This window comes from Rheinheimera sp. WS51, assembly GCF_050936095.1.
GTDB lineage: Bacteria > Pseudomonadota > Gammaproteobacteria > Enterobacterales > Alteromonadaceae > Alishewanella.
In genome coordinates, this window is record NZ_JBOTRC010000001.1 from 228,947 (window position 1) to 459,632 (window position 230,686).

205 protein-coding genes, 1 tRNA gene, 1 other RNA gene, 3 pseudogenes and 1 riboswitch (2 of these 211 cut by a window edge) are annotated in these 230,686 nt (G+C 41.4%); of the genes and pseudogenes, 143 read left to right on the plus strand and 67 right to left on the minus strand.

The genetic code is table 11. The features are described from left to right. A protein-coding gene (gene rph / locus ACRCA4_RS01130; protein WP_433182953.1) for a ribonuclease PH crosses the window boundary here: on the plus strand, nucleotides 1-516 show its 3' portion. It extends 198 nt beyond the left edge of the window; 516 of the gene's 714 nt are visible here — the last part of the coding sequence; its start codon lies beyond the left edge, outside the window; the stop codon is at nucleotides 514-516. Nucleotides 517-557: 41 nt separating this feature from the next. Next, nucleotides 558-1,205 carry an orotate phosphoribosyltransferase gene (pyrE, locus tag ACRCA4_RS01135; protein WP_433182955.1) on the plus strand — a complete coding sequence of 216 codons (648 nt, stop codon included), beginning with the start codon at nucleotides 558-560 and terminating at the stop codon, nucleotides 1,203-1,205. 376 nt (nucleotides 1,206-1,581) lie between these two features. Here pyrE and slmA read toward each other — a convergent pair whose 3' ends face one another. From slmA to coaBC, 3 genes are all read right to left on the minus strand, one after another. Continuing rightward, nucleotides 1,582-2,178, minus strand: coding sequence for a nucleoid occlusion factor SlmA (gene slmA / locus ACRCA4_RS01140; protein WP_433182958.1), 597 nt, complete (start codon nucleotides 2,176-2,178; stop codon nucleotides 1,582-1,584). A 173-nt stretch (nucleotides 2,179-2,351) separates the two neighbouring features. Then, nucleotides 2,352-2,810: a dUTP diphosphatase gene (gene dut, locus ACRCA4_RS01145; RefSeq protein WP_433182960.1), complete on the minus strand. Its 459-nt coding sequence runs from the start codon at nucleotides 2,808-2,810 to the stop codon at nucleotides 2,352-2,354. A 60-nt stretch (nucleotides 2,811-2,870) separates the two neighbouring features. Further along, a complete protein-coding gene (coaBC, locus tag ACRCA4_RS01150; RefSeq protein WP_433182963.1) occupies nucleotides 2,871-4,103 on the minus strand; it encodes a bifunctional phosphopantothenoylcysteine decarboxylase/phosphopantothenate--cysteine ligase CoaBC in 1,233 nt (410 codons plus the stop codon). 81 nt (nucleotides 4,104-4,184) lie between these two features. Here coaBC and radC point away from each other — a divergent pair, with 81 nt between their 5' ends. From radC to mutM, 5 genes are all read left to right on the plus strand, one after another. Further along, nucleotides 4,185-4,859 (plus strand): RadC family protein, encoded by a 675-nt coding sequence (gene radC, locus ACRCA4_RS01155; protein WP_433182966.1) that lies wholly within the window; start codon nucleotides 4,185-4,187, stop codon nucleotides 4,857-4,859. A 165-nt stretch (nucleotides 4,860-5,024) separates the two neighbouring features. Further along, nucleotides 5,025-5,261 carry a 50S ribosomal protein L28 gene (gene rpmB, locus ACRCA4_RS01160; RefSeq protein ID WP_433182968.1) on the plus strand — a complete coding sequence of 79 codons (237 nt, stop codon included), beginning with the start codon at nucleotides 5,025-5,027 and terminating at the stop codon, nucleotides 5,259-5,261. Between the two features lie 11 nt (nucleotides 5,262-5,272). Then, nucleotides 5,273-5,428 (plus strand): 50S ribosomal protein L33, encoded by a 156-nt coding sequence (gene rpmG, locus ACRCA4_RS01165; protein ID WP_008219722.1) that lies wholly within the window; start codon nucleotides 5,273-5,275, stop codon nucleotides 5,426-5,428. Between the two features lie 103 nt (nucleotides 5,429-5,531). Further along, on the plus strand, nucleotides 5,532-6,002 hold the full coding sequence (locus ACRCA4_RS01170; protein ID WP_433182974.1) for a hypothetical protein: 471 nt from the start codon (nucleotides 5,532-5,534) through the stop codon (nucleotides 6,000-6,002). 20 nt (nucleotides 6,003-6,022) lie between these two features. Continuing rightward, nucleotides 6,023-6,832 (plus strand): bifunctional DNA-formamidopyrimidine glycosylase/DNA-(apurinic or apyrimidinic site) lyase, encoded by an 810-nt coding sequence (gene mutM / locus ACRCA4_RS01175; RefSeq protein ID WP_433182977.1) that lies wholly within the window; start codon nucleotides 6,023-6,025, stop codon nucleotides 6,830-6,832. Between the two features lie 32 nt (nucleotides 6,833-6,864). Here the strand turns inward: mutM and ACRCA4_RS01180 are convergent, their stop codons facing one another. From ACRCA4_RS01180 to ACRCA4_RS01190, 3 genes are all read right to left on the minus strand, one after another. Further along, complete coding sequence (locus ACRCA4_RS01180) at nucleotides 6,865-8,484, minus strand: BamA/TamA family outer membrane protein (protein WP_433182980.1); 1,620 nt, start codon at nucleotides 8,482-8,484, stop codon at nucleotides 6,865-6,867. A 134-nt stretch (nucleotides 8,485-8,618) separates the two neighbouring features. Beyond that, entirely contained in the window at nucleotides 8,619-9,428 is an 810-nt protein-coding gene (locus ACRCA4_RS01185) for a mechanosensitive ion channel family protein (protein WP_433182983.1), read from the minus strand. A 10-nt stretch (nucleotides 9,429-9,438) separates the two neighbouring features. Further along, nucleotides 9,439-10,254, minus strand: coding sequence for a hypothetical protein (locus ACRCA4_RS01190; RefSeq protein WP_433182986.1), 816 nt, complete (start codon nucleotides 10,252-10,254; stop codon nucleotides 9,439-9,441). 295 nt (nucleotides 10,255-10,549) lie between these two features. On the opposite strand from ACRCA4_RS01190, the gene mgtE reads away from it, so the two are divergent. Further along, on the plus strand, nucleotides 10,550-11,893 hold the full coding sequence (mgtE, locus tag ACRCA4_RS01195) for a magnesium transporter (protein ID WP_433182988.1): 1,344 nt from the start codon (nucleotides 10,550-10,552) through the stop codon (nucleotides 11,891-11,893). On the opposite strand, the gene ACRCA4_RS01200 is transcribed toward mgtE, so the two are convergent. Beyond that, the gene (locus tag ACRCA4_RS01200; RefSeq protein WP_433182991.1) at nucleotides 11,888-12,775 is read right to left on the minus strand and encodes a cation diffusion facilitator family transporter; all 888 of its coding nucleotides are present in this window, start codon (nucleotides 12,773-12,775) and stop codon (nucleotides 11,888-11,890) included. The two genes, mgtE and ACRCA4_RS01200, sit on opposite strands and share 6 nt — an antisense overlap. A gap of 238 nt (nucleotides 12,776-13,013) precedes the next feature. On the opposite strand from ACRCA4_RS01200, the gene ACRCA4_RS01205 reads away from it, so the two are divergent. The 6 genes from ACRCA4_RS01205 (at nucleotide 13,014) to ACRCA4_RS01230 (ending at nucleotide 20,225) form a co-directional block, all read left to right on the plus strand. Further along, nucleotides 13,014-13,934, plus strand: coding sequence for a porin (locus ACRCA4_RS01205; RefSeq protein ID WP_433182993.1), 921 nt, complete (start codon nucleotides 13,014-13,016; stop codon nucleotides 13,932-13,934). Between the two features lie 57 nt (nucleotides 13,935-13,991). Continuing rightward, nucleotides 13,992-14,088: riboswitch (TPP riboswitch) on the plus strand. A 40-nt stretch (nucleotides 14,089-14,128) separates the two neighbouring features. Then, nucleotides 14,129-16,228 carry a TonB-dependent receptor gene (locus ACRCA4_RS01210; RefSeq protein WP_433182996.1) on the plus strand — a complete coding sequence of 700 codons (2,100 nt, stop codon included), beginning with the start codon at nucleotides 14,129-14,131 and terminating at the stop codon, nucleotides 16,226-16,228. Between the two features lie 12 nt (nucleotides 16,229-16,240). Then, nucleotides 16,241-16,489 (plus strand): hypothetical protein, encoded by a 249-nt coding sequence (locus ACRCA4_RS01215; protein WP_313908030.1) that lies wholly within the window; start codon nucleotides 16,241-16,243, stop codon nucleotides 16,487-16,489. After that, nucleotides 16,486-17,136, plus strand: a complete 651-nt coding sequence (pnuC, locus tag ACRCA4_RS01220) for a nicotinamide riboside transporter PnuC (RefSeq protein ID WP_433182999.1) — start codon at nucleotides 16,486-16,488, stop codon at nucleotides 17,134-17,136. The genes ACRCA4_RS01215 and pnuC overlap by 4 nt, the downstream gene beginning before the upstream one ends. After that, nucleotides 17,082-17,942 carry a phosphotransferase gene (locus tag ACRCA4_RS01225; protein ID WP_433183002.1) on the plus strand — a complete coding sequence of 287 codons (861 nt, stop codon included), beginning with the start codon at nucleotides 17,082-17,084 and terminating at the stop codon, nucleotides 17,940-17,942. The genes pnuC and ACRCA4_RS01225 overlap by 55 nt, the downstream gene beginning before the upstream one ends. A gap of 162 nt (nucleotides 17,943-18,104) precedes the next feature. Next, complete coding sequence (locus ACRCA4_RS01230) at nucleotides 18,105-20,225, plus strand: S9 family peptidase (RefSeq protein WP_433183005.1); 2,121 nt, start codon at nucleotides 18,105-18,107, stop codon at nucleotides 20,223-20,225. Between the two features lie 156 nt (nucleotides 20,226-20,381). On the opposite strand, the gene ACRCA4_RS01235 is transcribed toward ACRCA4_RS01230, so the two are convergent. Beyond that, complete coding sequence (locus tag ACRCA4_RS01235; RefSeq protein ID WP_433183008.1) at nucleotides 20,382-21,914, minus strand: S10 family peptidase; 1,533 nt, start codon at nucleotides 21,912-21,914, stop codon at nucleotides 20,382-20,384. 263 nt (nucleotides 21,915-22,177) lie between these two features. Here ACRCA4_RS01235 and bfr (ACRCA4_RS01240) point away from each other — a divergent pair, with 263 nt between their 5' ends. The 7 genes from bfr (ACRCA4_RS01240) to ACRCA4_RS01270 all read left to right on the plus strand — a co-directional run bounded on the left by bfr (ACRCA4_RS01240) (nucleotide 22,178) and on the right by ACRCA4_RS01270 (nucleotide 32,716). Further along, nucleotides 22,178-22,651 (plus strand): bacterioferritin, encoded by a 474-nt coding sequence (gene bfr, locus ACRCA4_RS01240; RefSeq protein ID WP_433183011.1) that lies wholly within the window; start codon nucleotides 22,178-22,180, stop codon nucleotides 22,649-22,651. Nucleotide 22,652: 1 nt separating this feature from the next. Then, the gene (gene bfr / locus ACRCA4_RS01245; RefSeq protein WP_433183014.1) at nucleotides 22,653-23,120 is read left to right on the plus strand and encodes a bacterioferritin; all 468 of its coding nucleotides are present in this window, start codon (nucleotides 22,653-22,655) and stop codon (nucleotides 23,118-23,120) included. Between the two features lie 230 nt (nucleotides 23,121-23,350). Continuing rightward, on the plus strand, nucleotides 23,351-26,224 hold the full coding sequence (locus tag ACRCA4_RS01250) for an insulinase family protein (RefSeq protein ID WP_433183017.1): 2,874 nt from the start codon (nucleotides 23,351-23,353) through the stop codon (nucleotides 26,222-26,224). Nucleotides 26,225-26,464: 240 nt separating this feature from the next. Continuing rightward, the gene (locus ACRCA4_RS01255; RefSeq protein ID WP_433183020.1) at nucleotides 26,465-28,885 is read left to right on the plus strand and encodes a TonB-dependent receptor; all 2,421 of its coding nucleotides are present in this window, start codon (nucleotides 26,465-26,467) and stop codon (nucleotides 28,883-28,885) included. 134 nt (nucleotides 28,886-29,019) lie between these two features. Then, nucleotides 29,020-30,036 (plus strand): Fe(3+) ABC transporter substrate-binding protein, encoded by a 1,017-nt coding sequence (locus ACRCA4_RS01260; protein ID WP_433183023.1) that lies wholly within the window; start codon nucleotides 29,020-29,022, stop codon nucleotides 30,034-30,036. A 7-nt stretch (nucleotides 30,037-30,043) separates the two neighbouring features. After that, nucleotides 30,044-31,678: an ABC transporter permease gene (locus ACRCA4_RS01265; protein WP_433183026.1), complete on the plus strand. Its 1,635-nt coding sequence runs from the start codon at nucleotides 30,044-30,046 to the stop codon at nucleotides 31,676-31,678. A 3-nt stretch (nucleotides 31,679-31,681) separates the two neighbouring features. Beyond that, complete coding sequence (locus tag ACRCA4_RS01270) at nucleotides 31,682-32,716, plus strand: ABC transporter ATP-binding protein (RefSeq protein WP_433183029.1); 1,035 nt, start codon at nucleotides 31,682-31,684, stop codon at nucleotides 32,714-32,716. 67 nt (nucleotides 32,717-32,783) lie between these two features. Here ACRCA4_RS01270 and ACRCA4_RS01275 read toward each other — a convergent pair whose 3' ends face one another. Beyond that, nucleotides 32,784-34,667: a hypothetical protein gene (locus ACRCA4_RS01275; RefSeq protein WP_433183032.1), complete on the minus strand. Its 1,884-nt coding sequence runs from the start codon at nucleotides 34,665-34,667 to the stop codon at nucleotides 32,784-32,786. A 505-nt stretch (nucleotides 34,668-35,172) separates the two neighbouring features. Here ACRCA4_RS01275 and ACRCA4_RS01280 point away from each other — a divergent pair. The 3 genes from ACRCA4_RS01280 (at nucleotide 35,173) to nagA (ending at nucleotide 38,990) form a co-directional block, all read left to right on the plus strand. Next, on the plus strand, nucleotides 35,173-36,771 hold the full coding sequence (locus ACRCA4_RS01280; RefSeq protein WP_433183034.1) for an AbgT family transporter: 1,599 nt from the start codon (nucleotides 35,173-35,175) through the stop codon (nucleotides 36,769-36,771). 125 nt (nucleotides 36,772-36,896) lie between these two features. After that, on the plus strand, nucleotides 36,897-37,610 hold the full coding sequence (locus ACRCA4_RS01285; protein ID WP_433183037.1) for a SapC family protein: 714 nt from the start codon (nucleotides 36,897-36,899) through the stop codon (nucleotides 37,608-37,610). A 258-nt stretch (nucleotides 37,611-37,868) separates the two neighbouring features. Then, on the plus strand, nucleotides 37,869-38,990 hold the full coding sequence (gene nagA / locus ACRCA4_RS01290; protein WP_433183040.1) for an N-acetylglucosamine-6-phosphate deacetylase: 1,122 nt from the start codon (nucleotides 37,869-37,871) through the stop codon (nucleotides 38,988-38,990). 44 nt (nucleotides 38,991-39,034) lie between these two features. Here nagA and coaD read toward each other — a convergent pair whose 3' ends face one another. Continuing rightward, nucleotides 39,035-39,520 carry a pantetheine-phosphate adenylyltransferase gene (coaD, locus tag ACRCA4_RS01295; RefSeq protein WP_433183043.1) on the minus strand — a complete coding sequence of 162 codons (486 nt, stop codon included), beginning with the start codon at nucleotides 39,518-39,520 and terminating at the stop codon, nucleotides 39,035-39,037. Nucleotides 39,521-39,647: 127 nt separating this feature from the next. On the opposite strand from coaD, the gene ACRCA4_RS01300 reads away from it, so the two are divergent. The 10 genes from ACRCA4_RS01300 to phoR all read left to right on the plus strand — a co-directional run bounded on the left by ACRCA4_RS01300 (nucleotide 39,648) and on the right by phoR (nucleotide 50,714). Further along, nucleotides 39,648-40,289, plus strand: a complete 642-nt coding sequence (locus ACRCA4_RS01300; protein ID WP_433183045.1) for a TetR/AcrR family transcriptional regulator — start codon at nucleotides 39,648-39,650, stop codon at nucleotides 40,287-40,289. Nucleotides 40,290-40,425: 136 nt separating this feature from the next. Then, nucleotides 40,426-41,622, plus strand: coding sequence for a glycine C-acetyltransferase (locus tag ACRCA4_RS01305; protein WP_433183048.1), 1,197 nt, complete (start codon nucleotides 40,426-40,428; stop codon nucleotides 41,620-41,622). Between the two features lie 52 nt (nucleotides 41,623-41,674). Then, nucleotides 41,675-42,700: an L-threonine 3-dehydrogenase gene (gene tdh / locus ACRCA4_RS01310; protein WP_433183050.1), complete on the plus strand. Its 1,026-nt coding sequence runs from the start codon at nucleotides 41,675-41,677 to the stop codon at nucleotides 42,698-42,700. A gap of 186 nt (nucleotides 42,701-42,886) precedes the next feature. After that, on the plus strand, nucleotides 42,887-43,918 hold the full coding sequence (locus tag ACRCA4_RS01315; RefSeq protein WP_433183053.1) for a substrate-binding domain-containing protein: 1,032 nt from the start codon (nucleotides 42,887-42,889) through the stop codon (nucleotides 43,916-43,918). 226 nt (nucleotides 43,919-44,144) lie between these two features. Next, nucleotides 44,145-45,524, plus strand: coding sequence for a phosphate ABC transporter permease subunit PstC (gene pstC / locus ACRCA4_RS01320; RefSeq protein ID WP_433183055.1), 1,380 nt, complete (start codon nucleotides 44,145-44,147; stop codon nucleotides 45,522-45,524). 3 nt (nucleotides 45,525-45,527) lie between these two features. Next, nucleotides 45,528-46,934 (plus strand): phosphate ABC transporter permease PstA, encoded by a 1,407-nt coding sequence (gene pstA, locus ACRCA4_RS01325; RefSeq protein ID WP_433183058.1) that lies wholly within the window; start codon nucleotides 45,528-45,530, stop codon nucleotides 46,932-46,934. 42 nt (nucleotides 46,935-46,976) lie between these two features. Further along, nucleotides 46,977-47,771, plus strand: coding sequence for a phosphate ABC transporter ATP-binding protein PstB (gene pstB, locus ACRCA4_RS01330; protein WP_433183061.1), 795 nt, complete (start codon nucleotides 46,977-46,979; stop codon nucleotides 47,769-47,771). Between the two features lie 70 nt (nucleotides 47,772-47,841). Beyond that, nucleotides 47,842-48,567 (plus strand): phosphate signaling complex protein PhoU, encoded by a 726-nt coding sequence (gene phoU / locus ACRCA4_RS01335; RefSeq protein WP_433183064.1) that lies wholly within the window; start codon nucleotides 47,842-47,844, stop codon nucleotides 48,565-48,567. Nucleotides 48,568-48,708: 141 nt separating this feature from the next. After that, nucleotides 48,709-49,395, plus strand: coding sequence for a phosphate regulon transcriptional regulator PhoB (gene phoB / locus ACRCA4_RS01340; protein ID WP_433183067.1), 687 nt, complete (start codon nucleotides 48,709-48,711; stop codon nucleotides 49,393-49,395). Between the two features lie 14 nt (nucleotides 49,396-49,409). After that, entirely contained in the window at nucleotides 49,410-50,714 is a 1,305-nt protein-coding gene (phoR, locus tag ACRCA4_RS01345; protein ID WP_433183070.1) for a phosphate regulon sensor histidine kinase PhoR, read from the plus strand. Between the two features lie 109 nt (nucleotides 50,715-50,823). Here phoR and ACRCA4_RS01350 read toward each other — a convergent pair whose 3' ends face one another. Further along, a complete protein-coding gene (locus ACRCA4_RS01350) occupies nucleotides 50,824-51,357 on the minus strand; it encodes an RDD family protein (protein WP_433183073.1) in 534 nt (177 codons plus the stop codon). 315 nt (nucleotides 51,358-51,672) lie between these two features. Between ACRCA4_RS01350 and ACRCA4_RS01355 the strand changes: the two genes are divergently transcribed. From ACRCA4_RS01355 to ACRCA4_RS01370, 4 genes are all read left to right on the plus strand, one after another. After that, nucleotides 51,673-51,759 (plus strand) — tRNA-Leu (locus ACRCA4_RS01355). Between the two features lie 500 nt (nucleotides 51,760-52,259). Further along, nucleotides 52,260-53,543 carry a DNA adenine methylase gene (locus ACRCA4_RS01360; protein ID WP_433183076.1) on the plus strand — a complete coding sequence of 428 codons (1,284 nt, stop codon included), beginning with the start codon at nucleotides 52,260-52,262 and terminating at the stop codon, nucleotides 53,541-53,543. Continuing rightward, nucleotides 53,540-55,063, plus strand: coding sequence for a DNA methyltransferase (locus tag ACRCA4_RS01365; protein ID WP_433183078.1), 1,524 nt, complete (start codon nucleotides 53,540-53,542; stop codon nucleotides 55,061-55,063). The genes ACRCA4_RS01360 and ACRCA4_RS01365 overlap by 4 nt, the downstream gene beginning before the upstream one ends. Next, nucleotides 55,064-57,412 carry a restriction endonuclease gene (locus ACRCA4_RS01370; protein ID WP_433183081.1) on the plus strand — a complete coding sequence of 783 codons (2,349 nt, stop codon included), beginning with the start codon at nucleotides 55,064-55,066 and terminating at the stop codon, nucleotides 57,410-57,412. 330 nt (nucleotides 57,413-57,742) lie between these two features. Here the strand turns inward: ACRCA4_RS01370 and ACRCA4_RS01375 are convergent, their stop codons facing one another. The 10 genes from ACRCA4_RS01375 to ACRCA4_RS01420 form a co-directional block, all read right to left on the minus strand. Beyond that, nucleotides 57,743-58,006 (minus strand): helix-turn-helix domain-containing protein, encoded by a 264-nt coding sequence (locus ACRCA4_RS01375; RefSeq protein ID WP_433183083.1) that lies wholly within the window; start codon nucleotides 58,004-58,006, stop codon nucleotides 57,743-57,745. Then, nucleotides 58,006-58,413, minus strand: a complete 408-nt coding sequence (locus tag ACRCA4_RS01380) for a DUF2787 family protein (protein ID WP_433183086.1) — start codon at nucleotides 58,411-58,413, stop codon at nucleotides 58,006-58,008. Before ACRCA4_RS01380 ends, ACRCA4_RS01375 begins: the two co-directional genes overlap by 1 nt. Before the next feature lie 31 nt (nucleotides 58,414-58,444). Continuing rightward, entirely contained in the window at nucleotides 58,445-58,942 is a 498-nt protein-coding gene (locus ACRCA4_RS01385) for a JAB domain-containing protein (protein WP_433183088.1), read from the minus strand. A gap of 16 nt (nucleotides 58,943-58,958) precedes the next feature. Beyond that, a complete protein-coding gene (locus ACRCA4_RS01390) occupies nucleotides 58,959-59,411 on the minus strand; it encodes a DUF6641 family protein (protein WP_433183091.1) in 453 nt (150 codons plus the stop codon). A gap of 44 nt (nucleotides 59,412-59,455) precedes the next feature. Continuing rightward, nucleotides 59,456-61,471, minus strand: a complete 2,016-nt coding sequence (locus ACRCA4_RS01395; protein WP_433183093.1) for an AAA family ATPase — start codon at nucleotides 61,469-61,471, stop codon at nucleotides 59,456-59,458. Further along, entirely contained in the window at nucleotides 61,455-62,378 is a 924-nt protein-coding gene (locus tag ACRCA4_RS01400; RefSeq protein ID WP_433183096.1) for a tyrosine-type recombinase/integrase, read from the minus strand. Before ACRCA4_RS01400 ends, ACRCA4_RS01395 begins: the two co-directional genes overlap by 17 nt. Before the next feature lie 139 nt (nucleotides 62,379-62,517). After that, complete coding sequence (locus tag ACRCA4_RS01405; RefSeq protein WP_433183099.1) at nucleotides 62,518-65,274, minus strand: UvrD-helicase domain-containing protein; 2,757 nt, start codon at nucleotides 65,272-65,274, stop codon at nucleotides 62,518-62,520. Nucleotides 65,275-65,397: 123 nt separating this feature from the next. Then, nucleotides 65,398-65,790 carry a hypothetical protein gene (locus ACRCA4_RS01410; RefSeq protein ID WP_433183102.1) on the minus strand — a complete coding sequence of 131 codons (393 nt, stop codon included), beginning with the start codon at nucleotides 65,788-65,790 and terminating at the stop codon, nucleotides 65,398-65,400. Between the two features lie 140 nt (nucleotides 65,791-65,930). Beyond that, nucleotides 65,931-66,605: a hypothetical protein gene (locus ACRCA4_RS01415; RefSeq protein ID WP_433183105.1), complete on the minus strand. Its 675-nt coding sequence runs from the start codon at nucleotides 66,603-66,605 to the stop codon at nucleotides 65,931-65,933. 651 nt (nucleotides 66,606-67,256) lie between these two features. After that, the gene (locus ACRCA4_RS01420; RefSeq protein ID WP_433184390.1) at nucleotides 67,257-67,715 is read right to left on the minus strand and encodes a DUF4113 domain-containing protein; all 459 of its coding nucleotides are present in this window, start codon (nucleotides 67,713-67,715) and stop codon (nucleotides 67,257-67,259) included. Between the two features lie 245 nt (nucleotides 67,716-67,960). Here ACRCA4_RS01420 and ACRCA4_RS01425 point away from each other — a divergent pair, with 245 nt between their 5' ends. From ACRCA4_RS01425 to ACRCA4_RS01445, 5 genes are all read left to right on the plus strand, one after another. After that, a complete protein-coding gene (locus tag ACRCA4_RS01425) occupies nucleotides 67,961-68,182 on the plus strand; it encodes a hypothetical protein (RefSeq protein ID WP_433183108.1) in 222 nt (73 codons plus the stop codon). Nucleotides 68,183-68,210: 28 nt separating this feature from the next. After that, nucleotides 68,211-68,732: a hypothetical protein gene (locus ACRCA4_RS01430; protein ID WP_433183110.1), complete on the plus strand. Its 522-nt coding sequence runs from the start codon at nucleotides 68,211-68,213 to the stop codon at nucleotides 68,730-68,732. A 136-nt stretch (nucleotides 68,733-68,868) separates the two neighbouring features. Continuing rightward, nucleotides 68,869-69,129 carry a hypothetical protein gene (locus tag ACRCA4_RS01435; protein WP_433183113.1) on the plus strand — a complete coding sequence of 87 codons (261 nt, stop codon included), beginning with the start codon at nucleotides 68,869-68,871 and terminating at the stop codon, nucleotides 69,127-69,129. Nucleotides 69,130-69,164: 35 nt separating this feature from the next. Continuing rightward, entirely contained in the window at nucleotides 69,165-69,485 is a 321-nt protein-coding gene (locus ACRCA4_RS01440) for a hypothetical protein (RefSeq protein WP_433183116.1), read from the plus strand. Between the two features lie 13 nt (nucleotides 69,486-69,498). Next, on the plus strand, nucleotides 69,499-70,146 hold the full coding sequence (locus ACRCA4_RS01445) for a hypothetical protein (RefSeq protein WP_433183119.1): 648 nt from the start codon (nucleotides 69,499-69,501) through the stop codon (nucleotides 70,144-70,146). Nucleotides 70,147-70,222: 76 nt separating this feature from the next. Here ACRCA4_RS01445 and ACRCA4_RS01450 read toward each other — a convergent pair whose 3' ends face one another. Together ACRCA4_RS01450 and ACRCA4_RS01455 are read right to left on the minus strand one after the other, a co-directional pair. Next, entirely contained in the window at nucleotides 70,223-70,873 is a 651-nt protein-coding gene (locus ACRCA4_RS01450) for a DUF6988 family protein (protein WP_433183121.1), read from the minus strand. Nucleotides 70,874-71,420: 547 nt separating this feature from the next. Next, on the minus strand, nucleotides 71,421-73,421 hold the full coding sequence (locus ACRCA4_RS01455; RefSeq protein WP_433183124.1) for a TonB-dependent receptor plug domain-containing protein: 2,001 nt from the start codon (nucleotides 73,419-73,421) through the stop codon (nucleotides 71,421-71,423). A 468-nt stretch (nucleotides 73,422-73,889) separates the two neighbouring features. Here ACRCA4_RS01455 and ACRCA4_RS01460 point away from each other — a divergent pair. From ACRCA4_RS01460 to ACRCA4_RS01540, 17 genes and pseudogenes are all read left to right on the plus strand, one after another. Beyond that, nucleotides 73,890-74,687, plus strand: a pseudogene (locus tag ACRCA4_RS01460) (IS5 family transposase). Nucleotides 74,688-75,136: 449 nt separating this feature from the next. After that, nucleotides 75,137-75,853 carry a tryptophan 2,3-dioxygenase family protein gene (locus ACRCA4_RS01465; RefSeq protein ID WP_433183127.1) on the plus strand — a complete coding sequence of 239 codons (717 nt, stop codon included), beginning with the start codon at nucleotides 75,137-75,139 and terminating at the stop codon, nucleotides 75,851-75,853. A 21-nt stretch (nucleotides 75,854-75,874) separates the two neighbouring features. Next, nucleotides 75,875-77,035: an aminotransferase class V-fold PLP-dependent enzyme gene (locus ACRCA4_RS01470; protein WP_433183130.1), complete on the plus strand. Its 1,161-nt coding sequence runs from the start codon at nucleotides 75,875-75,877 to the stop codon at nucleotides 77,033-77,035. A gap of 159 nt (nucleotides 77,036-77,194) precedes the next feature. After that, nucleotides 77,195-78,538: a tryptophan 2,3-dioxygenase family protein gene (locus tag ACRCA4_RS01475; RefSeq protein ID WP_433183132.1), complete on the plus strand. Its 1,344-nt coding sequence runs from the start codon at nucleotides 77,195-77,197 to the stop codon at nucleotides 78,536-78,538. Continuing rightward, on the plus strand, nucleotides 78,531-80,156 hold the full coding sequence (locus tag ACRCA4_RS01480) for an FAD-dependent monooxygenase (protein ID WP_433183135.1): 1,626 nt from the start codon (nucleotides 78,531-78,533) through the stop codon (nucleotides 80,154-80,156). Before ACRCA4_RS01475 ends, ACRCA4_RS01480 begins: the two co-directional genes overlap by 8 nt. Before the next feature lie 30 nt (nucleotides 80,157-80,186). After that, nucleotides 80,187-81,122, plus strand: coding sequence for a branched-chain-amino-acid transaminase (gene ilvE, locus ACRCA4_RS01485; RefSeq protein WP_433183137.1), 936 nt, complete (start codon nucleotides 80,187-80,189; stop codon nucleotides 81,120-81,122). Between the two features lie 11 nt (nucleotides 81,123-81,133). Beyond that, nucleotides 81,134-81,904 (plus strand): cyclase family protein, encoded by a 771-nt coding sequence (locus ACRCA4_RS01490; RefSeq protein WP_433183140.1) that lies wholly within the window; start codon nucleotides 81,134-81,136, stop codon nucleotides 81,902-81,904. Between the two features lie 61 nt (nucleotides 81,905-81,965). Next, a complete protein-coding gene (locus ACRCA4_RS01495; RefSeq protein WP_433183143.1) occupies nucleotides 81,966-83,225 on the plus strand; it encodes an ATP-grasp domain-containing protein in 1,260 nt (419 codons plus the stop codon). Continuing rightward, nucleotides 83,225-84,463: an ATP-grasp domain-containing protein gene (locus ACRCA4_RS01500; protein WP_433183146.1), complete on the plus strand. Its 1,239-nt coding sequence runs from the start codon at nucleotides 83,225-83,227 to the stop codon at nucleotides 84,461-84,463. Before ACRCA4_RS01495 ends, ACRCA4_RS01500 begins: the two co-directional genes overlap by 1 nt. 54 nt (nucleotides 84,464-84,517) lie before the next feature. After that, nucleotides 84,518-85,732, plus strand: coding sequence for an ATP-grasp domain-containing protein (locus tag ACRCA4_RS01505; protein WP_433183149.1), 1,215 nt, complete (start codon nucleotides 84,518-84,520; stop codon nucleotides 85,730-85,732). A 9-nt stretch (nucleotides 85,733-85,741) separates the two neighbouring features. Beyond that, the gene (locus ACRCA4_RS01510; protein ID WP_433183152.1) at nucleotides 85,742-86,980 is read left to right on the plus strand and encodes an MFS transporter; all 1,239 of its coding nucleotides are present in this window, start codon (nucleotides 85,742-85,744) and stop codon (nucleotides 86,978-86,980) included. A 157-nt stretch (nucleotides 86,981-87,137) separates the two neighbouring features. Continuing rightward, nucleotides 87,138-88,232, plus strand: a complete 1,095-nt coding sequence (locus tag ACRCA4_RS01515) for a pyridoxal phosphate-dependent aminotransferase (protein WP_433183154.1) — start codon at nucleotides 87,138-87,140, stop codon at nucleotides 88,230-88,232. A 44-nt stretch (nucleotides 88,233-88,276) separates the two neighbouring features. Continuing rightward, nucleotides 88,277-88,732 (plus strand): VOC family protein, encoded by a 456-nt coding sequence (locus tag ACRCA4_RS01520; RefSeq protein ID WP_433183157.1) that lies wholly within the window; start codon nucleotides 88,277-88,279, stop codon nucleotides 88,730-88,732. Between the two features lie 34 nt (nucleotides 88,733-88,766). Next, the gene (locus ACRCA4_RS01525; RefSeq protein ID WP_433183160.1) at nucleotides 88,767-89,405 is read left to right on the plus strand and encodes an FMN-binding negative transcriptional regulator; all 639 of its coding nucleotides are present in this window, start codon (nucleotides 88,767-88,769) and stop codon (nucleotides 89,403-89,405) included. Between the two features lie 27 nt (nucleotides 89,406-89,432). Next, the gene (locus ACRCA4_RS01530) at nucleotides 89,433-89,810 is read left to right on the plus strand and encodes a hypothetical protein (protein WP_433183163.1); all 378 of its coding nucleotides are present in this window, start codon (nucleotides 89,433-89,435) and stop codon (nucleotides 89,808-89,810) included. A 165-nt stretch (nucleotides 89,811-89,975) separates the two neighbouring features. Beyond that, nucleotides 89,976-90,590 carry a LysE family translocator gene (locus tag ACRCA4_RS01535; RefSeq protein WP_433183166.1) on the plus strand — a complete coding sequence of 205 codons (615 nt, stop codon included), beginning with the start codon at nucleotides 89,976-89,978 and terminating at the stop codon, nucleotides 90,588-90,590. A gap of 98 nt (nucleotides 90,591-90,688) precedes the next feature. Continuing rightward, nucleotides 90,689-91,770, plus strand: a protein-coding gene (locus ACRCA4_RS01540) for an IS3 family transposase (protein WP_433183169.1) whose coding sequence is annotated in 2 segments (ribosomal slippage) — nucleotides 90,689-90,920 and nucleotides 90,920-91,770 — 1,083 coding nt in all. Because the reading frame shifts where the segments join, the coding sequence is not laid out codon by codon here. A gap of 293 nt (nucleotides 91,771-92,063) precedes the next feature. Here ACRCA4_RS01540 and ACRCA4_RS01545 read toward each other — a convergent pair. The 3 genes from ACRCA4_RS01545 to ACRCA4_RS01555 form a co-directional block, all read right to left on the minus strand. After that, on the minus strand, nucleotides 92,064-93,341 hold the full coding sequence (locus ACRCA4_RS01545; protein WP_433183171.1) for a tyrosine-type recombinase/integrase: 1,278 nt from the start codon (nucleotides 93,339-93,341) through the stop codon (nucleotides 92,064-92,066). A gap of 261 nt (nucleotides 93,342-93,602) precedes the next feature. Continuing rightward, complete coding sequence (locus ACRCA4_RS01550) at nucleotides 93,603-94,436, minus strand: ImmA/IrrE family metallo-endopeptidase (RefSeq protein WP_433183174.1); 834 nt, start codon at nucleotides 94,434-94,436, stop codon at nucleotides 93,603-93,605. Next, complete coding sequence (locus ACRCA4_RS01555; RefSeq protein ID WP_217668577.1) at nucleotides 94,420-94,746, minus strand: helix-turn-helix domain-containing protein; 327 nt, start codon at nucleotides 94,744-94,746, stop codon at nucleotides 94,420-94,422. Before ACRCA4_RS01555 ends, ACRCA4_RS01550 begins: the two co-directional genes overlap by 17 nt. A gap of 208 nt (nucleotides 94,747-94,954) precedes the next feature. Here ACRCA4_RS01555 and ACRCA4_RS01560 point away from each other — a divergent pair, with 208 nt between their 5' ends. From ACRCA4_RS01560 to ACRCA4_RS01630, 15 genes and pseudogenes are all read left to right on the plus strand, one after another. Continuing rightward, nucleotides 94,955-95,920 (plus strand): CBASS oligonucleotide cyclase, encoded by a 966-nt coding sequence (locus tag ACRCA4_RS01560; RefSeq protein ID WP_217668576.1) that lies wholly within the window; start codon nucleotides 94,955-94,957, stop codon nucleotides 95,918-95,920. 8 nt (nucleotides 95,921-95,928) lie between these two features. Then, the gene (locus ACRCA4_RS01565) at nucleotides 95,929-96,444 is read left to right on the plus strand and encodes a hypothetical protein (RefSeq protein WP_217668575.1); all 516 of its coding nucleotides are present in this window, start codon (nucleotides 95,929-95,931) and stop codon (nucleotides 96,442-96,444) included. Next, nucleotides 96,444-97,373 carry an AAA family ATPase gene (locus ACRCA4_RS01570; RefSeq protein WP_433183179.1) on the plus strand — a complete coding sequence of 310 codons (930 nt, stop codon included), beginning with the start codon at nucleotides 96,444-96,446 and terminating at the stop codon, nucleotides 97,371-97,373. The genes ACRCA4_RS01565 and ACRCA4_RS01570 overlap by 1 nt, the downstream gene beginning before the upstream one ends. A gap of 39 nt (nucleotides 97,374-97,412) precedes the next feature. Then, entirely contained in the window at nucleotides 97,413-98,174 is a 762-nt protein-coding gene (locus tag ACRCA4_RS01575; RefSeq protein ID WP_433183182.1) for a DUF6602 domain-containing protein, read from the plus strand. Continuing rightward, nucleotides 98,167-98,634: a hypothetical protein gene (locus ACRCA4_RS01580; RefSeq protein ID WP_217668572.1), complete on the plus strand. Its 468-nt coding sequence runs from the start codon at nucleotides 98,167-98,169 to the stop codon at nucleotides 98,632-98,634. The genes ACRCA4_RS01575 and ACRCA4_RS01580 overlap by 8 nt, the downstream gene beginning before the upstream one ends. 58 nt (nucleotides 98,635-98,692) lie before the next feature. Next, the gene (locus ACRCA4_RS01585) at nucleotides 98,693-98,995 is read left to right on the plus strand and encodes a hypothetical protein (RefSeq protein WP_433183185.1); all 303 of its coding nucleotides are present in this window, start codon (nucleotides 98,693-98,695) and stop codon (nucleotides 98,993-98,995) included. Between the two features lie 39 nt (nucleotides 98,996-99,034). After that, nucleotides 99,035-100,023: pseudogene (locus tag ACRCA4_RS01590) on the plus strand (IS3 family transposase); the annotation flags it as partial. 68 nt (nucleotides 100,024-100,091) lie between these two features. Next, entirely contained in the window at nucleotides 100,092-100,712 is a 621-nt protein-coding gene (locus tag ACRCA4_RS01595) for a transposase (protein WP_433183187.1), read from the plus strand. 9 nt (nucleotides 100,713-100,721) lie between these two features. Next, a complete protein-coding gene (locus tag ACRCA4_RS01600; protein ID WP_433183190.1) occupies nucleotides 100,722-101,420 on the plus strand; it encodes a transposase in 699 nt (232 codons plus the stop codon). A 227-nt stretch (nucleotides 101,421-101,647) separates the two neighbouring features. Then, a complete protein-coding gene (locus ACRCA4_RS01605; RefSeq protein ID WP_433183193.1) occupies nucleotides 101,648-101,896 on the plus strand; it encodes a hypothetical protein in 249 nt (82 codons plus the stop codon). Between the two features lie 340 nt (nucleotides 101,897-102,236). After that, nucleotides 102,237-102,689, plus strand: a complete 453-nt coding sequence (locus ACRCA4_RS01610) for a hypothetical protein (RefSeq protein ID WP_433183195.1) — start codon at nucleotides 102,237-102,239, stop codon at nucleotides 102,687-102,689. Further along, nucleotides 102,689-103,174 carry a hypothetical protein gene (locus ACRCA4_RS01615; protein WP_433183198.1) on the plus strand — a complete coding sequence of 162 codons (486 nt, stop codon included), beginning with the start codon at nucleotides 102,689-102,691 and terminating at the stop codon, nucleotides 103,172-103,174. Before ACRCA4_RS01610 ends, ACRCA4_RS01615 begins: the two co-directional genes overlap by 1 nt. Before the next feature lie 122 nt (nucleotides 103,175-103,296). Further along, entirely contained in the window at nucleotides 103,297-104,016 is a 720-nt protein-coding gene (locus ACRCA4_RS01620) for a PEP-CTERM sorting domain-containing protein (protein WP_433183200.1), read from the plus strand. A 183-nt stretch (nucleotides 104,017-104,199) separates the two neighbouring features. Beyond that, entirely contained in the window at nucleotides 104,200-105,333 is a 1,134-nt protein-coding gene (locus ACRCA4_RS01625) for a PQQ-dependent sugar dehydrogenase (RefSeq protein ID WP_433183203.1), read from the plus strand. Beyond that, complete coding sequence (locus ACRCA4_RS01630; RefSeq protein ID WP_433183206.1) at nucleotides 105,334-107,448, plus strand: TonB-dependent receptor family protein; 2,115 nt, start codon at nucleotides 105,334-105,336, stop codon at nucleotides 107,446-107,448. It abuts the gene before it with no gap. Here the strand turns inward: ACRCA4_RS01630 and ACRCA4_RS01635 are convergent. Next, nucleotides 107,445-108,038: a DUF5610 domain-containing protein gene (locus tag ACRCA4_RS01635; protein WP_433183209.1), complete on the minus strand. Its 594-nt coding sequence runs from the start codon at nucleotides 108,036-108,038 to the stop codon at nucleotides 107,445-107,447. The two genes, ACRCA4_RS01630 and ACRCA4_RS01635, sit on opposite strands and share 4 nt — an antisense overlap. 183 nt (nucleotides 108,039-108,221) lie before the next feature. Here ACRCA4_RS01635 and ACRCA4_RS01640 point away from each other — a divergent pair, with 183 nt between their 5' ends. The 5 genes from ACRCA4_RS01640 to ACRCA4_RS01660 are packed head-to-tail and all read left to right on the plus strand — an operon-like array spanning nucleotide 108,222 to nucleotide 110,074. Next, complete coding sequence (locus ACRCA4_RS01640) at nucleotides 108,222-108,380, plus strand: YqaE/Pmp3 family membrane protein (protein ID WP_433183212.1); 159 nt, start codon at nucleotides 108,222-108,224, stop codon at nucleotides 108,378-108,380. A 31-nt stretch (nucleotides 108,381-108,411) separates the two neighbouring features. Continuing rightward, a complete protein-coding gene (locus ACRCA4_RS01645; protein WP_433183215.1) occupies nucleotides 108,412-108,765 on the plus strand; it encodes a DUF1428 domain-containing protein in 354 nt (117 codons plus the stop codon). Nucleotides 108,766-108,819: 54 nt separating this feature from the next. After that, entirely contained in the window at nucleotides 108,820-109,158 is a 339-nt protein-coding gene (locus tag ACRCA4_RS01650; RefSeq protein ID WP_433183218.1) for a hypothetical protein, read from the plus strand. A gap of 14 nt (nucleotides 109,159-109,172) precedes the next feature. Next, nucleotides 109,173-109,655 (plus strand): GNAT family N-acetyltransferase, encoded by a 483-nt coding sequence (locus ACRCA4_RS01655; protein WP_433183220.1) that lies wholly within the window; start codon nucleotides 109,173-109,175, stop codon nucleotides 109,653-109,655. 53 nt (nucleotides 109,656-109,708) lie between these two features. After that, entirely contained in the window at nucleotides 109,709-110,074 is a 366-nt protein-coding gene (locus tag ACRCA4_RS01660) for a DUF1294 domain-containing protein (RefSeq protein ID WP_433183223.1), read from the plus strand. A 73-nt stretch (nucleotides 110,075-110,147) separates the two neighbouring features. Here ACRCA4_RS01660 and ACRCA4_RS01665 read toward each other — a convergent pair whose 3' ends face one another. Beyond that, entirely contained in the window at nucleotides 110,148-110,819 is a 672-nt protein-coding gene (locus ACRCA4_RS01665) for a hypothetical protein (RefSeq protein WP_433183226.1), read from the minus strand. Between the two features lie 152 nt (nucleotides 110,820-110,971). Further along, nucleotides 110,972-111,412: an Rrf2 family transcriptional regulator gene (locus tag ACRCA4_RS01670; RefSeq protein WP_433183229.1), complete on the minus strand. Its 441-nt coding sequence runs from the start codon at nucleotides 111,410-111,412 to the stop codon at nucleotides 110,972-110,974. A gap of 103 nt (nucleotides 111,413-111,515) precedes the next feature. Here ACRCA4_RS01670 and ACRCA4_RS01675 point away from each other — a divergent pair, with 103 nt between their 5' ends. Both ACRCA4_RS01675 and ACRCA4_RS01680 read left to right on the plus strand, forming a co-directional pair. Then, nucleotides 111,516-111,737, plus strand: a complete 222-nt coding sequence (locus ACRCA4_RS01675) for a hypothetical protein (RefSeq protein WP_433183232.1) — start codon at nucleotides 111,516-111,518, stop codon at nucleotides 111,735-111,737. Between the two features lie 252 nt (nucleotides 111,738-111,989). Next, nucleotides 111,990-112,565, plus strand: coding sequence for a porin family protein (locus ACRCA4_RS01680; protein WP_433183234.1), 576 nt, complete (start codon nucleotides 111,990-111,992; stop codon nucleotides 112,563-112,565). A 412-nt stretch (nucleotides 112,566-112,977) separates the two neighbouring features. Here the strand turns inward: ACRCA4_RS01680 and ACRCA4_RS01685 are convergent, their stop codons facing one another. The 4 genes and pseudogenes from ACRCA4_RS01685 to ACRCA4_RS01700 form a co-directional block, all read right to left on the minus strand. Next, nucleotides 112,978-113,505, minus strand: coding sequence for a methyl-accepting chemotaxis protein (locus ACRCA4_RS01685; RefSeq protein WP_433184393.1), 528 nt, complete (start codon nucleotides 113,503-113,505; stop codon nucleotides 112,978-112,980). Nucleotides 113,506-113,511: 6 nt separating this feature from the next. Then, nucleotides 113,512-114,273, minus strand: a pseudogene (locus ACRCA4_RS01690) (PAS domain-containing protein); the annotation flags it as partial. A gap of 519 nt (nucleotides 114,274-114,792) precedes the next feature. Next, the gene (locus tag ACRCA4_RS01695) at nucleotides 114,793-115,467 is read right to left on the minus strand and encodes an endonuclease III domain-containing protein (protein ID WP_433183237.1); all 675 of its coding nucleotides are present in this window, start codon (nucleotides 115,465-115,467) and stop codon (nucleotides 114,793-114,795) included. Nucleotides 115,468-115,534: 67 nt separating this feature from the next. Continuing rightward, a complete protein-coding gene (locus ACRCA4_RS01700; protein ID WP_433183240.1) occupies nucleotides 115,535-116,164 on the minus strand; it encodes a TetR/AcrR family transcriptional regulator in 630 nt (209 codons plus the stop codon). Between the two features lie 473 nt (nucleotides 116,165-116,637). On the opposite strand from ACRCA4_RS01700, the gene ACRCA4_RS01705 reads away from it, so the two are divergent. Further along, nucleotides 116,638-120,333, plus strand: coding sequence for a PAS domain S-box protein (locus ACRCA4_RS01705; protein WP_433183243.1), 3,696 nt, complete (start codon nucleotides 116,638-116,640; stop codon nucleotides 120,331-120,333). A 102-nt stretch (nucleotides 120,334-120,435) separates the two neighbouring features. Here ACRCA4_RS01705 and gorA read toward each other — a convergent pair whose 3' ends face one another. Further along, nucleotides 120,436-121,791 carry a glutathione-disulfide reductase gene (gene gorA / locus ACRCA4_RS01710; protein ID WP_433183246.1) on the minus strand — a complete coding sequence of 452 codons (1,356 nt, stop codon included), beginning with the start codon at nucleotides 121,789-121,791 and terminating at the stop codon, nucleotides 120,436-120,438. A 168-nt stretch (nucleotides 121,792-121,959) separates the two neighbouring features. On the opposite strand from gorA, the gene prlC reads away from it, so the two are divergent. From prlC to ACRCA4_RS01740, 6 genes are all read left to right on the plus strand, one after another. Further along, a complete protein-coding gene (gene prlC / locus ACRCA4_RS01715) occupies nucleotides 121,960-124,008 on the plus strand; it encodes an oligopeptidase A (protein WP_433183249.1) in 2,049 nt (682 codons plus the stop codon). Nucleotides 124,009-124,145: 137 nt separating this feature from the next. Then, complete coding sequence (locus tag ACRCA4_RS01720) at nucleotides 124,146-124,685, plus strand: hypothetical protein (RefSeq protein ID WP_433183251.1); 540 nt, start codon at nucleotides 124,146-124,148, stop codon at nucleotides 124,683-124,685. Between the two features lie 60 nt (nucleotides 124,686-124,745). Beyond that, on the plus strand, nucleotides 124,746-125,447 hold the full coding sequence (locus ACRCA4_RS01725) for a DNA-3-methyladenine glycosylase I (protein ID WP_433183254.1): 702 nt from the start codon (nucleotides 124,746-124,748) through the stop codon (nucleotides 125,445-125,447). Further along, complete coding sequence (locus tag ACRCA4_RS01730; protein WP_433183257.1) at nucleotides 125,444-126,190, plus strand: class I SAM-dependent methyltransferase; 747 nt, start codon at nucleotides 125,444-125,446, stop codon at nucleotides 126,188-126,190. Before ACRCA4_RS01725 ends, ACRCA4_RS01730 begins: the two co-directional genes overlap by 4 nt. Nucleotides 126,191-126,221: 31 nt before the next feature. Next, entirely contained in the window at nucleotides 126,222-126,695 is a 474-nt protein-coding gene (locus tag ACRCA4_RS01735; protein WP_433183260.1) for a peroxiredoxin, read from the plus strand. A gap of 123 nt (nucleotides 126,696-126,818) precedes the next feature. Further along, nucleotides 126,819-127,709: a hypothetical protein gene (locus tag ACRCA4_RS01740; protein ID WP_433183263.1), complete on the plus strand. Its 891-nt coding sequence runs from the start codon at nucleotides 126,819-126,821 to the stop codon at nucleotides 127,707-127,709. Nucleotides 127,710-127,734: 25 nt separating this feature from the next. On the opposite strand, the gene ACRCA4_RS01745 is transcribed toward ACRCA4_RS01740, so the two are convergent. Further along, the gene (locus ACRCA4_RS01745; RefSeq protein WP_433183266.1) at nucleotides 127,735-128,646 is read right to left on the minus strand and encodes a glycosyltransferase family 2 protein; all 912 of its coding nucleotides are present in this window, start codon (nucleotides 128,644-128,646) and stop codon (nucleotides 127,735-127,737) included. Nucleotides 128,647-128,923: 277 nt separating this feature from the next. Here ACRCA4_RS01745 and waaA point away from each other — a divergent pair, with 277 nt between their 5' ends. After that, nucleotides 128,924-130,936 (plus strand): lipid IV(A) 3-deoxy-D-manno-octulosonic acid transferase, encoded by a 2,013-nt coding sequence (gene waaA / locus ACRCA4_RS01750; protein ID WP_433183269.1) that lies wholly within the window; start codon nucleotides 128,924-128,926, stop codon nucleotides 130,934-130,936. 111 nt (nucleotides 130,937-131,047) lie between these two features. After that, nucleotides 131,048-133,261, plus strand: coding sequence for a hypothetical protein (locus ACRCA4_RS01755; RefSeq protein WP_433183272.1), 2,214 nt, complete (start codon nucleotides 131,048-131,050; stop codon nucleotides 133,259-133,261). 137 nt (nucleotides 133,262-133,398) lie between these two features. On the opposite strand, the gene ACRCA4_RS01760 is transcribed toward ACRCA4_RS01755, so the two are convergent. Beyond that, on the minus strand, nucleotides 133,399-135,504 hold the full coding sequence (locus ACRCA4_RS01760; RefSeq protein WP_433183275.1) for a S8 family peptidase: 2,106 nt from the start codon (nucleotides 135,502-135,504) through the stop codon (nucleotides 133,399-133,401). A gap of 390 nt (nucleotides 135,505-135,894) precedes the next feature. On the opposite strand from ACRCA4_RS01760, the gene ACRCA4_RS01765 reads away from it, so the two are divergent. Both ACRCA4_RS01765 and ACRCA4_RS01770 read left to right on the plus strand, forming a co-directional pair. Continuing rightward, nucleotides 135,895-137,076, plus strand: a complete 1,182-nt coding sequence (locus tag ACRCA4_RS01765) for an NAD(P)/FAD-dependent oxidoreductase (protein ID WP_433183278.1) — start codon at nucleotides 135,895-135,897, stop codon at nucleotides 137,074-137,076. Between the two features lie 88 nt (nucleotides 137,077-137,164). After that, on the plus strand, nucleotides 137,165-138,091 hold the full coding sequence (locus ACRCA4_RS01770) for a cation diffusion facilitator family transporter (RefSeq protein WP_433183280.1): 927 nt from the start codon (nucleotides 137,165-137,167) through the stop codon (nucleotides 138,089-138,091). A gap of 18 nt (nucleotides 138,092-138,109) precedes the next feature. On the opposite strand, the gene ACRCA4_RS01775 is transcribed toward ACRCA4_RS01770, so the two are convergent. The 10 genes from ACRCA4_RS01775 to ACRCA4_RS01820 form a co-directional block, all read right to left on the minus strand. Continuing rightward, a complete protein-coding gene (locus ACRCA4_RS01775; RefSeq protein ID WP_433183283.1) occupies nucleotides 138,110-138,853 on the minus strand; it encodes a class I SAM-dependent DNA methyltransferase in 744 nt (247 codons plus the stop codon). Between the two features lie 93 nt (nucleotides 138,854-138,946). Beyond that, entirely contained in the window at nucleotides 138,947-139,774 is an 828-nt protein-coding gene (locus ACRCA4_RS01780) for a DNA ligase (RefSeq protein WP_433183286.1), read from the minus strand. 161 nt (nucleotides 139,775-139,935) lie between these two features. Beyond that, a complete protein-coding gene (greB, locus tag ACRCA4_RS01785) occupies nucleotides 139,936-140,403 on the minus strand; it encodes a transcription elongation factor GreB (protein ID WP_433183289.1) in 468 nt (155 codons plus the stop codon). 171 nt (nucleotides 140,404-140,574) lie between these two features. Beyond that, nucleotides 140,575-142,161 (minus strand): bifunctional phosphoribosylaminoimidazolecarboxamide formyltransferase/IMP cyclohydrolase, encoded by a 1,587-nt coding sequence (gene purH / locus ACRCA4_RS01790; RefSeq protein ID WP_433183291.1) that lies wholly within the window; start codon nucleotides 142,159-142,161, stop codon nucleotides 140,575-140,577. Between the two features lie 99 nt (nucleotides 142,162-142,260). Beyond that, complete coding sequence (gene fis, locus ACRCA4_RS01795) at nucleotides 142,261-142,551, minus strand: DNA-binding transcriptional regulator Fis (protein ID WP_070048402.1); 291 nt, start codon at nucleotides 142,549-142,551, stop codon at nucleotides 142,261-142,263. A 17-nt stretch (nucleotides 142,552-142,568) separates the two neighbouring features. Then, nucleotides 142,569-143,540: a tRNA dihydrouridine synthase DusB gene (dusB, locus tag ACRCA4_RS01800; protein WP_433183294.1), complete on the minus strand. Its 972-nt coding sequence runs from the start codon at nucleotides 143,538-143,540 to the stop codon at nucleotides 142,569-142,571. A gap of 252 nt (nucleotides 143,541-143,792) precedes the next feature. Further along, the gene (locus ACRCA4_RS01805; RefSeq protein ID WP_433183297.1) at nucleotides 143,793-144,689 is read right to left on the minus strand and encodes a phosphoribulokinase; all 897 of its coding nucleotides are present in this window, start codon (nucleotides 144,687-144,689) and stop codon (nucleotides 143,793-143,795) included. Nucleotides 144,690-144,787: 98 nt separating this feature from the next. Next, a complete protein-coding gene (locus ACRCA4_RS01810; protein WP_433183300.1) occupies nucleotides 144,788-146,596 on the minus strand; it encodes an ExeM/NucH family extracellular endonuclease in 1,809 nt (602 codons plus the stop codon). Nucleotides 146,597-146,896: 300 nt separating this feature from the next. Beyond that, nucleotides 146,897-148,183, minus strand: a complete 1,287-nt coding sequence (purD, locus tag ACRCA4_RS01815; protein ID WP_433183303.1) for a phosphoribosylamine--glycine ligase — start codon at nucleotides 148,181-148,183, stop codon at nucleotides 146,897-146,899. Nucleotides 148,184-148,203: 20 nt separating this feature from the next. Further along, the gene (locus ACRCA4_RS01820; protein ID WP_433183306.1) at nucleotides 148,204-149,028 is read right to left on the minus strand and encodes a class I SAM-dependent methyltransferase; all 825 of its coding nucleotides are present in this window, start codon (nucleotides 149,026-149,028) and stop codon (nucleotides 148,204-148,206) included. A 172-nt stretch (nucleotides 149,029-149,200) separates the two neighbouring features. Between ACRCA4_RS01820 and trmJ the strand changes: the two genes are divergently transcribed. The 19 genes from trmJ (at nucleotide 149,201) to ACRCA4_RS01915 (ending at nucleotide 169,058) form a co-directional block, all read left to right on the plus strand. Then, on the plus strand, nucleotides 149,201-149,944 hold the full coding sequence (gene trmJ / locus ACRCA4_RS01825; RefSeq protein WP_433183308.1) for a tRNA (cytosine(32)/uridine(32)-2'-O)-methyltransferase TrmJ: 744 nt from the start codon (nucleotides 149,201-149,203) through the stop codon (nucleotides 149,942-149,944). 1 nt (nucleotide 149,945) lies between these two features. Continuing rightward, nucleotides 149,946-150,755: a serine O-acetyltransferase gene (cysE, locus tag ACRCA4_RS01830; RefSeq protein ID WP_433183311.1), complete on the plus strand. Its 810-nt coding sequence runs from the start codon at nucleotides 149,946-149,948 to the stop codon at nucleotides 150,753-150,755. A 98-nt stretch (nucleotides 150,756-150,853) separates the two neighbouring features. Continuing rightward, a complete protein-coding gene (gene iscR, locus ACRCA4_RS01835; protein WP_433183314.1) occupies nucleotides 150,854-151,339 on the plus strand; it encodes a Fe-S cluster assembly transcriptional regulator IscR in 486 nt (161 codons plus the stop codon). 19 nt (nucleotides 151,340-151,358) lie between these two features. Then, nucleotides 151,359-152,573 carry an IscS subfamily cysteine desulfurase gene (locus ACRCA4_RS01840; protein ID WP_433183316.1) on the plus strand — a complete coding sequence of 405 codons (1,215 nt, stop codon included), beginning with the start codon at nucleotides 151,359-151,361 and terminating at the stop codon, nucleotides 152,571-152,573. 30 nt (nucleotides 152,574-152,603) lie between these two features. Then, entirely contained in the window at nucleotides 152,604-152,987 is a 384-nt protein-coding gene (gene iscU, locus ACRCA4_RS01845) for a Fe-S cluster assembly scaffold IscU (RefSeq protein WP_433183319.1), read from the plus strand. A gap of 5 nt (nucleotides 152,988-152,992) precedes the next feature. Further along, complete coding sequence (gene iscA / locus ACRCA4_RS01850; protein ID WP_433183322.1) at nucleotides 152,993-153,316, plus strand: iron-sulfur cluster assembly protein IscA; 324 nt, start codon at nucleotides 152,993-152,995, stop codon at nucleotides 153,314-153,316. A gap of 14 nt (nucleotides 153,317-153,330) precedes the next feature. After that, nucleotides 153,331-153,855, plus strand: coding sequence for a co-chaperone HscB (gene hscB, locus ACRCA4_RS01855; RefSeq protein ID WP_433183324.1), 525 nt, complete (start codon nucleotides 153,331-153,333; stop codon nucleotides 153,853-153,855). A gap of 8 nt (nucleotides 153,856-153,863) precedes the next feature. Further along, nucleotides 153,864-155,720, plus strand: a complete 1,857-nt coding sequence (hscA, locus tag ACRCA4_RS01860; protein ID WP_433183327.1) for a Fe-S protein assembly chaperone HscA — start codon at nucleotides 153,864-153,866, stop codon at nucleotides 155,718-155,720. 3 nt (nucleotides 155,721-155,723) lie between these two features. Further along, nucleotides 155,724-156,059, plus strand: a complete 336-nt coding sequence (gene fdx / locus ACRCA4_RS01865; RefSeq protein ID WP_433183330.1) for an ISC system 2Fe-2S type ferredoxin — start codon at nucleotides 155,724-155,726, stop codon at nucleotides 156,057-156,059. A gap of 235 nt (nucleotides 156,060-156,294) precedes the next feature. Next, nucleotides 156,295-156,726 carry a nucleoside-diphosphate kinase gene (gene ndk / locus ACRCA4_RS01870; RefSeq protein WP_433183333.1) on the plus strand — a complete coding sequence of 144 codons (432 nt, stop codon included), beginning with the start codon at nucleotides 156,295-156,297 and terminating at the stop codon, nucleotides 156,724-156,726. A gap of 123 nt (nucleotides 156,727-156,849) precedes the next feature. Continuing rightward, nucleotides 156,850-157,974 carry a bifunctional tRNA (adenosine(37)-C2)-methyltransferase TrmG/ribosomal RNA large subunit methyltransferase RlmN gene (locus tag ACRCA4_RS01875; RefSeq protein WP_433183336.1) on the plus strand — a complete coding sequence of 375 codons (1,125 nt, stop codon included), beginning with the start codon at nucleotides 156,850-156,852 and terminating at the stop codon, nucleotides 157,972-157,974. A gap of 18 nt (nucleotides 157,975-157,992) precedes the next feature. Beyond that, on the plus strand, nucleotides 157,993-159,930 hold the full coding sequence (gene pilW / locus ACRCA4_RS01880) for a type IV pilus biogenesis/stability protein PilW (protein WP_433183339.1): 1,938 nt from the start codon (nucleotides 157,993-157,995) through the stop codon (nucleotides 159,928-159,930). Then, complete coding sequence (locus ACRCA4_RS01885; RefSeq protein WP_433183342.1) at nucleotides 159,927-160,853, plus strand: RodZ domain-containing protein; 927 nt, start codon at nucleotides 159,927-159,929, stop codon at nucleotides 160,851-160,853. The genes pilW and ACRCA4_RS01885 overlap by 4 nt, the downstream gene beginning before the upstream one ends. Before the next feature lie 2 nt (nucleotides 160,854-160,855). Beyond that, complete coding sequence (ispG, locus tag ACRCA4_RS01890) at nucleotides 160,856-161,956, plus strand: flavodoxin-dependent (E)-4-hydroxy-3-methylbut-2-enyl-diphosphate synthase (protein ID WP_433183345.1); 1,101 nt, start codon at nucleotides 160,856-160,858, stop codon at nucleotides 161,954-161,956. A 79-nt stretch (nucleotides 161,957-162,035) separates the two neighbouring features. Further along, nucleotides 162,036-163,301, plus strand: coding sequence for a histidine--tRNA ligase (gene hisS / locus ACRCA4_RS01895; RefSeq protein WP_433183348.1), 1,266 nt, complete (start codon nucleotides 162,036-162,038; stop codon nucleotides 163,299-163,301). 22 nt (nucleotides 163,302-163,323) lie between these two features. Next, nucleotides 163,324-163,956 (plus strand): YfgM family protein, encoded by a 633-nt coding sequence (locus ACRCA4_RS01900; protein WP_433183351.1) that lies wholly within the window; start codon nucleotides 163,324-163,326, stop codon nucleotides 163,954-163,956. 12 nt (nucleotides 163,957-163,968) lie between these two features. Next, on the plus strand, nucleotides 163,969-165,156 hold the full coding sequence (bamB, locus tag ACRCA4_RS01905; protein WP_433183354.1) for an outer membrane protein assembly factor BamB: 1,188 nt from the start codon (nucleotides 163,969-163,971) through the stop codon (nucleotides 165,154-165,156). 71 nt (nucleotides 165,157-165,227) lie between these two features. Further along, on the plus strand, nucleotides 165,228-166,706 hold the full coding sequence (der, locus tag ACRCA4_RS01910) for a ribosome biogenesis GTPase Der (RefSeq protein WP_433183357.1): 1,479 nt from the start codon (nucleotides 165,228-165,230) through the stop codon (nucleotides 166,704-166,706). Nucleotides 166,707-166,799: 93 nt separating this feature from the next. Then, a complete protein-coding gene (locus tag ACRCA4_RS01915; RefSeq protein ID WP_433183360.1) occupies nucleotides 166,800-169,058 on the plus strand; it encodes an Orn/Lys/Arg decarboxylase N-terminal domain-containing protein in 2,259 nt (752 codons plus the stop codon). A gap of 98 nt (nucleotides 169,059-169,156) precedes the next feature. Here ACRCA4_RS01915 and xseA read toward each other — a convergent pair whose 3' ends face one another. Further along, entirely contained in the window at nucleotides 169,157-170,497 is a 1,341-nt protein-coding gene (gene xseA / locus ACRCA4_RS01920) for an exodeoxyribonuclease VII large subunit (protein WP_433183363.1), read from the minus strand. A gap of 137 nt (nucleotides 170,498-170,634) precedes the next feature. Here xseA and guaB point away from each other — a divergent pair, with 137 nt between their 5' ends. From guaB to ACRCA4_RS01955, 7 genes are all read left to right on the plus strand, one after another. Beyond that, nucleotides 170,635-172,104, plus strand: a complete 1,470-nt coding sequence (guaB, locus tag ACRCA4_RS01925) for an IMP dehydrogenase (protein WP_433183366.1) — start codon at nucleotides 170,635-170,637, stop codon at nucleotides 172,102-172,104. A gap of 57 nt (nucleotides 172,105-172,161) precedes the next feature. Next, nucleotides 172,162-173,739: a glutamine-hydrolyzing GMP synthase gene (guaA, locus tag ACRCA4_RS01930; protein ID WP_433183369.1), complete on the plus strand. Its 1,578-nt coding sequence runs from the start codon at nucleotides 172,162-172,164 to the stop codon at nucleotides 173,737-173,739. A 256-nt stretch (nucleotides 173,740-173,995) separates the two neighbouring features. Continuing rightward, nucleotides 173,996-175,330: a sigma-54-dependent transcriptional regulator gene (locus tag ACRCA4_RS01935; protein WP_433183372.1), complete on the plus strand. Its 1,335-nt coding sequence runs from the start codon at nucleotides 173,996-173,998 to the stop codon at nucleotides 175,328-175,330. 37 nt (nucleotides 175,331-175,367) lie between these two features. Continuing rightward, the gene (locus tag ACRCA4_RS01940) at nucleotides 175,368-175,574 is read left to right on the plus strand and encodes a hypothetical protein (RefSeq protein ID WP_433183375.1); all 207 of its coding nucleotides are present in this window, start codon (nucleotides 175,368-175,370) and stop codon (nucleotides 175,572-175,574) included. Between the two features lie 23 nt (nucleotides 175,575-175,597). After that, nucleotides 175,598-177,091 carry a sensor histidine kinase gene (locus ACRCA4_RS01945; RefSeq protein WP_433183377.1) on the plus strand — a complete coding sequence of 498 codons (1,494 nt, stop codon included), beginning with the start codon at nucleotides 175,598-175,600 and terminating at the stop codon, nucleotides 177,089-177,091. Beyond that, complete coding sequence (locus tag ACRCA4_RS01950) at nucleotides 177,081-177,542, plus strand: response regulator (protein WP_433183380.1); 462 nt, start codon at nucleotides 177,081-177,083, stop codon at nucleotides 177,540-177,542. The genes ACRCA4_RS01945 and ACRCA4_RS01950 overlap by 11 nt, the downstream gene beginning before the upstream one ends. Further along, nucleotides 177,535-179,502 carry a response regulator gene (locus ACRCA4_RS01955; protein WP_433183382.1) on the plus strand — a complete coding sequence of 656 codons (1,968 nt, stop codon included), beginning with the start codon at nucleotides 177,535-177,537 and terminating at the stop codon, nucleotides 179,500-179,502. Before ACRCA4_RS01950 ends, ACRCA4_RS01955 begins: the two co-directional genes overlap by 8 nt. Nucleotides 179,503-179,580: 78 nt before the next feature. Here the strand turns inward: ACRCA4_RS01955 and ACRCA4_RS01960 are convergent, their stop codons facing one another. From ACRCA4_RS01960 to ACRCA4_RS01985, 6 genes are all read right to left on the minus strand, one after another. Further along, nucleotides 179,581-181,653 (minus strand): S9 family peptidase, encoded by a 2,073-nt coding sequence (locus ACRCA4_RS01960; protein ID WP_433183385.1) that lies wholly within the window; start codon nucleotides 181,651-181,653, stop codon nucleotides 179,581-179,583. A 199-nt stretch (nucleotides 181,654-181,852) separates the two neighbouring features. After that, nucleotides 181,853-182,773, minus strand: a complete 921-nt coding sequence (locus tag ACRCA4_RS01965; protein WP_433183387.1) for a diguanylate cyclase — start codon at nucleotides 182,771-182,773, stop codon at nucleotides 181,853-181,855. Next, complete coding sequence (locus ACRCA4_RS01970) at nucleotides 182,763-186,971, minus strand: response regulator (RefSeq protein ID WP_433183390.1); 4,209 nt, start codon at nucleotides 186,969-186,971, stop codon at nucleotides 182,763-182,765. The genes ACRCA4_RS01965 and ACRCA4_RS01970 overlap by 11 nt, the downstream gene beginning before the upstream one ends. Continuing rightward, nucleotides 186,934-187,524: an Hpt domain-containing protein gene (locus tag ACRCA4_RS01975; protein WP_433183393.1), complete on the minus strand. Its 591-nt coding sequence runs from the start codon at nucleotides 187,522-187,524 to the stop codon at nucleotides 186,934-186,936. Before ACRCA4_RS01975 ends, ACRCA4_RS01970 begins: the two co-directional genes overlap by 38 nt. A 185-nt stretch (nucleotides 187,525-187,709) precedes the next feature. Further along, nucleotides 187,710-188,315, minus strand: a complete 606-nt coding sequence (locus tag ACRCA4_RS01980; protein WP_433183395.1) for a YkgJ family cysteine cluster protein — start codon at nucleotides 188,313-188,315, stop codon at nucleotides 187,710-187,712. A 101-nt stretch (nucleotides 188,316-188,416) separates the two neighbouring features. Beyond that, on the minus strand, nucleotides 188,417-191,278 hold the full coding sequence (locus tag ACRCA4_RS01985) for an EAL domain-containing protein (protein ID WP_433184396.1): 2,862 nt from the start codon (nucleotides 191,276-191,278) through the stop codon (nucleotides 188,417-188,419). Between the two features lie 190 nt (nucleotides 191,279-191,468). Here ACRCA4_RS01985 and ACRCA4_RS01990 point away from each other — a divergent pair, with 190 nt between their 5' ends. Next, nucleotides 191,469-191,780, plus strand: a complete 312-nt coding sequence (locus tag ACRCA4_RS01990; RefSeq protein WP_433183398.1) for a c-type cytochrome — start codon at nucleotides 191,469-191,471, stop codon at nucleotides 191,778-191,780. Here the strand turns inward: ACRCA4_RS01990 and recQ are convergent. After that, nucleotides 191,750-193,573 carry a DNA helicase RecQ gene (gene recQ, locus ACRCA4_RS01995; RefSeq protein ID WP_433183401.1) on the minus strand — a complete coding sequence of 608 codons (1,824 nt, stop codon included), beginning with the start codon at nucleotides 193,571-193,573 and terminating at the stop codon, nucleotides 191,750-191,752. The two genes, ACRCA4_RS01990 and recQ, sit on opposite strands and share 31 nt — an antisense overlap. Before the next feature lie 129 nt (nucleotides 193,574-193,702). Between recQ and ACRCA4_RS02000 the strand changes: the two genes are divergently transcribed. The 3 genes from ACRCA4_RS02000 (at nucleotide 193,703) to ACRCA4_RS02010 (ending at nucleotide 195,874) form a co-directional block, all read left to right on the plus strand. Then, the gene (locus tag ACRCA4_RS02000) at nucleotides 193,703-194,155 is read left to right on the plus strand and encodes a thioesterase family protein (protein WP_433183404.1); all 453 of its coding nucleotides are present in this window, start codon (nucleotides 193,703-193,705) and stop codon (nucleotides 194,153-194,155) included. 72 nt (nucleotides 194,156-194,227) lie between these two features. Further along, nucleotides 194,228-195,142, plus strand: coding sequence for an EamA family transporter RarD (rarD, locus tag ACRCA4_RS02005; RefSeq protein WP_433183407.1), 915 nt, complete (start codon nucleotides 194,228-194,230; stop codon nucleotides 195,140-195,142). Nucleotides 195,143-195,196: 54 nt separating this feature from the next. After that, the gene (locus ACRCA4_RS02010) at nucleotides 195,197-195,874 is read left to right on the plus strand and encodes a DUF599 domain-containing protein (protein WP_433183410.1); all 678 of its coding nucleotides are present in this window, start codon (nucleotides 195,197-195,199) and stop codon (nucleotides 195,872-195,874) included. A 97-nt stretch (nucleotides 195,875-195,971) separates the two neighbouring features. On the opposite strand, the gene dolP is transcribed toward ACRCA4_RS02010, so the two are convergent. Genes dolP through ACRCA4_RS02030 form a run of 4 tightly spaced genes read right to left on the minus strand, consistent with a single transcriptional unit; the run spans nucleotide 195,972 to nucleotide 199,351 of the window. Further along, complete coding sequence (gene dolP, locus ACRCA4_RS02015; RefSeq protein WP_433183412.1) at nucleotides 195,972-196,541, minus strand: division/outer membrane stress-associated lipid-binding lipoprotein; 570 nt, start codon at nucleotides 196,539-196,541, stop codon at nucleotides 195,972-195,974. Nucleotides 196,542-196,549: 8 nt separating this feature from the next. After that, nucleotides 196,550-197,125, minus strand: a complete 576-nt coding sequence (locus tag ACRCA4_RS02020) for an SIS domain-containing protein (protein WP_433183414.1) — start codon at nucleotides 197,123-197,125, stop codon at nucleotides 196,550-196,552. 39 nt (nucleotides 197,126-197,164) lie between these two features. Next, nucleotides 197,165-197,509, minus strand: a complete 345-nt coding sequence (locus ACRCA4_RS02025; protein WP_433183417.1) for a YraN family protein — start codon at nucleotides 197,507-197,509, stop codon at nucleotides 197,165-197,167. A gap of 6 nt (nucleotides 197,510-197,515) precedes the next feature. Then, nucleotides 197,516-199,351, minus strand: coding sequence for a penicillin-binding protein activator (locus ACRCA4_RS02030; RefSeq protein ID WP_433183419.1), 1,836 nt, complete (start codon nucleotides 199,349-199,351; stop codon nucleotides 197,516-197,518). A 107-nt stretch (nucleotides 199,352-199,458) separates the two neighbouring features. Between ACRCA4_RS02030 and rsmI the strand changes: the two genes are divergently transcribed. The 18 genes from rsmI (at nucleotide 199,459) to lpxC (ending at nucleotide 218,737) form a co-directional block, all read left to right on the plus strand. Further along, a complete protein-coding gene (gene rsmI, locus ACRCA4_RS02035; protein ID WP_433183422.1) occupies nucleotides 199,459-200,310 on the plus strand; it encodes a 16S rRNA (cytidine(1402)-2'-O)-methyltransferase in 852 nt (283 codons plus the stop codon). Nucleotides 200,311-200,329: 19 nt separating this feature from the next. Then, an RNA gene (rnpB, locus tag ACRCA4_RS02040) (RNase P RNA component class A) lies at nucleotides 200,330-200,709 on the plus strand. A 298-nt stretch (nucleotides 200,710-201,007) separates the two neighbouring features. Then, nucleotides 201,008-201,472, plus strand: a complete 465-nt coding sequence (gene mraZ, locus ACRCA4_RS02045; protein ID WP_433184399.1) for a division/cell wall cluster transcriptional repressor MraZ — start codon at nucleotides 201,008-201,010, stop codon at nucleotides 201,470-201,472. Next, nucleotides 201,473-202,417, plus strand: coding sequence for a 16S rRNA (cytosine(1402)-N(4))-methyltransferase RsmH (gene rsmH / locus ACRCA4_RS02050; RefSeq protein WP_433183425.1), 945 nt, complete (start codon nucleotides 201,473-201,475; stop codon nucleotides 202,415-202,417). Further along, nucleotides 202,410-202,718, plus strand: coding sequence for a cell division protein FtsL (ftsL, locus tag ACRCA4_RS02055; RefSeq protein ID WP_433183428.1), 309 nt, complete (start codon nucleotides 202,410-202,412; stop codon nucleotides 202,716-202,718). The genes rsmH and ftsL overlap by 8 nt, the downstream gene beginning before the upstream one ends. Beyond that, nucleotides 202,715-204,463, plus strand: a complete 1,749-nt coding sequence (locus ACRCA4_RS02060; RefSeq protein ID WP_433183431.1) for a penicillin-binding transpeptidase domain-containing protein — start codon at nucleotides 202,715-202,717, stop codon at nucleotides 204,461-204,463. Before ftsL ends, ACRCA4_RS02060 begins: the two co-directional genes overlap by 4 nt. Beyond that, nucleotides 204,453-205,910 carry a UDP-N-acetylmuramoyl-L-alanyl-D-glutamate--2,6-diaminopimelate ligase gene (locus ACRCA4_RS02065; protein WP_433183434.1) on the plus strand — a complete coding sequence of 486 codons (1,458 nt, stop codon included), beginning with the start codon at nucleotides 204,453-204,455 and terminating at the stop codon, nucleotides 205,908-205,910. The genes ACRCA4_RS02060 and ACRCA4_RS02065 overlap by 11 nt, the downstream gene beginning before the upstream one ends. Further along, nucleotides 205,907-207,283 (plus strand): UDP-N-acetylmuramoyl-tripeptide--D-alanyl-D-alanine ligase, encoded by a 1,377-nt coding sequence (locus ACRCA4_RS02070; protein ID WP_433183437.1) that lies wholly within the window; start codon nucleotides 205,907-205,909, stop codon nucleotides 207,281-207,283. Before ACRCA4_RS02065 ends, ACRCA4_RS02070 begins: the two co-directional genes overlap by 4 nt. Further along, nucleotides 207,277-208,359, plus strand: a complete 1,083-nt coding sequence (gene mraY / locus ACRCA4_RS02075) for a phospho-N-acetylmuramoyl-pentapeptide-transferase (protein ID WP_433183440.1) — start codon at nucleotides 207,277-207,279, stop codon at nucleotides 208,357-208,359. The genes ACRCA4_RS02070 and mraY overlap by 7 nt, the downstream gene beginning before the upstream one ends. A gap of 3 nt (nucleotides 208,360-208,362) precedes the next feature. After that, a complete protein-coding gene (murD, locus tag ACRCA4_RS02080; RefSeq protein ID WP_433183443.1) occupies nucleotides 208,363-209,688 on the plus strand; it encodes a UDP-N-acetylmuramoyl-L-alanine--D-glutamate ligase in 1,326 nt (441 codons plus the stop codon). Further along, nucleotides 209,685-210,884 (plus strand): putative lipid II flippase FtsW, encoded by a 1,200-nt coding sequence (gene ftsW / locus ACRCA4_RS02085; RefSeq protein WP_433183446.1) that lies wholly within the window; start codon nucleotides 209,685-209,687, stop codon nucleotides 210,882-210,884. Before murD ends, ftsW begins: the two co-directional genes overlap by 4 nt. Then, entirely contained in the window at nucleotides 210,877-212,028 is a 1,152-nt protein-coding gene (murG, locus tag ACRCA4_RS02090) for an undecaprenyldiphospho-muramoylpentapeptide beta-N-acetylglucosaminyltransferase (protein WP_433183448.1), read from the plus strand. The genes ftsW and murG overlap by 8 nt, the downstream gene beginning before the upstream one ends. Then, the gene (murC, locus tag ACRCA4_RS02095) at nucleotides 212,025-213,479 is read left to right on the plus strand and encodes a UDP-N-acetylmuramate--L-alanine ligase (RefSeq protein WP_433183451.1); all 1,455 of its coding nucleotides are present in this window, start codon (nucleotides 212,025-212,027) and stop codon (nucleotides 213,477-213,479) included. Before murG ends, murC begins: the two co-directional genes overlap by 4 nt. After that, nucleotides 213,476-214,387, plus strand: coding sequence for a D-alanine--D-alanine ligase (locus ACRCA4_RS02100; protein WP_433183454.1), 912 nt, complete (start codon nucleotides 213,476-213,478; stop codon nucleotides 214,385-214,387). The genes murC and ACRCA4_RS02100 overlap by 4 nt, the downstream gene beginning before the upstream one ends. Then, the gene (locus tag ACRCA4_RS02105) at nucleotides 214,387-215,139 is read left to right on the plus strand and encodes a cell division protein FtsQ/DivIB (RefSeq protein WP_433183456.1); all 753 of its coding nucleotides are present in this window, start codon (nucleotides 214,387-214,389) and stop codon (nucleotides 215,137-215,139) included. Before ACRCA4_RS02100 ends, ACRCA4_RS02105 begins: the two co-directional genes overlap by 1 nt. Further along, on the plus strand, nucleotides 215,136-216,371 hold the full coding sequence (gene ftsA, locus ACRCA4_RS02110) for a cell division protein FtsA (RefSeq protein ID WP_433183459.1): 1,236 nt from the start codon (nucleotides 215,136-215,138) through the stop codon (nucleotides 216,369-216,371). Before ACRCA4_RS02105 ends, ftsA begins: the two co-directional genes overlap by 4 nt. A gap of 30 nt (nucleotides 216,372-216,401) precedes the next feature. Next, nucleotides 216,402-217,595: a cell division protein FtsZ gene (gene ftsZ, locus ACRCA4_RS02115; RefSeq protein ID WP_433183461.1), complete on the plus strand. Its 1,194-nt coding sequence runs from the start codon at nucleotides 216,402-216,404 to the stop codon at nucleotides 217,593-217,595. 230 nt (nucleotides 217,596-217,825) lie between these two features. Then, on the plus strand, nucleotides 217,826-218,737 hold the full coding sequence (gene lpxC / locus ACRCA4_RS02120; protein ID WP_433183464.1) for a UDP-3-O-acyl-N-acetylglucosamine deacetylase: 912 nt from the start codon (nucleotides 217,826-217,828) through the stop codon (nucleotides 218,735-218,737). 102 nt (nucleotides 218,738-218,839) lie between these two features. Here the strand turns inward: lpxC and ACRCA4_RS02125 are convergent, their stop codons facing one another. Further along, nucleotides 218,840-219,361, minus strand: coding sequence for a DUF721 domain-containing protein (locus tag ACRCA4_RS02125; RefSeq protein WP_433183467.1), 522 nt, complete (start codon nucleotides 219,359-219,361; stop codon nucleotides 218,840-218,842). A gap of 205 nt (nucleotides 219,362-219,566) precedes the next feature. Here ACRCA4_RS02125 and secA point away from each other — a divergent pair, with 205 nt between their 5' ends. Both secA and mutT read left to right on the plus strand, forming a co-directional pair. Then, nucleotides 219,567-222,287 carry a preprotein translocase subunit SecA gene (gene secA, locus ACRCA4_RS02130; protein WP_433183470.1) on the plus strand — a complete coding sequence of 907 codons (2,721 nt, stop codon included), beginning with the start codon at nucleotides 219,567-219,569 and terminating at the stop codon, nucleotides 222,285-222,287. A 3-nt stretch (nucleotides 222,288-222,290) separates the two neighbouring features. Then, nucleotides 222,291-222,743 (plus strand): 8-oxo-dGTP diphosphatase MutT, encoded by a 453-nt coding sequence (gene mutT / locus ACRCA4_RS02135; RefSeq protein WP_433183473.1) that lies wholly within the window; start codon nucleotides 222,291-222,293, stop codon nucleotides 222,741-222,743. 62 nt (nucleotides 222,744-222,805) lie between these two features. Here the strand turns inward: mutT and yacG are convergent, their stop codons facing one another. From yacG to ACRCA4_RS02175, 8 genes are all read right to left on the minus strand, one after another. Next, nucleotides 222,806-223,039 carry a DNA gyrase inhibitor YacG gene (yacG, locus tag ACRCA4_RS02140; protein ID WP_433183475.1) on the minus strand — a complete coding sequence of 78 codons (234 nt, stop codon included), beginning with the start codon at nucleotides 223,037-223,039 and terminating at the stop codon, nucleotides 222,806-222,808. Between the two features lie 63 nt (nucleotides 223,040-223,102). Further along, nucleotides 223,103-223,849 (minus strand): cell division protein ZapD, encoded by a 747-nt coding sequence (gene zapD, locus ACRCA4_RS02145; protein ID WP_433183478.1) that lies wholly within the window; start codon nucleotides 223,847-223,849, stop codon nucleotides 223,103-223,105. Between the two features lie 116 nt (nucleotides 223,850-223,965). After that, entirely contained in the window at nucleotides 223,966-224,589 is a 624-nt protein-coding gene (gene coaE / locus ACRCA4_RS02150) for a dephospho-CoA kinase (RefSeq protein ID WP_433183481.1), read from the minus strand. 359 nt (nucleotides 224,590-224,948) lie between these two features. Next, nucleotides 224,949-225,869 (minus strand): prepilin peptidase, encoded by a 921-nt coding sequence (locus ACRCA4_RS02155; protein ID WP_433183484.1) that lies wholly within the window; start codon nucleotides 225,867-225,869, stop codon nucleotides 224,949-224,951. Then, nucleotides 225,869-227,098: a type II secretion system F family protein gene (locus tag ACRCA4_RS02160; RefSeq protein WP_433183487.1), complete on the minus strand. Its 1,230-nt coding sequence runs from the start codon at nucleotides 227,096-227,098 to the stop codon at nucleotides 225,869-225,871. The genes ACRCA4_RS02155 and ACRCA4_RS02160 overlap by 1 nt, the downstream gene beginning before the upstream one ends. A gap of 70 nt (nucleotides 227,099-227,168) precedes the next feature. After that, nucleotides 227,169-228,866 carry a type IV-A pilus assembly ATPase PilB gene (gene pilB, locus ACRCA4_RS02165; protein WP_433183490.1) on the minus strand — a complete coding sequence of 566 codons (1,698 nt, stop codon included), beginning with the start codon at nucleotides 228,864-228,866 and terminating at the stop codon, nucleotides 227,169-227,171. Nucleotides 228,867-229,016: 150 nt separating this feature from the next. Beyond that, on the minus strand, nucleotides 229,017-229,721 hold the full coding sequence (locus ACRCA4_RS02170) for a hypothetical protein (protein ID WP_433183493.1): 705 nt from the start codon (nucleotides 229,719-229,721) through the stop codon (nucleotides 229,017-229,019). Between the two features lie 294 nt (nucleotides 229,722-230,015). Beyond that, nucleotides 230,016-230,686, minus strand: the 3' portion of a protein-coding gene (locus tag ACRCA4_RS02175; RefSeq protein ID WP_433183496.1) for an acyltransferase family protein. 460 nt of this gene lie beyond the right edge of the window; 671 of the gene's 1,131 nt are visible here — the last part of the coding sequence; its start codon lies off the right edge, out of view; the stop codon is at nucleotides 230,016-230,018.

Consider the following 230,686-nt stretch of genomic DNA (forward strand, 5'->3'; position numbering starts at 1 on the left):
CCACGTGCGACTCATACCCGTAATGACCGTGAAGCAGCACGCGGTAAACAAGGTGGGCGTACTATGGAAATTCAGCGCTTAATAGGCCGAGCTTTACGGGCAGCGGTGAATTTAAAGTTATTAGGTGAAAACACTATCACTATTGACTGTGATGTAATTCAAGCCGATGGCGGTACTCGTACTGCTTCTATTACCGGCGCTTGTGTTGCTTTAGTGGATGCGCTTAATTTTATGCGCGCTAAAGGCACCATTAAAACTAATCCATTAAACTTTATGGTAGCAGCGGTTTCTGTTGGTATTTATAAAGGTACGGCCGTTGCAGATTTAGATTATGCAGAAGATTCTAATGCTGATACTGATATGAATATTGTTATGACCGAAACCGGTAAGGTAATTGAAATTCAAGGTACGGCTGAAGAGGCGCCATTTAGCTTTGAAGAAATGCAACAAATGTTCGACTTAGGCAAGCATGCTATTCGCGAAATTTGTGATGAGCAAAAACGTGCTTTAGCATAAAGCCATTTTGTTGAACGCTAATTTAAATAGGTATTTATTGCATGAAACAGTTTCAACGTGACTTTATTGAATTTGCCTTAGCGCGTCAGGTGTTAAAATTTGGCAGCTTTACCTTAAAGTCGGGCCGCACTAGCCCGTACTTTTTTAATGCAGGTTTATTTAATACAGGTAGTGATTTAGCTAAATTAGGTCGCTTTTATGCCGCTGCATTAGATGATGCAGGTTTAGAGTTCGATGTGCTATTTGGCCCTGCTTATAAAGGTATTCCTATAGCCACGACAACAGCTGTAGCGCTGGCGGATCACTATAATCGTGATGTGCCTTATTGCTTTAATCGCAAAGAAGCTAAAGCCCATGGTGAAGGGGGCAATTTAGTTGGCTCTCCTTTAGCTGGGCGCATTATGTTGGTGGATGATGTGATTACTGCAGGTACAGCTATTCGTGAGTCTATGCAGCTTATTCAAGCCCAAGGCGCAAGTTTAACTGGCGTATTAATTGCGTTAGATAGACAAGAACGCGGTAAGGGTGAGTTGTCGGCTATTCAAGAAGTGGAACGTGACTTTGCCACTAAAGTTATTTCAATTATTAGCTTACCAGATTTAATTAACTACTTAGCTGATAAGCCAGAAATGGCTGAGCATTTAGACGCAGTTAAAGCCTACCGCGCCGAATATGGTGTTGAAGCTTAGATTGGTATCTAAGTAGTGACTAGCTTGCTTTGCAAGCAGTAACAAGTTCGCACGCGAACGGTCACTGTTGCCAAAGGCAACTAGTCACTCTTGTTTTTACACGGTAACAAGTTCGCACAGCGAACGGTCACTAGCGCTTACAGCGCGGTCACTGTTGCCGAAGGCAACTAGTCACTCTTGTTTTTACAGCGGTAACTAGTTCGCACAGCGAACGGTCACTAGCGCTTACAGCGCGGTCACTGTTGCCGAAGGCAACTAGTCACTATTATTATTTACACTCAACACTCAACACTCAACACTCAACACTCAACACTCAACACTCAACACTCAACACTCAACACTCAACACTCAACACTCACCACTCAACACTCACCACTCAAGCTTGCTCAAACAGGCTCTGTTGCATCAACTGCCACTGTGCTGGCCAGTGTTGAGTAGGTAGGCGTTTAAAGCCTGAGCGAACAAATTGGTTTAATTTGCCTTCTACTGTGGCTAATAGCAGGTTAGCTAATTCGCCTTCATCAATAGTAAAGCTTTTGCCTTCACGCAGTTTACGTTCGCGTAAGCACTGCTTTAATTGAGTTTCTAGCTTTTCAAATAAAGTCGCTACGCGCTCTTGTAAGCGTTCCTGTTCACCTTGTAGTGCATCGCCAGTAAGAATGCGGCAAATGCCTGGGTTACGTTCGGCAAAGACTAAAATAAGCTGTAGCAGTAACTCGGTGCGAGTCGCGGTGTCTTTGTGTTCATCTAAGATGCCATTGATCCGCGATAATAAGGTATCTTCAATAAATTCAATTAAGCCTTCAAACATTCGCGCTTTACTGGGAAAGTGACGATATAAAGCGGCTTCGGATACACCTACTTTAGCCGCGAGAGCCGCGGTGGTGATCCTTTGGCCATTATTGCTTTGTAACATAGCGGCTAAGGCCTGCAAAATGTCTTCTTTACGATTACTACGACGTGGTGCTGGCATTGATTATCCTGTTAAAATCTAAAATAGGGTTCTGTGCAGGCATCTACAGCAGAAAATGCTTATTTCACCGCCTGCAAGGAGCACATCCCTGTGTCCTTTCCGGCTACGCGGCATCCATGCCGCTGCGAAATAAGTACATCTGCTTCCGATGCTTGTTAGATTCTATATATTTACTAAGCTTTGCCTGAATGGCCAAAACCACCTTCGCCGCGCTGGGTTTGCTCAAAGCTGTCTACCAGATTAAATTCAGCTTGCACTACCGGCATAAACACCAGCTGGGCAATGCGATCACCTGGCTCAATGCTGAAACTGTTTTGGCCACGGTTCCACATCGACACCATTAAGGGGCCTTGATAGTCTGAATCAATTAAACCGACTAAGTTACCTAGCACTATGCCGTGTTTATGGCCAAGGCCAGAGCGAGGTAAAATAGTGGCACATAAATTAGCATCGCCAATGTAAATAGATAAACCAGTTGGTATTAACTTGGTTTCACCTGGCGCTAATTCTAAGCGAGTGTCAATGCAAGCGCGTAAGTCTAAACCGGCTGAGCCAGGGGTGGCGTAAGCAGGTAAAGGAAACTCATTTCCAATTCTTGGATCAAGAATTTTTAAATCAATGGCTTTTTTCATTTAAGGCTTAACTCTATGTTGTTTTCTATATAAGTTGTTGGTTAAGTATCAGTACTACGTTTAAGCTTTAGTTTGCAACGTAAACTGCTGTAACACATGATGCAAAATTTGCTGGGCTAATGCCGTTTTACTTTGCGCGGGCAGGGCTTGCTCGCCTTGAGGCCAAATAAGGGTGACGGCATTTTGGTCGCTATTAAAACCTTGCTCAGGATCTGACACATCATTAGCGCAAATCATATCGAGCTTTTTAGAGGCTAATTTACCTCTGGCATAATCTAGCAAGTTGTGGGTTTCTGCAGCAAAGCCAACAGTAAAGGGCCGCTGTTGGCTTAAGCTTGCTACACTGGCAATAATGTCTGGGTTTTTAACTAGTTGTAGGTTTAAGTCGTCGTTGCCAGTTTTCTTCAACTTTTGCTCTGCCACTTTAGCCATTCGATAATCCGCTACTGCAGCACAGCCTATAAACACTTGGCTGTTTTGGGCGGCAGCTATTGCTGCTTGGTGCATTTGCTCGGCACTTATAACGTCAATGCGTTTAACTCCAGCTGGCGTGGCTAAAGATACTGGACCGGCAATTAGTGTGACAGTAGCGCCTTGCTGTGCTGCTATTGCAGCTAAGGCAAAGCCCATTTTACCCGAGCTATGGTTAGAAATATAACGCACCGGATCGATCGCTTCGCGGGTTGGGCCCGCGGTAATGGTTAGTGAGATACCTTGCCAGTGTTGCTGGTAAGCCGGCTTTGCAGCCATAAATTGCTCAATGGCGGCAACAATGTTTAGTGGCTCTTCCATACGGCCTAAACCAACATCACCACAGGCTTGCTCACCTGAGGCTGGACCAATGATGTGAAAATTATGTTCTTTTAATGTTGCTATATTTTTTCTAGTAGCTATGTTTTTATACATCTGCTGATTCATTGCTGGGGCAACAAATACGTTTGCGGTAGTGGCCAATACGCAGGTTGTTAGCAAGTCATCGGCCATGCCTTGGGCCAGTTTAGCAATAACATTTGCTGTAGCTGGGGCAATAATAAAGATATCGGCCCATTTTGCTAGCTCTATATGGCCCATAGCGGCTTCAGCGCTAGGGTCTAATAAGCTTGTGCTAACCGGATTACCCGACACCGCCTGCATGGTTAGAGGCGTAATAAATTGTTGAGCAGAGTCGGTAAGAATAACTCGCACCTCTGCGCCTCGCTCGGCTAAACGCCGAGTTAAATCAGCACTCTTATAAGCGGCGATACCGCCACTGACGGCGAGTAAAATACGTTTGTTTGCCAAAGTCTGTTGCATATTAGGCTTACCAAGACCAAAAAAACTGGGGCTAAGATAGCATGAAAAGCAGATTTCGGCATCAATTCAGGGAGGATTCAGATGAGTATTCGTCATTGGCCAGCAACAGAGCGGCCTCGGGAAAAATTGTTACAACAAGGTGCTGCTGCACTTTCAGATGCCGAGCTATTGGCCATTTTTTTACGCACCGGCATAGCCGGTATTGATGCAGTAACCTTAGCGCGGCAGTTATTAACACAATTTGGTAGCTTAAAAAATTTATTATCGGCTAACCAACAACAATTCTGTACAGGTAAAGGCTTAGGTGCAGCTAAGTATGTTCAGCTACAAGCCGTACTAGAACTTAGTAAGCGATATTTAGAGCAAGAAATTCAAAGAGATACGGTTTTTACTGATCCTGCTACAGTAAAGCGGTATTTGCAGCACACTATTAGTAATAAGCTACGAGAAGAGTTTTTATTGTTATATTTAGACAGTCAACACCGTCTAATTAAGACCGAATCGCTATTTAGTGGCACAATAGACGCCTCTCCGGTGTATCCGCGTATTGTAGTTCAGCATGCATTAGCGCATAATGCGGCCGCTGTTATTCTGGCGCATAACCATCCATCGGGTGTTGCTGAGCCTAGTCGAGCGGATCGAAGCATTACCGAACGACTAGTTCAGGCATTAATGCTGGTAGATATCAAGGTATTAGATCATTTTGTGGTTGGCGACACTGATGTCATCTCCTTCGCTGAACGAGGCTGGTTATAATACTTGGCTGGTGCTTATGCGTAAAACCTAGTGCTAGAGTGAAGAATTAGCTTGAATAGCGAGCTTAATTCGTGTATAAATTGCGCCCTCTTTGTTTTGAGGTAACCTTCTTGGCCAGAAGGGTGACGACAGCTCGAGCTGATGTAATTTTGGAGAACAATTGACATGTCTAAAGTGTGCCAAGTAACTGGTAAGGGACCTATGGTTGGTAACAACCGCTCTCACGCCAAAAACGCTACTAAGCGCCGTTTCCTGCCTAACCTACAAACTCACCGTTTTTGGGTTGAAAGCGAAAACCGTTTTGTTACATTACGTACTTCTACCCGTGGTATGCGCATCATCGATAAGAAAGGTATCGATGCAGTCTTAGTTGACGTGCGTGCTAACGGTCATAAGGTGTAAGGAATTAAATAATGCGCGATAAAATCCGTTTAGTTTCTTCTGCTGGTACTGGTTTCTTCTATACAACTACGAAGAACAAACGTACTATGCCAGAAAAGATGGAAATCAAAAAATTCGATCCTAAAGTGCGTAAGCACGTGATTTTCAAAGAAGCGAAAATCAAGTAATCGAAAATAAAACCCGACGTAAGTCGGGTTTTTGCTTTTTAACACCCGCCTAAGTTACTATGCCGCTGCAACTAACCATGTGGATTTGCAGACAGGTAGCAATATGATCAAACTCTCTCGCCGTAATTGGAATAACGTACTTATTTTTGTAGTACTTATTTTAATGTTCTTTTTATATGGCATTCCCCAGCGTTTATTACAGTCTGAGCCTGAGCACTCTAGGTTAGTGCCCGAACAAAGCCAGTTATTAATGGTAAGTTTTGGCCAGCACCGTTTAACTCAAGCGGGCAGCCAGTGGCGTATTCAGCCAGCGGTAACCAGTAATAACACAGCTATTGATGCGACTAAGTTAGCTCTCGCTTGGCAGCACACGTTATTAGTCGCTGCAGACAGTCAGTCATTACAAACAAAGGTGCCAATCGCCCAAGCTAGTGTGCAGCTTGTTGGCCAATTTGAACCTATGATTTGGCTTTTATATCCAACAGAGCAAGGCTATTTATTGCAACAAGCCGGTGCAACACAACTGTTTGCATTAAGCGCCGAGCAAGCTAGCCAGTTATTTTTATTACCCTAGCTATTTATGAGAGCTGTTTTATGCCAGAGTTGCCAGAAGTTGAAGTATCCCGTCAGGGAATTAGCCCTTATTTACAAGGACAAACCTTAATTAAGGTTGTGGCCAGACAACGACAGCTGCGCTGGTGGATCCCTGATCAAGTTGTTGAGCAAAAGCAGCAACCGATATTGTCTGTTACACGTAGGGCTAAGTATTTATTAATTGAATTAGCTAAAGGCGACATTATTGTCCACTTAGGAATGTCGGGTCATTTAAAGGTTTTACCTGCTAGTACTCCGGCTATAAAGCATGATCATATCGACTTTGTTTTATCGGGCGATAAAATTTTACGCTTAAACGACACCCGTCGATTTGGCGCAGTGCTATGGCAAGATCGCGGCCAAGTGCACCCTTTGCTAGCATCGCTTGGCCCTGAGCCTTTAAGCGATAACTTTAATGCGGTTTATTTAAGTCAAGCCTTGGCTAAAAGACGTAGTGCGGTTAAGCAAGTGCTAATGGATAACCAAGTGGTAGTGGGGGTAGGTAATATTTATGCTAATGAAGCATTATTTACTGCGGGTATTTTGCCAACTAAAGCGGCAAATCAAGTAACAGTCGCGCAGATTGAACGTTTAGTTAAGCAGATTAAATTAATTCTAGCCGCGGCAATTAAGCAAGGCGGCACAACATTGAAAGACTTTAGTGCCGTCGATGGCAAACCAGGTTATTTTGCGCAGAAATTGCTGGTGTATGGTCGGGGTGGTCAACATTGTTTTAATTGTCAGTCGGTTTTAAGCGATATTAAAATTGGTCAGCGTCGCACGGTGTTTTGCCCTAACTGCCAGCAATAATCAGCAATAAGTGGTGGTTGGGGAGTGTGTAGCTAAAAACTACGGCTTGCCATTAGCCTAAATTCAACACCATTTAGGTTTTCGTTATCAGTGAGCGCTTTGGTAATATCGATATGGATCATAGCGCCACGGCTAGAGTGACTAGATAACAAACGTAAACCGCCACCAACCCCGACTAACGTTGAGCTGCTAGTGTTAGTCACTTGAGGCTGCTTGTCTGCCCAGACTTTACCTACATCTAAATAGCTAACAAAGGCGACATCCAGTAACTGCCATAAAGACCAATCAGTATAACGGCGGTATTCAACCGTATTGATGATACGAGCTTTGCCGCTGCGAAAATATTCAGGGTAGGCACGCATATTTTCTTCACCGCCAATATACAGTGGCTCATCTCGGAATAAGTTATTGCCTTTATCAATATGCAGTTTGGTTACTAAGCTGCTGTAATCGGTTAGGTGTTTCACTAATTGCCAATGACTAGTAAAAAGAAATTGCTGCTGCTCAAACTGACGCTGGAGCCATGAAGTTTCAGATAGCAACCAAACATCGCTCGCGAGTTGCCAGTTTTTCTGGCCTGAAATTTTCCAGAACAAGGCGTTGTTATCAGCACCTAAGCCTTTATTATATTGACCTAGCAAAACATTAAGTTGCCAGCCAAAGTTAAAGTCTTCGGTGCGATTAAAAGAATTGATGTTATATAATTTACGGTAATCGGCAACAATATATTCATACTCCAGCCAAAAACCGGATAAGTTTCTATCTGCAGGTAAAGGTAAGTAGGTGCCTTGCTCGGCGAAGTCAAAATTAAAATCATTTAACTCTAGTGCTAATTTCAAGCGATGGATGTTATTGCCTGCTATTGGTAACTTATAGCCAAATTTGACATCAAATAGATTGTTTTGGCGCTGAAAACGGTTCACTTCTTCGCCGGCTTCGTATTCGCTAACTTCTTCTGAGTCGCGCTGTAAGTTGAAAAGCAAAGACCAAGGTGAAGAGAGGCGATAAAATGGTCGGTCTAATTGCAGTTGATAGTTTGCACCATCAGAGTTATCGAAATAGCGTAATGAGCCATTCCAGAAGCTGCCAAACATATTAGGTGAGTTAAAAGCAAAACCATAACCGGTGCGTTCTGTTTCATGTTTGTATTCAATACTTAGTTTGTTACCACTGCCCAGTAAGTTGTCTTCTTCAAAGCCTAAAGCGCTTTTACTGCGGCCACCTTCACTAGAAAAATCGACTGTGGGTAATAAAGACCAGTTATCCCAAGTTTCAACCGCAACAATAACGCTATTGTCGTTAGCGCAATAATGACTAATTCGAACTTTAGCCTCTCGTAAGTAGCTACGACTACGTAGCAAACGTTCAGTTTCAGCGAGCTCTTTTTCGTTTAATGGGCCACCTATTGCAAATAAAACATCGTCTGCAAGCACTGATTCGCGAGTAATAGTATGGGTATAGTTAGCAAACTCATGCAGCCAAAAGGTATTTTTATTATTTAAGTCAAAAACGTTATTAGGATGGTAACTAATGTCTTTAATGCGGATAGTAGAGGAGTCGACTAAAAAGCGATTTTCTGCCACCGGTTGGCAGTCAGCCAATGCAAAGCTGCTAACAACAGATCCCAATATCAGGCAAAGTGCAACCCGCATAATAACTCCCTATAAGACTTCCTAACTAATATAATGCCGCTTTATGAAGCTAACATTAACCCTCTTATTTATCACTACCTTGTGGCTTTGGCCATAATTCTATTTATATCATGGCCCAAGCCCATGTACAGTGATTATTGTTTTTCGTTAGCCTGAGTTAAAATAACACTGCGTTGCGGGAAAGGAATTTCTATATCAGCGGCATCAAAGGCCACTTTTATATCTTCTTGCAAGGTGTTGCGTAACTCACGAAAGTTCTCACGTTTGGCCCAAACTGAAAATTGAATATCCAATGATGATTCACCAAAACCTAAAAACATAAAAATAGGCGCTGGTTCATCTAAGCTTAACGGGTTGTTATCGGCAATCTTTAATAATAAGGCCTTAACTTGGCTTATATTCTCTTTGTAGGCGACGCCTAACTTAAGATCAAAGCGGCGAATAGGAAACCGAGTTAGGTTAGTCACTTCGCTTTTAATAAGGCTTTCATTAGGGATACGAACAAAAAGGTTATCAAAGGTACGTAACTTCACCGATAACAAGTCGATAGATAACACTTCACCGGTTGTGCCGCCTACTTTAATAGTGTCACCTAATTGAAAAGGTTTTTCGCCAATTAGAAATAAGCCGCTAATAATATTTGAAGCTGAGGTTTGAGAAGCAAAACCTAAGGCAACAGATAAAACCCCTGCCGCACCTAAGATAACACTTAGCGAAAAGCCCATCTGGTTTAATGCAGAGGCAATAAATAAGGCTAATACTAACCAATAGATTAAGCGTTTAAATAGCACGATATGATGCTGAGAAAAGTTACCTTTAAACAATTTCTCAACGGCTCTAGCACCTAAAGTGGCAATTAAAAAACCGAGTAAAATAGAGAGAATAGCTAAAACAACATTACGAAATTGTTCGTGTTGTAGCCAAGTTAAAATTGAATCAGACATTGTTGCCTCGTTAATCAGAAAGCATATTGGTAAAGGCGCGAATTAAGCTATGTTTTTCAGCTGCATTTCGCGGCGGACTAAGTAAAGTAGCTGATTGCGGCTTACTGGTTGCTAATTTGCCAATTTTAAAACTGGCTAAGCTTTGTAGGCTCTTATGCTGAATAGTTAAACTGTCGGTCCATAAGCTGCCATCTAGATCACCGAATAAAGTTAAAAAAGGTACCGGAATACTAATTTTATCAATAGCCAACATTTGCTCTGACTGATTATGAATATGCACCGGTGTAATAGCTCGATAAGGCCGCAGCTTTAAGTCGGCTTTACTGTGTCGAGCATGGGTTTTATCAGCGTAACATAATTCGCCTACTTGAGTTGAAGGGCCAAACCAGGTGTCAGATAAACGCTGCACAGCAATATCGGTAAGGGTAAGCTCCGTTTTTAAATTAACGCTAGGCGCTAAGCTGACACGAATGCACACAGGTGAACTAATATAAAAGGTGGCCTGTTCACCGGCAGGAATACGAACTGGCTGTAGGGTTTTTACCACAACCGGCCGGTCTAATAGCTGCGGTACTAAGCGACAGATATCAGGGCTTTTGGCAAACATAAAGCGCTGAGGCTGCAAATGGCCTGGGATCATTTCAACATGATGCTGTTGTACGGCTAATTTTTCGTCGTCAATGCCGGCTAAAGTTTCAGTAGCAATAAGCCACTGTTTGGCTTGGCGTTGAATAAACATCTGTAAATTACCTATACGAAAGCCTTTGCATTCATTATTGGCAAAGGTTGTTGGTTGCCACCAAAGTGAGCTAGAGGTTGATGTCACGGTCTTAGTTGCTCCAAAAAATACGTATTATGGCTATCTTAGCAAGAAGCCAGTTAACTTAGCATGGTTAAGTGCGTATATTCAGTTGTTATTCAAGACTATACTTTATAAAATAGCCACAATTATTGGAATGTTAACTCTTCCTGATTAAACCATCGGAGCATTAAAATTTTATGGACGTACCGGGTAGCAGGCGAAGCCTGATAATCGACTTTGCCATTAATATGAATTCTGCTGAGTAAGCCTGCCTCATCGCATCCATAGCCTTATTCAGCCTGTCCTGTAAGAGGTTGCTATGGAACTACCTGTGTTAATTAACACCCTTCGTGCTGCATTAGAAACAGATACTGTACACTTAACGCGTGAACAGCTAGAAGACATTCATCCCGCCGACTATGCCAGCGCTATTGTTGAATTTCCAATAAATGATTTATGGACGCTATTAAGCGTACTGCCACGCGCCGAGCAAGCTAAAGTGTTTGGCTATTTACCGGCAGAAGTACAAGTAGAATTGTCGATTAGAATTAGCCGCCGCCGACTGTCACCTATTATTCGGCAAATGTCGTCTGATGAGCGAGCAGATTTATTTAATCGGTTAAGTGAAGAACAACGTGAAACCTTATTACCCGCTTTAGCCTTAGCAGAGCGTGAAGATTTATTGCACTTATCTTCACACGAAGAAGGTACCGCTGGTGCCATAATGACATCTGATTACGCTATGCTAGCAGCCGAAATTACCGTAGCCCAAGCGATGGACGTGTTGCGCAGAGAAGCGCCAGATAAAGAAACAATTTACTCGGCCTATGTAGTCGATCACGATCGGCACCTTATTGGTGTGGTGTCATTACGAGATTTAATTTTAGCGCCTGTGACTATGCGTATTGATGAACTAATGAACCATGTGCCCATTTTTGCCAGTGTAGATACCTTGCAAGAAGAAGTGGCGGCATTAATCTCTAAATATGACTTACTCGCGCTACCTATTATTAATAAAAATAACCAAATGGTCGGGATTGTTACCTACGATGATGCTATGGACGTAGTAGCAGAAGAGGCGACAGAAGACTTCCATAAAACCGCGACCATTGGTAAGTTAGAAATCAGTGTTAAAGATGCGGGTATTCTGCTGCTGTATCGTAAGCGGGTATTTTGGCTGGTTATTTTAGTCTTTGGCAATATTTTCTCTGGGGCAGGTATTGCCTTTTATGAAAGCACGATATCTGAACATATCGCTTTATTATTCTTTTTACCGCTGTTAATCGGCAGTAGTGGTAATGCTGGGGCGCAGTCGGGGACCTTGATGGTAAGGGCATTGGCTACCGGTGAGATTAAACTGCGTGACTGGGGCGCTTTACTGGGCAAAGAGTGTCTAGTTGCTGGCTTACTTGGTTTTACTATGGCAGCGGCTGTAGTGGGTTTAGGCTGGTGGCGAGGCGGTTATGATATTGCAATGGTAGTTTCAATAACCATGATGCTGGTTGTATTAGCAGGTAGTTTAATTGGTTTATCATTACCTTTTTTACTCAGTAAATTTAAACTAGACCCAGCAACAGCAAGCGGCCCATTAATTACCTCTATTGCCGACGTAGCCGGTGTCGTATTGTATTTCTCTATCGCCACTTGGTATTTAGGGTTATAACGTTGTCTGATCTATAGGGCCATGCGCATTGTGTGGCTCTATATGCACCGCTAATTCTATTCCTATTGCTTGTAACGCTTGTTCGGCTTCATCTGCTACTTGGTGAGCGCGTTGTACTGTCCACTCTTTAGGCACCTGCATATCGGCCTGGGCAAACTGTAAGGTGGCGGCAGCGCGGGTTCTTAAGTTAATAAAAAAGACGTTATGACAGCTAAATTGGCTAAGAACTTGCTCTATTTCTGCAATACGCTTATCTGATAAGGCTTGGTCCATAAGGCCATTGCTGGCTTTATATAAAATTTGCCAGCCTTCATGCAAAATATGCAAGGCAACGCCAATGGCAACAACAGGATCTAACCAAGTATAGCCTGTTAGCATGGCTAAACTCACGCCTACTACAACGCCTACCGTCGTCCAGACGTCGGTCATTAAATGCTTGCCATCGCCCTCTAAAGCCGGTGAGTTATGCACCTTGCCGCCACGCAATAGCAATAAGCCGACCACTAAATTTAATAAGCTGGCTAAGACAATAAGCACTGTGCCTATACCCAAATCTGCAATAGGTTGGGGGTTAATTAACCGCTCGATGGCCGTTACCGCAATGGCTAAAGCCGCGAGCAATATCATGCCGCCTTCAAAAGCAGCAGATAAATATTCAGCTTTGCTATGGCCATATGGGTGATTATTATCAGCAGGACGCTGGGCTAATGTCACCATAAATAAAGCGAAACCCGCGCCAGCAACATTAACTAATGATTCTACTGCATCGGATAAAAAACCTACTGAATCAGTTAAATACCAAGCAACACCTTTTAAGGCCATAGTGGCAAAGGCGGCTACTAATGATAAAAGCAATAATTGGCGAGGCGATAAATTAAGCATAGATGGCCGTGATTATTTAACCGATATTTATAGTCTAAATTAGCCTAAGGTGTATGTTATAGCTAGGGCTAAACCTGATGGTTGATATTTCTGGCAAAATTTCTGCTGTATGGCTAGGTTTTAACAATCTTTGTCATACAAGTGTCATATAATAGTTATAAAGTTTCTTCCAGATTTTACTAGTTACAGCTAGGCAGTCTGCTTAGCGTATTTATTACGACCAATATAGGTATTACATATGACCACAAAAAAAACCTTAGCTAGTTGTATTGCTAGTTTGCTTTCAGTTGCCACATTCAGCGGTGTTGCTCAAGCAGAGCCACTAGCGTTTTATGGCAAGGTAGATGTGTCGCTGCAAGCAAGTGACGAAGGTGAAGGCCGCTTTACAGAATTAAAAAGTAACGCGTCACGGTTTGGTGTCAAAGGTGATTATGCTTTAGAGGATGGCTTAAGCATTGTTTATAAACTGGAATGGCAAGTGGATGTTTCTGATGAGAGCAGCGAGAAAAATTTTAAATCTCGTAATCAGTATATTGGCTTAAAAGGCAACTTCGGTGAACTAAGATTAGGCCGTCATGATACCGCTTTAAAGGTATCACAAGGCAAGACAGACTTATTTAATGATTACGAAGCGGATGTTAAGCATTTATGGAAGGGCGAAAACCGCGTTAATGATTCTATTAGCTATTTAACGCCTAGTTTTTCTGGTTTTGGTGCTCAAATAACCTATATCGTTGCAGATTCAGCGGATGCTGATGATGCGTTTTCTGTTGCTGTTCACTATGGTGACCAAGCATTAAAAGAAAGTAATTTTTATACGGCCTTAGCTTATGATAGCGAAGTAAAAGGTTACGATATTATTCGTGCTACAGCTCAATTTAAATTAGCTGATTTGACAATTAATACAATGTATCAGAACCAAGAAGAGCTAGAAACGCAATTAGATAAAAACGGATATTTACTGGGTGCAGCTTATCCTTGGCAGAAGATGACCTTTAAAGCTCAGTATCAAGTTATGGGTGATGATAATGGCGCTAGCTTAGGTGTGGATTATAAACTGGGTAAAAATAGTAAGGTCTATGCTTGGTATTCAAGTTTTGACTTTGACCAAACAGAAAATACTGACTATCTTGCAGTAGGTATTTCGCATAAATTTTAAGCTTATCTAATCTAGCTGCAACGGATTGCAGTTAGATTAAAAAGTCTATACACTTGCCGCGCAACCAAGGGGTGCAATTGCTGAGATGCCAAGAGGCGAACCCTAAGAACCTGATCCGGATCATACCGGCGGAGGGATGGTGCTGACTCCTCATGCTGGTATGGTCTCTCTCTTTATGGAGATCTATACAAAAAATGCGCTTAATACCTAGTTTACTCACCTTAACACTGACTATTCCTGCAGTATCTATTGCTAATGAAACTCATTCTGATACCACAGCGTCGCTAGAACGAATAGAAGTGCAAGGTGACTTTCGTCGTCATTCAGTGCAACAAATCTCTGGTAGCGTAGCTGTAATTTCGGATGAAGATGCTAAGCGCACTTCTGCTCAACACTTAGATGACTTACTACATCAATTTGCCAATATTAACTTTACCGCTGGCGCATCGCGCGGACGCTACTTACAAGTACGTGGCGTGGGCGAGCGAAGTGAATATGTTGATACCATTAATCCCTCTGTAGGCATTTTAATAGATGGTATCGATTATTCAGGTATGGGTATTACCGGTATTCATGATTTAGCACAATTAGAATTATTTCGTGGCCCTGAAGCAACGCGATTTGGTGCTAATGCCTTAGCGGGTATGTTGAACTTAACGACTAAGGGCCCGACAGACATAGCCGAAGGTAAATTTAGCGCCACTATAGCTGATTATAATAGCTACCAAGTTGCAGGACTTTACAGTAACGCCATTAATAATCAGCTTGGTTACAGTATTTCATTAGAACAGCAGTCTTCTGACGGTTTTATGAAAAATGCCTATTTAAACCGTGAAGATACTAATAATATTGACGAATTTACTGGTCGTTTTAAATTGCGCATGCAAGCAACTGATCACTTAATGCTGCAATTAGTCAGTCATTTTGTTGATCAAGACAATGGCTTCGACGCTTTCTCGCTAGATCAAAACCGCACTACGTTATCTGATAATCCGGGCCAAGATATTATTCGTAGTAAAGCTTTAGCATTACAAGCTGAATATACTGGTGTTAAATACTTTACCGCTTTTGGTCAAGTTAGTTGGTTAACCTCAGATAGTGATTACGGTTTTGATGAAGACTGGAGCTATGAAGGGATACATCCTGACGAATACGCCACTACAGATCGTTATTTACGTGATCGTGAGCAAGTAAGTGTTGACTATCGATTAGTGTCAACGCCAGCAGGTAAATTAGGTAATAGCGATTGGGTATTTGGCATTTATGCTACTAATAAAAACTTTCGTTTAACTCGCGAGTTTTGGGATTGGGATTTATGGCAACCCGCACAGTTTTCAAATCAGCTAAAACGTAAAAATATGGCTGCTTATGGTGAAATAACGACACCATTAAATGATGTTTGGAGTATGGTTTCGGGTTTACGTATCGAGCGCTATGACGATGAATATGCTGATACCAGTGCTAATGATATTCGTAACCACGATACGATGTGGGGCGCTAAGGTTAGTTTTAATTATCAGGTAAACCAACAAGCGTTAATTTATTTATTAGCATCTCGCGGTTATAAAGTAGGCGGTGTAAATGGTGATGCCTTAGCTAAAGCTAGTGGCGGCAATTTACCTGAATTAAACAGCAAAGCGAGTTTTGCCCCTGAAACCTTATATAACGCAGAATTTGGCGTTAAAGGCAGTGCGTTAGACCAAAGCATTATTGCTCGTGTAGCAGCATTTTATATGTGGCGTAAAGATATGCAGGTTAAAGGCTGGTTAAACCCAGATAGCGGCCCGCAATTCGCAGGTTTTATTGATAATGCCGGTAGTGGCCGTAACTACGGTATTGAAGTAGAAAACCGGCTACAGCTGCATTCACAGCTGGCGCTTTTTGTTAGCGCCAGTTGGTTAAAAACCAAACTAGGTGATTACACTACTTTAGCAGGTGATTTATTTACCGGTCGCGAGCAAGCACAGTCGCCGCGGTTTCAGTATAGTGTGGCAGCAGATTGGTATATTTCTGAACCACTTACTTTCAATATTAGCCTGCAAGGCAAAGACAGCTACTTCTATTCTGACGGCCATAATGCGCGTTCTTCTCGTTATGAGTTAGTTAATTTACGTTTAAGTTATCAGCTACCGCACTGGAATATTGCGTTGTGGAGCCGTAATGCGCTAGATAAAGATATTGGCGTTCGAGGTTTTTACTTTGGTAATGATCCGCGAGACGGCTACGAGCCACACACTTATGAGCAGTTTGCCGAACCTCGCCGTGTTGGTGTTACTGCCAGTTATCAATTTTAATAGGGGCTAAAGATGAAATTAACCGTAGAAATAAGCAGCTACCCATTAGCAGATGATTACCTAACGCCAATTAAAGGCTTTATTGAGCAGTTAAATGGTTATCCTTCTATTTTGGTGTTAACCAATACCTTAAGCACCCAAATGTTTGGTGATTATGATGAAGTGATGCAGGCCTTACAGGAATGTATTAAATGGTCGTTTGAAAAATACGGCAAGGTTATCTTTGTTTGTAAGTTTTTACATGGTGATTTAAGGCCATGAGTGAGTTGCTAAGTAAAGCTATTGCCGATTGGCAGTTAATGCAAAGTGTTGAACTAATAGCAACTTTACTGGCGCTGGCTTATGTGATCCTAGCTTTAAAGCAAAGCTTATGGTGTTGGCCTGCGGCTTTACTTAGTACGATTTTATTTACTCAAGTAATGTGGCATTCGGCGTTATTGTCGGATGCTATTTTGCAACTCTATTACGCTGGTATGGCCATTTATGGTTGGTGGCGTTGGCAACAGCTAAAACAAAGTGTTAAAGCCGGTGCCGCAGGTGATAAACAAGCGCCTGTATATGAGTGGTCATGGCAGCGCCATGGACTATTAATTAGCCTAACTGCAGTAATAGGTTTAGGGCTTGGCTATTTTATGGCGGGTTATACACAAGCTGATTTTGCTTACTTAGACGCCCAAACAACGGCCTTTAGTGTTATGGCTACTTGGCTTGTAACACGCAAACTGGTTTCTAATTGGCTGTACTGGGTGGTTATTGATGCCGTCTCTATTTTTGTTTATGCGCAAAAGCACCTGTATTTTCTTACTGGCTTGTTTATGCTATATACCATTATCGCTCTAGCAGGATATTTTGTGTGGCGTCATCATTTTGTACAACAGCAGCAACAGAGCCTAACAGTCAACGCATAGCGCAGCTTTGTAAGCAATTAGAGTTTTTTGCTAATCAGCAAGTGCAACATATTCAGCCATTATCACATGGTCAAAGTAACCAGAGTTATCATATTATTACTGATAGAGCTGAATATGTTCTACGCAGCTACCCAGCGCAACATAAGCAATGCCGCCAGCAAGAGTTAACCATACAACACGCGGCGGCTGTGCATGGTTTAGCACCAGCACCCTTATGCTTGAATAACCATCAACAAATTATGATCAGTGACTTTGTTTCAGGTGGCGAAGCCTTTAATTATCAGCGTCATGATACTAAGCAGCTAATAACTCATATTGCTACCTTACATAAGCTAAAGGTGATGACATCAGTATTGCAACTAGAGGATTATTTGCAATTACTTGTTGATAAAGTGCAAGGTAATTCACAGCTTGATATCTCGCTGGTTAATCAGCTTTTTATAGCGGCTAAACAATTAATGACACTGCCAGCCGACACTGTGCTATGCCATCTTGATTTACATGCCGACAACCTACTGTGGGCTGATAATAGGTTGTGGCTGCTTGATTTTGAATATAGTCAACAAGCAGATAGTAGCCTAGATTTAGCCGCTCTTAGCTTGCATTATCAATTAAATACGCAGCAAGAGCAGCAGTTGCTAACTGCTTATGCGCAACAACGAAACCAAGCCAACTTAGAACAAGGTTTAACGATAAAAATACCATTAGCGAAACAGCTCTATTCAGGTTTTTGCTGGTTATGGTACTTGGCTAACCCAAGTTATTCAGCTCAGGCTAGCCATTGGCTGAAGTTAATTAAAAAATAGTTTAAAGCGAAGTATCTTAGGTCGCTTTAGCTATTCGCGGGAATCGTCGCTGTCTTATTTCTAATAAATAATATACTTAGTTACATATTTAAAAAGAGTATTAATGGGCTAACTATGGGTTTTATGTTAAATTTTGTGGCTGATTTCTCTGGAGAATAAATCATGTATAAACAGCCACTTTTCTTGCTAGGTATTAGTGCATTAAGTAGTTTTTGGGTATCGGCAGCTGAATTAACTGCGCCTATAGCGGTGCAACAGCCTTATACAGTTAGCTCACCTAATGGTGATAGACAAGATCCTTATTATTGGTTGCGCGATGACAGTCGAACCTCTGCTACCGTTTTAGATTATTTGTATCGTGAAAATAGTTATTTTGATCAATATAGCGCTAAATACCAGTCGCTAACGGATACATTAACAGACGAAATTATTGGCCGAATTAAACAAGATGATAGCTCAGTTCCTTATACTAAGGGCGATTACAGTTATTATAACCGTTTTGATGCTGGCAAAGAGTATCCGATCTATTTACGTAAATCGTTAAAAGACGGTACCGAGCAAGTGATGTTAGACGTCAACATTCTTGCTGCTGATAAAGACTTTTATCAGATAGCGAATATGAAGGTGAGCCCAGATCAAAATCTATTAGCCTATATGGAAGATGATAACGGACGGCGACAATATACGCTGAAAATACGTGATCTTCGCACCGGCCAAGACTTAACCGATGTTGTGGAGGGTTTATCTGGCAGCATTGCGTGGAGTAAAGACAGCAAAACCTTGTACTTTGTAAAAAATGATCCTGTTACCTTACTCAGCACTAAAGTGTTTCAGCATACCTTAGGCAATGATGTCGCTAAGGCTCGCCAAGTTTACGAAGAAAAAGACAACAGCTTTTATATGGGCGTAGGTAACAGCGGTGATAATAACTATGTGGTTATTTATCTTAGCAGCACTGTTTCAACCGAAATGCGAGTGCAAGATGCCACTAAACCTAACAGTGAATTTAAGGTGCTAGCACCACGGCAACGTGATTTTAAGTACTCAGCCGGCCATATCAATAACAAATGGGTTATTAGCACTGACTGGGATGCGCCAAATTTTCGCTTAATGACAGTTGATGCCGACAAAATAGGTGATCGTAATCAGTGGCAACCATTAATTAAACACGATAAAAACGTTTTTATTGAAGACTTCGAATTATTTAACGATTATTTAGTTATTAACGAAAGAAGTAATGGCTTATTGCGCTTAAAAGTCATGCCATGGGCAGCAGCGGATAAAGCCTTTTATATTGAGTATGATGAAGCCGCTTATGTTGCACAGCTAGAAACTAATTCAGAGCCAGATACCCATTGGCTGCGTTATAGCTATAGCTCATTAACTACACCTAATAGTGTTTTTGAGCACAATATGAAAACCGGTGAAAAGCGCTTATTAAAGCAGACCGAAGTATTAGGTGGCTTTGATAAAGCCAACTATGCCACTGACAGGGTGTGGGCAACGGCCGCCGATGGAGTAAAAGTGCCGGTTTCGTTGTTATATCGTAAGGGTATTCAGCGCGATGGCACAGCTCCTTTGTATCAGTATGCCTATGGCTCTTATGGTAGCTCTACAGATCCTTATTTTCGCTCTGTAGTGTTATCGCTAGTAGATCGTGGTTTTGTTTATGCCTTAGCGCATATTCGTGGTGGCCAAGAAATGGGCCGCCAGTGGTATGAAGACGGTAAGTTGCTTAATAAGAAGAATACCTTCACAGACTTTATTGCGGTGACCGATTATTTAGTTGCGAATAACTATGTTGCTAAAGATAAAGTGTTCGCCATGGGCGGCAGTGCAGGTGGATTATTAATGGGCGCTATAGCGAATATGGCACCAGAAAAATACCGTGGTTTAGTGGCACATGTTCCTTTTGTCGATGTTGTAACAACCATGTTAGACGAAAGTATTCCGTTAACCACTAACGAATTTGATGAATGGGGTAATCCGAAACAAAAAGCTTACTATGATTATATGCTGTCGTACTCGCCTTATGATCAAGTAAAAAAACAAGCCTATCCAGCCATGTTAGTGACAACCGGGTTACATGACTCGCAAGTTCAATACTTTGAACCAGCAAAATGGGTAGCTAAGTTGCGTACCCACAAAACAAATGATCAGCCTTTAATGTTTAAAGTAAACATGGAAGCTGGCCATGGTGGTAAATCTGGGCGCTTCTCACGCTTGGCAGAATATGCCCAGGAATATGCTTTTATACTTAATTTATTAGAGCAATCTAAGTAGTGGTAATAAAACAACTGTGACTAAGCCGCTGCGACTCAGTCATAGTTAAATAAAAAAGCCGAGCTAGATTAATCCAGCTCGGCTTTTTACTAAACACTAAACACTAAGCATTCACCCCTCAACATTAAGCACTCAGCACTCAATACTATGCACTCACTAGTATTTAGCTGCAACGCCTTCAGCAGGAATAGCCTCTAAAATAAATTGGCGTAAGTCATTATTCGACTTTTCTAAATCAGCACGACGTAAATACATCATATGGCCACTGCGATAGCCTTTAAAGCTTAAGCGATCTTTCATTTTACCGCTTGGATCAAGTTGCCACATATTGTATTTAGCATCAAAGTAATTGGTTGCTCCGTCATAATAACCTGACTGAGTTAATACTTTTAAATAGGGGTTTTGTGCCATCGCTTGGCGCAGGTTTTCTCCGGTGTTGTCACCTGAGCGATCCCAAGGGTGTACAGGGCCAAACATATTATATTTAATATCGGTTTTATAATTTAATTCGGCGCGTAAGTAATAATTAATAGCCGGTGTAAAAGAGTGCAACCAAGAGGTTAGCTCGGCATTGTAATCAGGGCGACTACCGGCTTCTTTTTTGTCGATACCTAAATAACGTGAATCTAACCGGCCCACGGTTTGGCCACGCTCGCGTAACAAGTCTTTCCAAAAATAAGCTGGGTTAATATCTAAGTTGTTTTGTAAGACTGTTTTTACCGATAAACCAGAATAAGCAGCAACTTTAGCGGCAATCTGCTGTTTTTCTTGTTCAGAAATAAAGGCGCCTTTTGCTAAAGCGGGTAAATATTGATTAATAGTGAAGTCTTCTACTTCAGGCAAAATATCGTATAAGTCTTTCTGTTGTAATTCAGGACTGAGTGCTTGGTGATACCAAGCGGTTGCCGCAAAGTAAGGCAGACGATTTGCCGCATCAACAGGGCCGTCACGCTTAATGCCAAGATCAGTAGGTGATACTAGCACTACGCCGTTTAAATACATCCATTGCTGATTTTGTAAGGCTAAGGCTAAACCTGATACACGGGTTGTGCCATAGCTTTCACCAATTAAAAACTTAGGTGACTGCCAGCGTTCATTACGAGTAACAAAAGTATTTAACCATTCAGCTAAATATTTCACATCGGCATTGACGCCAAAGAACATCTTTTGCTGTTGCTCTTTGGTTGGCATTTTACCTTCTTTATTAGGTAATACGCGTGAGTAACCCGTGTTAACAGGGTTAATAAAGACAATATCGGCAACATCTAATACTGAATAAGGGTTGGTTTTTACACCATAAGGCTGCACAGGGTAGCCTTCGTCATCAATATTTAATGTTTTAGGTCCAGTATAAGCAACATGCATCCACACAGAAGCCGAACCAGGGCCGCCGTTAAAAGACATTAATAAAGGGCGCTTACTGCGATCTTTAATATCTGAACGTTGGTAATACGTATAAAATAAAGTGGCAGTTGGTTCGCCGTCTTCATTCCATACCGGCTGTGTACCTGTAGTGGCGGTATACTCAAAGCGTTTACCATTTACGCTGGTTTTATGTTTAGTGACAACACTGTGATCAATTTCAATTTGGCGCTCTGTTGCTAACACAGAGTTGCTGGATAACAGCAACACTAGCAATAGCGCCTTAAAGATGGCCAGTGAATTTAAAGACATCGCTTTTAAAGACATAGTATTTCCTAAGGGTTAAATAAATCCTATAGTTAGGTTTACCGTAAAATTAAGCAAAATACAAAAGGCTTGAGACTAAAGCCGTGAAAACTAAGTTAATGTAAATACGCAGTATTTTCAGTCTAACTGCTTTATGCTAATAGTGATGCTAATACGAATTGATATCAATAATATAGTATTGATAAATAAAGGGTTTTTGCTTTAGTGCCTATTTTGCACTAGACTGTAAGCCATACCCTACTTATTAATTAAAAGGTGAGATTATGCAAGGCAACCCTAAGGTTCTGGCTAAATTAAATGAGGTGCTCACCAGTGAGCTAACGTCTATTAATCAGTATTTTTTACATGCTCGGATTTATAAAAATTGGGGGCTAAATGCTTTAAACGATAAATGCTATAAGAAATCGATTAAAGATATGAAGCAAGCCGATAAGCTTATTGAGCGAATATTAATGCTAGAAGGGCTGCCTAATTTACAAGCCCTAGGTAAATTGCGTATTGGTGAAGATACACCAGAAATGATGCAATGTGATTTTGACTTTCAGTTAGCACAATTTCCTTTATTACGTGAAGCGATAGCCTTGTGTGAAGTTGAGCAAGATTATGTTAGCCGCGATATTTTAACCGAAATACTCGAATACGAAGAAGGCCATTTAGACTGGTTAGAAACGCAGCAGCATCAAATTGAAGCACTAGGCTTAGCTAACTACCTACAAGCACAATTAGGAGATGAATAATATGAAAGGCAACACTAAGATTATTTCAGCACTAAATACATTATTAGCTAATGAGTTAGCGGCAATGGATCAATACTTTATTCACTCGCGTATGTATGAAGATTGGGGCTTGCAAAAGTTATTTGCTCGAATTGATCATGAATTTGAAGACGAAAAGGGCCATGCTTCAGCATTAATTGAGCGAATATTGTTTTTAGAAGGAACGCCTGATTTAACTAAACGTGATGCTATTCATGTTGGTAAAGACGTGCCAGAAATGCTGCAAAATGACTTAAATGTAGAATACGCAGTAGCCAAGCTATTAAAAGAAACTATGGCATTGTGTGAGCAAGAACAAGACTATGTGACACGTAATATTCTACAAACCTTATTAGATGATACCGAAATAGACCACGCCCATTGGTTAGAGCAGCAACTAAAATTGATTAAAGTATTAGGCTTGCCTAATTATTTACAATCACAAATCTAAGTTATAACCAAACTATGCACTAGTATGCCAGTGCTTATAATAAGTTATCTTAGGTAACAAGCCAGCTAAAATGCTGGCTTTTTTATGTAAGGTGTAAAGCAAGATGTAAAGTCGACTTTGAACACATTTCATTACAAAGCAAAACTACAGCAAGCTAACACTTCATTTACAGCATAGGGTAAAGTATAGGGTATTGATATTTTCTATTCGCATAACAAATTGGTATTTCAATGAAAAAAATTCTTCTTATTAGTGCAGTGTCACTGGCTGTTTTGGCTGGTTGTACTGCTATAAATAATGTTGCTGAAAGTCCAAGAGTGCAGTTAGAACAGCAACAAGTTATTACCAGCCCGAATGATCAGCGTGCCTATAAGGTTTTAACATTAAATAATAAATTAGAAGTAATCTTAGTGTCTGATCCTGCTGCAGAAAAGTCGGCAGCAGCGTTAAGCGTGGGTGTTGGCTTGTTACAAGATCCGATGACGCAACAAGGTATGGCGCATTATCTAGAACATATGCTGTTTTTAGGTACCGAACGCTACCCTGATACCAAAGGTTATAGTGAATTTATGACCAAAAACGGTGGAGCACAAAATGCGTACACTTGGCTAGATGTTACTAACTATATGTTTAAAGTGAATAATGACGCGTTTGATGAAGCGCTAGATCGCTTTTCAGACTTTTTTAAAGCCCCTAAGCTTTATCCTGAATATACAGATAAAGAGAAAAATGCCGTTAATGCCGAGTGGTCTATGCGCCGTGAAATGGATTTCTTTGGCCAGTATAAGTTAGCTAGGGCTATGATGGGCGATCATGCAGCAAACCGGTTTTTAATTGGTAACTTAGAGACATTAGGAGATAAAGAAAATAGTCAATTACATGCTGAAACTGTGGCATTTTATGAAAAATATTATTCTGCAAACATTATGAAAGTGGCGCTTATTAGCCATTTACCTTTAGCAGAAATGGAAAAATTAGCGCAAAAGCACTTTGCGAGTATTGAAAATAAAAATATCAAAAAACCTGAAATTTCTGACACACTCGACTTTAGCCTGTTAGGCGCTAAACGTATTCATTATGTACCTAATGAAGATGTTAAACAGTTACGAATTGATTTCACGATAGACAATAATGCCGACCAATTTGCCGTTAAACCTAATGAGTTTATTAGTTACTTATTAGGCTCAGAAATGCCGGGTAGCCCTGCGCAAAAATTAAAAGACATGGGCCTTATTTCGCAATTGAATGTTAGCGCAACACCTGACTTATATGGCAATTATGGCGCTTTAAGTGTTGATATTGACTTAACCGACATGGGAATGCAAAACCGTGAAGGTATTGTTGCTGTAGTAATGCAATATATTAATTTAATTCGGCAACAAGGTGTTGATAGTAAGTACTTTAAAGAAATTCAAACTAGCTTAAATAATAAGTTTCGCTTTTTAGAAAAAGGTGATGAGTTTGGCTATGCTTCTAGTTTAGCGGGTGCGATGCAAAAAGTGCCAGCTAAACATGCAATTAACGCGAATTATTTTTATCAGCAATTTGATGCCGAAGCTGTGCAGCAGGTGTTGCAACAATTAACGCCTGAGCGTTTACGAGTTTGGTATATTAGCCAGCAAGAGCCAAGCGATAGCGAGCTACACTTTTATAATGGTAAATATAAAATTAGCGATATTAGCCAAGAAGAGCAACAAAGCTGGCAGAAGTCGCCTTCTTTAGCGTTAAACTTACCCGCTGTAAACCGTTTATTACCTGAGCACTTTGCAATTAAACAAAATGCTAAACAAAACAAACCTAAGTTAATGCTTAGCGAAAATAACATTCAAGCTTGGTTTTACCCTAGCCAGCAATTTAGTCATCAACCTAAAGGTAGTTTAACTTTATTATTGAATATTAATAATAAGCAACAAGACATTAAGTCAGAGGTGATGCTGGCATTATGGCGTGATTTATATAACTTAACATATAGCGCCTTAGCAACAGAGGCCTCTATTGCCGGTATGCAAATGGGCTTAAATGAAGCCAATGGCTTAATTTTAACCCTGGCTGGCTTTACTGATAAGCAACCTGAGTTGCTGCAACAAGCCCTAGCCGGTTTAGCGGTAGAAGTTGATGAGCAAAGTTTTAATCAGGCAATAGATCGCTATGTGCGGGCTTTACAAAACAAATCAAAGCAGTTCCCGTATTATCAAGCCTTTAGTGCCTATAATAAGCTTATTCGTAATGGCAATTATGAAGCTGAGCAGTTAGCGGCGACAGCGCAAGTTTTAACATTAAATCAGCTACAGCAATTTATGCAGCAAACCTTGGCAAATAACCATGTCCGGCTATTTGCGTTTGGTAATTACGATAAAGCAGATTTGCAACAAATTGTGGATCAAGTAGATAAAGCCTTACCTGAAGATAGACAAACTCAGCCTTACCAAGCGACAACCTATTGGCAACCACAAACAGGTGAAACCTTAGTTATTCAGCGTGATGTTAATGTAGCCGATGTTGGATTAATGGATGTACACATTCACCCTGAACCTTCGTATCGTCAATTAGCCAGTGCAACAGTGTTAAGCAGCCACTTTAGTAATATAGCTTTTGATAAGCTGCGTACAGAAGAGCAACTCGCTTATGCCGTAGGCGGTACAGCAACAAAAGTGGATAACTATGTCGGTTTTGCCATGTTTATTCAAACACCGGTAAAAAGTGTTACTGAAATACAGGCACGCTTTGATCAGTTTAAACATCAGTATGCTGCTGAGTTAAGTGCTTTAACAGAAGAGCAATTTACTCAGTTAAAAGCCAGTACTTTAATTACCTTAAAACAGCCAGAAAAAAACCTACAGCAAGAAGTTGCTCCGCTATTACGTGATTGGTATCAAGAGAAGTTTGACTTTGATAGTAAGCAAAAGTTAATTGCCGCAGTCAAGCAAGTCACGTTAGCTGATGTAACAGCGTTTTATCAACAAACCATGTTAAACCCTGACGCTGCTAGGGTGTCGGTGCAAATTCGTGGTACTAAGTTTAAGCAAAAGCCTTTTGCTGACTTACCTAATCAGACACTCGTGTTAGATCTTGCCGAGTATCAACGCATGATGGCAAAACAATAATAGATTGTTGCGAAAACTCAGCATGCATTAGCTTAAGCTTTTGTTAGCTTAGGTTTAGGCTAAACAGCAAAGCCCAAAAGACCAAACGGCATTTACTGCGTTTGGTCTTTTTTTGATAAAAAAATTCTATTTTATATTGCTTGGCAGTTAAAAAATGTTATAACATCACATATATTGAGTTGTGATAATATCACATTGATATTGTTGATTTGAAAGTAAGTGCTATTAATAGGAATAAAGATGTTTACTAAAACGGCTATAGCGAGTTTGTTAGTTGCTTCTATGTGTGCTGCGCCGCTTTTGGCGCAAACGGTGTCAGGTGTTGTAACTGACACTAAAGGTGAGCCACTCAAAGGAGCAGAAGTGTCTATTATTGGCGAAAATATTCGTGTTAAAACAGATAGTTCAGGCCGCTTTGTTATTGAGAACTTACATGGCTTAGAGGCTGAGCTACATGTTGAAGCCAAAGGTTTTGCTCATCGCAATTTTCATTTTACTGTGCCAGAAGCGGGGTTAACCGATGTGCAACTTGCATTATTAACCTCTGCGATTGAAGTGATTGATGTTAAAGCGAGTCCGTTTCATGCATCGGCCAATGAGTCGGCTTTACCTGTTAGCGTGCTTGCTGGTGATAATTTAAAAATGCGTCAAGCTGCCACTTTGGGTGACACCTTAAAAAATGAAGTTGGCGTACATAGTAGCTTCTACGGTGGCGTTGCAAGTAGTCCTATTATTCGCGGTTTAGATGGCCCACGAGTATTAATTACGCAAAATGGTTTAGGTTCAGGCGATGCCTCGCGCGTGGGCCCTGATCATAGTGTTGCTGCAGAGGCCAGTACGGCGACACAAATTGAAGTGTTACGCGGCCCTGCCACCTTATTTTATGGTAGCGGAGCTATTGGTGGTGTCGTTAATGTTGTTGATCAGCGAGTACCTACCGATAACCTGCCAAGGGCAGAGTGGATGCTAGAGCATGGCTCGGTAAATAATGAAAAGCTAGCCAGTGGCTCTGTTAGCACAGGGGGCGATAACTTTGCTGTTTATGCCGATGCTTTTATTCGTGACAATGATGCTTACAAAGTACCGCACAATCAAGTTGCGCATGCAGAACATGAGCACGAACATGAGGATGAAGCCGATACTGCTGGATTAAATAAAGTAGACAATACTCAAGCTAAGGCGACAGGCTTTACACTGGGGACGAGTTATTTACTCGATAATGGTTTTATTGGCATGTCTTATGGGCGCTTAGATCGTGAATATGGTGTACCAGGCCATAGCCATGCTGGCCATGATCACGATGAAAGCGAAGTACTGCCAGAGGTATTTGCCGATTTAAAGCAAAATCGTTGGCAGCTACTTAGCGAATTAAACTTACAACATGACTTTATTCGGCAAATTAATAGTCGCTTTGCTTATACAGACTACATACATAAAGAAATTGAAGGCAGCGAAGTCGGAACGGTATTTAGCAATGATAGCTATGAGGCAAGGCTAGAAATATTGCACCGCCCACGTAATGAATGGCTAGGCGGTATCAGCTTACATTATAAATATAGTGACTTTTCTGCCGTTGGCGCTGAAGCCTTTACTCCGCCGTCACAAAGTGAAATGTTCGGTTTAGCTTGGATGGAAGAGCGTCATTTTGGGCCTGTGCTAATGCAATTAGGAGCGCGGATAGAGCAAGTGACGATAGAAGCGAAAAATGTTGCTTTGCCTAGCGTAGATTTGCACCAGCATGATGGCGGGCATGAAACTCTGCCTGAAGAAGACCATGACCATAGTACTGAAGTCTTTGCCGTAAAAGAGCGGTTTACGCCTTATAGCGTGTCGGCGGGTGCCGTTTGGGATTTTGCTAGTGGCTATAATTTAGGCTTGTCGTTGTCACGTTCACAGCGGGCGCCTTCCGCGGCTGAGTTATTCGCATTTGGTCCTCATATTGGCACGAGCTCTTATGAAGTGGGTGGCTTGTTTCAGCTAGATAATGATGGTGATGGTTTTATCTTGTCTCAGCAACCAATACAGCTAGAAGTGGCCAATAATATAGATTTATCATTGCGCAAATTTAGCGGCGATGTCGGCTTTGTTTTAAATGCATTTTATAACCAAGTTGATGACTATTATTACCAGCAGCACACAGGGTTATATATTGAATCAGGCCATGACGAGGGGGGAAACGGCGGAGAAGCTGAGCATCAGCATGACGATGAGTTACCAGTTTATCTGTTTACACCAGCTGATGTGAAGTTGCACGGTTTTGAAGGCCAGTTTGTTTGGCGTATGGCAGATCCGTATACATTAACCTTACAGGCCGATTATATTAGGGCACGCTTAGCCCAAGGAGGTGATTTGCCGCGTACGCCGCCTCTGCGATTAGCTGCTGAACTTGCTTATGATTTTGGTGATATGAGTGCTGATATCAGGGCTACTCATTACTTAAAACAAGATAAAGTTGCAGCGCAAGAGTCGGCAACATCTGGCTATACCTTAATTGATGCGAATGTAAATTATCGCTTTTATTTAGCGCAGCAAGAACTAGCGCTTTATGTTAAAGGACAAAATTTAGCGAATGAGTATGCAAGAGTGCATACGTCATTTTTAAAAGAGATTGCGCCTTTGCCAGGACGCTCTATTGCTTTAGGTATTCGCGGTAGTTTTTAAGCACACTTTTAAGTACTCTTTAGCGCTCTATTAGCGATAAAATTCACTAGCAGAGTGCCAATTAGTATTGAGAACTATTCTTGTTTGTGTTCTAATCACGGCATTATTTTCCAGTCCGCCTTAGGAGCAACAAGATGAAATTTGTTTCAGTTATCAGCTTAGTCAGTGCCAGTATATTAAGTAGTCTTGTGCCAATAGCCCATGCTGCTGAAGTTAATATCTACTCAGGTCGCCAAGAAGAGCTAGTTAAACCTTTATTAGATAAGTTTTCTGCTCAAACGGGTATTAAAGTAAACTTAATTACCGGTAAAGCGGATGAGCTTATTAGTAGAATGGTAAGTGAAGGTCGTAATAGTCCTGCTGATGTTTTAATTAGCTCAGATGTTGGCCGTTTATATCGGGCGAAGCAGCAACAAGTATTACAGTCTGTTCAATCAGATACCTTAACGAGCACTATCCCAAGTGCGCTGCGTGATCCTAACGGTTATTGGTATGGTTTAACTATGCGAGCTCGGCCCATTATGTATGTTACAGGTAAGGTAGATCCTGCCGAGTTATCAACTTATGCCGATTTAGCTAGCCCGAAGTGGAAAGGTCGAATTTGTGTTCGTTCATCTAATAACATTTATAATCAGTCATTAACGGCTAGCTTTATTGCCCACGATGGCGCTGAAGCGACTGCAAAATGGGCACAAGGTTTTGTTGCTAATTTTGCTCAACCTCCGCGCGGGGGGGACCGAGACCAAATTAAAGCAGCAGCGGCTGGAGTTTGTGATATTGCTATCGCCAATACTTACTATTTAGCGGGTATGTTAGCCGACGATAGCCAAAAGCAAATTGCCCAAAAAGTAAGTGTTTTTTGGCCAAACCAAACTACAGATGGCGTACATGTAAATATTTCTGGTGCCGGCGTAGCTAAATATGCACCAAATAAAACAGAAGCGATTAAGTTGCTAGAGTTTATGACCACAGCTGAAGCACAGCAATGGTACGCTGAAGCTAATCATGAGTATTCTATTCGTGACGATGTGCCAGCGAGCGAAATTTTACAACGCTTTGGTGACTTTAAAGCCGATACCTTACAACTTGAAAATTTAGGCGAATTAAATGCAGATGCTATTCGTTTAATGGATCGCGCAGGCTGGAAGTAATTGCTAGATGGCATCGCCAAAATTTGACTACTGGCGCGGGTTAGTTTTACTACCCGCGTTAATTTTAGCCCTTCCTGTACTGGTTGTTTTTGCCAGTGTTTTCACACCTCAATACGAAACGTGGCAACATCTACGACAAACCGTTTTATCTGACTATGTTATTAACTCGCTGTTATTGGCTGTTGGCACCGGACTGGGTGCGGTAGTTATAGGCACAACAAGTGCTTGGTTAATTAGCCAGTATAACTTTTTTGGCCGCCGGTTATTACAGTGGTTGTTATTGCTACCCTTAGCCATGCCGGCTTATATTATTGCTTACACTTATACTGGCTTGCTGGATTTTTCAGGCCCTATTCAAAGCGGGCTTCGAGCGAGTTTTTCTTGGTCATACGGCGACTATTGGTTTCCTGAAATCCGCTCATTAGGCGGCGCTATCATCATGTTAATGTTAGTGTTGTATCCTTATGTTTATATGCTAGCTCGTAGTGCATTCACTGAACAAAGTGGCTCTTTAGCTGAATCAAGCAGAAGCTTAGGTTTAAATACTCGTCAGCACTTTTTTCGAGTGGCTTTGCCGTTAGCAAGACCAGCCATTTTAACTGGTACGGCTTTAGCCATGATGGAAGCCTTTGCTGACTATGGCACTGTGCAATACTTTGGTGTTTCTACCTTTACAACGGGTATTTTTCGTACTTGGTTTGGTTTAGGTAATCAGCCTGCAGCAGCTCAACTCGCGGCGATGCTAACAAGTTTTGTGCTGATTTTATTATTATTAGAGCAGTGGTCTAGACGAAAAATTCGTTATTATAATCAAGGCCAACGAACTAAACCTGCCACTCGAAAATCATTAAGTTTAGCTAAGCAAGTTCTGGTTTTTAGCTTGTGTTTTGCCCCAGTGTTATTTGGTTTTATTCTCCCCGCGAGTCAACTTGCATTATGGGCTTCTGATCACTACAGCATGTTGTTTAACCCTAATTTTACTGACTTAGTGTGGAACAGCTTTTCATTAGCGGCTATAGCTGCTGTGGTTTCAGTGATGCTGGCGCTGACTTTTGCTTATGCTAAGCGGCTGCGTAATAGTTTATTTGTTCGTTTGCCAGTACAAATGGCCGCTTTAGGTTATGCCATTCCCGGAACTGTTATCGCCATAGGGGTGATGATCCCGCTTGCGTGGCTAGATAACCGTATCGATTTATTAGCCGAAACCTGGTTTGGCATTCGTACCGGTTTATTATTTTCTGGTAGTTTATTTGCGTTAGTTTTAGCCTATAGTGTGCGTTTTTTAGCGGTATCATTACACAGTGTTGAGTCTGGATTATCACGCATTAAACCGAATATGGATAATGCTGCTCGCTCATTAGGGGCAACAAGTAGTGAGGTATTAACTCGAATTCATCTACCCTTATTGCGCGGTAGTGTATTAACGGCGTTATTATTGGTGTTTGTTGATGCGTTAAAAGAGCTGCCAGCGACGTTAATTTTACGGCCATTTAATTTTAATACCTTAGCTGTGCGCACCTATGAGTTGGCATCGGACGAGCGTTTAGCGGATGCCGCCTTACCGGCACTTTCTATAGTACTGGTGAGTCTACTACCCGTTATTATATTGGCCCGTGGCCTTGATACAGATTTAAAAGGGTAAGCCATGTTAACTTTGCAGCATGTTGTAATTGCTTATAATGCCTATACAGTGGTTAAAGACGTTAACTTTGCTTTAATGCCAGGCCAAATTGGCTGTTTGTTGGGCCCTTCTGGCTGTGGCAAAACCACTTTATTGCGGGCTATTGCTGGTTTTGAACAGCTAAAGTCGGGCAGTATTTCACTGCAGCAAAAACAGGTGAGTAGCGCACAAAAACATCTTAATCCAGAGCTGCGCCAAGTCGGCATGGTGTTTCAAGACTTTGCGTTATTTCCTCATTTATCGGTTGCTGATAATATTAGCTTTGGTTTAAAGCGAGCGAGTAAAGCTGAAAAAGCGGACAAAGTACGAGAGTTATTACAACTTGTTGGCTTGCCCAACTTAGGTAATCGCTTTATGCATCAGCTTTCTGGCGGGCAGTTACAGCGTGTTGCTTTAGCCAGAGCCTTAGCTCCCGAGCCAAAAGTCTTATTATTAGATGAACCTTTTTCTAGCCTAGATGCTGATTTACGGGAAAGTTTAGCGCGTGATATTAGAGCTATTTTAAAGAAACTAAAGATCACCGCTTTATTAGTGACGCATGATCAACATGAAGCCTTTGCCATGGCCGATATTATTGGTGTTATGTCTGACGGTGCTTTGCAGCAATGGGCAACACCTTATGAGTTATATCATAAACCGGCGAATCGCTTTGTTGCTGACTTTATTGGCCGTGGCGTCTTATTACCCGGCACTGTACTTGCCGATAATAAAGTGGCAATAAGTTTAGGTGCGTTTAGCCAAAGTTATAATACAACCTTAGCGCAAGGCTCTCGAGTCGATGTGTTAATTAGGCCTGATGACATTGTTCATGATGACGATAGCCCTATCGCTGCCAAAATTATTGAGAAAACCTTTCGCGGCTCGCATATCTTATATCAATTAAAGTTAAAAAGTGGTGAGCAGGTTCAGTGTTTAGCGTTAAGTCACCATAACCATGCCATAGGTGAAGATTTAGGCATTCGCTTAGACTTAGATCACTTAGTGGTTTTTCCGGCATAAATAGTCGTTTATACGTGGTTACAGCACCCTTGAGCAGAGTCAAGGGTGCTAGCATAGCTAAGTTAGCTTAATTGCTATCTTTAGGTTGTTCTAATGGCAGCGAGGCGCTCGCTTCTGCATCAGCTTGCGGGCTGGCCAGTGTGGCTTGGTCCGGTGTAACTGGCATAGCACGAGATTGCTGATTAATCTGATGGATTTGGTTTGTATTTGCCAAATCTTGCTCATTCTTAATGCTAGCGATGGTTTCCCTATCAGAAAAGAAGCTACGAATATCATCGATAATAGACTGCATTTCTTGTGGGTTCTCTTTCATCTCTAAAATATGTCTTGGATGCTCAACATTTTTAGCACCACTGTCTGCAAAGGTGCTGGTCATAATGCGTGAGGTAATAACCCAAGGCGTTAATGACGAACGCATAACATAGTTTTCAGAAGCGGTAGAGTCGTAAATTCCTTTACCTGTGGTTAGCTTACTTTCAGTATAAGTTCCTTCACACTTTAAATAGACTAATAAAGAATTAAAGTTTAATTCGGCCCAAAAAGTATGACTGTAATTTTGTAATAAACGACCAAAGCTATGGCAAATTAACCAGCTAAATAACAGGCTTAAAATAAACTGGCTTTGATTAAATAATTGAATGACAATTTGTTCCGCTTCTGCACTGTTGTTTCTGCTGTGAGTTAAAGCATTGACTAAGGCTAATACGTCTTTCACTTCAAACAGCAAATAAAATAAGATAAGTGGCCCAATTAATAACAATACCTGACCTATGGCAGTGGCAACAATGCGTAATTGCTTAAATAAAGCGGTGTGTGGCAAAGGAGCATATTCAGGCTGGGTTTCAATCATTACTTCGCCATTAAAATTACCTTTACTTTCAGACTGCTCATTAAGGTTAGGATTTAGCTCACGGTAAACGCGGTTGGGGATCTCTTTATACCTGCGGTTTGCCATAACAATATTATCGATATTAACAAATAGCTCGCGTGGATGAATATTTTCTTGCCAGTTGGCTCTAAATTCAGCAACTTTAGTTTGGGCTTCAACTTGTGCAGTACGTTGCTTTAATAGAATAAAAATTAAACTACCGCTAATGGCGGCAAAGAAAAGTACTAATAATAACTGAGGCAAAACAGCGAAACTCTCAATGTTAGAACTTTCTAAGCGACTAATTAATTGGGCAACGTCAGGTTGTTGTAATAAAAAATTTATAACTAAACCTAAGACAACGGGAGCCAAAATAGCAAAGGTCATAATTTTGGCTAGTTTAAGTGTGCCTTGAGTTTCTATAGCCCGTTCAGCGTGGCGATAAACGGTACTAGCTGCTCGCCAAGTTAAAATTAAATAGACCACTAAAACAAATGAAAAAATAGGCAGTAAAATATCACCCGTAGTGCCAACTAAGCCAGTTAAGCAAACAAAAGCGGTTAAGGCATAAGCAATTAATGCGACAGCTGTAGCGATAAGAGCGCCTGAAAAGCGCTGAGCAAGATTGCGCAGTGGGTAAGGTAAAAAGATCAGTTTAGTGACTAAGGTGTGCACAAAGCGAGAAATAAAACCATCTGGCTCAACAAAGGTTTTATTTTTCCGGCCCATCAGCATTTCTTCTAAATCAATACTTTTATAGTGAGGCGTTTCTAACTTAGCTGTTTCACGTTCAGATTTACTGTAGTTAGGTGCAAGTGAGGTAGGGACACTGCGACCAACAAAAAAACGAAACATTTGAAAGATGCCACCACCTAAAGCGCGCAAGCCACCGGCTAATAAGACAAAACCTACCCCAGCATAAATCCAAGCTAGGGTTTTATCTTCTTGTACTAAATTGATGACTTGGAGTAACGGGTAAATACCTAAAAGGCTAACCAGCAACCCCCTAACTGCTCTAAACAGTCCTTCAACTTTAAAGGGATTGCGGATCCCTAAAGATTCACTGCCGTAATCATAGGCCATTACTACTTCCTTTTTTATTAATATTATCGTTAGGTATTTTGCAGTAATGGACTCATATTGCAATGGTTTTTGTTAACAATTATATAGATCACAAAGCTTACTTTTAGTACAGCAGTAGCTAAGCGGTTTAGATTTTTATTAACGATGAACGATTAAGTAATATTCAGATTGTTGTGATAAAAACCGAAATTATCACTGATGAAATGATTTAGTTTAGTTAGCATCTTAGCTAGAACTAACAAAGGCACTTTAAAGTAGTTGTAGTTATTACTCAGTTATAGCTGTTTCTGTAAGATAACCGATAAAAAAGTAGCTTTTAGCTTTTTAGGTCTAGTGATTTATGCTAAGTTTCGTGCGCTTAAAAAAGTTACCTTAGTTGAAAAGGGCTTTTAAATAACAATTAATCTGTTTTATTGCCAGCTAGTTAGATAAATAGTGCCTAAAGTAGTTAAAGCTAAGGCTTTGCTAAAAGCACTCTGTTAGCTGCACTATTTGAGGAATTTACATGTCAGCACCTGATAATAATCAGCTGGTTGCTAACGGTAAAAAAAGTGTTTTTACACGCTTTTTAGATACGGTTGAGTGGCTAGGTAATTTACTTCCCCATCCGGTCACTTTATTTGCCATGTTTGCGGTTGCAGTGGTTTTAGGCAGTGGTATTGCTTCTTACTTTGATGTTAATGCTATTGATCCTAGGCCAGAAGGAGCTGCCGGACGCGCCGCAGATGGTGTTATTCGCGTAGTTAACTTAGTTAGCGTTGATGGTTTGCAGCGCATAATTTCTAACTTAGTGACAAACTTTACTAGCTTCCCGCCGTTAGGTGTAGTGTTAGTTGCCTTATTAGGTGTGAGTATTGCCGAGCACTCAGGGCTTATTTCTGCGGCTATGCGTGGCCTAGTGATGGGCGCTTCAAAACGTGCTGTTACTGTAACAATCGTTTTTGCCGGTATTATCTCTAATACGGCTTCAGAGCTAGGTTATGTTGTTTTAATTCCGATGGCGGCGGTGATTTTTCACTCTTTAGGTCGTCACCCGTTAGCTGGTTTAGCCGCTGCTTTTGCTGGTGTGTCTGGCGGCTATAGTGCTAATTTATTTATTGGTACTGTTGATCCTTTATTAGCGGGCTTTACGCAACAAGCGGCTAATTTAATCGACCCAGGTTATACCGTAGGTCCTGAAGCGAACTGGTTTTTTATGATCCTAAGTACCTTTGTCATTTCTTTATTAGGCGCTTTTGTTACCGAGAAAATAGTAGAGCCTAAACTGGGTAAGTATGATGCTAATGAAGCGGCTGTTGATTTAGGCAATCCAAGTTTAGAAGCACTGACTAAAGATGAAAAGTTAGGCTTAAAAATGGCAGGCTTAGCCTTTTTAGGTTTAGGTATTTTATTAGTGTTAAGCGTATTGCCAGAGTGGGGGCCATTACGTCACCCTGAAACCGGCGAGGTAGCAGGTTCACCCTTCTTAAAAGGCATAGTGGTATTTATTTTTATTACCTTTGCTATTCCTGGTTTTGTGTATGGTCGTATCGTGGGTACTATGCGAAATGATCGTGATGTTATTGATGCTATGGCCAAAAGCATTAGCTCTATGGGCTTGTATATTGTATTAGTATTTTTCGCTGCGCAATTTGTCGCCTTTTTTGGTTGGTCAAATCTTGGTGCTATTATCGCCGTTAAAGGCGCAACAGCATTGCAGGAAATTGGTTTAACCGGGCCTGAGCTGTTTTTCTTCTTTATCGCTATGTGTGCCACTATCAATTTATCATTAGGCTCTGCCTCAGCACAGTGGGCGATATTTGCGCCTATTTTTGTGCCAATGTTGATGATCGTGGGTTATTCACCTGAGGTAATTCAAGCGGCTTATCGTATCGGCGATTCAGTGACTAACTTAATTACGCCTATGATGAGTTATTTTGGTTTAATTCTCGCTGTGGCTGCGCGCTATAAAAAAGATCTTGGTATAGGCACTCTCATTGCTACTATGCTGCCCTATACCTTAGTGTTCTTTATTGGCTGGACAGTATTATTTTATGTGTGGGTATTCTTGTTAGGAATGCCAGTTGGACCAGGTTCACCCACTTACTATGAATTTACTGGTTAAATAATAAAATTGTTTTGAAGTCAGTTAGGGAGTTGATCCGCTAGCTGACTTAGCGCATGATAAGTGCGAAACTGCTGCCTGATAGACATTAGCAGCCCAATATTATGATAGTAAAAGAGCGATTTATGACTTCAACTCCAAAAATTACGCCGTTAAACAAAGATGCGCATGCTGCCTTTAGAATAAATCAAGATAACGATTATGGTCATGTAGCCGAAGAGCATTTATTGCCAGTTACCGCCCATGAGTTTATTGTTGCTGGTGCTGAATATCCGATTGTGTTTATTAAAAATGAAGAAAAAAATGTTTATCACGCTGTTGTGATGCTCGGATTTGCTGATAGACAAAACTTATTTGTTCAAGACGCTAAGTGGCAAGGTATGTATGTACCTGTAGCTGCACGTAGCCATCCATTTGCATTAGTAAAAGAAAGCGAAGAAAGTGAGCGGCTATTAGTTGCTCTAGATGAAAATTCACCATTAGTAGGTACTGAAGAAGGTGAAGCCTTATTTAATGAAGATGGTACTGAAAGTGAATATTTAGCTAAACGTAAAGAGCATATGGCTGAATATTTAGAACTTAGTAAAATTACAACTACAATGATTGCTAAATTACAAAGTTTAGATTTATTTAAACAGCAAGTTCTTACCCTCAAAGTGCAGGGAGAGGATCGCCGAATTAATGGTATCTATTTAGTTGATGAGCAAAAACTAGCTGAATTAGACGATGCTGTAGTTGTTGAACTACATAAAAACGGCTATTTAAAAGTGATTTATGCTCATTTGTTATCGTTACAGCACACCGCAAAATTAGCACAGAAGGTTGCCAAAATCAGTTAATCGTTATAAGTAGAAGTTGCCACAATAAACTAAAAACCAGCTAATATATTTTAGCTGGTTTTTTTTATTGTTTTTATATCGCAACTACCTATATCACTACTTATTGTTATTAGCTTTTATATATCGTACAAATATTTTCAAAAGTTGACTCAACAATTAATCGTAAGACGATAATTGGTCGAAAGAGCAATCAAAGCTTTACATAAAAATTGCCCTTAATGCTATAACTGAAGCATAACAATATTGATAGGAGCAAGTATGACGCAGCAAATAAATGTTAGCCGATTGTTTGATGGCGAGCATTGGTTAGAAAATATCACTGTGACAATTGTCGCAGGTAAAATTCAAGCCATTACTCCTGCTAAAGCAACAGTTACGGCTGGAACTTTAGTACCAGGCTTTATTGATATTCAAGTTAATGGCGGTGGCGGAGTCTTATTTAATGCAGCTCCAACCTTAGCAACATTACACACCATGCTGCTAGCTCATGCTCAGTTTGGTACTAGTGCCTTCTTAGCAACCTTGATCACTGATCGCTTAGATATTATGCAACAAGCGGCCGATGTAATTGCCCAAGCAATAGCTAATCAACAAGCTGGCGTCTTAGGTATTCACTTTGAAGGCCCGCATATTTCTAGCCCCAAAAAAGGCGTTCATGCTGAACAATATATAAGGCCTATTTCTGAAGCCGAAATGGCCATTTATCGGCGCACTGATTTAGGCATTAAAATGCTTACTGTCGCCCCAGAAGCGGTAAGTTCAGAGCAAATAGCCGAGTTAGTTGCTGCTGGTGTCATTGTCTGTTTAGGCCACTCTAATGCTGATGCAGATACTACTCTAGCTGCATTGGCAGCAGGCGCTAGCGGCTTTACCCATTTATATAATGCGATGTCAGCGTTAAATTCACGGGCGCCGGGTATGGTAGGAGCAGCGCTGGCTGATCCTATTAGTTGGTGTGGCTTAATTTTAGATGGCCATCATGTCGATCCCATTGCAGCCAAAGTGGCATTAGCCGCTAAACCTCAAGGTAAAATTATTATTGTTACCGATGCTATGGCACCGGTAGGGACTGATGAAACTGAGTTTCGTTTATTGGATGATCTAGTATGCCGTAATGGTAATAAGCTGACTAATGCAGCAGGTCAATTAGCTGGCTCGGTATTAAATATGCAAGAAGCCGTTAATTACGCGGTAGCTGAATTAGGCTTAGCGTTAGAAGAAGCGCTTCGAATGGCGTCGTTATACCCCGCTCAGTTTATTAACAGTAAACAGCTAGGGCGGATTGAGGTTGGTTATCAGGCTGACTTGGTGTTGTTAGATGAGCAAAATCATGTGTTAGCGAATTGGGTTAACGGTAACTTGGTTTATCAAAAGGCGTAAATACTGCGTTGTAGCGGTATTTACGCAAGTTAACTAAGCCGGATTTATGCTGACAGTAAACGGGCTTTTAATGCTACCTCGACGTGAGCAGGTACAAAGCTAGAAACATCACCAGCGTGACGGCAAACTTCTTTTACTAATGTAGAAGAGATAAAGGTATTTTTCTCTGATGGCGTCATAAATAAACTATCTAAAGCTGGGTTTAACTGACGATTCATACTGGCTAATTGAAATTCATACTCAAAGTCCGCTACAGCTCTGACACCGCGTAATAAGACTTGGGCGTTTTGTTCATGAGCAAATTGGGCTAATAAACCGGAAAAGCCAATAACAGAAACATTGCTAATATTGGCAAACTCTTGCTCTGCTAAGGCAACACGTTCTTCTAAGCTGAAAAGGGGCTGTTTGCTTGGGTTTGATGCAACACCGACAATCACTTGATCAAACATACGGGCGGCTCGTTGCACTATATCGGCATGGCCATTCGTTAGGGGATCAAAGGTGCCTGGATAAATAGCTTTAACATTCATGCGGTTTAATTTTCCTTAGCGCTTTAGCACCAGCTTCATTCTGCTACTAGAGTTTATAGTCTATTTAGCGTTACTATAGCAAAATAACAATATAATAAGTAAGTCTGTTTATCTGATGGAAAAAAAGTTGAGAACAAAAGATAAAATTTTGCAAGCTAGCATTGAGCTTTTTAATCAAGTGGGTGAGCGGCAAGTGACAACTAATCATATTGCAGCGCATTTAGGTATTAGCCCGGGTAACTTGTATTACCATTTTAGAAATAAAGAAGACATTATTCGGCAAATTTTTAAAGAATATGCCAAATTATTAGAGCAGCGTATTCAGCCACCACAAGCAGATCAGCCGGCATTAGATGCCCTGGCTTCGTATCTCGATGTGGTATTTGAACTCATGTGGCGTTTTCATTTTTTCTACGCCAATTTACCCGATATTTTGGCGCGCGACCCTGCGCTGCAACAAGATTATCTGCGGGTGCAGCAAGGTGTACTAGCTAGAGTGACACTAGTACTATCAGCACTTAAAAAGTCAGATATTATTGCCATAGAAGATGCAGATATCGTTAATTTAGCCCATAGTATTAAATTACTGGTGACGTTTTGGATTAGTTATTTAAAAACTCAAGCCCCTGATAAACCGATAGACCAGTCAAGTGTTTATCAAGGTGTGTTAAAGGTCATTACGTTATTTAAACCTTATGCTACGCCATCAGCCTTGTTGCAAATTCAACAATTACAGCAGCATTATCAAATATTGGCTGGTGAAATATAAGCTAGCTTATAGTAGTAAATTTATAATTTGAGTCATTAACATACTGCGGTGCGTTAAAAAGCGCTGCAGTTGTTATTCAGAAGCTTTACAATGAGTCATTTGATTCTTCCCCCGTTATTTTACATTAGGAGGCGTTATGCGCAGCAACCGTTATCTGCAACATATCCAACAACAAATCGATGAAGTAAAAGCAGAAGGTTTATATAAAGCGGAGCGCGTTATTACGTCTCAGCAGCAAGCCGATGTTACTGTAGGCGGTGAGCAAGTTTTAAACTTTTGTGCCAATAACTACTTAGGTTTAGCTAACCATCCTGATTTAATTGCCGCTGCTCAAAAAGGCTTAGATAGTCATGGTTTTGGTGTGGCTTCCGTGCGCTTTATTTGTGGTACTCAAGATATTCATAAAACCTTAGAACAAAAAATAAGTGCTTTTTTAGGCACAGAAGACACAATTTTATATTCTTCTTGTTTTGATGCTAATACCGGTTTATTTGAAACTTTATTAGGCGCAGAAGATGCCATTATTTCTGATGCGTTAAACCACGCATCTATTATTGATGGTGTGCGTTTATGTAAAGCTAAGCGTTACCGTTATGCCAATAATGATATGGCGGCTTTAGAAGCACAATTAAAGCAAGCTGACGCTGATGGCGCGCGCTTTAAATTAATTGCCACAGATGGCGTGTTCTCAATGGATGGTGTTATTGCCGATTTAAAAACTATCTGTGATTTAGCTGACAAATACGATGCCATGGTGATGGTAGATGATAGTCATGCTGTTGGTTTTGTAGGTGAAAATGGCCGCGGCACGCATGAGTATTGTGATGTTATTGAAAGAGTAGACATTATAACAGGCACTTTAGGTAAAGCCTTAGGTGGTGCATCAGGTGGTTACACTTCAGGTAAGAAAGAAGTTGTTGAGTGGTTACGTCAGCGTTCACGTCCTTATTTGTTTTCTAACTCTTTAGCACCTTCAATTGTTGCAGCGTCTATCAGTGTGTTAGATAAGCTGCAAAATGGCGCGGAGTTAAGAGCTAAATTATGGCAAAACGCCAATTATTTTAGAGAAAAAATGACGGCAGCAGGTTTTACCTTAGCAGGTAAAGATCATGCCATTATTCCAGTAATGTTAGGTGATGCTAAAGTCGCCGCAGAAATGGCTAAGCGTATGTTAGCTGAAGGTATTTATGTGGTTGGTTTTTCTTTCCCTGTTGTACCTAAAGGCCAAGCTCGGATCCGTACCCAAATTTCAGCTGCTCATACTACAGAGCAATTAGATAAAGCCATTGCCGCCTTTATTCGCATTGGTAAAGATATGGGCGTGATCGCATAACTATAAAACCGTACTAAACTAGATTACAGCAAGCGTTAAGCGAGATCGAAAAATGAAAGCATTAGCAAAATTAAAAGCCGAGCCGGGTATTTGGCAAACTGACGTCGACAAGCCAGAAGTGGGCCCGAATGATGTTTTGATCCGGATTAAGAAAACCGCGATTTGTGGCACCGATGTCCATATTTATAAATGGGATGATTGGGCTAAAGCAACTATTCCAAATGGCATGGTTGTTGGCCATGAGTATGTGGGCATTGTTGAGGGCATGGGCTCTGAGGTGAAAGGCTTTAAAGTAGGCGACCGTGTTTCTGGTGAAGGCCATATTACTTGCGGCCATTGCCGAAATTGCCGTGCTGGCCGAGTACACTTATGTCGTAATACCTTTGGTGTAGGTGTTAACCGCGCTGGTGCCTTTGCTGAGTATTTAGTGATCCCAGCTTATAACGCCTTTAAAATTGCCGATAATATTCCAGATAATATTGCGGCTATTTTTGATCCCTTTGGTAATGCTGTGCATACCGCGTTATCTTTTGATCTAGTCGGTGAAGATGTGTTAATTACAGGTGCTGGCCCCATTGGCATTATGGCCGCAGCGGTAGCTCGCCATGTAGGCGCTCGTCATGTTGTGATTACTGATGTTAACCCCTACCGTTTAGAGCTGGCCTTAAAAATGGGAGCAACCCGTGCGGTAGACGTGAGTAAGCAAGACTTAAAACAAGTAATGAAAGAGCTAGGCATGACCGAGGGCTTTGACGTTGGTTTAGAAATGTCGGGCGTTCCTGCGGCCTTTAATAGCATGCTAGAAACCATTAATCATGGTGGTAAAATTGCTATGCTAGGTATTCCACCTAGTGATATGGCAGTAGATTGGAATAAAGTTATTTTCAAAGGCTTAGTGATAAAAGGCATTTATGGCCGTGAAATGTTTGAAACTTGGTACAAAATGGCCAGTTTAATTCAATCAGGACTCGACTTAACGCCAATGATCACTCATGAAATGCCGGTAGAGAAATTCCAAGAAGGCTTTGATATTATGTGTTCAGGTCAGTCAGGAAAAGTTATCTTAAACTGGTCTTAACGTACTGATATATAAGCTGGTTGTAACTATCTTATATAGTAAAAATAGTTATAACATCGTGATTAAATAGCTGTATGCCTACTAAGGGATATGGCTATTTTTTTAATTAAAATGCCATTGTCATATCATTGTCATAAACAGCCAGCATACTGCAACTGTTACTTCATTAACAGTTGGAAACTTGATATGACATTGCAAACATTTTCTAAAATAGCTTTAGCCGCTTCACTTGCTGTAGTTAGCATTAATACTGCACAGGCAGCAAGCCGAGATACCATTCAAATTGCTGGTTCATCAACCGTACTGCCTTTCTCATCAATAGTGGCTGAAGAATTTGGCCAAAGTTTTGCTCAGTTTCGTACTCCGGTAGTGGGCTCAGGTGGTTCATCAGGTGGTTTACGCCAGTTTTGCCAAGGAGTCGGGGCTAATACCATTGATATTGCAAACTCTTCACGAAAAATTCGGTCAAGCGAAATTAGCGCTTGTCATAGCAATGGCGTAAAACAAATTATTGAAGTGAAAATTGGCTATGATGGCATTGTTTTCGCTTCTCGCAACGATGCGGCAGTTTTTGCATTACAGCCCCAGCATGTATTTTTAGCCCAAGCAGCAAAAGTGCCTGTAAACGGTAAAATGGTAGCCAACCCTTATAGCCGTTGGTCACAAATAGATAAAGCCTTACCCGATCAAGATATTTTATTAGCCATACCGGGTTCTAATCATGGTACCCGTGAAGTGTATGAAGAAAAAGTTGTATTACCAGGTTGTAAAACCTTACCTGCAGTAAAATCCTTAGCAAAATCAGAACAAAAAAGTTTTTGTACCGCTATGCGCACGGATGGCAAGGTAGTAGAAATTGCTGGCGATTACACTGAAACCTTAGCCAGATTAACTGCGCAAAAAGATGCACTAGGTGTCTTTGGTTTAAGTTTCTATGAAGCCAACCGTGACCGGATTAAAGTGGCAACAGTATCTGGCGTTGAGCCTAATTTAGATAGCATTCTAAGCGGTGAGTATCCAGTATCACGGCCTTTATATTTTTATATTAAAGGTGAGCATATAGGGGTTATTCCAGGTTTAGAACAATTTGCTCAGTACTTTGTTAGTGATGCTGTCTCTGGCTTTGATAGCCAATTAGAGCAAGCGGGTTTAATACCACTATCTGATGAAGAGCGCAGAACAATTAGCCGTAATATTAAACAAAAAGTAGCCTTATAATTTAAAGTAAGTCTACTTAGTCAACAGTTAACAAACAGGCTCAGCTTCATGCTGGGCCTGTTTTGTTTTAACAGCTTGAGTCAGGCTAAAAAACGCTGTCATAAAACTGAAATAATTGCGTTATATACTGCCGCTACAGACAACTAATCAGGTGCAGACTTTTAACTACTGGCAATCTAAATGATCAGTACGCATTGAGTTTAGCCTGCTAAGGTACAGAGTATTAATGAGTAACCTTACACTACTTACGCTGTTGTTAATTTTAATGGCGATAGGCTACCAGCTGGGCATCACGCGCAGTAAAAGAGTGGCAACTGGCCAGCAAACAATAAAAATGCACTCTCGCCATCATCACTATGGTGTCATGGTAGGGCTGTGGGCTGTGCTGCCGGCTTTTATATTGCTGTTGTTGTGGTTGTGGCTTGCGCCAATGGCCATAAACGGGCTAATGCTGGCGCAGTTGCCTGCTGAAATTGCCAGCTTACCGGCTGATCAGCTAAAGGTGGTGTCGCAGCGCATTAGCAATTTAGCCAGCAACTTTGCTATTGCTGGTAATGCCCTAGAATGGGAACTAAAGGCGGCTAGCCATTTACAGCAATTGCGCACCAATAGCGCCTTGGTGCTAACTGCCCTTATTGCGATTATTGCCGCTATGGGCTTATTGCTTAGCTTATATAAAATAACACCTAAATTACAGGCGAGGCAGCAAGTTGAGTCTGTAGTTAAAGTGTTACTTATTTTGTGCTCGGCCGTAGCGGTATTAACTACCATAGGCATAGTGTTATCTATGGTGGGTGAAACCCTTAAATTCTTTAGCTTTATTAATCCGGTCGACTTCTTCTTTGGCACTACTTGGAACCCGCGCTTCTCTACTGTGGGCTCGGCTGATCAAGGCAGCTTTGGTATTTTGCCGTTATTATCGGGCACTTTTTTAATCGCTATTATTGCCATGTTAGTGGCTATTCCATTGGGCTTATTGGTCGCGGTGTATTTAGCTGAATATGCGCCCTTAAAGTTACGCAATACAGCTAAACCATTAATCGAAGTGCTAGCGGGGATCCCCACTATTGTTTATGGCTTTTTTGCTTTAGTAACCGTAGGGCCATTTTTAAACCAACTCGGTAACCTGATAGGCCTAGATATTCGTGCAACCTCAGCCCTGACTGCTGGTGTAGTGATGGGAATTATGATTATTCCGTTTATTTCATCACTTACTGACGACATTATTGTGCAAATACCAAAATCGTTGCGCGATGCCTCTTTAGGCTTAGGCGCAACTAAATCTGAAACTATTATTAAGGTTGTTCTGCCCGCGGCCTTGCCAGGCATTGTTGGTGCTGTGTTGTTAGCTGCCAGTCGTGCCATTGGCGAAACAATGATAGTGGTACTAGCGGCGGGTAATAGCCCAGCGTTAACGGCAGATCCTTTTCAAGCCGTCTCCACCGTGACTGTGACTATTGTTAACCAGTTAACCGGAGATAATGACTTTTCTAGCCCGCAATCGTTAGTTGCTTTCGCCTTAGGTTTAACCCTATTCGTGATTACGCTACTACTAAATATCTTCGCCTTAATTATTGTGCGTAAGTACCGTGAACAATACGAGTAAGTGATGACTATGCCTTCAGCCAATACTACAGCCGCAAGCAGCAATGCTGCTAAACAGCAGCACCTAAAGCAATTAAAAGCGCAGCAGCTTGTGCAGCAAAAAGTACAAGCTTCGTTAGCCAAACGGCATTTTAAAGAAAAGCTATTTCGCCGCTTAGGTTTATCAGCGGTGCTTATTAGCCTAGCCTTAGTGGCGATTTTATTTATTAATATTTTTGCTAAAGGCTTACCGGCTTTTTGGCAATCTAGTATTACCTTAGATATCTACTTTGATCCTGCTATTGTTAGTATTAGCAAAATGCCAGAGCGGCAAAAAGAGGAAACAGAGCAAGCCTTTGCTCAGCGTTATCTAGAATGGCAAACAGAGCTGGGTTTTATTAACTTTAATCGGTTAATTACTAATAGCTTAAAACAAGTATTGCCTGATGCGAATAAACACAGACGAGAACTCAGTCGCATTGTGACGTCAGGTGAGCGGTATGCCCTGCGAGACTTAGTTATGGCCGATCCCTCTATAATAGGCCAAACCAAGCAGCTTACTTTGTTAACCGATGCCAATATTGATGTCTGGTTAAAGGGCAATATTGACCGCAGCTTACCCGACGAGCAGCAACAGCTAAGCCCAGTATTACAGCGTTGGGCCGAGCAGCTAGCAGAGCAGGGCATTATTGAAAATCGTTTTAGTTTTGCCTTATTTATGAACCCAGACTCTCGCAGCTCTTTGGCTTCAGCCGGTTTAGCCGGTGCCTTTATGGGCTCATTTTATATGCTGTTAGTGGTGATATTACTGGCAGTCCCCATGGGCGTGGCCGCGGCGATTTATTTAGAAGAGTTTGCACCGCAAAACCGCTTTACCGACTTAGTTGAAGTGAATATTAATAACTTAGCCGCCGTGCCTTCTATTGTATTTGGCTTGCTTGGCGCATCGGTATTAATAGGTTGGTTTAACCTGCCTATGTCGGCGCCGATTGTCGGCGGTATTGTGTTGTCATTAATGACCTTGCCCACGGTCATCATTGCTACGCGCTCTACCTTAAAAGCCATTCCGGCTTCTATTAGGCAAGCTGCGCTTGGGCTAGGTGCCTCAAAAATGCAGTCGGTGTTTCATCATGTGCTGCCTCTGGCTATTCCTGGCATTTTAACTGGCGCTATTTTAGGTGTTGCCCAAGCCTTAGGTGAAACTGCGCCCTTGTTATTAATTGGTATGAAGTCGTTTGTCGCTTCGGTGCCAGCCTCACCTTTTGAGCAGTCGACAGCCTTGCCAGTACAAATTTTCTTATGGCAGGGTAATGAGCTACGTAACTTTTTTGAAGCCCGAACCTCTGCTGCCATTATAGTGTTGTTAGTGATGATGCTAAGTTTAAACGGCATTGCGATTTACTTACGAAAAAAATTCCAACGCAATTGGTAATGTTTTGCCAAAACGCAGTTAATTGTAAAAATGGATAGCCTAATGATTAAAAATGCACTTAAAAACGAAGATAAGCCCGCTAACGTAAAAATAGCCACTAAAGACGTTAAAGTGTTTTATGGCCAAAACCAAGTGCTGCATGGCATTGATATGGATATTTATGCTAACGAGGTTATTTCGTTTATTGGCCCTTCAGGTTGCGGTAAGTCGAGCTTCTTACGCTGTATGAACCGAATGAATGACACTATTGAACATTGCCGTGTTGAAGGGCAAATTATGCTAGAGCAGCGTGATATTAATGCCGCCAACATTGATGTGGTGCAATTAAGAGCTCAAGTGGGCATGGTGTTTCAAAAGCCCAATCCTTTTCCTAAGTCTATTTACGAAAATATTGCTTATGGCCCTAAGTTGCATGGCTTGGCCGAGCGTAAAGCCGACTTAGACGATATTGTTGAATCAAGTCTGCGTCGCGCAGGTTTATGGGATGAAGTGAAAGATCGTTTAGATCAACCCGGTACTGGCTTATCTGGCGGCCAACAACAACGCTTGTGTATTGCTCGCAGTATTGCCGTTAGCCCAGAAGTGATTTTAATGGACGAACCTTGCTCGGCGCTTGATCCTATCGCGACTTCGATAGTGGAAGAGCTAATTGATGAGCTAAAGCAAAATTTTACTATTGTGATAGTCACCCACAATATGCAACAAGCCGCTAGGGTATCAGATCGCACAGCATTTTTTCATTTAGGCCAAGTTGTTGAAATCGGCAAAACCAATGAATTATTTACTAACCCTAAACAAAAGCGCACAGAAGACTATATCACTGGTCGCTACGGTTAATGGTTTAGCTGTCGCAATATAAACTCGTGTTTATCCGTTATAGTTGCAGTGCAGATAGGAGATCAACGTTATGCCCTATACAAAAATTGGTGGTCATTATTCACAAGCATTCGATGCTGAGTTACAGCGGGTAGTGGACCGTTTGTTACAAATGACCGAATTAACTCAGCAACAGCTTAGTGATGCCTTAGCGGCCTTTGTTAATGCTGATTATGATCTTGCAGAGCAAGTGGTCACTAGTGATCATAAAGTCAATAATTTTGAAGTAGATATTGACGAGCTATGCGTTGATATATTGGCGCGTCGCCAGCCGGCAGCGAGTGATTTACGCCTAGTTTTAGCCATTTTAAAAAGTATTAATGATATTGAACGCATTGGTGATCGGGCTAAACGTTTAGCTAAAACCTTATTAGAGCAAAAAGAAAATACGCGCCCTAATCAAGCGCAACTTAATGATATTGATATGATGGGGCACAGAGTATTACAGATGTTACAACGTGCTAGTGCCAGTTTTGAGCGTATGGATGCAACAGCAGCTTTAGCTGTATTACGTGAAGATAAAGCGATAGATCAAGACTATGATCGCATAGTTAGTCAAAGCATAAAGACAATGAGTGATGACAGTAGCCAAGTTGGCGTTAATATGCAGTTATTTATAGTGGCGCGGGCTTTAGAGCGTATTGGTGATCACAGCCGAAATGTCTGCCAGCATGTTATTTTTATGTGTAAAGGCCATAATGTAGCGCATTTTTCTGATGCTGAATTACAGCAAATAGTAGATACAAAAAGAAACTAGAGTTTAGCACTAATACCGCTAGCAATAGCGTACTCTGTTCTAGTCTGTTTTAGCTTTGTCTTATACTTGTAATAGTATTGTCATAAAGCAGAGTAATACTAAGTTATACCAATTAAGTAATATAAGTGGCTGAGGAATCGAATGTCGAGACGCATTTTGATCGTGGAAGATGAAGCGCCAATCCGTGATATGTTAAGTTTTGTGCTAGAGCAAAATGGTTATCAAGCTAATACCGCTGCCGATTATGACGCAGCGCTGCAAGCACTAGTAGAGCCTTATCCTGAGCTTATTTTATTAGACTGGATGTTACCCGGTGGCAGCGGTATACAAATAGCTAAAAAAATGAAGCAGCATGAAATTACCCGTAATATTCCCATTATTATGATCACAGCGCGCGGTGAAGAAGAAGACAAAGTGCGTGGGTTAGAAGTAGGGGCCGATGATTATGTCACTAAGCCTTTTTCACCAAAAGAGTTAATGGCAAGGATTAAAGCAGTTATTCGCCGGGTGTCGCCAACCAGCTTAGACGATATTATAAATGTGCAAGGCCTAACCTTAGATCCGGTGTCACACCGAGTAACGGCTAACGATACCGCGCTAGAAATGGGACCAACTGAGTTTAGGTTACTCCATTTCTTTATGACTCACACCGAGCGAGTATACAGCCGAGAGCAGCTACTTGATCAAGTATGGGGTACCAATGTTTATGTGGAAGATCGCACCGTAGATGTGCATATTCGTCGTTTACGAAAAGCCATTTCTGCATCTGGCCATGATACACTTATTCAAACCGTACGGGGCTCGGGCTACCGTTTTTCAGTTAAATAAGGTTAAAGACGCCAATGCGCCAGTTGCTGTCTAAAAAGAAAGTTTACAGCAAAGTTATTTTGTTATTTTGCTGTATTGGCATCGTTGGTTATCTTTCCAATAGTGTTTTGGCCGCTTTGTTAATACTCAGTGTGGCCTTACTGTTGTGGCATTACCATCACCTATTTTTGTTAGATCAATGGCTGTGGCGTGACCGTAAATTATCACCACCATTAAGTGAAGGCATTTGGAGCCACTTATTTGAAGGTATTTATTATCATCAACGTAAAGATAGACGTAAACAACGCGCGTTACGAAATGTAGTTAGACGCTTTCGAGATGGTGCTGAAGCCTTACCTCAAGCGGTGGTTGTGCTAACAACCGACTGGAGTATTATTTGGTGTAATCAGTTGGCGCAAAAATTAATAGGACTACACTGGCCAGACGACGAAGGCCAACGCTTAGATAATCTTATTCGTCACCCCAATTTTTTGGCTTTTTTGCAACAACAACATCAACTAGCTTCAACAGACATTAGCCCGTCACTAGAGCTGGTTTCGCCAGTAAATAATCAGCTGATGCTGGAATTTAATATAGTGCCTTACGGTGCAGAGCAATATTTATTAACTGTGCGTGATATAAGCCAATTAAAACAACTTGAACAGGTACGCAAAGACTTTGTGGCCAATGTGTCGCACGAGCTGCGAACACCGCTGACTGTTTTACAAGGTTATTTAGAGTTAATGGATGACGATAATTTGCCTGATCCTAAAGTGTGGCATAAAGCCCATACTGTTATGCTAGAGCAAACTAAACGCATGGATGGCTTAGTGCAGCAGTTACTTACACTGTCGCGGATAGAAGCCTCAGCAAAAGTCACTTTTGAAAGCCAAGTTGATGTGCCAGCAATGCTAACGCAACTAAAATTAGAAACGCAAAGTGTGAATAAAGCTAAGCAACACCAAATAAACTTTGCTATTGATAGCAGCTTAAAGGTGGCAGGTGTTAGTGAAGAGCTACGCAGTGTTTTTACTAATCTAGTGATTAATGCCATTAAATACACCCCAGCGAAGGGTGATATAGCCGTAAGTTGGCAACGCCAAGGTGCAAATGCTGTTTTTACCGTAACCGATAACGGTGAGGGCATAGCACCGCAACATGTAAAACGGTTAACCGAACGGTTTTATCGGGTTGATCAAGCCAGAGCTAGAAATACCGGCGGTACAGGCTTAGGGCTGGCTATTGTTAAACACGTCTTATCGCGCCACAATAGCCACTTAAGGATAAGCAGCGAACCTGGCAAAGGCAGCAGCTTCAGCTTCAGCCTACCGGCTGAGTGAGTTCTGAGTGCTTAATGGTAAGTGCTAAATGCTTAGTGTTGAGTCTTTAGTGAAGCTAACAACTTAACATTCATAACTAAACACTCAACATTAAAAATGCGTAGTTCCCTCATCTGGCATTTGTATAGAGGTTTAAGGCGCTACTTTGTTGCTTGGTTAATACAATCATCTGCGTCTTGCTAAGTTGATCTTGCAAGGCTAAGCCTTTGCCCCAGCGGATTAATAGCCATAAATTACCTAAACCGAATAAAGCGGTACTAGCACGTATCGCCGCTTGTTTTAGGCTTACCGGTTTGCCATTTTGCTGTACTAACAAAATGCGCCAACTGCGCATCCCCAAGGTTTGGCCACCTTTGCACCAAAAATACAAATAAAAGCCAATAAATAAAGCTAAAGAATAGAGTTGAAACCAAATTTTATGAGCAGCAACATAAGCGGCAGGATCAGCATAGCCAGCAAAAGAAATTAGCCCCGCGCTATTTAGTAATGCCACTACGCCAAGCCCTAAAGCCATGGCTAGCATCCATAAGGCAATTAAAATTAACCAATCATAAAATAAAGCCGCTAAACGGCGCCATAAGCCGGCTCGTGGCGCAGTAGCAAATTCAGAACTAGGCTGTGAAAGTGTTTCAGAGTTAGACATAGCAAAATCCATATTAAAAAGCGCGGCAAGTGTAACACTAAGCCCAGCCATTTCGAAGCTGCTGTAATTTTATGCAAATAAAAAAATAAGCCAAGAAATTATCTTGCGCTGCGCCAGATGCATCGTATAATGCCAGCGTTTACTGCAAAAATCCCTCAATGCCTGGGTGGCGAAATTGGTAGACGCAGTGGATTCAAAATGCAATGCGCTTAGCGAAGTAGTAGACATAACATGTTGAATAGTCTACGATTCAACAGTTATTAAAAGAGCAAAATGTTTGCAAAGTTTTGCTAAGTTTTTAAAAGACCTCTCAATGCCTGGGTGGCGAAATTGGTAGACGCAGTGGATTCAAAATCCACCGTTGGCAACAACGTGCCGGTTCGAGTCCGGCCCTAGGCACCATAACGTCGAAAAGTTTATCTAAAATCAATTATTTATCCTAACTTATTTTTTAAACAGTAAATTTATGAGCCTTAAAAATTCATTGATTCGCTACCAAAATCATTAAATAACGCTTCAAGATTTCTCATCTATATTTATGTGTCTGCACTACCTTTAATGATTAAGCCAAGTCATGAGTTTCCTTGAATAGAGCGCTGGTAAATAAACTGATTTTTTTATGACCGTCAACGTAGGGCAATGATATATCTACCGGATGAATCTTATGCCACAATACATAGAGTTAAGGGGTTAGCTCGAGTCTCACCATCGGCAACATTTTAAAAATCGCCTTATGAGGTTTATCGCTATCTAGCTGGATAAATCAGCCTACTATAGGTTGATTAAATCTACTTACCTCGTACAAACTGATATGATAGTATTTCACCTTAAGCATGTGAATATTTTTTCCTACCTTTACCGGTATTCGCCTGCTTGTATTTAAAGAAGATAACTACTTAAAGATGAATGATGTAGCTAAACAAGTTGTCATAGACTTACCAACAAACAGAAAACCTTCATTTAAAAAAGCTGACTTGCCGCTAACTATGCAGTATTTGGGAGGTAAGGCTCGAATTGTTGATGCAATATTGGAGTCTGTTCAAGGCGAATTCGGTGGCTGTTCTCGATTTGTTGACTTATTCTCTGGATCTGGAGTAGTTGCCTACACTGCAGCCAAAAACGGATATTTTGTAGATGCTAATGACATTCAGCCATATTCTGCAACACTTCTTCGGTCTTTGCTCAGAAGTTCACCCCTCGGCATAGATCAGTTGATATCAGATCTGGCTCAGGCAGATTTGAATGATCTCTTTGGTGGAGAGAGACAGGTTTACTTTGCAGAGTATTTGGAAGAGCAAAAATTCTTCTTATCTGTACATTCGGAAGATTTTGAGTGGCAAAGTTACAAATTATTTTGTGAGAATACCTGTTTGATCGGCGGTTCAGAGGCCGAGACACGACAGGCGAAATTTAGTAGTCCTTGGACATTATTCTTAGCCTACTATCGGAATACGTATTTCGGCGTAAAACAATGTGCTGAGATAGATTTTTTGAAGCAGTTTTCGTTTCAACATAATGTAGCGTTGAGAGGTTTAGTTGATGCATGTGTTGTATCAGTAATGACCGACTTAGTTTCCAGTACAACACATCTTGCACAGTACCTTAAGCCTAGAACGAGCGTTACTGCTAAAGCCCTTATTAACAAAAGGGCTAAAAGTATTATTGAATTGGTTGTAAAACGACTCAATTCCCTGAAAGAGCATGCGTTTGAAAGGGATGCTAATGTCTTTAACTTGAGTTACGAGGACGTCTTTGAGGCAGCTGATATTGACAGTTCGACAATAGTTTACGCAGACCCACCTTACTTTAAAGAACACTATTCTCGATATTATCATGTACTTGATACTTATGTTTTGTATGATTACCCTGAGCTAACCTTTAATAAATTACTGGGAAAAACAACGGTTGGCCGATACAGAGAGAATCGTATTGTTTCTCCTTTCGGAAAGCGGAGCACTGCTAAAGCTGCCTTTGAAAATTTACTATGCTTATGTATATCAAAACGAGCAAAATTGGCGATAAGTTATGCTTGCTCCTCAATAGTAAGCATTGAATTTTTCAAAGATTTAGCGATTAAATACGGAATCGATCTAATTATTGACGAATTTCATTTAAAACACTCAGGTCAAGGGCAATCACGGCACAAAGAAGTGATAGAATATCTACTAAAGTACAAAGTCACATGAAGCTCTTATCAGAATTAAGAAAAATAACACCAAATCACGATTATGCGGCAGGATTAATCCATCCTTATTGGGCCAGAAAGCCAATAAATGTTGTAGAGAAAATAATCGAACTTCTCTCTAAAAAAAATGATGTGATTTATGATCCTTTCATGGGGTCAGGAACTACACTGCTAGCAGCTCTTAAGCTTGATAGAAGGGCGATAGGTTCAGATCTCAATCCACTTGCTTGCTCGATTGTAGATGCAATTCTTTTAAGTTGTGAAGATACAGAAGAAATTAAGCGTGAGTTCAAACGAACTTGTGACGACTTTCGGGCAAAAGCTCTTAGTCTTTTCGAGTTAGACTCTGGCATGTTTGTTGAACGCGAAACGTTTGACGTGGAAGGCCAATATGAAAATGGTCAATTTAGTCTGCATCCGAGCATTTATAAAATTAAGCCTGTAAAAGATGGATATTTGAAGGGTAAGATTTTTTATCAGGACGTGGTAGCTTATAAGCACACTATTCGTATTGTCGACCTAATAGAGCCAATCGATTTTGAATCGATTAAATTTGTGGAGAACACAAGAATAGCTGTGCATGGCGGGGTTACTGCTAAGCACTTTTTTACAGATAGAAATATAACATTTATAAATTATGCTTCGAAATACATTGATGAGAATATTTCATCGGACTCAATAAAAAAAATTCTGAAAGTCTTTCTATCGTCGCTCCTACCAATGTTACGATTGAGTGATAAGAAGGCAAGTAGCCAATGGCCTTATTGGAGACCCAAAAGCTCACTCACGTCACGAAATCCAATAATTGCGATTAATAAAAGAGAAAAAGCATTTCTTGAAATGTTCGACTGGGTTAAAAAGAATATTCCAAAGCCGCAAAACGGTATAGTCAAACAAGGTTCTGCATCAAAAGCAGCGTTGTTTATTGATACTAAAGTTGACCTTATTCTTACAGATCCCCCCTATGCGGATCATGCACCCTATCTTGAATATTCAGATCTGTTCTGGTCGATTCTTTCTGGTGAATCTACAAAAAAATATTGGGCTGAAGAGATAGTAAAAACGAATGCGGTTGGTCGTATACTTGATGCTGATGCTTATGAAGTGAGAATGAAGCAAACCTTTGTGGAGGTTTTGAAACTTTTAAAAACTAAAGGAAACTTCGTTTTCTTCTATGTTGATAAAAACATTAACCATTGGCGAGCGATAAAAGAAGCTTTGGGAGAGTCCTTATGTGAAGTGACCGAAGTCATTGGGCTCCCAAAGCAACGAAGATCAATGAAGACAGTTGCTTCACCAGGCAAAACTTTGGATGGTGATCTTGTGATTGTCTGTCAGAAACATTTTTCTGAAGCTGACTTTAGGTTAAAAAAGAAGCTTAGAATGGAGGACGCGTTAAGAGTGATTCCTAACGATGGTTCTTATTTTGAGCGTTTTGCAGCGTTCATTGATATTTACTTAAAAAACGACATTGTTGACCAGAATGATTGGCAAATAAAAGATATCGCAAGGATTCTATGAATGTATTGGCTATTCGATAAAAACAAACAGAAAGCAATAAGGCAACAGATTGACGAACTTGTACTTAAGTTATCGATAGTCGCATACAAACCTCCTCACGCTGATCAAATCTTTCCGTTCCAAGGTAGAAAGGCAATTGAACACGCGAAAACAGTGATATGTGCTTTAAGTGAGCCAGGAGAAGTTATTTGCGATCCGTTTGTTGGCTCTGGAAGTTTTGGTTATGCAGCAGGCCAACTAGAGAGGCAGGTCTATGTTAATGAGTATGAGCCTTTCACGTTTAGGATGATGGTATCAGCCTTTCAGGCTCCAGAAGAATGGAAAATTGATGAGAATTTTAAAGCATTTGTAGATATCGTAGCTCCAATAACGGACTACTATTATCGGAGCAAATGTGTGTGTGGTCATGAGATAGTAGTGGATTCGTTGTTCTATGACAGGGAGCCATTAAGCTACAGAAACATTACTGGACATGAACGGTTGGGCCCTAATGGTGAAAATGTTATCTACCGAGGGAAATGTAAGTGTCAGAAATGTGGTAGAACTGAGAAATTCTTTGATGATTACGATCAACAGGTTTTAGATTTAATTAATGAAGAGGCATTCGAATTCTTTGATTTTCGATTTATTGAAAACTCTCGGATAAATTTGAGCAAAAAATTTCTAGATTATAAAGCGCTTTTCTCAAAAAGAAGCCAAATAGTGGCAAGTAAAATTTGGGCTGAAATTCAATATTGGAATGTGGATGTTCAGGTTAAAAGGTTCTATGAGGATCTATTTTTATCGATTGTTCCATTATTGAAATACAAAGACTACAGAAGCAAAAGTCAGGACTTACATTGTCCGAGAAATATGTTGAGGGAAAACAATCCTCTTAATATGCTTGTCAAGCAATATGCAAAGAGAAAAAAAGCAATTTACTCATACGGTCTTGTCGGTGCACAGAATGTCAAATGTAGTAATTTAGATTTTCGAACCTTTCTGAAAAACTTGGAGCCTAATTCAGTAAACTTGGTCGTTACTGATCCACCATGGCAAGATGGCAGTGCATATTTTGAAAGAGCGCAACTTTTTCATCCTTGGATTGGCTATGATCTCAAGAAAGATTTAGAACGTCTTGAAAAAGAAGTAGTAGTAAGTAACTCACCCGAAAGACCATCGAAGAACAATGATATATCTTGGTGGAGTGATATCAACGAATTGTTTTTTGAAAGTCGCAGAACTCTTGAAGTCGGTAGGTTTCTTGTACTTTATTTCAGGCCTGTGCCAGCTAAAGCTTGGATCAGTAATTTTAACCGACTGAAGCTCATAGCTCGTAAGAATGGGTTTGAGCCACTACTTACTATAGATTTATCTAACAATGATCCTTCTATGCGTATTCAACAAAGCGCTCACTACGCTTTTAGTAGCGATTTGATCTTAACATTTATCAAACTTTCTGAAGACGAAAGGCGTTACTATTTTAAAGATTATGATATTGATGAATTAGGGTTTAGAGCTGCTGTTTCCTTGCAGGATAAGCTTATGAGATCCTTTAGTAAAAGAGAGTGGCTTGAGGAGAGCTTCGAATCTTTCAAAGCCAAGGGTTTAGTTGAGTTGCATCTTCCTCGCAATAAGGATTTTGTGGACCGGACATTCCAACGTGTCTGCGAATCGAACAGAGACGGTTTTTTCTTACCTAAAGCTTCAACACCATATGCTGATGAAATTTTTAACGTTCCCTATATTGAACGTGTTTCATTATATGTACCTTATGTAATTGAAGAACTCTTAGCTCGCTCTGACACTTTTACATTCGACCAGTTTTTGTTGAAAATCGCTGAGTTTGTTGAGAACGGAACAAGGGCGATTATTGAGGATATATTAGGTGATGGAGAAGATAATATATCCTCATTGTTAGAATTATACGCTGAACCTATTGCTGGTGGTAAATATTTTACTAAACGTCCACTTCCCCAAATTCCAGCTAATATCGCTAACCTCTTAGAACTTGACCCTTATGAGTTTGAAAGTTTTATCGCAAAATTATTAGAGTTGGAAGGATACAAAAATGTAGCAGTGTCTGGTCGTGCTGGTGACCGTGGTGTGGATGTGCGTTGCAACGATTCCGTCGGTAATTTGGTGATAGTACAATGTAAAAGGTATACCAAAAGCAACATTGGCTCGACACCAATACAAAGACTTCATAGTTTTGGGATGACAAGAAAAGCTAGTAAGATGATTTGTATTACTACTACGGACTATACCCCTGATGGGATTGACGAGGCCAGAATTACTGGCGTAGAACTAATCAATCGAGACGGATTAGAGATTTTAGTGCATAAACATAGGATGTTCGATAAAGATTAAGCTTTCGTATAGAAAGTCTATTGGCATCACTGTTTAATAAGTCAAGGCTTTGAATCATGCATTCTTTTCATTAGAGATGCAATTATACAACCCTTTGGACTTTTTTACTCAATGATTTTTCATAGGTATTGTAAAGCATAGCACTAACCGGTTGATTGAGTTACTACCACATGCGAGTTAAACATGATACGAGAATAAGTTAATCTTCGTCTTAAAGTAAATTGTCTTTAAACACTTTGGCGAACCAATTTTATTTTACTCCTAATTTGGATTTACAGTTATAAAACAGTAAGGCTTTCCGTCCGTAAGCCTTACTTATGGTTGTTGTTGCTAAAGCTTTTGTAATTGCGTGATTGCTGAGCTGACGACAATTTCCATCCACTTACACAACTCAATAAACTCCAGAACATCTAACCCACGCTGCGCTTGTTCCATTTTACCAAAGTAACTATGCGGCTTGCCACTTATGGCACTTAAATCACGCATGGTTAATCCTTTGGCCTCACGCTGTTGGCGCAACCATTGACCAAGGGCAACCCGTTTTGGGCTGTTGGCTAAGTTTGATTTACTCCGACTAGGTTTATGATCCCTCATTATGTTACCTCGATATCAAATACATTCATTACCAACCAATACTCTAAAAAGTTTTCTTCCCAGATAGGGTAAATCATGGCGGCGGTCTCAATAGGGTAATAACCGGATAGGTCTTGAAACATACCCGCCTGAAAATCAAAATCTAATGATTTAGCTAGCTCAACATCTTGGCCTTGGCCGACATAGCCAAAGTCGGTGATATAACAAATGGTCCAACTATGGCCTGAGCGTTCAAGCCTTATTTCTACTGGATGATAACCACCCCCTTTTGCACTGTAGTGAGGGCTGCTAAAGTTAATGGTGGCTTCACGGGGTTGTTGGTTTACACGATTGATGAGTAACTGTGATAGTTGCTCACAAAAGCCTTTAGTTACAGGCAGGGGTAAGTCTTCGTAAAGAATACGCATCGATATAATCTCCAATGAATGTGTTGTTGAATTAGTTAAAAATGTGCGGGTGGGTCTGCTTTAAACTGGTATAGCTGTTTAGGCCAATGATCACATGATCAAGCACAGTGATATCTAATAGCTTGGCGGCCTCACTAATACGCTGGGTAAACTGAATGTCGGCCGTGCTTGGGTCAGCGTTACCTGATGGGTGGTTATGAATGAGGATGACCACTTTTAAATTTAGGATCACCGCAGTTCGTAGTACTTCAGCAGGGCGCATACTCACTGAATCTGCACTGCCTGTTGCGACAACTTCAAAGCAATTTATGTCATGTTGTTTGGTGAGGTTAACAACAATAAACACCTCCTTAGTTTCGTACTTTAGATAATCAAATAAGCGGGCGATTGATTCAGGTGCGGTAATCGATTGCTCGGTGATGGCACAATCAATATTGGTATAACGGTACTTCACATCAATTTCACGTAGGGTAGGCATCGTCACCTCGATAACGTTTAAAATGAAAATGGCCAGTGTGTTACCAGCCATTAGTCAGGTGGTGAGTCTAGGCTTTACTGGCCTTAGCTGCTTTTGCGGGTTTGGCTGGTGAGAGTTGTAAGATGTGTGTATCTAGCTCACCCTTTTCTACGGCCTTAATCAAGGTTTCAATCACGTTAGGTAAGTCTTCTTTTTTACCCACATCAATTGCGGCCTTACCCTTATCTAGCTCTAATGTTTTTAAGCCGACCTTAAGTTCAAAGTAATAGTGTTCGTTATCATCAAAGTACCAAGCCCGAACTGCTTTGCGTTTACGTACTGTTTTACGCTCGCCCGTATCCGGATCACGTATAGTTTTATCTTTGTATGCTTCGAAAGGTTGGTTTTGTAATAGGCATTGCACCATTGCTAGCTGCTCATCTAACTTATCAATTAGCTTGAGGCGCTTGGCTAAAATGGGTGGCTTGGGCTCAATTTTTGGCCGAGCGATAACCTTGAGTGAACTCAATAATGTTGTCATGGGTATGTCCTTTATAATTACGGTGGCAATGCGCTTAGCGAGAACTAGCGTACAAAGCCGATGGTGGGTGTGGGTTGCTTTCTTTTGTTTTCATCCATCAGCACATTAAGTGCCAATGGGCGGTGTTCTTTAACCGGACTGAATCGCAAACGACGTGACAGCAGGGCAAAATCGCCTGGGGTTAATCTGTCTAATGTCGTGAGCTGAGTAGTCTCATCTTTAGTGATGTTTGTTGCGCTTACAGTGCGCTTGTATAGCGTTATAACTTGCGGTGCAGTCAAGTAGTTACATTGCAGCTTAAAATCGAAGCGGCGCAATACGGCGCTGTCTAATGCTGTTTCGAAATTAGTCGCAGCAAACAAGGGTTGAGTAAAACACTCAAGTTGCGCCAGCAGTTCGTTAACCACTTGCCGTTCATGTTGGGCGTTTAATCGCTCACGGCTGGTGAGTAAGCTATCCACCTCATCTAACAACATGACATGGTTATCTCTATGCGCGCTTTGGAATAAGGCGGCTATCTGCCTTTCTGAATCACCGACATACTTACTTAAAATATCCGAGCTAAGTACCCGCTTAATCTGTCGGTTATGCTGCTCGGCCATGTAGTGCGCCAAGGCCGTTTTACCCGTACCTGATGGTCCACTAAGTAATACCCGTATTGGTGCGTTAATGGCGATAGCATGGCTTATTTGTTTAAGTACCGAGGCAGGCTGCTGAATGTTAAGCATGGCCATATCAAACGGTAGCTCACTTTGATAACGCATACTGTCATCCCATAAATCACAGGCCGTCAGTGTGTTTTGCACCACATCCTCAATGACTCCTTGAGCCAAACTACGCTTTAACCCTAAGGTGTGGGTGACATGGCCTGCGTTTGCTATCAAGGCGGGTGTTAGGTTAGGTATTTTACTTAACCGTGTTTGAAACTCAGTTGAAACAGCTAAACCTTTAAACTCGGCTTTACTGATGGTTTGCAATATCTGCTCTTGGGGTGAGTTAACGGCCATCACCAGCTTAAAACGTCTAATGAAGCTGGGCTCAAGCTGCTGGACATGGTTGGTGATCCAAATAGCAGGCACCGCGTTTTGTTCCAGTAACCGATGCACCGACTCTTTGGAATAATGGATATCGGCACTGTAAAACAGGCTTTCACACTCATCGACTAATAGCAGCATATTGCTATCGGCCATTAAGCTTTGCACCATAGTGATATACTGCAAACGCTGCGTATCAGCGCTTTTAGCGCCAAACTCACCGGACAAATAACCCTCATCAATTCGCATGTTACGGGCTTCAAATAGCTTAAGTGCCAAGGTACGGGCTAGCACTTTTGCTAATTCTGTTTTACCGCTTCCGGCCTCACCGTACAGAAGAATATTTACGCCAGTATGCTGCTGCATCATGGCTTGACTGAGGTAGCCCAATAGCAACTCAGTATCCACATAACTAAAGTCATCCGCTTTAAGCTTGGTGGGTAGGCACGGGCATAACACATGCTTTAAAAGCTGGGTTTTACTTTGTACTCGCTCGGTAGTGATTACGTTTAACAGGCTAGGGGTGATGATGATGTCCTGTGGCTCATCAAGCCAGCGGTCGATAATAAGTAAGCCACTTTGTTGTAACTGCATTAAGCAATCCGTCACCTCATCACTGTTCATGCTGGCTAAATCACACAGCAACCACTCCAATGCCTTTTCTTCTAAATGACCCCCTAATAAATCGACCATCCGGTTTAACCCTTGGTTGATATTCATCAGAGCAATAAAGCCCAAGGCTGGCGCAAAGTCAGGGTTAACACTAAACAGCTGGCACAGCGTTACCATGTTTAGGCGTACGCGCTCACTAAGAGCAGGGGTATCATCGTGAATGTCTAAAAACGCCAACACCTGCTTATTTGCGAGTTCTTTATCATCACTAAAGGGACGGCCAGTAATGCCTCGTAATGTAGTACGGTTAACATTGGTATAGCTGATATCCGTATCCACTAAAGCCAATACCCGTTTAGCATAAAAGGCCGCGAGATAATGACAAGGAATAGGGGATTTAAGGTGCGTCTTCATAACCCACCCCTGTTGATTTATAACACAGTGTTAAGGCCGCTTTTTTCATAAACTGATGGTCGCGCTTGTCATACACTGTTGTGGTACTGATATCCGCATGTCCCGCCATCTGACGCACAGTATTGATATCCACATTTTGCTCCAAAAGGCGGGTGATAAACGTACGCCGCATGTCGTGTGGCGACACATTTGGCACACCTATGGCGGTCAGTTTGCTTTTGGTGAGTCTATATACAGCTGAAACGGTTAACCCAACATCGGTGACTATCTTGCCGTTGGTATAGGTTTTACACAGTAAATACCCATCTTCTAGCTTACGTATACGTAGCCATTCGGCCATATGCTCTTGGCACCATTTGGGCATAAATAACACACGGCTTTTATTACCCTTACCATGGCGTACAAGCAGGGTATGGTTACGCCTGTCGTAGTCACTTAAAATCAGGGATACCAACTCACTGCGACGTAAGCCAGTACCTAGCAGCAGCGCGAAGACCGTGATATTACGTTTTGATACGGCAGAGTTGCCGTTCGCTAACATATCGAATAGCTGGTTAACTTGCTTAGCGGTTAAAGGTGTACCTTGATGCTCAGGGTGCTTAAGATTATTAATGGTTGCAATGTGGGCTGCATCTTTCTGATCTGCCACTCCTGTCATCACCGCCACTTTAACAATCCCGCGTATTGCAATCATGGCGCGATTAATAGAGCGCGGTTGCCAACCCGCACTCGTTAAAACAGCGCGGATCATTAGTGCTTGTTGGTAATCAATTTTAGCAAAGTAGGGGGCATAATCGTCAGGCCAGCCCATCAGCTTAGCAATGCTTTTAAGCTGTGATGCGATAGAGCTACGACTGGTAGGCGATAGTCTGCCTAAATACAGCGCGCAGGGGCATACTGTACTCATAAGAGCACCTCGATATATTTAGTAGTTTGGGGAGTAAATGTGCGCGAAAGAGGGTAGCGCTACACTATGGTAGCGCTGGTTTGGGTGGAATGGCTAGCGGTATTTTTGACACGGTTAATCGGGGATGGGTAGGCGCAAATTACTTGTACAGTGAGTGATGAATGTCGTGCAAAATGTTAATCACGCTTGCCTTTTTACTTTGACCCTTTGATGTATCGTAGTAAGGCAAACGATTTGGGTTGTAGAACACTTTTAGGCTGCGTTTTGCTCGCGAACAAGCCACATAAAGATTACACATTTCTTGCTTTCGTGTAGAAAGTTTGCCGTTGCCAAGTGACGTGTCAAAAATAAGCGTAATGTCGGCTTCCAACCCTTTACCTTGGTGAGTGTTTGTAAAGATAATTGCCATTCCGCTAGATATTTCATCTGCGGCCTCCTTAAGTTCAGTGATGATTTTTTTATAATTTGATAAAACAAGAACGCTTGGATTAGAGTTGAGTTCTTTAATCTTTTTTAGATCTCGAAGCAGCTCTGCTTTAGCTTGCGTAAAGTCAGCGAAAGGTTTTAATCGAGGCAGATACTGACTTTTATCTTGTGATATTGCTAACGTCAACGTACCGCTAATACCTTGACGAATAGCATTACAAAAATTAACGATGCCGTGATTGGATCGATAACACTTCCGCAGTGCGAACTTCTTCGCGTTGTGAAACATCATTGTGAAATTTTCTAACGCTGCAACCTTTGCGCCACGAAAGCCATATATCGACTGTGCTGGATCTCCGACGCAGAAGATATTGGCTTTCTGTCGGCTCAATGATTTTAGAATTTCCCACTGCACTTCACTTGAGTCTTGTGCTTCATCAACAAATATATATTTCAGTTGTTGCGCGAGAAATTTCGCGTTCCCGGTGTCGTCCAGCATCGTTTTCATGTTTAGCAAGATGTCATTGAAATCTTGCAGACGCCTATCCTCCTTATGTTTGCGATACAGCCGAAAAACCCTACAAACCGATTTCTCATAATCCACGAGTTCCGGCGCGAGTTTCTTAATTGAAGTTGGAATATGTGGTTTGACAAAGTTCGTACTGTGATTGATTACACGCACCACCTTTTTGCGTAATGAAGCACTACTACAGATCTCCTGATTACCTACGCGATTAATGAAGCGATTAATTAATGCTTCTGAATCATCAGCGCTGAGTACAGTTAGAAAATTGAACTTCGTGACTGTCTGATTACACCAACGACTGAATGTGCTTACTGATACTCGTTCTGCATCAGGGCACTTTTTTAGCAGTTGCTTTTTAAAGTGATTCGCTGCTTTTTTAGTGAAGGCAAGCACACAGATTTCTTCTGGTTCTGCTTTTTTTTGCTCTATGAGGTAACAGACACGCTTGATCATTGTCGTTGTTTTGCCAGAGCCAGGCGTACCCTCAACATAAATATTCTGCACATCAGATGTGATTATTTCATCCTGATCTGAGCAGCGTTCATGCAGTATTTCCTGAAATGGCACAAGTGAATCTCGCGCTTCATTAACTACCTGTGTGTAGTTGAAGTTCGATATAAAACCAACTTTCTGTGGCGTCAATATGCTCGACTGCAGTTGAGTTAAATGCGGTAAAAATGCAGCCAGTACTTTCTCTTCATCAAGCTTTAGGTAAGCGTCTTCCGCATTGAACAGCTCCCTTAGCTTTTTCATTTCGTCAACCGACTTGTCACGAACTAACTTTTTTAGTGTGCGGGGCGATACATGCTGTAGTGCTGATGGTTTAACAAATATCGTATTACCAAACTCAGGCTTTAGTAGCGCCAACTGGTGAAGGCGAAGTGTGACTTTCTTCCCATTACCCGATTTATTATCCTCAGTTAAGTAAAACTCATCTTCATGTTTAAACTCATAGCGTGCGATAGGAAGTAGTTCACTAAACGCTTTGTCATACCCACCGATTTCTTCTAGTAAGTCGTTAATATTTTCTTGAAGTCCTACCACAACTTCTTCAAATTGTTTGGTCAGTTCTTTTGCCAGTTTGTCATACACAGATGCACGTGAATTATCTTCACTCCCAAGGTTTGTTGTCATGGCCAGGCAGTTTTGATCTTCTGGATAACATGAGCCTGCGCTGACTTTTTTGTTAATGGTATCGATAAAGCAAAACAGCTGTGATACGCCAAACATGTTCATGCCTAAATCAACTCGAAGCACCCGTGAGTTGTTCATCAGCTGGGGATAACGATTGGCTTTTAACACAGACTTTAGATGTGAAAACACAAGATCTATCATCCCCGGCGCGAAACGTGAGGGAATAAACTCAATTTCTAGATTGTGAGGTAGGGGGCGGCCCAAATTTCTTGGATGCGATTTGTCTGCGAAATATATGTTCACATATTTATACGCATCACCATCAACTTTAAGTTCGAAGCACCTAGTGAAAAAAGGCTTGGTATCACCCTCTTTAAAACCCTTATTTTTATTTTTAGCGGCGAGACTGGTAACAGTCAGGTGGCTATTTCTGTTCTTAGTTTTTACTTTAAAGATCCCATCTTCTTTAGATAGGAATGAGCAGATGTCTTTCTCTGTCAGATCCACTGCGAGGGTTAGATAGTCGATATCAACCAATTCAGCACTGATATTCTGAACGTAGTTAGCTAAAAGCTGTTCCTGTTCTATTGCAATATTATGGTTGGTTATGACATCTATAACCTGTGCAGTGTTATTGACATGTTGGAACTGTGGCACAGTAGTACATGCATTAATTTTGCGCTGATGCGCTGTTTTAATAGCATTCGTTAACTTATTTTTTTTGAAAAAATCATTCAAAAATTCATTGTTAAAAAGTGAGGTCAGCGCAAAAGCGCGATTTGGCTCATCTATTGGTGGTTTAATTAGCATGGAATATCACTTCCTTAAAAACAGTAATTAATTAAATTTGCATGACATTTAAGAGAAAATTATCAAGCGGTTATGCTGTTGAAAGAGGTAGTTAGTTATTACCAACTACCTCTCAGTCCTTGCCTAAGAAGTGATATGTTGAGGAAGATGAAACCCTAAAGATTTGGCATGATCATGAACATGTTTTGCCTTAACGTTTTCGGGATTATTCATACCAATCTGCTCTGCTATTTTCAGCAAAATAATCTTTCGTGTTAGGGGAGGATAGAACTCCAATGCGAGAATAGTGGTAGTTTGAAATTGCGCGAATACAGCAATGTCTTCTGAAAATGATTTCAGAATTTCATAGCACTTTTGTTTCTCAACGAGAAGTGGATAAATTTCAGGGCAGTGGTTTAAACAAATTGTCTCCAGCGGATTAAAGTTGGATGCAGAGTGTATCGTGATGTATTGATGCAGTAGCTCGAAGTTATTAGTAACTTCAGTAATTAGATTTCTTGCACAAGAGTTGTTCATGAGTATCTCCAAAAATAAAAAAGAGCTCCTAATAACTGGGAGCTCTTTGGGATTTACAGATTTAAATAGTGTAAGAAACCGCTAGATTTTTAGACTGCAGTTCGTACTCTTTTGAATGTGATTTTTGACTTTCTAAGTGACTAATTTTGGACGCTGTCTTCAGCGACAATGCTATTCAGTGCGGTGAGGAGTTTCTTGAGCTTTTTCTCCTTTAACGTCTCTTTTAAGAACGTAGCAAGTTTTTTTGGTGTGCCATTCTTGACGAACTCTGCAATTAGTTGAGAAGAAATTTTATCCAATTTTGTTTTCTCAACGGGTGCATCGATATAACCTAATTCAATTGCTTTCTTTTTGACGCTTGAAGATGTTACATCGCAGAATTTTTTTTCATCATAATTGTCAGTCAGTTCTGAAATAATATGTTTGCGAGCCTTGATCTTTAGATCCCGCAGTAAACTTAGAGAGTTTGGAGTAAAACTCGCATAGTCGACCGGATTTAAACGCAGCGAGTAAGTGATTTCATAATGATGGCATTTACGGAGAACTGTTGTGTAATGACAATCATAGTGCATCTCGATAAATGCTTTTAAGTCTTTATATCCGAATTTATCCCAAAATTTTTCTACTGTTAGTAAATGCATAGCAGCTACATCATGTTTTGTATTACTTTTGAGAACTTTTACTATTGATTCTTCAGACACTTCGTTATCTGGAATATTGAGAATCCGGCAGGCCTGCGTAAACTGATTGTGTTTCCGTATTTTCTTTTTATCTGCAGAATTTTTATTGATGGATTTTGGGGTTGTACTTGTCATAAAAAACTTCCTATTTAATTAAAGCAAAAAGCCTGAAGACTAAGTCTTCAGGCTATGTTGGGTGTTGAGTTAATTTTGAAATTTAAAGGTGTTTTGTAACTGCAAGTTTGCAGCTGTTACAGATCAGGTAATCTGTCTTTTTACGGTAATTTATCTGACGATTAAGATCAGATTTTTTCCGTGAGATGCTCGACATGCAAATTTGTGCAAACTAAAAAAATTGTGCCGCGATATGGTGCTACTGTATTTCACCTATCGAACTCGACAAAACGATTTCAGTTTGAGCGTGGGCTATCGAGCTTGCTCAAGTTCTATTTCACTTGGCAATGTATTTACAGAATTTTAGGAGAGTTAAGTGCATAGAGACATGGTAAAGTTTGGTATGCAAGCTAAGGTTACCAAAATAAGGTTTTGGTTTCCATCGCTATTTCTGACACGGTTAAATTCTGAATTTTGATTTTTCATTATTTAAATCAGTGCTTTATGTGTTGCATAAATATTTTCGATAAAATGCATCGAACCGCCACCAGTTAAGGGCGCCTGAAAATCATCAGCCGAAACGAAACAACAGCGATTCGCTTGATAGAAACCACAGTTAATGAGTTCAGATTAATTATGGAGCGATGGTCGGTAGTTAGCTTGTTGCAGCCATTACTTGGCCACTGGAAGCTCCTGCCAGGCGGTGGTGTAAGCAGGTGATAATAGTTCCCGTTTCATGCTCCAGTTCTGTTTAGTGCCTTGGCTGGCAAACCATATGGTATTAGCGTGTTTGGTGTTCAGTTTATCCATAAGTAGCATTAGTGCTTGGTCTGATTTTCTTTGCACAATAGGGTCATCGAACAGGCTAGGCTGATATACGCCCGGGTCATAAAAATCGGCCAGCATCACTCCGGCTTTAGCATAGCGGTAGCCGGTAACCCAGAGGCTATCAAGTAACTGCATCGCCTTAGCTAGAAATATGCGGGTATCACTACTAGGTCTATCCAGCGCGATACTTTTGCTGGTGCTGTAAGGAGCGTCTTTTTCACTAAAAGGGCTGGTGCGTAAGAACACAGTTAGGTGCTTTGCTTCTTGCAGTTCGGTACGCAGTTTCTTGCAAGCGCGGCTTATGTATTACCCTCTCGCGAATCAGTCTTTCTAAGTATCAATGATTCAGACGTTTAAACTAGGGAGTGTTGTTGCATAATTGTGATTTTTATCGAAAGTAGTGACAACTTAATTGAAATTAACTATGTTAGTGACAAGGCATGCACTTTGTCGCTGATCTAGTTAAAAATCTGCACTTTAATAGATGTTAAAGTGCGAATCTAAATTCTGCAGCGAATATCTCTCAATACTACGAGGAAGTAACATTTATGGCGCATGAAGTATCGATTAATTTGCACACGAAGCTGGTACAACACAAAGATATTGAAATCGAGATTAAAAAGGATGGTGCCAAGTTAGGTGATTTACTAATTAGTAAGGGTAACATCGAGTGGCTACCTGCTGGGAACAGCGTTAACAAGTACCGTATGAGTTGGTCGACATTTGCTGAGTTCATGGAAGAGCATGGAAAGAATGTCCGTAAGGATTGAGAGATTTTGAGAACGTAATATTGTCAGGGTGGCAAAAGTAGTTAGAAGTGTGGTCATAAAACAGACACTTGAATATCTGAAAGATCGTTACATTGAAGAGCAGGCAAGATTTGATCACTTTGAAAATAAGTGCTCGAGATTCCTTACTTTTGTGACAGTAATTATTGCAGCATTGACAGCTATTTCGGGGATGAAAGATGGTGCAATTTTTCACCCAAAAACAAATTTATCTTGGTTAGTTCTTCTTTTGTTCCTATTAGGTGGCTTTTCCATTTTGTGTTCTTGGGGGCATGCTTTAATGGCAATTCGTATAAGTGAATGCTCAGTAATGCCGAAAAGTAGAGCTACTGCAGAATATCTTTTAGATGCTTCAGAAGAGCAATCACTTAAGCATATTTATAATTGTTACGTGGATACATTAGAAATACTAAGTTCACAGATCGAAGAAAAGTCGAAGAATCTTGAACTAGCCTATGGCGAGCTTACACTTAGTGCATGGTGCCTAAGTTCTGTTGCTGTGCTTACGATAGCACTGGAGATTTTGAAATGACCGAAGAAAAAAAGCCCCAAAATAATAACCAAAAGCCAGTAACTCCTCCACCAACTACTGAGAGTGTAAAGAAAAGTAGGGAGCCAAGTAATAATCAAAGAAAACGCTAAAGCAGCGGATGTGATAGGAGAAGCATATGTCACGAAGCAAGGAGTATGAAGAAGGATTTTCATCAAGAAAGTATGCTAACCCTTACCAACCCGGTACGCAGGAATATAATGATTTTGAGCGGGGTTGGGTGCAGCGATTAAAACGAAATATGCCTGTAGAGCTTACGTGGAAAGATGAAAACGAATATTGCGCACTGAATCGTAGTGCAAGTAAATCTGGGCTTAATCGCTTGCCACAACCAAAGCTTGGTTTTAAATCGTTACTTAAAAAATACGGTATTGATTAATGCTGATGCTCTGAATTACTAAGGAAAGATGAAATATGTGGTTGGTAGAGTTTATGGCCTTTGTAAGTGTGCCGCTCTTTTTAGCTCTGATTTTTACAAAAACTAGGGCTAATGAATTAAAAGAAGAACTATGGGAACTACGTGATAAATATCAGAGACATTTATTTCCACACAGGCATATATCAGGCCGTGGAGATTACGCTGTAAAGTACTTTTTAGATGGCATCGAGTATATAGAACACATAGTTAGTGTAAAAGAACAGAATGATTTGATAAATCGGCTAATTAATGAACCTGGTATCGGTAAGATTGTCGGTTACAAAATTGGGTATAAAGACTGGGAATCGTGGAAGTAGGCTTAATATTTTTATGAAAAATAGTGAAGATGTAGAAGATCCTTTGAAATCTTTAAATGAAATCTGCTCACCAGACCCACGACAAAAAAACTTTTCCGGTAGCCTTTCTGATAGGCATAGTATTTTAAGTGAAATTAATTTACATGTAGGCGTTCCAGTTGATGTTCGACAATTATTTGAAACGGCCAAAAACTTATGTCTGTATACTTGGTTTGTTTACAGATTTCATCAAGTCGCTGAATTACAGGCATATGTCACATTAGAAATGGCACTTAAGACCAAATTTATTTCTCAGTATCCAGACGAAAAAGTGCCTACCTTAGCAAAGTTGTTAAAGACTGCTGACGATGAGAGATGGATTAATAATGAGCGATTTCCCAGCTTAATGTTTCGAGCAAAGAGAAATGCATGGAGCAAGAAAAATTTGGAATTGGCTCAGGAACATGATTTTGATTCTTGTCCCGAATTGGTTTGCCAGGAACCTACAGAAATTGAGGTAGCTGAAGCATTAGCTGACTTGGATATTGTACGAGGTATAACAAGCACCGCTAATAAACTTCGTAATAACTTAGCTCATGGTTCAACCACTTTGCACCCAAATAGCATGTCAACATTGAAGATCGTCTCAGAAGTGATCAATCAGCTCTTTGAAGATAGATAAGTGATTTGTTTCCCCTAAAGAAACGATAGGTAAACCTGAAAAATTTGATAACAGTTTTTAGGTTGGCAAGTACGGTTTAGGTATGAATAATTGGCAAGCAATCGACGAAGTGATGATGCATCTTTCTGACCGGCTCCATGACTTCCTCATATCCAGTCAGAATTGACAGCATTTGCATATTTATAGCAGCAACAGCGTTGCAGTTTCGAAGTGAATCATAGATAACTTTGGGTTCATAACCTATGCCATTGCTGACAAGTGCAGCAAGACCACTGTGTGTAAAGCTATTAAACGCTGAATTGTTAATGCCTCTAAAGTCATTCAACTGACCGAGGATATGCGCTGGTGCTTCTGAATTATCAAGCGCTTTAAGCATATCTGCTATTAGTGGCGTTTCTAGCTTCTTGATTTGGTCTGGACCAACTTTACCTGCAGTTGCGAGTTTATTAAACCAAGCCTCAGTATCAGCGTACATGAGCCAAAATCCACGAATCAGGCTTTCGTATTGGGGGCGCATCAATGCAAAGCCCGATGATGTAAAACCATCAGCAATTAACTTAAGAGAAGAGAGGCCATGTTCAAATGATAAAATACCTGAGTGAAAGGCCATTTGCCATTTAAGCTCCGGCATCGCTCCAAGATGTTGTAACTGCTCAACATGCTCGGCCATAAAGTCGTACATTTCAAAGCAGCGTGGTAATAGTTCATCTAATTCCTTTTCGAACACAACTAATCCTTTAAAATTGATAAAACAGAATTTTTGTAAACACACGTACAACAGAATAAACATAACTGACGTGAAAGTAGAGTTGTTGTAGTACTAACAGCGCCAACAGAATTAAGTTATACACATATGTGAAAAACTGAGCTACTACATAAGGTTAAGCTTTATAATAACTTACTGTGTTGCAAAAATGTAACTATTATCTAAAGTAGTGACAAAGTTAGCAGAATTCACTAAGTTAGTAACAGATAATGCTATTTGTCACTAAGCTAGTGAAAATAGTGCGCTTTAATAAGTATTAAAGTGCACTATTGGCGATATTAAGTACGGAGCGAATTATTTGAAGATTTACAATTTCGGGGAGTTGTTCAAGCACTACCGCGCTACATCTTAAATGGATTAGAGAAAGCGGGTTCGGTCCTTACTCGCCAAGTCAGTTAAGGAGTGCCGACTATCAGATTTGACTGCGCTCAGTTACTTTCGGGTATCAGATACACCATAAAATATGGGACATCCGTGTCCACATCTTTTATCTGGTGTGGAGACTGAACTAGAAGGTGCCTGAAAGAACCAGTTGAACTGCTAGTTTGTTTCTGCGTCTTGACACTTGGCTTCCGACAAATTCGCCACCACGGTCATCATTGTAAAACAGCCTGGCCCTGTCGTTTTTTGCGGTGTTGGCGTTGTTTACCTCAAGACGGGTTTTGAACCCAAAAAATCGCGTGGTTTCAGCGAAAAGATGAAACACATCTTCATTATTGTAGATTTGTAGCTCGTCTACTAAAAAGCGGCGCTCAACATAACTGTTGTTGAAGTCGATGCCCCATGAGAACTGTTGCTTAGTCAAATCTTGTCTAAGTTTAACTGTTAACTCTTTTGGAATATCACCATTGACGGGTCTTGAGCGTTGCACTATCGGATCATCGAAGTCTGATTGATTATAAGCGTATGACACTTCCAATAAACCATTAGAAAGTATCATGTCGATAGGTAAGCTTAAGTCAGTTTTAATTCCCCAAACGGTGGCTTCACCCGCGTTACCCAAGCCCTGACTTCCGTCTGATAAGGTGATCTGCTCTAAGATACCTGAGCGCCATTGGTGATATAAGTTGAATTTAAAGCTGCCACGCTCGCTAAAGTTGTAGTCATAAGTCGCTGAAAACTCGGTGACTCTATCGGGTGCTAGGTCTGGGTTACCTGAGGTTGTTCGACCATCAAGGGCTTGGGTACTGGCGGCAAAGTCGTCAAATTCTAACTGATTAACACGGCGGTCAATCTCCACAATCACCCGTTGGTCTTGCTCAATGCGGTAAGTTGCAGATAATCGCGGCTTTAAATATATGAAAGATTGCTCCTGTTGAGCGTTACCAGATACTTCAATTTTAGAAAACTCAGCGGTCAGTCCGCCTTCCATGTTAAGTGTTTTGGCAACATGCCAGTTAAAACTTGAAAACGCTTCCATACGCAACTCTTGTACGGTTACGTCACTGCCGGCAAGTGACAGGGGGATACCGTTTTCTGTGAAGCTTAATTCACTATCGAGCTTATTATTTGCAACCTCTACACCAAACTCAGGTTTAAAATCCATGTTGCCTGCTTTTTTCACTGTGGTGCGGGCTATAAGCTCTGATTTCAGTTTGCTTTGATTAAATTTGCTGGCGAAAATGTCGTTAGCATCTAAGTTATTGAGCGAGTATTTATTGTCATAAGTATAGTCTTTAACAAGGCCCAGCCCCATGGTGCGCCAGTTCCAACCGTTAAGGTTCATATTCCAGTTTATACCGAGCTCGGCGATATCATCTTGGGTTTCATCATAGAGTTTCATCAAAGCATCGGCTGAACCTTCATAAGGTAAACTATTGCTGAAGATGTCTCGGGTTGTATCACCGCTCCATTTATCGCTGCCAAGGCGCGCTTTTAAAGTCAAAGCACCGGTGTCAAATTGACGAGCCAGCTCACCGTTAATAAACGCCCAAGTAGAGTGAGAGGGGAATTTCTCAAAAGCGCTAGAAATCAATTGATTGGTGGCGTTGCGATTTTCTATGGTTGCTTCACGGTAGGACGGGCTTTGGCCTATATCAAAGTCAAAGGCACTACTCCAACTCGCTAAGTTGGTGGTTAGCGCCATCGCAAGGCTTGGAAGCGCGTCACCGTCTGGCGATCGGTTATATTTCAGCGTCCAAGTCGTGTTGGTGCCACTGTGTTTGCGCAGGACATTGGCGACTATGGTTTGCCCAGCTGCTTCACCACCACCGACACCGCCACGAATGATTTCAATTCTGTCTACTTGGTCAGCAGGAATGCGTTTCAACTCGCCACTTAACCCACCCGATTTGGCGGTAGGTCTTGCGCCATCTATAAGCACATTGCCAGCATTTGCACCAAAACCTCTATTGCTACTACCTTCATCAAAAGTAAAGCCGGGTAAGCGCTCTATCATTTGCAGGGCATTTTGCGGACGGTATTGTTCAAAAAATTGCGCGGGGAAATCCTGACGTCCTGAATGTTCTGTGGTGTTTTGCTGTTCGCCAGCCTGTGAAAATGGAGTCAAAGTAATTAGCACTAATGGGCAGATAAAAGCGCGGCAGAACTGGGATAATTTCGTGGCTCTAGTTCTTTGATTATGTATGAGCATGTCTGTGTTCCTTTAAATTGTATGCACATCAGTCCGATTAAAAATGCCAAAAATGGGTTTCGTTAAGGAATTTCTACAAAATGTGAATCATGATAATAAAAAAAGTGGGTTGTCCGCCAAGATTCGCGCAACTAATACAATTTTTGACTTATTGTAAAGGAAAAGTGTGGTTATGTGTGTAAAGTTAAACGTAAATAAATATTTTGTTTTATTTATTAAAATTTTATCTGTGTAATGTATGGACAATGCTAATTATAATGTATAACATTATTTTGACATTTGCCATATCACTATGTTAATGGTGTTTTTAAACTAAGGAAGGTAAGCACAAGTACCAGATGTAAGATCTTGGTATTGTGACCTGAACCATGGATGAGCAACCGAATGAGCCAGCAACTGACTTTTTCCGACAGTGAATTTCAAGCCAAGTGCCACAGGCCCAATCCACTGCAAACATGCTGCGTATTCACTGCATGCAGTAGAGGTACAAGTTGAGCGGCGAGAACATGGACGACGCCTTCTATCAGATCGCCTCTATGCGCCAGTTTACCTGCCTCTCAATGGATAAGGGCATTTCTGACCGAACCATCATCATGAACTTCCGGCATTTGTTGGTGAAACATAGACTGGCCTGGAAAATTTTCGCTACCGTCACCCAGTGGCTTGCTGACTGTGGCGTCATGATGACTCAGAGCACATTGGTGGATGCCACCATCATCCAAGCGTCTAGCTTCACCAAGAACAAAGATAATGCCCGCGATAAAGACATGCATCAGACTAAGAAAGGCAATCAGTGGTATTTCGGCATGAAAGCGCACATTGGCGTGGGTATTAAAAGTGGCCTGACTCAAAGTCTGGTGACCACAGCAGCCAATGAGCACGACCTCAATCAGGAAGGGCACTTGTTCCAAGGTAACGAAGCCTTTATTTCGGCAGACTCATGCTGTCTGAGGATCTGGCAGTGCGAAGAGTTGAACCATGTCAGTGCAGACTGGCTTATTGCCAAGCGCACTAGCAAGGTGAAAGGACTGAAAAAGAAGCGAAGAAAGGACAAGTTTCTCATCCGTTTCGGATCATCAAATGTCAGTTTGGCTTTATAAAAGCTAGGTACAAGGGCTGCTCAAGAACGACAGTCAACTGGCGATATTATTCACCTTGGCAAACTTGGGGCGGGTTGACTGATTGATACGGGCACAGGCAAGAACTACCTAAAATTGGAAAATCGGCCTAAAAAAGCACCGCAGAGGCAAAATTTGGAAAAATCGAGCCTCATAGCGCCAAAATGATGATTTTGGGCATTCAGTAGGAAGAAGTGAGCGACTTATTAGCTCCTTCCCTAATTATGTTTTCAGCGTTGTTTTTTAGTTTATTTCTTAAAGCGTAGCGTTAAGTAAACCTGTCAAATCGACTGTTATGGAGTTGTTTGTAATAGGGAAAAGCTTCGATTGTTGGAGTCGTGAACAGGTGTATTTCAAAATTAATTGTTAAACAACAGCCCTTATCAACAGGGGCTACGGGTTCCTGTTGCCCTGTGCTGTTGTTTTTTTGGGAGACGGTCAAATTTTTAAAGACCACTCTTTTTCTTTTTATGGACTGTGATTGCAGTATATCGGTATAGAGGATAAAAAAGTATGAAAGAATTAACTGCGGTTAAAAAGAAAGATTATTCACCTGTATTGACTGGTAAAGGTAATGATGATTACGCAAGGTATATGGGGACCGACACGTTACTGAGCCTACAACGTACTGCCGAAGAGAGATTACATCGCGATGAGATGCTATTTCAGGTGGTGCATCAATCAACAGAATTATGGTTGAAATTAGGCTGCCACGAATTAGCTGACGTCATCGAGTTTATCGAAGGTCGTGTTTATGCCGATGCTACCGCGCTGTTACGCCGCGCGTCTTTTGGTATCGAGTTAATTATGAATCAATTGGAAATGCTCAAGTTCATGACCCCTTGGGATTTTCAAGGTGTTCGTCCGGCGCTGGGCAACGGCTCTGGCTTTGAATCTCCTGGTTGGAGAAACATTCAAAAAAATGGCGAGCTGATCAATCAAGCCTTTGAAAACCTCATCGCAGAGCGCAAGATTGACTTGATATTGCTGTATAAAGACCAGCGTAATTCACCTCTTTTTGAGTTGTGTGAAGCTTTGATTGATTGGGATGAAAAAGTCAGTTTGTGGCGAACCCGTCATTACAAGATCGCAGTGCGTACCATCGGATTGAACACCATTGGGACCAAAGGCACCCCCATTGAAAAATTGACTCGTCTATTGAACACCCATTATTTCCCAACTTTGTGGGATCTACGCACACAATTGACTAAAGACGACGCTGCCTATTAATCATTCAACGGAAATCAGGTTATGACACCTCAAAGCTTCAGAGCAAAGCACCTTTGCCTTGACCAAAAGATGGTTTATCTAGCGAGCTGTAGTTTAGCGGCTAGAACCCATTCATTGAACCAAGCCATTGCCACAATGCTTGATGATATGAGTACCAAAGCCCTTGGTTGGCATGCTTTTGAGTCTTATGTCGTTCAAGCTAGAGCACTTTTTTCTCAGCTCATTGGCGCTGACGAAAAACAGATCGCACTATTACCAAACGCCAGTGTAGGGGCCTATCAGGTTGCCTCTACAATGAGTTGGGATAACCGCGATGGCATTATATTTTCGTTGAATGAGTTTCCCTCTATCGCACATGTTTGGAATGCCCAAAAGGCTCGCGGTGCGGCCTGTCATGGGTTACAGGTAGCTGATAGTCAAGGAGAAATCTATCGGTCTTATGGCGAGACAATAAGCCATAGGACCAAACTGGTTTCTATTCCTTATACCAGTTATCTCGATGGACGCTTGATGCCAGTTAAGGCGGTAACGGGAGTGGCTCATGAGGCGGGCGCTAAAGTGTTTGTGGATGCCTATCAAGCGATTGGTGTCGAACCTGTTGATGTTATAGCACTCGATTGTGATTACCTAGTGGCAGGCTCAATGAAATATATGATGGGCTTGCCGGGGCTGGCTTTTTTGTATGTTAAAGCAGGTGTCAATGATGACATTTTACCGCAAATGACCGGCTGGTTTGGTCGCAAAAATCCTTTTGAATTTGACCCTTTGAATGTCGATTATCCGCCAACTGCCACGCGGTATGAAACAGGCACGGTTTCTGTGCCTGCTGTATATAGCGCCACCGCCGGAATAAGACTGTTGTTAGAGGTGGGTGTTGAGCAAATCAAATCACAGGTAGAAGGGCTAGTCACCTATGCCGCCGAGCGTTTGAAACAAACTCAACAGCTAGCCCACATACCGGTTAGAGGCGAGCATGGGGCGATTGTGGCTATTCGCGTCGATGATGTGGCAGGTTTGGAAGCGTTTTTAACCGAACATAAAGTAATCACCAGCCCTCGTGGCTCACTTTTAAGGTTGTCATTTCATTATTTTAATTCTCGCGAGGATGTTGATAAGGCATGTGATCTTATCGAGCAATTTTGCGGCATTGGTCCAACGGAAGTATCAACTAGAGGCGATTGACGCCACCAATTGCTCAATATTTTTTAACTAACTCAGAAGTCATTGAGCATCTGCAAATGGTTTAACTGATAACGCGATTTTTTCAGTTGCAGTCAAGCGAAAGCGAGCGGTTTATACAGATGATTGATTATACAAAAGCAATACTAAAGGAGCAGATTGATGGAAAAAGAAAATGTTGCTTTAAAGGTTCAGTCTGAAAGTGGTAACAACAAAAGTGAAGATGAGCTATTTTTAAACAGCTTTACCGAGGGCACTGTTTATACCAATAATGAGCGTGCGGTAAAAATGCTTAAGAAATGGAGTGAAAAGAAAGTCATCACTTCCTTTCCATATCATGTCGTTGTTAGCGCCTATCATGAGGTAGGTAAGCACTTTGTTACTAAAAAGTTGCTTGCTCAGATCGACCACGTCAGAGCGAGCTTGATCGAGCTGCAAGATTTTGAGTATCAAAAGATAATCAACTTCTTAGATGTGAGCTTAGACAAATACGATGAGGTTTATGACTATCGTACTTATCTTGCGCTCAGCTTGTTGAACCTGCCTAAAACAGAATCAGTTGACTGTTACCCAACTGGGGCTGAAAGTGCCATTGACCAAGCCATATGCTTACTTATCGTTGATATCTTAGAGTATGAGTTAGACGCGCTGGAAAGACCTTCATGGTTGCCTATGATCCTAGCTGATGAAAAGCTGGTAACCAAGCGATGTTTCTTAGCGCTTAAAGCGTTGCAACCTTATTTGCATCGTTTGCATTTTGCCTGCGATATTGACCTAAAGAAACCGATAGAATCAGCTCGTTATCTGATTGAAAGTGTTGCCTATCGCATGAGCGGTGACCAAAGACGCATGTTGCACAGCTCAATCCTGCCAGTTTACTTAGTTCATGATGAATATATGTTCATCCGAGTGTTACAGAGCTTTGAATCGGTATTTTCTTGGATGACATTAGAGCTAACTGCTGCAATCAAAGCCTTTGCAGGTGATAGCCCGCGCGTCATCAAACACATTAGTAATTGCGACCAAATGCTCACCGAAGCCGTGTTGTTTTTCCAACTACTGGCAACCATGCGACCTGAAGCCTTTAAAGTATTTAGAGAATACACCGAAGGGGCGAGCGCAATACAGTCTCGTAGTTACAAAAAGGTAGAGTCACTGTGTCGTGTGCCTGATGAAGACCGCTTAAATTCTTTGGCCTACGACTCTGTTCCTGAAGTCAAAGAACGATTACTTAAGGGCCATGCCAATTTGGATGATGAATATCGTTTTGCCGTCGCAAATGAGGTATTCAGCCGCGAACAATTAGAAGAGATAAAACAGTGTATGGATAGCTTTGCTGCCAAAATGGTACGTTGGCGCCAATCTCATTATGGTATCGCGATGATCATGTTGGGCATGGAGAAGGGCACCGGCAGCACTAAGGGGACTCCCTATCTCAAAGAAGTTAGATGTATACCCATCTTTAAAGCAACGAAAGAATTAACTGGAGAGAAGTGTTGTGATTAATAGAGCGGAGAATAGTTGCATTGGCATCATCGGAGCCGGTCCTATTGGTTTGGCGCTAGCAGCAAGGTTAGCTGGCTTTGGCATTAAAAGTGTGATCTTGGATCGCTCGGCGCATTTGTTACCAAAAGGTTCTAAAGCTTGTTTGATCCAAGGGGATGCTTTAGAAGTTCTTGATAAAATAGGTTGTGCTGATCCTATTGCTGAGGAAGGTATTCACTGGCGAACGGCTAGAACCTATATTCGTAATGTCGAGCGTATTACCCAAGAGTTTCCAGAAAGAGCAGGTTACGGTGAGTTTGTTAATATTTCACAATATCGCATAGAGCAAGAGCTTTTAGCATGGGTTGAAAACCACTCTCTAGTCCAAGTTTGCTGGTCACATGAGGTTATTGGTTATAACCAAGGCAAAAATCAAGTCACAGTGACAGCTAAAACGCCTAGTATTGAAAAAGACTTTAACTTTGATTACCTCGTGGCCTGTGATGGTGTCGGCAGTACCATGCGCAAGCTAACTGGGGTTAAATTCAATGGTTATACCCACAAAGATCGCTTTTTGATCACCGATATCAAAGCGAATATCCCATTGACTAAAGAAAGACACTTTCACTTCGACCCTGACTTCAATCGTGGTCGTCAATTAGTTATGCATCCACAGCCTAACAATATTTGGCGTATTGATTGGCAGCTGTCTCCTGATGCTGATATTGAGGCAGAAAAAGCCAATGGCAAATTGGACGCAAGAATTAAAGCTGTAATAGGGGATATTCCTTATAACATTGAATGGTTAAGCACTTACCGCTTTAATCAGTGTGTTATTGAGAAATTTAAGATCGGCAACATATTCTTTGCTGGTGATGCTGCTCACTCATTCCCGCCTTATGGCTCACGCGGTATGAATAGCGGGCTTGCAGATGCCGATAACTTAGCATGGAAGATGGCGGCTGTGCTAAAAGGTCATGCCGATGAATCTTTGCTTGATAGCTATCACACCGAACGTTTTGACGCAGCACAAGAGAACTTAAGGGTGACAGAGGCCACCATCAAGTTTATGGTGCCACCAACGCCGTTGAAACGTTTGGTTCGTAATATCAAATTGTCTCTATCTGTGCTGTGGAAAGGCATGAGAGGTCAGGTTGACCACGGTAAGATGACCCAACCATATACTTATAAGCAGTCTGCTTTAATTGATACCTCAGACAGTCGCTTCGTAGGGCAGTTTTCGCCAGATGTGGCAATATTCGTCGATGGCAAAAAGACCCGTTTAAGAAAACTCATGGGGCAGTCTTTCCTCTGTTTTTATGTTGGCGAGCTACAAGGGCTAGCTGAGTTCTCTAAACAGGCTGAGCTGCTCAATAACTATGCCAATGTCACCTTTGTTGCTGCTTTCCCGGTGGGCGATGAGATTGGTCAAGTGCCAGATAATATTGACGTTGTTCGATACGACGACATTCTGTTTTTTGAGACCCTCAAGTGTGGCGACCGTTCAATGTACGTATTCCGTCCGGATAGCCATATCGCTTCGCACAATCAAGTGTCATCTGGCATGGATATCAACCAAATAATTGCGTGTGCCAGCGGCTGTGAAGCAATCCCAGTTGATATGGCTAAAGCCTCTTAAAAAGATAATAGTTAAAGGAAAAGAAGCAATATGAGCTTGAATAAACCGAAATATGCGTGGCTAAACGGTGAAAAGGTTGCGTGGGATAACTGTGTTGTTCATGTTAGAACACAAGGCGCGTTCTGGGGGGCAAATGTATTTGAGGGCGTGCGTGGCTATTGGAATGCCCAGCAGCAACAAATATTCATGTATCGTATTCAAGAGCACATTGACCGTCTGCGTGGGTCAATGAAATGTGTTGATATGCCAGTAACTTACACAGATGAAGAGATCATTGAAGCTAGTGTAGGCTTATTACAGGCTAACGAGTATCAAGAAGACGTGCATATTGTTATTGCGCCTTATTTCGCAATGGGGCCTAACTTTGATCCTTTGTGTCATACCGAAGATACTGGTATGCACATTACTGCCATTCCTATGCCCCGTTCGCCTAAATATGACAGTGGTGCGGCGGCTACCGTTTCTACTTGGCGCAGAATTAGCGATGATTCAATGCCACCGAGGATCAAAACAGGCGCGAACTATCACAATAGTCGTTTGGCCCAGCATGAGGCGGTGCGAAATGGGTTTGATACCGCATTATTTTTAAACCAAAGAGGCACTATCTCAGAAGGTCCGGGTTCATGCTTAATGATGTTTAATCGTGGCGTGCTAACCACCCCACCGGGTACTAGCGGTGTATTAGAAGGCATAACCGTCGACAGCGTTGCTCAAATTGCTATGCAGCAAATGGGCTTAAAGTTTGAAAGAAGAGAAATCGACCGAACAGAGCTATACACCGCCGAAGAAGTCTTTACCGTGGGCACTTTATCAGAAATAACTCCTTTGATTAGTGTTGACCGCAAAGTCATAGGCAACGGTCAGCGCGGACCAATAGTGCAAGAGCTGCAACGTTTATATGAACTAGAAGTGCGACTTGAGCCTAAAGCGCAGTTATCGACACCAATTTATTATAAAGGTTTATAAGGAACGAACTTATGGATAATTCAACCTCAACTTTGATGAGCTTGGCCCAGCAACTGGTTAGCAAAAAGGTAGAAGTTATTGACTTGACTGCGCCTTTATCGAGTGAAACCCCAGTGATTCGCCTACCAGCAGATCGCGGTCAGCCTTGGCCTTTCGAGCGTCAAGTTATCAGCCGCTATGATGAAAACGGTGAAGAGGTTTATTGGAACAACATTCGAATGTCAGAGCACACAGGGACGCACTTTGATGCGCCTATTCACTGGATCTCTGGTAAAGACTTCACCGATGTTTCGCAAGTGCCTGTACAACAATTGGTCGCTCCGGCTGTGGTTGTGGATGTATCTGATCAGGTTGATGATCCAGACTTTTTACTAGAAAGACATCATGTAGAAGCTTGGATAGAGCAACACGGCCCGTTACCAGAAGGCGGCTGGTTGTTATATCGCAGTGGTTGGGATGCGCGCGGTGAAAATGCCGATACCTTCTTAAATGACAGCCATACACCTGGGGTAAGTCCTGAGTGTGCTAAGTGGTTAGCCGAGCAAACGCCGATTGTTGGTATCGGGGTTGAAACTGTGGGCACAGACGCAGGCCAAGCGTTCACCTTTGAGCCGCAATTTCCAGTGCATTGGTATTTTCAAGGTGCCTGTAAATATGGTTTGACCCAGCTCAAAAACTTAGCGAAGTTGCCGCCTGTAGGCGCTGTACTGGTGGTTGCGCCATTGCCGATAGTGGGCGGTTCAGGCAGTCCGTGTCGTGCTTTTGCCTTAATAGAAAGCTAGTGGCAAAGCACTTAAGTAAAATTGAATTAACAGATAAAAACAGAACATATGGGTAATAGTAATGAAGCAAAGTAAGTACTGTTTATTGTTGGGCGTAGAAAAAAATCGCTTTCGTAGCATAGTCGCTGGCGCACGTATGACCGATATGCCGATTGCGATCATGCAAAAGGAAGGATTTATTGACGGCAACCGTTATGCAGAGGTTGTTATTGAGGGTAATTTTGACAACCCGGATGAAGCATTAAAGGCAGTGCAACAGTTTGCGGAAAAAACAGGTATGTTACCAGGGGCCGTCGTGCCTTTGTCTGAAATGGCTATTATGGTTGGGGCAAAAATTGCTGCTGAATATGGTTTGCCATACCTGAGCGAAGGCGCTTTAAACAAAGCCCGTGATAAATATGAAATGCGCAAAGTGGCGCAAGAAAACGGCATAAAGGTGCCAAAGTTTGCAAAATTCTCAGACAGAGATCAGCTACAAGCGCTAAGCAAAGAGTTTAGTTTTCCTGTAGTCATCAAGCCAGCGAATGCTGGTGGCAGTGAAGGGGTGGCTTTTGTCAATACCCCAGAGGAACTTGACCAAGCCTTTGATTACCTACAAGGGGCAGTTTCTGGTCATAAGATCAAGTATGGCTTAAAAGAAAACGACTATCAGATAGAAGAGTTTGTTAAAGCTGAGATCGAATTGTCGGTAGAAGTCATTAACAGCAAAAGTGGCCGTGAAGTTTTGTGTGTAACCGATAAAGAACTTACGCCGCTACCTTACTTCGTAGAGATAGGCCACTCAATCCCAAGTGTTGCCTCTGATAACCAAGCGTTAAAGGACGCCGCCTTGCGTATATGTGATCTGATGCACATAGAGCATGGCTTAGCCCATGTTGAGTTTTTCATCACCGCACAAGGAGAGCCAGTATTATTAGAGGTTAATGCGAGAACCGCAGGGGGTGGTATTCCTGAGGTATTTGAAAAAGTCACTGGCGTAAACATGTTTGAATTACACATTGGTTCTTATTTGTACGATTCAGTCGAAGTGCCAGAGATAAATATTAAAGGGTTAGGGGCTATCGGATTTATGAAAGCTGCTCCGGGTGTAGTAGAGAAAATCAACCTGCCAACCTCTGCGGAGTTACCCGAAAGTGTCATTGGCATTCAGTTGTGGGCCAAAGAAGGCAAAGTGGTTAATCCTAGCTTTAATAATGGCGAACTCGAAGGCTTTGTAGAGTTTTACTGGCCTGAATATCAACTCGATGGCAAGCCTAAAGAGTATTTAACGCTAACAGAGCAATTAACTGAATCCATATTCGAATTAAAGGCCGTTTGCTAATGAATATATTAGTATTACATCGTGTGCGCTACTTGGATATTTTGTACCACAAAGCCATAGACCATCAAGCCAATGATGTTTATTACATCGGCATCGAAGAGAAAATTGCTGAGTTGCCAGAGGATTTGCGTTGCACCAAAATCGTTCGTCCGGGGATTGAAGCGCCATATAAAGAGGTTATAGCCGCCGTTGAACCTTTAGGGGTTAAGTTCGATCATGTTATTTCGGTCAACGAATTTGAACTGATAGATGCAGCCTATATTCGCCAGCACTTTGATATTGCAGGGCCAAGACCTGAACAGGTTGAAAAAGTCAGAAACAAAGTGGTGATGAAATCTTGTGTGGAACGGCACAACATCAAAGTGCCGCAATATATGTCTCTAAGTCAATTTGTCGAAGGACAATCTCTGGCGGTGGATGCAGAGCAAAGCATCATTCTTAAGCCACTTGATGGCGCTTCATCTGTTGATGTTGTGCACTTTAGCAGTCAACAGGCGCTGCGTGATGCGCTACAAAGCAAAACAACAGGCGTAGAGAGCTTAGATAAAGCCGAGCAGATAGACCCCAGTGGTTTCCAAGTGGAAACTTATATTGAAGGACCTATCTTGCATATTGACGGCATGGTTCGCGATGGTGTCATCGAAATGTTGGTGCCCAGTGAATACATTAATACACCGCTGGATTTTGCTAACGGCATTCCTTTAGGTTCGATTCAGTTTGAGTCTACTGCCGAATTAACTGCATGGGTTGGAATAATCTTAAAAGCAGTTGAAATTAGCTTAGGCGCGTTTCATCTTGAAGCCATTCGTTCGTCGCAAGGTTTGGTCTTTCTTGAAATCGCCCATCGCGTTGGTGGTGGCGGAATCACCGAATGTCTTGCAAGGCGCACCGGAATGCACCCAGCGACAGCTGAACTGGGCTTATTGACCGATGCTAACTTCTCGCTAGACAGCCAGTGGGATAAGCAGCACCTTTATGGTTTTGTGATAGTGCCGGGTCATCAACTAGCCGGGGATTATTGCCAAGTGAGCGGTCATGAGTTCTTACATGACAGTGGTAATTTAATCTCAATGCACCAACTTGTCACAGACAGCAAAGTCTCGCGTGTGGTCACCTATAAAGAGAATGAATTGCCCTTAGCCTGTTTGTTAAAAGCCAAAGATACACAAAGGCTGCGCGATGTGGTTGGCCGATTGTTTGAACAGCTGGAAATTCGTACCAGCAAAACGCCGTTTTAATGTGAAACTCGCCTTAGGGTGAGAGCACGATTAAAAGAATGAATAGGAAAAAAGATGAGTTCAGATACAAAGCATGCATTGGTAGTAGGCAACGTTCGTGCACCTCATGTGATTTTAGAGAAGTTAGGTTATCGCATTTCTTGGTTGTGCAAGCGTTCTTTGAACTACATGCACTCAATGGCCGATAACAATCGCTGTCAGAATATTTTTAACTACAGCGGCGACAACCAAGAGCAAATAATTGAACTGGCTCAATTAATTAATAAGTATGACAAAGTAGATGTCGTCGTGGCCTTTCATGATGCCGCGCAGCTTGATGCCATTGCCATTGCTGAGTGTTTAGGATTGCCGTTTAACTACCAGCCAAACACACTGCACTATACCCGCAACAAAGATACCATGCGCGAAGTGCTAAAAGCCCATCAACTGACAGAGCTTAAGCAGTCAATGGTGGCAGATGTTGAACAGTTAGAGACATTTTATCAAACCTACCCAGAGATAGATAAAATCATCTTAAAGCCAGTTGAGGGCACAGGCAGTGAAGGCGTCAGCATTTTTGCCCGCGCACAGTTAGCCGAGCAAAGTACCTCACCTTTGGAATTTCCCTTGTTGGCCGAAGAGTATTTCTCTGGTCAAGAGTTTAGTGTTGAAGGCTTCTCACAGAAAGGTAAACACTACATTATAGGCATCACCGAAAAGTTTAAAGGCGAGGGCACTTTTGTCGAGTCAGGCCATCTGTTTCCAGCGCGCTTAACGGATGAAGACGTAAAGCTTGTTCAAGAGTATGTGGTCAATTGCTTAATCGCATTAGAAGTGACAGAAGGTATCACTCACAGCGAAGTGTTACTCAATGAAGGGAGATTGGAAATGATAGAAACCCATACCCGCGTAGGTGGCGATAACATCAGCGAATTGGTCAAGCTAACTACTGGTGTCGATCTCTATTACTTGCAAACCCATAATGCCCTTGGTGAGATCATAGCAGAGGATAAAATCTTACCTAAGCCTACTGGCAAACATGCTTGTATTAAATTCCAGTTTAATATCGACGTACAGGGCAAGATCAAAGCCATTGAAGGGATTGATGAGGTTAAATCGTGGGACAACGTAATAGAGGCTGATGCCAACTATGCCGTGGGTGCCATTTTGCCTTTAACAACGCAAAGTCTCGATCGCAGTGCATATGCCATGGTTGAAGCACAAGACGCCCACTCAGCGTTAGCGTTAGCCGATAAAGCGATTTCTACCATCAAGTATACGCTTGAGTAGGAGGCGGTTTTGAAGCACTTGGCAATAGCGGAATACTTTATCAATATAGGCAAAGCGATTTTGATCCTGGCTTTTGCTAAGTTTATGTATGACGAAACCGGGCAAATCTGGCAGATCAGTTTAACCTTTCTAGCTGAAGTGGTGACATCTTCACTTTTACCGTTAATCATCGGTAAAGCGGTTGATGAGCATGGCGTGCGCAGAATATTAGTGGGCTCAGCGGCTGGTCATGTGCTGTTTTGTCTGATCGGGGTTGGCCTTATCTATAAGTATGGCGCAACCGCTTCGTTGTTATTGATGATCTCAGTTTCATTAAGTTTGCTGTGGCCGATATCTAGAATGGCGCTCTTTAGCATTACCCCACAGCTATCTAGTGAAGCAGCTTTAGAAAAAGACAATGGCAAATTGACCACTGCATTCCAAGCTGGGCAGTTTACTGGCATGGTCGCAGCGGCATGGCTGTTAGATCAGTTTGGTTTTATCGTTATTTTGGGTTTAACAACGGTCATCTACTTTATTGCCACCGTGTTCTACATCACTGCCACACAAGCGTTGAAGGTCAAAGAAAGTAGTAAAGTCCAAAAACAAGATGATGCTGCCAATCACGTTAGCTTTATTGAATTAGTAAAACAGAGTAAGCCCTTTATACCAGCGTTTTTTCTCAGTAACTTTGATTTTGTCACAGTAGCTATATTCAATATATTGTTGGTCTCTGTAGTGGCAATTAACTTTGATGGTAGCACCTACTGGTTAGCAGGACTTGATGCCGCTTACGCCATTGGCGCTATGTTCGGCGGACTGGTAGTGGCAAGACAATTTAGAGGAAAGAAAACCAGTATTAGAGATGTGATGCTCATACAGTTTTTGTTCTTGGGCTATTTGATCATAAGTGTCAACTCATCGGCTAAATACCTGATGATACTGGCGATAGTATTGGTTGGTGGCTTTCAAAGTTTCTCAGGGATTTACTGGAGAACTTACCTACAGACCCATATGCCCTCACACATAATTGGGCGTTTGACTGGGATAAAATACATTATTTCTTCATTTCATATTGGCCTGATAGTGATGATAGTTTCATTCGCCCATGAGATAAGTTTCGATATGGCGATATTTATTTCAATAGCGCTGACTGCTTTTCAGATAGTGATGTTGATCATACACAAGCAAAATAGCGACAAGAAAAAGGCGCTGGTGCAAGCACAGAAGATTGGCATTGTTGTCGACCCTGTGGTGGCAAAAGAATAGTGTTATATATTGCTCAGAGCACAATTCGGGCCCTTTGTAATTAGGCCGCAGATGAATTGTATATAGGCAATGTAGAAGAAAATGCCTTTAAATATTTTATTAGACCTCAAAAATAACTTTAATATGCTTTACTGGACCTAAACTAGGGAATTATGCGATGTTTGACTTATCGAAAGTCGTAAGAAAAGAAGTTGCCGATCATCCAAGAGAAATACTTAGAGCTTATTTGGATGATAGAACAAGCTACTTAATGTTGGATAAGAATGAAAATCTTCATCCAATGAGCGATGAGCAATTCGAAGTTTTCAAAAGTACTTTGACACCGGAAAAAATCTGTCAGTATCCGGTTTTAGACGGGCTTTATAAAAAGATAGCTAAACTAACAGGTGTTAAAGAAGAACAAGTTTACATAGGCCACGGCTCAGATGTGGTCATTAAGTCAATATTTGATGCCTGTATTGAAAAGGGGGACCATATCGTTTTACATCAGCCTTGCTATTTTCAATTTGAGAACTACGCCAAATACGCAGGCTGTGATTACACCAGCGTGCCCGTAGATACAGACTGGAAGCCAGACGTTGAAACCATGTTAGCGGCCGTTACAGACAAAACAAAAATGATGGTCATAGAAGATCCGAGTGGTTTTGTCGGCACCCGTTTAAGTCATGATGATATGGCGCTTTTAGCTCGTCGCTTGTATGAAAAAAATGTTTTGTTGTTGATTGATGAAGCCTACCTTTATGTACTTCACAACACCAGTGAGAATCTAGATTTAATAAATCAATACGAAAACGTGATCATCACTCATACCATGTCAAAAGCCCACGCTTTAGCGGGTGCACGGGTCGGTTACATGTTAGGCAATGCAGAGATTATCGACATGATAAGCCGCGTCCGTCCTTTGTACGAAATTAGTGCATTGTCTGCTTGGGCTGCTGAATGGCAACTAGACCACCCAGAGCAACTCGCCAATTTTCAAAAGACCATTGCTGATTGTAAAAAATATCTGATAAGCGAGTTCGAGCAATTAGATATTCAATATAAAGACTCTTGTGGCAACTTCGTTTTAATCAAGCTGACTAATGAAAATGACCACATAGTAGAGGCCATGTTCAAAGAGCTGGGCATTTTAATTCGCAGACCGTTTGTAGAAAATCAATTGGTCGGTTGGTATCGAATTTCTATTACAGGCATGGAAGAAAGTAAGCAATTTGCCGAAGCGCTGAAAATTGTTGTGTCACACTTGGCATAACCTATCAGTAATAGAGTTCTCGATAAACTAAATAGAGGAATGTTATGAATGACTACAAAGCGAGAGCTGTTGGCATTAACCATGTATCAATTTCAGTAGGCGATATCAAAGCTGCGGTTGAGTTTTACGGCAAACTATTATCTATCAAGATAGGCCCTCTTTGCGCTGAGGAGGGCTCAATCGAGATGGGCGATCAGTTTTTGGCATTCACCAAAAGTGGCGAGACAGACCGTAAGCTGGGTCACTTTGGTTTTGTTGTCGATGACAGAGAAAAGGTTCGTGAAGCGTTAAAAACCGTAGGCATTGAGCCGCTACCAGGCAGATTTTTAGGCTTTATTGACCCTTGGGGCAATCACATTGAAGTTGTGAGCTATGAAAACATCAAATTCAGCAAAACAGACAACGTGCTAAAGGGTATGGGACTTGGTGATTTGGAAAAAAATGAAAATGCCAAAAAGTCCTTGGTAGCCGATGGTTTGGCTGGTGACGTTGAAGCTTAATTGCTGATACAGCCATTACAATTTGAGTGTAAACATGTATATAAACAGAATGTTTGAAGAGCGTCGGGTTGATGTGATGCATAATCTGATCAAGTCACATCCTCTAGGTGCTATTACAGTTCACGGTAGTAACGGCATTACCGCCGATCATATTCCACTTTTGCTTGATACTGAGGCTGGGCCTTATGGTACTTTGACCGCGCATGTGGCGCGCACCAATCGTTTTTATGAAGGAGTGCCTAGTGACCAACAAGTGTTGGTGGTGTTTAAAGGTGCTGATGCTTATGTTTCACCAACATGGCTTGCCAATCGTAAAACCCATGGTCGCGTCCAGCCAAGTTGGGCTTATGCGGTGGTACACGCCTACTGTACGATGAGCGTCATCAATGGCAGGCAATGGATGGAAGAGCATTTAGAGAAGTCGGTGGACTTCTTTGAGCAAGATATGGCCGAGCCTTGGTCGTTGTCTGAGCCGCCAGCAGAATTTGTCAATCAACTTTATAACCATTTGACGGGCATTGAGTTAAAGATAAATTCTCTCGTTGGGAAGTGGCAGTTGATGCAACAGCGCCTGCCAAATGACAGGCTATCTATAGCCAATGGTATGCGCGAGCAAAACTTGCCACAATCGCACCAAGTTGCCGACTTAATTGAACAAACTATAAATTCTTAAGATTTAACTTAACAATGGAGATTTAAAATGAGTAAACCAACAATAAATTACTTGGCAGAAACTTGTGCAGGCATCGTCGCTCAAGGCGCGGATGCACGTTTTGTATCAGACATGCTAGATGAAGCCATTCCTGATGGTAACAACCTGGTGGGTCAACATTTCGCCCTGTATTGTTGTGTTCGTACCGTTGTCACAAATATCAAAGATGAAGCGATAAGAGACAAATTTTCCGAATTGGTTGCCCAAAGAGGTTTTACTTGCGTCTCTATCGAGCAAGTGCATAAGCTAAAAGAATTGTATCCTTACCACTGGTTCTTAGTATTTAATGAAGACGGCAGCGGTTCAATCAGCGACCCTAAAGTAGACTTCCACAAAGAATATAGGCACTTAAGCGAGATTCTTTAAGGCGAGCTAACAGGCTAATTGTATTGGGTGCTAATCATACAGCCCCAATAGAACTCAACGGCCGCAACTGTTGCAAATTTATCAGCATTGACCAGAAAACTTAGATTAAAGGCTTATTTTAAGTTAATACGTGCGGGCTTAGCTCATTAAATAAAGGATACTAAGTTGGAATTTTCAGTGTGGCTTAGCTTTATAGGCATATCTTTAGTTATTTTAATAACACCCGGAGTAACCGTTGCCTATCTCATTAGTCAAACCTTAGCTCATGGTAAAAAAGCCACTTTGCCATTGTCAGCTGGCGTAGTGTTAGGCGATAGCGCGTGTTTTATTGCCTCTGTTGCCGGCCTAGGCGCTTTGTTAATCGCCTTTCCGAGCTTGGCCTCAGTGGTGAAATTTGTCGGGGCTGGCTACTTGGTTTATATCGGCATCACCAGCTGGTTGGCTAAAAGCAAAAAGGGAGTGATCCCATCGGCTCAAGGCCAATATAATGCAGTAGCCTTGTTTAGAGGCACATCCATTATTACCTTTTTCAATCCAAAAGGTATTTTGTTTTTTGGCGCTTTTTTACCGCAGTTTATCAATGACGATAAATCTTTCATGCTGCAAAGCAGTATCTTAGGTTTAACCTTCGTGACCCTAGCCATGTTAACCAGTTTCAGCTATTGCTGCGTATTTTCGTCAATTCAATCATTACCCATCGCCCAGTCTTTTAAATCATACTTTCATTATTTCAGTGGAGCGGTGTTGATACTACTTGGTGTGTTTAGTTTACTGTCTTAAATCAAGATGTAGTGCAAGAATTCAATCTGTAACTACCCCGTAAAATAATACAGATTACTCGTAGAATTTCTTTTAAGCTAAAGCAAAGGAGTTTTACGATGAGCAAACGCAAAACAGAAAGCCAAATTGTGGCGATTTTGAAAGAAGCCGAAGTGGGCGTGCCCATTAAAGATATCTGCCGTAAGTATGGCATTGGCAATTCCACCTTTTATAAGTGGCGTGAAAAATATGGCAGTATGGAAGCGTCCGATGTACGGCGCTTAAAAGAGCTTGAAGAAGAAAAACGGCAACTCAAGCAGATGTATGCCGAGTTGAGCCTGAAATCACAAATGTAAGAGGATATTATAAAAAAGCTTTAGCACCTGTGGCAGAACGAAAAATCTGGGTACGGGAGCTACAGGTGCAGTATAACGCGAGTATTGTAAAGTGCTGTATTGTGGTCGGCATCAGCCGTACCGCCTACTACTACTACTACGAGCCTAAGCTGGCCGATGATGATGAAATCATTGATGCCTTAAATGCGTTAATTGAAAGGCATCATCGGTGGGGTTTCCCTAAATGCTTTAAACGCCTTCGAAAGCTAGGTCATCGTTGGAATCACAAGCGCGTCTATCGTGTTTATACACAACTAAAACTGAACCTACGACGCAAAGGAAAGCAACGGCTGCCCAACCGTAATCCGGAACCCTTGGTTGCACCTAGTGCACTGGGTAAGTGCTGGTCAATGGATTTTATGAGCGATATCTTGCACAACAAAGTCCGGTTTCGGACATTTAACGTTATTGATGACTTTAACCGCGAAGTACTAGGGATTGATATCGCGACCAGCATGCCATCATTGCGTGTGATACGTTATCTGGATCAACTTGCTGAATGGCATGGCTACCCTGAAAAAATCCGAGTTGATAACGGCAGCGAGTTCACCCCAGAAGCCTTCGTCAACTGGGCAGAAGCACATGGAATTACGATTGACTACATCAAACCGGGTTGCCCATACCAAAACGCATATATTGAACGATTTAACCGAACGTATCGTGATGATGTACTGGATTTATACATATTCAACAACCTGAATGAAGTGAAGCAAATAACCGCAGACTGGATTGAGTTGTATAACACTGAACGACCGCACGATTCACTTAATGACATGACGCCGCTAGAGTACCGTAATGCGGCATAAATACTCTACGAGATGACTGTGTTATAAAAGGGGTATTTACAGTACACAAACTCAATATTATATTTATGGCAGAAAGATTCTACATCGATAATTTATTGGGGGGATTACCCCTGCAAGTCGTTAATGGTTGGCATCCACTAACCTGTTAACATATGTACCTGAACGGTTAGGTATTAAACAAGTAAGGTTTAGCGAAATTAATATATTTTTATTTCTAGATGTAAATTGTCATTTAACAATGAAAGTAGGTTAGGCGTAACCTCTTGGAAATATACGCCTTAGTACACCCCCAATTAGATACAGCCTCTACGTGCGATATTTTTTTCCCACTTAATATACCGCTCGGCCCAAATTTTATTTAATTTTTCACGGACTTCCCATCTTGATTCAATTTCTTGCTTTTGCGGGAGATTTACACCTGATAACTGCTGACTAAACATGCGTGGTATAACATGGCTATAGTGTCGCTCTATCATCTCTATACTAGTACCACACTGGCGCGCTATAACGTCAATTGTTACTTTCTGGGCAATTAGCTCCCATGTGATAAAAGAGTGACGTAAAGAGTACAAGCTCCTTTTGCCTTGTGGTGAGTTATCAAGGTTGATCTCTTTTAATGCGGCATTAAAGGTACGGCTAATTTCATTTGTGATTTCGCCATTTGGTAAACGAAATATTAAATCGTTCGCCTGACGTTTGGGAAAACGCTTTGCAATCCGGAATATGATTTGTTGTATGGCGCGCTTACAAACAACTTCACGGGTGCCTGTATGTAGAGTCGTTTTACCTTTGCGAACACTGATAAAAAAGGTGGCTTTGTCATCCTGACGCTCCATGTGTATATCACCCCACGTCAGGTTATCTAATTCAGTGCCAGGGCGGATACCTGTATGGATAACAAACTCAGCGTAGTCTTGTGTTAACTCACGGATTTGACGGGTTACTTCCTTGCGGCTGCTCAGCTCCATTTCATACAATTGGTCTTGTATCCGTTCGTATTCGGCTGGAGTAAAAGCTGCGCGTCTAGCGGAGGTAGTGCCATTAGTGGTTAAAGTCGGTACTTGGACTGCTAACATCCATTTACTATCCACAGCTTCTTTGAATACGATTTGCATTGCTGCGTTATGAGTCATGAGAGTAGAGCGGGCGGGTTTACGTTTAAGTAGATTTTCACGCCATATATCAAACTCACGTAGTTTGTCATTATCGATAGAGGTAACAAAGGTTCGGTCAAAGAATGGAATATGGTATTTTTCAAGGGCGGCAATATAATCAGAATAAATAGCCTTACCTGCGCCACGTTCAATGTCATGTTTCATGGTAGCAATAGCTTTGGTAGCAACGTCCTTGAAACGTTTGCTGGTAGTCAGTGTGTTGGTTTTAGCACGAATTTCATATTCCATTAGGATACGATGGGCCATGGCAATGGCGCGATCTTTATCTACCTCTTTGGTAGTTCGAGATAACCATTTACCATTCAGCGAGAACCGAGCATACCAACGTTTGCTATTACTCTGTAAGAAGATATAAAGACCAGCGGTAATGTCATGTCGCTCTAATTGACTAGTCATGGTTAAGCACCTTGCTTGTGCCTATAATAGCATTAAACAAAATGTGAGTGCTTATACTGCTGTTGCATCTGTTATATGTCATGTTGCGCATGGGTTTTGTCCGAATAGAGTTTGCTAAGTTTTTGCTAAGCGTCTACTTTGCTAGATTAACTTATTGTTTTATAAAATACTATTCTAGACGCGTTTTATTCAAAATCCACCGTTGGCGACAACGTGCCGGTTCGAGTCCGGCCCTAGGCACCAAAATAAGATATTCTCTTGTTAGTACCTATTCAAATGTATCAATGAGAGTTTAAAATCGTAAAGCTCAGAATTTATTAGCATTTCCTCACAGTACTGTCCAAACCAAACATCGTTGTTGTGTTTTGCTGACATAGATGTCATCTGAAGAAAAATAGTTTCTGAAGCAAGTGACTTTTCAGGAACAGGGATTGGTTGCCTATTAGATGTTTTGAGATAAAATCCCGATTTATATGCTGATTGACTTGATCTAGCCCACAGTACAAATCCATCTCTTGAAACGACCAAAACTGATTTGCTTTCTGTATACTCAAGCCACCTGAGTATTGCCGCGACAAGTGAAACTCCATAGCGGTTTGCACACTGGCTAATTAATTCGATGCTGGCTTTTATATTTGCAGGAACTTGTAATCTATAGTCATCCAACGGCATTAATAAGTTTGCGGCAAATACATTCGCCTCATGTTCCATCTGACGATACTCTGAATCCCATCTCACTAGATCCTGTTCACCACATTGAATTCCATCTGGATGTTCAAGGCGATGAATGAGATAGTGACCAAACTCATGAGCAAGCGTAAAGTTAAGACGACCTGGGGAACTAATGTCCTTATTATAAATTATTCCCCAACCTTTTTTATGAGCTGGCGCTTTAAACAAGCCAGCTTCAAAAGATGGCAATGAAGCCCCTTTTATCATAGATATTGGGTCATCAGGATAAAGGTTCCTAGATATCTCTTCAGCTGTAAGCTTAACGTCAACTGGAAATCTTGATAATCCTGGAACAGCATTGAGAATGTTAGTTAATTTGTAAGCCCATTTATAGGGACTTTGTTGTTTAGTCAGAATCGTCATCCCATAGTTCTGCTATTGAACGAATTTTTGCTTTAGCTTTATCGTCCATCTGTTTATATTTTCTATAGAACCGAGCATCCGCTGCATCTTCAATTGTTAAGCTTCCATCAGTATCTAATAAATACTCTATAGTAACTCCAAGTTGTTCGGCAATTTTTCCAAGCTTTTCTGCTGATGGTCGTGGGGGTGTTTTATTTTCTAGTTCCCATATATAACTTTTACTTGAGCCTGTAAGTTCAGCCAATTTTTCCAAAGTAAAACCTTTAGACTTTCTAAGATCCCTTATTTTATCTGCCAGAGCAGTACTCATTGGGGGTGTACCTCAGTTTGATAAAAAAGTTCGGTATAGACGTACATTATAGGCTTGACTATCGGAAAAATCCATGTCTAAAATGTTCGGAGTACTGAACATATTTTGCTTTTTTTGTGTTACTTGAGCCGGTTCGTCGGTATATAAGTTAAAGCATGTAAGCAAAGTTGAGATACGCGTTGATTAACGCTTTAGACGGAGGTGCACAATGGCACGCTTACATGTAGACCACAAAGATTTAGTGAAATTTGCAAATGATAGAGTCAACTTACCCAAAGAAAAAGCTGACGAATATAGGGCTCAAGCACGAAGATTGGCTGATAAATTAGAAAATTACATCAGCGAGCACCCTACCTTTTCCATTAAACGGATTATGCTTTCTGGAAGTTTGGCCAAAGGGACTGCTCTTAGATCTCTCAACGATGTGGACATGGCGTGTTATATATCAGGGGCGGAAGCTCCTACTGATGTAAAAGAGCTTCTGGAATATGTTGCGGAGCGATTGCGCACCGCGTTTCCAAATTTTAAACCAGATCAAGTCAAGCCTCAGACTTACAGTATTACCGTCTCATTTATGGGTAGTGGTTTGGATGTCGATATCGTTCCTATTCTTTACTATGGCGATAAAGAATGGAAAGGCGATTTGGTAAGTCAAGAAAATGGTTCCTATCTTGAAACTAGTATACCAATGCATCTTGAATTTATTAGGAAAAGAAAGAGTGCTAATCATACCCATTTTTCTCAGGTTGTAAGACTTATAAAGTTTTGGACCAGAAAAGAAAAACGGGAACGAAGTGATTTTAGATTCAAATCATTTATGGTTGAGTTGGTATTAGCCCACCTAGTAGATAACGGTCAGGATTTGTCTGACTATCCTGAGGCACTACAAAGCTTTTTTACCTATTTAGCATCTAGCGAATTACGGGAGAAAATCATATTCACTGATTACTACAGTCGAAACTCTGTAGGGAACTTCAAGGAGCCATGTCAGATTATTGACCCTGTTAATACCAGCAACAATGTTGCAGGCCTTTATACAGAAATGAATCTCAAGGTAATTGCAGAAGCAGCTCTGGATGCAGGTGATGCAATAGATGCTGCCTTAGCTGCGACTACTAAAGAGAAAACAGTGTACTACTGGCAAAAAGTGTTTGGCTCAACTTTTGACGTGTGAGGTTAAAAATGACTTCAAGTTTCACTCAATCCTATTCTCAAACTTTCACTGTTACGCATGCTAAGCACCTAGCATCCAAAGTTGCAGCAGATCTCAAGCGTATTCAAAGGTTTTATCAGAATGGTCCCACAGATCTACAAATTGAAAAATTTGAACAAGAACTTGTTCTTCTCTTGAAACATGGATATTTGGAAAGTGTTAAATATGGATTTCAAAGAAACGGGCAGTGGATTGAGCCTTCACTATTCTACACAGCTTCAGAAATTTCGAGCGGAAGTATTGATGACGATCCGGGAAAGGTAAGACCCAATAGAGATACTTCAGGTGCTGTATTTAGAAGCTTTTTAACTTACACAAGTAAATGGCATGCTTTATCAACACAGCAACAAGATGACTTTGATAATCAGTCACCTATAAGACGTGTTGGTGCGCCAGTCCCAACAATCAATGGATACCTAGAGAGCGATAGAAATTATAGCTCAGGCGGTTGCTCGCTTAACAGATCATCTGTAAGGACATGTTAATGACAGAAATAAATGAGTTGTTTGAAAAACGAACGATTTTCCCTGATGTCGATGCTAAAAGCAGGTTATCTCGGCTAGTTGGCATGGATGAGCGTAAACTAATGCTCACCAAAATTATTGGATTGTTAGTCAATCCAACTGGGTTGACTAATTGGCTTGATAAGAAACATCCCGATGCATATTTCTTAGCTGAGGCAGTGTTAAGGCGGCCTCCGTTGATTATTCTTGCCGGTGATGTTGGATCTGGAAAGTCTGAGTTAGCCGAAACTATTGGTGATGCAGTCGCAAGGCAAGAGAACATTGAGATTACTTTGCTACCAATGAGCTTAAGTACACGAGGTCAAGGTCGCGTAGGTGAAATGACTCAGTTGGTTACAGCTGCATTTGATACCACTCTTGCTGAAGCCTCGAAGCTTAAGTCTACTGGCTCTTCTTCCAGAGGAGCGGTGATTCTCTTGATAGATGAAGCTGATGCATTGGCTCAGTCCCGTGAAGCTTCGCAAATGCATCATGAAGATCGAGCCGGAGTTAATGCATTTATTAGAGGCATAGATAGGATTGCTCAAGGTCAATTACCTGCAGCGGTCATTATGTGTACAAATCGATTAAATGCTTTAGACCCAGCAATACGACGGCGAGCTGCAGAAATAGTCACCTTTCAAAGACCAACTTTGGAACAACGTGCTCACTTACTAAATCATTTGTTGAAACCTGCCGGATTATCTACAAATGATATTCTGGATTTAGCACGTATTACTGGTAATTCTGATGATAGGAATTTCGGCTTTACTTTTTCAGACATTTCTCAACGCCTGATCCCATCAATAGTTTTGGATGCCTACCCAAATGGAACTATCAGCGCTTCGAGGGCTAAAGAAATAGCTAGTGCAATGGTACCTACCAAACCGTTTGTTGAAGAAAGTATTTAGTAATGAATTTTCATATTAGACTGATTTTTGGATGAACAGATGAATAAAGCAAAATCACTTTCTGATGTTGATGGAAAAGCTTTTCTTAGACAATCTTTTGCAGCTGAGCAGGATGTTCTAGGTTTACATTTAAAGTTAGCGTCAAAATCAGTGACTCATAACGGTGTAATGGGTGATATCAATGAAAAACATTTTATGCAAATGTTACGAAGGTATCTACCCAAAAGGTACGATGTAGACACTGGTATTGTTATTGACAGTAACGGGAAGAGCAGCCAGCAAATCGACATAGTGATTTTCGATAATCAGTATACTCCTACATTACTGGACCAGCAAAGTCATCGATACATTCCTGCTGAGGCGGTTTACTGTGTTCTTGAAGTCAAGCCCGAAGTTAATAAGGAATATATTTCCTACGCCAGGGATAAAGCCAAATCTGTCAGAAGCTTAGTAAGAACAAGTGTACCTATTGTGCATGCTGGCGGCCAATACCCTGCTAAAGCTCACTTTGAAATTATCGCTGGATTAATTGCACCAGATGTAGCTTGGGTGGGAGGGCTCCAGAGTGATGCGTTTGCATCAAGTATTGCCCAGACGGACGGTGAGTGTAAGTTGGATTTTGTTTTAGCACTTTCAGACCGATCTTTTGATTGTTTCTGGGGGCTCCACCATTTTAGTCCGCTAAATAACAGCATGGCATATCTGATCTTTAGGCTATTACAAAAGTTACAATCATTGGGAACTGTACCCGCGATTGATTGGAATGAATACGCAAAGGTTATGAGTGATATCGATGAGTAATAATTTCAGGATGGCTAAAAGGCGTAAGCTTTTTAGCCTGTTAGTAGACTTAAGAATTCATTTTTTGGAATTTTTAAGAAATTTGACTCCCCAAGTAATTATATTTTCTTTAGTTTTCCTCGTGGCTAGGAATTTGGATTTTACAAAGTTTGATATTTCGAATACTCCTGCAACATTATTGTTTTTTATCCTGCTGACAATAGGGGTTTATTCAGTGTGGGCCAATTCCACAATTTTCTTTGAGAGAGCAATGTTGGGTAAACTGCCATTTAAGCGTTCAGCTCGACTTCTAAGATATAGAGGATTTAGTGGTGTTAGCTTGATTTTTGTGAATTTAAAGTTTGCTTATCGGGTTAGAAAGCTACTTTTTCTTGAGTTAGTTTTATGTATGATTATTGTTCAGATTGGGGCTGTTATTGTTAGTGTATTGGCTTTGCGTTCAATGATTTCTACGCAGTGATAAATCACATGTCAGTCCAGTATGTCCGCTTTTTTATCAACTTAATGGTATAAATAATATGAAGATGAGTTTTACCAAAGTCTCCTTGCTAGTCGTGTTATCACTTTTAACTTCTCGTGCTGCCACTGCAAGTGATAAATTCTTGTTGACCTGTAAAGCAGCTGAGCCAGAACATAAGTTAATGTCAGAGCTTATATCCATTGAGTTGGATGCAAAAGGAAAGGAGGGTGTAGCTAAGTTCGTCTTAGCCAGCAAAGAAGTCTCTAACTACTTAATTGTCGAAGGCAATATGATGATAATCATGATTCTTCAAGATAAGGAAAATCCATGGGTAATCCCCCCAATAATTAATAGATGTTAAATGTAGAATTTTCTCTTATTGTATCCCTAGGAGGAAATGATGAAAAAAGCACACTTTACAGACAGCCAAATACTCAACATTTTAAAGCAAGCCGAAAGTGGTGTACCAATCCCTGAACTTTGCCGTGAGCACGGCATGGGCAACTCCACCTTTTATAAATGGCGCGCTAAATATGGCGGTATGGATGCATCACTGATGGCTCGGATGAAAGAGCTTGAAGATGAAAACCGTCGCTTGAAAAAAATGTATGCCGAAGAGCGCCTTAAAGCAGAAGTCATTCAGGAAGCCATGGCAAAAAAGTGGTAAAGGCTTCTGAGCGCAAACGTATAGCCCAAGAAGTCGTTGAAAATAATATCATGAGTATAGCCTTAGCCTGTCGCACATTTAAGATTAGTGAGACCTGTTATCGCTATAAAGCAACACTCGCGAGCGATAATTTAAAAATAGCCGAGCTGCTGTTAGGCCTAACTCAAAATCAATGTAATTGGGGCTTTGGTTTATGCTTTTTGTACTTACGGAATGTGAAAGGCTATTTATGGAACCACAAGCGTGTGTATCGCATTTATCGTGACCTTGAATTGAATATGCGCATTAAGCCGAGAAAACGTTTAACGCGGGAGAAACCAGACGTTTTAGCGGTACCAGAAACCATTAATGAATGTTGGTCAATGGATTTTATGCATGACCAACTTTCAGATGGTAGAACGTGTCGTTTGTTTAATGTTATTGATGATTTTAACCGTGAAGGATTAGCGATTGATGCCGATTTATCCTTACCAGCAGAGCGCGTTATACGCTCATTAAATCACATCATAGAATGGCGCGGTAAACCAAAACAAATACGTTGTGATAATGGCCCCGAATATATCAGTCAAAAATTAGCGGATTGGGCCGTAAAAAATGAGATTGAATTGAAGTTTATTCAGCCAGGTAAACCGCAGCAAAATGCTTACATAGAACGCTTTAATCGCACGGTACGCTATGATTGGCTGAGCCATTATATCTACAGTGATATTAGTGAGTTACGATAAACGGGGTCAGATCAAAATTAAATAGACTAAGCGTAAGCCATCGATCAGTAACCTGAGACTCAGCTATGGCAAGACTGCCCCGAGTTCATGTAGCCGGCGTGCCAGAGCACATAATTCAGCGCGGCAATAACCGACAGGTGTGTTTTGCAGATGACGAAGATTTTGCCGCTTATGCACATTGGTTGAAAACGTATTCGGATGCCTTTGGTGTGCACCTTCATGCCTGGGTATTTATGACCAACCATGTGCATATGTTATGTACTGCGTCTGATAGCAGCGGTATCAGCCAGATGATGCAAAGCCTGGGGCGGCAATACGTGCAGTATTTCAACCGGCGCTACCAGCGCAGCGGCACGTTATGGGAAGGGCGATTTAAATCCTGTCTGGTGCAGGAAGAGCATTATGTTTTAGCGGTGTACCGCTATATAGAAATGAACTCGGTAAGGGCAGGTATGGTTGGTTCGCCTGCGGAGTATGGTTGGTCCAGCTACGCCATCAATGCACTGGGTAAGCAATCTGTGTTGTGCCAGCCGCATGCGTGTTATCTGGCTTTGGCAGAGTCTGAGGCTGAGCGGCAACAAGTCTATCGCGATATGTTTAAAAGCGAAGTCAATGAGGCCTTGTTGATAAACGGGGTCAGATCAAAATTAAATAGACTAAGCTTAAGCTATCGATCAGTAACCTGAGACTCAGCTATGGCAAGACTGCCCCGAGTTCATTTAGCCGGCGTGCCAGAGCACATAATTCAGCGCGGCAATAACCGACAGGTGTGTTTTGCAGATGACGAAGATTTTGCCGCTTATGCACATTGGTTGAAAACGTATTCGGATGCCTTTGGTGTGCACCTTCATGCCTGGGTATTTATGACCAACCATGTGCATATGTTATGTACTGCGTCTGATAGCAGCGGTATCAGCCAGATGATGCAAAGCCTGGGACGACAATACGTGCAGTATTTCAACCGGCGCTACCAGCGCAGTGGCACGTTATGGGAAGGGCGCTTCAAATCCTGTCTGGTGCAGGAAGAGCACTATGTTTTAGCGGTGTACCGCTATATAGAAATGAACCCGGTACGGGCAGGTATGGTGAGTTCGCCTGCGGAGTATGCTTGGTCCAGCTACGCCATCAATGCACTGGGTAAGCAATCTGTGTTGTGCCAGCCGCATGCGTGTTATCTGGCTTTGGCAGAGTCTGAGGTTGAGCGGCAGCAAGCCTATCGTGATATGTTCAAAGGCGAAGTCAATGAGGCCTTGTTGTGTGATATTCGCAGCGCGGCGAAAAGTGGTATGGCGCTGGGTAATGACAGGTTTAAGCAAGAAGTTGCAGATTTAACGGGACGGCGGCAGCAAATGGGGCAGAGAGGACGGCCGGTTGGGTGGCGCAAGCAGATTTAATTTTGATCTGACCCCAATTATTTAAGCAGATTTAATTTTGATCTGACCCCAATTATTCGCATGGTTAATTTTTGCCTTTGTGCTGCTGGCTAAGTTTGCTGTAACAGTAACTTATTGAATAAAGCTATAGGCTGTTGTAGCCTTCAAAACAATAAATTTACAAAATGAAAAGATATTTGGTTAAATATAGGCTTCCCCGCCTGATAAGCGTTAGATCGATAATTTAAATGGCATATAAACAACCTAAATCTCTATTTGAATGGAAACTAGACGAGCCAGATAAAGAGCTTTATTTAGTGTCCATATTAGATAACAAGACAGTTTTGTCTGCATATGGCCGTTATGCACAGGGTTCAGGGGCAAAAGTTGTTTCGTGGCAGGCGTTTCTACAAGGCGAAATGAACGATCTTATTCAAAGCACTATGGGCACAGAAATATTAGTCGAGGTTCTTAATAAACTAAGAGAAATCACATAAAAAAATTATCAAAGATAACCCATAGTAAAGCTGAGGACAGGGCGTGTAACAAGCCGCTCGCTATTGATAAAGACAGGGAAAGAAAGCCTAGATTTCCCGTTGCTTCCATCGCGACGTTTATCTTGGTGGCGACCCTAGGTATTATTTCAACCGCAGTTTCAGCAGCTAACTGTGCATTTGGCTTTGGTGGCTTCCAATGTAACGGATGGGCGGGCAGTATCAGTGAGTTGCTCTTCCTGTGGTCACTTTTCGCAGTTGTAGTAATCCCGCTGTCGTTCATCATAGCGCTATGGCGCTTGGTTCGATGGTGCCGTAGTGTCTATATAAATGGAATTAGATAATGACTTCCTCTGAACAGCTTAATTTATTAGCTTACACCTTTTTAAATCCGTTTTATTTAACTGCGTTTCTATTTTTGCTTTCAGATCATGAATCATTTTTGGGCTTTAATATTAAGGCTTTTTATCATTTACCGAGTAACTCTAAACGTATTAACTTAGTGGTCTATGCAGGATTTTGCTTGTTAGCAACCTTGCTGACTATGGGCTTTAAACTGGTAGTTTTATTGCCTTTAGCTGTTGAGGATATCTCGCCTTTGGCTTTTATTGCAGTAGACGGTAATTGGCTCTGCTACATTGGCTATGTGGTCAGTTTATTTACCTTAAAAGCGCTTGTATCTAAAGATGGCTTAGAATGGAATGTGGGTAGTTTTATTTTTTTTCCGTTTTTAATCTTAGGCATGGTGCTTCAGGGAATTAATCATATTCTCTGGCTGCTAGAGAGGGTGATTTAATGAACGGCCAAGCTGAGTGGTGGATGTACGTACTTAACGCCTTTACGCCTGTTATCGCGCTTTTAGCTTTAGTATCAATAAAAACAAATAAAGAAAAAGATAGCCCGTCAGTTAAAACAGCTAACAGGATCACTGCGCCTGAAATGTCACCTTTAGTGTCCTCACTTGCTACTGCCCTGACTCAAGTGGTGATGAGCAGTATTTTATATGCTATGTGGTTAGGCGGCCATTGGCTAGTATTTTGGTTTTTAGATAAACCGCTAAATATTAATGCCTATTTTTATAAACCAGCGCTAATTATCTATTGGTATCCCTACCTATTCGGACTGTTTTGTATGCTTTATTGGCTTTTAATAGAACCCAAAATTAGCCAAGAGCGAATTAAAAATATTATGTATCGCGTATTTTACCTAGGGTTTTTGCTCGCTTTATATATGGTGATTATTACTTATTTGAAGTGGTTGCTGGCTTATCCTGTCAGGTAACTTTACACAAATTTAAATTAAGTAAATTAACTCGTTAAAAATCAATGCTGTAGATTTGGCTGGAAGTATGCATGTCAAATCTCATAAAGATTACATAACTATAATATTAAAAGGAAATTTGAATGAAACAGTTTTTACTTAATTTAATTCTTAGTGGCGCGTTAGCTTTTAGTGCTTTTTCTAACGCCGCCATTATTGACTTTTCTGGCGGTACAGCATATTTAGGTAACGGTGGTACTTGTGCGGTATCAGATAGCGCATCATGTAATAATGTTGATTATTACGAAGAAGATGGTTTTATTTTTGACTTTATTGGCAGCCATGAGTTTATTGGTGATTATTACGGGGCATCAAATGCTGTGGTGCATGCACATTGGAGTAATGCGTTAAGCGCTATGGAAATCAAAAAAATCGGTGGTGGCTTTTTTGACTTAAACTATTTTATTTTAACTAGTAATACCAGCGTGGGTGGTGGTTGGGCTACTGGTGATGAAGAAACTTACGTTGAGGCTTGGAGTGGTGGTGTTATGCTAGAGCGGATGTTATTAACGCCAGATACTTGGGGTTTTGTTGGCATTAATAATGTAGGTAGCCCGTTACAGACCGATCCGCAAATTTTCTTAAGTGCTAATTTTGATGCGGTAGATACTGTTAGGTTCACTTCGGCCAGTACAGTTCACGGCCAACCTGGCCATGTTCATGATGCATTTTGCTTTGGTATGGATATGTTTTATATAGACCAAGCAGCTCCTATCGCAGAAGGCGTGCCAGCTCCTGCCACACTCGCGCTATTTGGCTTAGGGTTAATGGGCTTATTTAGTCGTGTTTTTCGTAAAGGCTAAGCTATTTACGTTAGTGTTAACCCCAAGTGCAGTAACAAGTGCTTGGGGTTTTTAATAGTTACAGTTTTTAAACTAATCTACCTGATATAAATCTCTGCTTAATTTTACTCTTCCTTTTACAGTTAACTGGTTTATGCTTAATTCATTACAACAGATTGTGTTTTAAAAGCTGATGGAGAAAACATGAAATCACTAAGGATGACTTTTTTGCTACTAAGTCTTAGCCTGACAAGTTTAACTAGCCATGCTGACTCCGATATTCTTAAAACCCGCTGGGCAGATGTTAAAGTAGATACTGTTGCCACTGGTCTTAATCACCCTTGGGGCTTGGCGTTTTTAGATGATGGCCAAATGCTAGTTAGCGAGCGGGCGGGTAATTTACGATTAATAGCCGCCGATGGCACTGTGGGAGAGCCAATTGGCGGCTTGCCAGAAATTAAAGTTCGCGGTCAAGGTGGTTTATTTGACATAGTATTAAGCCCAAATTTTAGTCAAGATAAATTAGTCTATTTTGCTTATGCTGAGCCAGAAAGTACCGGCAGTGATATTACAAGTACTGCTGTGGCCAGAGCGCGACTTGAAAACAATAAGCTGCATGATGTAACTGTTATTTTTAGCCAACAGCCAAAAGTTATGGGCGGTCGTCATTATGGCGGTCGACTAGCATTTTCTGCCGATGGTGAGTTTTTGTTTATTGGCTTAGGCGATCATGGCCATCGCCAAGATGATGTACAAAGTTTGGCTAACCATACTGGCAAATTAGTTCGTATTCACCCCGATGGCACTGTGCCTAAGTCTAACCCTTTTGTGAATCAAGCAGGTGCTTTGCCAGAAATTTGGTCTTATGGTCATCGTAATATTCAAGGTATGGCTATTCAACCTGAAACTGGCCAACTTTGGGCAGTTGAACATGGCCCACAGGGCGGCGATGAAGTGAATATTCCTCAGGCTGGATTAAATTATGGCTGGCCCATTATTACCCATGGCGAACAATACGGCGGCGGTGAGGTAGGTATAGGCTTTAAAAAGGACGGTATGGAGCAACCTATTTGGCATTGGACGCCGTCTATTGCCGTATCTGGCGCAGCTTTTTACCAAGGTAATCAGTTTGTCCAGTGGCAGGGTAACTTGCTAGCAACTGGCCTAAGAGGCCAACAATTAGCGCGATTAGAAGTGAATGGCAGCCATATTATTCATCAAGAAACACTTAATCTTAAACGGCGTATTCGTGAAGTGAAAGTTGCTCCAGATGGCAGTGTTTATTTACTTACAGATGAGCCTAAAGGCGCTATTTTACGCTTGTCAGCGGTGAAGTAAGTGCAAAGTAAAACGACATTTAGGCTCGCCCTTTTAGCGAGCCTTTTTATTGCCGCTGGCTCTGCAGTAGCTGATACAGCTAGCCAAACTAAACTTGATATTCATGCTGCTAATCAAGCTGAAACAGAGTATATAGAGCGTATTATTGTCACTGCCACTCGTACTGAACAACCTTGGCTTGCCAGTCCAGCTTCTATCGACAAGATTAACGTGACTGAGCAGTTACCGGGTATGCGCAGCGATATGGCGGAAATTTTAGCTGGTATTGCTGGCTTGCAAGTAGATAGCCGCTATAATTTTGCGCAAGATACACGCATAATTTTACGCGGCTTTGGCGCCAGAGCGGCTTTTGGCGTACGTGGTGTGGTAATGCGCTTAGACGGTGTGCCTTTATCTATGCCGGATGGCCAAACACAAGTTTCTAGTATCTTTATAAATCACCCCAGCAAAGTTGAAGTATTACGCGGGCCCATAGCGGCAGTTTATGGCAATGCTGCCGGTGGCATTATTAATTTACAGAGCCAACCTGCTGCCAACAGCTATTTGGCGCTAAGCCATGCCATAGGTGCGAATGCTCGTCAGCGCAGCAGTTTAGATGCCGCTATGGTGCAAGATACATTTAGTGTTAGTGGTCATTATGCGCGTTTTAGAACAGATGGTGATCGTGAGCAGGCCAGTGCAGAGCGTGATCAATATGCACTGCGTGGCACTTATCAGCTGGCCAATAATATCGAGTTACTAGCCCGAGTAGATGATAACCATGCGCCTTTATTGCAAGATCCTGGTTCATTAACGGCCATGCAATGGGCTGAAAATAGTAGCCAAACTTTTAGTGGAGCCGCTAGATTTAACACTAGAAAGTCTATTCGCCACCGCCAGCAATCACTCACTATTCAACAGCAGTTAGCGCATTACGACTGGCAAGTTGCAACATGGCACGGCTTACGTGAAATAGAGCAATACTTACCATTTCGTGCTGATGATATCACTTCTTCTGGGGCTGTGATTGACTTAGCCAGAAACTTTTATGGTGTGCATGGTCAATTCAATTGGCGACCGCAGGTTTTTACTGGCCGCTGGCAGCTTAGTTTAGGCACTGATATTGAGCGACAAAAAGATACACGGCAAGGTTTTATTAATAATTTTGGTACAGCTGGTGAGCTACGCCGTGATGAAACTAGCCGTGTAGCCAAAAATGATTTGTATACTTTAAGCACACTAGCAGTCACTGATAAATTAAGTTGGTTAGCCGGTTTTAGGTTATCTAATTTAGTGTTTGACGTTAAGGATCGTTATATTGTCGCTGGGATTAATCCCGATGATAGTGGCCAAACGCGCTACAGCGAAACCGCTTGGACCAGCGGTTTAAATTATCAGTTAACTAAGCAATGGGCGCTATTTACTGCTGTAGGTCATGGCTTTGAAACTCCAACATTAACTGAGCTGGCTTATCGCAACCAAGGTACAGGTTTAAACTCTGATCTTGGCCCGGCAAAAATTATGCAATACGAAGCAGGCATTAAATGGCTGAGCGCTGATGCCAATGGCCAAGCGCAATTAAGCCTATTTCGAGTAGACAGCGATAACGAGATTGTTGTTGATCAATCTATTGATGGCCGCGCTACTTATCGTAATGCAGCGCAAACTGAACGACAAGGCGTTGAGTTAAGCTGGCGTTACCAACTGCATCCAGCAATTCAGTTACGGGCTGCGGCCACTATAATGACAGCAAACTATAAAGATAAGCTGCAAAGTGACTCGCTAAACGGCAATCGCATACCGGGTGTGGCAAGCAAAAATGTATTTATTCAAGCCAATTACCAGCCTTGGCATGATGATAGCTTACGCGCGGCTATAGTGGCGCAATATCGTTCTCGGGTGGCAACTAACGATAACAATGAGCAGTTTGCGCCATCTTATATACTGTGGCATGCCAGCTTAGATGCTAAGCAAGTCAGCGCTAATTGGCACTTTAAGCAATGGCTGCGGTTAGATAATATATTGGATAAAGACTATGTCGGCTCGGTAGTGGTAAATCAGGCAAACGGCCGCTCTTTTGAACCCGCAGCTGGCCGTCAACTTAGTTTAGGCTTTAGTGTAGAGCGTTATTTTTAGCCTAAGCTACTGTCTTCTTGCTCAGACTTAGCGATTTGCTCTAACATTTTTTCTCTGAAACTTGCTAAACCATCCATGACTAAGCCATAGGTTTTATCTACGCCGCTTTCTACTTCACCTTCATAAACTTGCAAGCCTTTAAGAATATTTTTGGCATCAGCAAAGCCTTTTTCAATGCCGCCACCTATAACCTTTAAAAAGCTCTCTAGATTTTCTTCTTCTGATTTACCCGGATTTTGCTCTTTGTATTTACCGTAAAAGGCAGTAGCAAAGCTAACGATGCGTTCAGCCGTGGCTTCTGGCGAAGTATCAATACCAGAATCATATATTTTTTGTGCCGCGTTAGTGCCCATTATTGGTTCAAGCTCAGCGTTAATACCTTCTAATGCTGTTTTGTATAACAAGCTTAATGAGTCGTTATTGCTGCTTAAAGACACTTTTTCATTAGCACGTAAAATAGCAATGTTGTTGGCTTGCTTCATTTCAGCCGCTTGGTTTTTAATTGTTTGGCTGTCATGTTGCTTAACTGAATTGCTGTTAGCTTTTGTTGTGCCAGTAATAGACGAGTGATTTCCTGTTGTGATAGCCATGACTTACTCCTGATAAGCTAATATTGGTATTACACTAGTCAGGGTATCGACCAGTAGTAGCAAAACTTTAATTTATTTGTAAGTCTGTTTTATCGCCTGTTATAACTCATATAAATATTCTAAGCTGTAATAAGCCTTATTACATTTGCTGTGAACTAGGTATTTAAATCTAAGGAATTTATTATGAATAAACTTATTTTAATTTTACTGGCCATTTTCTTACCCCCGATTGCTGTTTTGTTAAAGTCTGGTGTTGGTAAAGATCTGCTTATTAATATTATTTTATGTTTAATATTTTTCTTCCCTGGCATGGTGCATGCAATCTGGGTAGTGACTAAGTAGAGCTTGTTTAATATCAATAAAGGAGAAAGAGATGTCTTACATTGATGGTTTTGTTGCTGCGGTTCCAACTGCTAATAAAGAGCAATATATTCAACACGCAAAGTTATCGGCCATTGTATTTAAAGAGCACGGGGCCCTAAAAATAACTGAAGCTTGGGGTGACGATGTGCCTGAAGGGGAAATGACGTCATTTCCACTAGCAGTAAAGTGCAACAAAGATGAAACTGTCGTATTTTCTTCTGTTGTTTGGCCATCAAAGACTGTACGCGATGCGGGTTGGCAAGCAATTATGGCCGATCCTAGAATGCACCCAGATAATAATCCAATGCCATTTGATGGTAAGCGTTTAATATATGGCGGCTTTGACATAATAAGTGAAGCATAATTTTATTAATTAGGGTTAAATGCCTTATCAAGAGGTAGATACTTTAAATTAGCTATGAAAAAACCTGTAAAAGCTGCAGTGATTTCTGCTGTCATTTACCCTGGGTTAGGCCATATTTTTCTTGAAAAAAAACGCCAAGGTTTTATGTGGGCCACTGTATTCACCGTGCCGTTATACTTGCTTGTTAGTGAGCTGCTTACTCAAACTAAGCTTATTACAAAACAGGTTATCGAGGGGACGATCCCGTTAGATATTTCTGCTATATCGCAGGCGGTATTCGATGCCATGGCAACAAAGCCTGCGCTAACTTATTGTACTTATCTATTGGCTATTCTTTGGTTGTTAGCCATCGCCGACTCATTTCGGCTCGGTTGTAAAGCTGTTTCGTCTTAATTAGGAAAGCACTATTGAACCTTATAATTAAAGAAATTACACCTGATTATGATGCAGTAATAAGCAAAATCATTAAGCAAGTGGGAGCTGAGTTTGGTGCTATAGGTGAGGGCTTTGGCCCGTCGGATCCAGAAGTTGCTGCAATGAGCCAACATTATAGTGACAAAGAAGCCAGCCGTTATTTTGTTGTGCTAGTGAATGACTCTGTAGTAGGAGGCAGTGGTATTGCGGCTTTTAATGGCAGTAGTGATACATGTGAATTACGTAAATTATTTATACTGCCAACTAGCCGCGGTTTAGGTATTGGCAAGCAACTTACTGAACACTGTCTTAGCTATGCCAAAAGTAAAGGTTACAAGCAATGCTATTTAGATACTTTAGCTACAATGGAATCTGCTATTAATTTATATGAAAAGTTTGGCTTTAAGCATTTAAGCCATCCCTTAGCGGGCACTATTCATAATGGTTGTGATGTTTGGATGCTTAAAACCTTATAAGATATGGCATTTACAATAAATATTGTTTTAAAGGCTTATATTAAAAGGAATAAATGATGCAAGCTAAAGTAAAATCGCATTGGCCGTTTTGGGTGGTAACACTATTTTTTATGGTTATGCTGCTAGTTACTTGGTTATTAACGCTAAGTTGGTATTGGCTGCTTAGTTATGCCGTATTAAGCCTAATTACCTTTATAATTTATGCTTGGGATAAACGCAAAGCAAGTCAACAAGCATGGCGTACACCAGAGTCAACGCTACAAATTCTAGCCTTAATTGGCGGCTGGCCAGGCGCCTTGCTTGCCCAACATCAGTTACGACATAAAACAAAGAAAACAACATTTTTGCTAGTGTTTTGGGCCATGACGCTGCTAAATATTGCTGTTTTAGTTTGGTTAGTTCGCTTTAGTACAAGCTGAAAAGCACTAGGTTATTTTTAATCACTAGCGCTTTATGCTGCTTAATTCAATCTAAGTTAACTTGAGGAATAGATTAAGTTTTATCAATCACTTTAGCTCGCAATACTGGGCTGGTAATATTTAGGTTAACTGCCTGGTTAAGAATAATATTACCATTAATTACTACTGTTTCGTCTATTGATAAGGTAGGGATATCTTTTTCACTGTTTTGCTTGCTCCAGGGCCACCATGACCAATTAGACCAGCTAGTTTTGGTTTTAGAATAGATAATATTCCCATGTATAACGCTATGACCTTTTAAGCTGATATCACCGTTTAAAGTAGTAATATCGCCGCCTACTGTGCTGTCTATTACATTAATACCGCCATTAACTGTGCTTATATTACCCTTAACTTGAGCTTGCTTGCCCAGATCTATTTTACCATTTACCACCGCTAAATCAGTGGCGACTAGTAGTCCTGAACCTGCAACTATTTTACCATTTACAGTGCTGGCGCTGTGTAGTCGCACTTGATCTGCCAACCTAATGCTGCCATTAACAGTAGAAATTTCTTTCGCTTGGCTTTGTGTCGCCATATTAATACTGCCATTCACTAATGAGATATCGGCGTATTGTTGATGACTTTGAATGTCGGCACTGCCAGAGACTTTGTCTAAATTTCCTAAGTTTTCAGCATTAACATTCAGCATTACTGTAGAAGAGAGTAACAAGCTTAGAGTTGCAATTTTTGTTGTCAGTTTCATATTTCAGTCCAGAAAAGAGTGCTTTATTTGTAGATATTGCAAAAGCTTTGCCAAAAACTAAATTGTTGAATATAAGGGGATTTAATTTCGGCGCTATCTTGACAAACACTAAATTAACTAAAAAGTAGTCAAAATAACGAAAAAATTTAAACCTACTGCGCTAACTCTTGAATAAAAATAGCTTGCAGCTGAGATTTATTATCGCTAACTAAGTCTGCCACTGTATGCTGGCTAAGATGTTGATAAAATAGAGCCTTACCTTGTTCTACTATGCCATTTAACTTGCAAGCCGGTAGGGCAATACAATGAGGTGAGCGGCAATCTATCCATTCTTCGTCACCTTCTAGTTGGCGAATGACATAGTCTAATCGAATATCGGTTAAGGGTTTAGCTAAAGTAAAGCCGCCATTTTTACCTCTTTTAGTATCGATTAGCTCTAATTTAGCCAAATGGTGCACAACCTTATTTACATGATTAGCCGACAAATTAAATACTTCACAAATAATGCGAACATTGGTTGTGGCTTGTTCTGGTTGGCATGCTAGGTACATTAAAACCCGCAGTCCATAGTCGGTATATTTTTTTAATTGCATAATCGTCTCTATTATAGGCTAAAAAATAGACTAAATATTGCTTGAATTTTAATTAATATACATTAATAATGCGTATTATAAATATACATTAGGAATGTGCATTATGAACGCGAAAAAATTACTCTTTACTGCTAATAGCGCTATGATAATCACCTTGTTGTTATTTTGTGCTGCAGCCTATCTAGCATGGTTCCAAGATCAAACACTACCACTACGTATTGTAGCGGTTATGCATATGTTGCAAATTGTTTTTGCTGCTTTATTTAAATTATCTTATGTTCTGCGTTTAATTGCGCAAAGTCAGTTAGGTATGGCACTGCGTTAATGTAGGGTTCAGTTATTAACACGTGTAACTGTTTGTTTTTAAAAGTATTTGCTATGTAATATTTTCATTTTAGTAAGACGGTTTTACATACTGATTTACTGTTAAATTTTGATTTATACAATTACCTTATCCTTAACTATCTGAAATATCTGATTAATATTCTTCACTGAAATGTGGCACAGGCTTTGTATTAACCTAGTGACACTTTAAGCGAAAGTTTATTAATCACTAATTTATATTTCGGAGTTTATAATGAAAAAGTCATACTTAGCTATTTTGGCTACAGCATCTTTATTGACAACTTCTGGTTTTGCCGCTGCAAATAATTTTGTAGATAATATGGGGCCTTATGTAGGTGCGAGTTACGGTTTATTAAAAGCAGACGGTGACGAAGATTTTGATAAAGAAGATAATGCAACTAAATTATTTATCGGCGCCCAATTTCATCAAACGTTTGCTTTAGAGGCCGGTTATATTGATTTTGGTAATTACGGCAATAGTGTTTTTAATACTGATTTAGACGGATATACATTAGCTATTAAAGCCGGTATTCCATTAGGTGAGCGTTTTACCTTATATGCTCAAGGTGGTAATTTATGGTGGAATGCAGATATTAATGCAACTGATGAAAGCTCTGATGCCGATGGCTCTGATTTTTTCTATGGTGCCGGTATGACATTTGCTATATCAGAGAGTTGGCAATTATTACTAGAGTATACTCGTGTTGACGTTAAGTTTGATCGTGATGAGATTGGTATTCTTGCTGAAATTGATAGTTTTGATACTAAATTTGATCAAGCAAGCTTAGGCGTTAAATATATATTTTAATCTACTTTTGTCTTAACCATCTTGTTTAACGCATAACAGGCTACTTGATAATTAAGTGGCCTGTTTCGTTTTAATAGTCAAATTTTAATTAAGTGTAATTACAAAGTGCATAGCTTGTTTATTATCGTATTAGTGTAATTGTCTTTTCGCTTTATTGTAAAACTTCACCCCAATTTACCACCATGATCACTGGCTGCTTACCACCCGATGCACTTTCATGTAACCACCAGTTGCAGCAATCATCCAATTAATTGAGCGTAAGCTTTGAGCGAAAAGCAGCTATTCAGATCAGGCCGCTCGTGAAAAACGAATCTCTGCTTTGCCTTATTTGCGGACATTCGATTTTTCGTGAACCCAGAGCGTATCCTCTAATCAGGGGGCCAATTTCAGTGTGGCACTACACTTTACTTCCTCAATGGATCGCAGACACAGACTGTACAACCTCTTTTGCGCCTTTTTCTATATCCAAAATTATGCTGGAAAGGAGAGCAATTTTCTCACCATTTTGACCACTGAGCCCATCGATAGAATTAATGGCTTGCATAACCTGACTAGTTACTTCCAGATTTCTTGCAACAACACTTGATATCTCATCAGTCGCTGAGCTTGTTCTTGAAGCCAGCGATCGGACTTCATCTGCGACAACAGCAAATCCACGTCCAGCCTCGCCAGCACGAGCTGCTTCGATAGCTGCATTTAGAGCAAGCAAGTTGGTCTGCTCTGCTACGCTACGAATGATATTGACCATACTAGAGATTTCTTTTGCTTGGTCACTTAATCGTTGAATAACTTGATTAGTAGTTAAAACTGTTTCGGATATCTCGCTTGCTAAATTTAAAGAGGATTCAATATGACTCTTCCCTTGTTCAGCGATATTAAAGGTTTGAAGCGCTGTTTCGTGAGCAACCTGGGCAGCTTGTTTTGCCCTCATTGCCTGCATAACACGATCTGTAATTGCAGTCGCAAATTTGATAACTTTGATGACTTTGCCGTCATTATCTTTTACAGGGTTATAACTCGCCTCTAACCATATATCATTACCTCTGGCATCATATCGCTTAAACTTACCAGAGCTGAGTTTACCCACAGCCAGGTCTTTCCAGAACTCTGGATTTTCTCTATAAAAACTGTCATCACAAAACATCTTATGGTGTCTGCCTACGATCTCCGACAGTTGATATCCCATAGCTTGAAGGAAGTTTTTATTTGCATTAACGATCTCACCACCATGAGTGAATTCAATAATAGCCATAGCTTTATCTAGGGCGTGATATATCGCGTTTTGGTCCGTTAACTTTAATGTCTGCTCAGTTACGTCTGAGGCAATTTTGATCACGCTTGATACTTTCCCTGTGCCACTATGAACGGGAAAATAAGTCGCCTCTAACCAAATAGATTTTCCAAGCTTTGTTTTTCTGTTGAATGAGCCATGCTTCGCTCTGCCTGAGGCAAGCTCAGACCAAAAGTTCTTGTACTCATAGCTTGCGGAATATTTGGGATCACAAAAAATTGAATGATGCTTGCCAACAATTTCCGATAGTGAATACCCAACAGTGTGCAGAAATAAATCGTTTGCATCCTGAATATGACCATCAGGGGAGAATTGTATAAACGCAACACTGCCTCTGATTGCGGCAATCACCGAGGTAGCCTCTGACAAAGCTGTACTCAGCCTTTCGTTTTCCTGTTTGATTTTTTTGTTGAACATCGCAGTCTCTGTACGATTGAAAATGTAACAAATTATACCAGAATAGAATGAATTCGAGATGAATTTTCGACAATTACCAAATTTATCAGATATTTGTCTATTTAATCAACGATTTGGCATTTAATGCTGTTTAATAACTGAGGCATTCTCTAAAACACTGCCTGACGTTTTAGAGAAGCACACTAAATTCTCTCTGGATAAGCGCTCATTATTAACTCAATTACAAGAGATTAGAGTAAGTGAGTTCGCTTCAGATTTTGATGAGTTCATTGAAGGACTGTGTACCTTTGCAGTTCCACTTGATACTTATCTTGGAAACTATTCCATTGCCGTGGTTGCACCGTCTACAAGAGGAAGAATAAACGCTGAGTCGATCCGTGTAGCGCTAGACAAGTGCAGAGAAAGTATACAGCGGGAAATTGGCAAGACGCTGGTCAAAAAATAATCTACCGTTGATTTTTCTAGTCGTCAGCAGCCAGCACTTTTCTGGTTGCTGCTTCGAAAAACCGTGGCTTAAGCTTAAGAATCGAACTGACTGCAAAATTGATTAACACAACACTCAGAACATTTTGGCTTTCTGGCCGTACAGACTTTCATTCCGTGCTGTATTAGCCATTCATGCGCATGTTTTTTGTAAAATGTTGGCGTGATAAGATTAATCTTTACCGCCGCATCTTCGGCCGAATCAGTCGCAATTATTTTTAAACGGTTCAACACCCTAAGTACATGGGTATCGACGGCTATCGTGTCTTTAGAGAATACAAAATTAAGCATAATATCCGTGACCTTACGGCCCACACCCTGAAGCTTCATCAACTCTTCTCTAGTTTCCGGGATGTTACCATTGTGAAGCTCAATGATCTGTCGAGCCATCAACTTTAGATTCACTGTTTTTCTGTTGTAATGAGCTACAGGCTTTATGATTTGCCTTAATTCTTCATCATCGAGCGCTAGCAGTTCTTCGAAATTCGAAACCCTCTGATATAAGGGAACACAGGCATTTACCACCCGCTTTGTGATGGTCATAGTTGACAGGCACACAGAAACTAAGCTCTTAAATGGGGTACTTGAGAGGCCGTTGGTCATCCAAGGATCATCTGTGTTCGCGAATGTAGGGTAGGTTTGACTCAGTATTTCATAAATTTGAGCAATTTCATTACTTGATGCCAACCCTTGTTGATTCAACTTGTTCACAAAGCCTCCGGATAAATGGACCATCCAGTCCATTTTGTCGTTAGTTGCAGATTTTGTCAATTCAACTTCAGAGACAATTTGTCAGACCTTTTGCATTTAGGAGAATAATTACATCTGACACATGGTCCCGGATATACTCTTTTGGGTTTTCAGGGATACAGCCAAAAGCGGCTTGAAAGCATAAAGGTTGAATTACTAACTTACAAAACCTTATTGCAATTTCTCTGAGACGTTCATCATTGTGGCTTTCTAAGAAAGTTTTGAGTGCTGACGCCACGTAATCAACCGAACCAGCGAGGCTCGATTGGTAAGCCTTTTGAGCCAACAGCGGAAAATTAAGAGCTTCAGCCGCAGTAATTCTAATAAACGCGATACACCGCTCTGCAAGCATACCTAGAGCAAGTCTCTCACCAACGTCTTGAAGACAATCGTTAAGGCTGTCGCATGTGGGGATCTCACCTAACTCAATGAAAATTGTCCGAATTGATCGTTGAACCACAGCAGAAAATAAACTCTCTTTGTCACCAAACCTCCGGTAGAAAGCAGATTTACCGCAATCTGAAACACTCAGGATCTGACTAATCGAAGTTCCACCGTAGCCCTGTCTCATGAACAGATCTGTGGCACAGGCTAAGAGCTTTTCTTCAAACACTCCCGCATCACTCGCTTTTGGACGTCCTTTTTTCTTTGTCGTCATAACGCTTCACAAACTCTAAGATAATTGGAACAGGCACTTGGACTGCATAATACTAAATTTATGCTGGCAGAAAGAGAAATGAACCAAGAAAAGTTTAGCCTTCCTGCATCAGAGTTTTCAAAGTCTAATTCCTTGTTTTTCTGTGACCCAAAAAAAGCACTTCTAACACTTCTCGCTAAACGTCCGCTATCAGTGAAAAGCGCCGATTTTGTCGAATCTCAGTGAATTTCCGCTTTTGGCACAAAGCCGAGATCCGACGAAGTGGTACTTTCCGTGAAAGTTGTGGTGCGATTAATTTGCAACACGTGGTAAGGAGCGGTTGCAATGGGGTGGTAAATTAAGTGCAATTAACCATTTATTACTAAATTTATTCTAAATTGAACACTTAACTGTAAATATAGCTATATTTATGAGCAAGTTGTTTATAGTGTAGATACGCGCGCACTATTAGATTTATGAATTAAGGTAAAGTTATGCAAGTACCGCCGTTTCCCAAAAACGAACAACAACGTTTAAATGCGCTACGGCGGTCAGATTTATTAGATAGTGTTGCAGAGCAGCGGTTTGACCGTATTACCGCTTTGGTTAAAAGCTTATTTGATTGTGATATAGCTTTAATTTCACTGGTTGATGCAAATCGGCAGTGGTTTAAATCTAAGCAAGGGTTGGCAGTAGAAGAAACAGAGCGCAGTATTTCTTTTTGTGGCCATACCATTTTAACTGATGAGCTAATGCTAATTCCCGATGCGACGCAAGATCCGCGTTTTTCAGATAATCCCTTGGTTGTAAACTCTCCCTTTATTCGTTTTTATGCTGGTGTGCCTTTGCAGTCGCCTGATGGATACAATTTGGGCACTTTATGTTTAATAGATGCTAAATCTAAACAACTAGATAAACAACAGCAACAGGTACTTAAGCAATTTGGTCAATTAGTAGAAAGTGAAATAAAACAAAGCTTTACGATTAGACGAAATTTTGAGCTTGATAATGAACTCAAAGGCATTCTTGCTACAGAAGATAAGTTAAACGCTATTATTGAAACCAATCAACTTGCGACATGGAAGTATAATGTTAAGACTGGGGCAACTATTTTTAATTCGCGTTGGGCTGAAATTGTTGGCTATGATTTAGAAGCATTACAGCCAACTACGGTAAATACCTGGTTGACCTTATTACATCCTGATGACTATCAGCGCTCAACAGAAGCCTTAGCTAATCATTTTTCCCACAATACTGATTTTTATGACTGTGAAGTGAGGATCCGGCACAAGTTAGGGCACTGGGTATGGGTAAGAGAGCGCGGTAAAGTTATTACTTGGGATAAAAATAAAAAGCCGCTAATTGCCTTTGGTACTTTAGAAGATATTTCAGAACAAAAACAACAACAGTTAGCGCTGCAACTACAGCAAAAGCTTACTGCATTTCAGGCTAGTATTTTATCGTCTAAACAAATTTTTTCTGCTGATCAAGCTTCATGGGCTTATTTTTGTCAGCAAATTTTACAAGCATTACAAGTCGATCGCGTTAGCATTTGGTTACAGCAGGGCGCTGGGGAGTCGTTGACTTGTCAGTATTTGCAGCTTGAAAATGGAACCGGAAGCTTTGAGCAAATTCTTTTGTCAAAAGATGCCTATCCCGATTATTTCCGGGCGCTTGAAGATAATCCGCAAGTTGCTGTTACGGATGTCAAAAACAGTGCCTATATGGCTGAATTAACAGAAGCGTATCTTGTGCCAAATAATATTCTTTCTAAATTAGATTGTATTATTATGTCTGATACTGGCGTGGCTGGTATTTTATCGGTAGAAACCACACAGCAGCAACGGCAATGGCATAGTGAAGAACAGCGTTTTATGCTAACAATGAGCTCTATTGCTAGTACTATTTTAACTTTTATCGAATTAAAACAGTTAAATGAGGCCTATCAACATACTCATACGTTATTAGCACGAACGTCTGAATTAGCTACTATAGGCTTGTGGGAAGTATCCTTACCCAACTTTGATATCCATTGGGATAAAGTCACGCGAAAAATTCATGAGGTTGATGATTCATTTTTGCCAGAAGCTAACACTGCTATTGAGTTTTATGCCGCAGGTGAAAACAGAACTCGAATTCAGCAATTACTAGAGCAAACCATTAATGAGAATATCTCGTTTGATGACAGCTTTGAAATTATAACCGCTAAGGGGAATAGAAAGTGGGTAAGATCAGTGGGAGAAGCTGATTTTGTCAACGGCGAGTGCTGGCGCGTTTATGGCTTGTTTCAAGATATTACTGAAGCTAAACAATCTTATCAGGCTTTGCATCAGGCCAATACCAATTTGAACTTAACGCAAGAGCGGCTAGATCTTGCCTGTCAAAATGCTCGTTTAGGTTTTTGGCAAGCTTGGTTGGACACCGGCGAGTTATGGTGGTCGTCGGTAGTATATCAAGTGTTTGGTTTTGATGAGAAAACAACAACGCCTAGTGTTGAACTTTTTCGCCAATGCTTACACCCGGATGATATGCACTTAGTGGATGCAAGTGAAAAACAAGCAGAAATAACGGGTATTCATGATGTAGTGCATAGAATTATTCTTAAGGATGGTAGCGTGCGTTGGGTGCACGAGTTGGCAAAGCTGATGGCAAGCTCTGATAATGGCAGACCCATTCTTGTCGGTTCAGTGCAAGATATTACAGATAAGATAATTGCAGACCAAGCTCATCATCGGCTGACATCCTTATTGCAAGCGGTGTTAGATGCCGCTTCTGAGGTGTCTATTATTGCTATTGATATCCAAGGTATTATACAGCTAGTAAATAAAGGTGCCGAGGCAATGTTAGGTTATCAAGCCGATGAACTTATTCAGCATCAGTCTATTACTGTTTTACATGATCCAAATGAAGTGCGGGCGCGAGGACTAGAATTATCTGAAAAGTATGCTGATACCGTTGCTGGTGTTGATGTGTTTACCTTTGAAGTGCAGCGCTACGGTTTTGAGCGTCGTCGTTGGATATATAAATGTAAAGATGGCAGTGAGTTATTGGTTCAGGTTATCGTAACGCCGATGCGTGATGAGCAAGATAATATCAGCGGTTACCTTTGCTTAGGCCATGATATTACTATGCAAGAGCAGATGAGCTTTGAGCTCAACCAGTTTTTTAATTTATCGCATAGCTTATTGTGTATCGCCAGCCCCAGTGGTTTTTTTGTTCGGGTTAATAAGGCGTTTACTCAGGTACTGGGGCATAGTGAAGCTGAACTGCTTAGCCAGCCCATTCTCAGTTTTGTTCATCCCGATGATATAACGAAAACTAAAGTAGAGTTTACCAATATTGAGCAGGGTACAGTCTCGGCTAAGCTTAGTAATAGACTGCGGCATAAAGAGGGGCACTACGTATCATTAGAGTGGTTTACAGCTATAGATCCTGACTCGGGAAAACTATACTCCGCAGCTCAAGATGTAACCGAACGTTTAAAGCTAGAGCAGTTAAAAAGTGAATTTATCTCCACTGTTAGCCATGAGCTGCGAACACCTATTACCTCGATAAGCGGAGCTTTAAGTTTAGTGCTTTCCGGTGTCGTCGGCGAGGTGACAGAGGAGTCGAAAAAGTTATTAAACATTGCTAATAGTAACTGTAAACGGTTAGCCAATTTAATTAATGATTTACTGGATATTGAAAAACTACACGCCGGTAAAATGCAGGTAGAGCTAAAAACACACTTTTTAACTACACTGTTACAGCGGGCTGTTGAGGAGAATCAAACCTATAGCAATAAGCAGTCGCTTAAATTGAGCTTACAATTGCCAGCTGAAGCACAAGACTGGCAGGTGCGTGTTGATGAGTTTCGTTTCTTGCAAATTATGGCAAATTTAATTTCTAACGCTATTAAGTTTTCTGAACAAAGCAGTGAAGTGATTATTAGTGCTACTTTGCAGCAATCAATGCTAACTATCGCTGTAACTGACTTTGGCTCAGGTATTGCCGAGCAATTTAAAGGTCAGATCTTTGAAAAGTTTTCGCAAGCAGATGCCGGTGATGCTAGAGAAAAAGGCGGTACCGGCTTAGGTTTAGCCTTAAGTAAGCAACTCGCTGAGGCCATGTCGGGTACGCTTAGTTTTGATTCAACCTTCGGTGAAGGTAGCACTTTCTATGTGCATTTACCGATTGCCAATAATCAATAATCAATAACCAAAAATTAAAAAATAATAAAAAAGGTTATTAGCTGCCCAAACTTAAACCCAAACAGCGTGCTAAGGTGCTGTTTGGGCTAACAAAAAACGATATTATCTTAAGGTAACAAATTCTTCAGCGCTAGTGGGGTGTAAGGCTACAGTGGCATCAAAGTCGGCTTTTGTAGCGCCCATTTTCATTGCAACCGCAAAACCTTGCAGCACTTCATCCATACCTTCACCTATACCGTGTAAACCAACTACTTTTTCGTTGTCGCCAGCACAAATTAATTTAAAGCGGCTTAAGGCACGGTATTCGGTAATTGCGTTATACATAGCGGCAAAATTAGAGCGATACACCTTAATATTAGCCTCACCGTATTCTGCTTTGGCTTCCTCTTCGGTTAAACCAATAGTGCCAATAGTCGGATGACTAAAAACAACAGTAGGAATTAAGCTGTAATCCATATGCGCATTAGGCATATCTTTATTAAATAAGCGTTCGGCTAATAACCGGCCAGCTTTGACGGCAACAGGGGTAAGCTGGGCTTCACCGGTAATATCGCCCACAGCATAAATACCATTAACATTGGTATTTTGGAACTTATCGGTACGGATATAGCCTTCTTTATCAGTGTTAACACCCGCAGCGCTAAGGTTCAGTTTATCGGTAGCTGGTTCACGGCCAATTGCCCAAATTAAGCAATCAACATCGCTAAAGCTAGTACCACTTTCAGTATAAACAGTTAAAGTGCCATCAGCGGCTTTTTCTATCTTAGAAACATTAGTCTGTTTATGTAAATTAAATTTATCTTGAGTCATGCGCTCTAGTAGCATGTCTGTAATATCTGAATCAAAATTACGTAAGGGTCTGTCGCCGCGAACTAATAAGTGGGTGTCGGTGCCAAGCGCATGTAAAACACCCGCAAGCTCAACCGCAATATAGCCCGCGCCTATTACTAGGGCTTTTTTAGGTTGCTTAGTTAAAGCGAAAAAACCATCTGAGTCTATACCATGCTCAGAGCCTGGAATATCTGGACGGGTAGGTCGGCCACCAACGGCAATAGTAATATGATCTGCCGTAATACGCTCGCCGTTTACTTCAACAGTATTAGCATCAATAAAAGTAGCAAAACCTTCGATAAATTCGACATTGTTACTGGCGAAGCCTTTATGGTAGCTAGCGTGAATACGCTGAATATAAGCTTCACGATTCTTAACTAAGGTAGCCCACGAAAAATTATTTTGGCTGATATCAAAGCCATAATCACGGCTGTACTTTAAGGCTTCAGCAATATGGGCACCATACCACATAACTTTTTTCGGTACGCAGCCAACATTAACGCAGGTGCCACCGACTGCTTTAGCTTCAATTACAGCTGCGCTAGCGCCACGCATAGCGGCACGGTTTGCACTGGCAATACCACCACTACCACCACCGATAGCAAGATAATTAAAATGACGGCTCATATATAGATTCCTTAACGTTAAGATTATGCTTTATTTATAAGGGCTAACAGGGTGCTTTACAAGGTCATGCTCTGAACAAGGCGCAACTCAGGCTATTGATATTAAGCGGTTTCGCCCCAAGATAATGGCGATACATATCTAAATTAAGTTAAATTAATAAGGTTATTCATGTCCAATAGCGAAAATGTTCTTCTGTCTTTTACCGGCTTACCGCCGTTTTCAACCATTAGTGCAGATCAAATCCAGCCTGCAGTTGAGCATGCTATTGCCCAGGCTAAAGCAGCAGTAGAGACTGCGGTAACTAAACCGCAAGTGAGTTGGCAAAGTTTAATTACTCAGTTAGATGAAGATACCGACCGTTTAGGTAAATTATGGTCACCGGTATCGCATTTAAACTCTGTGCTTAATAGTGCCGAGTTACGTGAAGCCTATGACAGTTGCTTACCGTTATTATCTGAATTTAGTACTTGGCTGGGCCAGCATGAAGGCTTGTATCAAGCATATCAAGCGCTGGCGCAAAGCGACGAATATGCCAGCTTAACTGAGGCGCAAAAGAAAGTAATTGAAAACGCATTACGCGACTTTAGCTTGTCGGGCATTGGTTTATCGGCAGATAAAAAACAGCGCTACGGCGAGATCCAAAGTGAATTGGCAGATTTAAGCTCTCAATTTGCTAATAATACCTTAGATGCCACTCAAGCTTGGTTTAAGCATGTTACTAATGAAGCTGATTTAGCCGGCTTACCAGACGATGCCAAATTAGCAGCCGCAGAAGAAGCTCAAAGCCGCAAGTTAGAAGGCTGGGTATTTACTTTAGAGTTCCCAAGCTATATTGCCGTGATGACCTATGCTGATAGCCGTGCTTTGCGCGAGGAGCTATATAGCGCCTATTGCACCCGAGCTTCTGATCAAGGCCCAACAGCAGGCCAGTTTGATAATAGCCATATTATTGAACAAACCTTGGCTTTAAAACATGAGCTTGCCCAGCTGCTTAACTTCAACAATGCGGCAGAGCAGTCGTTAGCGACTAAGATGGCGCAAACGACTAGCCAGGTGTTAGGTTTCTTACAGGATTTAGCTAAGCGCGCTAAGCCACAAGCCGAAGCAGACTTAGCAGAGCTAAAAACCTTTATGGCCAAAGAGTTTAAGCAAACTGAACTAGCAGCTTGGGATCTGGCTTATTATGCCGAAAAGCTAAAGCAAGCTAAGTACGCCATTTCTGATGAACAACTACGACCTTACTTTCCAGAGCATAAGGTTATTTCAGGCTTATTTAGCGTATTAAATAAATTGTTTGGCATCCAAGTAAAACGTCGTCAAGGGGTTGATGTTTGGCATCCGGATGTCAGTTTTTACGATATTTTTGACCAAGATAACCAGTTACGTGGCAGTTTTTATTTAGATTTATATGCTCGCGGCCAAAAGCGTGGCGGAGCTTGGATGGATGACTGCCAAGGCCGTCGTATTAAAGCTGATGGAAGTGTGCAAACTCCGGTTGCCTATTTAACCTGTAATTTTAATAAGCCTATCGGCGGCAAGCCTGCTTTATTTACACATGATGAAGTGGTCACGCTATTTCATGAATTTGGTCATGGTTTACACCATATGCTAACTAAGGTAGATGCTTCAGCCGTAGCCGGTATTAATGGTGTACCTTGGGATGCGGTAGAGTTACCTAGCCAGTTTTTAGAAAATTGGTGCTGGCAACCTGAAGCCTTAGCTATTATATCGGGACACTATGAAACGGGTGAGCCCTTACCGCAAGCGATGCTAGATAAAATGCTAGCGGCTAAAAACTTCCAATCCGCTATGTTTTTAGTGCGGCAATTAGAGTTTGCCTTGTTTGACTTTAGGCTGCATGCTGAATATGACCCAGCCAGCGGTGGTAGGGTGCAACAAATTTTAGATCAGGTTCGCAGCGAAGTATCAGTTATGATCTCGCCTAGGTTTAACCGCTTTCAGCATGGCTTTAGCCATATTTTTGCTGGTGGCTATGCGGCCGGTTACTACAGTTATTTGTGGGCAGAAGTGTTATCGGCTGATGCTTTTAGCCGGTTTGAAGAAGAGGGTGTATTTAATGCTAACACCGGCCGTGACTTTTTAAATTGGATTTTAGAGCGAGGCGGTAGCGCTGAGCCTATGGCTTTATTTATCGGTTTTCGTGGTCGCGAGCCGTCTAATGAAGCCTTATTGCGCCATATGGGGATTACTGGCTAAAGCAAGTTAAAGTGGCTACGTGTTTTATAAGCTAAGTAAGCTGGCATTAAGTTAAATATTGGTAAACTTGGTTATTAATTCAATATATAGTATATAAAGTATACGTCTATAATGACCAAGGAAGAGAAGAGAAATTTATGCAAAAAGCGACTTTTAAATTAAGCCCTATTTTGGCTGCTGTGATTGCCGCTGGCGTTTTAATGGGATGTCAGCAAGATAATAACGATTCAGCTACAGAGCTAGAAGCAGTTAAGTCTGTAGCTGAACCGACCGTCATAGAGCCCACTGTAATTGAGCCTATTGATCCGCAAACTGATCCTATAGCGGCAAGTAAAGCTAGGAGCGAACAAGTGTCATTAGAAACTGATTTAAAAAAATTAAAGCAAGATGTTTTAGCTTTAATTGGCGATGCTAAAGCCGACAATATTTCACAATGTAGGGTAATTGGTTTTGGCTCTAAGCCTTGTGGTGGCCCTGCTGGTTATATTGCGGCATCAGTAAAAGATCTTGATGAAAAAGAGTTAATGGACAAAGTCGGACTTTATAATTCTGCTGAATCTGCCTACAATAATCAGCGAGGTATAATGTCGAACTGTGCTGTTGAACCTAAGCCAGATGTTACGCTTGAAGATGGCGTTTGTCGTTTAGTAAAGCCAGGTCAAGGTGACCTTTACTAGTATTTAATTTTTTAGCCAAAAAGCAGCGATACAAAGCTGCTTTTTTTTTTGGGAGAAACAGTGAGTTCAGCAGAAAACTTTCATCGTGTTTATGAGCGAGCTTGTGAGCGTAAAGGGGGAGTGGCTGCGTTAGCTGCTTTACTTAGTTTACCTGCTACAGCTGCGGATATTAAAGCAATTCCAGATAACTTTTGTTTAGCTGAGCTAACAAAAAAAGTGTTTCAATCAGGCTTTGTTTGGCGTGTGGTTAGACAAAAATGGCCAGGGTTTTGCGAAGTGTTTTTTGATTTTGATATTGAAAAAATGCTGTTGATGAGTGATGAAATGCTGGAAAATAAAGCTCAAGATCCACGTATTATTCGTAATGCTAAAAAAGTTTTTACCATTCGTAAGAATGCACAAATGATTGCTGATATTCAGTATAAACATGGTAGCTTTGCTGGTTTTGTCGCCGATTGGCCAACAGACGATATTATTGGTTTATGGGCCTATTTAAAGCAGTACGGTGCGCGTTTAGGGGGTAATACCGGTCCTTATGCTTTGCGTGCAATTGGTAAAGATACTTTTATTCTAAGTACTGATGTTGAAGCCTATTTGCGAGCCACTAACGTATTTGATGGTGGTATCAGTAGTAAACGCAGTTTGGCGCAAATTCAACAGCAATTTAATCTATGGCAACAGCAGTCAGGGCGAAGCCTAACTGAGATAAGCCAGATTATAGCCTTGAGTACTGGGGATAATTATGTGGGCATGCAGCAATGAGCCTATTGTTAATTAATCCGCAAATAGATCCTGAATATCAAGCTAAATTATGTGACAAATTCTCACTTGCTCTAGTAAATGACGTTAGCGGTTGGCATTTAGCATGGCATAACAATGCCTTAGTACTTAGAAATAGCAACTTGCCTAAGCAAGGCGATATTTTAGTCGACTTTGACAGTGGCGCTTCAAGTTATCGGCGACAGCATGGCGGCGGTAAGAATGAAGCCATAGCCAAAGCTTGTGGCTTAAATAAAAAACGTGATTTAACCATTCTTGATGCTACCGCAGGCTTGGGCCGTGATGCCTTTGTTTTAGCAAGTTTGGGCGCTAAGGTTACATTAGTTGAACGTAATCCTGCGGTAGCTGCCTTACTCTATGATGGGCTTCGGCGTGCGGCAGATCAACCTGAGCTACAATGGGTTAATGAACGCATGAACTTACTGCATTGTTCAGGATTAGAAGCCCTACAAAGTTATCAAGCCGTGGATGTGGTCTATTTAGACCCAATGTTTCCACCACGGGATAAAAGTGCTTTGGTGAAAAAGGAAATGCGTGCTTTTCATGATGTAGTTGGCAGTGATACCGATGCTGATGCTTTATTAGCCCCAGCACGTCAATTGGCACTTAAACGTGTTGTAGTAAAGAGGCCCGGTTATGCTGATGTATTAGCCCAGCAAACACCTACTATGGCTGTAACAGGTAAAAATAACCGCTTTGATGTTTATATCAAGGCAGCAATCTAAGTAATTTAGATAATTTAAATAGGAATATGACATGATTAAAGTAGGCGATAAATTACCCGAAGTGAATTTTTCTCAATTAAGCAAAGACGGTATGGTAAACCCAAGTACTAGTGACATTTTTGCTAATAAAAAAGTCGTGTTATTTGCAGTTCCGGGGGCTTTTACGCCCACGTGTTCTGATGCACATTTACCAGGTTATATTACGTTAGCTGATGAAATTAAAGCTAAAGGTGTGGATGCTATTGTTTGTACTGCTATGAATGATGCCTTTGTTTTGAACGCTTGGGCAAAAAGCCAAAATGCTGAGGCGATTACGTTTTTAGCAGATGGCGGTGGTGCTTTTCATAAGGCGGTAGGCTTAACAATGGACACAGCTGATTTTGGCGGCGTACGCTCACAGCGCTATGCCATGATTGTTGAAAATGGTGTAGTAACAACTTTAAATGTAGAAGAAGCGAAAAGCTTTGAAGTCAGTAATGCTGAAACTTTGTTAGCTGCACTGTAAATTAACAATTAGCATTCAATTGGTATTAATCGATAAAATTGTGCTTGGAACTTAATGCAGTTTTTGATCTAGTTTGATGATAGTATTAATTAGCTGATTTCAGTTATTTTAGAAGTAAGTTTCATGCCAATACTTAATAATATCATTCGACATTGTCAGAGAAAATTTAAATCATTAAGTGGGATCCCTTTGCAATATACCGCAGAATCTGTGGTAAAAAAACAATGGGCAATGCGCGATAATATTCGCCGTGATAAGCATCCGCTTGGCGGCGAATTAATGGTTAATTTGACCTCTTATCCACCACGTTTTCCTACCTTGCACTTGACCTTGCAGTCATTATTACTTCAGGATACCCAAGCCGACAAACTTATTTTGTGGTTATATAAAGCTGATTATGATCAATTGCCGCCAGAAGTGTTAGGGCTTGTGCAGCATGGCTTGAGCATTGAGTTAGTTGAGCAAGATATTAAATCATACAAAAAGCTTATACCTGCATTGCAGCGTTATCCTAGGGCTTATCATGTAACTGCAGATGATGATATTTATTATCGACCAGATTGGTTAGCAGAGTTACTTGCTGGTTATCGTGGTAATGAACGTGAAGTAGTGTGTTTACGGGCTCATTATATAACACTAGATGATAGCGGAAATATCCAGCCTTACCGATATTGGCAAGCTAAAACTGAACAGCGTGGTCCAGATAATAGATTATTTTTCACTAGTGGTGCTGGCGCACTTTTTCCGCCAGGTGCTTTGCACCCTGATGTGACTTTAAATAAAAAGTTTTTGCAGTATTCGCCACATGGCGATGATATTTGGCTGTATTGGATGGCGACATTAAATAAATGTATTATTCATCGTACGGGCCATAATAAAAAACTAATTGTTTGGAAGCAAAGTAAAAATATTACTCTGTGGCAATTAAACAAGCAGCCTGATAGTGGTAATGACTTTCAAATTAATAATATGCTTAAAGCTTATGGCCAACCAGAAATAAAGCAGACAAATTAGCAATACTCTAAGATGTCTGATTAAATTATTTATTGATTAATGCCGATTTAACTCGACGAATTGCTTTACGGATCACAGATATTTTACTGTCTTCTTTGTAGCGGCCTTTTTCGGCATGACGGATCAGCAGTAAGTTTGGTAAGGCAATAGGTACACCGTGAGTGCCTAATAACCAACGGATTGCTCTATCTTCATAAGTTTTAGTCCAGTGATATTTAGGTTTTTGATATACGGCTAAGTCATCACAATAACCACAAGCACGAGCAACATCACCATGGAGAATTTGAATTGCGCCGGTAGCGCGGTCAAATTTACGGGGTTTAAACTTAGTTGTATCCACCTCTAATAACTCGGTTTTATCTTTACCAGCAGAGATCATTGGATCTGCTTCAGTTAATAGTGGCGTAACTAAAAGCGTATCAGGAAATAACAAAATTTCTTGGCGGCCTTTTAATAGCTCAGACAAGGTATCAAGACAACCTTCATGAAACACCATGTCGCAGTCTGCAAACCAAATCCAATCTGCTTTTGTCGCCTTAGAGGCTTGATTACGGCCAATCGCACGGCGCAATAAGAGCGGAGTGGCTAACTCAATAAAATTCCACTCAACATTAGCAACAGCAATGGTACTAAAATGTTGTAATAATTTAGTTGTTTCAGTGTCTTCTGCAGAATAATAAACGGTAAGCTTAACCTGCATGTCTTTAGGTGGGTATTTAACTAACGAGCTAAGCTGATAAACAAAAAATCGGGCATAGTTCCAGCAATGACTAACGATTTCTAGTTTGATATTTTCATTAACAACAGCAAGTTCAGATTTCACTGGGCGGTTTTTAATAAAAGCAGTAGCCGGAAAATAGCCTGAGGCAGCAAAACGTAATAAAAATTCTTTAATACCATCTAATTTACCCGCTTTAGGGTAGTCTGCTTTGCTCATTGGGTGTCTCCGTAATCAGATAAGGCATGAGCCTTTATGAGGTAGTGTTAAGACCTTTAGATGCAGTTAGCTGCAGCTTGTTCTACTTATTATAAGCTAATTAGATTAGCATTATTACCTAAGCTGAAACAGGAACTTTTCTAATTATGCCGCTACCTTTGGAATATTGCCGTTAACTTTGGCATTATAAGTGGTTTTTAAAAGTTAAATGGCAGTAAGCTGTTTGTTTTATTGTTCTGATTTAGTTGGCCTGTTTTATTAATTTTGGATATTAACCATGCCTATTTGGTGTTCGCGTTACTTGTATCAAGTTCTGATTTATTTTTTGTTACCTTTGGTGCTGTTATATTTTATTTATCGTTCATTTAAAGATAAGGCCTATCGTCAGCGTTTCAATGAGCGTTTTGCATGGCAGTCTATTCCAAGTCAGGCGGCTGGTGGCATAATTGTTCATGCGGTATCGGTGGGAGAAGTTGTTGCTGCGACGCCATTAATTAACGCTTTATTGCAGCGCTATCCTAATTTGCCTATCACCGTCACTTGCACTACACCCACAGGCTCTGAGCGAATTAAGCAAACTTTTGGCGATAGCGTCTGGCATTATTACCTGCCACTTGATACCCCTGGCGCCGTTAAACGGTTTTTAGCCAAACTGCAGCCAGCAGCGTTCATTATTTTAGAAACAGAGCTCTGGCCTAACTTATTGCAGCAGTGTTACAAAGCGGTTATTCCTAGCATTATTGTTAATGCGCGTTTATCGGCACGCTCGGCTAAAGGCTATCGGCGCGGTTATTGTTTTAGTCAATTGTTGTTGCCGCATATCAGTTTATTACTCAGCCAAGATAAGGCAACTTTGCGCCGCTTTAAAGCTTTAGGCTTTACTGGAGCCGCGCAAGTATGTGGCAATGTTAAATATGATATGGCGATACCTGATCATGTGGCTGAAGTTGTGCAGCAGGTTAAGCCACAAGTGCAAGGCCGTCCAGTCTGGGTTGCAGGGAGTACGCACGCTGGGGAAGATCAGTTACTAATTAATGCTTGTAAGCAATTAAAGCAGCAGTTTCCCTCTATATTACTCATTATTGTACCTAGGCACTTAGAACGTTTTGATAGTGTGGCTGAGTTAATTGCTCGCAGTGGGCTTAGTATGCAGCGACGCAGTGCTGGCGAAGCCATTGCTGCAGATACAACTGTATTACTAGGCGACACTATGGGTGAGTTGTTAGCCTGGTATCAACTGGCAAATGTGGTTTTTATTGGTGGTAGCTTAATTGAACGAGGTGGCCATAATCCGTTAGAGGCGATGTGCTTTGCTAAGCCTATCCAGTCAGGGCCTTATGTGTTTAATTTTACTCAAGCTTACCAATGGCTGGCACAACGTGAGGCAATAAATTGGTTAACTGATGAAGCAAGTTTAGTGGCAAAGACTCAGCAATTACTTGAACAGCCGGAACTGGCACGTCAGCAAGGACAGGCCGGGTTAGCGCTTTATCAACAACATAGTGGGGCTTGTCAGCGAATTACTCAGGCTATTATTGACTTTTTGCCATCAGATTTAGCAAATTTTCGTCAGAAAAAGTTAGGTCCGCAACAAATTTGGTATCAACAAAATACCTTTAGCGATATTGAACCTAAACACTTTCAGCCTGAATATTGGCAAAGTAAGCAGGCGATTATTGGCCAGTCTACAGGCAGAAATACAGCTTGGTTTATACAGCATCAGCAAACAAAGCTAGTCTTACGTCATTATTATCGCGGAGGATTAATTGGTAAAATTTTGCATGATCAATTTAGCCTGCTGCCAGTAACAGCAAGCCGTGCCATGCAAGAGTTTGCTTTGTTGCAGCGTATGCATAGTATGGGATTGCCGGTACCTAAAGCGATTGCTGCTAATTATCAGCGTAGCGGCTTAATGTATCGTGCTGATATTATGATTGAGCTTATCGCTGATTGCCAAGACCTAGCAACTATATTGGCACAACGGCCTCTTAGTGCTATTGAGTGGCAGAATGTCGGTGCAACTATCGCCTTGTTTCATCAAAAAGGCGTATATCATTCAGATTTGAATTGTCGCAATATTTTACTTGATGTAAATGGCAAGGTTTGGCTGATAGATTTTGATAAATGCGCCTTACGTCAAGCAGGTGATTGGTCTGTATTAAATCTACAAAGATTACAGCGCTCGTTAGTGAAAGAAAAAAGTTTAGCTGTTGGGTTTAATTGGCAGCGAGAGCAATGGCAGGAACTTGAACTAGGTTACCAATTAGAACAGGCTAAAATAGCTAAGTAATTACAACTTTTAGCGTCATGTTCACCGCATATTTGTGCCTTTTATCTTTATTCTAAGCTTGGTGATTTAGCTAATCTTTGATATAACGAGTTAGCAGTGGAGGAAGTAAACATGCGGCTAAATAAAATAATAACAATTCTAATGGCTACCAGCTTTATGGTAGTAGCCGAACCACAACAACAATTGGCACAAGCACAAGCAGCTTATGCACAAGGCGACTACGCTCGAGCAGCTGAATTATTACAAACCTTAGCTTTAGACGGTAATGCTGACGCGCAATTTGAACTGGCTAAATTATATTCTCTAGGTCATGGTGTTCAGCGAGATGCCTTGCAGGCATCTTATTGGCTAGAGCAGGCCGCCTCACAAAGCAGTGATTATGCTGAATCATCTAAGGCTAAGCAAGATATCTATCAAGCGCTTGAGCAGCACAAAGAGCACAAAAAAACTGTCCAAGATGAGGCAGCTACAACTTACGCTACTGCCAGTGATAATCTAATCGCTGATAATCCTAGTACTGAGGTTGCTGTTAAACCACAAAATACTGTAATTACCAATCAAAGTGTATTTGTTGATGTGCAACCTAAAACGGCACAATCTAAAACTGCCCAAATAGTATCTGCCAAACCAGTCGCGGCTGTCGAGTCAGCACCTAGTTTGCCTGTTTTAGCGCTGGCTGAGGCTAATTTTAACTCAGGCATGCGGGCGTTCGAAAGACAAAATTATGCTGATGCGTACAGCCATTGGTACCCTTTAGCTACATCAGGTGTTGTTGATGCGCAATTTAATTTAGCTGCTATCTATGCAAATGGTTTGGGGGTTAGTAAAAACATGCTAACTGCTGCCCATTGGTTTAGCGCAGCTGCTGAGCAAGGTTTCGCTCAGGCTCAATATCATTTGGCTTTGTTATTCGCTCAAGGACGAGGTGTCAATCAAGATGATGCTCAAGCTGTGTATTGGTATCAACAGGCTGCTGAGCAAGGCTATATATTAGCCCAGTATAATTTAGGTTATATGTACTCTAATGGCCGTGGCGTACAGCAAGATGCTGCTATGGCCTTTTTTTGGTATGAAAAAGCAGCGATAGCTGGTGATGTCGATGCGCAATATATGGTTGCACTCCGTTACCTACAAGGTATAGGTGTTCAAGTTGATAACGCTAAAGCATTACAATGGTTTAAAGCAGCAAGTGAAAAAGAGCATGCTAAGTCTACCTACCAATTAGGCCTTATGGCGTTAAATGGTATAGCCGTATCAAAAAATGAGAGTCGGGCGGTTAATTACTTTTTACGAGCAGCAAACCAAGGTGTGATAGAGGCACAGAGTGAACTCGGTATCAGTTATTCATTAGGCCGAGGAGTGCGAGCGAGTGATAGTCGTGCGCTTGAGTGGCTAGATAAGGCCTGTACAGGACAAGATTTAACAGCTTGCTATTATCTTGGCGTTCATTACGCTGAAGGACGGGGTGTGCGTTCTGATAACCAACGCGCGATGCAACTATTTACCCGGGCTGCTAATGCTGGTAATAAAGAGGCGCAGTATCGCTTGGGTTTAATTTTTGCTAATGGCGAAGGTGTTGCTGTAGATGAAAAAAAAGCATTTACTTGGTTGTTAAAAGCGGCAGAACAAGGTATTGCTGCAGCGCAATATCTTGTTGGTATTCGTTACGCTAATGGCACTGGTGTGGCTGTAAATGATAGCGCAGCAGTACAGTGGTATCAGAGGGCGGCAGATCAAGGTGATACCTATGCCCAATATAATTTAGGCTATATGTATGCGAATGGCAGGGGTGTAGCTAAAGATCAGCAAAAAGCTTTGTATTGGTATACTAAGGTAGCAGCTGAAGGTGATGCTGATGCTCAGTTTAATTTAGGTTTACGCTATGAAATGGGCAACGGTGTAGAGCAAAGTGATAAGAGCGCTGTTGAATGGTATCAAAAAGCGGCGGCACAAAATCATTTACGAGCTATTGCACATTTAGGCTATATGTATGAAAAAGGTTATGGCGTTGCTATGGATCAGCGCAAAGCATTGCAATTATATCAGCAAGCCTTACCAGCAAAGGTGCCAAGAGCATTAAATGCATTAGGACTATTCTATAAAAATGGCCAACAAGTTGCTGCTGATGATGCCCAAGCTGTTGAGTTATTCCGCCAAGCTGCTGATCAAGGATATGCCAATGCGCAATATAATTTAGGCTGGATGTATGAATATGGCCGCGGAGTGCGTAAAGACTTAGTTAAGGCGAGAGATTACTACCAATTAGCTGCAGAGCAAAATGAGCCACTTGCTCAGTCACAACTTAATCGGCTACTTAATCTTTAATCGATTAACCGACATTTCTATTTAAAAAAGCTAGGAGCAATAGTCCCTAGCTTTTTTTATTGCCACTTTATATTTGTAATGCGAAATAAAAGGCCAGCATAAAAGCTGGCCTAGTTTAGGTTAAATAAGTGGTGTAGTTACGGCTTGTATTCAGCGTTTAATGTAACACCGCTAAAGGTACGATAAGCACGGATACTGATATGCCAAACATCTGCTTGTGGGTTAGTGAAGCTACAACTTTCATTGTTACCCGTTCTATATGGACGGCAATCATAGCTGCTAGTAGTAGGCTGTGAACCGCGACGAACATATAAGTCACCATCACCTGTGCCACCAGAGGTTTCAACAGTTAGTGTACGCATGCCTGCTGGCACATTTAAGGTGTAATGTAACCATTCGCCACTGGTTGCAGATAAGTTATTTAAAGTACCGCCGCCGCCAGGGTTGCCGCCACCATCAGTTGCTGCTGTGTAATCTGCAACTAAAGATACACCAGAGTATGCTCTGTAAGCATTAATCATTACATGGTAAGTACCAGCCTGGGTGGTAGGGAATGAACAAGTTTCGTTGTTACCTGTTCTATATGGACGACAGTCATAACTTGAAGACGTTGGTTGGCTACCAAATTTAACAAAGATATCAGCATCGCCAGAACCACCAGACATATTAAAGTTTAAGTCTGTTGCACCAGCTGGAACAGTTAAGGTGTAGTAAGTGCTACTGCCTGTAGCGCCTGCTAAATTGGTTTTAGCTACTGCTTTTTGTAAAGTGCCGCCTGTTGGAGGTGTTGGGTCACCACCATCACCACCGTCTGATCCCAATGCACTTAAAACAGCTGCGTTAGCATCAACAATACCGGTACCACAGCCTGAACACGTTGCAGGGAAGCTACGTGCGGTTGATTTTAAGATTTGCTCAACCTCGCTTGGGCTTGCTGATGGTTTTGCTTGTTTAATTAGCGCTGCAACACCGGCTACGTGAGGCGCAGCCATTGATGTGCCTTGCATAGAGCTATAAGTATCATAGCCAGGCGTTGTTGTACCTGAGTTATGAGTAGATAACACGCCATCTGCGTTGCTACCCATAGCACCACCTGGTGCTGCTACATCAATTGAAGTACCGTAGTTTGAGTAATATGCACGGCCACCATTACGACCCGTTGCAGCTACGTTTACTACACCAGCGCAGTTGCCAGGGTTAAAGTTGTTTGAGTTTGCATTACTGTTACCCGCAGCAACAACAACAACAGCACCGTTATTACGAGCAATATTAATTGCGTTTTGTGTCGTAGATGAACAAGAACCGCCACCACCTAAACTCATATTAATAACATCTGCTGGATTAGGGTTTGTTGGAGCGCCAGAAACAGAACCACCAGCTGCCCAGATAATACCGTCAGAAATATCAGAGGTATAACCACCACACTTACCTAATACGCGAACAGGAACGATTTTTGCGTTGTATGCAACACCGGCTACACCTTTATTATTATTCGTTACCGCAGCAATAGTGCCAGCAACGTGAGTACCGTGCCAGCTTGAACCACTAAACTGTGACGGAGACCCATTGCCACATTCACCAGCGTTAGTCCAATCGCCTGGATCTCTGGCATCGCTGTCACGACCGTCGCCGTCATTGCCGACAAATGAATCTGATACCATGTCGTAGCCAGGTAAAATGTTTTGATTTAAATCAGTATGAGGGCGGTAACCTGTGTCAAGCACGGCAACAACAACGCCTTGACCTGTAGCTTTATCCCAAGCTTGAGGAGCACGCAAGCCACCAACTGACTCATAGTAATGCCATTGGTCGTTATACTGCGTATCATTAGGAGTGAAGGCAGCTTGTAAAAGCACATCTTCTTCAACAAGCTCTACCGTATCATCTTCAGCTAATAACGCCATCATGCGTTTAGTGTCGCGCTTAGATAGCTTGCGATTTAGGCTAAATACGGCATGTTTTTCTAAGGTTAATTCACGAACAAACTGTAAGTTCTCACCTGTGGCTGAGCTAAACCGCTCTGCTTTAGCTTGTAAGGTTTGCGCTTTCATCTGTTGCGACATACCTAAAGGTAAAGCTTGAACAATGCCTTCCCCTGCAGTTTCTTTGTATTTAATGATAAAGCGAGTCGCTGGACCATCAGCATAGTCAACTTGGCTATTAGCCAAAGTGTTGGTTGAAAGTAAAGCTGCAGGCAAACATAAAGCTGCAAATGCGGTTAATTTAAATGAGGAACGTTTCATAGTGGTTGTTACCCTGAGGTTAAAATTGTTTTTATTATATGCGACACCTTTGGATGGCCGCTGTTTAATTCTTAACCTTTGGTACTGATAAAGTAAACAAAATAATTTCTGAGGCCGTTTTCTATAACAGGTACTAATTGAGGTTTTGTTTCTAAAAAAGGGGTATTTAGGATTTTAATAATTTAGTGAATGCTTATGTAAGTATTATAAAGACTGCGTTGTTACAAAAATGTTTACACTGGCGATATATGGTTAATGATTATATCTTATACTAAAAATGAATATGCAGAATCAGCCATTTTGGCTTTCTTTCCTATTTTTTTGCCATTGCATCCCAAAGGCGACTACATGACAATAGACAGCCACCTAATAAGATAAATAAGTAGCAGCATGCAGCATTATGATGTGATAGTAATTGGAGCCGGCGCAGCAGGATTAATGTGTGCAATAGAAGCCGGTAAGCGGGGTAGAAAGGTTTTAGTGCTAGACAATGGTAAGCGTGTAGGCCGTAAAATATTAATGTCTGGCGGTGGCCGCTGTAATTTTACTAATATGTACACTAGCCCAGATAATTTCCTATCGCACAATCGCCATTACTGTAAGTCTGCATTAAGTCGTTATACGCAATGGGATTTTCTAGCCTTAGTGCAACAGCATCAGATCCCGTACCATGAAAAGACTTTAGGTCAGTTGTTTTGTGATAACAGCGCAAAAGATATAGTACAAATGCTGGTGACAGAAGCTAAAGCTGCTGGTGTTGAAATAGCGCTACAGCAACATATTCAGCAGGTAACTAAAACAGATGCTGGTTTTATTGTTGAAACCCCTGCCGTTAACAGAGCCTGCACTAGCTTAGTAGTAGCAAGTGGGGGGTTAAGCCTACCTAATTTAGGCGCTACTGCTTTTGGTTTTCAATTAGCCGAACAATTTGGTCTTAATGTCCTGCCTTTACGTGCTGCTTTAGTGCCGGTAACCTGGCAACCGGCAGATAAAGCTATTTTCGAAGAAATTAGCGGCGTATCACTGCCAGTAACGGCCGAAGCAAACGGAACAGTTTTTCCTGAAGATATGCTATTTACCCACCGTGGCTTAAGTGGCCCAGCAATATTACAGGTTTCTAGCTATTGGCAACCTGGTGATGATATTGAAGTAAACTTATCACCAGAAACAGATATCCATGCCTTTTTAACCAGCCAACAACAAAGCCACCCTGAGCAAGAACTAAAAACCGCGCTAGCTAAATTATTACCTAAGCGCTTAGTTGAAAAGCTCCTAGAAATGCAGATTATTAGTAACCAGCCGTTAAAAGCGTTAAATAGTAAAAGCAGCCAAACCATAGCGAATCGTTTACATGGTTATATTTTTAAGCCCAATGGCACTGAAGGCTATAGAACAGCAGAAGTCACTTTAGGCGGCGTAGACACCAATGATTTGTCATCTAAAACCATGGCAGCTAAAGAACAGGATAACTTATATTTTATTGGCGAAGTCGTCGACGTTACCGGTTGGCTAGGTGGCTACAACTTCCAATGGGCCTGGGCCAGCGGCTGGGTAGCTGGGCAGTATTGTTAGTGATTAAAGGCAAACAGTTATAGTGTGCTAATAATCGCTATAGTTCCATAATAATTAATTAGATAAACCTATTAAGTTAAGGTTCTAAATGCATAATCATCATAGCCACGGACATAGCCATCATCACGCTAGCGGAAGCGATGCGTCAAGGCGTATTGGTTGGGCGTTTTTTCTTAATGTTAGCTTTACTATTATCGAGTTTATTGGTGGCTGGTTAACCAACAGTACGGCAATTATGGCTGATGCCGTGCATGATCTAGGCGATAGCTTATCTATTGGCTCCGCTTGGTTGTTAAATAAGCTTAGCGACAAAGATGCTAACAGTACTTTTTCTTATGGCTATAAGCGTTTTTCGTTATTAGGTGCCTTAATTAATGGCACAGTGTTAACTATTGGCTCTATTTGGGTTTTATTAACGGCTATTCCGCGTTTATTTGATCCTGTTATGCCCCATGCTGAAGGCATGTTAATTTTTGCTATTTTCGGCATAGCAGTAAATGGCTTTGCAGCTTATAAACTTAGTGCCGGTAAAACCTTAAATGAGCGGGTGCTAAATTGGCATTTGTTAGAAGACGTACTTGGCTGGGTTGCCGTGTTTATCGTGTCTATAGTCTTGATGTTTAAGCCTTGGCCTATTCTTGACCCCATTCTATCGATTGGTTTTACCTTATTTATTCTATTTAATGTGCTGCGCAACCTTAAGCTTACTGTTATGTTATTTTTACAAGCCGCGCCAGATAAAGAGGTCGTTAAACAGGTAAGGCAAGTGTTGCTGGCAAGGCTACAAGTTGCTGCCTTGCATCATTTTCATATTTGGTCTTTAGATGGCGAGCACAGTGTGATGTCGGTGCATCTTGAATTAAAATCAAACATCACAATTGCTGATATGAAGCAGTTAAAACAACAACTAGATCAAGCGTTAGCTAAATTTGAATTTGCTCATACTACTATAGAACTAGAATTTGCCGATGAAGCCTGTCGAGATCAAAGTAGCGTAGACGATGTGCAGCATTGAAGATTTAGTATTGAATGCTTAGCGTTTGACACAAGCAAATAGTGCGTTGCCTGTGTCAGCTTGGTAGGGCTGCACACTGTCGTAATTATGCTCTAGCATATAAATTTCAAACCATGGCAATAGCAGTTGCTGGAGTTGATCAAAGCTTACCGCGACCATCGTATGCTGATCTTGCCAATGCTTAACCACATTTGCATTGGTTTTGCTTATATTGAGTTTTAAAGCTTGCGTTTCGCCTTGGCCTGAGTAATACCAAGCAGAAGCAAAATCAAATCGTTTATTATCGTGCACCGTACTGTGACGAACAGCGCTGTTATTACAAATTTTATTTTTATCAACCGCATTAAAGCAGAAGAGTCCTGCCGGAGTTAATGCCTGATATGCGTGCGCTATGCATTGCTGTAATTGATTTATGCTCGGGTTGTAATGCAGTGAATATAAAAAACAGGTTATTAAATCTACCGGCTGTGCTAGCGTAAACTGGTTCATATTCTGCAATATAAAACTAGCTTCAGGGCAGCGAGCTTGCGCTATGTCTAACATAGGCTGATTAATATCTAAGCCCGTGCAATGGTAGCCATGATCAATAAAATGGCGAATATGTGGTCCTGTGCCGCAGGCTAAATCAAGGTGATTCTTGCCGCCGTTACCAAATAAAGAGTTTAACCGCATTACGGCTAGGCTTTGCTGCTGATAATTTATATCGCAACACATTAAGTCATAGTAGTGGGATAAATCGGTATATAACTGAGTTGACGACATTACGGATACTGACAGCAAATTTAAGGTGCCGCATCATATAGTAGTTCAGCATATAAGCGAAGATGGCAGTAGTAGTATTATGCTACTATGTTATTAAAACGCTTTATGCACCCGTAAAAAGCGAGCAAAACGGGGTAAACCGTTTTTAGTTAGACCGTTATATCTATAGGTTATAGTAGCGCCAATGTTAGGTGGGGTTTGCCGTAACTCATCAGTTAAGCCACTGCCAATGGCAAACTCTTTACCTTCTGTTGTTTTAACAATGATGGCGCCAACCATGCCCTGATACTTGCCCTTTCCGGGGCGATAGCCAATGACTTCAGCTTCGGTATCTCGGTAAGTTTTTAATTTAAGTAAATCAGTATTTCTACCCGTTTTATATAAGGCATCTTGATGATGGAGCATTAACCCTTCGGCGCCAGACTTTTCAAGATCGTGAAGCTTATTTACGAGCAGTGTTTTATTGGCTATACGAAACTGGGGAACCCACTTTAGAAACGGACTATTTTGTTGCTTGATCATCGTTTGCATAGCTTTAATGCGTTGGCTAAATGTCCCTGTAGCATTGGGTAATTCGAATATGTAATAGCTAACTTGTCGCCATTCTTTATCAATAGGGTTATGCTTACTGACAATACTTAAAGTATCAGCAAACTTATTTCGGCCAATCCACAGCTCACCATCCAATTCAATTGGAGGAAAATCAGCAACAAACCAAGCAGGAGCCGAAATAAGGTTGCCACCACGAGAAATTAATTGTTTACCATCCCAAAATGCGCGAACACCATCCAGTTTCTCGCTTACCCAATACTGTTCCACATCAACTGAATCGTTATAAACCTCAGCTAGTAATAAGTCAGGCTTTGTCGCTGCAGCTGGTTGAAAACAACAGATTAGAAATAAAATTAACATTCTGTTCATTACTTGGCATCCTTTTATTTAAAAATAAAAGTATAGTGATTAAGCGCGCATGCGCAAGAAAATGGTGATACACAAAATGGGAAGTTTGATTCAATGGTCATTACACCACTCTGGTCTTTATTATTTTCATTAACAGTTTATTAATATGCACTGACCCCATATTAATAGTTTATCTGGTTGATGAGCCAAGTTTTAGGGCCGGTTGGGGTTTGGACCGTTATTTCACTGTCGACAGTTTGTTTTAATAGGGAGCGGGCCATGGGTGAGTCTATGGAGATGTAATCGTTTCGGCCATATATTTCATCTGGGCCAACAATGCGTAGCTTTTTTATTTCACCTGCGTCATTTTCTATTTCTACCCAAGCACCAAAAAATACTTTACCCTCTTGTTGCGGTGAATAATTCACAATTTTTAGCACTTCAAGCCGTTTGCGCAAAAAGCGTACTCTAGAGTCTATCTGGCGTAATAAACGTTTGTTTTCTTTATAGTCAGCATTTTCTGATCTGTCTCCTAAGCTAGCTGCCCAAGCAACTTTTTTTGTTATTTCTGGCCGGTATTCGCGCCATAAATAGTTTAATTCTTGATTAAGTTTGTTATAGCCTTCAGCAGTAATTAAATTAGTTCTCATTTAAGCTGCCCATAAATATTATTAGATGCACTAGATTCTACTGCGCTTAAATTTAACAGCAAGTGTCAGGGGATTTTAAGCTTGGCATAAGTAAAAAAAGCCGCTGTTGCGGCTTTTTATCAGACTAACTATTTGGATACATGATATTTGCTTAGCTATGTACTTAGTACCTTAGTGGCGGAAGTGTCTAACGCCAGTAAAGACCATTGCCATACCATGTTCGTCGGCAGCAGCAATTACTTCAGCATCACGCATTGAACCACCAGGTTGAATAACAGCCGTAATACCGGCCGCAGCTGCAGCGTCTATACCGTCGCGGAACGGGAAGAAAGCATCAGAGGCCATCACTGAGCCTTTCACTTCTAAATTTTCATCAGCGGCTTTAATGCCGGCAATTTTAGCGCTGTAAACACGGCTCATTTGGCCTGCGCCAACTCCAATGGTCATGCTGTCTTTAACATAAACAATGGCGTTAGATTTAACGTATTTAGCGACTTTCCAGCAGAATAATAAGTCGGTTAACTCTTGCTCTGTTGGTTGACGCTTACTGACTACTGTTAAGTCGTCAGCGGTGATCTTAGCTTGATCGCGGTCTTGTAATAAGATACCGCCATTAACTTGCTTAATATCAATTGCAGCTGTTGTTTGGCTAAATTCACCACAAACTAATAAACGCACATTTGGCTTAGAGCCAACTGCGGCAACTGCGGCTTCTGTTGCTGAAGGGGCGATAATCACTTCAACAAATTGTTGGCTAATAATGGCGTTAGCTGTGGTTTCGTCTAATTCACGGTTAAAAGCAATAATGCCACCAAAAGCGGATGTTGGGTCTGTTTTATAAGCACGGCTATAAGCGTCTAAAATAGACTCACCAATGGCCACTCCACAAGGGTTTGCATGTTTAACAATAACGCAGGCCGGCTCGGCAAACTCTTTAACGCACTCTAATGCGGCGTCAGTGTCGGCAATGTTGTTATAAGATAGAGCTTTACCTTGTAGCTGTGTTGCGCTTGAAACTGATGCTGTTTGGCTGTTGTTATCAACATAAAAGGCAGCTTGCTGATGGCTGTTTTCGCCATAGCGTAAATCTTGTTTTTTAACAAACTGAGTGTTGTAGGTACGCGGGAACTTGTTACCTGCTTCTGAAGGCGTGGTATAGGCTGGTAATTTAGTACCAAAGTAGTTCGCTATCATGCCGTCGTATTGCGCAGTGTGTTCAAAAGCGCTTATGGCTAGGCTAAAGCGGGTGCAGTGATTGGTTGCTCCGTTATTTTGCTGCATTTCTGCAATAACCATGTCGTAATCGCTGGCGTTAACAACAATAGTGACATCTTTATGGTTTTTTGCTGCTGCGCGTACCATAGTAGGACCGCCAATATCGATATTTTCGATGGCATCTTCTAAGGTGCAGCCTGGTTTTGCAACCGTGCTGGCAAATGGGTATAAATTAACTACAACTAGGTCGATATGGCTGATATTGTTTTGAGTCATCACATCTTCATCAATACCGCGACGGGCTAAGATACCACCATGAACTTTAGGGTGCAGGGTTTTTACTCTGCCATCCATAATTTCGGCATGGCCGGTGTAATCAGAAACTTCTATTACATTAATGCCTTGTTCGGTAAGTAATTTAGCGGTACCGCCGGTAGAGAGAATTTCAACATTCAAGTCTGCTAAAGCACGGGCAAATTCTACAATACCAGTTTTGTCTGAGACGCTTAATAGCGCGCGGCGGATGGGGCGTAGTGTGGTCATTTTTAAAATCTCATTTCGCGTTTAGAAATTGGTTATAGCTAATAATAAAAAAGCACCCGAAGGTGCTTAGGTCGCAGGACAAGGTGCCCTGCGTTGGCATTAACCCATGCCGTATTGCTTTAATTTCTTGCGAAGGGTACCGCGGTTGATACCCATCAAGTTAGCGGCGCGGGTTTGGTTACCGCGAGTATACTTCATAACTTCTTCCAGTAACGGGCGCTCTAATTCAGATAAGACCAACTCGTACAAATCATCAACGTCCTGACCGTTTAATTGCTGCAGGTAGTTAGCAACAGCTTTTTGGGCTGCGCTACGCAAAGCTTGTGGCTTTTCCTGCGTTTGTACGTGGGCGTTAGTAATAAATGGCGAAGTAACGTTCGAATTAAACATTGCTTTTCTCTTTTACGTTAGGTTGCTGCTAGTTTATGAAAATAGTCATTTAAGGCAATAAGCTGGGTTTGAGCCTGCTCAATGCCATTGAATTCACTACGAAACACGCCGAGCTTGTCATGCTCGGCTAAATACCAGCCCACATGTTTGCGGGCAATGCGAGAACCGGCATGCTCACCATAAAGTTGGTGTAAACCCTGCACGTGTTCCAGCATAATTTGGCGTACCTCAGCAATGCTAGGTGCGTCCAGTTTCTCGCCAGTAGCCAAGTAATGCACTACTTCGCGGAAAATCCATGGTCTGCCTTGGGCAGCACGTCCAATCATAATGGCATCAGCCCCAGTGTAATCCAGAACAAACTGAGCTTTCTCCGGGCTGTTAATGTCACCGTTAGCGATAACAGGAATAGAAACTGCGTTCTTAATAGAGCGTATGGTATCGTATTCTGCTTCGCCTTTGTACATACAAGCCCGAGTTCTACCGTGTACAGCTAGAGCTTGAATGCCATTATCTTGGGCAATCTGCGCAATTTGCAGACCGTTTTTATTATCTTGATCCCAACCGGTACGAATTTTTAACGTAACCGGCACTGTTACGGCATCGACAACTGCACGAACAATGCTTTGCACGAGATCGGGGTATTGCAACAAAGCCGATCCGGCTAATTTTTTATTCACTTTTTTTGCTGGGCAGCCCATATTAATGTCGATAATGTCTGCGCCATTATCGACATTATAGCGTGCTGCTTCAGCCATTTGTTCTGGATCAGCGCCGGCAATTTGAATAGAGCAGATACCTGACTCTAACCGGTGACCCATTCGAAGCTGAGATTTTTCGCTTTGCCATACCAAAGGGTTACTCGACATCATTTCAGACACAGCTAAAGCTGCACCAAAGCGCCGACAGAGCTCCCTAAACGTGTGATCGGTAACTCCTGCCATAGGAGCACAAATTACTTTGTTTGCTAACTGGTATGGACCTATCTGCACTACTCAATCCACCGCTCGACCCTTAAGGGGCGCTAAGTTTACGGATTTTTTGCCGCAAAGCAAAGGTTATTTTTTAAACAAATTGATAAATTTATTAGGGGTTGTTGTCTTGACTTTCGCTAAACGGCTTAAAAACAGTATTTTGTAACGCAGACTAAACAGCTAAGGCGAATTTTAATAATAACTAATTGTTTGTTAGTTTGTTTTTTAATCGATATGAAATAGCTATTTTTTCTTTTTTAGCCAAATTTATTATGTACCTAACCAATCTACTTGGCCTCTTGCTTGGCGGCGTTTAATCATTAAGTCTTCAACTAATGGCGTTAATATGAGTTCCATAGCCAGGGCCATTTTGCCACCAGGTACCACTAAGGTATTTACTCGTGACATAAAAGAACCATTTATCATTCGCAAATAATAGGGGAAATCGACATGCTTAATGCCGCGAAAGCGAATAACAACAAAGCTTTCATCTAGTGAAGGAATATCTTTAGCACTAAAGGGGTTTGAAGTATCTACTGTAGGTACACGTTGAAAGTTAATATGGGTACGTGAGAACTGCGGCGTAATATGATTAATATAATCATCCATGCTGCCAACGATACTTGCTTGTACTGCTTCACGACTATGGCCGCGCTCTGAGGTGTCACGAATAATCTTTTGGATCCACTCTAAGTTAACAATAGGCACCATGCCAATGAGCAAATCAACATGTTGGGCAATATTGTTTTGCTCGGTAACCGCGCCACCATGCAAGCCTTCATAGAATAATAGATCGGTGTTTTCGCCTATATGCTGCCAAGGCGTAAAAGTGCCGGGCAATTGGTTATAAGGCACCGCTTCATCAAACGTATGCAAATAATGGCGAACTTTACCACTACCGGTTTGGGCATAGCTGGTAAAAAAGCTTTCTAGAGCGGCAAAATCATTGGCTTCAGGGCCAAAATAGCTGATATAGCGACCTTGCTCTTTGGCTTTACGAATCGCCACTTCCATTTCCGGGCGGCTAAAGCGATGAAAACAATCACCTTCAACAAATGCAGCATTAATGCCTAGAGTACGAAAAATATGTTTAAAGGCGGTACCCGTTGTTGTCGTACCGGCTCCAGATGAGCCGGTAATGGCAATAATAGGATTTTTATGCGACATAAATAACACCACAGTTAATCATAAGGCTGAATACCTTAATCTATAGCCCGAGCTTTGTGCAACATATTAATAATTTGTATGCCCAGCTTAACTAAGTATTAAAACATAAAGGTGACAATAACAGGATCATGATCAGACGAGCGATAAGGGCCAGGTGCAAAATACTCAGTTTGTTGCGAGGTTGATTTATACTCTAGATTATAATCTAAGGCGGCAGGTTCATCGGCGTTAATGGCCCAATGTTGAATATGCTGTAAATGTTTTGCCAGCTCAGGGCTTGCTAAAGCGTGATCTAAAGAGCCAGTTCGACCGCGATATACATAGGAATAAGCTGCGGTTTCAGGTTTGGCTAAATGCTGCCAGCCAGCCCGTTCTAGTGCCGTAACGGGATCTTCCATTCTATAGGCGTTTAAATCGCCAAGGATCAGGTGTTTATTGGTTTTTATACCTGTTGGAAAGCTGCTTAGCCAGTGATCTAGAGCAAGACTACTGGCTACACGCTTTTTATTCCAACAACCTTGGCCATCATAATTATTAGCATCCGCCTTATCACTCTGTTTATTGCAGCTGCCCTTAGATTTAAAATGGTTGATGCTAAGCGTTACTGTTTCTGCTGAGGCTAAATGGACAAAGCTTTGAGCAAGAGGCACTCGGCTGCCTTGATTAAACGGGGCGGTAAAAGACAGCGCGGCCTTACCTACGGGTTTAACTGTGCTGGGGCGGTATAATATAGCTACTTTAATGGCATCGTCGCCTGGCGCAGCTTTACTGCGTATAAATTGATAAGGGCCAGTTTTGCTGGCGCGGTTTAAGGCATTGGTTAAATCGGCAATAGCGCTGTGTTTACCATAGCCATTATTTTCAACTTCTAATAAGCCTATAACATCGGCATCTAAAGCAGCTAAGGCGTGAATGATTTTTACTTTTTGCCGTTCAAATTCGGCTTTTGTTGTTGCGCCACGTTCTGTGGGAAAGGCTTTTTTTCTGTTACTGCCATTAAAGTAATTCAATACATTAAAACTGGCAAAACGTAATGCGTGCTTGGGTTTAGCATCAGGCTCTTGTGGTCTAGGATTAGCAACTATAAAGTTAGGTGGCGTAGTGGGTACTAACTTATAGCCGCGTTTATCTTCAATGAGTATGCCCGTGACATGGCTAACTTTATCGCCAATACGTAAAGTGTTAGTCGCGCTTAGTTTAGGGCTTGGGTAAGCTACTGGATCAGGATTTTGCTGCCATAAACCGTCATCTATAACTAACATTTGCTGTTGCTGTTGTGCATATAATGCATTAGCTGCGTGACCTGGCGTCATAATTTCAGTTGGCACCATAAACCTTGACGCTGCAACGGTAATTTCACCATAGCGAGGTAAGTCATAACTATCATTAACAACCAGCTGTTGGTTAAAGCTTAGCCATTGCCCTTCTAACTGTTCCCAACTAAGATGCTTTGGTAAGGGTAACTTTATCTCTGTAGGCTTAAGCGCAACATTGGTTTGGCAAAGCTGGCTTTGCTGCAGCTTAGTTAAGCTGGTCATGCCATCTATTTCAGTAACGGTGCCGGTTAGCTGTACTTGCTGTCCTAGCTGCACGGTGCGACTAAGGACAGGATCTGCGATAAATAAGCCGTTACTAGCAGGCTTTGCTGACGAAGAATGCTCAGCTTTTTCTGCTTGAATACTAAAACCCGCCATAGGGCTGTTAGGGTAAATAATATGACTCACTATGCCTTGGGTGGTGACGACTTTACCTTGCATGGGACTCGCAGCACTTGTGCCTTGGATCTCGTTAATAGCGGTATAGTGTTTGGCACATTGGTTATCACTAGCTAGCGTTGAAAAAGGTGTCAGTAATGTAGCTGCTGTCAAAATGTAGGCAGACAGAGTAAAAGTAGCTAGGGTAGTCATAAGTCAGCGTACCTATTATAAAAGATTAACTAAAGAAATGATTAGATAGCGAGTAGGATAACATAACATAAGTGGCTTCACTTATCGCCAGATTAGTTTAGTGCAATAGTTTAATTCAATAGCTAAGTTCGAAGCTTAATTCTATAGTTTAGGACAATGGTTATCTAGCTAAGCGTGGTATCAAATCGATTAAAAATAGACTTATTACTGAATAGTAAAGGCCAAAAAAGGGCTAAATAAGTATTCAGCCCGTTTTAGTAATGATGTTTAACGCACTTAAGGGTGCAAGTAAGCTAAAACTTAGTTTTGTTCACGTTTTATGGCGCGATAGCCAATATCTGTGCGATAAAACATACCTTCCCAGCTAATTTTTTTCGCTAATTGATAAGCTGCTTGCTGAGCGGAGCTTACATTTTCACCTAAGGCTGTGGCGCATAAAACTCGGCCACCGCTAGTAACAATTTGGCCATTTTCTTGGGCTGTGCCAGCATGGAAAACTTTAGCTGTTGCAGTATCAGCATTTGTTAAGCCGTTTATTATTAGACCTTTAGCATAGCTATCAGGATAACCACCGGCTGCTAATACAACACCTACAGCGGCTTGTGACTTAAACTGGATAGTTTGTCCTGCTAACTGGGTATTACAAGCATCTAAACAAAGCTGCACTAAGTCAGACTCTAGACGCATCATAATAGGCTGTGTTTCAGGATCACCAAAGCGGCAGTTGAATTCTAGTACCTTAGCGCTGCCATCTTTTGCAATCATTAAACCTGCATATAAGAAACCGGTGAAAACAATGCCTTCATCAGCCATGCCGTTAACGGTTGGGTAAATTACTTTTTCCATTACCCAGTCATGCACTTCTGGGGTGACAACAGGTGCTGGAGAATAGGCGCCCATACCGCCCGTATTTGGGCCTAAGTCGCCATTGTCACGCGCTTTATGATCTTGCGAAGAGGCAAAAGGCAGCGCGGTTTTACCGTCAACCATTACAATAAAAGAAGCTTCTTCACCTGTTAGAAACTCTTCTATTACCACTCGGCTACCGGCTGAGCCAAACTTATTTCCCGCTAACATATCGTCAATAGCGGCATAAGCTTCAGCTGGGGTTTGCGCAATAATCACGCCTTTACCTGCGGCTAAGCCATCGGCTTTAATAACAATAGGAGTGCCTAACTTATCAACAAACGCCTTAGCCGGTTCTATCTCTGTAAAGGTTTGATAAGCAGCGGTTGGAATATTGTGTCTAGCTAAGAAATCTTTAGCAAAGGCTTTTGAGCTTTCTAATTGAGCAGCTGCTTGACTTGGACCAAAGATAGCTAGGCCCTCAGCATTAAAGGCATCGACAACGCCTTTAGCTAGAGGGGCTTCAGGGCCAACAATAGTTAAACCGATTTGCTCTTTTTTAGCAAAGTCAAGTAAAGCGCTAACATCATCTGCTGCTATGGCAACATTGTGTAAGTTAGCCTCATTAGCCGTGCCAGCATTGCCAGGTGCAACAAAAACCTCAGTTGTTAAATTAGACTGAGCCGCTTTCCATGCTAAGGCATGTTCACGGCCACCGCCGCCGATTACCAATACTTTCATTAAGTTATCCGTCGTTTCAATTATGGAGTTAAAGGTTTACGAAATTTTAAAGTCATACGATTACTTTCGCCAATGGCTAAATATTTAGCTCTATCTTGCTCTTTTAAGCGCAATGAAGGCGGAAGGGTCCAGACACCATGTTTATAATCAGCTGTATCTTTAGGGTTAGCATTAATATCGCTTGTAGCCTCTAACACAAAACCAGCCTGTTCAGCCAGCTTTATAGCGAGTTCCTCAGGTACATAACCGCTTTTTAACCAATCTGAATCTTTTTGCGCTAATGGCAGGCTATGTTCCACCACACCGAGTATGCCGCCAGGTTTTAATGCCGTATAAAATTGTTTGTATGCGTTTAATAAAGCTTCATCACCATTTTGGCTATACCAGTTATGCAAATTACGAAAGGTTAAGACAATATCTGCGCTATTAGCTGGGGCTATTGCTTCAGAATGGTTGATAGCAAATTCAGTAAGGACTACCCGATTATAAATAGGGTTATCAGCCAGTTTTTTGACAAAGTTAGCACGGCTGTTTTTGTAGTACTCCGAGCTTGTATTTGTTGGGAAATGCGCTGCATATAACTTGCCTTTTTCAGCTAACAGCGGCGCTAGGATCTCAGTATACCAGCCACCACCAGGTGAAATTTCAACAACAGTGCTGCTTGGCGTTACCTCAAAAAAATTAAGTGTTTGTGCAGGATGGCGATATTGGTCGCGCTGTATATTGCTGCTCGTGCGGCTGTTATGGTCAACCGCTGATTGAATAGCGTCTAGGTGAGTATCTGCGTTGCTAAATGGGCTTAATAAACAAGCAGATAAAACGAACGCTAATGAAGCTATTTTCATGCTGGGTATCCTCTGAGGGAAAATTTGGCTTTAGTGTAGCAAAGCCAAGTTAAAAATACAGAATTTCATTGTTAATATCTTAGTCAATTAAGCTCAGCCAAGTTGCGTCTTTTTCGTAAACAAACCGATTAGGCTATGGTAGAATGCCGACCCTTTGAAGCGGGACGACTTAATGTTAGAGCAGATTAGAATTGTATTAGTCGGCACCAGCCACACCGGAAATATAGGCTCGGTAGCACGTGCGATGAAAACAATGGGGTTATCAAACCTTTATTTAGTTGCACCTAAAGAACAGCCAGACGGCCAGGCTTATGCTCTGGCTGCCGGGGCCAGTGATATTTTAGCTAAAGCTAAAATTTTTGACTCTTTAGCCCCAGCCATCGCCGATTGTGGCTTAGTTGTAGGCAGCAGTGCACGGTCTCGCACCCTTAGTTGGCCAATGTTAGAGCCAAGAGAATGCGGTATAAAGTCGGTAACTGAAGCCAAGCAGCATCCGGTAGCCTTAGTCTTTGGTCGAGAAAGCAGTGGCTTATCTAATGAAGAACTGCAGCTTTGTAATTATCATGTGTGTATTAATGCCAACCCTGAATATAGCTCACTGAATTTAGCCATGGCAGTGCAATTGGTGTGTTATGAAGTGCGAATGGCATGGTTAGCCCAAGGTGAGCAGAGTAAAACTGAAGACGAAGCTAGCTACCCAAGCAATGCTCAAATGGAAAGCTTTTATCAGCATTTAGAGCAAACACTTGACGATACAGGCTTTATTATTAAGCAGCATCCGGGTGTTGTAATGACAAAGTTAAAGCGCTTGTTTAACCGGGCTCGGCCTGAAGAAGCAGAATATAATATTTTACGTGGTATTTTAACCTCGGTGCAGCGCTTTGGTTCTGCTGCAACAAGGCTAAAGGAGAAATAATATGTTTGCTGGTATTCGCGAAGATATAAAAAGTGTCTTTAGTCGCGACCCTGCGGCACGTAATGCGTTTGAGGTACTAACCACTTATCCTGGTTTACATGCAATTTGGTGGCACAGATTAAGCCACCGTTTATGGCGAGCAAACTGGACTTGGTTAGCCCGTTTTATTAGCACTTTTGCTCGTTGGATCACCGGTGTTGAAATTCACCCAGGTGCCAAAATTGGCCGCCGTTTCTTTATAGACCATGGCATGGGAGTAGTAATAGGTGAAACAGCTGAAATTGGTGATGACTGTACTTTATATCATGGTGTGACCTTAGGGGGGACTAGCTGGAGCGCTGGCAAACGCCACCCAACTTTAGGTAATGGCGTTGTTATTGGTGCTGGCGCTAAAGTATTAGGCCCACTCATTGTGGGCGAAAATGCCCGTATTGGTTCTAATGCGGTGGTGGTGAAAAATGTGCCAACAGGAGCAACCGTAGTTGGTATTCCTGGACGAATTGTAGCCAGAGCCGATGTTACCTTAAGTGATGAACGTAAGCATATGGCGAAAAAGTTTGGTTTTGATGCCTATGCCGTTGCCGAAGATAATCCTGATCCGGTTGCTAATGCAATAGGTAGAATGCTTGATCATATTCAAGTGTTAGATAATAAGATTGCTGAGCTTTGTGAAGGTGTTAATCAGCTTGGTGGTAATGTTTGTAGCAAAGTGCCAACTGTGGATATTGGTGAAGAAGATTTCTTACAAGCTGAGCAAAAAGCCGCACAAACACGAGCTAAGGATATTGAAGCCTTTGATCCTGAAATTTAACTGTATGCTAGCTCAATACTTGACTGTTTTAGTCAGCTTAATACTTGACTAAATTGGTCAGGTATGTAGAATGGAGCTATAATTTTCAGGAGCAGACTATGAGATTAACATCCAAAGGACGTTATGCAGTAACCGCTATGTTAGATGTAGCCTTGCACAAAGCGACTGGCCCTGTATCTCTTGCTGACATTTCAGAACGCCAAGGCATTTCGCTTTCTTATCTTGAGCAATTATTTGCTCGCCTGCGTAAGTATGGCTTAGTTAGTAGTGTGCGTGGTCCCGGTGGTGGTTATCAATTAAGCAAAGATGCTTCTTTGATAACGGTATCTGACGTTATTGCAGCGGTAGATGAGTCGGTAGATGCGACACGTTGTCAAGGAAAGTCTGATTGCCAAGGCGGCATGCGTTGTTTAACTCATACCCTTTGGAGCGAGTTAAGCCACCGTATAGAAGATTTCCTAACCAACATTTCGTTGGGCGAGCTGGTAAACCAGCAAGATGTAAAAACCGTAGCAAAGCGGCAACTTGATAGTCGTAATGTAAAGAATCCGGCAACTGATATAGACGTCAGTTGTCAGCTGTAAGCAAAACACGGAGCAAATAATGAAGCTACCTATTTATCTTGACTACGCTGCAACGTCTCCAGTTGATAAGCGTGTTGCTGAAAAAATGATGCAGTTTATGACGATGGACGGTGAATTTGGTAACCCTGCATCACGTTCGCATCGTTTTGGTTGGCAAGCAGAAGAGGCGGTAGAAATAGCCCGCAGCCAAGTGGCCGATTTAATTAACGCCGACCCGCGTGAAATTGTGTTCACTTCAGGTGCTACTGAGTCAGATAACTTAGCCATTAAAGGTGCTGCTAACTTTTACCATAAAAAAGGTAAGCACTTAATTACGGTTAAAACAGAACATAAAGCGGTGCTAGATACCATGCGCCAGTTAGAGCGTGAAGGTTATGAAGTGACTTATTTAGAGCCGCAAACTGATGGTCTTTTAACACTGGAGCAAATTGAAGCGGCAGTGCGTCCAGACACCACGGTAATTAGTGTTATGTTTGTAAATAATGAAATTGGTGTGGTGCAAGATATAGCAGCGATTGGCGAGTTTTGCCGTAGCAAAAATATTCTGTTCCATGTTGATGCCGCACAAGCACCAGGTAAAGTTGAAATTGACTTACAAACTTTAAAAGTTGACTTAATGTCTTTCTCTGGTCACAAAGCTTATGGCCCTAAAGGCATTGGTGCTTTATATGTACGTCGTAAACCTCGTATTCGTTTAGAAGCTCAAATGCACGGTGGTGGTCATGAGCGCGGTATGCGTTCAGGCACTTTAGCCACGCACCAGATAGTTGGTATGGGTGAAGCCTTTGCTTTAATGAAGCAAGAAATGGCCGCTGAAAATAAACGTATTACTATTTTACGTGACCGCTTATTAAAAGGCGTTGAAGGTATAGAACAAGTCTTTTTGAACGGTAATGCTGAACATCGCGTACCGCATATTACCAATATTAGCTTTAACTTTGTTGAAGGTGAGTCTTTGATTATGGCATTAAAAGATATTGCCGTGTCATCAGGTTCTGCCTGTACTTCTGCTAGCCTAGAGCCATCATATGTATTACGAGCTTTAGGTATGAGCGACGAACTGGCACACAGTTCAATTCGATTCAGTATCGGTCGCTACACAACAGAAGAGCAAATAGATCACACTATTAAGATTGTCCATCAAGCAATAGAAAAGCTACGTGCAATGTCACCACTTTGGGATATGTACAAAGACGGTATCGATTTAAACACTGTGGCTTGGGTTGCGCACTAAGCGTAACTGACCACTAGAGAGGTAATTATCATGGCATACAGCGATAAAGTAATTGATCACTATGAAAATCCACGTAACGTGGGTTCATTTGATGCAGACGATAACAGTGTAGCAACCGGTATGGTTGGTGCTCCAGCTTGTGGCGACGTAATGAAGCTGCAAATTAAAGTGAGTGCTGATGGCATTATTGAAGATGCAAAATTCAAAACCTATGGTTGTGGCAGTGCGATTGCATCTAGCTCATTAGTAACAGAATGGGTTAAGGGTAAAAGTTTAGCTGAAGCGCAAGAAATCAAAAATACCGATATTGCGCAAGAACTAGCTTTACCGCCAGTGAAAATTCACTGTTCAATTTTAGCCGAAGATGCAATCAAAGCTGCTATTGCTAACTATAAGCAAAAGCAAGGAGAATAAGTCGTATGGCGATTTCGATGACAGCAGCTGCAGCAGACCGAGTGCGTAGCTTTTTACATAACCGTGGCAAAGGTATTGGCTTGCGGGTAGGTGTAAAAACCACGGGCTGTTCTGGATTAGCCTACGTGCTAGAGTTTGTCGATACGCTGAACGAAGACGACCAAGTGTTTGAACATGATGACTTAAAGTTAGTGGTCGATGGCAAAAGCTTGGTCTATATCGATGGTACACAGCTAGATTTTGTTAAAGAAGGCCTAAATGAAGGTTTTCAGTTTAACAACCCTAACGTCGATGGCGAATGTGGTTGTGGTGAAAGCTTTACAGTATAACGTTTAGGGTTCTGATGAATTATTTTCAGCTGTTTAATTTACCCACTCAGTTTGATATTGATCTTGCTGAGTTAAGCTCGCGCTATCTTAAGCTGCAGCGCCAGTTTCATCCCGATAAACACTCAGCCGGCTCAGAACGTGATCGGCTGATGTCTGTTCAGCAAACTGCCAATATTAATGATGCTTACCACAGCTTGAAGCACCCTTTGCTTCGAGCTGAGCATATATTGGCCTTGCGTGGCCTAATGCTTGACGATGAACAACGCAGCTTTAATGATCCGATGTTTTTAATGCAACAAATGACCTTGCGTGAGCAGCTAGCCGAGATTAAAACGGCCACTGATCCTGACGATGTTATTGATCATGTTGAAGCTGAGTTACTGCAAGCAAAAAAACACTTGTTGGCGCAGTTAGCTCAAGCTCTTGAGCAAGATAAACCAGAGCAAGATCAGCAAGCCGCGGATCTTATCCGCAAACTTAAATTTTTCTATAAATTGCAGCATGAGCTGGAATTAATAGAACAGCAACTAAAAGACTAAACAATACTATGGCGTTATTACAGATCGCGGAACCTGGCCAAAGTACTGCCCCTCATCAGCACAAACTGGCTGCAGGCATTGACCTAGGTACAACCAATTCATTAGTCGCAACCGTGCGCAGTGGCGAAGCTAAAACTTTGTTTAATGAGCAAGGCTATGACATGTTGCCATCAGTGGTTCGTTATACTGCTGAGCAGGTTATTGTTGGCCAAGCAGCCATGCAGGCAGCAGTAAGCGATGCTGAAAATACCATAGTGTCGGTAAAACGATTAATGGGTAAGGGCTATGCAGAAATTGCCCAATTAAATGAAAAAGTCCCTTATCGGCTAATAGACCAGCAGGGCCTAGTGGCTATTGATACTGCGCAAGGCATTAAAAATCCCGTAGAAGTATCAGCTGAAATTTTAGCTAACCTAGCCACTACAGCAAGTAAAGCCTTAGGTGGTGAATTAAATGGGGTAGTTATTACTGTTCCGGCCTATTTTGATGATGCGCAACGCCAAGCGACCAAAGATGCTGCAACTTTAGCCGGACTTAACGTTTTACGGCTATTAAATGAGCCGACAGCTGCGGCATTAGCCTATGGCCTAGATTCTGGTCAAGAAGGCGTAGTGGCTGTGTACGACTTAGGTGGTGGCACCTTTGATATTTCTATTTTACGTTTACGCCGTGGCATTTTTGAAGTGTTAGCCACAGGTGGTGACGCGGCTTTAGGCGGTGATGATTTTGATCATGCCATTGTAGCTTGGCTGCAACAACAAACAGGCGAGACTAGCTTAAACCATCAAGCCATGCGCCAATATTTAACTACTGCACGTAGTGTTAAAGAACAATTAACGGACAGCGAACTGGTCGAATTTTCATTGCCGACAGCTCAAGGTCATTATAACGGTAGTTTAAGTCGGACTGATTTTGAACAGTTAGTTGCCGCTTTAGTTAAAAAAACTACCCGTACTTGTCGCCAAGTATTACGTGATGCGGGTGTAACGGCTGATGAAGTTGTTAAAGTGGTTATGGTTGGCGGTAGTACTCGTGTTCCTTGTGTTCGCAGTGGTGTGGCCAGCTTTTTCAATACAGAGCCCTTAACAACTATTGACCCCGATAAAGTGGTCGCCATAGGTGCAGCTATTCAGGCTAATGTGCTAGTGGGTAATAAAGCCGACGATGACACCTTGTTATTGGATGTGATCCCGCTGTCGTTAGGCTTAGAAACGATGGGTGGCTTAACCGAGAAAATTATCCCTCGTAATACGGTAATCCCGGTAGCTCGTGCGCAAGAGTTTACTACTTTTAAAGATGGCCAAACTGCTATGGCCTTACATGTTGTGCAAGGTGAGCGAGAATTAGTAGACGATTGTCGCTCGTTAGCGCGGTTTGAATTAAGAAATATCCCTGCTATGCCTGCAGGTGGCGCCCATATCAGAGTAACATTCCAAGTCGATGCGGATGGCTTATTAAACGTGTATGCCGAAGAAAAATCGACTGGCGTTAAATCGAGTATTCAAGTTAAGCCATCTTATGGCCTAACTGATGATCAAGTTGCGACTATGCTAAAAAGCTCGATGCAAAATGCGCGTGAAGACATGCAATTACGTTTATTGCGTGAACAACAAGTTGAAGCTGATCGAGTATTAGAAGCGATTACCCAAGCGTTAGCGGCAGATGCTGCTTTATTAAGTGACGACGAATTACAAAAAATTGAGCAAGCATTAGTTGAATTAGCACAAGTTAAAACGGGTGATGATACTGCAGCCATTAAAGCTGCGATTGAACATACCAATACATTGACTGACGACTTTGCCGCGCGTCGAATGGATAGCTCTATTCGTTTAGCGTTACAAGGTCATAACGTGGACGAGGTTTAGAAAATGCCACAAATCGTATTTTTACCCCATGCAGAATTATGCCCAGAGGGCGCGGCTTTAGAAGCAAAAACGGGCGACACAGTATTAGATGTTGCACTTCGCAATGGTATTTCTATCGAGCATGCTTGTGAGAAGTCTTGTGCTTGCACTACTTGTCATGTCATTGTTCGTGAAGGCTTTTATTCATTAAACGAAAGTGATGAATTAGAAGATGATATGTTAGATAAGGCTTGGGGTTTAGAGCCTGAATCACGCTTAGGTTGCCAAGCTAAAGTAGCTGATGAAGACTTAGTTGTCGAAATTCCAAAATATACTATCAACATGGTAAGTGAAGGTTAATTAGCACAAACAATAAGCTACTGTAACCATAACTAATTAAAACTACGGCCTGTAGCTTTAAGCAAAGGCTGTAGTTTTAAATTTATTCTATTCGCGTAATTCATTTTTTAGCTTAATTGGCTAAAAAATCGACTTTTTAACGGCAACAAATAGGTTTTTTTCTACTTATAGCGTATAATTTGCCGCCTTAAATTTATCATTCAATTTATTTATTAACTTTAATCAGGAGCCTATGATGGCGTTAGAACGTACTTTTTCAATTATTAAACCAGATGCAGTTGCTAAAAATGTAATTGGTGCTATCTACAATCGTTTTGAAACTGCGGGTTTACGTATTGTTGCTTCAAAAATGGTTCACTTAAGCAAAGAACAAGCGGAAGGCTTTTATGCAGAGCATAAAGAGCGTCCATTCTTTAACGCTTTAGTATCATTTATGATCTCTGGTCCAGTTATGGTTCAGGTGTTAGAAGGCGAAAATGCCGTATTGAAAAACCGTGAAATCATGGGTGCAACTAACCCAGCTGAAGCCTTAGCGGGTACTTTACGTGCAGACTATGCTGCTAGCATCGATGAGAATGCGGTTCATGGTTCAGACGCTCCTGAATCAGCTGCTCGCGAAATAGCTTATTTCTTCACTGAAGCTGAGCTTTGTGCACGCACACGTTAATTTTTAACGTATAGTGTTGCTGAATTAAGGGGGCATTTGCCCCCTTAATCTATCTAGATTTATACTCTAGCTAGAATCAGTATTTTATAGATATTGTTTATTGTGGTAAGGAGTGCTCTGGACATGACTGAGCAACAAAAGAAAATTAATTTACTTGATTTATCGCGCAGCGAAGTACAGCAATTATTTGTTGATATGGGTGAGAAGCCATTTCGTGCCGATCAGGTAATGAAATGGATTTACCACTATTGCGTCGATGATTTCGACCTGATGACTAATATCAATAAAGTATTGCGTGAAAAACTAAAAAGTCGCTGCGTAATTGAAGCGCCAGAAGTAGTGATGCAACAAGAAAGTAGCGATGGCACCATTAAGTTTATTATGGGACTTAAAGGTGGCCAAGAGGTTGAAACCGTCTGGATCCCAGAAAAAGATCGCCGCACTTTGTGTGTTTCTTCACAAGTTGGCTGTGCTTTAGACTGTTCGTTCTGTTCTACAGCTCAACAAGGTTTTAACCGTAATTTAAGTGTTTCAGAAATTATTGGTCAAGTTTGGCGCGTCGCTAAGATTATTGGTAGCTATGGTGGTAGTAACGTAAAACCAGTCACTAACGTAGTAATGATGGGGATGGGTGAGCCGCTACTTAATTTAAATAACGTTGTGCCAGCCATGCAGTTAATGCTTGAAGATTACGGTTTTGGCTTATCAAAACGCCGCGTTACCTTAAGTACTTCAGGTGTAGTACCTGCACTAGATTTATTACGCGAGAAAATTGATGTAGCACTAGCAATTTCATTGCATGCGCCTAATAATGCATTACGTGATCAATTAGTTCCGGTTAACCGTAAGTACCCAATGGAAGAGTTTTTAGCCGCTTCACGTCGTTATGTAGATGCCTCTAAAGCTAATGATAAAGTCACCATTGAATATGTCATGTTAGATGGCATTAACGATAGTATGGAGCAGGCACATGAATTAGCGCATGCGTTAAAAGATACGCCGTCGAAAATTAACTTGATTCCATTTAATCCGTACCCTGGTTCTCCATATAAAAGGTCTAGCAATTCTCGTATCGACCGGTTTAACAAAGTCTTACATGAGTATGGCTTTACTGTTATTGTACGTAAAACCCGTGGTGATGATATTGATGCCGCTTGCGGGCAGTTAGTAGGCGATGTGATAGATAGAACAAAACGGCTGATCAAAAAACAAGAAAAAGGACAGCCAATCACGGTGAAATTACTGTAATTATTCAAGGAATGGCCAGTGTTAAAGCGCAAAATTATCGTTGGTATTGCCGCCTGTAGTATTATGCTAACAGGCTGCGTGTCTGAGCAAACCTATGTTGGCAGCGATAAGCCGGTGGCAAATCGCTCGTTCGATAATATTGAGGCGGCCCGCACCCGCATTTCGTTAGGACTCAATTATTTACGTCGTGGCGACTCTTCTGCTGCTAAATATAATTTAGAACGTGCCCGTAGTTTCGCGCCAAATTCTGCAGAAGTTTATAGTGCATTAGCTTATTACTATGAAAATGTAGGCGAAGCAGATCAAGCTGAAGAGCATTACTTAATTGCTATTGATAAAGATCCTAATTATGCGGATGCTTATAATAACTACGGTGCCTTTTTATGCCAGTTACAAAAGTATGAAGCAGCTGAGCGCTTATTATTGAAGGCCATTAGCCGCCCTGGCTATATTCGAGTGGCAGAAAGCTATGAAAATTTAGCTATGTGCCAACTACAGCAGAACAATTTTCGTAAAACCAAGACATATTTAGATAACTCCATTAACCATAATAGTACCCGTATTAGCTCTTTAATACTGTCTTCGGGTTTGTCTTATGCCATGGGAGAAATAAAACAAGCTAAAAATCAATTAGCTAAAATCCAACGGCTAGGTAGAGTGTCTTCTAGAACGGTATTGTTAAGTTATTTAATTGCTGATAAGTCAGGCGATACTGCAACTAAAAACAATGCCGAGCAATTATTACTTACGCTGTATATGGGCTCTGCTGAAACCACCTTATTGTTACAAGATAAGCTAGAGTTAAGTGAGTTTGAATTATTACGCGAGCGATACAAAGAAACATTGATGTCTAATGTCGTAATTCCTACCGCGAACGTAAAAACGGAAGTCATTGCAAAGCCTGTAGAAAATCCAAAGCTGAAAATAGTTAAGCGAAAAACAGATCCTGAGACTGGATCTGCAGTAAATACAGCAGCGAGTTCAGATGCAGACTCGACAAAAAATAGACAGACGAAAACTCATTCTGTTGCGATAAAAGAACCTGAAAATGTAGCTAGCAGCAATACCGTTTCTACAGTGCCAGTATTACAAAATGAGACAACTAATATTGCCAATAGCTTATCAGGTAATAGCAGTGCGGTTGTAGCTAAAGACACACAAGCTCAAGCTCCAGAGGCTATAACTGAAACTTCGACTGTAGGATCTGAAGAGCCCGTTAAAACCGTTAGTGTTGAAGAATTAACAGCGGCTAAAGAGGCCGCATCGGTCGCATTAGCCGCCACTCGTATAGATGAGCTTCCTGAAGAAACTATATTGGTAGAACGTGAATTAAAACCAGTGTTAACTGAAGCAGCTGCGAGTACGAGTAGTGATGGCACAACCACCGCGATTAAACAGCCAGAATTAGAGCAAGCAACAGTTGCAGATGACTCATCAGCAGAGCAAGAAGCTGATTTATTGGCTTATCAAGTGACATCAGAGCCAAAAGTTGTAGTAGAAACAACCGAGATATTGCCAGCTGAAATGGCTGCAGAAAGTTCCGCTGTCATAGAAACAGCGCAACCCGAATACAAGTTCCACTTAGTACAAGATAATGATTCTTTATATGCTATCTCGGTTAAATATAATATTCGCTTACAAAGCTTGATGGACTGGAATAAACTTACTCCAGAGTCAACAATTAAAACAGGCCAGAAAGTTTGGCTGCAAGCCGTGCCTGAAGACAAAGTAGATAGCCGTGCCTTTAATAAGCTAACTAAGGTGACAGCACCTGGACAAGTGGCAATCACAGAGCCCTACCATGAGGTTGCAGCTGGTGAAACTATGTTTGCTATTTCATACCGCTATAATATTAAATTAGACAAGTTTATGGCATGGAACAACCTTAGTGAAACCAGTAGCCTTTATATTGGCCAGAAGCTATTAATCAAGGATCCTGAACTTATAAAACCATGAATATTGAACACGAGCCGGAGCAAGAATTAACTATAGGTCAGATGTTATATCAGGCTCGTACAGCTCGTGGTTTAACGCTTGCTCAAGTTGCATCTCAATTGAATCTCTCGGTACCGGTAATTGAACAATTAGAACAAGATAAATTTAAGGCTCAGATCCAAGAGACTTACGTTAAAGGCTATATTCGTGCCTATGCAAAGTTACTTAAAATTCCAGAGATAAAGCTTAAAGACGCTTTTATGCGCGATGGAGATGCTCATGGCCAAGTTATTAAGCCGATGCAGACATTTTCTAATCGTACTAAACATCAAGCGACAGATAACAAGTTTATTTGGTTAACTTATGGCATTATTGTTTTCTTTATAGCGCTATTAATTGTTTGGTGGTGGCAAACCGAAACCAGCTTTAGTGACTGGGGCTCTGCTAATATCAGCTCAGAACAAGTTGGCTCAACAGATTTAATTGCAGAAAATAAAAACACTGTGGCAGAGCCGCCTATTGTATTAGATAATGCTAAGGTTAATAACACCGAAGCTGCAGATGCTGAGCTCAAGTTGAATGACAATGCAGATGCTAACTTGTTAGCGGCTAATCCTGATGCAACAAGTGAAGCTATGATACAGCCATCAATGAAATTAGCTGAACGAGCTGAAGAAAGTCCTGAACAGCAGCTAGTACAAGACAGTTTAAATATGCAATTTACTGATGCCTGTTGGGTTAATGTTATTGATGCTGAGGGTGAGCGAATTGCATTTGGCACCAAAGAAAAAGGTTATGTAATGACGTTAAAAGGTAAAGCGCCTTTTGTCGTCACCTTAGGTAATCCAGAAGCGGTGGTTATTAATTTTAATAATCAACCTTATGATGTATCTACTTTACCAAAGGGTAGGGTAGCAAAATTTACTATTCCCGGATCTGAGTAACAATGTTTGCAGACAACCCGATTAAACGCCGTGACAGCAGCCAAATTAAAGTGGGTAATGTTCTTATAGGCGGCGATGCACCCATAGCTGTGCAATCAATGACCAATACCTTAACCACAGATGTAGCTGCGACTGTTGCACAAATTAATGCTATTGCTAAAGCTGGTGCAGATTTAGTGCGAGTGTCGGTGCCTACTATGGACGCGGCCGAGGCCTTTAAGTTCATTAAACAACAGTCACCTATTCCTTTAGTTGCGGATATCCATTTTGACTATCGCATAGCTTTAAAAGTCGCAGAGTATGGTGTTGACTGCTTACGAATTAACCCTGGCAATATAGGCCGCGAAGATCGCATTCGCGCTGTTGTTGATGCGGCGCGAGATTACAATATACCCATCCGAATTGGTGTTAATGGCGGCTCACTAGAGGCAGACATTCAAGAGAAATATCATGAGCCAACGGCAGAGGCCCTAGTTGAATCAGCTATGCGTCATGTTGACATATTGGATCGCTTAAATTTCGATCAATTTAAAGTAAGTGTTAAGGCATCAGATGTATTTTTAGCCGTAGGTGCTTATCGCTTGCTAGCTAAACAAATTAAACAACCGCTACATTTAGGCATAACCGAAGCTGGTGGTGCCCGCTCTGGTGCGGTTAAGTCAGCTATTGGTTTAGGCATGTTATTAGCCGAAGGTATTGGTGATACTATGCGTATTTCCTTAGCGGCAGATCCGGTTGAAGAAGTGAAAGTCGCCTTTGATATTTTAAAGTCATTACGCATTCGTTCGCGTGGCATTAACTTTATCGCTTGTCCAAGTTGCTCACGTCAAGAGTTTGATGTGATAAAAACCATGAACCAGCTAGAACAACAACTAGAAGATGTGGTTGAACCCTTAACTGTGTCTGTAATTGGCTGTGTTGTTAATGGTCCAGGTGAAGCCTTAATGTCTGATCTAGGTGTTGCTGGTGCCAACAAAAAAAGTGGCTTCTATATTAACGGCCAACGGCAAAAATTACGCTTAGATAACAGTAATGTTGCTGAACAATTAGAGCAGCAAATACGCAGTTACTTACAACAAAAAATTGCGATACGCCAACTTTAGTAGGCGGATGGCTTAGTCGTTTAATCATGCCGCGTTATAATCGCGGCAAAGTGTTAGTTTTATCAGTGGAAATATAATTTTGTCCAAACAAATTCAGGCAATTAGAGGCATGAATGACTGCCTGCCGCAACAAACCCCGGTATGGCAATATGCCGAGCAGGTTTTAAGACAAACCATGTTTAATTATGGTTATAGTGAAATTCGATTTCCTATTGTCGAAATGACCGAGCTATTTAAGCGCTCTATTGGTGAAGTCACTGATATTGTTGAAAAAGAAATGTATAGCTTTGATGATCGCAATGGCGATAGCTTAACGCTGCGTCCAGAAGGTACTGCGTGCTGTGTAAGGGCGGGTAATGAGCATGGCTTACTCTATAACCAAGAGCAACGATTATGGTATATGGGACCGATGTTTCGCCATGAGCGGCCACAAAAAGGTCGTTATCGTCAGTTTCATCAATTTGGCTTAGAAACTTTCGGTATTGCCACGCCAGATATTGATGCTGAAGTTATTTTACTTAGTGCTCGTTTATGGCGGCAGCTAGGTCTTACGCCTTTTGTTAAGTTAGAAATTAACTCTTTAGGTTCAGCAGAAGCGCGGAGTCATTATCGTGACGTATTAGTGGCTTATTTAGAGCAACATAAAGACCAACTAGATGAAGATAGTTTACGCCGCATGCACACTAATCCGTTGCGGGTTTTAGATAGCAAGAATCCTGCATTAGCCGAGCTATTAGCTGCAGCACCGAAATTAGCGGATCATTTAGATCAAGACTCTGCCGAGCATTTTGAACGCTTAAAACAACTGCTAACTTCGGCTGGGATTGAATATACTGTGAACCCGCGTTTAGTGCGTGGTTTAGATTATTACAATAAAACGGTATTTGAATGGGTAACGACAGAGCTAGGTGCTCAAGGTACCGTTTGTGCCGGTGGCCGCTATGATGGCTTAGTTGAGCAGTTAGGCGGTAAGTCTACACCTGCTGTGGGGTTTGCCTTAGGCATGGAGCGTTTAGTCTTGCTTTTACAGCACTTAGATTTAGTGCCAGAATTAGCTAAAAACGCCGATATCTATTTGATGGCTTTAGGCGAACAAGCGGAACTTGCTATTCATTCTGTTGCCGAACGCTTGCGTAATGAGTTGCCAAGTAAAAGAATAATGTTGCATTGTGGTGGCGGAAACCTAAAAAAACAGGTAAAACGTGCAGATAAATCGGGTGCAAGCATTGGTTTAATTTTAGGTGAAGATGAATTAAGCCGCGGCGAAATTACAGTAAAATGGCTACGTGAAGATAAGCCACAACAAACACTATTAATAACTGAGTTGGCAAAACATTTAGCCTAAGCAGGACTGACGGAGTAACACAGTGGAAATTTATAGCAGTGAAGAACAACAAGTAGAAGCGATTAAGCGTTTTTGGAACACCTATGGCAAGGCCATTTTAGCCGGCATTATTTTAGGTTTCGTTGTGTTATACGGCTTTCGTTATTATCAAGCACAACAGCGCGCCAATGTAGAGCAAGCTTCAGTAAGCTTTAGCCAGTTATTGACGCAACGCGATGATGCAGAAGGCGATGCCTGGTTGGCACAAGCGCAAGGTTATATCGATAGCTCAAAGTCGACAAATTATGCTGTTTTTGCCGCCCTGTTAGCAGCTAAAGAAGCTGTGGCACAAAATAAGCTGGATGTTGCTGAAAAGCAATTAAACTGGGTGATGCAGCAGGCTAAAAACCCTGAGCTGTTAGCGTTAACTCAATTGCGTTTAGCGCGTGTACAAAAAGAGATGACTAACCTAGATGCAGCCTTAGTTACGTTGTCTGTGGCGGTTCCTGAAAGTTTTCAAGCGCTTCAAGCTGAGTTAAAAGGTGATGTTCTATTATTAAGTGATAAACCAGCTCAAGCCAAGTCCGCTTATCAGCAGGCATTAAATGCAAGTGGTGCGAATAAACAGTTACTTCAGGTTAAACTGGACGAACTGGCACATATCACCGCAGCATAACGAGAGGTAAGTGTGAAATTACAGTTAAAATTTTTGGCAACAGCTTTAATATTGCTAGCGACCACCGCTTGCTCTAGCAAAGAAGAGCTTGTATTGCCAGCAGTACAAAATACTATCTCTCCAGAAGTCGTTTGGAAAACAAAAGTGGGTTCTGGGGTTGAGCATTTTGAATCTAGTTTACAGCCACTGATTGTTGAACAAACCGTATATGCAGCAAGCCGTGAAGGTATTGTTGCTGCTTATGACTTAAACAGCGGTAAACGTAAATGGCAATTTGATTTACGCAAGCCAGATGGCAGTTCGGCTTGGCATAGTATGAGTCGCTTATGGTCTGACGGTAATGCGCGTATATCTGGTGGCATTAGTTATGGTTATAACAAACTTTATCTAGGCACTGAAAATGGCGAAGTATTCTCGCTTTCACCTGAAACAGGTGAGTTACTTTGGCGAGTAGAAGTTAAAGGTGAAGTGTTAGCTAAGCCGGCATTAGGTGAAGGCTTAGTGGTTGTAGCAACCGGAGCGGGTACGCTTATTGCCTTACACCCTGATACCGGTGAGCAGCGCTGGGATTTTGAAAATGAGCAGCCGTCACTAACGTTACGCGGAGTCGGTAGTCCTGTTATTCATGCCGGTGGTGTTATCTATGGTTCTGGTAGTGGCCATGTCGGTGTTGTTATCGCTGATAGAGGTTATCAAGCGTGGGAAGAGCAAATTTCAATACCTGAAGGCAGTACTGAGCTATCACGATTAGCTGATGTTGACGCAACACCTATAGTGACAAGCAATGCGATTGTTGCCATTGGTTATAATGGTGAATTAGCTGCATTAGATATCCGCACGGGTAAAGCATTATGGAAACGTGAGTTTGCAAGCTTTCGCAATATGGCTTTAGCAAATGACACCTTGTATGTGGTTGACTCAAACGGCCGTATTGCTGCAGTTAATAGTAATAGTGGTGGTGAAATCTGGACACAATATGGCTTACAAAAGCACTATTTAACCGGTGCAACTGTTTATAAGAATTATATTGTAATAGGCGATATTGAAGGCAATTTGCATTGGTTAGATCGTAGTTCGGGCGACTTTGTCGCGCGACAAAGTATGGATAGCTCAGGTTTTTATACTGAAGCGGTCGCTAGCCAAGACTATTTATTAGTACAAAGCCGTAATGGCGAACTAGTTTTATTACAAACGCCTTAAATAGGCTTGTAGTAATTATTTTTTAAACAGGTCTCTGGTAGACCTGTTTTGTTATTTCTGAGGTTTACACCATGTTGCCTGTCGTTGCCCTTGTAGGGCGTGCCAATGTCGGAAAGTCGACGTTATTTAATCGATTAACGCGAACTCGTGATGCATTAGTTGCAGACTTTCCCGGGTTAACACGAGATAGAAAATACGGCTCTGTTAAGTATGAAGGCCTAGAGTTTATTGTTGTTGATACAGGTGGTATTGATGGCGATGAGCAAGGCATTGAAGTTGAAATGGCTGAGCAATCATTAAAAGCGATTGATGAGGCCGATCTTGTCTTGTTTATGGTTGACGCCAGAGCTGGCGCAACTGTCGGTGATCAGGCTATTGCAGCGCATATTCGCAAAGTAGAGAAAAAAGTTTTTGTCGTCGCAAACAAAACCGATGGTTTAGATGCGGATACCGCTATCGCCGACTTTTATAGTTTAGGTTTAGGCGAAGTTTATCCTATAGCCGCTGCTCATGGCCGTGGCGTGTCCAGTTTACTTAACTTTGCCTTAGTGCCGTTACTAACAGAAGAACAGCAACAGGCCTTAGCTAAGGGTGATGAAGATGCGCCTTCGTTAGAGCTAGCTACTTTAACTGAAGAAGAAGCGGATGCTGAAGCAGCACGCTTACGTAGTGAACATATAAAGTTAGCGATAGTCGGCCGCCCTAACGTGGGTAAATCAACCTTAACTAACCGAATTTTAGGCGAAGAGCGGGTGGTTGTATTTGATATGCCAGGCACCACCCGAGATTCTATTTATATTCCTATGCAGCGTAATGACCGTGAATATACGCTTATAGATACAGCGGGTGTACGTCGTCGTGGTAAAATTGATGACGTAGTAGAGAAATTCTCTGTTATTAAAACCTTACAAGCCATAGAAGACGCAAACGTTGTTATTTTAGTGCTCGATGCTAGGATGGGGATTTCTGATCAAGATTTAAGTATCTTAGGTTTTACTTTAAATGCCGGTCGTTCTTTAGTTATCGCAGTGAATAAATGGGACGGCTTAAATGACAGCATTAAAGATGAAATAAAACGTGAGCTAGATCGTCGTTTAGGCTTTATCGACTTTGCTCGTTTACACTTTATTTCAGCCTTGCATGGTTCAGGCGTGGGTAACTTATTTGAATCAGTAGAAGAAGCCTTTGATTCTGCAACAACTCGCCATAGTACGGCTTTGTTAACCCGTATAATGAAAATGGCGCTAGAAGATCATCAGCCGCCTATGGTACATGGTCGCAGAGTGAAATTAAAATATGCGCATGCGGGTGGCTATAACCCACCTTTGATTGTTATTCATGGTAATCAGGTGGATTCATTACCTGACTCCTATAAACGCTATTTAATGAATTACTTTCGTAAAACATTAAAAATGATGGGTACACCTATAAAGATAGAGTTCCGTGAAGGTGATAATCCATTTGCGCCAACAAAGAAGAACACAGAAACACCGTTACAAAAATATAAACGTGAGCGGTTAATGAAAGCGAGAACCAAGTTTTCTAAATAGCGTTTCTTTCTGTGAGGGAAATTCTTTCTATAATTTCTCTCATTTATTTGCAAATAAGCTAGTGCAGCTTGCTGTTTTATTTGGGGTGTCGACATGAAATTTCGTTTTCCCGTAGTAGTGATTGATGAAGATTTTCGCAGCGAGAATATATCTGGCTCGGGGATCCGAGATTTAGCCGAAGCAATTAGTAATAAAGGCTATGAAGTTGTTGGCTATACCAGCTATGTAGATTTAAGCGCTTTTGCTCAGCAAGCGAGTCGTGCCTCTTGTTTTATTTTATCTATTGATGATGAAGAGTTTGGCAGTGGCACTGAGGCTGAAGTTGAAACTGCAGTTGCAGGCTTACGGCAATTTATAAAAGAAGTACGTAAGCGTAATGCTGATATACCTATTTTTCTATATGGCGAAACTCGGACAACTCGGCATATTCCAAACAGCATACTGCGTGAGTTGCATGGCTTTATTCATATGTTTGAAGACACGCCTGAGTTTGTTGCTAAGCATATAATTCGTGAAGCAAAAAAATATCTTGATGCCTTAGCGCCACCATTTTTTAATGCCTTAATGGATTATGCTTCAGATGGCTCTTATTCATGGCACTGCCCAGGCCATTCAGGCGGTGTTGCCTTTTTAAAAAGCCCAGTAGGCCAAATGTTCCACCAATTTTTTGGTGAAAACATGTTAAGAGCCGATGTGTGTAATTCGGTTGACGAGCTAGGCCAACTGCTTGATCACACTGGGCCTGTGGCGCAAAGTGAGCAAAATGCAGCACGTATTTTTGGTAGTGACCACTTGTTTTTTGTTACCAATGGTACCTCTACATCCAATAAAATGGTTTGGCACTCTACGGTAGCACCGGGCGATATAGTCGTTGTTGATCGCAACTGCCATAAATCTATTTTGCATTCTATTATTATGACAGGGGCAATACCGGTATTTTTAACGCCAACCCGTAACCATTACGGCATTATTGGCCCTATTCCGAAAAGTGAGTTTTCAGCCGAAGCGATAGCGAAAAAAATAGCCGCTAATCCGTTTGCTCGTAACGCAAAAAATAAGAAGCCTCGTATTTTAACCATTACCCAAAGTACCTATGACGGCATTTTGTATAATGTTGAAGAAATTAAGCAACAGCTTGGCTCTACTATAGATACCCTGCATTTTGATGAAGCCTGGTTACCGCATGCGAGTTTCCATGACTTTTATAAAAATATGCATGCCATTGGTAAAGACCGACCGCGCTCTGAAGATACCTTGGTTTTTGCAACGCAATCGACGCATAAATTATTAGCGGGTTTATCGCAAGCATCACAAATTTTAGTGCAAAATGCACAAAATCGCAGTTTAGACACTCACCGCTTTAACGAGTCTTACTTAATGCACAGCTCAACTAGCCCGCAATATGCCATTATTGCAAGCTGTGATGTTGCCGCTGCTATGATGGAAGCGCCAGGCGGTACAGCCTTGGTTGAAGAGTCCTTATTTGAGGCTATCGACTTTAGACGCGCTATGCGCAAAGTGGATGCTGAATACGGCGATGACGACTGGTGGTTTAAAGTTTGGGGGCCAGATTCTTTGCCTGAAGAAGGCTTAGGTGATCGTGATAATTGGATGCTGCATGCAACAGATACATGGCATGGTTTTGGTGATATAGAGTCTGGTTTTAACTTACTTGATCCTATTAAAGCCACTATTATCACGCCAGGCTTAAATATGCAGGGCCAATTTGACGAGCAAGGTATACCCGCCGCTATAGTGAGTAAATATTTAGCTGAACACGGTATTATTATCGAAAAAACGGGCCTGTATTCCTTCTTTATTATGTTTACCATCGGTATCACTAAAGGCCGTTGGAACTCTATGGTAACGGAGTTACAGCAGTTTAAAGATGATTACGACCAAAACTTACCAATGTGGCGAGTGATGCCGGAATTTGCAGCCAAGCATCCAGGTTATGAAAAAGTAGGCTTGCGTGATTTATGTCAGCAAATTCATAATATGTATCGTCAGTACGATGTGGCAAAAGTCACTACAGAAATGTACTTATCTAACATTGAAACAGCCATGACACCAGCCGATGCATGGGCGAAAATGGCTCATCGCGATATAGAGCGTATATCGATTGATGATATAGAAGGCCGTGTTACAGCTATGTTAGTGACGCCTTATCCACCAGGTATACCGTTAATGGTGCCAGGTGAGCGTTTTAACAAAATAATAATTAGCTACCTGCAGTTTACCCGCGCCTTTAACTTAGCCTTCCCAGGCTTTGAAACCGATGTTCACGGTTTAGTCCGTAAAAAAGTCGATGGCGAAGTGAAATACTTTATTGACGTGGTTAAAGAAGCTTAAAACCACTTATTAATGTACTAACTTAAATAAAAGGCCGACATCAATTGTCGGCCTTTTTGTTATTTTAGTAGCTATTAATACAGCAGCATTAAAATCTGCTATTTAGCCGCAATAACAGAGCTTATCTTCGCCACAAAACTGCCGTTAGCTAATTGAGTTGTTACTTGATCGCCTACGGCTAATTGCTCGGTTGAAGTGAGTACTTTATTGTCTGCGGCAAAGCTAATGCTGTAACCTCGCGCTAGTGTGGCCAGTGGGCTTACGGTCTCTAGTTTACCTGCAATGGCGGCGAGTCGTTGTTGCTGTTGTTGTAATTTCAGCTTTTGGCTGTTGTTTAAGCGCTGGGTTAAGTTAGTGATTAACTGTTGTTGCTGAAGCAACTGTTTTGCTGGGGATAATTGACGAAGGCTTTTCGCTAAATACTGTTGCTGCTGGCTAGTATTAATTAAGCGGCGTTTAATGCTGTTAGTTAAGCGCTGCTGCATCTCATCTAAACGTTGCTGTTGCTGTTGTAAACGTCTTTTAGGCTCTGCTGCTAGTAAGCGCTGGCTTAGGTTAGTTAAACGCGGGGCAAGCTGTTGCAGTTGCGCTCGTTGGGCTTGATATAACGCATTACGCAAACGATTGATACGTTCAAAAATGTGGCTTTGATCAGGTGAAACGAGTTCGGCGGCTGCCGATGGTGTGGCGGCGCGCATATCGGCAACAAAATCTGTTAGGGCAAAATCAATCTCGTGGCCGACGGCGCTAACGGTTGGAATAGGGCAGGCGGCAAGTGCGCGCACTAAGGTTTCGTCGTTAAAACACCATAAATCTTCTAAAGAGCCACCACCGCGGCCAATAATCAGTACATCGACTTCGTTACGTCTAATCGCATTACTAAGCATAGTGCGCAACTGATTAGCCGCCGTTTCGCCTTGCACTTGGCAAGGGTAAACAATTACTTCAATGCTAGGCGCGCGGCGTTGTAGCACAGTAATAATATCGCGAATAGCCGCGCCTGTTGGTGAGGTGATAACGCCAACCCGTTCAATATGGGCAGGTAACGGCTTTTTGCGTTCTAGGGCAAATAAACCTTCGGCATTTAATTGCGCTTTAAGCTGTTCAAACTGCTGCTTGAGTAAACCGGCGCCGGCGCTTTCAATAAATTCGGCTATTAATTGATATTCGCCCCGAGGCTCATAAACGCTGATCCTTGCTCGCACTAAAACTTGCTGGCCATTTTGCGGTCGAAAGCTACTGCGTTTATTGGCAGTTTTAAACATAGCAACTTTTACTTGGGCTGCTTGGTCTTTTAAGGTGAAATACCAATGGCCAGAAGCGGCTGCTACAAAATTTGAGATCTCTGCTTGCAACCAAATTTGTTGGAATTGCAATTCAAGAGTTAACCGCACTTCGCTGTTTAAGCGAGAAACGCTATAAATATCGGGTGTTTGCATACTGAAAATTCTATTGTGCTGCTAATACTGTGGCTGACTGTAACATAAATTGAAATAGTGATTGTGAAAAGAGAACAAAACCGCTAAAATTGCACCGCAACATTCCTTATCTTTTCATCCACAGCGAGATTGTTGCAATGCTCAGGATCAAACAAGAAGCTCTTACCTTTGATGATGTATTATTGGTACCAGCACACTCTACCGTTTTACCCCATACTGCCGATTTGCGCACTAAATTAACCAACACTATTACGCTGAATATTCCTATGGTATCTGCCTCTATGGATACAGTAACGGAAGCGCGTTTAGCTATTGCGTTAGCGCAAGAGGGTGGCCTAGGCTTTATTCATAAAAATATGACCATTGAAGAGCAAGCTGCAAACGTGCGTCGTGTTAAAAAATACGAAAGCGGTGTAGTTTCTGATCCGGTTACTGTTACTCCAGATATGAGTATCCGTGAAGTACAAGCACTTGCTAAGCAACACGGTTTCTCTGGCTTCCCAGTGGTAGATGCTCAACATAACTTAGTGGGTATTTTAACCAGCCGTGATATGAGCTTTGAAGCGAGCAATCACGAGAAAGTGTCTAGTCTTATGACACCGCGCGATCGCTTAGTGACTGTTAATGAATCCGCGCCGCGTGAAGATGCCTTTAAATTGATGCACCAGCATAGAATTGAAAAAGTATTAGTTGTTGATAACGACTTTAAACTTAAAGGTTTAATTACCGTTCGCGACTACTATAAAGCGGCTAGTAAGCCTAATGCTTGTAAAGATGAGTTAGGCCGTTTACGTGTAGGTGCAGCCGTAGGTGTAGGTGCAGGTACAGATGAACGTATTGCTGCCTTAGTGGAGGCGGGCGTTGATATTTTATTAATAGATACCTCACATGGCCATTCGCAAGGTGTTATAGATAGAGTTAAACAAACTCGGGCTAAATACCCAGACTTACAAATTGTAGCTGGTAACGTGGCAACAGCCGCTGGCGCTAAAGCCTTAGCTGAAGCGGGTGCCAATGCAGTGAAAGTGGGTATAGGCCCAGGTTCAATTTGTACTACGCGTATTGTTACAGGTTGTGGTGTACCACAGATAACGGCTATTGCTGAAGCGGTTTCAGGTGTTGCCGGTACGGATGTGAGCATTATTGCCGATGGTGGTATTCGCTTCTCGGGTGATGTAGCTAAAGCCTTAGTTGCTGGTGCCCACGTAGTTATGGTTGGCTCTATGTTTGCTGGTACTGAAGAAGCACCAGGCGAAGTAGAACTGTACCAAGGTCGTTACTATAAATCATATCGTGGTATGGGCTCATTAGGTGCTATGGCACAGCGTAATGGCTCATCTGATCGCTATTTCCAAGGTAGTGATAACGCAGAAAAACTGGTACCTGAAGGTATTGAAGGTCGTGTTGCTTATAAAGGCCCAATGGAAAACATTATTCACCAGCAAATGGGCGGTTTACGCTCAGCCATGGGCTTAACGGGTAGTGCTAACATTGAAGAATTACGCACTAAACCTGAGTTTGTGCGGGTAACATCTGCAGGCATGGGCGAGTCTCATGTCCACGATGTGCAAATTACCAAAGAAGCTCCAAATTACCGTGTAGGTTAATTTTTATCTTGCAAGCCACGGCCAGTTAATTCTGGCCGCTCTATTTTAAAGGTCGCTATGAACACAAATATTCATCACCATCGTATTTTAATCCTCGATTTTGGTTCGCAATATACGCAATTGATCGCTCGTCGCGTGCGTGAAATTGGCGTCTATTGTGAGTTATGGGCTTGGGATGTCAGCGCTGAACAAATTAAAGAATTTAATCCTACTGGTATTATTTTATCTGGCGGACCTGAAAGCGTGCACGCTGCAAATTCGCCACGGGCACCTGAATATGTGTTTGAATCGGGAGTGCCTATTTTAGGTATTTGCTACGGTATGCAAACTATGGCAGAACAGCTAGGTGGTAAAGTGCTTGGCTCTGATATGCGTGAATTTGGTTATGCCCAAGTCGAAGTTATTGCCCAGAATGAATTATTTGCCAATATTGAAGATCATATTAGTGCTAACGGTAATGCGCAGTTAGATGTCTGGATGAGTCATGGCGATAAAGTGATTGAAATACCAGAAGGCTTTATAACTTGTGCCACTACGCCTACCTGCCCGCATGCTGCTATGGTTGATGCTAAGCGTAAATATTATGGTGTTCAGTTTCACCCTGAAGTCACTCACACCCGCCAAGGTCAGCGCATGCTTGAGCATTTTGTTGTTGAAATCTGTGGCTGTGAGCAGCTATGGACACCAGCAACCATTATTGAAGATGCAGTAGAGCGTTTAAAGCAACAAATTGGCGATGACGAAGTTATTTTAGGTTTATCGGGTGGCGTTGATAGCTCAGTAACAGCGATGTTATTACACCGTGCTATTGGTAAAAACTTACACTGCGTATTTGTTGATAACGGCTTGTTGCGATTAAACGAAGGCCAGCAAGTAATGGATATGTTTGGCGATCACTTTGGTTTAAATATTATTAAAGTTGATGCTGAACAACGCTTTTTAGCTGCCTTAGCTGGCCAAACTGATCCCGAACAAAAACGTAAGACAATTGGCCGGGTATTTGTTGAAGTATTTGATGAAGAGTCGCAAAAGTTAGCTAATGCAAAATGGTTAGCTCAAGGCACTATTTATCCTGATGTTATTGAGTCAGCAGGCTCTGCAACAGGTAAAGCGCATGTGATTAAATCACACCACAATGTGGGCGGCTTACCTGAGCATATGAAGTTAGGCTTAGTTGAACCATTACGTGAACTATTTAAAGATGAAGTGCGTAAAATTGGTTTAGAGCTTGGCTTGCCTTACGATATGCTATATCGCCATCCGTTCCCTGGGCCAGGCTTAGGTGTACGTGTTCTTGGTGAAATCAAAAAAGAATACTGTGATATTTTACGCCGTGCCGATGCTATCTTTATTTCTGAACTGCAAAAAGCAGACTTGTATAATAAAGTAAGCCAAGCCTTTGTGGTGTTTTTACCGGTAAGATCAGTTGGTGTTATGGGCGATGCACGTAAATATGACTGGGTTGTTTCATTACGTGCTGTTGAAACTATCGACTTTATGACTGCGCACTGGGCGCACTTACCTTATGATTTCTTAGGTAAGGTATCTAACCGCATTATTAATGAAATAGATGGTATTTCACGCGTGGTTTACGATATCAGCGGCAAGCCGCCTGCGACCATTGAGTGGGAATAACACGCAGAATAAATAAAAAGGCGCTACGGCGCCTTTTTTGTTACTTAGCATACTAGCTTGTCAATATCAGTCAAATTCATCTATTATCTATGCTATACAAGTTAAATTTATTGTTATTAAATGTTAACTATAGCTATATCTGAATTTATTATTAGTTTATTATCAATTACCTAGCCATTGCTATTCATACAGGGTTCAATCGTGATACCGGATAGTGATATTAACTTTACTGTTTAATAATTTTGTGAGCCTTACTTTGTTATCAATTTTACTCGTCGATGATGATCAAGAATTTACTAATGTAGCCAGCCATATTATTGATTTTCTTGGCCACACAGTAGATGTTGCACATAACTTAGAGCAAGCACATCAATGGCTTGAGAATAATACTTTTGATCATATTTTATTAGATTTTATGTTACCCGATGGTAGTGGCCTGCATTTAATGGACAGGTTAAAACAATTAGCCACTATGCCAAAAGTGACCTTTATTACTGGGCATCCTTCGGTCAAGTCAGTGGTGGCAGAATTGTGCGGTCCAAAAGTGGACTATTTAATTAAACCTATCCAGCGTGAAGATTTAGAGCGGGTGTTAAATGGGATTAAACCTAAAGTAGTAAAATCATCTGTTGATCTGCCAACTAAGCATTTTGGCTGTTTAGTCGGTGAATCTGCACCGATGAAACAACTTTATACCATGATTGAGCGAGTGGCTAAAACCTCGGCTAATGTCATGTTAATGGGCGAGAGTGGTGTAGGTAAAGAGGTAGTAGCTGCAGCCATTCATGCAGCCAGTGAACTTAAAGGACCTTTAGTTGCGACAAACTGTGGTGGCCTATCAAAAGAGCTTATTGGCAGTGAGTTATTTGGCCATGAAAAAGGCGCGTTTACTGGTGCTATAGCACAAAAAGCAGGGGTATTTGAGCAAGCACAAAATGGTTGCTTATTTTTAGATGAAGTGACAGAAATGCCTATTGATATGCAGCCTGCTTTATTACGAGTATTAGAAACTAAAAATGTAATACGAGTTGGTGGTACTAAAGAAATTGCAGTAAATTGTCGAGTTATTTCTGCAACTAACCGGCCATTACAGCAAATTGCTGAGCAAAATGTTTTACGTGAAGACATTTATTTTCGATTAGCCGTATTCCCAATTGAAATACCTCCTCTTAGACAAAGAACCGCTGATATTAACTTATTGGCTAAATATTTTTTGCAGCAATTTAATCAAGAAAACAGCACTAATTACAGATTAACAACAGCGCAAATTAAACGATTAGAAGCTTATGATTGGCCGGGTAATGTACGCGAGCTAAGACATACTATACACAGAGCCGTTATTATGAGCGATCCTCAGTCAACAAGTCTTGTTTTACCAGAAACCTTTGCATCACCATTTTCGTTCAATAAAGAAAACAAGCAAGGTTTAATAGCAGGTAAAACGATAGAGGAGGTAGAGAAAGAGTTAATTTACGTTACCTTGCAAAAAGTAGAGGGTAATAAAACCTTAGCTGCTGAAATGCTGGGGATTAGCGCCAAAACGTTATATAACCGATTAAATGCTTATGGTAGCTTAGGCGAATTTAGCTAAATGGATAAATAATAAGGGCTCTTCGACAGGAGGCAATATGACTGAACCTAGTGAGCAAGAGTTAGCCAAACTAATTCATGATGTTAGAAAACCATTGAATCGTATTTCAATGCAGGCAGAGTTAATAAAGTTGGTATTAGAAAATGATTTAGCCAAAGACAAAGCCATTACGGCGGTCGAGCAAATTATTCAATCATGTCAGGACTGCAGTGACAAATTACAGCTTTTCACTGAGCCTAAATAGTAACGTTATGACAAGGATACGCTGTGCTAAAATCGACTTTTGTCTCTAAACAACGTAGTGCTTGGATTTTAATCAGCCTTATTATAACTAGCATTATCAGTTTTAATGTCTACCTTGCTTTTAACACTATTCAGAATTTATCTAGTATTCAGGTTAGTCTCGCTAACACAGGTAATATCATTCTACGTTTAGATGATTTGCACCTTTCATTAATTTCGGCAGAGTCAAACCAAAGAGGTTTTTTGCTAACTAATGATGATGTGTTTTTAGTGCCCTATCATAAAGCGCTAGATAAAGTTGATATACAAATTCTAGAACTTGAGGCTTTAGAGTCAGAAATAGCGACACAAAACCAGCGAATTACCAACATCATTGAATTATCTAAAGCTAAAACAGTTGAACTTAAAGAACATGTTAGATTAATAAAAAATGATAAGTCAGCTGTCTCCTTATTGGCCTTAAAGGCGAGTTCTAATTCTAATGTTTACAGCCAATTATCACAGTTGCTAACCGAAGCAAATATAGAAGAGAAAATGTATCGTGCTGGTTTACTGCAAAGTTTAGCCAAAAGTAGAAACGAAGCATCAATTACCTTTACTATTTCGGGAATTACTAGCGCAATGCTAGTGATTATTTTATTAATTATTTCATGGCGAAATAATAGAAATGAACAGCAGTATTTGCTGTTACTAGAGCAAAAAAACCAACAATTAACCAATAAAGTAGAAGAGCGAACGCAAGAGCTTAATTTATATGCTGAGGAGCTAAGCCGTAGCAATCGAGAACTAGAAGACTTTGCTTTTGTTGCTTCTCATGACTTACAAGAGCCCTTACGTAAAATTCAAGCTTTTGGCGACAGGTTAGAGTCTTCCTATGCAGATGCCTTAGAAGCGCGTGGACTAGATTATTTAAAACGTATGCGTAATGCAGCAAGCCGAATGTCAACTTTAATTACTGACCTATTAGAGTTTTCTCGGGTAGGTACTCGTGGCAGAGATTTTGCTGAAACTGATTTAAATACAGTTTTAAACTATGTGTTAGATGACTTAGAAATAGCAATTAAAGAAAGTGCTGCGAAAATAGACATATCGCCTTTACCAACAATTCAAGCGGATAGTAGTCAGCTGCAGCAATTATTTTTAAATCTGTTATCTAACGCCATAAAGTTTAGGCGCTCAGATAAAACTGCACATATTGTTATTAAGGCCCAAGCCTATAATGCCAGCGAAGCGCAATTAGCTTTGTGCGATAACTGGTATCAGATAACAGTGAGTGATAATGGTATTGGTTTTTCTCAAGAGTATGCTGAGAAAATATTTACCCCTTTTCAACGTTTACATGGCAGAACAGAGTATAAAGGTACTGGCATTGGTTTAGCGGTATGTCGGCGCATTGCAGAGCGTCACAGAGGCGAAATTGCTGCTGTAAGCGAGCTTGGTCAAGGCGCTTCTTTCAGCATTATTTTGCCTGCAGAAGCAACCCCCTTTGGTAAATTCGGAGATGAAAATGCCCCATAATAAAGCGAGAGCTATCACCATATTAATGGCCGATGATGATGAAGATGATCGTTTGCTTACTCAAGATGCGCTTACTGAAAGCAGAGTATTAAATAATCTATACTGTGTTGAGGACGGAGTAGATTTGCTTGAGTACCTAAGGAAGCAAGGTAAATATGCTAACGGCGTACCTTGTCCTAGACCCAGTCTTATTTTACTTGATTTAAATATGCCTAGAATGGATGGCAGAGAAGCTTTAGAGAATATTAAGCAAGATCCTGAACTAAGAAGTATTCCTGTGGTTATTTTAACTACGTCAAAGCAGGAAGAGGACATGCTGCGCGGTTATAACTTAGGGGCTGCATCTTATATTACAAAGCCGGTTGATTTTGTTGGGCTAGTTGAACTTATGCGAACCTTAGGTAAATATTGGGTTGAGTTTGTCGAGCTACCAAGCCAAGAACATGACTGAATTAAATTATCCGCCACAGCAAGCCCATATTTTATTGGTTGAAGACGACGAAGATGACTATGTTTTAACTCGAGGTCATCTGGAAGACTTAACCTCATTGTCCTGTCAGCTGACTTGGGTACAAAAACCTGAAGACGGTTTACAGCACTTAGTTGAAGGAAAATATGATGTTTGCTTATTGGATTATCAATTAGGGGCAGAAACTGGGTTATCTTTATTGCAAAGAGCCGTTGCTTCTGGTGTATCTACACCTATTATCATGTTAACTGGCCAAGCTGATAAAAAATTAGATTTGCAGGCATTAGAATATGGTGCAGCGGACTTTCTAGTGAAAAGTGAGCTTAACGAAACCCGTTTCGCCCGAGCTATTCGCTATGCATTAAGCCGTCGCCAATATGAATTAGAGCGACTTAACCGGTTACGCTTAGAAGCTGATAATCGGTCTAAAGATCGTTTTTTAGCGCATTTAAGTCACGAAATAAGAACACCTTTATCTTCTATTTTAGGCTATACAGAATTACTATTAGAAACGGATCTGGCTCAAGAGGCTGCCCCTGAGCTAAATATTATTCTAAATAATGGTCAACATCTTTTAAGTTTATTAAATGATGTTTTAGATCTTTCTAAAATTACAGCCAATAAACTTGAATTACGTCCAGAAAATTATAATCTTTTAAATCTCATTATGGATGTATATTCATTGTTAGAAGTGACTGCTGTTGATAAAGGGTTAAGTCTAACTTTTAACGCCTTAACAACTTTACCTAGGCAAGTATGCTTAGATGGCACACGTTTAAAACAAATTTTAATTAATATTATTCATAATGCAATAAAGTTTACTGATCAAGGTTCTGTTAGAGTTGATATCTGGCTCCATCAGCAAAAGTTATGTTTTCGTGTCACGGATACAGGCATAGGAATAGCTGCAGAGAAAGTAAAACAGATTTTTGCACCTTTTATGCAAGTCGAAGATATAGTTAAACGTAAAACCGGTGGCGCTGGATTAGGTTTAGCTATATCGGCAGAATTAGTTCAGCGTATGGGCGGCTCAATAGAGGTATCATCTCAAGAAAACCAAGGCTCAGTGTTTAACTTTACTGTTTCGCCAGGTGATATAAGTCGTAGTAAACGAGTTAATTTTGATTTTACAAAACAGGCATTACAGCACAATCAAAATGCCACTATACCTAATTTAATGGGGCGAGTATTAATAGTTGATGATGTGGCAGAGCTGCGAAAATTAGCAGGGCATTGGCTGCAAGCGGTAGGTGCAGAGGTTGAATTTGCAAATGAAGGCGCCAGCGCTATAAAAAAAGTGCAACATAAGACGCAACACAATAGCCATTATGAATTAATTTTAATGGATTTACATATGCCAATTGTTGCAGGTAGAGATGCTGTTAAGGCTATTCGAGATTTAGGCTACCAATGGCCTATAGTTGCTTTAACAGCCGCAACAGGTAAGGGGTTGAAGCAAGAGCTTACGAGTATGGGCTTTAATGACATGCTATCGAAGCCGATTAATAAATCACAACTATATAGGCTATTGCAAAAATATCTAGAGCAAGTCACTGCTCCAGTAATAGAAAAAAGTTTGCCACAGCGTATTTTAGTAGTAGAAGATGACAAGGAAGCTGCATTATTAATGCAGTTATTTTTACAACAAGAGCAAGCCGAAGTTCAGTTAGCTCACACTGCAGCAGAGTGTTTATCTATATTAGCGCAAGATAAGCTGTTCACTAAAGTATTGCTAGATTTAGGTCTGCCAGACAGCAAGGGATTAACGCTAGCAACTCAATTAAAGCAGCTGTATCCAGAGCTCGCATTGGTCATTGTCAGCGGCTCAGAGCCCGATCCTGTGGAATTACAACAATTGGGTATTGAGCAATTATTGCTAAAACCGGTTACAAGAAAAAGGTTAATTGAAGTTGTAAGCTCAGAGAGTAAGCCGTTAAGCTGAAGGCTAAAACAGGACTGCTAATAATAAAGCGGCTAAACAAGTAGCCGCGTATTACAAAACTTATATTTATAAATGCGATTAGTCTGATTTTGTTCTATACATTTCAAACCAAGCTAGCATATATTCCACTTTATTAATCATTCTACTTGGTATATTAGAAATACCATGTGGAGAGCCTGGCAGGCGTACTAAAGCAGTATCTATGCCTCGTAACTGCAGCGCCTGATAAAATTGCTCAGATTCTGAGATAGGTGTACGTCTATCATCTTCACCGGTAATTAATATAGTTGGAGTTTCTACATTACCCACTAAGCTTAGTGGTGAACGCTGCCAATAATGCTCTACATTTTCCCATGGCACCCCCGGGAACTGAAAGAAGGTTTGATATAAATAGCTGTCGCCCGTGAGCACTTTACTTAGCCAGTTAATTACAGGTTTCACCACTGCAGCAGCTTTATAGCGGTTAGTTAAACCAATGGCATAAGCACTAGCAATACCACCGGCTGAGCCGCCGCCAATAAACAGATTGTCAGGGTCAATAAAACCTAGCTCAAGCATGGCATTAACACCACTATCGTGATCAGCATAATCTTCAGGTGAGCTATATTTATATTGTAGTAATAAAGCGAAGCGCTCACCATAAGATGAACTGCCGCGGTGATTGTCATAAAACACCACATAGCCTTCTTTAGCATAACGCTGCATCTCAGCGCTCCATTGCGGGCCATAAGCTAAGTGTGGACCACCATGAATTTCTAATAATAAAGGATACTTTTTACTTGGATCGAAATCTGGAGGAGTTATATACCAGCCTTGGATTTCTTCACCATCAAAGGCTGATTTATAGATTATTTCGTGAGTTTGAGCTAATTTTTTATGGCCAAGTAAGTCTTCATTTAACGCTGTTAATACCTGTGTTTTGCCTTTATTAATTACTGCAATATCAGCAGGGCGTTGATTGGTGCCATGGGTGTAAGCTATAACACCATTGTTAGATAGACTATAACCACCGCTAAGGTAAGGCTGAGGTTGGCTTACACCACCTAAGTTAGAGGTTAATGGTGTTAGTTTACCGTTAAACTTTAATGACGCTAGTTTACGTTGGCCGCGATCATCATATTGCACAACAAAGCTTTTGTTATCTAACCAAGCTGGTTGCACTATAGCGCGATCAAAATCTTCAGCAATGTTCTGTATAGCGTTAGAGTTTAAATTTAAAACTTTTAATTTAGTGTTGCTATATGGCACCTTGTCGTTCGACTGCCATAAAAAAGCCAGTTGTTTGCCATTAGGTGAAAATACCGCTGAGTGTTCAACACCAGGCATAGTTGTTAAAGCAGTAAGTTTTTGGTTGGTTAAATCTAACTGGTATAAGTTAGCATCACGAGGTTGAAACTCCCAGTTAGGATCTAAATTAGCTGAGAATATCAGAGATTGGCTATCAGGACTAAAGCTAAGGTCGCTGCCATAATGAAAATCACCTTGGGTTAACTGACGCGCTGTACCTCCAGTGCTGGGTAAAATAAATATTTGCCGAAACTCTGGCTTTAAAAAGCCTCTACCATCAGCTTGATATCGTGCTCTGTCTAATACAATAGGCTCGGCAGACCATTTAGCCCCTTTGGGTTTAGTAACCTTTTTAACGTTTTGCTGCACCTTGGCGGAAGTTGAGGCCACATTCATAGTAAAGGCCAACTGCTTGCCATCGGCCGACCAAGTTAAATTGCTTGGGCTTTTTGGTAAGTGCGATATTAAGGCTGTTTTGTTTTCGCCTAACCAATGTAGATGGATTTGCCTTGATCCTGAGCGATCAGAAATAAAGGCCAGTTGCTTGCCATCGGCTGACCAGCGTGGTTGATAGTTATTATATTGATCAGCAAATAAAGGGCTCTGCTTACCTGTTTTAACATCAACTAGCCATAAGCTACTACGCGTGCTATCTGTCATAATGTCGTTACTATTACGCACGTAGACAACATACTGACCATTTGGTGAAATTTGCGGATCAGACGCATATTCTAAAGAAAATATATCTTCAGCTTCAAAATAAGGGCTCGTTGTGGGGTTAGATGTTGAAGCAGCAAGGCTTGGTCCAGTAATACAAAATATACTTGTGGCTAGGACAAGAGCCGATAGCTTGGTCAGTTGCATAGATGTACCTACTATAAATGGCAAAATATTAACTAGATAAACTACTCGCTATCTGTCATTTACACAAACCCCAGCGCGATAAAGAGACGTGTTTTAGCGGCTGATGGTCCAGCTGCTGAAAAGGAACTACTAGCTTTAATTAAGAGAGTGAATAAGTAAACGTCGTTTTATTTAGACATATTGATAAGCAACGTCATGATTATGGCGCATAGCATAATCTATTGCGGCCTTGCTGCTTGGCTAAATATAATTGTTCATCTGCTAATTGGGTAAGATTAACTTTATAGTCAGTTGTTGCGGCTACACCAATACTAACAGTCACTTGGCCTAAGGGACTGGTTGGGTGCTCTATATCTAGTTCTCGAATACCGGTTAGCATTTTTTCTGCTAGGTGGCTGGCACCGCTAATATCTGTGTTGGGTAAAACACAAATAAACTCTTCTCCACCATATCTGGCAACTAAGTCTGCAGGGCGTTTCGACACCGCTTTTAAGCGTTGTGCGACTAATTTTAATGCATCATCACCGGCTAAATGGCCTAAATGGTCGTTATACTTTTTAAAGTAATCAATATCAATAATCATAACTGCGATAGGTTGCTGTAAACGTTTACAAACCGCAATTTGGTTAGCTAAATACTGATCAAAAAAGCGACGGTTATACACACCTGTTAAACCATCAACATAAGCAAAAGAGCGCAGTAAGTCAGATTGTTTTTTTAATAATAAGTGGGCTTTAACGCGGTTTATCAAGGTGCTTGGGTTAACGGGCTTTTGAATAAAGTCTACAGCGCCCGCTTCCCAGCAGGCATTTTCTTCGCTTTGTTGTTGTAGGCCAGTAACAAAAATAATCGGAATATTAGCGATATCTGGATCAAGTTTCATCTTCTTACAAGTTGTTAAGCCATCTTGCTCTGGCATAACAACATCTAACAGTACTAAATCTGGCATGCTTTTCTTACAAACCTTAATAGCTTCAGGGCCAGAAGTTGCCATTAATATTTGATATTGGTCACCTAAAATTTGGTAAATAACTTGAATATTAATAGGCTGATCATCAACCACTAAAATAGTGGCATCATCTAATGATTGTAAGTATGACAGGTTTAACTCATTGCTCATTCATTCGCCTATCTATAATCTGCTTCAGCTTTACTACTAACTGCTCTGCAGAAGCAAAGTCTAGTGTTGTTAAGGCTTGGTCAAGTTGTGCAGTTATCTCTGGTGCCAATTGTAGCAACGAAGACTCTAATTGTTCAAATAACCCCAGAGCAGCCATATTGGCGGAATTTAACTGTGACTGCAATAGGTTGATGTTATCAGCTAACTGCTCAAGATTAAAATCTAGGCTTTCTTCTGCTACATCAGATAACAGCAACTGCAGTATTGTTACACTTTGCTCCTGAGCTAGGCTAAGTTGAACCATTAGCTCAACTTGCTGTGTTTGATTAATCACAGTGTTAGTTTGGTCAAGTTGTTGCTCTAGCTCACTTGCTGATTTTGACAACTGATTAAAACCTAACATAGCAGCAGTACTTTTTAAACTATGAAAGATCAACAGTTGGTCATTGACACTTTGTTGCTGGTTTATTAGCTGCGACTGGTATTGCTCAATATCTACTTTAAATTGCTGTAATACCTTAGAGTAAAACTCCACTGAATTACCTAAGCGCTGTAGCGCTGAATTAAAGTCAATCTCTTGCTCTGTTGTGTATTGAATTAATGCTGTTGGCACTGCCTCATTTGTTAATTCAGCAGGTTCTTGGTCAATCACAGCGCTGTTTTTAGTATGTAATAGTATTTTATTACTCAGTTCAGTTAAATTAAATGGCTTAGCAACATGGTCTTGCATGCCAGCTTCTAAGCAGGCCTTAATATCTGAGGCCATAGCATTTGCTGTCATAGCAATAATGGGTAATTGAGTTAGCTTAAGTGTATTTCTAATGTGGTAGGTTGTTTGGTAACCATCCATTTCTGGCATTTGAATATCCATTAGCACAACAGCAAACTGCTCAGGCTTATTCGTTAGTTTGGCCAGAGCTTCTTTGCCGCTACTGGCTATGTCGACTTTAGCGCCAAGCTGGCTTAATAATTCTGAGGCAACCAACTGGTTAGTTAAATTATCTTCTACTAATAATAAGGTTAAATTCTGTAAAGGATTATTTTGTTGCTCGGGTTGATGCTGAATTAGCTGCTCGCTTAAGGCCGGGCCATGAAACACTTCTTGTAGCTCTTGTGCTAATAGGGTATGAGTCATTGGTTTCATTATAAAGCCATCAATTAATTCTTTGTCTGTATTAGCGCGGTAAGAAAAAATATCTTTGCTATAAGCACTGACCATAATGATTCGTGGCTTCTGGTTTTTATCTATAGTGGTCTGGATAGTTTTAGCGACTTCTAAGCCATTTTGTTCAGGCATATGCCAATCCAGTAAAATTAAATCGTATTTGTGCTGCTGACTGATGGCCTCTTTAATGGCCTTCAGTGCGGATTTACCATCTTCGACTGCATTTGATGTCCAATTAAAAGATTGCACTATATCTGACATAATAAGACGGGCTTGATGATTATCATCAACAATTAATACCTTTAATTGCTTAGGTAAACTTAATGTTTTAGGCTGAACTTGCTCATCAGCTACTTGTAGAGCTAAAGTAACAGTAAACTCACTACCAACATTAGGTGTACTTGTTACACTTATACTTCCTTGCATTAGTTCGGCTAAACGTTTACTAATGGCAAGCCCTAAACCCGTACCACCAAATCGACGACTAATTGAAGATTCTGCCTGTTGAAAGCCACTGAAGATATGGTTGATTTGCTCTTTTGTCATCCCTATCCCAGTATCTTTTATAGCTATTTCAAGGAGTATATTGTTGCCGCTTGTATTAGAGGCTTTAACCGAGATTATCACTTCACCTTGAGCAGTAAACTTAATCGCATTGCCAGCTAAGTTAATTAAAATTTGTTTAATACGTAGCGCATCACCAATCAATAAATCAGGAATGTCAGTGGCTAAATCGTATAGAATTTCTAAGTGTTTATCAGCAGCGCTAGCTGTTAAAATAACGGCTAGTTCATGTAGTAATTCAGTGAGACTAAATGAATGTAACTCTAATTCTAGCTTACCTGACTCAACCTTAGAAAAGTCGAGGATGTCATTTAGGATGGTAAGTAATGATTGCGAAGCGACTTGGGTTTTTTTAATATAGTTTCGTTGCTGGTTAGTTAAGTCTGTTTGTTGAATAAGTTGAAGTAAGCCTAAAATCGCATTCATAGGGGTGCGAATTTCATGACTCATATTAGCTAAAAAAGCAGACTTAGCTTCATTAGCCTTATTCGCATTATCCCTGGCTGTAGCTAACTCTTGTTCACGCTGCTGTTGAGCGGAAATATCCCGTGCCACAAGATAAATATATTCAGTTTTAGCGAACTCAAATAAGGTTGCGGTGATAGACACTGGAATAATGGTGCCACTGTGCGTTTGATAGTGACGGTTAAAGCGCACTTCAGACTGTTTATGCAGTAAGTCAACTATTTGTGACCATTGCTGCTCACTACTACCTTGCTCAACACTTAAAATTGTGCGTTCCAATAAATTTTCAGCACCGAAGATGCGCAGTGCAGCGGGGTTAGCTTTTAAAATATCGCCGCTGCTATTAAGCCAAAACATAGGATCAGCGGCTTTTTCTACTGAAACACGAGTAAGTTCAAGCTCAAACTCAAGTTGCTGTTGCTCAGTTAAATCTTCGGCAATTCCTAAAAAGCCAATAAGTCTATTATCATCGCTCATTAAGGCTGTTATACGTAACTTAACAGGGCAGTGTGAGCCATCCTTACGTACATAAGTCCACTTAGCTTCATTTTGTTCGCCTAATTTTGCTAAAGCGACAAAAACCGAAAAATCGGCGGCGATAGTCGTTTGCAGTTTCGCGCTGAGTGTTTTAGCGTATTGTTCAACCTCATCTTTAAGATGAAATAGGCTAGGACTCTGCTTATTCACTACTTCTTTACTACTATAACCGAGCATTTTCTCGGCAGCAGGATTAAATAAGGTGATAATACCGTCTATATCGGTTGCTATAACAGCATAGTTAGTGCCATTAACAATACTACGCTGTAAGTTACTCACTTGGGCAATTTCAGCGGTGCGTTGTATTACTTGTTGTTCTAGTTTGGCGTTTGCTGCTTGTAATGTTTCTGCTTTGATTGCAATAAGCTGGGCTTGTTTTTCGGCAAGCTGACGGCGGCGAATAAACAAAATTTGGATAAAAAAGATTAATAAAACAATTAAACTGCTTATCACTATATACTGGCGCAATAGTTTTTTAGTGTCAGTTAGTTGTAAAACGTCAATAAAACTAGGTTGCACCGCCATTGTTAACTGCCAAGTACGGCCAAACAAATCTAAGGAGTTTGTTATAGCAGGAACAGAGGCCGCCGTTTTATTATTACCATAGTTGTAAAAATTTAATTCATCATCGTCAGTCACATCTGATATAGCTAAAGTAATATCAGGTTTAACATCTGAAACAGTCGCTAAAATTTCATCTATAAGTATAGGTGCATAGCTCCAACCAAATAACTGCTCGAGTCTTTTCAGCTCAGAGCTTGGCGTCGTCAGAGTCGTATAAATAGGCATTAACAGCAAAAAGCCTTGCTGGCTTTTTTGTTCGGCTTGCACTAGCGTTATCGGAGCGGTGAGTTGGGTTTGATTTTTCTTTGCTGCATTTAGGGCAGCGTTACGGCGCATGGCTTCTGAGCCAATGTTTAAACCAACGGCATTATAGTTATGGATTTCAGGTTCAATATATTGAATAACAAAGTAAGAGTCGTTTGGGTTATCAAGCGTTTGTAGTGTAAATTCTCGGTCACGCTCTGTACCCGCTTTAACCATGAAATCAGGCAGTTCTGATGGTCGTATATTACGAATAAGACCAAAACCACGCGCGCCGGGAAATTCAGCTTTACTATCTCTACTAGCGGAATAATTTATAATTGTTTCATGGCTTAAGTTGTCATGTCCATTAGTTAATATCGCACTTCGTAAACCGCTTAAACCATATTGATATAAGCTCATTTTTTCTGAAATAGCCGTGCTAACCTCTTGCAATCGTTGTTGCATTTCTTTTTTTATATGCTCGTTATTTTCGTCTGTGGCAAGCTTAATAAAATGTAAGCTAATAAAAATACACAGCGTCATCACAAGAAGTGGCAGCAAAAATAATTTGCCTAAATGCGTTACTTTACCCTTGTTGCTTATCTTTTTTTCTTCGGGCACTTCAGTCGCCTTTGCGTTGTTTAAATTGCTTACTGACAATATGGGGTCTTAATAGTTCTGCAGCTGCTGCGTAGTCAAGTTGGGCTAATAGTGTAAAAAAATTCTGGCTATCTTGAGCTGGCAGTAGTTGCTTCAGTTGAGCGCTGCCTTTATTAGCAAGTGCTGTTGCGGCCATATTATGCTGCTCTAAAAACTGTAGTAATTGTGTTAAGTCAACTATGGTCTCTGGTGTAGTGTTGGTATTGTTATGTTGCTGAATAAATGCCTGTAAGGCTTGGCAGCTGTCTTGGTATAACGTAAATAGTGCGGTTTGTTCAGCAGCACTGGGTAAGCTCTCTCGCTCTAGCTCTTGTTCTATTGCTGAGCAACTACTAGCAAAGGCATCAGCCCCTATAGTGGCAAATGAGCCGCGTATTTTATGTAGAGCCTGTTTAGCTAAAGTAAAATTGCTGGTTTGAAAATTTTGTTGTAGTTCAGTAATGTTAGCAGGGCAATTATCTACCATATTTTGTAATAAGCTCAGTAGAGGAGCTTGGTTTTTGTGTGAAAGCAACATCAAATTTTTTAGGGTAGTGGTATTTAATACATTCACAGATTTACAACTTAGATCTTAGTAACGGTATTATTCAGATTTAAGCATGTATAAGAAATAATGCAAGATAAACTAGTTGTAAATAGCTTTAATTGAAATAGCGAACAAGCAGAGGAACGATCTAATCATGCATAGTTAGATTAAACTATGCATGGCTAAATAAGGGGTATATGAACTTATTTTGCTTAAGCAATATTGCTGTTATCGTTATGACAAGATAAAGAAGCAATAAATAACACTTTTTCTAAGGCGTATTTAAGGGCCAAATTAATTGGCTGCATTGTATTACCAAAGGCATAATCTACTTCTTTTAACGCTTCTGTTGCTACCATCATAAGCGGAGGCGGCGACGAGGTTATCATAATCAGGCTTTGTGCATATTGCTCTGGCAGATCAGCCTTAATTACTTTGCACACTGAAATAGCCGTTTTGCCTAATTTATCTCGAAAGCCAGCAGCCCCAAATACTCTGCAAATACTCGGTCGTTGTTGGTAAACAGTACAGTGCCCTTGTTTGCCATCAAAAGACTTTTTTTGATAAAGCATACAGCTTTTTTGTACCGGCTCAGTTTCTAGTTTATGTAAGAGATGCTCTGCGCTGCCTTGATCAAAAAAATATAATGCAAGGGGTAGCATTTCTAAAGGCGTAGACTCAATAGTGGGCTGTAGGCAGCATTCACCACAACCTGTACGACAGTTTAAGCCTTGTTGCTTTTGGTAGGTTGAAAATTTCTCAGTTATTTCGCCAAGCACAGTCTCAACACGACGCGATAGTTCACGTAGATGTAGCATAACACTCCAACCGAATGGTTTAGGCGATCAAATATCGCTGCGCATTTTACTGCTGAGATAAGAAATTCAGCAAGATATTTTCAATGAAAACAGCTGTTTTTTTAGAGTAAATTTCCTAAAGGTTGTGGACGTGCTATACCGTAACCTTGAGCATAATCAATCCCAAGCAGTTTTAACTCATTTAATATGCGTTCGTTCTCTACATATTCAGCAACAGTGCGCATTCCCATCGCTTGGGCTATATCGTGAATCGACTTTACAATAGCTTTGTCATAAGGATCGTCAAGTAAATCTCTTACAAAATGACCATCAATTTTAATATAGTCGGCAGGAAAGTTTTTTAAGTAACCATAAGATGAAAAACCACTACCAAAATCATCAAGTGAAAATTGACAGCCTTTTTTGCGGAAATGATTTATAAAATCAACAGTGTTTTGTAAATTTACTATAGCTACTGTTTCTGTAATTTCAAAACAAATTAATGAGTAAGCAATATTATAATCATGGAATAGCGTTTGCACATCCTGTTTAAAGTTAGCATCGATCAACGAGCTCCCTGATAAGTTTATACAGCATTTGCTTAATTGTTTTAAATGAGCTGGATGTTGTTGCAGCCAGTGGAAATATTGTTTAATAACCCAACGATCAATTAATGGCATTAAGCCATAACGCTCTGCTGAGCTCATAAAGCTATCTGGACCAATGATATTATTATCTTCGGTCCGTAATCGTAATAAAATTTCGTAATGTAAGCCTTGCTCCACTGCCGATATGGGCTTGATTATTTGCTGGTACAGCACAAACTGATCAAATTCAACAGCATGGCGTAATTGAGAAACCCAGTTTATTTCATTTTGGTGCCGCTGCGTATCTTGATCATTGGCGTCATAAAGCTGAATTCTATTTTGACCCTTTTGCTTAGCAATAGTACAAGCTGCACCAGCTCGCTTGATAACGGCATCTGGGTTAACATCATTAATTAAGGTTTCGGTTATGCCTATACCTAGGCTAACGATAAAAATATTATCCTGCCAAATAAACCTAAATTCTTTTATTGCATCCAGTAAGCGGTAGGCTAAAGCATAAGCTTCTTTTATGGTTTTGTTGGCCAATAAAACACCAAATTCATCGCCATCTAATCGAGCTAGGGTGTAGCGGCTATTTAGATGCTGTTTAAATAAATCACTAACCTGTTTCAGTAATGCATCGCCTGCATTGTGGTCACAGCTACTATTGATCAGCCTAAATTGATCTATATCAACAAAGAGTACGCAGTGAGTCGCTTTTGACGATGAGGTTAATAGATTAGAAATTTGCTGTTCAAAATAATGCCGATTGAATAGTGCGGTTAAAGGATCGTGATTGGCTAAATAATTCAACTGCTCATAGGCGTGTTTCTTATCGGTAATATCGATAACTGAGCCATGAATAATATTGCTATTACTATTAGGTGCCTTTGATAAACGTGCAGACATCAAACCCCAAAAAGTTGAGCCATCACCACGTAGCGCAGGCATTTCAAAGTTACGGCTATATCCTGTTTGTAATTGCGCCACAACTTCTGCTCGCTGTTGCTCTTCAGTATAAAAGATGCTCATGCCTTTTTTTTCGGTTGCTTTTTTCAGGCTAGCTAAAGAGTCATAACCTAAAATACTGATTAAAGCAGCATTGGCATTAATAAGCTGGCCATCTAAAGTTGTGATAAATAAGCCTTCAACAGCATTGTGAAATATATCATGGTATTGCTGTAGCTCTTTGACTTCGGCAGTTAACTGACTAATGGATTGATTTTTTGTGAGTCTTTGCAGATTAAAACTGGTTAGCGCTAAGCTAAACAAAATAACGGCTAGCAGTAAGTAGGGCCAATTTAAAATATTATTAAGGTAACCTGCTTGGGTTGCTGTAAGTAAAGCCGCGCTGAGGGCAGTAAGAATAGAAATCCAAATAAAACGTTTCGATTGATGTTTACCGGCGTTGATTAAACGCAAAGCTAAAAAGAAATTGCTAATTAATATCCAGCCGATACAGCTAAATAACAGTAGCAGTTTCAGTTCGCCACTTGCATAAAGCGGACTAAATAATAAAGTGAGTGCAGCTAGGCTGCTAGCAATATTACACCAACGCCAAAAACCGGTTAAATAACGTCGTAACGCATGACGAATGGCTAAATTAAACATCAACAAGGTTGCGCCTGTACTTAAGTATAACGTGGCTTGATTTATTTCGGGATGATTCGGCCACAAGGCTGCAAATGCCATCCCATTTAGAACAGCAAAGGTGAGAGAAAAACAAATAAAGAAGCCTGTGTTGTATAAGTATAATTTATCTCTGGTTTGATACAGCAATAGTAGGTTATAGAAGGCTAATAACCACATTACACCTTGTAGAATACCATCGAACATGGCAGTTTGTTGTTGATAGTCAATAAAAGCGTTAGGTTGCCAGATGCGAATATTACTCGGCACTATAGCTGCATCTTGTACTTTTATGTAAACATCTATTTGCTCACCACGGGCTAAGGTTAAATTAACCGCATAGCTGCGGTAAGGCAGACTTCGTTCGTAAAAAGGTAAATTATTTCCAGCCCTACCAAGTAATTTAATGTCTTGGCTTTGGCGATTAACTTGGTAAATCTCAACCAGATCAGCCGGAGGGAAATGATATTCTAAAATAGGGGTAATGGTATGAAACTGAGTATTAATTATTGAAGCATGGAACCATACAGCTTGTTTTTCCTTGAATTGCACTTGCTGTTTTTTTGTGACGGGCTGAAATTGATGATGGGCTGTGGTTGAAGCTAATAAATCATCTAATTTAACGTTAGCATCTGTAATTTGAAAATAAAGTTGGTTTAAGGTTAGGTTAGATTCGCTGTTTTTATTCAGCTGATTAACTTCAATCTGCAATGCGAATAAAGGAGAGGTAAACAAGAAGACATAGATTAATAGCAGCCTAAAACACACTTTCAAAGCAGCCTCTTATAAGATATTTTATAACAATAAGGGAAATGGTCTTTTTTAAACAGTAACATAGCTTAATGAACATCTGAGGGCAACATTATTTAAAGTTAGATACTTTATATTCATAAGTAAATAAAATTTGAGTCTTCTTCGATTTAGGTGTTTACTTATTGTTTCTTGTCAAAGGAAGTTAATGATGTTGCGATTCTGTCTAGGGGTGTGTGTTTTTATTTTAACCTCGTTCAATGTTGTTGCTGATGATATTAATGCCGGCAAAAGTAAAGCGGGGTTATGTAGTGCTTGTCATGGTAATAATGGCATATCAACTATCGCCATTTACCCAAATTTAGCAGGTCAAAAACAGCAATACTTAGAAAATGCTATTAAGGCCTACCGCAATGGCGAGCGTAAAAATGCCATTATGTCACCTATGGTAATGGGATTATCTGACCAGGATATAAAAAATTTAGCGGCTTATTTTGCTAGTTTACCGGCTAATGGTTGATTGTCGTTGGCTAAGAAGTCACAAATTTCATCAATAAAATCTGCGCCATAACGGGCAAGTTTTGTTTGGCCAACCCCTGTTACTGCAAGCATACTAGTATTATCTGTTGGCAGTTTTTGACACATATCTATTAAAGTTGCATCACTAAATACAACAAAAGGTGCTACATCGTCTCGGGCTGAAATATGTTTACGCAGCGCCCTTAATTTAGCAAAAAGTGCTCGGTCATAATGTTGTTTTATTAAGCGCTCAGGCTCGCGCTTACTAGCTTCAATTCTTGGTTTTGCTAAAGATAGCGCCATTTCTCCACGTAAAATTGAACGTGCCGCAGGTTGCAGTTTTAACACTGAATGTGCCGTGATATCTTGTTGTAATAAGCCAAAGTGGATTAGCTGGCGCAATATGCTTAGCCAGTAGTCATGGGTTTGATCTTTGCCTATGCCCCAGGTGGATAATTTGTCATGTTCTAGTTCAATAATTTTTTGGCTTTGGCTGCCTCGTAATACATCAATAACATGGTGCATGCCAAAACGCTGGCCGACACGATACACACAAGATAAGGCTTTTTGTGCTAATTCTAAGCCATCAAATTGTTGCGGTGGGTTTAAGCAAGTATCGCAGTTGCCACAAGGCTGTTGTCTTGCTTCGCCAAAATAATTTAATAGCACTAAACGCCGGCAGGTTTGGGCCTCGGCAAAGGCTGCCATAGCCAAAAAACGTTGCCAGCTGACTTCTGCGCGCTGTTGATTAGGCTCGGCATCTAACCAGCGTTTCATTCTGCCTATATCTGCAGGATCAAATAACATCATGGCTTCAGCTGCCACGCCATCACGACCGGCACGACCGGTTTCTTGATAGTAAGCCTCTATAGTACGCGGCAATTCATAATGGATAACAAAACGGATATTGGATTTATTTACTCCCATGCCAAAAGCAACAGTAGCGACGATTAGTTGATAATCGTCACGTTTGAAGCTGTCTTGTACTTTATCGCGTTGTTCACTAGTTAAACCCGCATGGTATGCCGCAGCGTTATAACCACGAAGAGATAGCTGCTCTGTTAGTTCGTCTACTTTGCGCCTAGAGCCACAGTAAATAATGCCAGCTGCGCCATCTTGGCGTTGTAAAAAACTAATAACTTGCTCTAAAGGATGAAACTTTTCTTGTACGGTATAACGGATATTGGGTCGATCGAAGCTGCCTTGATTCACATATGGCTGTTGCAAGCCTAATTGCTGCATAATGTCATGGCGTGTGGCTGCATCTGCGGTAGCCGTCAGCGCCATAATAGGTACATTAGCAAAACGTTGTTTTAATAAGGCTAATGCCATGTAATCAGGTCTGAAATCATGGCCCCATTGTGAAATACAGTGGGCTTCATCTATTGCAAATAAACTAACACCGACATCTTCTAATCGACTTAAAAAAGCCGGTTGTAATAAACGCTCTGGCGCGACATAGAGTAGCTTAAGCTCACCGCGGCGTAGCCGAGAGAATATCTGCATTATTTGTTCGCGGCTTAGGCTGCTGTTAATAAATTCGGCCGATATGCCATTGGCTTTAAGTGCGTCAACTTGATCTTTCATTAATGACATTAATGGCGAAACCACTATAGTCACTAAAGGTAAAGTTAGGGCAGGTAATTGATAACATAGAGACTTACCACCGCCAGTAGGCATTAACACAAAGCTGTCGCGGCCTTGCAAGGTTGCTGCGATCACTTCAGCTTGGCCATCACGAAATTGCGAAAAACCAAAAGTTTGTTTTAACAGAGGTAATAAATCAGCAGTCACAGAGCATAATCAATAAGTAAATTCTGCGACTATTGTAATGACAAATGGCAGAAAGTACATGCTTGCTAGAAAATGCATCTAGGGTTAACGTGAGTGATTCGTTTAATAGTAGCTAGCGCTAAGATAGATATGTCTGATAATGAATTATTACCCTTTATCGCCCAAGCTTTTGATCAAATGCCGTTTAATTGCTTGTTAGGTTTAAAAGTTACCCACTTTGCTGTGGATAATGTGCAAGTCAGCTTTGCTTGGTCAGACACCTTAGTGGGCAATCCTATGCAGAAAATTCTTCACGGTGGCGTTATTAGCTCGGTATTAGATACTGCAGGTGGCCTGATGGCGGTATCAACGGCACTGGGCCGTTTTAGTATTAATGATAAAGCAGAACTCGCAGCACGACTGAGTAAAATGAGTACGATTGATATTCGTACTGATTATTTACGACCTGGTCGTGGTAATACCTTTATTGCTTCCGCTCACGTTATTCGAACGGGTAATAAAGTCGCGGTTTGTCGAATGGAGTTACATAATGAACAAGGCGTGCATATTGCGGTAGGCACTGGTACTTATTTGGTGGGGTAATTAGCTTTGCTGAGGTTCTTTAGCAGTCCGCTTTAGCGTATAATACAGGCTCACCTTTCGGAGCCTCTGTTGATGTCGTTAACTAAACAACAAAAGCTTGGTGGCATATTTGCTGCCAGCGCTTATAGTCTGTGGGGCATTGCGCCCATATATTTTAAACAAATTGATACCATAGCTGCGGCAGAAATTTTAGTTCACCGTATTGTCTGGTCATTTCTTTTATTATTAATTATCGTGCTGGCGCTAAAACAGAGCCGTCGTGTGATACAGGTATTGCGCCAACCTAAGCAGTTGAGTATTTTAGTTTTATGCTCTGTTTTGTTAGGGGCTAATTGGGGGTTATTTATTTGGGCCGTCAATAGTAAACATATGCTCGATGCCAGTTTAGGTTATTACATTAATCCTTTATTAAATGTTCTGCTTGGCATGGTGTTTTTAGCCGAAAAATTACGCAAGTTACAGTGGTTAGCGGTAGCTTTAGCTGCCTTAGGCGTTGTTATTCAATTGATTACCTTTGGCTCTCTACCTTGGATTGCCTTATGTTTAGCCGGTTCTTTTGCGGTGTATGGTTTAATTCGTAAGAAGTTAGCGGTGGATGCAATTACAGGGTTATTTATCGAGTCGTTACTGCTATTACCTTTAGCTTTATTTTACTGGTGGCAATTCGCTGATAGTTACGCGGTAAATATGTTTAATAATCCGTGGCAACTCAATGGTTGGTTAATGGCAGCAAGTATTGTAACGACAGTGCCGTTACTGTGCTTTATTGCGGGTGCGCAAAGGTTGCAGTTATCAACTATGGGCTTTTTTCAATATATAGGGCCTAGCTTAATGTTTATTTTTGGTGTGTGGTTATATCAAGAGCCTTTAGTCATTGAACGGTTATATACATTTGGTTTAATCTGGTTTGCCTTATTGCTGTACTCTGTTGATGCTTGGCAACAAAGTAGGCAACGTAAACAATTACGCAAACAGCAAAGCCAATAACTGGTTACTCTAAATGAGTTGAGCTTAATTATTTTCTAGGAAGGACCTGCTGTGATGCCTGATTTACTCGATATTATTGCGATAACATGGTTTGTCTCTTTATGGATAGGTTATACCTGGTTTGCTAAACGGCGAGCCAAAGTACAAAGCTGTTTATCCTATGAATTACGCCGCAAACGCACAGACTGGATGCGCAAAATGCTATCGCGCGATAATAATATGCCCGATGTTGGTTTAATCTCTACTTTAGAGCGAAATGTGGCGTTTTTTGCTTCTAGCTGCTTATTAATTATGGCGGGTTTATTAACGGCTATGAGTTCAGCCGAGCAGGTTAGCGCTATGCTGACTAATTTAGTTCCGTGGTCTACAGCAACCGGTGCTGGGGTGCAGTTAAAGCTACTATTTTTGACCTTTATCTACGTATTTGCTTTCTTTCAATTTACTTGGTCGTTGCGTCAATACGGCTTTAGCGGTGTGCTTGTTGGTGCTGCACCAGATGGTAAAAATATGACCGATGATGAAAAGCAATTATACGCTAACCGCACGGCTAAAGTGTTAGATCAAGCCGGTCACTCTTTTAACTACGGCTTACGGTCAATCTATTTTTCATTAGCCGCGTTAAGTTGGTTTATTCATCCTATATTACTTATTATCGCTTCTGTTGTAGTGGTTGCAGTGCTTAAACAACGAGAATTTCACTCGGCAGTTTTAAAGGCACTACGACTTTGCTAAAGGCGATATTTAGACACCGCTGAAACTAAATAAAAATAAGCAGCTGTAAGGCTAATGACATTAACTTTACAGCTATTGATCAGATAGCTAATTAGAGCTAGCGAATTTCAAACGCTTTAATAACTCTTGTTACGCCATCGACATGACGGGCAATATTTACTGCAATATTGGCTTCTTGCTCGCTAACTAAGCCCATTAAAAACACTTCCGCGTTTTCTGTTACCACTTTAATGTTTAAGCCGCTAACTTGTTTATCTGCTAGAAGTTGTGATTTTACTTTAGTTGAAATCCAGCTGTCGTGAGTGCGGGTTGTCATAGAGGTATTACTACTTAAACGAATTTGATTCTGTACGCTACGTACGCCATCAATTTTTTGTAAAGTTTCAGTAGCTTGCTGTTTAACTTGTTCGCTGTCAGTTTGGCCAGTAAGTAATAAAATGCCGTTATAACTAGTCACATTAATATTACTGCCATTAGCTGTAGCAGGGTTGTCGGCTAAGGCACGTTGCGCCTTAAGCACGACATTTTTATCGTCTATCTGAGCCCCTAAGGTGCGTCTGTCATTGGCCGACGTCACGGCTGTTGCCCCTCCAGCTACCACAGCGGCTGCGCAACCTTGTAATAATGCCAACATTAAACAAGTGCTAAGTATTTTGGTTCGGTTCATAAGGCTCCCTATTGCGGAAAAAGTGTCATATCAGTTAGCTCACATAGGCTATGAACTAAAAATGTATAACATTCAAAAATACGTGCTCTGCGATGTGGCGGGACTTTTAACTCAATATCTTGCTGGTTAAGTAGTCCTGACAGCTCGCCACTGTTATCCACTGTCAGTGCAATAATTTTCATATCATTCGTTAATGCAGCTTCGACTGCTTTTATTAAGCTAGGTTCCGAGCTAGTAAGTGAAATGACTAACAAGACGTCATCTGCTTGACCCAGCGCTTTAATTTGTCTAGCTAAATAGTCGTTATCATGCTGCGGGTTGTAGTGTAAACCCGCATGGTGAGGTTGTAGAGCAACAGCGGGTAAGCAAGGGCGCTCAGTTTCAAATTGATCCAGCAGTAAAGCACACATATGGTTTGCTAATGCAGCAGTAGAGCCTTCACCACAGCAAACGATTTTACCGCCATTAATCAAACTATTTACCATCACAAAAGCTGCGTTTTCTAATGGTTCGGCTAAGCTTTCACCGCTGGCGATCATGGTTTGGATATTCTCGCTAAATAGCTGACGAATATGTTCTTGCATATGTAAATCCTGTTATAACCCGTCTTTTATTAGAGGTGGCTAGTTAATGGCATTGCGCAGCCATTGATATTGGTAGGGCTCATGGCCTTCTATGGCAACCACATCAAAACGACAAGCGACGTTGTTTAATTTATGTTGTTGTAGATACCACTTTGCCGTGCGTGTTAGCTTTTTCTGTTTAGCCGGTGTTACAGCTGCAGCTGCACCACCATAGGCATTACTAGCACGATATTTTACTTCGATAAAAACCAAATGCTTATCGTGTTGCATTATCAAATCAATTTCGCCCATTTTGCATAAATAATTTTGTTCGATTAAGCGCAAGCCTTGCTGCTCTAGGTAAGCAAGAGCAAGCAATTCAAACTGTTGGCCGCGATTATTCATAATTAATTACGGCTCTTGAACAGCAATTAAGCGATTATTGTGGTATTTGCCCCAGCTAAGCTGGCGGACGATACTGCCATTAGGGTTTAAGCGCAACTGCCCCGTTAGACCAGAGAAGACAATAGCGTTTAATTGTTGCTGTTGGCGTAAACTGCCAATTAAGCGATAAGCATCAAACCCCATGGCATACAAACGTTGTAAGCTCTCATCTTCGGTTGAGAATAACTGTTGATATTCATCCCGGATCGGCATGTCCGTTTTTACCGGTAACATCCATGGCATTTCGGTAAAAGTTAAACCATTTAAGTCTCTTTGCTCGGTTTTATCTAAGGCAGTGCTATGGCTGCGAGAGCTGGCATAAACGGGGATTTTAGGGGCTGTTTCACTAACCGATACATCAACAAATGGCTTGAATAGCTGGGTTTGCACTGGATCAGCAATTAAGTATATAGCGTCAATATCTAAGCGACTATGGGTATCACTATGCATTTTGACGGGGACTAGGGTATCTATTTGTTGAACTCTAAGCTTACTTTGCTCAGTTTCTAATAGTTGGTTAATTAAGGCATCTAAATCAGCTTTGTCATTAAACTGATAAAGCTGTGGTGCTTGGTGGCCTAGTTGCTGCCATGATTGAGAGAACTGCTGTTGCATGCGCAGGCTGATATTATTTGTTGCACTGATAACGACCGGTTGTTGATAATTTTTTTGCTCAAATAACAAAGCAGTTTGTTGCGCTTCATCTTCCATGCTCAAAGCAAAGAAAAATTGATTGTCACGTTTTGCCGTAGTTATATCTAAGCTATTTAAAAATAGTGTCGGCCAGGTCCATTGGGCTTGTTGGCTAATAGTATCGACTTGCCCTTTTAATAAAGGGCCGATAACAAAATCTACTTGTTCAAAGGTTAATTTTTCTATTAATTGCTCAGGGGTTTGTTGGCTATCAATAAAGATAATTTCTTTGCTATTATCTTTAGTTGCTGCAGATAAAATCCCGTACTGAATAGCTTGAGCATGCTGGCGGAATTGTCCTTTTAGCGGCAATAACACTGCAATTTTTTGCGGATTAAAAGGTTGTAACAACAGCAATTGTTGTACAGCTAATGGCATGGCAGCGGTGTCGGGCATCCATGGGTTAGCTAGCTGCCAATCAGCATATGCTTGCTGTAGTTGTTCAGGCTGGCCAATATAGCTACGGCTTAAATTAGTTAATGCTAGCCAGCTATTAGCGACTTTATTTGCTTGCTGTTGCAGGTTTTGTAATTGGCTATCTGTTAACGCGGTTAGGTTTTGCCACAATAAAGCGGGGTATTCAGGAAACTCGCTTTGGCTATTAGGGTAATCAGCTAATAATAGTAAATTTCGGCTCGCGGCCAAATGGCGTTGCTCTTTACTAAAGTATTGACTGCTAAACCATAGATAAGAAGCTCTATCTTTGGCATGTACTTGGTCTAATTTAGTTTCCTTTAATAAAAGTGCTAGACCTTGCTGCTGGTCGGTTGCAATGTAAGCTTGTAATAAAAGCAGCTTGTTTTGCTGTTGAATCAAAGGGTAGGGACTATGTTTTAAACTTTCACTAATTGCTAAGGCAAGCAAATAGTCTTGCTCAGTAATGGCTAACCTTGCTGCTTTTAATAAATGATAATGTTGAGGCTCGCCCTGATAATTAGCCGCTAAGCTATAGTGTTGGCGTGCAGTAAGGCTGTCTACTGTGGGGGGAGTAGCTTGGTTGGTTTCTCGTTCTTTTTGTTCAGAGTCAGTAAGCGTGCTACTGGGAGTACAGCCAAAAAGTATGCCGCTAAGGCCAATAAAAAACAACGTCTTTAATTTGCTGGAATTCACAATGCGCAGTACCATAGTTAGACAACAGCCAGATAATAGTAAAATAATAGTCTTATCTTACTGGCACTGTCGGGTAAGCTCAAATAAATAGCGATATATAATACAAAATGATCACAGAAACCGGTTCTTTATATGTAGTAGCAACGCCAATTGGTAATTTAGACGATATTAGTCAGCGTGCGATTACCACTTTACAGCAAGTGCAGTGGATAGCTGCTGAAGATACTCGCCATACTGGGCGCTTATTACAGCATTTGGCGATATCAGCACGTACTATAGCGCTACATGATCATAACGAAAAGCAGCGAGCAGCCAGTATTATAGATAAATGCTTAGCCGGTGAATCAGTAGCTCTAGTGTCAGATGCTGGCACACCTTTAATAAGTGATCCGGGTTATAGTTTAGTACGCCAGTGTAGAGAAGCAGGGGTGAGGGTTATTCCTATTCCTGGTCCTTGCGCTTTGATTACGGCCTTATGCGCGGCAGGCTTACCTACTGATAAATTTCACTTTATCGGTTTTTTATTGCCAAAAAGCTTACAGCGACAATCGCAACTTGCTGCTGTGCCTAATGGTGTTGGTACTATTATTTGTTATGATACTGCTCGGCGAATTAAAGCTACTTTACAAGATGTCGCACAGGTGTTTGGGCCTAAACGCGAGCTAGTGCTAGCCAAAGAATTAACTAAAACCTTTGAGCACCTTGAGTATGGTACTGCTGAGCAAATTACATCGTGGTTGGAAGCTGATCCGCAGCGTTGTCAGGGTGAAATGGTGTTAATGATAGCACCAACACCTAAGCCAGACGGTGATATCAGTGAAGCGGCGCAAAAAACGCTGCAATTATTACTCGCTGAAATGCCATTAAAAAAAGCGGCCGCTTTAACTGCCCAAATTCATGATGAGAAGAAAAACGCTTTATATAAACTCGCCTTGCATTGGGCTGGTACTGAGCAGTAAATCAGGTATAATCGCGCCGTGAGTTGGCTAAGGCAATCGCTGCTTGCGTAAGCAAGGGGAGGAAAGTCCGGGCTCCACAGGGCAGGGTGCCAGGTAACGCCTGGGGGGCGCGAGCCTACGACTAGTGCAACAGAGAGTATACCGCCGATGGCTCGGCTTTTTTCGAAAAGTCTGAGATCAGGTAAGGGTGAAAGGGTGCGGTAAGAGCGCACCGCGCGACTGGTAACAGTTCGTGGCACGGTAAACTCCACCCGGAGCAAGATCAAATAGGCTCTCTTTGGCGCGGCCCGCGTTGAGAGCGGGTAGATTGCTTGAGGCTTAGGGTGACCTAAGTCCTAGAGGAATGATTGCTACTCTGGCAACAGAGCACAGAACCCGGCTTAAAAGCTAACTCACACCTCTTTAATAAAGCCGCCGTTAGTCATAACGGCGGCTTTTACTTTGGTACTGTTTCAGATGCGTACTGGCTTAAGTGGCTGTATGCCCCCACTTTTTTCCACCAAAAAATTAACCTCGCTATAACGCTTATTTCTACTGACTTCGTTATCCGACTATCTGTAGGGTTTTTACCTTGACAATAGACAAAGCTGCACCCTAAACTGTATGTTCGTGGAGAATTGTGGGTAATTGTGGATCAAGCAGTTGTTTGATAGCAAAACCCGATGATGAGTTAACCGTAAATAATGCAGGTAACTTAATGTTTCGTGGCTCGTTTACATTGACATTAGATGTAAAAGGACGATTAGCGCTACCCGCACGCTATCGGGAAACCTTGCTGTCTGATTGTCAGGGCCATTTAATTTGTACCATTGATTTACACGATAACTGTTTGTTGCTTTATCCATTGCCAGAATGGGAAATTATTGAAGATAAATTAAATAAATTATCCAATATTGACCCTAAAGCGCGGCGCTTACAGCGTTTGCTATTAGGCCATGCTACAGATTGTGAAATGGATAAAAATGGCCGTATTTTAGTGCCTGCTTTATTACGAAATCATGCCGGACTAAATAAGAATATTCGTTTAGTTGGCCAACTTAATAAATTTGAAATCTGGGACGAAACGGCCTGGTTAGAGCGTGCTGCAGAAGATATAGCATTAGAGCAAGCTCAAGCCGGTGATGTTGAGTTATCAGAAAGATTACAGGACTTTTCACTGTAAATGACGACTTCAGCCCATATATCAGTACTACTAGAAGAAGCAATTCAAGGCTTAGCCATTAAGCCTGACGGTTGCTATCTTGACGGCACTTTTGGCCGTGGTGGGCATAGTCGTGTTATTTTAAGCCAACTTGGACCGCAAGGCCGTTTATACGCTATCGATCGCGATCCTGCGGCTATAGCTACTGCAGAAGCCTTTAAAGAAGATAGTCGTTTTCATATTACTCATAGCGCCTTTTCTGCTTTAGCCGATATTGCACAGCAGCAAAATATCGTGGGCAAAGTTGACGGCATCTTATTAGATCTAGGGGTTTCTTCACCGCAGTTAGATGATGCTGATCGCGGTTTTAGTTTTATGCGTGATGGTCCATTAGATATGCGAATGGATCCGACAAGCGGTATTAGCGCCGCAGACTGGTTAGCGCAAGCTGATGTTGAAGATATCAGTTTTGTCTTAAGAGAATACGGCGAAGAGCGTTTTGCTTGGCGTATTGCCCAAGCTATTGTTGCAGCTCGCGTTGAAACACCGTTTACCCGTACTGCTGACCTGGCCAAGCTAATTAGTGATAGCGTACCGAAAAGCAACAAAGAGAAAAAGCACCCTGCCACCCGCAGTTTTCAAGCTATTCGTATTTATATTAATAGTGAGCTAGAGCAAGTTAATCAGGCATTACATGCGGCGCTTAAAGTATTAAAACCGGGCGGCCGTTTAGTAGTTATTAGCTTTCATTCATTAGAAGATCGCTTAGTTAAGCAGTTTATGCGTCGCTTTGCTAAAGGTGAACCTGTCCCTCGTGGTATCCCACTGACTAATGCGCAAATGCAGCAACGTACCGAGTTAAGCTTAGTGGGTAAAGCAATTAAAGCTTCAGATGCCGAGTTAGCGGCTAATCCGCGTGCGCGAAGCGCCGTATTACGTATCGCCCAAAGGCAAGCCCATGAGTAGCCTTAGTTTACCGCATATTATTGGTCAGCAATTATGGCAACAGAAGTTTGCCTTGGTTCTATTAGTGGCCTGTATTATTACGGCATTAGTGATAGTGCATTTCTCTCATCTTAATCGGCAGTTAATTACTAGCCAAGATAAAATGTATCACCAACGTGATCAGTTAGATATTGAATGGCGAAACCTGCTGTTAGAGCAGCGGGCTTTGTCAGAGCATAGCCGGGTAGAGGATATCGCAAGGCAGCGCTTAAATATGATTCGCCCCAGTGGAGCTCAAGACATTTCGGTGACAATGCCATGAGTAGAAACAAAAAAGCACCACAGGCTAAAGCCAGAACCACACCGTCAGTATTAAGCTGGCGTTTTGCGTTAGTAATGGGGCTGATTACGCTGGTGTTTTTTGCTTTAGTAGCAAGGGCCGCTTGGTTGCAAGTTATTGAGCCTGATATGCTAATAAATCAAGGCGATATGCGCAGTTTACGGGTTGAATCTGACACTGTTATGCGCGGTATGATTTTAGATCGTAATGGCGAAGAATTAGCGGTAAGCGTACCGGTTGAAGCTATTTGGGCCGATCCGAAAATTGTTATCGAAAAAAATGCTGCAGCCGATGAGCGTCGATGGCATGCGCTAGCGGATATTTTGCAGCTTACGCCTGCTGAATTGCTAAATAAAATTGGTAGTAATACCCAGCGTCGTTTTGTCTATTTACAACGCCAGGTTAATCCTGCTGTTGCCGGCTACGTAAAGCAACTAAAAGTACCAGGTATCTTTTTTCGCGAAGAGTCACGTCGTTATTATCCTGCTGGTGAAGTAACCGGCCAACTTGTCGGCTTTACTAACGTTGATGATGTTGGTTTAGAGGGCATTGAAAAGCGGTTTAATGACTATTTAACTGGCACAGAGGGGCGTAAGGTTTTTCGCAAAGATGCTAAAGGCCGCGAAATTGAAGTAATAGAGCGCGAGCAAGCAGAGAAAGCGAGTAACTTACAGTTAAGTATCGATCAGCGTATTCAGTCAGTTGCTTATAGAGAGTTAAAGTCTGCTGTTTTATCTTATGGTGCAACGTCAGGCTCAGCCATGGTGGTTGATGTGCATACAGGGGAAGTGCTGGCTATGGTCAACAGCCCTTCTTTTAACCCCAACAATAGACGCAATACACCGGCCTATTTATTTAGAAATCGTGCTATCACTGATACTTTTGAGCCTGGCTCTACAATGAAGCCATTAGCGGTATTAAGTGCCTTAGAGTTTGGTGCGACAAGCTTAGACTCTATAGTAGATACTAGCCCTGGCTATATGCGGGTTGGCGGTAGTTGGGTACGAGATGGTGTAAATAATAAGCAGCTAGATTTAACCGGTATTATTCGTCGTTCAAGTAATGTCGGCGTCAGTAAATTAGTGCTTTCTATGCCTGTTGAGCATGTGTTGAACTTATACGCCAACATGGGCTTAGGTATTGATACCGGTTTAGGTTTAAATGGCGAAAGTAGCGGTATGCTAAGTCACCGCCATCGTTGGTCTGACTTTGAACGCGCTACCTTATCTTTTGGTTATGGCTTATCAGTTACAGCAGCTCAGCTGGCGCGTACCTATGCCACTATGGCTAACGGTGGTATTAGCAGACCGCTTAGCATTTTAAAATTAGATCAGCCGTTACCGGGTGAACAAGTTCTTAGCCATCAAAATGCATTAGCTATGTTAGAGATGATGGAAGCAAATGTATTACCAGGCGGAACAGCTACCAAAGCCCAAGTTAGAGGTTATCGTGTTGGTGGTAAAACAGGTACCGCGCGAAAAGCGATTGCCGGCGGCTATGGTGAGGATTATGTGGCCTCATTTGCGGGTGTTGGCCCTATTTCACAGCCACGTTTAGCCTGTGTTGTGGTGATTAATGAACCCGCTGGTGATTTTTATCATGGTGGTGAAATTGCAGCCCCTGTTTTTGCAAAAATTATGGGTGCCTCAATGCAATTGTTGAATTTAGCGCCTGATGCTGGTGAGCAAGTTCGTGTCTCTGTTAGTGGAGGTCGCAATGCGGGTTAATGCCAAAGAATGGTTGGAGCAGGTTTACCCACTTACAGACGATATTCTCGTTAATACGTTGCAGCTAGATAGCCGTTATGTACAAAGCAAAGATGTGTTTTTAGCCATTCCGGGTGTTAGCCAACATGGTAAAGATTATATAGAGCAAGCGTTAAAAAATGGCGCAGCCTTAGTATTAACCGATAGCGGCCACTATGAAGACGCTCGTGTATTAGTTCTACCTCAGCTAATGCAGCAGTTACCGGCCTTGGCTGCCCGCTTTTATCAGACACCAGCAGCAGAGATGACTTTAGTCGGCATTACCGGCACCAACGGTAAATCAAGCACGGCATTTTTTATTAACCAATTGGCACAGCAGTTAAAACGCAAGGCACAGGTTATTGGTACCTTAGGTTACGGTGACTTTAATCAGTTAACACCTTTAGCTAATACCACACCTCACTTTGTTGATATTCAAGCTATATTAGCTCAAGCCAAGGCTAAGCAAGCGGACTTAGTGGCGCTGGAAGTTTCTTCTCATGCCTTAGCCCAGCAGCGCTTAGCCGGTATTCAATTTAATGTTGCAGTATTTACGAATTTAACCCGTGATCACTTAGATTATCACGGCTCAATGGCAGAATATGGTGCTGCAAAAGCATTGCTATTTGACTCTGCAATGTGCCAAGCCGCCGTTATCAATGTCGGCGATGAATTTGGTCACCAGTTAGCAAATAAAGTTAACCTGCCTTGCATTGTGTATGGCACTCCTGAGCAATGCCGTGGTTTTAAACGCTTTTTAGCTTATTCCGATGTAGTTGCTACGCCTACTGGTTTTACATTTATTATCAGTAGTAAAGATGAAAGACACAGCCTGCGGCTACCTTTATTGGGTGAATTTAATATTCAAAATGTTCTTGCTGCAATCGCAAGTATGCAATCTTTGGGTTATGACTTAGCTACTTTAGTTAAAGCTGCTGAGCAATTAACTGCTGTACCTGGGCGCATGGAGCAGTTTGTTTGTGACAATGAATTTACTGCTGTTATTGATTATGCCCATACCCCAGATGCACTTGAACAAGCTTTAGTGTCGTTAAAAATGCATAGCAGCAGCCATATTTGGTGCGTGTTTGGTTGTGGTGGCGATAGAGATAAAGGCAAGCGGCCATTAATGGGCCAAGCGGCCGAAAAATATGCTGATCACATTATTATTACTGCTGATAATCCGCGCAGTGAAGATGCTTTAAGCATTTGCCAAGATATAGCCGCGGGTATCAGTGCTGATGCTTCTTATCAAATAGAGCCTAATCGGCAAGCGGCAATTAAGTTAGCGCTAACGACAGCGCAGCCTGATGATATTGTGCTTATTGCTGGTAAAGGCCATGAAACAGTACAAATAATTGGTCAGCAACAGTTAAATTACGATGAGCGGGCTTACGTACAGCAATTGGTTACGGAGTTATCAGTATGATTAGCTTAAGTTGCCAACAGATTGCACAGATTGTAGATGGCCGTTTAGTCGGGGCTGATCAGCAGATCACTAGCGTAAGTACCGATAGCCGCAATATTACCCAAGGGCAGTTATTTATTGCTTTAACCGGTCCTAATTTTGATGGCGCCAACTTTGTCGCTGATGTTAAAGCCCAAGGTGGCGCAGCGGTAATTGTTGAGCGCGCCGTTAATGTCGATATTAGCCAAATTATTGTTTCTGACAGCCGCCTTGCGCTGGGCAAGTTAGGGGCAGCGGTAAAAGCACAACTAAATTTACCTTCTGTTGCGGTTACCGGCAGTGCAGGTAAAACCACAGTAAAAGAGATGATGGCAGCCATTTTAAGTCGTAAAGGCGAGGTGCTGGCCACTAAGGGTAACTTTAATAACGACATTGGTTTGCCTTTAACCTTATTAGCACTTAATGAACAGCACAAATTCGCTGTACTAGAGCTAGGGGCAAATCATCAAGGTGAAATTGCTTATACAACACAGCTGGCTAAGCCAGATGTTGCCATTATTACGAATGTAGCGGCATCACATTTAGAAGGTTTTGGCAGCATTGCTGGTGTGGCAACGGCTAAGGCTGAAATTTTTCAAGGATTATCAGCAAAAGGTGTAGCCATTATTCCTGCCGATAGTGAATTTACACCAGTGTGGCGGCAAAAGCTGACAACTAAGCAGGTATTACAGTTCTCAAGCAGTAAAGTTACTGACTATTATGCAAGTGAGATTGCGCTAGCAAGCGACGGTTGTGCTCGCTTTATGCTGCATTGTCCGCAAGGGGAAATCGCAATACGGCTATCCTTGCCTGGCAAGCATAATATCAATAATGCTTTAGCTGCAGCCGCCGCTTGTATCAGCTTAGGCGCAAGCCTGACCGATGTGCAATTGGGTTTAGCGAATATAGCGCAGGTAAAAGGGCGCACTAATATTATGCAGCTAACAGCGGATGTTTGCATTATTGATGATAGCTACAATGCTAATGTTGAGTCAGTAAAAGCTGCTATCGACTTATTGGCATCTTATGCTGGCCAACGAGTATTAGTATTAGGTGATATGGGAGAGCTAGGTGAAGATGCGCGCTTATATCATGAAGAAGTCGGTTTATATGCAAAAAATGCCGGTATTAATTTGTTGTTCACTCTAGGTGTGCTATCAAGCAGTGCCAGTGACTTGTTTCAGCAACAAGGCGCTCACTTTAGTTCGCGACAAGCGCTTGTTACAGCCTTGCTCGCTATTATTAATGAACAGCAAAAAGTCACCCTACTAGTGAAAGGTTCGCGTAGCGCGAAGATGGAGTTAGTTGTGCAAGACTTGCTAGAAAGTTGTCAGCAGGAGAATAACCCATGCTAGTTTGGTTAGCCGAGTACTTAACTCAATATTTTAATGCGTTTAACGTCTTTAGTTATCTAACCTTTAGAGCTATTTTAGGCATTTTAACCTCCTTGCTAATTAGCTTATATTTCGGTCCTAAATTAATTGCTTATTTGCAAAAAATGCAAATTGGTCAAATTGTGCGTAATGACGGCCCTGAAAGTCACTTTTCTAAACGTGGAACGCCTACCATGGGCGGGATCTTAATCTTATTGTCGGTATTAATAAGTACCTTATTGTGGGCTAATTTAAGCAATAAATATGTTTGGGTTGTGTTATTTGTTTTAGTTAGTTTTGGTACTGTGGGCTTTATTGATGATTACCGCAAAGTGATCCGCAAAGATCCCAATGGGCTTATTGCGCGCTGGAAATACTTTTGGCAATCTGTTTTTGCCATTATGACGGCATTTTTCTTATATCTCACGGCAGAACGTCCAGCTGAAACTGCATTATTAGTGCCGTTCTTTAAAGATGTTATGCCGCAATTAGGTGTCTTATTTATCGCCCTTAGCTACTTTGTTATCGTTGGTACTAGTAATGCAGTTAATTTAACCGATGGCTTAGATGGCTTAGCTATAGTGCCTACTATTATGGTTGCCTCTGCATTTGCCCTTATTGCCTATGTTAGCGGTAATGTAAACTTTTCTGCTTATTTAAATATTCCGTACTTACCCCATGCCAGTGAGCTAGTGGTGCTATGTGCTGGCTTAATTGGTGCGGGCTTAGGTTTCTTATGGTTTAACACTTACCCAGCGCAAGTTTTTATGGGCGATGTTGGCTCATTAGCTTTAGGTGCTGTGCTGGGCGTGATTGCTATTTTAGTTCGCCAAGAAATAGTGCTGTTTATTATGGGGGGTGTTTTCGTTATGGAAACGCTGTCGGTTATTTTACAAGTGGGCTCTTACAAGCTGCGTGGCCAGCGAATTTTCCGTATGGCACCTATTCATCATCACTATGAATTAAAAGGCTGGCCAGAGCCTCGGGTAATTGTTCGTTTTTGGATCTTATCCATCATGTTTGTATTGGTTGGCTTAGCCACCTTAAAGTTGAGATAACAAATGATGCAAAGTTTAGCTAAAAAGCGGATTGCAGTAGTCGGGTTAGGCCTTTCAGGTCTGGCGACTGTGCGCTTTTTACAAAGCTTAGGCATTAAACCTGTCTTAATGGATAGCCGTATTAAGCCGGCCGCTATTGAGCAAATAGCGCCAGATAAAGTAGACGGTATTTATTTAGGCCAGCTAGATGCAAACCGTTTAGCTAAGATGGATATGATAGTGCTAAGCCCAGGTTTAGCGCCTAGCCATCCAGCTATTCGTTTTGCTGTGGCTCAGGGTGTTGAGCTTGTTGGTGATGTTGAGTTATTTGCCCGCTTTTGTCAGAAACCCATTATTGCTATTACCGGCTCTAACGGTAAGTCTACTGTAACTAAGTTAGTTGAAGCCATGCTGCAACAAAGTGGCATTAAGGCCTTAGCGGCAGGCAATATTGGCCTGCCGGTGCTAGATGCTATTAAGCAGCAAGATATTGATGTTTTTGTGCTTGAATTATCTAGCTTCCAGCTTGATACCACCAAATCGTTACATAGTGTGGCCAGCTGCTTATTAAATGTCAGCGCTGATCATTTAGATCGGTACTCAACTATGGCGGCTTATGCAGCGTCAAAGCAAAAAGTGTTTCAACAAACAGAGTTAGCGGTATTTAATTTAGATGATGCAGCTACTTCGCCTCAAGATGCTAAAAAAACCTTAGGCGTGTGCTTAGCAAATGCTAGCTATGGCTTGGTTCAAGTACAAGGTGAGACTTGGTTGAGTCTAGCCGGTGAAGCCTTGATGCCTGTGGCGAAAATGAGCTTATTTGGGGCGCATAATCAGTTTAATGCCCTTGTTGCGGCAGCTTTAGCCTTAACTGCCGGCGCTAACCGAGCAGGCATTATTGCTGCTTTGCAACACTTTACGCCTTTAGCGCATCGCTGCGAGCTAGTGTTAAAACATAATGATATAACCTGGGTAAATGACTCTAAAGCTACCAATATTGGCGCAACCTTAGCCGCTATTGCCGGTTTAAAGCCGGGTATTAAAGGTAATTTAATCTTAATTGCCGGTGGTGATGGTAAAGGGGCTGATATGTCAGAGCTGCAACCCATTTTACAGCGTGATGTGCAGCAGTTAATTACCTTAGGTAAAGATGGCCCAGCTATAGCGGCTTTAATAAACAATAGCATAGAGGTTGAAAGCTTAGCTGAGGCGGTAGCAGCTGCGGCTAAAATTGCCAAGCCGGGTGATATGGTGTTGCTGTCACCTGCATGCGCTAGTTTAGATATGTTTGCAAGCTATGCAGAGCGCGGCGACCTGTTTTGCCAAGCGGTTAAGACGGAGGTGTTATGAAGCAATTAGCACTTTCTATTTGGCAAAACCCATTAGATAGCCTAGCTCAGTGGTGGCATGCCGAAGATGCATCGCCTTACGACAAGCTTTTTCTGATGTTACTAATGGTTATTCTTTGCTTTGGTTTGGTCATGGTAACCAGTGCCTCAGTGCCGGTGGCATCGCGGTTATATGATAATGAGTTACATTTTACCATTCGTCATATTATTTATATTGGTATTGGCTTGGGTGCATCTATTGTTGTCTTGTCTGTGCCTGTGCAATGGTGGCATAACAGCAATATGTTATTACTTATTGCTGGTTTAGCCTTATTAGTGGCGGTATTGCTAATAGGTAAGAACGTCAACGGTAGTACTCGTTGGTTATCTTTAGGCCCTATTGGTATTCAAGCTGCTGAACCGGCTAAATTATTCTTCTTTGTTTATTTATCTAGTTATCTAGTCCGTCGTCATGAAGAAGTAAGAGAGAACTTTAAAGGCTTCTTTAAACCCCTAGTGGTGCTAATTGTGTTTGCCGGTTTGTTATTAATGCAGCCTGACTTAGGCACAGTTATTGTGATGTTTGCTACTACAGTTGCCTTGCTATTTTTAGCTGGCGCTAGAATTTGGCAATTCATTTTATTAATGATGACAGGATTATTATTAATAGCGGCATTAATTTTTTACAGTGAGTATCGCTGGAAACGGGTAACGGCTTTTCTTGACCCTTGGGCCGATCCTTTTGGTAGCGGTTATCAATTAACTCAGTCATTAATGGCATTTGGCCGTGGCAGCTGGTTTGGCCAAGGGTTAGGCAATAGTATTTTAAAACTAGAATACTTACCTGAAGCGCATACCGACTTTATTTTATCGGTTATTGCCGAGGAAACCGGTTTTGTTGGCGTAACTATATTAGTCGCCTTATTGTTTACATTAGTTTATCGGGCTTTACGCATGGGCCAGCGTGCTTTAGCCAAAAACATGAGTTTTCATGGCTTTTTAGCTTATGCCTTGGCTATTTGGATTGGTTTTCAATCTGCTGTCAATATAGGCGTTGCTACCGGTGCCTTGCCAACAAAGGGCTTAACTTTACCTTTCGTGAGCTCTGGGGGCAGTAGCTTAATTGTTATGCTAACTGCCGCAGCATTATTGCTACGAATTGATTTTGAAACCCGCTTAAAAGGCCGACAGGCCGTTAGTGGTGGCCGCCATGACTAAGCTAAATAAATCGCCACGTATTTTAATTATGGCCGGTGGCACCGGTGGTCATATTTTCCCTGCTAAGGCAGTGGCAATGGCTTTGTTAGACCAAGGTTGGCAAGTAGATTGGCTAGGTAGCCATGACCGGATGGAAGCGCAGTTAGTGCCTAGTTTTGGTATACCATTTCATAGCATTCAAATTTCTGGTTTAAGAGGCAAAACGAAATTGTCTTTATTAAAAGCCCCTTGGATGTTGATTAAGTCGGTTTGGCAATCGCGCCGTATTATTAAACAACTACAGCCAGATGTTGTGTTAGGTTTTGGTGGTTACGCCAGCGGGCCGGGTGGTTTAGCGGCTTGGTTAAGAGGTGTGCCTTTACTTATTCATGAACAAAATGCAGTTGCTGGCAGTACCAATAAACTGTTGGCTAAATTTGCCCGTCAGGTTTTAGTGGCCTTTCCAACGGCTTTTAGCGCTTTAACTAAACAGCGTTTAGTTGGTAACCCGGTGCGAGCTGAATTAATTAGTGCTGGACATCAGCCTAACTTAGACAACGTTAGCACTAATGAAAAAAGCACTAACCAAGAAAACAGAAGCTTACATATTTTAGTTATTGGCGGCAGTTTAGGGGCCAAAGCGTTAAATGAGCAACTCCCCGCTATTTTTTCTGCAGCGGCTAAAAATGGCCAAATTAAAGTACAGCATCAAACAGGCCCAGTCTTGTTGGCTAGCACCCAAGCTTGTTATAGCGAATTGGCTCAGCCTGGGTTAAGTGTTGATGTGGCAGCATTTATCGATGATATGGCATCAGCTTATCGCTGGGCCGATCTGGTGATTTGCCGAGCTGGTGCCTCTACGGTGAGTGAAGTAGCCAGTGCTGGCGTGGCTGCTATTTTTGTGCCGTTGCCTAATGCAATTGATGATCATCAAACGGCTAACGCAAACTGGTTAAGCCAACAACAGGCTGCGTTAGTGATTAAACAAACAGATTTAACGGCTGCCAATTTGCTGCCTTTATTACAAGAGTGGCTTGCAGATAAAGCGCCATTGCGCAAACTTGCAGCTGCAGCGAAAAGCTGTGCTTTAGATAATGCAACCGAGCAGGTTGTCCAGTTTTGCCAGCAAGTTGTCGGGCAGCCAGTAACAGGAACAAAAATATGAATCAGGCTCCACAGCAACAAAAGCTTGCTATGCGCAGAGTTGAGCGCATTCACTTCGTCGGCATCGGTGGTGCCGGCATGGGCGGAATTGCTGAAGTGTTAGTTAATGAGGGTTACAACGTATCAGGCTCTGATATTGCCCCTAATGCGGTTACAGAGCGGTTAACTCAATTAGGCGTTGTTGTTCATTTTGGTCATAGTGCTAGTTATATTTCTGGTGCCAGTGTTGTTGTTGTTTCTAGTGCTATTAATCCAGACAATGCTGAAGTTAATGCTGCACGCGCGTTGCGGATCCCTGTGGTGCGCCGTGCTGAAATGCTGGGTGAGTTAATGCGTTTTCGTCATGGCATTGCTGTGGCTGGAACTCATGGTAAAACAACAACAACCAGCTTATTAGCCTCTATTTTCGCCGAAGCTGGGACAGATCCTACTTTTGTTATTGGTGGTTTATTAAATTCAGCTGGCTCTAATGCGCGTTTAGGGGCAGGGCGCTATTTAATTGCAGAAGCAGATGAAAGTGATGCCTCTTTCTTACATTTACAGCCATTAACAACTGTTGTGACTAATATCGAAGCCGACCATATGGATACCTACCAAGGCGACTTTGAGAAGATGAAAGAGACCTATCTGGAGTTTTGTCATAACTTGCCTTTTTATGGTGTTGCCGTTATTTGCTTAGATGATCCTGTGTTGCGAGAGTTAATTCCGCAAATAGGTCGAACTATTTTAACCTATGGCTTTAGCGCTGATGCTGATTTTGTAATTAGTGGCTTTTCGCAACAAGGCACAGAAAGCCGTTTTACGCTTACTGATCCTAGCGGTAACCAGCGCGAGGTTAGGTTAAACCTGCCAGGTAAACATAATGCGCTTAATGCAACAGCGGCATTTGCTTTAGCCTTAGATGAAGGCATCGCAGAGCCGGCAATATTAGCTGCCTTGCAGAAGTTTGAAGGTATTGGCCGTCGTTTTCAGCAATATGGTGAGTTTGAGACAGGTAAAGGTAAAGTATTATTACTTGATGATTATGGGCATCACCCAACAGAAGTTGCTGCCACTATATCAGCAGTGCGTGCCGCTTGGCCGCAGCGGCGTTTAGTTATGGCTTATCAGCCGCACCGTTATAGCCGAACGCGCGACTTATACGAAGACTTTATAAAGGTATTGTCTAGCGTTGATACTTTGCTGTTACTAGAGGTCTATGCAGCGGGTGAAACACCAATAACAGGTGCCGATAGCCGCAGTTTATGTCGCTCTATTCGCACCCGAGGCCAGCTAGATCCTATTTATGTCGCAACGCCGGCAGAGCTGGCCAGTAATGTAGCAGATGTACTGCAAGAAGGTGATGTATTAATTACCCAAGGTGCAGGCAATATTGGTGCTTTAGTTAAGCAGTTAGCAGCCATGAAATTAAATATTGAACAATTAAAACAAACAGCAGGAGCCGCGATATGACAGAAAAAGTTGCGGTGTTATTAGGCGGTAATTCGGCTGAGCGTGAAGTGTCGTTACGCTCGGGTAAAGCTGTGCTTAATGCGTTATTAGAAAACGGTGTTGATGCCTTTGCATTTGATCCTAAGTTTCAGCCATTAACCGAATTAGTAAGTAGTGGCGCCACTAAGGTATTTATTGTTTTGCACGGCCGGGGTGGTGAAGATGGCAGCATGCAAGGCGCATTACAAACCTTAGGTTTAGCCTATACCGGTAGTGGCGTTTTAGGTTCAGCTTTAGCCATGGATAAAATTCGTTGTAAACGATTATTTCAGGCCCAAAACTTAGCAACGGCCCCTTTTGCTGTAGTGCATAGTACAGATACTGATTTTGCTAAATTACTGTCCGATTTAGGCGGTAAAGTGATGGTAAAACCGGCCAACGAAGGCTCAAGTATTGGCATGAGTGCGGCAACAAGTGTGGCAGAGCTGGAACAAGCCATAAAAAATGCCCTAGTTTATGATAGTGAAATTTTAGTTGAGCGCTGGATCAGTGGTCGTGAGTTCACCATCTCAATAGTGAATAACCAAGTATTACCCATTATTGAAATGCGTACGCCACGTGATTTTTATGATTACGAAGCTAAGTATCAAGCGAATTCAACTGAGTATTTATGCCCAGCGCCAATTAGCGCAGAGCAAACAGAATTAATGCAACAATCTGCATTACAGGCTTTTCAAGCCGTAGGGGCAAGCGGTTGGGGGCGAGTTGACTTAATGATGGATCAAGACGGTCAGCATTATTTGTTAGAAGTAAATACTGTCCCTGGCATGACCGAAAAGTCATTGGTGCCAATGGCTGCTAAAGCTGCAGGTATCAGCTTTGGGCAGTTAGTTATGACCATTTTACAGCAGTCGGAGCAACAGCGGTAATGAGCAAAGGTCTGAACATACAATTTAAACAACCAAGCGCATTCTATGCGGGCTTGCTGTTTTTTGTCTGTTCAGTGATTGGTTTAATTTGGGCAGGTGTTGCTGTAAATACTTGGTTGCAGGGGCAGCAAAGTGCGCCAATTAAGCAAGTAAAGCTCTATGGTAACTTTGTCCATATTAAACCAAGTGAATTGCAGCACCAGTTACAACAAGAGTATGTGGGTAGCTTTTTTCATGTTGATGTTGACCAAGTGCAAACGTATTTATTGCAGCAACCTTGGGTGTACCAAGTTGCCATTCGCAAACAATGGCCTGATGCCTTAGTGGTTGTTGTTACCGAGCAACAGCCGGTAGCACGCTGGAATCAGCAGCAGCTAATAAATCAGCATGGTGAGCTATTTAGCGCTCCGTTAACGCAGTTAAAAACCGAGCTGCCTTTATTAGTCGGCCCTGAAGGTAGTGAAAAGGACGCACTGGACATGCTTCAGCATATTCAAGGCTTTTTGGCCTTGCACCAATTTGCGCCGTTACGTTTGGCGTTAACAGAGCGTTTTTCATGGCAGCTAACGTTAACAGACGGTATTGCCTTGAAACTTGGGCGTGAGAATATTTTAAAGCGGGTGCAGCGTTTTGTTGAATTGTACCCGGTGATAACTAAGCATAAGAATGAGCCGGTTAGCGAAGTTGATTTGCGCTACGACACGGGCATAGCTGTACGTTACAGCGATAATGATACGAAGAGAAAAGTATGACAAAGTCGTTAGAACGAGATTTGATCGTAGGTTTAGATATAGGCACTGCCCAAATAAAAGCGGTAGTAGGCGAAATTACGCCTGATAATCGCTTAAGTATTGTCGGGGTAGGCACTCACGTCTCACGCGGTATGGATAAAGGCGGTGTTAACGATCTGAACTTAGTGGTTCAAGCGGTGCAGCGGGCAATTAATGAAGCAGAGTTAATGGCTGACTGTCATGTGTCATCTGTCTATTTAGGCATTTCAGGCAAACATATCCGTTGTCAAAACGAAAGTGGCATGGTGCCAATTAACGACACTGAAGTCACAGCTGAAGATGTGTTAAACGTAATCCATGCAGCTAAATCAGTGCCTATTTCTGCTGAGCGTCGCATGCTACATGTTTTGCCGCAAGAGTATTCAGTCGATATGCAAGAGGGGATTAAAAGCCCTATTGGTATGTCGGGTGTGCGAATGGAAGCTAAGGCGCATATTGTTACCTGCGCTAATGATATGGCGAAAAATATTGAAAAATGTGTTGAACGCTGTGGCTTACAAGTAGACCAACTTATTTTTACCGCCCTAGCTTCTAGCTATGCGGTGTTAACTGACGATGAAAAAGAGTTAGGGGTCTGTGTGGTTGATATCGGTGGTGGCACTATTGATATCACTATCTTTACCAATGGTGCCTTGCGACATACCGCGGTGATCCCGGTGGCGGGTAATCAGGTAACAAGCGATATTGCAAAAATATTTCGTACACCAATTAGCCATGCAGAAGATATCAAAGTGCAGTATGCTTGCGCGCTTCGTAGCATGGTGGGTAAAGAAGAAAGCATTGAAGTGCCCAGTGTCGGCGGACGGCCTGCTCGTTCTATGTCACGGCACACCTTAGCAGAAGTTGTAGAGCCACGTTATCAAGAACTTTTTGAGCTGGTACAAGAAGAAATTCGCAGTTCTGGCTTAGAAGAGCAAGTTGCTGCAGGCATAGTGCTAACGGGCGGTACCGCCAAGATGGAAGGTGCTGTTGAGTTTGCAGAAGATATATTTCAGATGCCGGTGCGCGTAGGACAACCTATGCATATCAGCGGTTTAAAAGAGTATGTACAAGATCCGGCTTACGCCAGTGTTGTCGGGTTGTTGTTGTACGGTAAAGACGCACGAGCAGAGCAGAAAAAGTCTGCAGACGTGCGAAATACAGTCAGTAGTTTCGTCAAACGGATCAGTAGCTGGTTTAAAGGCGAATTTTAAGTTACAAAGCGTAAAAACGGAGAGAGAGCTATGTTTGAATTAATGGAAAACCACAGCCAAGAAGCTGTAATTAAAGTAATAGGTGTTGGCGGCGGCGGCGGTAATGCTGTTGAATATATGGTTGCTAGCAATATTGAAGGTGTTGAATTTATTGCTGCTAATACGGATGCGCAGGCATTACGTAACTCGTCAGCGAATATCACCTTACAACTAGGTGCTACAGTGACTAAAGGCTTAGGTGCTGGTGCTAACCCTGAAATTGGTCGTCGTTCAGCAGAAGAAGATCGCGAGAACATTAAAAAGACCATCGAAGGCGCCGATATGGTTTTTATTGCTGCCGGTATGGGCGGAGGTACAGGTACAGGTGCCGCGCCAGTGGTTGCAGAAATTGCCCGTGAATTAGGCATTCTTACCGTAGCGGTTGTCACTAAACCGTTCCCATTTGAAGGTAAAAAGCGTACTGCTTATGCTGATGAAGGTATTTTAGAGTTAAGCAAGCATGTTGATTCTTTAATTACTATTCCTAATGACAAGCTATTAAAAGTATTAGGTAAAGGCACTAGCTTATTAGATGCGTTTAAAGCTGCGAATAATGTGTTATTAGGCGCTGTTCAAGGTATTGCCGAGTTAATTACTCGTCCTGGTTTAATTAACGTCGACTTTGCTGACGTGCGCACTGTTATGGCTGAAATGGGTACTGCTATGATGGGTAGTGGCCGTGCATCAGGTCCAGACCGTGCTGAAGAAGCAGCAGAGCAAGCTATTTCAAGCCCGTTATTAGAAGATATCGACTTATCAGGTGCTAAAGGTATTTTAGTTAACATTACTGCTGGCTTAGATATCAGTATCGAAGAGTTTGAAATTGTTGGTAACGCGGTTAAAGCCTTTGCTTCAGAAAATGCGACTGTTGTTGTTGGTGCGGTAATTGATACCGAAATGGCCGATGAGTTACGTGTAACTGTAGTGGCTACTGGTATTGGTGCCGAGCGTCGTCCAGATATCAGCTTAGTGCAAAACCGTCAGCCAGAAACTACACGCCCAGTGTATGGTACCGCCGGTGGTAATGCCTTGCAGTCTGAAGCGCAAACTGTCCGCGTAGAACAGCCACAAGTGCAAACTCAGGTTCATAACCAACAGCAAACAGCAGCTAAGCCGCAAGCGGAAAGTAAAGCTAATATTGATATTTTCGATATTCCAGCTTTCTTACGTAAGCAAGCTGACTAAGCTTAACTTGAGTGTTGAGTGTTGAGTGTTGAGTGTTGAGTGTTGAGTGTTGAGTGTTGAGTGTTTAATGCTTAGCGCCAACAGCAACTGTGCTTAAAACTTAATCTGTACAGCTATAACTGTACTGATATTAAGCGCTTGTTCATTACAATTTGGTAAATTGGCCGAGTTATGCTAAACTTCGCCGCCGTTTTGGTTAAGGTTGCTTAAAAATTGAGCAGGACTAAATTATGACAAAACAACGTACCATCAGTAAAAGTGTCAGCTCTATTGGAGTCGGATTACACAAAGGCGAAAAGGTTACGCTAACTCTCCGACCTGCGCCCGATAACACAGGTATTGTGTTTCGCCGTGTTGATCTTGATCCGATAGTTGACTTTAAAGTGTCACCAGAACTGGTAGGTGATACGGTGATGTGTACCTGTTTGATTAATGAAAACGGCGTGCGATTGTCTACTACTGAGCATTTAATGGCAGCAGTAGCTGGCTTAGGTATTGATAACTTAGTTATTGAAGTTGATTCTGCAGAAATTCCAATTATGGATGGCAGTGCTAATCCTTTTGTTTATCTTTTACTAGAAGCTGGTGTTGAAGAACAACGTTTAGCTAAAAAGTTTATTCGAATTAAAAAAACAGTACGAGTAGAAGACGGTGAAAAATGGGCTGAATTTAAGCCTTATCACGGTTTCAAAATTGATTTCGCCATTGATTTTGATCACCCTGTGATCTCAGACACCGTTCAGCATATGAAGTTAGACTTCTCAGCTGCGGGCTTTATTAAAGATATTAGCCGTGCTCGTACTTTTGGTTTTTTACATGAAGTTGAATACTTACGCGCTAACAATCTGGCCTTAGGTGGCAGTTTTGATAACGCGGTTGTATTAGATGAATACCGTGTTTTAAATCAAGATGGCTTACGCTACGACGATGAATTTATTAAACATAAAATATTGGATGCTGTAGGTGACTTATATATGGCGGGTTATAGTATTTTAGGTGAGTTTAGAAGCTATAAAACCGGGCATGCCTTAAATAACCAATTGTTATGTGAGGTGTTGGCGCATCAAGAAAATTGGGAGTTTGTTACTTTTGACGAACAAGAACAACTACCTATTTCTTATTTGGCCCCTCAACTGGCTTAATTTAGCAGCAAGCTTAGTAAGTTTAATAACCAAATTAAAAAAGCCAGTTAATGTTTTGCATTAACTGGCTTTTTGCTTTAGAAATTCAACTAAAGTATCAATTTATTTATCGCGGTTGTTATCACGGCTGTTAACGCAAGTTTTATCACTGGTTGTCTTATTACTGCTAGTACGGTTTTCAGCTAGTCTAATTAATGCTTGCTGAAGCTTGCCATCAGTGCTTTTGGCCACTGATAATAAAGCGTCGGCAGCGTGGTTTGATAGCCTGTGCTGGGTCGCTACAGGCTGGGCTATAGCAACATTAAACTGGCGAATTTGCCCAGTAGGTGAAGGTTCAATTTCAATCCCTGCTAAATCAGGCAAGATTTTTTTGCGAAAATTGTCTAGAATAGCGTCGCGCTGCATTTTAAGCCGAGTAAGCCAAGAAGGAGAGCTGCATAAAATTATGGCTCTACCATCACGAATGGTACTTACACGGCAAGAGGTAAGCTGCTCTAGCTGTAATACTTGCGCTAACACCGTATTCAGCTGTTGCATTAACTTAACTTGCTGCTGTTGGTTTGCTAGCGTGCTATGCGCGAGTACTTTATTGATATCCTTTGGTTTTTCAGTATAACGTGCCATGGCTTTAATGCGCTCGACAAAATTAAATAGCCTGAATAGTGTAACAGCTTCTGTATTTTTTAGCAGAATCTTAAATGGCTCTTGAAAGCTTTAGCTATGGCCACCATATCTAGCGTAATATGGTGAAAAATTCACTTTAAAATACTGGTGTGCATAAACTAGCCAGGGCTGCAATGCAGTTTTAACTTAATATGGTAACTGGATAATGTTTGGAAAACTTTTCACCAAATTAGTTGGTAGCCGCAACGACCGCTTCTTAAAAAAATTACAAAAACAAGTACAGCAAATCAATGCGCTAGAGGCTGAGTATCAAGCCTTAACCGATGACCAGCTGAAAGAAAAAACCGCCTACTTTAAACAAAAAATTAAAGACGGTTCTACACTAGATGATATTTTAGTTGAGGCATTTGCCACAGTTAGAGAAGCCAGCGTTCGCGTTTTTGGCATGCGTCACTTTGATGTACAGTTAGTTGGCGGTATGGTTTTACACCAGGGGCGTATTTCAGAAATGCGTACCGGTGAAGGTAAAACCTTAACTGCTACTTTGCCTGCATATCTTAATGCCTTAGGCGGTGGCAGTGTTCATGTTATTACCGTTAACGACTACTTAGCCCGTCGTGATGCTGAAACAAATGAGCCATTATTCCGTTTCTTAGGTATGACAGTTGGCGTTAACGTGCCAGGCATGGCGCATGTAGATAAGCAAAAAGCCTATGCTGCCGATATCACTTACGGTACTAACAACGAGTTTGGTTTCGACTACCTGCGTGACAATATGGCGTTTTCACCAGATGATCGAGTTCAGCGCGATCAAGCCTACGCTATTATTGATGAAGTTGACTCTATTTTAATCGATGAAGCTCGTACACCATTAATTATTTCTGGCCCTGCTGAAGATAGCTCAGAGCTATATCAGAAAATTGATACCTTAGTGCCGCAACTTGTTAAACAAGAAGAGGAAGACGAAGAAGGTAAACATGGCGATGGTCATTTCACCTTAGACGAAAAAGCGCGTCAGGTGTATTTAACCGAGCAAGGCCAAATTAAAGTGGAAGACATGCTGCGTGAAGCTGGCATGATTGAAGAAGGCGATACACTATTCTCGGCCGCTAATATTACTTTATTACACCACGTTTATGCGGCATTACGTGCCCATCAGTTATTTAAGCGCGATATAGACTATGTAGTAAAAGACGGTGAAATCGTTATTGTTGACGAGCATACCGGCCGTACTATGGAAGGTCGTCGTTGGTCTGAAGGTTTGCACCAGGCGGTTGAAGCGAAAGAAGGGGTTAAAATTCAAAATGAAAACCAAACCTTAGCCTCAATTACTTTCCAAAACTATTTCCGTTTATACGATAAATTATCAGGTATGACGGGTACAGCTGATACAGAAGCTTTTGAGTTCCAACAAATTTATGGCTTAGAAACCATCGTAGTGCCAACTAACCGGCCTATGGTGCGTCAAGATATGCCAGACTTGGTGTACTTAACCGCAGAAGATAAATACCAAGCTATTATTGCTGATATTATTAAAAACCAACAAGCAATGCGGCCTGTTTTAGTGGGTACTGCTTCAATTGAAAGCTCAGAGTATTTGTCTGGTTTATTAAATAAAGCCAAAATTACTCATAAAGTATTAAACGCCAAGTTCCATGCTAATGAAGCCGAAATTATTGCTAATGCCGGTCGTCCAGGCCATGTCACTATTGCAACCAATATGGCAGGTCGCGGTACAGATATCGTATTAGGCGGTAGCTTACAGGCTGAACTTGCTAATTTAACCGATGCGACAGAGCAACAAATAGAGCAAGTTAAAGCAGAGTGGAAAAAGCGCCACGATGCTGTTGTTGAGTCAGGTGGTTTACATATTATTGGTACCGAGCGGCATGAGTCGCGTCGTATTGATAACCAATTACGTGGTCGTTCAGGCCGTCAGGGGGATAAAGGTTCAAGCCGTTTCTATTTATCACTTGAAGACTCATTAATGCGTATTTTCGCGTCAGATCGTATGGCCTCGATGATGCGCCGTCTAGGTATGGAAAAAGGCGAAGCTATCGAGCATCCATGGGTTAGCCGTGCCATTGAAAATGCCCAGCGTAAAGTGGAAGCACGTAACTTTGATATTCGTAAGCAATTGCTTGAATTTGATGATGTTGCCAACGATCAACGTAAAGTGGTTTACGAACAGCGTAATGAGTTATTAGACGCTACAGATATCAGCGAAACCATAGCGGTTATTCGCACCGACGTAGTAGAAGACTTAATTAGCCAGTATATTCCGCCGCAGTCGTTAGACGAAATGTGGGATATTCCAGGTTTAGAGCAGCGTTTAAAAGCAGACTATGCCTTAGATTTACCGATAGCGAAATGGCTAGCGGATGATAAAAAACTGTTTGAAGAAAAACTGCGTGAGCGCATTCAGCAAGAAGTTGAAAATGCGTATAAAGAGAAAGAGCAAATGGTTGGCTCAGACGTATTACGTCAGTTTGAAAAAGCCATTATGATGCAAAGCCTAGATACACACTGGAAAGAGCATCTAGCGGCGATGGATCACCTGCGCCAAGCTATTAACTTACGTGGTTATGCGCAAAAGAATCCTAAGCAAGAATATAAACGCGAAGCCTTTGAGTTATTCTCAGATATGTTAGAAAATCTGAAAATAGACGTTATAGGTGTGCTAGCACGAGTACAAGTTAAAGCTGCAGAAGATGTAGAAGCGGTGGATGAACAACGCCGTAAAGCCGACGCTGTACCACATAGCTACCAACATGATGATGTTGAGCAAATTGGCGGCGAAGTACCAGAAAGCGCAGCAATGAACCCAGAGCCAATGATCCGTGATGGCGTAAAAGTTGGCCGTAACGATCCTTGTCCTTGTGGTTCGGGTAAAAAATATAAACAGTGCCATGGTAAGTTAGTGTAAAGTATGGCTAAAGCAACTAAGCATAATACAGAGTCAGCGCAAGCTGACTCTGTTGTTTTAACTAAAGCCCAATTGCATGTTGCGGTAGGCGTAATAATACGTGAAAACCAAGTGCTACTAAGTCTGCGCAGTAAAAAACAGCATCAAGGCGGCAAGTGGGAATTTCCAGGTGGTAAAGTCGAAGCCAACGAGACTGTCTACCACGCCTTAACGCGAGAGCTAAAAGAAGAGTTAGCAATTACTGTCGTTGCAGCAAGCCCCTTTATGCAGCAAGCTTATAGCTACCCAGAGCGTGATGTCTTATTAGATATCTACCTAGTAACCGACTTTAGCGGTCAACCAGAAGGTTTAGAAGGTCAGCCACTGCAGTGGGTTAGCTTTGAACAATTATCTTCGCTTAATTTTCCAGAAGCAAATTTAGCTATAGTTGAAAAGTTACAGCAGCAGTTTTTATAAATAGCTAGTAATAATTAGGCATTTAGTCGTGCTATAACAGCAATAATTAATGACAGCTAAACTTAATTTTTAAAAAAATCATTATCCTGAGCAATAAACTCTTGCTCTAACTCATCTAAATACTGCTCAGACAGTGCCGCATCTATAGGCGACTTATCGGGAATACGATGATTTTCAGCAGCCCAATCCCCTAAGTCTATTAACTTACAGCGTTTACAGCAAAACGGTCTAAATTCAGACTCAGCCGACCATATCACTTCTGTTTTACAAGTAGGGCACTTTACTTTCGTTACCATAATTTTATCCCAGTTAAACCACAGGCTTAATATTGAACTTTAAACGGGCAGGATAGCGATATTTTAACAGCACGCAAGTCTAAATGACTGGCTATCACTACTATTGTTACGGCCGGTATCATCACATAGCTGCATAAAACGGATAGCATAACGGTATTTATTGCCGCTAACAGTAGGGTATACACCAGCATCTAATGGGTAGCTTAAGCGTAGTAGCTCATATTTATCGGTATTACTTTGATAAAAGCCATTTTCAGCAACTATGGCTTTAAATTGGCCACGTTCACGAATAAAGCTTAATACAAAATCTATGGCTTGCTGCACTAAGCTAAGCTGCTGATACCACTTTTTAGCTTTATTTTGCCGATAATCGCTGTCTAAATTAATCCAGTATTGCAACTGCGGCATATCAAAATAGCAGGTACCACCTGGAATAGAAAAACGCTGGCGTAATGGTGATAAAAATTTGTCTTCTTTTAAGCTGGCAATAAACTTACTGCTACGCAATAAATCTGATTGCAGTTTAACCGCACGCTGTAGCATTGGCTGCAGTTTATCGTCTGAAACAGAAGGGTGACTAGACCAAGTGACTAATGCGCTCTCACAGCGCTCTACATCCTTTATTAGGTCGGGTCTAATATCGTTACGATCTAGGATCTCTATTAAATCAAACAGGGTGTTAAAAAAGGCCTGTTGTTGCCACTCGGTTTCTAAAGCAATCAGTTGTTGTAGCTGATTAAATAAGTGCTCTACACGTAAATAAGTACGTACTTTTTCATTTAACGGATGCTCATATATCAGCTCTGTCATGGAAAACCTTATAGCCTAGTGAATTTATTACACAGTGTGTTTTTGCATCGCTTTTGCTTATTTTCATGCTTAGTTTGCTGCTAAGCTTTATTGCCTAGTTATTGCTAAGCTTCTACTCAGTAAGACGCAGACTGCTTAGCCCTTGCAGCGAGCTTTAGATACTGTTTATGTAAAGCTAGCACCTTAGGTGCTAAATCGGCAGGGCTAGTATCATTAACAATAACATCATCAGCCTTGGCTAAGCGCTGCTGCCGTGGTAGCTGCGACGCCATAATAGCAGCAACCTGCTGTTCAGACACCTTATCGCGGGCTAAAGTTCGGCTAAGTTGCAAAGATTCGGGTAAATCAATTACAAGCACCCGTTGGCAGTATTGTTGTAAATTATTTTCTAATAACAAGGGCGCAACTAATAGCACATAATCTGAATTAGCAGCAGCTAATTGAGCTAATAATTGCTCACGAATAGCGGGGTGTAATAACTGATTTAGCCAAGCTTTTGCAGCTGAATCTGAAAACACGCGCTGTCTTAATGCTGCTCTATTCAAGCTAGCATCAGGGTTAAGAATAGTGCTACCAAAGTGTTCTACAATAGCCGCTAAACAACGAGTACCAGGCTGTACTACTTCACGTGCAACAATGTCCGCATCAACAAATTGCACGCCTAAGTCGCTAAATAAATTAGTTACCGTAGTTTTACCGCAACCAATACCACCAGTAAGGCCGACTATATATTGGCTCATTAGGCTATGACCTTAAAATTATTAACATTGTGGTCGTTTTAAGATTTAAGTGACCGCTTGCTTTGCAAGCTAGTGACCGCTCACAAAGTGAGCTAGTTACCGTTCGCTGTGCGAATTAGTAACTAAGCGCTCACCACTCACCATTTAAAACTCAAAACTAAATCTAAGTGTCTATACGGATCGGATTACCCACACTAACACGCCGTAAACCCATCCATGGGGGCTCATTTCCGCCTGTCCAGGGCTGCAATGGTTAGTTTAGGCTAAAACCGCTCCTCAATAATTGGTCTTAGTTAGTTTATAATTAGTACTCACCACTAAACACTAAAAACTCATCACTAAAAGCTATCCACTAAAACTCAATAAATCCCAATAGTGTTTAAATAAACTTGGCTTATTTGCTCGCCCCAAAGCATGGCTATCCAACCGGCTGCGGCAATGTAAGGGCCAAAGGGGATAGGCGTGGCTTTATCTTTGCCTTGTACCGATAGCAAGATAATGCCAACAACAGCACCAACACAAGACGATAATAAAATAATAAGCGGTAACTGTTGCCAACCTAATAAGGCACCAAATACAGCCAATAATTTAAAATCACCATAGCCCATGCCTTCTTTACCGGTTAATAATTTAAATAACCAATAAACCGACCATAAACTCAAATAACCGGCAGCGGCGCCAACAATAGCTTGGCTTGGGTTAACCATAGCTGAATCCGATAAGCTAAAAATTAGCATCAGCCATAACAAGGGCAGGGTGAGCTGATCTGGCAATAGCATTTTATCAATATCAATAAAGGTAAGGGCTATTAAGCCCCAAGTTAAAACTATTAATACTAATGCAGCCAAGCCTGCGCCAAGTTGCCAAGCAACTATCATTGCCATAACTGCCGTTAGGGCTTCAATAATAGGGTAGCGTTTGCTAATAGGGGTTTTACAGTTGCGACACTGGCCCTTTAGTAACAACCAACTCAGCACGGGAATATTATCGTAGGCTTTAATTTGGTTATTACAAACCGGACAGCATGAGCGGGGCACCGCTAGATTAAAGCGGCTAGCTTGCTTGGTTTCAGCTGCTTCTTGCTCGGCTAAAGCGGCATCAGCATCGGTATTATTATCGGTAAAGTAGGCTTTATATTCCGCCTGCCAATCCAGCTCCATCATTTTAGGCAAGCGATATATAACCACATTTAAAAAGCTGCCGACAATTAAACTAATTACGCCAACAGCAATTACAAAAAGACTAGGGTTTTGCTGCAATAAAATAATTAAATCAGCCATTAAACGATATTACCCATTTGGAATATCGGTAAGTACATGGCAATAATTAAACCACCTATTACTACACCTAAAACAGCCATTATCATTGGCTCTAATAAGGCAGTTAAGCCATCTACCGCATCATCAACTTCTTGCTCATAAATATTGGCCACTTTAGAGAGCATGCTATCTAAAGAGCCTGTTTCCTCCCCTATGGCAACCATTTGCACTACCATTTCAGGGAAGCGATCAGACTGCTTCATGGCAATATACATAGGGTTACCGGATGACACTTCCTCACGAATAAACATAATGGAATTTTTATAAACTTCATTGCCAGAGGCGCCAGCGGCCGATTCTAAGGCTTCAATTAAAGGCACACCCGCTGCAAAGGTGGTAGATAAAGTGCGGGCATAACGGGCAACAGCGGCTTTATTTAAAATATCGCCAATAACAGGGGTTTTAATAATTAAGCCATCCATCCAGGTTCTAAATTTAAGGTTGCCGGCATAGCTTTTTTTAATGATAAAACCAAACGCCATAATAAATAAAAGAACCAGCCACCAGTACTCTTGCATTATTTCTGAGAGCTCAACAACCAGTTGAGTGAAAGCCGGTAGCTCAGCACCAAAACCTGCGAATATTTCAGCAAACTGTGGCACAACAAAGATTAATAATATAGATGTTACAATACCGGCGATAACTAACACGGCAGCAGGATAAAACATGGCCTTTTTAATTTTTGATTTTAAGGCTTCGGCCTTTTCTTTATAAATAGCTATACGGTCGAATATGCTATCTAAGGCACCTGAAGACTCGCCCGATTTTACTAAATCACAATATAATTCATCAAAATACTTGGGGTGTTCGCGTAATACCTCAGATAGCGGAATACCGGCTTGTAATTTAACCGATATTTTTTGCATTAAAATGCCTAGGCTTTTGTGATCAGTGCCGCTGGCGATTAAGTCTACCGACTGCACTAAAGGCACACCGGCGCCTAACATAGTGGCAATTTGCCGGGTTACTAAAGCAATATCGGCTGGGGTAATTTTTTTACCTTCACCAAACAGCGACTTGGGCTTTTTCTTAACACCAGAAGGCGTAATACCCTGTTGACGCAATAAGGCCTTTACTTCGGCAATATTGGTGCCTTTAATTTCACCATTAACTTTAGTTCCGCGCCGGTTTACTCCTTTATAATTAAAAACATCAAGCTGCTTTATTTTTATATTATTGGTCTTCGCCATATCTTGATCCTGTTATACGTGCTTTATTAGCTGCTTGACTCTAGATCCTTTAAGCTTTGAGTCTTGCTAGTTAGCCTTGAGTTACTCGGTTTACCTCGGCCAAACTGGTTAAGCCAGCAGCGGCTTTTATAAGCCCCGACTGGCGTAAATTATTAACACCTTCTAACTGCGCTTGGCTGGCAATATCCATAGAATTACCGCCTTGCATTATAATATCGGCCATTTTTGTGCTAATGGGCATAACTTCATAAATACCAACACGGCCCTTATAGCCGCTGGTGCAGTTATCACAACCAACGGGCTTGTAAATTGTTATATTCGTCAGTTGCTCTGGCTTAAAGCCTTGTTTTAATAACTCAGTCTCAGGCAAGTGTTCAGGCTGCTTACAATGCGGGCATAAGCGGCGTGCTAAGCGCTGAGCAATAATTAATGAAACCGAGCTTGCTACGTTATACGATGGAACACCCATATTAAGCAAGCGAGTTAAGGTTTCAGGTGCAGAGTTAGTATGTAAAGTTGATAACACTAAGTGACCAGTTTGTGCGGCTTTAATGGCAATTTCGGCGGTTTCTAAGTCTCGCACCTCACCTACCATAACAACATCAGGATCTTGGCGTAAGAATGACTTTAATGCCGAAGAGAAGGTTAAGCCAGCACGCGGGTTAACCTGCACTTGGTTAATGCCGGCTAGGTTAATCTCAACCGGGTCTTCCGCGGTAGAAATATTGGTTTGTTCAGTATTTAAAATAGCTAAACCAGTATAAAGTGAAACCGTTTTACCCGAGCCAGTAGGCCCTGTCACTAAAATCATGCCTTGTGGCTGCTTTAAGGCCGATAAATACAACTCTTTTTGCTCAGGCTCATAGCCTAAAACATCAATGCCCAGCATGGCGCTGTCGGAGTCGAGAATACGCATTACAATTTTCTCGCCCCAAATAGTCGGCAGGGTGCTTACCCGAAAATCAATAGACTTTTTGGCTGACAGCTTAAGTTTAATTCGGCCATCTTGCGGTATGCGTTTTTCGGCAATATCTAAGCGCGACATGACCTTTAACCGGGCGGATAGCCGAGTGGCTAATTCAACCGGCGGCGTGGCCACTTCATTTAAAATACCGTCAATGCGAAAACGAATTCGGTACATTTTTTCATAAGGTTCAAAGTGTAAATCTGAGGCGCCTTTGCGAATGGCATCTAGTAGCATTTTATTAATAAAGGCGATTATTGGCTGATCTTCTTTATCAACTTGAACGCCGCTATCTTCGTCATCCTCTTTATCTTCAATCCCCAGCGAGCCTAAATCCCACTGGGTATCACCATATTCTTGGTTAAAGCTATTATCAAAAATAGTATCAATTAGTTTACTAAGCTTGGTATGGTCAACTACTACTACTTCAGCGTTTAAGCCGGTATTGAATTCACAGTCTTCAATCGTTTGAATATCGGTAGGGTCTACTACGGCTAAAAACATGCTACGGCCGCGTTTGGCTAAAGGCAGCATATGGGTTTTACGAATCAGCTTTTCATTGCGTAAATCTTCTGGCACAAAGTTGCTGTCGAAATGGTCTAAATCAAATAAGGTAGCTAGGCTTATTTTAGCCGCTGCTTCTGCTAAAACCTTACTGGTTATTAATTTTTCAGTGATTAATAACTCTGGCAGATTTTTATATTGATCGCCTTTTTCAGCGATCATTTTTAACGTTTTATCAGAATCAACTAAACCTAATTGGGTTAAGCGTTTTAATAAAGTAGAGGTTGCTGTAACGGCCATTAAAGGAAAAGTTCCTATTGTTATTATTTATATTAGGAAGATTAATTGATTATGCCAGTAATAGCCGTTAATTCAAGTTTTAACGTTAGGTTAGGTAAGACAGCTGGCAAAGAAATTGATGTCACTTTAACAGAAATAAAAAGCTGTTCACTACAGTTTAATACCTAACTGACGACGAGCGTTATTAGCTTCAATTGCTAGTTGCTCAAGACTTTTTAAATCTGTAACTGATTTTATTTTATCTGCATATCTACTTAGATCAGCAACTTCTTTTTCATATTCTTGTCTTAAAGGGCTATTTTTAAAGTTTTCACCAACTGAGGTAATGATATTTTCTTCTAATTCAGCTCTAGATATTTCATTTTCTAATTTAGAGGATGCCTCATGTTTATCGACTTTAGCTTGCGCTTCATTTTCCGCAGCTACACCACCACCTTGTGGTTTGGCGGCTTTTGCTGCTGGTGGCGGTTTAGTACCACTGCCTGAATCTGGAGCTAAACCACCGTCGCCTATGCCGTTGTTATCGGGCTCTTGGCCCCAGCCGTCGCTGAGTTGCCAAATCCACATTTCATTATTATTGAAAATATCAATTAACCGGTCGCGTAACTCAAAGTCACTTAAGCCAGATAAATTAAGCTGATAAGGATGGGCCTGTTGGTACATTTTTGCCCAAATTTTCCGCTGCTCAATAGCTGGCTCTAAATCATGTAAAAAAGCACGGCCGTAAATTTTATCTTTAACGTCGCTAATTAGGCTGGGGCCTAAGTCTGCATAAGCGAAAAGGCAGTTACTGCATAGGTAGGTTTTACCCCATTTGTCTTCGAGTATTACACCATCGTACTGACTGTCTAGCATCCTGCCGCCTTATATAAAAAACTTACCTGTATAAACAGTAAATTTACATGACGAGCATTTTACAATTCGGCATAATATTGCCTTACTCAATTAACTATTAGTTAATAAATTGCATCTACTTAAATTTATACATGGTTTTGCTAACAAAACTTTAGCCGAAATTTGTTATGCCAGGCAAAAAGGTTGAGTGCTACCCAGTAACAAATTTAAGTAACAAATAACTAGGCAATGAAATCGCCGGAGGAAGATAATTAACAATTTGATCTGACACATAAGATTTCAACAGTAGAGTAATTATTGAATACGAGATTTTAATATTAAAAATGGTTTTTCTACTAAAAGATGAAGAATTATTGCAGCGCACAGAGATAACACTAAATACACCGTAAAGTATGCAACAAAAGGAACAGATTCTTGTGAAGCAAATACTGAGCTACAAACTACTTTTACCATGGGGACTATCATTAAGTGTATCAAATATAGCGGATAAGCAAGCTTAGCAATAAAACGTAGTAGTTTATTAATAGGACTTTCTGATGAAGATGTTATCGATAACGCACAATATAGTATTATTGCGAATAAAATGCTGCAAAGAGTAATTATTACACCAGTAAAAATCCAGTGTTCTGCTTCTATCCAACGCTCAACCATAAGTATCAATAGTAGTATTATTATACTTAAATATTGTAATACCTTATTCCATCTAGGGGACAGTAAGCTTAGTTGATATTTTGAGTATAGCAGCGCTATTACTGCACCAGATAAAACACCTACGATAGAAAAGTGGAAAGGGGCTCGAAAAGTCCAAAAAAAATCAGTGTAGCTAATTGCATCTGTTATATCTAGTAAAACTAAAACTCTTAGTACTGTTATGAAAATAATCACAATTGCACAGCATGCTAAAACATGAGTAGAGCTGTATTTTTGCGTGCAGTATACCAATACTGGCGCTATTAAATAAAACT

What these genes read in the sequence shown, in the direction of transcription:
- pyrE (WP_433182955.1), top strand. Translation starts at nt 558, where the DNA reads ATGAAACAGTTTCAACGTGACTTTATTGAATTTGCCTTAGCGCGTCAG.
- slmA (WP_433182958.1), bottom strand. Translation starts at nt 2,178, where the DNA reads ATGCCAGCACCACGTCGTAGTAATCGTAAAGAAGACATTTTGCAGGCC.
- dut (WP_433182960.1), bottom strand. Translation starts at nt 2,810, where the DNA reads ATGAAAAAAGCCATTGATTTAAAAATTCTTGATCCAAGAATTGGAAAT.
- coaBC (WP_433182963.1), bottom strand. Translation starts at nt 4,103, where the DNA reads ATGCAACAGACTTTGGCAAACAAACGTATTTTACTCGCCGTCAGTGGC.
- radC (WP_433182966.1), top strand. Translation starts at nt 4,185, where the DNA reads ATGAGTATTCGTCATTGGCCAGCAACAGAGCGGCCTCGGGAAAAATTG.
- rpmB (WP_433182968.1), top strand. Translation starts at nt 5,025, where the DNA reads ATGTCTAAAGTGTGCCAAGTAACTGGTAAGGGACCTATGGTTGGTAAC.
- rpmG (WP_008219722.1), top strand. Translation starts at nt 5,273, where the DNA reads ATGCGCGATAAAATCCGTTTAGTTTCTTCTGCTGGTACTGGTTTCTTC.
- ACRCA4_RS01170 (WP_433182974.1), top strand. Translation starts at nt 5,532, where the DNA reads ATGATCAAACTCTCTCGCCGTAATTGGAATAACGTACTTATTTTTGTA.
- mutM (WP_433182977.1), top strand. Translation starts at nt 6,023, where the DNA reads ATGCCAGAGTTGCCAGAAGTTGAAGTATCCCGTCAGGGAATTAGCCCT.
- ACRCA4_RS01180 (WP_433182980.1), bottom strand. Translation starts at nt 8,484, where the DNA reads ATGCGGGTTGCACTTTGCCTGATATTGGGATCTGTTGTTAGCAGCTTT.
- ACRCA4_RS01185 (WP_433182983.1), bottom strand. Translation starts at nt 9,428, where the DNA reads ATGTCTGATTCAATTTTAACTTGGCTACAACACGAACAATTTCGTAAT.
- mgtE (WP_433182988.1), top strand. Translation starts at nt 10,550, where the DNA reads ATGGAACTACCTGTGTTAATTAACACCCTTCGTGCTGCATTAGAAACA.
- ACRCA4_RS01200 (WP_433182991.1), bottom strand. Translation starts at nt 12,775, where the DNA reads ATGCTTAATTTATCGCCTCGCCAATTATTGCTTTTATCATTAGTAGCC.
- ACRCA4_RS01205 (WP_433182993.1), top strand. Translation starts at nt 13,014, where the DNA reads ATGACCACAAAAAAAACCTTAGCTAGTTGTATTGCTAGTTTGCTTTCA.
- ACRCA4_RS01210 (WP_433182996.1), top strand. Translation starts at nt 14,129, where the DNA reads ATGCGCTTAATACCTAGTTTACTCACCTTAACACTGACTATTCCTGCA.
- ACRCA4_RS01215 (WP_313908030.1), top strand. Translation starts at nt 16,241, where the DNA reads ATGAAATTAACCGTAGAAATAAGCAGCTACCCATTAGCAGATGATTAC.
- pnuC (WP_433182999.1), top strand. Translation starts at nt 16,486, where the DNA reads ATGAGTGAGTTGCTAAGTAAAGCTATTGCCGATTGGCAGTTAATGCAA.
- ACRCA4_RS01230 (WP_433183005.1), top strand. Translation starts at nt 18,105, where the DNA reads ATGTATAAACAGCCACTTTTCTTGCTAGGTATTAGTGCATTAAGTAGT.
- ACRCA4_RS01235 (WP_433183008.1), bottom strand. Translation starts at nt 21,914, where the DNA reads ATGTCTTTAAAAGCGATGTCTTTAAATTCACTGGCCATCTTTAAGGCG.
- bfr (WP_433183011.1), top strand. Translation starts at nt 22,178, where the DNA reads ATGCAAGGCAACCCTAAGGTTCTGGCTAAATTAAATGAGGTGCTCACC.
- bfr (WP_433183014.1), top strand. Translation starts at nt 22,653, where the DNA reads ATGAAAGGCAACACTAAGATTATTTCAGCACTAAATACATTATTAGCT.
- ACRCA4_RS01250 (WP_433183017.1), top strand. Translation starts at nt 23,351, where the DNA reads ATGAAAAAAATTCTTCTTATTAGTGCAGTGTCACTGGCTGTTTTGGCT.
- ACRCA4_RS01255 (WP_433183020.1), top strand. Translation starts at nt 26,465, where the DNA reads ATGTTTACTAAAACGGCTATAGCGAGTTTGTTAGTTGCTTCTATGTGT.
- ACRCA4_RS01260 (WP_433183023.1), top strand. Translation starts at nt 29,020, where the DNA reads ATGAAATTTGTTTCAGTTATCAGCTTAGTCAGTGCCAGTATATTAAGT.
- ACRCA4_RS01265 (WP_433183026.1), top strand. Translation starts at nt 30,044, where the DNA reads ATGGCATCGCCAAAATTTGACTACTGGCGCGGGTTAGTTTTACTACCC.
- ACRCA4_RS01270 (WP_433183029.1), top strand. Translation starts at nt 31,682, where the DNA reads ATGTTAACTTTGCAGCATGTTGTAATTGCTTATAATGCCTATACAGTG.
- ACRCA4_RS01275 (WP_433183032.1), bottom strand. Translation starts at nt 34,667, where the DNA reads ATGGCCTATGATTACGGCAGTGAATCTTTAGGGATCCGCAATCCCTTT.
- ACRCA4_RS01280 (WP_433183034.1), top strand. Translation starts at nt 35,173, where the DNA reads ATGTCAGCACCTGATAATAATCAGCTGGTTGCTAACGGTAAAAAAAGT.
- ACRCA4_RS01285 (WP_433183037.1), top strand. Translation starts at nt 36,897, where the DNA reads ATGACTTCAACTCCAAAAATTACGCCGTTAAACAAAGATGCGCATGCT.
- nagA (WP_433183040.1), top strand. Translation starts at nt 37,869, where the DNA reads ATGACGCAGCAAATAAATGTTAGCCGATTGTTTGATGGCGAGCATTGG.
- coaD (WP_433183043.1), bottom strand. Translation starts at nt 39,520, where the DNA reads ATGAATGTTAAAGCTATTTATCCAGGCACCTTTGATCCCCTAACGAAT.
- ACRCA4_RS01305 (WP_433183048.1), top strand. Translation starts at nt 40,426, where the DNA reads ATGCGCAGCAACCGTTATCTGCAACATATCCAACAACAAATCGATGAA.
- tdh (WP_433183050.1), top strand. Translation starts at nt 41,675, where the DNA reads ATGAAAGCATTAGCAAAATTAAAAGCCGAGCCGGGTATTTGGCAAACT.
- ACRCA4_RS01315 (WP_433183053.1), top strand. Translation starts at nt 42,887, where the DNA reads ATGACATTGCAAACATTTTCTAAAATAGCTTTAGCCGCTTCACTTGCT.
- pstC (WP_433183055.1), top strand. Translation starts at nt 44,145, where the DNA reads ATGAGTAACCTTACACTACTTACGCTGTTGTTAATTTTAATGGCGATA.
- pstA (WP_433183058.1), top strand. Translation starts at nt 45,528, where the DNA reads ATGACTATGCCTTCAGCCAATACTACAGCCGCAAGCAGCAATGCTGCT.
- pstB (WP_433183061.1), top strand. Translation starts at nt 46,977, where the DNA reads ATGATTAAAAATGCACTTAAAAACGAAGATAAGCCCGCTAACGTAAAA.
- phoU (WP_433183064.1), top strand. Translation starts at nt 47,842, where the DNA reads ATGCCCTATACAAAAATTGGTGGTCATTATTCACAAGCATTCGATGCT.
- phoB (WP_433183067.1), top strand. Translation starts at nt 48,709, where the DNA reads ATGTCGAGACGCATTTTGATCGTGGAAGATGAAGCGCCAATCCGTGAT.
- phoR (WP_433183070.1), top strand. Translation starts at nt 49,410, where the DNA reads ATGCGCCAGTTGCTGTCTAAAAAGAAAGTTTACAGCAAAGTTATTTTG.
- ACRCA4_RS01350 (WP_433183073.1), bottom strand. Translation starts at nt 51,357, where the DNA reads ATGTCTAACTCTGAAACACTTTCACAGCCTAGTTCTGAATTTGCTACT.
- ACRCA4_RS01360 (WP_433183076.1), top strand. Translation starts at nt 52,260, where the DNA reads ATGAATGATGTAGCTAAACAAGTTGTCATAGACTTACCAACAAACAGA.
- ACRCA4_RS01365 (WP_433183078.1), top strand. Translation starts at nt 53,540, where the DNA reads ATGAAGCTCTTATCAGAATTAAGAAAAATAACACCAAATCACGATTAT.
- ACRCA4_RS01370 (WP_433183081.1), top strand. Translation starts at nt 55,064, where the DNA reads ATGTATTGGCTATTCGATAAAAACAAACAGAAAGCAATAAGGCAACAG.
- ACRCA4_RS01375 (WP_433183083.1), bottom strand. Translation starts at nt 58,006, where the DNA reads ATGAGGGATCATAAACCTAGTCGGAGTAAATCAAACTTAGCCAACAGC.
- ACRCA4_RS01380 (WP_433183086.1), bottom strand. Translation starts at nt 58,413, where the DNA reads ATGCGTATTCTTTACGAAGACTTACCCCTGCCTGTAACTAAAGGCTTT.
- ACRCA4_RS01385 (WP_433183088.1), bottom strand. Translation starts at nt 58,942, where the DNA reads ATGGCTGGTAACACACTGGCCATTTTCATTTTAAACGTTATCGAGGTG.
- ACRCA4_RS01390 (WP_433183091.1), bottom strand. Translation starts at nt 59,411, where the DNA reads ATGACAACATTATTGAGTTCACTCAAGGTTATCGCTCGGCCAAAAATT.
- ACRCA4_RS01395 (WP_433183093.1), bottom strand. Translation starts at nt 61,471, where the DNA reads ATGAAGACGCACCTTAAATCCCCTATTCCTTGTCATTATCTCGCGGCC.
- ACRCA4_RS01400 (WP_433183096.1), bottom strand. Translation starts at nt 62,378, where the DNA reads ATGAGTACAGTATGCCCCTGCGCGCTGTATTTAGGCAGACTATCGCCT.
- ACRCA4_RS01405 (WP_433183099.1), bottom strand. Translation starts at nt 65,274, where the DNA reads ATGCTAATTAAACCACCAATAGATGAGCCAAATCGCGCTTTTGCGCTG.
- ACRCA4_RS01410 (WP_433183102.1), bottom strand. Translation starts at nt 65,790, where the DNA reads ATGAACAACTCTTGTGCAAGAAATCTAATTACTGAAGTTACTAATAAC.
- ACRCA4_RS01415 (WP_433183105.1), bottom strand. Translation starts at nt 66,605, where the DNA reads ATGACAAGTACAACCCCAAAATCCATCAATAAAAATTCTGCAGATAAA.
- ACRCA4_RS01425 (WP_433183108.1), top strand. Translation starts at nt 67,961, where the DNA reads ATGGCGCATGAAGTATCGATTAATTTGCACACGAAGCTGGTACAACAC.
- ACRCA4_RS01435 (WP_433183113.1), top strand. Translation starts at nt 68,869, where the DNA reads ATGTCACGAAGCAAGGAGTATGAAGAAGGATTTTCATCAAGAAAGTAT.
- ACRCA4_RS01440 (WP_433183116.1), top strand. Translation starts at nt 69,165, where the DNA reads ATGTGGTTGGTAGAGTTTATGGCCTTTGTAAGTGTGCCGCTCTTTTTA.
- ACRCA4_RS01445 (WP_433183119.1), top strand. Translation starts at nt 69,499, where the DNA reads ATGAAAAATAGTGAAGATGTAGAAGATCCTTTGAAATCTTTAAATGAA.
- ACRCA4_RS01465 (WP_433183127.1), top strand. Translation starts at nt 75,137, where the DNA reads ATGAAAGAATTAACTGCGGTTAAAAAGAAAGATTATTCACCTGTATTG.
- ACRCA4_RS01470 (WP_433183130.1), top strand. Translation starts at nt 75,875, where the DNA reads ATGACACCTCAAAGCTTCAGAGCAAAGCACCTTTGCCTTGACCAAAAG.
- ACRCA4_RS01475 (WP_433183132.1), top strand. Translation starts at nt 77,195, where the DNA reads ATGGAAAAAGAAAATGTTGCTTTAAAGGTTCAGTCTGAAAGTGGTAAC.
- ilvE (WP_433183137.1), top strand. Translation starts at nt 80,187, where the DNA reads ATGAGCTTGAATAAACCGAAATATGCGTGGCTAAACGGTGAAAAGGTT.
- ACRCA4_RS01490 (WP_433183140.1), top strand. Translation starts at nt 81,134, where the DNA reads ATGGATAATTCAACCTCAACTTTGATGAGCTTGGCCCAGCAACTGGTT.
- ACRCA4_RS01495 (WP_433183143.1), top strand. Translation starts at nt 81,966, where the DNA reads ATGAAGCAAAGTAAGTACTGTTTATTGTTGGGCGTAGAAAAAAATCGC.
- ACRCA4_RS01500 (WP_433183146.1), top strand. Translation starts at nt 83,225, where the DNA reads ATGAATATATTAGTATTACATCGTGTGCGCTACTTGGATATTTTGTAC.
- ACRCA4_RS01505 (WP_433183149.1), top strand. Translation starts at nt 84,518, where the DNA reads ATGAGTTCAGATACAAAGCATGCATTGGTAGTAGGCAACGTTCGTGCA.
- ACRCA4_RS01515 (WP_433183154.1), top strand. Translation starts at nt 87,138, where the DNA reads ATGTTTGACTTATCGAAAGTCGTAAGAAAAGAAGTTGCCGATCATCCA.
- ACRCA4_RS01520 (WP_433183157.1), top strand. Translation starts at nt 88,277, where the DNA reads ATGAATGACTACAAAGCGAGAGCTGTTGGCATTAACCATGTATCAATT.
- ACRCA4_RS01525 (WP_433183160.1), top strand. Translation starts at nt 88,767, where the DNA reads ATGTATATAAACAGAATGTTTGAAGAGCGTCGGGTTGATGTGATGCAT.
- ACRCA4_RS01530 (WP_433183163.1), top strand. Translation starts at nt 89,433, where the DNA reads ATGAGTAAACCAACAATAAATTACTTGGCAGAAACTTGTGCAGGCATC.
- ACRCA4_RS01545 (WP_433183171.1), bottom strand. Translation starts at nt 93,341, where the DNA reads ATGACTAGTCAATTAGAGCGACATGACATTACCGCTGGTCTTTATATC.
- ACRCA4_RS01550 (WP_433183174.1), bottom strand. Translation starts at nt 94,436, where the DNA reads ATGACGATTCTGACTAAACAACAAAGTCCCTATAAATGGGCTTACAAA.
- ACRCA4_RS01555 (WP_217668577.1), bottom strand. Translation starts at nt 94,746, where the DNA reads ATGAGTACTGCTCTGGCAGATAAAATAAGGGATCTTAGAAAGTCTAAA.
- ACRCA4_RS01560 (WP_217668576.1), top strand. Translation starts at nt 94,955, where the DNA reads ATGGCACGCTTACATGTAGACCACAAAGATTTAGTGAAATTTGCAAAT.
- ACRCA4_RS01565 (WP_217668575.1), top strand. Translation starts at nt 95,929, where the DNA reads ATGACTTCAAGTTTCACTCAATCCTATTCTCAAACTTTCACTGTTACG.
- ACRCA4_RS01570 (WP_433183179.1), top strand. Translation starts at nt 96,444, where the DNA reads ATGACAGAAATAAATGAGTTGTTTGAAAAACGAACGATTTTCCCTGAT.
- ACRCA4_RS01575 (WP_433183182.1), top strand. Translation starts at nt 97,413, where the DNA reads ATGAATAAAGCAAAATCACTTTCTGATGTTGATGGAAAAGCTTTTCTT.
- ACRCA4_RS01580 (WP_217668572.1), top strand. Translation starts at nt 98,167, where the DNA reads ATGAGTAATAATTTCAGGATGGCTAAAAGGCGTAAGCTTTTTAGCCTG.
- ACRCA4_RS01585 (WP_433183185.1), top strand. Translation starts at nt 98,693, where the DNA reads ATGAAGATGAGTTTTACCAAAGTCTCCTTGCTAGTCGTGTTATCACTT.
- ACRCA4_RS01595 (WP_433183187.1), top strand. Translation starts at nt 100,092, where the DNA reads ATGGCAAGACTGCCCCGAGTTCATGTAGCCGGCGTGCCAGAGCACATA.
- ACRCA4_RS01600 (WP_433183190.1), top strand. Translation starts at nt 100,722, where the DNA reads ATGGCAAGACTGCCCCGAGTTCATTTAGCCGGCGTGCCAGAGCACATA.
- ACRCA4_RS01605 (WP_433183193.1), top strand. Translation starts at nt 101,648, where the DNA reads ATGGCATATAAACAACCTAAATCTCTATTTGAATGGAAACTAGACGAG.
- ACRCA4_RS01610 (WP_433183195.1), top strand. Translation starts at nt 102,237, where the DNA reads ATGACTTCCTCTGAACAGCTTAATTTATTAGCTTACACCTTTTTAAAT.
- ACRCA4_RS01615 (WP_433183198.1), top strand. Translation starts at nt 102,689, where the DNA reads ATGAACGGCCAAGCTGAGTGGTGGATGTACGTACTTAACGCCTTTACG.
- ACRCA4_RS01620 (WP_433183200.1), top strand. Translation starts at nt 103,297, where the DNA reads ATGAAACAGTTTTTACTTAATTTAATTCTTAGTGGCGCGTTAGCTTTT.
- ACRCA4_RS01625 (WP_433183203.1), top strand. Translation starts at nt 104,200, where the DNA reads ATGAAATCACTAAGGATGACTTTTTTGCTACTAAGTCTTAGCCTGACA.
- ACRCA4_RS01635 (WP_433183209.1), bottom strand. Translation starts at nt 108,038, where the DNA reads ATGGCTATCACAACAGGAAATCACTCGTCTATTACTGGCACAACAAAA.
- ACRCA4_RS01640 (WP_433183212.1), top strand. Translation starts at nt 108,222, where the DNA reads ATGAATAAACTTATTTTAATTTTACTGGCCATTTTCTTACCCCCGATT.
- ACRCA4_RS01645 (WP_433183215.1), top strand. Translation starts at nt 108,412, where the DNA reads ATGTCTTACATTGATGGTTTTGTTGCTGCGGTTCCAACTGCTAATAAA.
- ACRCA4_RS01650 (WP_433183218.1), top strand. Translation starts at nt 108,820, where the DNA reads ATGAAAAAACCTGTAAAAGCTGCAGTGATTTCTGCTGTCATTTACCCT.
- ACRCA4_RS01660 (WP_433183223.1), top strand. Translation starts at nt 109,709, where the DNA reads ATGATGCAAGCTAAAGTAAAATCGCATTGGCCGTTTTGGGTGGTAACA.
- ACRCA4_RS01665 (WP_433183226.1), bottom strand. Translation starts at nt 110,819, where the DNA reads ATGAAACTGACAACAAAAATTGCAACTCTAAGCTTGTTACTCTCTTCT.
- ACRCA4_RS01670 (WP_433183229.1), bottom strand. Translation starts at nt 111,412, where the DNA reads ATGCAATTAAAAAAATATACCGACTATGGACTGCGGGTTTTAATGTAC.
- ACRCA4_RS01675 (WP_433183232.1), top strand. Translation starts at nt 111,516, where the DNA reads ATGAACGCGAAAAAATTACTCTTTACTGCTAATAGCGCTATGATAATC.
- ACRCA4_RS01680 (WP_433183234.1), top strand. Translation starts at nt 111,990, where the DNA reads ATGAAAAAGTCATACTTAGCTATTTTGGCTACAGCATCTTTATTGACA.
- ACRCA4_RS01685 (WP_433184393.1), bottom strand. Translation starts at nt 113,505, where the DNA reads ATGCAGGCAATGAGGGCAAAACAAGCTGCCCAGGTTGCTCACGAAACA.
- ACRCA4_RS01700 (WP_433183240.1), bottom strand. Translation starts at nt 116,164, where the DNA reads ATGACGACAAAGAAAAAAGGACGTCCAAAAGCGAGTGATGCGGGAGTG.
- ACRCA4_RS01705 (WP_433183243.1), top strand. Translation starts at nt 116,638, where the DNA reads ATGCAAGTACCGCCGTTTCCCAAAAACGAACAACAACGTTTAAATGCG.
- gorA (WP_433183246.1), bottom strand. Translation starts at nt 121,791, where the DNA reads ATGAGCCGTCATTTTAATTATCTTGCTATCGGTGGTGGTAGTGGTGGT.
- prlC (WP_433183249.1), top strand. Translation starts at nt 121,960, where the DNA reads ATGTCCAATAGCGAAAATGTTCTTCTGTCTTTTACCGGCTTACCGCCG.
- ACRCA4_RS01720 (WP_433183251.1), top strand. Translation starts at nt 124,146, where the DNA reads ATGCAAAAAGCGACTTTTAAATTAAGCCCTATTTTGGCTGCTGTGATT.
- ACRCA4_RS01730 (WP_433183257.1), top strand. Translation starts at nt 125,444, where the DNA reads ATGAGCCTATTGTTAATTAATCCGCAAATAGATCCTGAATATCAAGCT.
- ACRCA4_RS01735 (WP_433183260.1), top strand. Translation starts at nt 126,222, where the DNA reads ATGATTAAAGTAGGCGATAAATTACCCGAAGTGAATTTTTCTCAATTA.
- ACRCA4_RS01740 (WP_433183263.1), top strand. Translation starts at nt 126,819, where the DNA reads ATGCCAATACTTAATAATATCATTCGACATTGTCAGAGAAAATTTAAA.
- ACRCA4_RS01745 (WP_433183266.1), bottom strand. Translation starts at nt 128,646, where the DNA reads ATGAGCAAAGCAGACTACCCTAAAGCGGGTAAATTAGATGGTATTAAA.
- waaA (WP_433183269.1), top strand. Translation starts at nt 128,924, where the DNA reads ATGCCTATTTGGTGTTCGCGTTACTTGTATCAAGTTCTGATTTATTTT.
- ACRCA4_RS01755 (WP_433183272.1), top strand. Translation starts at nt 131,048, where the DNA reads ATGCGGCTAAATAAAATAATAACAATTCTAATGGCTACCAGCTTTATG.
- ACRCA4_RS01760 (WP_433183275.1), bottom strand. Translation starts at nt 135,504, where the DNA reads ATGAAACGTTCCTCATTTAAATTAACCGCATTTGCAGCTTTATGTTTG.
- ACRCA4_RS01765 (WP_433183278.1), top strand. Translation starts at nt 135,895, where the DNA reads ATGCAGCATTATGATGTGATAGTAATTGGAGCCGGCGCAGCAGGATTA.
- ACRCA4_RS01770 (WP_433183280.1), top strand. Translation starts at nt 137,165, where the DNA reads ATGCATAATCATCATAGCCACGGACATAGCCATCATCACGCTAGCGGA.
- ACRCA4_RS01775 (WP_433183283.1), bottom strand. Translation starts at nt 138,853, where the DNA reads ATGTCGTCAACTCAGTTATATACCGATTTATCCCACTACTATGACTTA.
- ACRCA4_RS01780 (WP_433183286.1), bottom strand. Translation starts at nt 139,774, where the DNA reads ATGAACAGAATGTTAATTTTATTTCTAATCTGTTGTTTTCAACCAGCT.
- greB (WP_433183289.1), bottom strand. Translation starts at nt 140,403, where the DNA reads ATGAGAACTAATTTAATTACTGCTGAAGGCTATAACAAACTTAATCAA.
- purH (WP_433183291.1), bottom strand. Translation starts at nt 142,161, where the DNA reads ATGACCACACTACGCCCCATCCGCCGCGCGCTATTAAGCGTCTCAGAC.
- fis (WP_070048402.1), bottom strand. Translation starts at nt 142,551, where the DNA reads ATGTTTAATTCGAACGTTACTTCGCCATTTATTACTAACGCCCACGTA.
- ACRCA4_RS01805 (WP_433183297.1), bottom strand. Translation starts at nt 144,689, where the DNA reads ATGTCGCATAAAAATCCTATTATTGCCATTACCGGCTCATCTGGAGCC.
- ACRCA4_RS01810 (WP_433183300.1), bottom strand. Translation starts at nt 146,596, where the DNA reads ATGACTACCCTAGCTACTTTTACTCTGTCTGCCTACATTTTGACAGCA.
- purD (WP_433183303.1), bottom strand. Translation starts at nt 148,183, where the DNA reads ATGAAAGTATTGGTAATCGGCGGCGGTGGCCGTGAACATGCCTTAGCA.
- ACRCA4_RS01820 (WP_433183306.1), bottom strand. Translation starts at nt 149,028, where the DNA reads ATGAAAATAGCTTCATTAGCGTTCGTTTTATCTGCTTGTTTATTAAGC.
- trmJ (WP_433183308.1), top strand. Translation starts at nt 149,201, where the DNA reads ATGTTAGAGCAGATTAGAATTGTATTAGTCGGCACCAGCCACACCGGA.
- cysE (WP_433183311.1), top strand. Translation starts at nt 149,946, where the DNA reads ATGTTTGCTGGTATTCGCGAAGATATAAAAAGTGTCTTTAGTCGCGAC.
- iscR (WP_433183314.1), top strand. Translation starts at nt 150,854, where the DNA reads ATGAGATTAACATCCAAAGGACGTTATGCAGTAACCGCTATGTTAGAT.
- ACRCA4_RS01840 (WP_433183316.1), top strand. Translation starts at nt 151,359, where the DNA reads ATGAAGCTACCTATTTATCTTGACTACGCTGCAACGTCTCCAGTTGAT.
- iscU (WP_433183319.1), top strand. Translation starts at nt 152,604, where the DNA reads ATGGCATACAGCGATAAAGTAATTGATCACTATGAAAATCCACGTAAC.
- iscA (WP_433183322.1), top strand. Translation starts at nt 152,993, where the DNA reads ATGGCGATTTCGATGACAGCAGCTGCAGCAGACCGAGTGCGTAGCTTT.
- hscB (WP_433183324.1), top strand. Translation starts at nt 153,331, where the DNA reads ATGAATTATTTTCAGCTGTTTAATTTACCCACTCAGTTTGATATTGAT.
- hscA (WP_433183327.1), top strand. Translation starts at nt 153,864, where the DNA reads ATGGCGTTATTACAGATCGCGGAACCTGGCCAAAGTACTGCCCCTCAT.
- fdx (WP_433183330.1), top strand. Translation starts at nt 155,724, where the DNA reads ATGCCACAAATCGTATTTTTACCCCATGCAGAATTATGCCCAGAGGGC.
- ndk (WP_433183333.1), top strand. Translation starts at nt 156,295, where the DNA reads ATGGCGTTAGAACGTACTTTTTCAATTATTAAACCAGATGCAGTTGCT.
- ACRCA4_RS01875 (WP_433183336.1), top strand. Translation starts at nt 156,850, where the DNA reads ATGACTGAGCAACAAAAGAAAATTAATTTACTTGATTTATCGCGCAGC.
- ACRCA4_RS01885 (WP_433183342.1), top strand. Translation starts at nt 159,927, where the DNA reads ATGAATATTGAACACGAGCCGGAGCAAGAATTAACTATAGGTCAGATG.
- ispG (WP_433183345.1), top strand. Translation starts at nt 160,856, where the DNA reads ATGTTTGCAGACAACCCGATTAAACGCCGTGACAGCAGCCAAATTAAA.
- der (WP_433183357.1), top strand. Translation starts at nt 165,228, where the DNA reads ATGTTGCCTGTCGTTGCCCTTGTAGGGCGTGCCAATGTCGGAAAGTCG.
- ACRCA4_RS01915 (WP_433183360.1), top strand. Translation starts at nt 166,800, where the DNA reads ATGAAATTTCGTTTTCCCGTAGTAGTGATTGATGAAGATTTTCGCAGC.
- xseA (WP_433183363.1), bottom strand. Translation starts at nt 170,497, where the DNA reads ATGCAAACACCCGATATTTATAGCGTTTCTCGCTTAAACAGCGAAGTG.
- guaB (WP_433183366.1), top strand. Translation starts at nt 170,635, where the DNA reads ATGCTCAGGATCAAACAAGAAGCTCTTACCTTTGATGATGTATTATTG.
- guaA (WP_433183369.1), top strand. Translation starts at nt 172,162, where the DNA reads ATGAACACAAATATTCATCACCATCGTATTTTAATCCTCGATTTTGGT.
- ACRCA4_RS01940 (WP_433183375.1), top strand. Translation starts at nt 175,368, where the DNA reads ATGACTGAACCTAGTGAGCAAGAGTTAGCCAAACTAATTCATGATGTT.
- ACRCA4_RS01950 (WP_433183380.1), top strand. Translation starts at nt 177,081, where the DNA reads ATGCCCCATAATAAAGCGAGAGCTATCACCATATTAATGGCCGATGAT.
- ACRCA4_RS01955 (WP_433183382.1), top strand. Translation starts at nt 177,535, where the DNA reads ATGACTGAATTAAATTATCCGCCACAGCAAGCCCATATTTTATTGGTT.
- ACRCA4_RS01960 (WP_433183385.1), bottom strand. Translation starts at nt 181,653, where the DNA reads ATGCAACTGACCAAGCTATCGGCTCTTGTCCTAGCCACAAGTATATTT.
- ACRCA4_RS01965 (WP_433183387.1), bottom strand. Translation starts at nt 182,773, where the DNA reads ATGAGCAATGAGTTAAACCTGTCATACTTACAATCATTAGATGATGCC.
- ACRCA4_RS01980 (WP_433183395.1), bottom strand. Translation starts at nt 188,315, where the DNA reads ATGCTACATCTACGTGAACTATCGCGTCGTGTTGAGACTGTGCTTGGC.
- ACRCA4_RS01990 (WP_433183398.1), top strand. Translation starts at nt 191,469, where the DNA reads ATGATGTTGCGATTCTGTCTAGGGGTGTGTGTTTTTATTTTAACCTCG.
- ACRCA4_RS02000 (WP_433183404.1), top strand. Translation starts at nt 193,703, where the DNA reads ATGTCTGATAATGAATTATTACCCTTTATCGCCCAAGCTTTTGATCAA.
- rarD (WP_433183407.1), top strand. Translation starts at nt 194,228, where the DNA reads ATGTCGTTAACTAAACAACAAAAGCTTGGTGGCATATTTGCTGCCAGC.
- ACRCA4_RS02010 (WP_433183410.1), top strand. Translation starts at nt 195,197, where the DNA reads ATGCCTGATTTACTCGATATTATTGCGATAACATGGTTTGTCTCTTTA.
- dolP (WP_433183412.1), bottom strand. Translation starts at nt 196,541, where the DNA reads ATGAACCGAACCAAAATACTTAGCACTTGTTTAATGTTGGCATTATTA.
- ACRCA4_RS02020 (WP_433183414.1), bottom strand. Translation starts at nt 197,125, where the DNA reads ATGCAAGAACATATTCGTCAGCTATTTAGCGAGAATATCCAAACCATG.
- ACRCA4_RS02025 (WP_433183417.1), bottom strand. Translation starts at nt 197,509, where the DNA reads ATGAATAATCGCGGCCAACAGTTTGAATTGCTTGCTCTTGCTTACCTA.
- rsmI (WP_433183422.1), top strand. Translation starts at nt 199,459, where the DNA reads ATGATCACAGAAACCGGTTCTTTATATGTAGTAGCAACGCCAATTGGT.
- mraZ (WP_433184399.1), top strand. Translation starts at nt 201,008, where the DNA reads ATGTTTCGTGGCTCGTTTACATTGACATTAGATGTAAAAGGACGATTA.
- rsmH (WP_433183425.1), top strand. Translation starts at nt 201,473, where the DNA reads ATGACGACTTCAGCCCATATATCAGTACTACTAGAAGAAGCAATTCAA.
- ftsL (WP_433183428.1), top strand. Translation starts at nt 202,410, where the DNA reads ATGAGTAGCCTTAGTTTACCGCATATTATTGGTCAGCAATTATGGCAA.
- ACRCA4_RS02060 (WP_433183431.1), top strand. Translation starts at nt 202,715, where the DNA reads ATGAGTAGAAACAAAAAAGCACCACAGGCTAAAGCCAGAACCACACCG.
- ACRCA4_RS02065 (WP_433183434.1), top strand. Translation starts at nt 204,453, where the DNA reads ATGCGGGTTAATGCCAAAGAATGGTTGGAGCAGGTTTACCCACTTACA.
- ACRCA4_RS02070 (WP_433183437.1), top strand. Translation starts at nt 205,907, where the DNA reads ATGATTAGCTTAAGTTGCCAACAGATTGCACAGATTGTAGATGGCCGT.
- mraY (WP_433183440.1), top strand. Translation starts at nt 207,277, where the DNA reads ATGCTAGTTTGGTTAGCCGAGTACTTAACTCAATATTTTAATGCGTTT.
- murD (WP_433183443.1), top strand. Translation starts at nt 208,363, where the DNA reads ATGATGCAAAGTTTAGCTAAAAAGCGGATTGCAGTAGTCGGGTTAGGC.
- ftsW (WP_433183446.1), top strand. Translation starts at nt 209,685, where the DNA reads ATGAAGCAATTAGCACTTTCTATTTGGCAAAACCCATTAGATAGCCTA.
- murG (WP_433183448.1), top strand. Translation starts at nt 210,877, where the DNA reads ATGACTAAGCTAAATAAATCGCCACGTATTTTAATTATGGCCGGTGGC.
- murC (WP_433183451.1), top strand. Translation starts at nt 212,025, where the DNA reads ATGAATCAGGCTCCACAGCAACAAAAGCTTGCTATGCGCAGAGTTGAG.
- ACRCA4_RS02100 (WP_433183454.1), top strand. Translation starts at nt 213,476, where the DNA reads ATGACAGAAAAAGTTGCGGTGTTATTAGGCGGTAATTCGGCTGAGCGT.
- ACRCA4_RS02105 (WP_433183456.1), top strand. Translation starts at nt 214,387, where the DNA reads ATGAGCAAAGGTCTGAACATACAATTTAAACAACCAAGCGCATTCTAT.
- ftsA (WP_433183459.1), top strand. Translation starts at nt 215,136, where the DNA reads ATGACAAAGTCGTTAGAACGAGATTTGATCGTAGGTTTAGATATAGGC.
- ftsZ (WP_433183461.1), top strand. Translation starts at nt 216,402, where the DNA reads ATGTTTGAATTAATGGAAAACCACAGCCAAGAAGCTGTAATTAAAGTA.
- lpxC (WP_433183464.1), top strand. Translation starts at nt 217,826, where the DNA reads ATGACAAAACAACGTACCATCAGTAAAAGTGTCAGCTCTATTGGAGTC.
- ACRCA4_RS02125 (WP_433183467.1), bottom strand. Translation starts at nt 219,361, where the DNA reads ATGGCACGTTATACTGAAAAACCAAAGGATATCAATAAAGTACTCGCG.
- secA (WP_433183470.1), top strand. Translation starts at nt 219,567, where the DNA reads ATGTTTGGAAAACTTTTCACCAAATTAGTTGGTAGCCGCAACGACCGC.
- mutT (WP_433183473.1), top strand. Translation starts at nt 222,291, where the DNA reads ATGGCTAAAGCAACTAAGCATAATACAGAGTCAGCGCAAGCTGACTCT.
- yacG (WP_433183475.1), bottom strand. Translation starts at nt 223,039, where the DNA reads ATGGTAACGAAAGTAAAGTGCCCTACTTGTAAAACAGAAGTGATATGG.
- zapD (WP_433183478.1), bottom strand. Translation starts at nt 223,849, where the DNA reads ATGACAGAGCTGATATATGAGCATCCGTTAAATGAAAAAGTACGTACT.
- coaE (WP_433183481.1), bottom strand. Translation starts at nt 224,589, where the DNA reads ATGAGCCAATATATAGTCGGCCTTACTGGTGGTATTGGTTGCGGTAAA.
- ACRCA4_RS02155 (WP_433183484.1), bottom strand. Translation starts at nt 225,869, where the DNA reads ATGGCTGATTTAATTATTTTATTGCAGCAAAACCCTAGTCTTTTTGTA.
- ACRCA4_RS02160 (WP_433183487.1), bottom strand. Translation starts at nt 227,098, where the DNA reads ATGGCGAAGACCAATAATATAAAAATAAAGCAGCTTGATGTTTTTAAT.
- pilB (WP_433183490.1), bottom strand. Translation starts at nt 228,866, where the DNA reads ATGGCCGTTACAGCAACCTCTACTTTATTAAAACGCTTAACCCAATTA.
- ACRCA4_RS02170 (WP_433183493.1), bottom strand. Translation starts at nt 229,721, where the DNA reads ATGCTAGACAGTCAGTACGATGGTGTAATACTCGAAGACAAATGGGGT.